This window comes from Bifidobacterium longum subsp. infantis ATCC 15697 = JCM 1222 = DSM 20088 (assembly GCF_000269965.1).
Classification (GTDB): domain Bacteria; phylum Actinomycetota; class Actinomycetes; order Actinomycetales; family Bifidobacteriaceae; genus Bifidobacterium; species Bifidobacterium infantis.
Genome location: NC_017219.1, coordinates 1 through 230,686 on the forward strand (window position 1 = coordinate 1; position 230,686 = coordinate 230,686).

A 230,686-nucleotide genomic window follows, 5' to 3' on the forward strand; every position below is an offset into this window, starting at 1 on the left:
ATGGTTAACGCTTCCGGCGACCCCGTAATCGAGGCCGCCCACATCTGGTCAGACACGCTGACGGTGCTCAAACACAGCGCTTCGCTCAGCCCACGAGAAAAAGGCTGGTTGGAAGGCGTTGTTCCTGAAGGCGTCTTCGGTTCGACCATCGTGCTGTGTGTGGACAACAACGACACGCTTCAAGCCATTCAGGGTGATTTGAACGATTCCCTGCTTCAGGCATTGCGTACGGTAACCGGCGAAAATATGTTTCCCGCGTTCAAGGTCGTGCCGAAAACCGAGCCAGAACCGCTTTCGGCGGCAAAGCCGGCGCAGCCATATCCTTCGGAAATTTCTCCGACTGTCGCCGAGTTCGGTAAAGAATCCTATGGCGCAAAGCCGGTAGCCGCACCGCGGGAACCGATGCCCGCCACCGAGTCGCAGTTCCCGGTCGGTCAGCAGAAGATGAATCGCGATCCCGAGACTCATCTCAATAAGAACTTCACGTTTGATTCCTTCGTGCCTGGCGATTCCAACCGTTTTGCCCGTACGGTCGCACTGGCCGTGGCCGAAGGTTCCGGTCAGGATTTCAACCCGTTGTGTATCTATGGCGGATCGGGACTGGGCAAAACCCACTTGCTGAACGCCATCGGCAACTATGCACTGGTCAAGGATCCCGGGCTGAAGGTTCGATACGTCACGTCTGAGGAATTCACGAACGAATTCATCGACGCGCTGCAAAACCCGAACCAAAGCCAAGGTCAGATTGCTGAATTCAACCGTCGATACCGACAGGTTGATGTGTTGCTTATTGACGATATCCAGTTCCTCGGCGGCAAGGAAGCCACCTTGGATCAGTTCTTCCATACGTTCAATGCACTACATCAGGCAAATAAGCGTATTGTCATTGCTTCCGATGTGGCACCCAAGAATTTGAAGGGTTTCGAGGCTCGACTCATCTCGCGCTTCGAATCCGGCCTGACCGTAGACGTCAAGCCGCCGGATCTGGAGACCCGAATCGCCATTCTTCGCATGATCGCCTCGATGAACGGGTCGAAAATCCCCAGCGATGTGTTGGACCTCATCGCCGAACGCTTCACCGAGAACATTCGTGAACTTGAGGGCGCGCTTACCCGTGTTACGGCCGTGGCCTCGCTGAGTAATCAGCCGGTGACCCGCGCCTTGGCCGAGCAGACGTTGCAGGACTTCTTCACCACCGATGTGGAAATCAAGCCCACGGACATCATCAGTCAGGTGGCGAAGTACTTCCACCTGACGTTTGAGGATCTTGTCGGTAAATCACGAACCAAAAACGTGGCTGTTCCTCGTCAGATCGCCATGTATCTGGCTCGCGAAATGACCAGTATGAGCCTGATGGATATTGGCCAGGTCTTTGGCGGACGCGATCACACCACAGTAATGCATGCCTGCACTCGAATCAGTGACCGGATGCAGCAAAAACAGGAGATCTATAACTACGTTATGGAGCTCACGGTTCGCCTCAAGCAAAGCAACACCAACTGACACAACGCTTCTGAGAGACGAAAAACGGCACTTCTTGGACTGACTTTCCGGAAAGTGCCGTTTTTGGTTGCTCAGGCGGATTCTGGTGGATACGTCGAGGCAACGGATTCGAGACATCAGATTCCTCATGGCTCCCCTTTATGAGGGGAGCTGTCGTCGCAGACGACCGAGGGGAGTTTCGACGGGGAACACGCAAAAACCCATGAAACGAGAGAATCGATTCTGAGGACCGATTTTGCGGGTTTGGGCGAGCGAGACGAAAAAAGTGCCGAAAACGGTCTCCAGAATCGATTCTCCTCGACGAAAAACAGCCTTCAACACGCCGTGCGAAAGTACGAAAACCAAAAAAGTTATCCACATAGTTGTGCACAGATGTGGGTAAACTCGGCGGATAACTCGTGGATTACCCACTATTTTGTTGTGGAAAACTCGTGCATAACTGCGACCTCGATGTGGAAAACCCAAATCCGACGAACTGGCTGTGGAAAACTCGCCCACTTATCCACAAGCCATGCAGAATTTGTCCACAATTTTCGGGGACTTATGAACCGTTGCATTCGTAGGGCTCAACCCTACTTATCCACACTATCCACCGGCCTTATTATGGCGATTACTTACTCAGTTACGTGAAAAGCATCATCGCCACAGTAACAGCCGGTCACCCATCGTACGTAAGTTCGCCACCCAACGGCTAGAATATTTCTCAGCCAATCCGACGAAGGGAACAATCACACATGAAAGTCGAAATCGATACCGCAGCCCTGGCCGACGCCGTAGCCTGGACCTCCCGAGTCATCGACGCACGTCCCTCCAACCCGATTCTCGCTGGCGTCAAGCTGGAAGCCATTGAAGGAACGCTGCAATTCTCCGCCTTCAACTACGAGATTTCCGCTCGCCACCACATCGAAGCCGGCGTTGACGAAGCCGGTTCCGTACTGGTTCAGGGCAAACTGCTGGCCGATATCACCAAATCGCTGCGTTCGGAGAAAACGTACCTGGTTACCGACGGCTCCACGCTGACCATCACGTCCGGCAAGTCGAAGTTCACCTTGCAGCTCATGCCCGACACCGAGTACCCGGATCTGCCTGTGGTACCGGCCATGCTCGGCCAAGTCGATGCCCCGACTTTCGTTCAGGCAGTGAACCAAGCATGCGTTGCCGTCTCCCGCGAAGAGAACCGCCCGGTGCTGACCGGCGTACGCATGCAGTTCCAAGGCGACAAGGTCGTCATGACCTCCACCGATCGCTTCCGTTTGGCCCGCGCCACCTTCACTTGGACTCCGCAGAACCCGGACGTCGACACCACCACGCTGGTTCGCGGCTCACTACTCAAGGATGTGGCCCGCGCTCTTGATGAGCACCAGAACATCCGCCTTGATTTCGACGCCGATAGCCCGACGCTGCTCGGCTTCGAAAACGCCGGCCGCGTCTCCACCTCCCAGCTCATCGACGGTGAATTCCCGGCGGTCGACCGCCTGTTCGCCGACGAATACCCGATTCAGGCCGTAGTCAACAAGCAGGATCTGCTCGACGCCATCAGCCGTGTGGCTTTGGTCGCCGAACGCAATGCTCCGATTCGCATGACCTTCACCGGTCAGGAAGTGGCGCTGTCCGCCGGATCGGTCGACGAGGCCCAGGCCAACGAGACACTGGACATCGACATGGATGGCGACGACATCACCGTGGCATTCAACCCGTCCTACCTGAAGGAGGGTCTGTCCGCCGTGACCGAACCATTCGTGCGCATCAAGATGACGACCCCGGTCAAGCCGGTCGAGTTCAACGGCCAGCAGGAAGCTGATTCCGACGAGTCCATGGACTACCGATACCTGCTCGTGCCGATGCGCTTTAACAACTGAAGTCCCTGAATTTCCAACGATTCGATAATGCACATCTCCCGTCTCGCACTCGACCACTACCGCTCATGGAGTCAGGTAGTGGTCGATTTCGTACCAGGCGTGAATATCCTGTTCGGCAAGAATGGCTTGGGCAAAACCAATCTGGTGGAAGCCGTCGAAGTGCTGTCCACCGGATCGAGCCATCGCACGTCCAGCACGTTGCCGCTGATCGAACGCGGGCAGACCACGGCCACCATCCGCGCGAACGTCGCTGATGATGCCGGCCAAACCACTACGTATGAAGCGTCGATTCATGCGCGTGGTGCCAACCGAGCCCGCATCAACTCGGGGTCGTCGCTGTATCTGCGCGATATCATCGGCAAGATTCCCAGCGTTTCCTTCACTCCCGAAGATCAGCGATTGGTGTCCGGCGATCCGGGAGCACGCCGCACCATGATGAATCAGGCTGCGGCTCTGCTCGAGCCCGGATACATGCAGACGTTGCAACAGTTCACGCGCATCGCCAAACAGCGTGCCACATTGTTGAAGCAATTGAATGCCAATGCCAATAATGGCCAGCCGATGGATGCGGTTCTGAGCGGTTTGGAAATCTGGACCGGCCAGTTCATCGAAGCCGGTGTGGTGTTGACCCGTATGCGAGCCCATGTGATTAGCCTGCTTGCCGAGCCATTTGCCGCGATTTACGCCGACTTGGCCGGTGCCGGCGAGCAGGTGACGCTCACATATGCGCCTTCATTCGACGAAGTGCTGATGTTCAACGATCCGCATCCGCAGATCAGCGAGCATTTCCAACGCATCTACCCCGGTGAAGTGGCTCGCGGCGTGAACCTTATCGGTCCGCAGCGCGATGACATGAACCTTGACTTGGCCGGTATTCCCGCCCGCGAGTTCGCTTCGAACGGCGAGATGTGGACGATGGCGTTGGCCTTGAAAATGGCATTGTTCGAAATCGTGCGTGACCGGTTGGGATTGCAGCCGATTGTGATTCTCGATGATGTGTTCGCCCAGCTTGATGACAGCCGGCGCGCGCAGATTCTTGATTTCGCCAGAAAACAGGATCAGGTGCTGATTACCGTGGCCGCTGAAGGCGATGTGCCCGACTATGAATCGGCCCATCGCATCGACGTGGCCGCACTGGCCGAACCAGCTTCCGTGATACTGCCAACTCTGGGCAATTTGTCCGATTTGCGGGAAAACGAGAGTTTGGGTAAGTATGACGGAAAAACCGCGGTGGACAGCGCGTCCGTAGAACGGAAAGTGTCATGAACCCGCCGATCGCCCGCCAACTCAACCTGGACGAGACCAAACTGCCGGCCGAAATATTCGAGCGGATCTCCCGTCGCGGGGCGACCTTGAAGGACTACAGACGCCGCCGTGAAGAGGCCATCGAAAACTTCGGCAAACCGGGGCGCGATCCGGCTGAACTGGGCAGCGTGATGACCACCATCGCCGGCAATGGCGTCTGGGCGGCGAATATGAAGCTTGCGCAATTGCGCAACCATTGGGACCAAGTGGTGGGGCAGGCCATCGCCAGCCATTCGGCAGTCGCCGATTTCATGGACGGTGTACTGACCATCCGTGCCGAATCCACGGTCTGGGCCACGCAGCTGACCTACCTTATCCCCCAACTCACCGATACCATCCGTCGCAATCTCAGAGGATTGACCATCACCGAGATTCGCGTGACCGGCCCGGCCGCCGGATACACGCGCAAATGGGCTCGGCGGCGGTAGCCAAGATACCAAACAAATTCGCAGAAGCCTCGCTATGGCGCTCGTCGGGTTAGACGAGTAAAATCACATGCAGTATGGTCAAATGGCTAGAAGAGTCCTTTACGGGCCTCGTAAGCCATATCACCTCCGTGAATGACCTTCATGACGGAGGTTGACCCTGTAGTCACGGAAGGAAGCCTGTTGGCAGACGAAACCAGCAAAGAGGAGCAGCTGAAGGCGGCTGCGGAACGCATCAACAATGCGGAATTGACCGAAGGCGAACTTGACGAATCCATGGCTCCCGAGCATTATGAGGCCTCTGATCTGAGGGTGCTCGAAGGACTTGAGGCCGTGCGTATCCGCCCCGGTATGTACATCGGTTCCACCGGGCCGCGCGGTTTGCACCACCTGGTCTATGAGATCGTCGACAACTCGGTCGACGAGGCGCTGGCCGGATACGCCAGCCATATCGAGGTCTCCATTCTGCCGGACAACGGCATCCGCGTGGTGGACGATGGTCGAGGCATCCCGGTCGATGAGGTGCCCGGCGAGGGCGTCTCCGGTGTGGAGACCGTGATGACCAAGCTGCACGCCGGCGGCAAGTTCGGCGGCGGCGGTTATGCAGTGTCCGGCGGTCTGCACGGCGTGGGCATCTCCGTGGTCAACGCACTCTCCACCCGCGTGGACATCGAAGTGCGCCGTCAGGGCTTCCACTGGACCCAGACGTACATCGACCAGCACCCCACCGCGCCCTTGAAGCAGGGCGAGCCGATGACCGAAGGCGAGTCCACCGGCACGTCCGTGACCTTCTGGGCCGACCCGAAGATTTTCGAGACCACCATCTACGACTTCGAGACGCTGCGCTCCCGCTTCCAGCAGATGGCCTTCCTGAACAAGGGCCTCAAGATCAGCCTGACCGACGAACGCGAGAACGACCAGGCCGGCGACGAGGTGGCCGGCGACGCGGCGGACGAGCCGGGCGCGAAGCACCAGACCGTCACCTACCAATACCTCAACGGCATCAAGGACTACGTCGAGTATCTGGTCAAGGTGCGCAAGGCCACGCCGGTGGAAGAGGACGTCATCAGCTTCGAGGCCGAAGACCTGAAGCTCGGCATCTCCGCCGAACTCGCCATGCAGTGGACCACCGCCTACTCCGAGGCCGTGCACACCTTCGCGAACACGATTTCCACCACCGAGGGCGGCACCCACGAGGAGGGCTTCCGCGCCGCGCTGACCTCGCTGGTCAACCGTTACGCGCGTGACAAGGGCATCCTCAAGGACAAGGACGAGAACCTCTCCGGCGACGACGTGCGTGAAGGCCTGACCGCCGTGATCTCCGTCAAGCTCACCAACCCGCAGTTCGAAGGCCAGACCAAGACCAAGCTCGGCAACTCCGAGGCCAAGACCTTCGTGCAGCGCGTGATGACCGACAAGCTCGGCGACTGGTTCGACGCCCACCCGAACGAGGCCAAGAACATCATCCAGAAGGCCATCGAGGCCTCCCGCGCCCGTCTGGCCGCCAAGAAAGCCCGCGAGAACACCCGCCGCAAGTCCATCTTCGAGTCCGCCGGCATGCCCGACAAGCTCAAGGACTGCCAGTCCTCCAACCCGGAAGAGTGCGAGCTGTTCATCGTGGAGGGCGATTCCGCAGGCGGTTCCGCCATCCAAGGCCGCAACCCGATCACGCAGGCCATCCTGCCGCTGCGAGGCAAGATCCTCAACACCGAACGTGCCAGCTTGGACCGCATGATGAAGTCCGACACCATCGAATCGCTGATCACCGCGGTCGGCGGCGGCTATGGCGAGGACTTCGACATCTCCAAGGTCCGCTACCACAAGGTCATCATCATGGCCGATGCCGATGTGGACGGTGCGCATATCGCCACCCTGAACCTGACGCTGTTCTTCCGCTACATGCGCCCGATGATCACCGCCGGCTACGTGTACGTGGCCATGCCGCCGCTGTACCGCCTGAAGTGGACCAAGGGCCCGCACGACTTCGTGTACACCGACGCCGAGCGCGACCGCGTGCTCGCCGAAGGCAAGGCCAACGGCCGCCAGCTGCCCAAGGGCGAAGGCATCCAGCGCTACAAGGGTCTGGGCGAGATGAGCTACCAGGAGCTATGGGAGACCACCATGGACCCCGAGCACCGCATTCTGAAGCAGGTGCACATCGAGGACGCCGCCGCGGCCGACGAGACCTTCTCGATGCTGATGGGCGATGAGGTCGAACCCCGCCGCCTCTTCATCCAGCGCAACGCCAAGAACGTGCGTTGGATCGATGCGTAACGGAATCCTCCAACCTCCCTCGTCAGAGGGAGGTACACAACGGACTTAGACAATTAAAGGAACAACAGTGGCAGATGAAAACAACACCGGCGACGAGCAGTTCACGCCGGACGGCTCGATGGAGCCGTTGAGCCCGCAGGAGGCGGACACCACCGACTACGGCCTGATGGAGAGCGGCGAACGCATCCAGCGCAAGGACCTGCAGCAGGAGATGCGCGAGTCCTACCTGGCGTATGCCCTCTCCGTGATCGTCGAGCGTGCCCTGCCGGACGTGCGCGACGGCATGAAGCCCGTGCATCGCCGTGTGATCTACGCGATGTACGACGGCGGCTACCGCCCCGATCGCGGCTACAACAAGTGCTCCCGCGTGGTCGGCGACGTGATGGGTAAGTACCACCCGCACGGCGATTCCGCCATCTACGACACCTTGGTGCGTATGGCCCAGTCCTGGTCGATGCGCAACATGCTCGTCGACGGCCAGGGCAACTTCGGCTCCCCCGGCGATGACCCGGCCGCCGCCATGCGTTACACCGAATGCCGCATGGCCCCGCTGGCCATGGAAATGGTGCGCGACATCGACAAGGACACCGTCGACTTCGTGCCCAACTACGACGGCAAGACCCAGGAGCCGACCGTGCTGCCGGCCCGCTTCCCGAACCTGCTCGTCAACGGTTCCGCCGGCATCGCCGTCGGCATGGCCACCAACATCCCGCCGCATAACATGCGCGAGGTGGCGGACGGCGTCCACTGGGCGCTCGACCATCCGGACGCCAGCCGCGAGGAACTGCTGGAAAACCTGATCCGCATCATCAAGGGACCGGACTTCCCCACCGGCGCCACCATCCTCGGCCACAAGGGCATCGAACAGGCCTACCGCACCGGCCGTGGCCTCATCACCATGCGCGCCGTGGTCAACACCGAGGAGATCAACGGCCGCATGTGCCTGGTGGTCACCGAACTGCCGTACCAGGTCAATCCGGATCGTCTCGTCGTCTCCATCCGCGAGGCCGTGCGCGACGGCAAGATCCAGGGCATTGCCGACATGCGCGACGAGACCTCCGGCCGCACCGGCCAGCGCCTCGTGCTGGTCCTGAAGCGCGACGCCGTGCCGAAGGTGGTGCTGAACAACCTGTACAAGCACTCCCAGCTGCAGCAGACCTTCGGCGCCAACATGCTGGCCTTGGTCGACGGCGTGCCGCGCACACTGAGCCTGGACGCCTTCATCCGCCACTGGGTGAACCACCAGCTCGACGTGATCGCCCGCCGCACCGCGTACCTGAAGCGCGAGGCCGAGGAGCGCGACCACATCCTGCAGGGGTATCTCAAGGCCCTGGACATGCTGGACGAGGTCATCGCCCTCATCCGCGCCTCCGAGGACACCGATACCGCCCGTACCGGCCTTATGGAGCTGCTGGACATCGACCAGGTGCAGGCGGACGCCATCCTGGCCATGCAGCTGCGCACGCTGACCCGCATGAACCGCGACAAGATCGTGGCCGAGCATGAGGAATTGCAGCGCAGGATCGCCGACTACATCGACATCCTCGCCAAACCGGAACGCCAGCGCAAGATCATCGGCGACGAACTCGACGAGATCGTGGCCAAGTACGGCGACGAACGCCGCACCCGAATCCTGCCGTTCTCCGGCGAGATGAACGTCGAAGACCTGATCGCCGAAGAGAACGTGGTGGTCACCGTGACCCACTCCGGTTTCATCAAACGCACCAAGGCCGACGAATACCGCGCCCAGCACCGCGGCGGCAAGGGCATCAAGGGCACCAAGCTGCGCGAGGACGACGTGGTGGATCACTTCTTCCTGACCTCCACGCACAACTGGCTGCTGTTCTTCACCAACAAGGGGCGCGTGTACCGCATCAAAGCCTACGAGCTACCCGAAGGCTCGCGCGATTCCAAGGGCCAGCACGTGGCCAACCTGCTGCAGTTCGCGCCCGATGAGACCATCCAGACCGTGCTGTCCATCCCGAACTATGAGGTGGCCAGATATCTGGTGCTCGCCACCCGATCCGGCAAGGTCAAGAAGACCCCGCTGGCCGAGTACGATTCCCCGCGTCAGGGCGGTCTGATCGCCGTGCGACTCATGGCCGACGAGAACGGCGAGAACGCCGACGAGCTCATCGGCGCCGCGTTGTGCAACGCGCAGGACGACATCATCCTGGTGTCCAGGCTTGGCATGAGTCTCAAGTTCCAGGCCGACGACGAACAGCTGCGCCCGATGGGCCGTCAGACCGCCGGTGTGCAGGGCATGAAGTTCCGTGCGGACGACAGCCTGCTGGCGATGGATGTGGTGCCGAGCGACTCCGACAAGGACCTGTTCGTGGTGACCAACGAGGGCTTCGCCAAGCGCACCGCCATCGGCGAGTACCGTCTGCAGGGGCGCAATGGTCTGGGCGTCAAGGCCGTGCAGCTGGTCGAAGGCCGCGGCGCGCTGGTGGGTGCGCTCGTGGTGTCCGAAGACGATCAGGTCATGGCCATCATGAAGTCCGGCAAGGTGATCCGCTCCAATGTGGACGAGGTCAAGCGCACCGGGCGAAACACCCAGGGCGTGACCTTCGCCAAGCCCGACAAGGGCGACATGATCCTCTCCATCGCCCGTAACGAGGAGAAGGACGAGCCCGAGGAAGACGGCGGTACGGCAACGAACGGAGCCGGTGAGACCGTGCAATCCGACAAGAATGTGAACAACCCGGACGAGGCGTGAGCAGCGTCCCGAAAAGCTGGTAGCCTCGCATACAACAGAGGCTGCCGTCCAGCCTGGTAAGGAGAAACGATGAGCGAGAATCTCGAAGACAACGAGACCCGGATCATTCCGTCGGAAGACGGCAATACACAGAACGATTATGCCGAGCCGCTGATCGGCGCCGACCGCGCTCCCCGTGTGGCCCGCTCCGTGTCCAGTGATCCGGAGGAGTCCGCGTTGCCTTCTTCAGGTGCCGCCACTCCTGTGCGTCCGGCACCTCGCCGTAGCGCCCCCAGGGCTCGCCGCATGAGCTTGTCGCTGACCCGCGTGGATGCTTGGTCCGTGGCCAAGGTGACGTTCATGCTGTCCATCGCCGTGGCGATTATTCAGGTCGTTGCCTCCGCGATCGTATGGGTGCTGCTTGATGTGGTCGGTGTATTCAGCCAGATTACGCAGATTGTGTCTTCCACCGGTCTTGATGCAGGCGGTTTCGATCTCAAGAACGTGTTGTCCCTTACCACCGTGGTGTCCGGCGTCACCATCTTCTCGATTGTTGAGGTGGTGATCTTCACCCTGCTGGCCACCATTGCGGCACTGATCTACAACGTGGTCAGCTCGCTGGTCGGCGGCGTGCACGTCACGCTCGGCGACGACTGATATAGCGATACTGACGGAACTCCCCTCAGTGAACCGCACCCCGGTTGTTGGACTGAAGTAATTCAGATTCGATGATCGGAGGTGCGGTTTCTTATATGTGGGGATCGCAGGCGTCGTTGCTGGGCCGAGACTTGGGACTCCGGCGACGCTGGGGGTGGCAGGCGTCGGTGTTGGGACAGATTTTGTATCTCTGACGACGCTGTGGAGGGCTTACCGTCGTCAGCGGTACAGATCTTGGAGTTCTGCCGACGCTGAGGGTGTGTTCTGTGTCGTTTGCGTCCAATTATTGGCCCTCTGCCGACGCTGGGCACAGCAAGCGTCGTTGCTGGGCCAAGTTCTGGACTGCCGCCGACGCAGAGAATGCACACAGCGGTGTTGGTCTGCCAGCGTGTGGCAGCTTGGCGCCGTTGAGGAAGGCCTATGTGGTGTGGTTCCACCAAAGGACTGGCAGGTTGGCTGGCGTCAGCGGTTGATCTGCCGATGTTGTTGCTCGTCAGTCTGGACTGTTGGGCTTTCGTTTTGACAGCGGAAGGAAGATCCTCCTCGCGGTAGGGCAACAATTATTAGTATCGTAATTAAGGTAATCGTGATTACATTAACCATGATACTCTTATTATTGGGCGGTAGACGGATCGGAGGGCTGCAATGTTTGTCGCACGAGAGCACGAGTTACAAGTGCTGGAAAAGCTGTTTACCAGTGATTCATTCGAAATGGTGGTGCTGTACGGTAGGCGGCGTGTAGGGAAAACGGCGTTGATCGACGAATTTGTCAAAGATAAACGCGTGCTGTACTTCACGGCCATACAGCAAAGCGCCAAGATGAATCTTGAAGATTTCTCAAGAGCGGCATTGTCGTTCTTTGGTATGCCGGATTCCACCCCGTCGTTTGGCAGGTGGTCTGATGCGTTATCGTTTGTTGCTGAACGTGCTGCACAGACTGACGAACGTATGGTGTTCGTATTCGATGAGTTCCCTTATGCGGCTGCCGCCGAGCCAGCATTACCCTCCATGTTGCAGATAGCAGTTGACCATGGATTCCTCGCCACAAAAGTGACGATGATTCTATCCGGTAGTAACGAGGGATTCATGGAAAACGACGTATTGGGGCGTAAAAGCCCGCTATACGGGCGTCGTACAGCACAGATTCGACTCCTGCCATTCGATTATGCGGATGCGGCAAAATTTCTAACGAACACATCTCCGCAAGAACTGGTCCAATACTATGCGACTTTCGGCGGTACGCCATATTATCTGGCTCGTATACAGGAAGCCGATGGCTTTGAATCCAATGTGCTGCGCTTGATGTTCGACAACTTGGGCGTACTGCGTGAGGAACCTATGATGCTGTTGCGTCAGGAGCTTCGTGAACCGGCATCGTATTATTCGATATTGCAATCTATTGCGGGTGGTAATTCCTCGCCAAAGCTTATCGCTGAACATGCGGGTGTCGAATCTGATTCGATTGGAGCATATCTGAAAACGCTGGTCGATTTGCGCTTAATTGAGCGAAAAGTGCCGTTTGGTGAAGATCCGAGTAAATCGCGCAAGGGAATGTATGTGGTGAGCGATCCCTTCTTTGCATATTGGTTCCGCTTTGTGGGGCGCAACATGAGCATTTTGGATGGTAATATCAGCGAGGAGGTTACGAGCAGACTCGCTTTTGGACCATCGTTTGATACCTATGTTGGGCAACAATTTGAGACGATTTGCCTGCAATGGCTTATTCGAAACAACGCTATGGGCAACCTCCCCTTTGTTGCCACTCAATTCGGCAAATGGTGGGGCAATGATCCGATTGCTCACGAGCAAACCGATATCGATGTGATTGCTGCGGATTCGCTCGATAAAACGATTCTGTTCGGTGAATGCAAATGGCGTAATTCATTCAACGAAACGGAGGCTATTGAAAGGCTCCATCAGCGTGCTGGCTTAGTCCGCGGCTATCAGGCAGGTAATGCGTGGCTTATGCTGTTCACCAAGAATCCGGTGAGTGAGTCCACGCGAACCCGCTACATGGATGATGAACGAATGGTATTCGTTTCTGCGGAAGAGTTATACACTGCGTGATGCATTACTGGGTGATTGTGACGCGGGATATCCAGAGTCCTGCCGACAGCCACGTGGCAATTACGCCAACTCACGCACCACCAAATCGGTGTTCAGGTGCATCACGCGCGGTGAAGAGACTCCGTTGATGGCTTTGATGACCACGTCGGCCATGGTCCAGCCGCACTGATCCATGTGCTGATCGACGGTGGTGAGTTCCGGGGTTATGGAGGTGGAAGCTGAGCTGTTATCTGCAGAAGGCCGAATGTACCCCTCTGAAAGCAGATAGCTTGGATTGATGATCATATCCAAGAATTCACTCGTATAGTGGTGCGTAATGCTTACGTATTTGGGGATAGCACTTGTTGCGTTCGTTGTACATATAGCAATGCCCTTGCCTCCTCACGGGGAAGCAAGGGCATTACGCTACTGCTTAGTACTGCTTAGCGGCAAGCGTCACAGCACGCCCTGGGCGACCATGGCGTTGGCTACCTTGACGAAACCGGCGATGTTGGCGCCGGCCATCAGATCGCCTTCCTCGCCGTACTCCTTGGCGGCGGCCAGGGAGTTGGCGACGATGGATTCCATGATGGACTTGAGCTTGGCGTCGACCTCCTCGAAGGTCCAGCTCAGACGGTAGCTGTTCTGGCTCATCTCCAGACCGGAGACGGCCACGCCACCGGCGTTGGCAGCCTTGGCCGGGCCGTACAGCAGCTTATTGGACTTGTAGACCTCGATGGCTTCGGGGGTGGAAGGCATGTTGGCGCCCTCGCACACCACCTTGCAGCCGTTGGCTACAAGAGCCTTGGCGGATTCCTCGTCGATTTCGTTCTGAGTGGCGCACGGCAGCGCGATGTCGCACGGCACGGTCCACACGCCGGAGCAACCCTCGTGGTATTCGGCGGATGTAACGCGCTCGGCGTACTCCTTGATACGGCCGCGCTCGACCTCCTTGATCTGCTTGACCACGGCGACGTCGATGCCGTTCGGATCGTAGACATAGCCGTTGGAATCGGACACGGTCACGACCTTGGCGCCCAGCTCCTCGGCCTTCTGCGCGGCGTAGATGGCCACGTTGCCGGCACCGGAGATCACGACGGTCTTGCCCTTGAAGGAGTCGTTGCGCAGCACGCGCAGGGCTTCCTGGGTGTAGTAGCACACGCCGTAACCGGTGGCCTCGGTGCGGGCCAGAGAGCCACCGAATTCGAGGCCCTTGCCGGTCAGCACGCCGGAGTATTCGTCACGGATGCGCTTGTACTGGCCGAACAGGTAGCCGATCTCACGGCCACCGACGTTGATGTCGCCGGCGGGAACGTCGGTGAACTGGCCGATGTGACGGCACAGCTCGGTCATGAAGGCCTGGCAGAAGCGCATGACTTCCGCGTCGGACTTGCCCTTCGGGTTGAAGTCGGAGCCGCCCTTGCCGCCGCCCATCGGCAGCGTGGTCAGGGAGTTCTTCAGGATCTGCTCGAAACCGAGGAACTTGATGACGCTCTCGTTGACGGTCGGGTGGAAGCGCAGGCCGCCCTTGTACGGGCCGATGGCGGAATTGAACTGCACGCGGTAACCACGGTTGACCTGCACCTTGCCTTCGTCGTCGGTCCAGGCGACGCGGAACTTCACCACGCGCTCAGGTTCGACGATGCGCTCGAGCACACCGTTCTTCTCGTATTCCGGGTGCTTTGCGACGACCGGCTGAAGGGTGTCGAGCACTTCGTAGACGGCTTGCAGAAATTCGGGCTGATCGCCATCGCGGGCCACGACCTGGTTGTAGACGCGCTTGACGTACTCGTCAGTGAGCATTGTTCTCCTCGATTCGATAGATAGATAAGACGTTCTTATTCTATGCACCCGACCCTGTGTTGCATAGAGGGCGCTCGGATAACGGGAAAGCGTTCAGCGCAGCGCGCAAGATGCGTCATGGCACAGGTCGAGTGCGATGCGCAATCGCATGGTTGTGGACCGGACGCCGGCACGATTGACGGAACCTTGGTGTTGCTGGGTTTTGGCATGAAAAAGGGCTTTCGGACTCCGCCGAAAACCCTGACCGTGGAGCCAGGGATTCCCGGTGTTTGTCGCTATTTCGCCGTTTTCTCGGTGTATCACGACATTGGGTGCCTTGCTACACACCCTGCCTTGGTCGGGCCCCTGTCCCGGCTTTCCTTTGTCCGTATCCCGTTATTTTCCGAAAAGGCCACTATGGGTGCCCGTTCGGGTCAGAGTGAGCACCAGCACGTCCTTCTCTATGAGATAGACCAACAGCAGGTCTGGTGTGATATAGCACTCCCTGAAGCCGGTCATATTGCCTGTAAGCGCATGGTCATGATACCGGTCGGGCAGTGTGCCGCCCTCGGACAGAATGGATACAACCTGTTTGAAAAGGCCGGCGTCCAGTCCGCGTCGTCTGGCGAGTTTGAAGTCCTTCCTGAATCTGGACGTGGTCTTGACCGTGTACCGGATGCCGCTCATGCATCCAAGTCCTTGAACAAGGCGTTCAGGTCCCGGTAGCCCTTCACGTTCCCGTCCCTTGCGATTCGCTTCGCCTCCAACATGGCGGAGACGGTCTCCCTGTTCGGCTCATCCAACGAGACGTTGAACGGTATGCCGCCCTGTCGCAGGGATTGGCGGATGAATATGTTGACTGCGGTGGTCAGGTTCATGCCCAGCTCCCCGAACAGTTCCTCGGCTTGTTTTTTCAGCTCAGCGTTCATTCGGACGTTGACGGTGGTTGTCGTTCCGCTCATCTTTGGCTCCTTCCTTGGAAGACGTTCATATCATATATCCCTTGTCTATAGAAAACAACACATCATGTATATAGCGTTTTACATCGTATGTAAAACGCTGGTTTCTATTAGGCTCTGTTGCACCAGAATTGGTATGACGGAGTCGAAAGATTTCTTTCCTGTGCGTATGGTTCCAGTGTCGTTCATCGGGTACCCATTTTGAGTATCTCGGTGGATACCCAAAACGCCGACATTTACGGACTTCCGTATGTTCGCCGTTCTCACCGTATACTTTGAAATCATTGGTACTTCGCCGTTTTGATATGAAAAAGGGCTTCCGGACTCCGCCGAAAACCCTGACCGTGGAGCTAGCCGGGTTCCCACGCCGCAGCCTCATGGTCCCGCCCCTAGAGGCCGGGTCCCACGAGCAACCCGCCCGTGTCATGCCCGGACGCTGCGACGAACCGGTCCGGACCCGATGCCATTACAAGCTATTGGACGTGCCCATTATGGAATGCTTCGACGAGGACCGGAAAGCGTTGATGCCCCTGCCATCCACACGTTTCGACCCGATCCGTTGGGAAAGCGGGAAAGCCGACAGGTACGGGCGTATCGAGATCGACTCGAACCGGTACCTCGCCGGCGGCAAGTGGCACGGCGGGAAACTTTTGGCCGCGGCCGGGTGGGACAGCGTGCGGATCACCGATCCCTCGTCCGGCGAGATGATCGCCGAATATCCTAGGCGATACGGCGGAGCATCCAGCACGCTGCAGGACCCGGCCCTGGTCTCGCTCGCCCTGCGCCACAGGGACGGGAACTGGAGGTATACGCCCAAGGGCCCGACCTGACCGGCTACGACCGGTTCATCACCGGCACGGACGCCACACGGGACGATGAGTGGGAGGAGGCGCGGTGAGTAGGAGACCCGGTCCCAGGATCCCGGAGATTAAGCGACGCCGGGCCGACACCATCGCCAAAAGCGAACGCGTCATGACCATGAGCCGGCACCTGACATTGACCCGTGGCGTCCTGGCTGACCACCTCGATGGCGTGGGGCAGTATCCGTGCGGCGGCTTTCTTGTATCCGGCGAACGCGTCCATCGCCACGACCCTCACACGCTCGCGGAACGCCTGGCCGCGTTCCTGGAGCCATGTGGTGAACGCCTTCTCGCTCCTGCCTTCGACCATGTCCAGCAGGCGGGCCGTCCCGCCTTTCTTCCTGGGCGTCAGGTCCACGATGATGGTCACTTACCTACTGCCGAACGGGGTGTGTCGCCACACGTGCTCGTCCACGCCGATCTCCTCGACACCGTCGCACTGGGCGCAACACCGTGCGGCGGGCCCCTCCGGCTCGCAGCGTATCTGCCACACGCCCCCGCGAGTGCCCATGGCCAGGTGCCGTTGCACCAGGGGACGCAACCCCAATCCGTCCAGGCCGAGCAACACCCATCCGTCGAACGTGCTAAACTCAATGCCAAGCCGCACGGTATCCTTCACTTTTTCTTTCACACAACGAATGAAACCGCACGGCCCTTACACACCAAAATCGGAAGAGCCGGGTAAATCAACGATTCAAGGAAGAATCAAATGAAAAAAGTAAGGAAATACCTCGCACGAATCATCGCCTGTATCTTGTCGATGGCGACATTGTTGGTGGTGGCTCCCGTTGCGAATGCAAGTGTCCCGGATGCTCAGTCCGATGGCTACGTTCCTTGTGCAGTACCGTCAGTGGATACGGAACTCGAGAACCTGCTCTGGAAAATCGTTGATGTCGGTGAATATTTCAGCTTTGAAGGTGATCGTCTCACCGTCTCGCTGTCAGAGGAGCAACTGAAGACCGATTACGGTTTCTCCGATGCAGAATATGTGTTCCTGGTCGATAACGTCCTCAATCCACCCACGGAGGACATCCAAGACATAGAGTCGCTTCCAACGACCTATGCCAGTTGCAGCGGCGTATACATCTCCTACATAGATTTCACCGTAGGATTCGCGGCAGCGCTTTTCGCGGCTTCCTCGGTTAGCCCGGCGGCTCTTGCCGCAGCATTCACCGCAGTTGCCTCGGCAATCAGTGGGCCCGTCGGTACCATGATCGCTGGAGGCGTCGCTGTCTTGGGCATCGGATTCTTTGCTGATCTCGCCACAAAAATCATCGGCGCAGTTGCTCAAGGAAAGGGAGTATGCCTCACACTGGCTTGGGAATTCCCACCGTTGAAATCTGAAATCATATGATGCAGTTGTAAGGCATTATTGTGATGAAAAAGTGGGATTGGAAGTCATGGCTCTGTGCATGGCTGTTCGCTTCTTGCTCAATTAGTGGAGCAACGGAGATCAAGCGCGGGGCCATGACCCCATTCGCAGTCGTGTATCTGATTACTGCCGTTGTGGCATTGATATTGTTTGTGTGGTCGTGCCTTAAAACACAGAACATAAAGCTTTCGGTTATTCTTACGACGGCGCTTATAGTGCCAGTAGCCGTTATGTTGATATTCAACGGGTCTCTCAGCAGATTTCTCGTCTACATCTATTTCGTAGCAATACTTTTGGCCGCGTTAGTGCACAAGTATGGCAGACCACAGAAAAAGCAGTAGCGGCCATGCACGTGCAAACAAGAAAGGCCCGTCCGGGTGTTGAAACTCGGACGGGCTGGCCGTTATCGACGGCTGGGTGTCATCGCCCAGATGGCGATTGCCATCACGACGATGTCGGCGGCGATGGAGTGCATCGCGGGTGCGAGGCTGATGACGATGACCGCCATCAGCCACACGTGCAGGCTGACCACTTCTCCGATTCGTAGGTCAAGGATGGCCCCCAGCCATATGGAGATTCGTGTGGTGTTGGGCATGGCGGCATAGATGGTCTGAAGTTCCTCGGCTGTGGCCGGGGGTATTTGAGCTTGCCGGGATTTTGGGATTGCGGGGGCTTTCATGGTAACGGGTGATTTGTCTACGGCTCCTTCGGCCACTGCCTTCGCGTACACGGCTTTCAAGAGGTGGAACGTTTTCTTGCGGGGCGTCGCTCCCCCGAAATTGCCTAAATTGGCTAGCCACCGGTTTATGTCTTCAGTCGTGATGCCGGCGAGGTGGTATCTCCAGAAGAATGCGTGGGACAGATGCGCAAGGTATTACCGATGCTTTCTTTTGCTTCCTGCGGTTAGTTCGGCTCCGTCGGAAGAATAGTTGAGCCATGTGGGTGCGAATTCTTCCATGACGTAGTCGCAGAACAGTACTCTGCGGCGTTTTACGGCGTCTTCCTGCCTTTTACGTTTCCACTGTTTAATACCGGCTCTGTCGGCTTCTATACGGCTTCTTTCGGTGTTTAGCCATGCCTATGCCGATAACTGGTCTTTGAACGTTTTTGTGATGACCTCTCCCCGATAACTGTATTTTGCTCGATAGGAATTTCGGTCTGCCCGATATACGACACTTCCAAATTTTGTGTGCATGAGCCCACTATGACGTGATGGGTGCCCAATTCGGGTACCTCGGCGGGTACCCATTTCGTTGACATTGGCCGCCTTTCCGTACATTCTCGTTTGTGCCGTATGCCTTGAAAACGTTGGTATTCCGCCGTCTTGGCGTGAAAAAAGGGCTTCCAGATTTCTCTGAAAACCCTGATCGTGGAGCTAGCCGGGTTCGAACCGGCGACCCTCTGCTTGCAAAGCAGATGCGCTACCAGCTGCGCTATAGCCCCGTGAGAAAAAAAGAGCGGCTCGCGGCCGCTTCATTTTTCCTGTGGGCCCGGGAGGACTTGAACCTCCGACCTCATCCTTATCAGGGATGCGCTCTAACCAGCTGAGCTACGGGCCCGATCCATACGCTTCAAAAGCGCACAAGTGATTACAATACCATTGAACGGCGGTATGTCAATAACGGCGTGTCGTGATTGTCGCTTGCGCCATGATTGCCGGCGCGGCGGTCAATGTCCAGCAACACAGCGGTCAATGTTCAGCAACGCCACAGCCAATGCCCAGCTACGTAACCTTGCGTTCTCACACCGTAATGCTGCGGTTACACCTCCCGCCCTGCACAGAAATGTCCAATACACAGCCAAAAACCCAACTAGTGTAAACGCACTCTAGAAAAGGGATACGGGGTTGCGGACCCTATATTTCTATGATCAGGGCGAGCCACCAAAGAATCACCGCATGTGACCGGCACTGCGAATCCAGGATTACATGCGGCGCGTAGGCTCATGGCCCATAGCGCTGTTCGACATGATCGTCGCGTGCATACGTCATATGAAACTGAGGTTTAGGGAGAAGAAGCCGGAGTACGACTTATCTCCCCAAACCCTTATTGCTTCAGCCAGTGTAGGTATTCGTCGAAGAGGTTGTCCACTGTTCGTCTTTCCAGTCGGTATGTGGGGAATGCCTCGGGTGTGTTGGTGATGACTTGGTATCCGCCCAACGGTGCTTCCGTTGCGGGGATCATGTCGGCTTGTATCAGGCCTTGGTCGATGCAGGTCCGGAGTTCTTCCCAGGTCAGGCGGAACACGGATGCGGTGTAGGGTTTGGGGAAGCTGTGGTGGAATTCGCGGATGGTCGTGGTTCCGTCGCTGGTTTTCCGCCAGATGAATCGTTGGAGTCTGATGCCGGTTTTCAGCGTGATGTATTCACCGAACCGTCCGGTGTCGATGGGCTGGTCCAGCCAGGTCCTGTATTCGTCCAGCTTGAGGTTCATCGTCGTCGGATCCAATGGTTCCAGCTTGTCAGTGGTCGGGTGCAGCATCGCGGTCTCGTGCCGGCTGATTCGCCTTTCCTTGAACTGGTAGGAGATGAATCCGACGGAGTTTCCCTGGTATCCGGGTTGCACGTAGGGGATGCCGTGGCATTCGCCGTGGTTGGTGCGGTGTTGGTGTCCGCAGATCAGCCCGTCGATGCCGGGGATGGTGGAGAGGATGCGGTATGCCTGGTCCTCGCCGGTGTCGTATTGCGTGGGTCGTCCGCTGGCCATGTCGCATTCGATGCCGCCGTGGTAGGCGACGATGAGCAGGTCCACGTCCGCGCGTATCCGGTTGACGGTGGTCCTGATGCTTTCGACCGCGTCCAGGACGTGGATGTGCTGTGTGTTGCGGAACGCGGTGAGTTGGGGCAGGGCTCCGGTAACCGCGCCCACGATGCCCACACGGATGCCCCGGGCTTGGACGAGTCGGTATGGATGGAAGATCGGGTGGCCTTCCTCGTCCGTCACGTTGCAGCACAGGAGCCGTTCGTGCAGGTGGGGGTTCTGGCTTGCGGGCAGTGCGGTGCCGTGGTCGAAGTCGTGGTTGCCCAGGGCCATGGCGGTGTAGCCGCAGGCGGAGGCGACGCGGGTGAGCGGGGATTCCCTCTCGGCCGATCGGGCGGTGAAGGTGGCGTAGGCGCTTCCTAGCAGGTAGTCGCCGGCGTCGATGAGCAGCGTGGCGTCGTCCACGCCCGTCATCCGCTTGGCGGCGTGTGCGGCGAGTATGCCGGCCGCGTGGGCGTTCGCGGCGGACGGGTCGCCGGGCACGTCCGCGAGGGTGTCGGGCAGGAAGCCGTGCAGGTCGCTGGTGGCGAGGATCGTGATCGTGGTCATGTGGCAGGCCTTTTAGAGGAGTTTCTTGCGTAGCCATCCGGTCGCCGCGTCGATGAGCGCGACCACGATGATGATGCCCAGCAGGATGATGCTGACCCTGCTCCATTGGCGGCTTTGGATGGCGAAGATCAGGGGTGCGCCGATGCCGCCGGCGCCGACCAGGCCGAGGGTGGCGGCGCTGCGCACCGCAATCTCGAAGTGGTTGAGGGACAGTGACGCGAAGATGGGCATGAGCAGGGGGATGCGTCCGAAGAACGTGGTCTTCCAGAAGTTGGCGCCGACCGATTCCATGGCTTCGGCGGGCCCGTTGTCCATGGATTCGATGTTCTCGGCGTACAGTTTGCCCAGCATGCCGACCATGTGGACGCCCAGGGCGAGGACGCCGGCCGCGGGGCCGGGGCCCACCACCTTGACGAAGATGATGGCGTACACGAGTTCGGGGAACGCCCTGAGCAGGTCGGTCACGAACTTCGCCGCGCCGGCGACGGCGGGGGTGTGCCGCCACAGGGTGGTCGCGCTGATGAAGGACCAGGGGAACGCGATGACCGTGGCGATGACCATGCTCAGGAAGGCGATGCAGATGGTCTGGAGCATGAGGCTGACTAGGTCCTCGCCGCTGCCGTCGTAGACGTACGACCAGTCGGGGTGGAACAGTTGGCTGATGGTGTCCGACAGGGAGGTCCAGGACATGGGGGCCTTGTCGGACCAGTTGGTGGTCGCGAAGCAGACGATGACCGCGATGCCTATGAGGGTGGCCATGAGGTGGTGTGCGGTGAGACGGATACGCATCAGCGGAGCCTCTTTCTGATGATCTCGCTGACCCAGTCGACGATGACGACGAGCACGAGAACGGTGAGTATGACGAGCGACACGCGGTCGTAGCGCATCAGGCTGAGTGAGGAGTTCAGCAGGACGCCCACGCCGCCGGCTCCCACGTATCCGAGGATCACGGAGGCGCGGATGTTGATCTCGAAGGCGTACATGGCGTAGCTGGCGATGTCCTGCCCGATCTGCGGGAGGATCGACCATGTGGCGATCTGCATGCGGTTGGCGCCCACGGAGCGGGCAGCCTCGACGGGGCCGGGGTCGGAGATCTCGATCGACTGGTAGATCAGCTGGCCGACGATGCCGAAGGTGAACACGGCGATGGTGATGATGCCGCTGACCTGTCCGATGCCCATGAACACGACGACCAGGGCGGCGAGCAGCAGCGTGGGGATCGTGCGGATGATGTCCATGACCACGCGGGCGACCATGGCGACCACGCGGTTGCCCGTCACGTTGCTGGTGCACAGGAACGCGAACGGCACGCCGAACAGGAGTCCCAGCGACGTGCCCACCACGGACATGCGGATCGTCTGGACGAGGGGCATCCACACCTTGGCAAAATACGCCCAGTCGGGCGACAGGAGGTTCGAGAAGAAATCCGCGGCCTGCCCCATGTTGGCGATCGCCTCGCCGAAGTCGGTCTCGGTCGCGTCCTTCGCGGCGAGGAAGCAGACGACGAACACTATAACGGTGGCGAGCCGTTTCCACAGGTTCCGGTGCACCGTGTCCTTCAGGGGGCGGCCGGCCGACGGTGTGCGGGTCATGATCGCTCCCCCGTCTTCCCGGCGTCGTCGCCCTCGTAGATGTGGCGGAACATGTCGTCGGTGAGTTGGGCGGGGGTGCCGTCGAACACCACCGTTCCCCGGCGCATGCCGATGATCCGGTCGGCGTATTTCTTGGCGAAGCCGACGGAGTGGATGCTGATGAGCACCGTGGTCCCGTCGTCCTGGTTCATGCGTTTGAGGTCGGTGAGGATCGTCTCGGAGGTGACCGGGTCCAGGGAGGCGACCGGCTCGTCGGCGAGCACGATCCTGGCCTGTTGGACGCGGGTGCGGGCGATGGCGACGCGCTGCTGCTGGCCGCCGCTGAGCTGGTCGCTTCTCGTCTGGGCCTTGTCCGCGAGGCCCACGGTCTTCAACGCGTCGTCGATCAGCTGGTAGTCGGACTCCGGGAAGAGGCCGAGCAGTGACTTGAGGGTCCCGTACCGGCCCAGCCGGCCGGACAGCACGTTCTTCTGGACGGTGCTGTTGCCCACGAGGTTGAATTGCTGGAAGATCATGCCGATCGAGCAGCGCATCGCCCTCAGTTGTCTGCGGCTGGCCTTGGTAATCGACTGGCCGTCGATCATGATGTCGCCGCCGGTGATGTCGTTGAGTCGGTTGATGGAGCGCAGCAGCGTGCTCTTGCCCGCGCCGCTGGGGCCGATGATGGCGACGAACTCGCCGTCCTGGATGGTCAGGTTGACGTCGTTGAGGCCCAGCACGTCGTTGCCGTATTCCTTGGTCACGCCACGTATCTCGATCATGGGTTTTCCTTTCCCCGTAACGGGCGAAGGGGCGGCCGCCGGCGTCGCGTGGACGGGCGGCCGCCCCCGTCAACGGTCAGTTGGCCGCTTCCTTGATGTATTCCTCGATGGTGTCGTAGTTCTTCTCCTCGGCCTGCGTGTAGCCCTTGTGGCCCCACATGGCCATGGCGGTCTTGCCCTCCTCGTCGTTGGGCATGTCGAGGAACGCCTGCTTGATCTTGTCCTGCAGGGCCTGGTCCATCGACGGTTGGACGGCGATGGCGTCGTTCGGGATGTCGCCCTCGGTCAGGTAGAGGACGCGCAGCTCCTTGAACAGGTCCTTGCCGGCGAACTTGGAGGCGAACACGTTGCGCGCGCCCTCGAACACGAAGCAGGCGTCCTGCTGGCCCTCGAGCACGGAGGTGATCTCGCTGGGGATGTCGTTGACCGTGGTGAGCGTGGACTGCGTGGTCGGGTCGACGCCGGCCTTCTTCAATTCGACCACCGGGTAGATGTAGCCGCTGGCGGAGGAGGGGCTCAGCGTGGCGATCTTCCTGCCTTTGAGGTCGGTCAGCTTCTTCAGGTCGCTGTCGGCGCGCACGAGCACCTCGCCCTTGAACGATCCGGACAACTTGCCCTCGACCGGCTTGCCGGTGGTGCGGTCGTAGGCACCCAGCTCGGAGGTGAGGATGGCCTTGGCGGCCTGCTTGTCGCGCGCCTGCACGTAGGCGGCGGGCGGCATGATGCCGATGTCGACCTTGTGCGAGGACATGGCCTCCACGATGGTCGTGTAGTCGGTGGCGAGGGTCACATCGACCTTGCGTCCGAGCTTCTTCGACAGGTAGTCCGCGAAGGGCTTGGCCTTGGCCTGCATGCTGCCGTCGTTGTTGGTGGGCACGAACTGGAGTTCCAGCGCCTTGTCGGCGGAGTCGGAACCCTTCGACGAGCCGCAGGCGGCCATCGTGGCGCACAGCGCGACCGTGGTGGCGGCGACCGCGATGGTCCTCAGCATCTTGTTCTGGATGGAAAAAGGCATGGTTCGACCTTCCTCAATGGGTTTTCGTTGTGAAAAAAGGATTTCCGCGTGATGATGGATGATGCGCGGGCCCACGGCGGGACCCGCGGCGGATGATGAAAGGAAGACTGGCGTCCGGCCGATGCCGGCGCCGGATGATGGGTGAGGTGTGGTGTTGCGGCTCCTATCTGTCCAGGTGTTCGGAAATCTGTGAGATGACCCCCGGGTCCTCCTCGCCCCTGCCCAGCTGCCCGGTCAGGGATTCGATGACGATGTCCAGGGGAAGACGCGACGTGTCGATGAGCTCGTCGTTAAACGTGGTGGCCGGCGTGGACGCGACCAGGGTCGTCGTGGCCCGCGTGGCCAGGGAGGAGTTCGCGAAGCTGGTGACCGCCAACGCGTCGGCCCCGTTCGCCGTGGCGACCTCGACCGCGTGGACGGTGTGCCTGTTCTCCCCGGAACCGGAGATTGCGATGATCAGGTCGCCCGGTTTGAGCAGGGAGGCGCTGATGTCCTGGCCCAGCGGGTCCCGGACGAAGGTTACGAGACGGCCGTACCGCAGGAGACGGCTTTCAAGGTTCGCCGCGACCCCGCTGGACAGGCCCGATGCCACGATGACGATGCCCCGCGCGTCGCGGATCATCTCCAACGCCCGGTTGAACGCCCCGGCGTCGAGGCAGTCGGGCAGCTCCCGCAGCATGTCGAGCATGCCCCGGATCCTGGCGATGATCCGCTCGCCCTCCGAGCCGGCCTCCCCGTCGGCCCGCGCGTGCCCGCGCTGCTCCAGCAGGCTTCTGATCGCGTTGTCGCGTGCGATGAGGATCCTCATCTCCCGGTACCCGTGGCACCCCAGATCGGCGCAGGTCCTCACCACCGTGCCCGCCGACACGCCCGTCTCGCGCGCGACCGTCGCGATGGGCAGGTCCCCGATGACGTCGGAGTTCTCCAGGAAGAAGCGCGCGACCTTGCGCTGCGCCGGATCCAACGCGTCCAACGCAAGCCGGATGCGGGCGAGGATCGATTCGGCCGGCCCGTTCGCGTTCACCTGTCCCATGACGCGCATCCCTCCAATATCGCCCCGTACATGTCGGGAAGGAGCGCCGTCCGGTACGTCGCGCCGCCATGCCGGCCCGTGCCGCCGATGTACGCGGCCTCGCGGCCCGCGGCGAGCACCGGGGCGATGTCGTTGTCCCAATGGTCGCCGATGCTCAACAGGCGCCCACGTCCCGCGAGACGGTCGAACGCGGCGATATGATCGCCCCAGCGTCCGGGTTTGCCCGCCCCGTCGACGATCAGGTCGAAACGACCCTCCAGCCCGAACCGTCCGACGGTCTCGCGCACCCCATGCAGCGGCGAATTGGTCAACAGCACGCGAACGCAGCCCAACGAACCCAGATCGTCCAGGAAACCGGGAAGACCCTGCGGCATGTCCACATGGACAAGACCACGGGCCAGCTCGTCCCGGCTGGAAAGATACGCCTGCTGCAACCCATCCGCCGGCACATGGCCCGCGCACATGTCGCTCACCACATCGTAACCGTCGTTCCAATGCCGGCCATCATCCGTGACGGCGCCGCCAAGATAGAGATCCAGCGTCCTGACGGCCCGTTCGCGCAACCCCGCGGGCAACCGGGCGAAGGCATGGCGCGCGTAGGAACGCACAGGCCCGTCGCCCAGGCTGATCGTCCCATCGAAATCGAAGACGACCGTGCCGACCGGCTGGCGTCCGTCGGTCCGTGACCGCTGCTCTTCATTGCTCATGCCTCCATTAAAACACGAAATGAAAAACGTTCAATGACTTTTGAACATAATTCCGACATGGTTGGCCTACTGTTCATCTTCCTCTGCTTGACGTGGCGCGGATCGAATGGCGGGATGATTCTCGGTGCCTTGCGATTCCGAAGTGCGGCCGGGCACCCCGATGTGACTTGGTATCTTGCCATGTGCCACTTGAGTGTTTGAGGTTTGCGGCGGACCGGGCGGATACGTGATGATGCCAAGCCCCGATAAGGGGGTCTGCGTTCCGGGGCATCTGCCGGCCGTCCGGCGTCACATCGTCAGGCTGTCCGGGTCGAGGAGGAAATCGTAGACGCTCATCGTGAGGATGCCGTGCTCGTCGCGGACGGGTTTGACCACGTCGCATACGAGGACGATCTTCTGGAAGCTGTCGTCGATCTCGAGCAGCGAGGCCTTCTCCTGCGCGACCTTCTCCGGTGTGGGCAGTTGGTACGCGGATTGGATGTAGCAGCGCCGGTTGCCGAGGTTCGCCACGAAATCGACCTCGAGGCGTTTGCGGTACGGCACACCTTCGCGGGCGCCGCGCCGGTCGACCACGCCCACATCGACGTTGTAGCCGCGTGTTCGCAGCTCGTTGTACACGATGTTCTCCATGATGTGCGTCTGCTCGATCTGGCGGAACCCCAGTCGCGCGTTGCGCAGCCCCATGTCCTCGAAATAGTATTTCTTCGGGCTGCCGATGTACTTGCGTCCCTTGACGTCGAACCGTCTCGCCTCCTCGATGACGAACGCGTCCTCGAGATGGCCGATGTATTGCATGATGGTGTTCGTGCTGATGCCGGAATGCAGCACGCTGGCGAACGTGGCCTTGATCTTGGACGGATTGGTCAGGGCGCCGATGGAGGAGGCCAGCACGTCGACCAGGTCGTCGAGCTCCTGCGACCTGCGCAGCCTGTTGCGCGAGACGATGTCCTTGAGATAGGTCTCCTCGAACAGGTTCTTCAGATAGAGGGACTTCTGCTCGTCGCTTCTCATGGACAAGGTGAGCGGCATGCCGCCGAACATCACGTATTCGGCCCAGCCGTGTTGGACGTCGCCGTCGTACGCCTGCATGAACTCGACGAACGACAGGGGGCGGACGCGGACCTCGTCGCCGCGGCCGCGGAACTCGGTCATCACGTCGGTGGACAGCATCTTCGAGTTGCTGCCCGTCACGTACACGTCCACGTTGCGCATGCGCAGCAGCCCGTTGAGCACCCCGTACAGACGGGGCGGTTCCTCGCCGCGCATCTCCTCGTCCGAGATCGCGTACTGCACCTCGTCCAGCAGCACGTAGTACGGTTCCTCGCGATTCGTGATACGGGATCTCACATAGTCGTACAGGGCGAGCGGGTCGCGGTAGCGCTCGTACATCAGATCGTCCAGTGCGATCTCGATGATGTGGTCGTCGTCCACGCCCTGCGCGCGCAGATGGTCCTCGAACAGGTCGAACAGGAGATAGGTCTTGCCGCAGCGCCTCGCGCCCGTGACGACCTTGACCATGCCGTTGCCTTTGCGCGCGACGAGATCGTTCAGGTACTTATCCCTGGAGATGCGCATCGTATTCTCCGATCAATGTCCTGTTCCCATGCCGCTATCGCGTGGATTTGACATTTATGTCAGTTTCACTCAATAGGAACTCATTCTATTGCGCGATTTTGACATAGATGTCACTTTCGCTCAATAGGATGGGTGAATCATGGGAGGACAGGGCGTGCGCGTGGTGGGTAAGTGGCGGTTGCCGATTCGTGAGGGGCGGCATTGTGTGCCGCTTGTTGTCCGCCGTTGTGCGAGAATGACTTGCATGCCTTATCGCCGTCGTCAATCCACCGCTCCGAAGTCCGGTGCGCCGAAATCCGTTCGGTCCGCTGCCACCGAGCAGTCGTTGGATATTGATGGCATCCATCTGCACCTGACGCGCAAACCCATCAAAAACCTGTATCTGCGCATCAAACCGCCGAGCGGCCGCGTCGAAATCTCCGCACCGATGCGGATGAGCGAGAGTCGTATCGCGGATTTCGTCAAAGAGCGACATTCGTGGATTCTTGCCCAGCAGCAGTGCATGGCTGAGGCGCAACGGCGCTCCATCATGGCATTGAACGAGGGTGCCGGCTTCGAGAACGGAGGTCGTGGCGTAGCTGGTGCCAGCGGCCATGATGGAGGCGTTGCCGGTCGTCCGAAAACCGGTGATATCAGTCGTCCGGGAATTGGTGACGCCGGGCCAGGCCAAGCCGGTACGAATGTCCAACCGTATTTTGACCGCTCCCAAATCTGGACCGACGAACGCAAACGACAAGCGGCGGCCGCGATCAACGCCGCGTTGCCACAGCTGCTGGCCAAGTGGGGGCCGGTTATTGGCCGACAGCCCACGCATATCACGCTACGGGTCATGACCTCGCGCTGGGGATCGTGTACGCCGCGAACCGGCCGCATCCGTCTGAACCTTCAATTGGGAGTGATGGAACCGCAATTCCTGGAATACGTCTTGGTCCATGAGATGACGCATCTGTGGGAAAGCGGCCACGGCGCCGGATTCCAACGCCGCATGACCGCCTACCTACCCGGCTGGAAGACGCTACGCCGCGACCTCAACCGCCGCGTGGTGCTGTGACGATGACAGGTCAGGCTTCAGTGCCGGCGATGTGGCTGATGGCCTGATCGGATTCGTTCGCATGGTCCGAATGCGCCACCATCTCGATGGCCGCCGGACACCCGCTCACCGACGAACTCGAACGGCGCATCAGCGAACTTCAGCTGGAGCTGAAGCAGTGTGAAGGCCAGCAAGGGCGAACCGATCGGTCCAGCCGAGCTACTCAGACCAACCAGCCCAGCCAGTCCGTTCAGACCGACCTAACTATCAGAGCGGGCCCTCTGACCAGTCCGAACCATCTGACCGGCCTGTACTTGTTGACTAAGTGTGCGGCCCGTCATTCGTTATGGAACATGCCGGCCATGTATACAGGCAGGTAGGTTACATTCCCTTCGACTGAGACGTTGCACGGGCCAAGCACATAGCCTGTATTGAGATGGTATTCAGGGTGGGCGAGCACGTTGTCCATTGCGCGATGGCGTTTGTAGGATTTGCCGGACTTCACCTCAATCGGCAGCACGTGATCGTTGCGGTCTTGGATGAGGAAATCGAGCTCGCCAAGCTTCTTACTGTTGTAGTAGTACAGGTCAAATCCGTGAGCGCGTAGCTCTTGGGCCACCGCATTTTCATAGATTGAACCGTAGTTGATATCAGGGTTGCCGTCGAGTACGTCGAGCGCGGTTTTCTTGAGAAACGAGCCGGTAAGCAGACCCACGTCGTTGTAAAAGAGTTTGAAGAGGTTACGTTCCTTGCTCATCTCCAACGGTGTGCACGGTTCGTCCACGTTGTACGCGGCGACGGCTACATCCGCATTGACCAGCCAATCGAAATCGGAAGCAACCGATTGGAATCTCATGTTCTTTTCGATTTTGGCGAAGGTAAAGCGCTTGTTTGGGTTATTTAACTCGCTGGGCACCAAATCGTAGATAGCGCGGATATGCAGCCGGTCTTCTTTGCGCGCGTATTGGCTGATATCGCGGCGATATTCACGCTTTATGTTCTCTTGTATAGTGCGCACGTCCGCAACGCTGCCGTTTGCCACGAACGAGTCGACTGCGGCAGGCATGCCGCCGATGACCAGATATTTGGAGTATAGCTCCATGAGCCTTTGATGAATGAACTCATCCACTTCCTGGTGCTTGGCAAAGCATTCGGCAAGCATATCGAATACGTCGTTGCCGATATGCTGCGACCAGCAGAACTCTTGGAAATCCAGTGGATACATATCCAGCTCGGTCAGGTACCCGACCGGTACCGAGCGTATATCTTCGAGCTCGACTCCAAGTAGCGAGCCGGAAAGCGCGTAATCGAACCGACCATCGTCTACAAGGAACTTAATTGCGGTGACCATTTCCTTGCAACGCTGGACCTCGTCAAAGAAAATCAGGGTTTTGCCGGGTACTAATGGCGTATTTACGGCCAGTTCCAGCCTCATCAGTAGGTTTTTGGCATCGCGGGGCCGATCGAATAATGCAACGAGGTCAGGGTTCTCGATGAAATTGAGCTCGGCGATATGGTCGTAATGCTGTTGGGCAAAGTGCCTGATGATATAGGTTTTGCCAATCTGACGGGCTCCGGTGACCAGCAGTGCAGTGCGTTTCGGCGCGGATCTCCAAGCTTCCAGCTGTGTCTCGATTTTTCTTCGCAGCATGAGAATCTCCAGTCATTTGTAGGCCTTGCATCTATGCTGGGCACGTTTTCCAACTGTTTATAGAGCATATTTTACACTTTTCCAACCATAAGAATGTGGTTTTGGCTACGTTTTCCAACCTCAGAATGGGGAGTTTTATACACTTTTCCAACTTATGTATGTGGAGATTCTCTATTTCACGTGAGACGAAAGTGGCTCCCCTCTTTGAGGGGAGCCACGGAATACAGCTTTTACTTATGCCAGGTGAGAGCGCATGAACCACTGGAACTTTTCGAGTTCCTGCACGTGGTCCTGGATGATGTTGGAGCTGATCACATCCAGCTCGTCCAGCTCGGCGATGGCCTTGCGGTCGTCGGCGATGAAGGCGTCATAGTACTCGATCAGCGCCTTGAGATACTCCTCGGTGCCCACGCGGCCCTCGGCGTCGAACGACTTCCACGTGCGGTTGCGCACGATGGCGTCCGCGCGGCCGTCCGGGGTGCCGCCCAGAGTGGCGATGCGCTCGGCGGTCTCGTCGGCCTGAGCCAGCACGGCCTCGACCTCGGGGTCAAGCATCTCGTGAACGGCGATGAAGTTCGGGCCGGTCACGTTCCAGTGTGCGTGCTTCAGGACCAGAGCGGCCTCCTGCTCCTGGCTCAGTCGGTTCTGCAGGATGGCGATGGCCTTCTCACTGGCCGCTTCATCAAGGCCCGGCATAACAAATGCAAGTGTCATAATGTTCCTTCTTTCTGTAGGTGGAACCTGTCCATATAATTCTACGATTTTTGGTTATGCCCCGGGCTGAACGAATAGGTGGTGAATATCATGTGGTTAGTTGGCGTCGTCGGTTTGGGGTTCCTCCGGCAGTGGCGCATGGTCTGGGGCGCCGGCTTTGCGGACTTCGATGGTTTCGATGCGGCGGCCATCCACCTTGGTGACGACCATGTTGTAGCCGTCGTCGGAATGCAGCACGTCACCCACCGCACCCATCTTGCCGGTCTTGGACAGGAAGTATCCGGCGACCGTCTCATACGGGCCGTCCTCCAGCTCGATGCCGGTCAGATCGGCGAAGTCCTCAATGGTCATGCTGGCTTCGATCGTGGCCACGCCATTGACGAACGCGGTGCGGGTGGTGCGTTCGCCGCCCTTCTCGCTGGGCAGATCGTACTCATCGCGAATATCGCCCACAAGCTCCTCAGTCATATCCTCAAGCGTCACGATGCCGTCCGTGCCGCCGTACTCGTCGATGACCACGGCCAGATGGATGCCGCGCTTACGCAGCAGTTCCAGGCTCGGCAGCAGCTTGGAGGTGCCGGGCAGGGAGATGCCTTCGCGCACCACATCGCGCACGATCTTGGCGTTCGGATCGCGCACGTCCAGCAGATCGCGCACATGCACGAAGCCGATCACGTCGTCGAAATCCTTGCCGGTCACCGGGTAACGGGAGTACGGCTGGTCGCGTACGAACGCGGCGGCCTCGGCCAGGGGCTGGTCGCCCTCGATGAAGACCACGTCGGCGCGCGGGCGCATCACCTCGGCGACGATGGTTTCGGACGCATCGAACACATCGTCCAGAATCGTGCGTTCGTCCTTGGAGAGGTTGGTGTTGGAGCTGACCAGCACGCGCAGCTCGTCGTCGGACACCTCGGACTCGGTCTGCTGCGGGTCGAAGCCGAGCAGGCGGACGATGCCGTTCGTGTTCTTGCCGATGAGCCAGATGATCGGGCGGCAGACGGCGGCGAAGGCGTCGATGGCGGGCACCACGGCGCGCGCGATCTGCTCGGTGCGCTGCATGGCGATGCGCTTGGGCACCATCTCGGAGATAACGATGGAGCAGTAGGAGATGATGAGGGTCAGGATGATGTTCACCAGGCCGCCGGCGATGCCGGGGTGCACACCCCAGCTTTCGACCACCGGAATCAGGTAGGGGGCGATGGAAGAGGCGCCGAACGAGGCGGACAGGAAGCCGGAGAGCGTCACGCCGATCTGCACGGTGGAGAGGAAGGTGTTCGGGTCACGTGCGATTTTGGCGACTTTGGCGCCGCGAGCGTCCTCCTGCTCCATTTGCTCGATCTGCGAGCCGCGCAGAGAGACCAATGCCAACTCGGTGCCGGAGAACACGGAACCGATAACGAGAAATACAAAAATCAGGAGGATGTTCAAACCAAGTGACATGCCTTTAACTCTAGGGGAGTGGCACGTCAAATTGGGGTGTGCTGGCTGGGCAGGGTTTGCTAGCTGCGCTGGCTATGTGAGGCGTGATGTGTGTTGACGTGTGTGATGGTGTGAAAGAGTACGCAATGATACGCAATCGTGTCATATGGTGTAATTTCGTGTAATTTGGTACGCAATCGTGTAATATGGTACGCAATCGTGGCAGATGGTATGTGTTGTGGGCAGGAGTGTGGTCATGGCAGTCAATCCCTTCAAACCAACCGCCGGTAAAATGCCGCCGATTCTTATTGGCCGGCACTCCATTATCGAAGATTTTTCCGAGGCGCTGACCAACGGGGTAGGGGCTCCTGGGCGCATCATGCTGGTCACCGGGCAGCGCGGCTTCGGAAAGACGGTTATGCTCACCGAATTTCGGCGCATCGCCAAAGCGCAGCATTGGGAAGTCATTGGAGAGACGGCGTCCGCAGGACTGGTCACGAGACTCATAGCGGCATTATCGCCTTCGGGATTGCGTCTGGATCAGGCCAATATCAGTCCTTCCATTGGAATTTCCGGCATTGCCACGGCGAGTCTCGGGCAAGCGCACTTTTCCGCGGAATCCAATCCGCTGACGTTGCGCAACGCGTTGAACAAGCGGCTGGGCAGTAAGAAACTCGGCAAAGGGAAGGGCATTCTCATCACCATCGATGAGACGCAAGCGGCCTCACACGATGATTTGGTTGCCATTGCTACAGCCGTGCAGCACGTCATTACGGATGCCGATGAAAGTGATACGCCTGATGAGGATAAGAAGGGCGTTGCCATCGTATTTGCCGGCTTGCCGTATATGGTCAACGATTTGCTGGATAACGAGGTAACCACATTCCTGCGCCGTGCGCTACGCCGCGAATTGGATAACGTGCCGCTTCCAGACGTCAAGAATGCGTTCCTGGAAACAGTTGCGGATTCCGGCAAGACCATCAGTGGGGAAGATGCGCTTGAAGCCGCTCGCCAGTCTGAAGGATACCCGTACATGGTGCAGCTTGTTGGCTACTACATGTGGCAATCTGCGCAGCGTCGAGGTTCAGATGTCATTACCGCGGACGACGTGTCGACCGGTGTTTCCGATGCGTTGCTCGCCTTCGACGATGCCGTATGCGCTCCAGCGCTTGATGGCACCACCAGTGCAGAGAGGCTGTTCCTCGCGGCCATGGCCAAGGATTCGCCAAATCCCACGCAGGTGGGTGATATTGCGGATCGTGCGCGCAGAAGTCGAAGCTGGGTGAGCAAGTACCGGGCGGTTCTTATCAAGGATAAACTCATTCGCCCGGCAGGTCATGGGCAGCTGGAATTTGCGGTGCCGCATTTGGGGCAGTATTTGCAGTCGTTGTAGCACCAAATATCGGGTTGGGTTCATTCATTAGGTCAATTATGCGTTCATTTGGTGGGTTGCCGGCATGGTGAGGTGTTGGAATGGCAGCATTTCAATAGTCGGTATCGGGGTCCAGCGACCAAATGAACGCATAATTGACCTAATGAATGAAGTAAGCCGGTTGCAGGCGAGTTGCAATCCGGTTCTACGAATGCCGACGCATCTTGGCCACGGCATTGCTGACGCAAATACGCAGCACAATGGTGAAGACGACCACCATAATCCCCAGAATGCCAATGTTGAAACAGAACTGATCCGTGGTGTGCTCCCATAGATCATCCTTTTTTGAACATCGGCACCTTGGTGGGGCCATACAGCAGATCGTTGAGCCCGATATCCGAGGCGGCGGCGGAGAAGCCCCAACGCCCGGGGAAGATCATGCTGACCAATTCGAGACTGTCGCGGCCAGTGACCGTAATCATGCCGCCGGAGAACACCAACTGGGCCATAACCAGCACCACCAGCAATGGCATCGTCTGTTCTCCTGACTTCACCAACGCCGAGCCGACCTCGCCCAACAATGCGGAAGTCCACGCAGTCAGCCAGATCGCCAACACCAGTTCGGGTATGCCGGAATCAGTGACCACACCATGGTCCGGGCCGGGCTTGCCGAGGCTGACCGCAGTGGTCAGAATCGCCGCCTGCAACAAGGTTTGCAAACCCATCACGATGAGTTTCGAGGCGGTGTATGACGTGGGCGCCAAGCCCACCGCGCGCTCGCGGTCGTAAATCGCTCGCTCGGAGACGATGTCTCGCACGGACAAAGCCGATCCCATAGAACAGGCGCCCAGTATGACGAGCACAAGCAGTTGACGAATCACCAGAGTGATGGTCTGTTTGATGCGGAATGGCTTTGCCGGTTACTCATGCTCGGTGTGCCGCATGATGGTGGATTCGGCCTGCATCCGCCAGCTGGCGCAACATGGTCATCACCATAAGATCCAGCGCCGGGTCGAGGCCCGAGGTCGGTTCGTCGAGAATCAGCAGTTCGGGGCTGAAGGACCCGTGCACGCGGTTGGTTGTGAGCTGGGACTCGAGCCTTACCGCTTGCGTGCTGCCTGCCAGAACAGTGCCGACGGCATCCGATGGGGAAGGGGATGCGGAGGAAGATGCGGGTGACGGGGATACGGGTGATACTGGCACTGGCGATACTGTCGTCGTTGCCACTGCTGCTGGGCGGGGTTGCTGTTGCAGATGTGCGAGGGCCGGGTTGGCGGTACATGTGGCAGATCCATAATGGATAGTAAGGGTAGGCGGCATTGGTTCAGATTTCCGTGTACTTCAATCTCTTTTAACACAGATGTACCGCGAACACATTGCACCCGGCAAACAAGTCCTGACTGATGGTCAGAAACTCAGCACCTCGACCTTGCCGGTGCTGAGCTGGTAACGGGCGCCGACGATCATCAACTGGTCGGCGGCCAATGCCTGCTGGATAATGGGGGATTGTTCCACCAGCGTCTCAATGGTGTGGGCCACATGCACACGCTCGATATCTTCATGCGCGTCGAGCTCGGCTTCGCGCGCCTGCCAGACGGACATGCCGGCTTGGCGCAGAATAATCGATTCGGCGGCGGCGATGTGCTCGTCGAGGTCGTCCATCGCGTCCGCGGCCTCCAGTGAGCCGTCGGCTTCGGAAGTGATGGTGTGCATCAGGTCATCCAGCTCCTGCTCGGCGGCCTCGATTGCGCCGCAGTGCTCGTGACCGAGCACACAGATCAGGCTGACGTGCAGTTTCTTGACCGCGTACTCCAGCGAGGCGATAACCGCGCTATCGATGAGTTGCCCGGCGGTGCGCACGGTGAACAGGTCGCCCAGGCCCTGATCAAAAATGATTTCCGGAGGCACGCGCGAGTCCGAGCAGGAAAGCACCGCGGCATCCGGGTTCTGGCCATCAAGCAACGTTTGACGGGTCTCCTGATCCTGCCATGGATGGTCGGGCTTGCCCTCGGCAAAGCGCCGGTTGCCTTGCAGCATGCGACTCCACGTTGCGTTTGCGGTCGATTCCTGTTCAAAGTCTGACTGAGCCATGAAACCTCCATTATCAGCGGGCTGCTGATTGCCATATTAGCGAGTATTCGCGCATAGTCGTGATTGGGGCAACGGCCATTCGGGCACAAGAGTTGCGGGTGGTGTGATAAGGCTCATACGTTACACCCGCGCGAGCCGTGGCTCACCACATTACGATAGGTGGTGGTAAACGCTTGAAGATTAACAATTCCCGAAAGGACCGATGATGACTCTTCTGCAGCATGAACTGACCGATTTCAAGGTGAACGCATTCCAGAACAACGAGTTCCACGAAGTGACCAAGGACGATGTGCTCGGCCACTGGTCCCTGTTCTTCTTCTACCCGGCCGACTTCACCTTCGTGTGCCCCACCGAGCTTGAAGACCTGGCCAAGAACTACGCCAAGTTCAAGGAAATCGGCTGCGAGATCTACTCCGTCTCCTGCGACACCCACTTCGTGCACAAGGCTTGGCACGACGCCAACGAGAAGATCGCCAAGATCGAGTACCCGATGCTTGCCGACCCGACCGCCCTGCTGGCCAAGGATCTCGACACCTACAACGAGGCCGATGGCATGGCCGAGCGCGGCGACTTCATCGTGAGCCCCGAGGGCAAGGTCGTGGCCTACGAGGTCATCTCCTCCAACGTGGGCCGCAACGCCGAGGAGCTGCTGCGCCGCGTGCAGGCCTCCCAGTTCGTCTACGAGCACGGCGACCAGGTCTGCCCCGCCAACTGGACCCCTGGCGAGGAAACCATCGAGCCCAGCCTCGACCTCGTCGGCCAGCTGTGATCGACACTGAATAGGCGGTAACCTTGGCTCCCCTCTCTGAGGGGAGCTGTCGCTGAAAGCGACTGGGGGGAGTGCTCGCGAGAGCTAGCCTGATCCGATATGCTCCCCTCAGTCTCACTACGACAGCTCCCCTCAGAGAGGGGAGCCAGTGTATGTAAGGGAGTTTTCATGACTCAGACCAACAATCTCTATGACGTCGTCGTCATTGGTGGCGGGCCGGCTGGCCTGACGGCCGGCCTGTACCTGGCCCGCGCTCGCTACCGTGTGCTGATTCTTGAAAAAGATGATTTCGGCGGCCAGATCACCATCACCAACGAAGTCGTCAACTATCCGGGCGTGGGCCGCACCACGGGCCGCGCGCTCACCCAAACCATGCGTCAGCAGGCTCAGGACTTTGGTGCCGAATTCCTCTCCGCCGAAGCCACCGGTCTCGACGTGGATGGTGACATCAAAACCGTGCACACCTCACGCGGCGACCTCAAGACGTTCGGCATCCTCATCGCCACCGGCGCCAGCCCGCGCAAGCTGGGCTTCGAGGGCGAGGCCGAATACGCCGGCCGTGGCGTGGCCTACTGTGCCACCTGCGACGGTGAGTTCTTCACCGGCAAGGAAGTGCTGGTGGTCGGCGGCGGATTCGCCGCGGCCGAGGAATCCGTGTTCCTGACCAAATACGCCTCCAAAGTCACCGTGCTCGTGCGCGAACCGGACTTTACATGCGACGCCGCAGTGGCCGCCGAAGCCAAGAACAACCCGAAGATCGACGTGCGTTATCAGGTCGAGCTGAAGGGCGTCACCGCCGGCCAAGGCGGCCTGCGAGAAGCCTCGATCCTGAACCTTGCCACCGGCCAGACCGAAACGTGGAAGCCCGCCGACGCCGGCACCTTCGGCGTCTTCGTGTTCGCCGGCTATGTGCCCGCCACCGATCTGGTGCGCGGCGTAGTGGAGCTCGATGATCACGGTTACGTGGTCACGCACGACTACCTCGAAACCTCGGTGCCGGGCGTATACGCGGCCGGCGATCTGCGCGTCAAGAACCTGCGCCAGGTGGTCACCGCCACCGCCGACGGCGCGATTGCCGCCGTGGAACTGGAGCGTTATGCCAAGCAGATGAGCGAGAAAACCGGCTTGGTGCCGCCGCGTCCCACTGCTTCCGCTTATGAGGAGTCCGAGGCCAAAGCCGCCTCCGCCGCTTCGGCCGCTGGCACGACGCCCGCCCCGGCTCCCGCCAAACGCAGCGCCGATGCCGCAGCCGCAGCCAGCGCCGCCAAGAAGTCCGGCGAACTGTTCTCCGCCGCCATCAAGCAGCAGCTTGGCGTGGTCTTCGGCCGCATGACCCGCCCGGTCACCCTTGCCCTTGAGCTGGACAGCACCCCGCTTTCGGCGGAATTGCAGGGCTTCATCGGCGAGATGGTCGCGTTGTCGAATGGCAAGCTGAACTCGGTCGCCGTCGATGCCGCAGGGCTGATCACGGCGGTGGATGGTGCTTCTGTGCCTACTTCTTTGGTGGTTGGCGAGCCATTGGCCGTCACTTTGCCGGACGGCACCGAACTGCCCACTTATGGTTCGTTGGACGATTCCGGCCGCGCCACATTCGACGTCGCCGGCGTCCTGCCGCTCGCCCGCCCAACTGTGCGCATCTGCGTGCCGGCTGAGGGCGACGGCAAAGCCGGCAAGGACGGCAATGGTTCACTGGTCTTCACCGGTCTGGCCTTCCACGGCGTACCTTCCGGCCACGAGTTCAACTCGTTCGTGCTTGGCCTGTACAATGCGGCCGGTCCCGGCCAGCCGCTGGGTGATGACCTGGTCGAACGCGCGAAGTCCATCACGGACCCGCTGAACATCATGATCCTCGTCTCGCTCACCTGCACGATGTGCCCGGAAACCGTGCTTGCTTCCCAGCGCATTGCCTCCCTGAGCCCGGCCGTGCGCGCCGAAGCCTACGACGTCTCGCACTTCCCCGAACTTAAGGACCAGTACGGCGCGATGAGCGTGCCCTGCATCGTCATCACCCACGCCGACGGCACCCAGCAAGTCGAATTCGGCAAAAAGAGCATCCCCCAAATGCTCGAACTGGTCGGCGCGTAAGCCGCACGACCTCAGGTACTCAACAGCAACAACAACGATTCTGCCAAAATCGTGACGTACATCGACTGATGCGATCGATGCGCCCGACTCCGGCAGAATCGTTGTTTTGCGGCATCTCAGCCTCGGTCTTCGACGGCCTTCGTGACGTTTCTGTCGCCGAGGTACTTGACCAGGCTGATGCTGATCAGGGCCACAACGAACAGGCCGGTGAGCACCGGGATGAGTGCGGCGTAGCGGTGGGCCTGATCAGGCGCGTGGGCAACTACGAACGAGGCCAACTGGTTGCCGGACAGACCAGCGAATGCCCAGGCGCTCAGCGTCAGACCGTGCGTGGTGGAGACGGTTTTGGTGCCGAAGTGCTGATCAAGCAGCACGGGCAGCGTCGAGAAACCGCCACCATAGCCCGCGTTGACGAGGAACAGCATGGCCAGCACGGCCCACAGCAGAGCGTTGTCGATGCTGTTGGTGAAGATCTGCAGCAAGCACACGGCAATCGACATGATGAAGATTACCTGATAGACGGTCTCGCGGCGCTTCAGGTGGTCGGAGAGTGTGGAGAAGCCCACGCGGCCAGCCGTGTTGAACACGGAGTCCACGGCGAGCACCAGTCCGATGATGCCGGAGATGGCGGCGGCAAACTTGGCGGGGCTCAGGTTGGCATACTGCGGGAAGGCCTTGAGCACATCGTGCAGGATGTCCTTCTCTTGGCTGATGAGGGCCAGGCCGCAGGTGATGTTGATATAGAAGGCTATCCAGATGCCCCAGAACACGGGCTTCTTGAGGATTGTCTTGCGGCTGACGTGTGAGGTCGCGGGATCGTACACCCAGCCGGCCGGACGCTTGATGAGCAGGAAGCCGACGAACATCATCACCGCGTAGACCGCGGCGAGGATGAAAAACATGCTGACCAGGCCAACCGTGCCGATGAGATATTCCATCAGTGGGCTGGCAATGGCCTTGGCCAGGCCGAAGCCGGCGACGGCGATGCCGGTGGCGAGGCCCTTGTTGTCGGCGAACCAAAGCATCAGGTTCTTGACCGGAGTCAGATAACCGACGCCCAGGCCGATGCCCATGATCGCGCCATAACAGATGAACACGCCCGGCAGGAAGTTCAGGGCGATGCTCACGCCCGTGCCGGCGAAGCCGACCACGAAGCAGACCATGGAGACGAGTGCGGATTTCTTGATGTTTTTCTCCACCATTGGCCCGGCAAACGCGGCGGACATGCCGAGGAAGAAGATGGCGAGTGAGAAGCCCCATTCCACGGAGGCGGGGCTGGCGTGGAGACGGTCAGCGATAAGCTGCTTGAACACGCTCCAGCAATAGACGGTACCGATTGGGATATGAATCAGCAGTGCGGGAATAATCGCGCTGGTCCAACGATTCTCGGTAAACCTTGCCATATATGGACGGATCCTTTCGTAACTGGTGTACGATGACCTGCCGACCCGAACGAGAGTCGCACCGCCCATATCCACGCACATCACGACGGCATGCCCCCGTGAACCATCCGGGCTGCACGAATCGAATCAAATCGAATCGTGCGAACTGCGAACAATTCGCTAAACATCCTTGGTGTGCATTTCATCGGCGCTGCTGGCTCTTGTCGACGCCGACAAACAGAACTATAACGCTGTTATGGGGTTGCTGTGGCTGGTTTCTGCGGTTGGAGACCGTGAGCTTTCTCACATCGAAAACAGTTATATGAGGGTATTGATGTGGTCGATACACGACGTCTGCTCGTGGACGCGGCATATCCCTTGGAACACAACGGTTCTGCCAAAATCACGGCGTGCATCGATTGACACGCCCGATTTTGGCAGAACCGTTGTTTCACCCCTGGCAATGCTATGGTCTAAGCGTTCTGATGGGGGCCACCATGACACCGTCTCGGCGGGTGAAACTGTATTCACCTGTGCCTGTCGCCACCATAAGGAAACTGGGTTTTGACATGGTGGTGGTGTCGATTTTGTCGGCGAGCTTTATTAGGTTGGCAGCACCTTCTTCGATGAGTCGGTTCCCTCCCAGCTTGACTTCGATGAGCCCGTATCGGCCATCCCGCAGGTGAAGGACCGCATCGCACTCAAGCCCAGTTCTGTCGCGGAAGTGGAACACATCGCCATCGAGGGCGTCTGCGTATACGCGGAAGTCTCGTACGCACACACTTTCAAACAACAGTCCAAAAGTCTCGAGATCTTTGATGAGGCTGGCTGGCCCGATTCCTAATGCTGCCGCTGCGATGGAGGGATCGACAAAATGTCTGGTATCTGAAGTGCGTATTACACTCTTGGAGCGCAAATTTGGATTCCACGCAGGCATATCCGATAAGGGGATGCGGACGGAAAGTTGGACGCTTGGGCGTCCGGATTGGAGTCCGCATGTTTTCGATGGAGGATCGGCGCAGGGCCGTTGACCTGTATTTCACGGAGGGCATGACCATCAGGAAGGTCATTGCCGAGCTTGGTTACCCGTCCGAGGGCGCGCTGGTGAAATGGGTTCGCGAGGACCCGCGTTACACGGGCGCGTGCAGGCGTTCGTATACGCTGGAATGCAAGACGAATGCGGCCAGACGCGCGCTCGAGGGCGAGCCCCTCGCCCGCGTGGCGCGCGACGCGGGTTGCACGCCGACGAGCGTGTACCAGTGGATGCGCCGCTACCGGAGCGAGGGGATACTGGGACTGATGGACAGGAGAAACGCGCCGATGCCGGCCGAACCGATGCCCGCGGCCGGCGATGACGTGGAGGAGCTGCGCCGGCAGGTGGAGGTCCTGCGGCTGGAGAACGCGGTGATGCGGGAGACGATCGATGTTTTAAAAGCCGACGACCCGCGCCTCGACCCGTCCATGCTGACGAACAGGGAGAGGACGCGGGTCGTCGACGCGATCAGGGGTGAATTCGGCCTGGCGGCCTGTCTGAAGGCCGTGGGGCTGAAACGCAGCACCTACTATTACGAGCGCGGCGCGATCGCCGCGGGCGACAGGTACGCCGTGCTGCGGGCCCGCGTCGCCGGCCTGTTCGAGCAGGGTGGGCGCGCATGGGGATACCGGACCATCCACCGCATGCTGCGCCTTGACGAGTCCGACCCGATCGTCGTCTCGGAGAAGGTCGTCAGGCGGATCATGCGCGAGGGGGCCATGCGGCCCGTGTACCTGAAGCGGCCGAAGCGGTGGAGCTCCTACGCCGGCGAGATCGGCGAGGCCCCGGCGAACCTCGTGGAGCGGGACTTCCACGCCGACGCGCCGAACATGCTGTGGGTCACGGACGTCACCCAGTTCACCATGGACGGGTACAAGTGCTGGCTTTCCCCGGTGGTCGACTGCTTCGACGGGATGGTGGTCTCCTGGACCTTGTCGCGCTCCCCGAACGCCGACATGGCGAACCGGATGCTCCTTGACGCGGTCGCCACGCTCAGGGACGGGGAACATCCAATCATCCATTCCGACCGCGGCTGCCACTACCGGTGGGACGAATGGATCCGCATCTGCGAGGAGCACGGGCTGATCCGGTCGATGAGCGCCAAGGGATGCAGCCCGGACAACGCGGCCGCCGAGGGGTTCTTCGGCAGGCTCAAGAACGAGTTATTCTACGGGCGGGACTGGAGGGGCGTGGGCTACGAGGAGTTCCGCGAACGCCTGGCCGCCTACCTGACCCACTACAATGAAACCAGGATCAAGAAGTCACTGGACTGGATGAGCCCCGTGCAATACCGCAGAAGTCTTGGACTGGCCGCCTGACCGTCCAAAAAAACATCCGCACCCCCTAACGCCCGATTTTTTGCGCACTTTCGGATTCCGGGTCTGACGTAAGAGGGCATGGCCCGCGTCCTGTGTACGATTTTCATTCGCCAAAACAAAAAACCGCGATTGGAAGCCAGGAGACGGAACCAAGACCCTCGAACATCATACAGATCGACCAGAACCTGCTCGAGACCAGGCTCGACCGCCTGGTCGCCGAAAAGGTCGCCGAGCTATTGAACGCGATGCTCGACGCCGAGGCCGACGAGATCGCCAAAGCCGCCAAGTACGAGCGCACCGGGGAGCGGAAGGCGTACAGGGCCGGCCACTACGACCGGAGCCTGACCGCCAAGGCCGGCAGGCTCGCGTTGAAGGTGCCCAAACTCAAGGGCGCGGTCTTCGAGTCCGCGGTCATCGAACGATACCGGAGACGCGAGGAGAGTGTCGAGGAGGCCCTCATCGACATGTACCTGGCCGGCGTGAGCACCCGGCAGGTGGACGACATCAGCCAATTGCTGTGGGGCGACAGGATGCCGTCCCAGACCCTGAGCGACAAGCTCAAGAAGGTGTACGGGGAGATCGAGGCGTGGCGCACGAGGCCGTTGGAGGACGAGTACCCGTACGTGTTCATGGACGGCGTGTGGCACAAGCGTTCATGGGGCGGGCACGTGGAGAACGTCAGCGTCCCGGTCGCCATCGGAGTCAACGCGGAGGGGCACCGCGAGGTGATCGGCGTGGCCGAGGGCATGAAGGAGGACAGGGACAGCTGGGAGCAGTTCGTCCGCTCCATGATCGAACGCGGCCTGAAGGGCGTGCGCCTGGTGGTCGGCGACCGGTGCGCCGGACTCGTCGCCACGGTCGGCTCGATGCTGCCCAAGGCGAGATACCAGCGGTGCATGGTGCATTTCATGCGCAACGTGCTCTCGAAGACGCCGCCGACACACCGCGAATGGGCGTCCGCCGCCCTCAAGGCCATATTCGCCATGGAATCCCGGGAATCCGCCCTGGCCAAGGCCGAACAGGTCGCCACGGAGATGGAATCCAGGAGGCTCAAGGCCGCCGCGAGCTGCCTGCGCGAGGGCGTCGGCGAGACGACGACCTACCTGCTGGACGAGTTCCCGGACGGGCACCGCAGGAGGATCCGCACGAACAACATGATCGAGCGGCCGGACAGGGAGATCCGCCGGCGCACGCGCGTGGTGGGCGGCTTCCCCGACGGGAACAGCGCGTTGATGCTCATATGCGCCCGCATCCGTCACGTCACCGCGAACGAATGGTCGACCCGCCGCTATCTCGACATGTCCCGGCTCGGTGACAACCTCGTGGAAGCGAACTGACTATCGCGCCATGGACGGCCACGATCCAAAGTGCGCAACTTTTCGGGCACTACCCAGGCCGATACTTGGCTGATCGAAGATCATACCGACGATTTCTTCTGCGATCAGGTATTGCGCGGTCTTGCGCGAGACTTGCGTTTGACGGAACAGGCGTTGAACGAATCGATCACTTTGCAGCAGCATGTCGACGCGAATCGCATTCTGCAACTGTACGAACGTTTGGTGCGTATCTTCACCGCAAAAGGATGGTCTTTCGAACGCAAACTGTACGCATCGACTTCTCGCGAAGGCAACAAGGCCATGAATCTGAATTCGTTCATCGGGTTGATGGGCCACTCGTTGAAGCGTGTGGAAACGTCGGATGGCGTGATTTTGCGTGACGTGCGCGAGGACGAATCTCCGGATTTCGTGATGCGCGATTCCGAATATGTGTTGACATTGGATGCCGATTCCATGCTGCTGCGCGATTACTGCCTGCGTTTGGTGTACCAGATGGAACAGCCGGGCAACGAGCGTATGGCCGTGATTCAAACCCCGTATTCCTCGTATCGTGGTGCGCCGACGCGAATCGAACGCATAGCGGCCGCCACCACCGACATTCAGCACATGCTGCATCAGGGCATGACGTACTATGATGCCACGTTCTGGGTGGGTGCGAACGCGGTGATTCGCAAGGCCGCGCTTGACGACATTTGCGTGGTCTCAACTGAGGGCACGCGCACGGTGAAAACGTATATTCAGGATCGCACGGTGATTGAAGACACCGAATCCAGCATTGATTTGGGCTATTTCGGCTGGCATTTGGTTAATTATCCGGAGCGGTTGAGTTATAGTGCCACGCCTCCGGATTTCGGCTCGCTGGTGGTGCAGCGGCGACGTTGGGCGAACGGTGGTCTGCTAATCATCGGCAAATTCTTCCGCATTGTGCATGCCCGGCATCAGCAGGGCAATGATGTGAAGCTGGGCGAGTGGGCGTTGCGCGTGAACTACATGGCGTCCATCGCATGGTCGAGTTTCGGCTTGATGTTCCTGTTGGCGTATCCGTTCGATCAGCGGTTGCTGAGCCCGTGGGTGGTGCTCGCTTCGTTGCCGTATTTTGCCACCATGTCGAGTGATTTGAAACGTAACGGGTATAAGCGTTCTGATATTTTCCGTATTTACGGTTTCAATATCGTGCTGTTGACGGTGAATCTTTCCGGTACGCTCAAGTCGATTCAGCAGGGCATGACGAACACGAAGATTCCGTTCGCGCGTACGCCGAAGGTCAATAATCGTACTGCGTCTCCGGCATTGTATGTGACGATGCCGTGGGTGATCATTATTTATTCGTGCATGGTGTTCTATGCCGATACGTTTTCGCATAATTGGGGTAGCGCGGTGTTCGCCGGATTCAATGCGATCGTGACATTCTGGGCGCTGACCGCATATATCGGCATCTGGCATTCCGTGCAAGACATGGTGCTCGGTCTGATTCGCTGGTTTTTCGTGCCGATCAAGGAGCCGCAGCAGGAGGCGGTCCGCAAGAAGTCCTCTTGGCGTGACACCCTCTACTTTGGCGACCGCCAAATGATCTACGAGTCCCGCCCGCTCTGATTGATATGCGCGTGCCGGGCCGTTCGCGCGTATTCCGAAAGCATAAAAGAGTTGTTATCTTCGTGTGAAGGTATCATTGAGGTACAAACTTTTGAAAACCTTGTCCGTATCGGCTTGCCGGTCGGTCGGAACGGGCTGAGAAGGTTTGCAAATCCGCAAAGAAGGTTTCCGCCGTGCTACTTGTCCTACGTTAGAAGTGGCTAGGCTAGGGGCGGGTCGAAGCGACCTTGTGTCGAGCGCCTCCTAGGGTCCGATGGGAATGGGATCGTCCGTGCGGAGGGACGGTAAACAAAGCCTTCGATGGCGCGGTAATTCCGGGAGCAAGACCCATCGTGCTCCCGGTTTTTATACATATGGCAAGGGGTTGCGTTGGCGGATGGCGGCAGGTGGAAGACAATCCGCGCGCAAGCAGTTGCATATGCGCAGCGTTTATCCCAGAAGAGAATGGTGTTGCGCTGCTCAAACAATGTTGTCATCGAAATCAACTAGGACGCAGATAATTTTCTGCACTTTCTAGGGGTGGATTGTCTGCTGCCACGAAGCGTATATCAAGACAAGAATAATCGACGGAAATCGGTTTCTAGGCTTTTCGTTGAGTTATCTCAAAGTACTTTGAGTGATGAGACGTTACTTTCGGGTATGCGCTGTCTTCATGACGAGGCGACCATTGACAAGAAAATCGCGGTCATGAATTTCATGCTACAAGCCGAGTCCGCTCGATTAACGTCGGTGCTAAAATGCGCGGAAAATGATTCAGTTTATTCGTTTTTCATAGGCGATGGCAATCATTGCGTTGGAATCACGTTGCATAAAGTGCAAAATCCGATCGATCCAGATGGAAAGGTCTATTTTCCGAGATCTTTTCAGTATTATGCCCGCGGAATTGAGTCCATGAAGGATTTTGCAGACAAACTTGACGTGTCGAGCATAACTTTGGTGCCTGTCCCATCGCCGGTTGATACAAAACCTGTCCGTCACAGAAAGCGAAAGAAGTAGCTGCAAAATCTGCGGTAGTTTGTTTGTTCCTCTTATTATCGGGGAATGATGGGCAGGCGTGTCAAAACGTTTGACAAATCGGAGTTACTGTTTTACGATTAGTGAAACGTTTCGACGAAACGATTCGATAAATTTGTCGAACAGGGTCCGTAGGAGAGATTCCGGGAGACTTGGCGGATGGTTTCGTTGGATGATGAGTGAGGATTGCGGCACGCGCAATGTGTGGCGCAAGCGATTTGGAGAGCCGAAGGAGGCGGAAGATGGCGGGCATCAAAGATGTAGCCCAGGAGGCGGGAGTGTCGGTTAGCACCGTTTCGTACGTGCTTTCCGGCAAGCGTTCCATCTCCGCCAAAACCACCGATAAGGTGATGGCCGCCGTTGAACGACTTGGATATACTCCGGATGCCAGCGCCCGTAAAATGCGTGGTATGCGCAATCATATTTTTGCGCTCAGCGCGCCGATTCGCGGTGATATCAATCAGGCCAAATACAACGCTTACTTTCTGCAGACCGCATGGCAGGCAAAGAACCGTGGCTACGATGTGCTGTTGCTTACCGGCGAGGACGCGGTGGCCGACATTCGGCGCGTGACGCAAAGCAACTTGGTTGATGGCGTGGTGCTGCTCGACATTGAGGAACATGACGAGCGTACCGCCCAGGCTGGCTCATATTCCAAACCCTGTGTGGCCATCGGTTACCCTGCAGAGCATGAAGGCTGTGCCTGTGTCGATATCGATTTTGCCACGGCTGGTCGTATGGCTGTGGATTGCCTGTATTCCAAGGGGCATCGGAGTGCTATGTTTTTGCGTGACAATGAGACCGATTGCGATCGCGGTTCGGGCTATGTGCTGCTGTTCCGCAAGGCTTTGCTGGAACGTGCCGAAGAGTTGGGCATGACGATTCATGAATCCTTCAAGCATCGTGACGATCGCTTTGATGCCGTGGAATTCGTGCGTGAGCTTTGTTCTTTGGATGAGCGCCCCACGGCGATTGTCAACCAGGCGAACGCCAATGTGCTGAAGTTGGTATTGCAGCAATTACAGGCTTCGGGATTGCGGGTGCCAGATGATATTTCGGTATTGTCGTGCGGCACGTATTTCGAGGGAGAGCTGATGCCGCAGCCGATTACCGAGATGCCGGTCATGCCGCAGGAATTATGTTCTAAGGCTGTGGATCTGCTGGTCGACGCCATCGATGAGCGTCGCGACATCAAGGGATTGGTGGAACTGTCCGCTCCGGTCATGCATAGTCGAGGTTCCGTTACCAAAGTTGGTGACGTGTGAAAAGAAAACTGTAGGAGTATGTCCGTGAAAGGCGGACGGATTTCCGTATCCATAATCGAAACGATTCGAAAGTAAGTGAAGGCGTTGTAGCCGAAGCGAAGATGGTGATTGCCGAATTGAAAAGCGCTAATCCGCGGCCATCGTCGAAACGTTTCGAAAAAAGGAGGCGACACATATCAATCTTCATAACTGAAAAACAACTTGAGACATAACTCAACAACACAACCACCAATAACAAAGGAGAAACCATGAAGATCACACGAGGCATCGCACTTGCGGCCGCGGTGGCAATGTCGCTGACCACGCTCGCTGCATGCGGCAGCGACACCGCGCAAGATGAGGAAACGCCAGACAGCCTGTCGTTCTGGTATTACGAGGAAGACGACGCTGGCCAGACCCAGGCATGGCGTCGCGCCGCGGAAGCCTTCGAAAAGGAAACGGGTGTCAAAATCAATTTCGAACGCAAGTCGTTCACGCAGATCGCGCAGAACGGCAGCCAATTCCTCAATTCCGATGAGGCGCCGGATCTTATGGAATCCAATCGCGGCAACGGTTCGGCCGGCGTGCTCTCCACCATGGGGCTGCTCACCGATTTGGGTGATTACGTCGATCAATACGGTTGGGACAAGAAGGTGACCGGCGCCAATGCGGCCGTGGCCAAGTATGATGAAAACGGCATCATGGATGGTGACACCTGGTACGGCATGACCAGTTACGCGGAATTCCAGCGCGTCTACTACAACAAGGATCTGTTCGCCAAGTACGGGCTGGAGATTCCGACCACCTATGACGAGTTCGTGGACGTCTGCCAGAAATTCGTGGATGCCGGAGTGACGCCGATCGCCGCCGACGCGCAGGAATACGGCGTGATGTGGCTGTGGTGGCAGCTGGTTTCCAAGGAGGCCGACGCCAAATTCATCGACAACTGGCAGCTCTACAAGGGCGATGTCGACTGGAATTCCAACATTCTCACCAATTCCGTGAGCACCATCAACGACTGGCTCGACAAGGGCTTCATCTCCCGCAACGCCACCGGTATGAAGGCCGAAGACACCACGCAGGCATTCATCAAGGGGGAGTATCCGATCTATCAGACCGGCACCTGGAATCAGGGACGTTTCGTCAAGCAGATCACCACTTTCGATTGGGACGCCGCGGTGATGCCGGAATCGAATTTCGCGATTGGCTGCGCAGGCAATCTGCTGGTGATTCCGGAACGCTCGCACCACAAGGATCTCGCTGCGAAGTTCATTGACTACGTGCTTTCCGACGATGTGCAGAACTACCTCGGCAACGCCGGCGGAATTCCGGTGGCGGGCGACGCCAGCAAGATCAACGACGAGAAGAGCAAGGCCATGATCGAGGAATACGCCTCCTACGCCAATGATGGCAAGCTCAGCTACTACCCGGATTACGCCGCTTCCAACCTTACCGATGCTGTTCCGGCGGAATTCCAGGAACTGGTGAACGGCACCAAGAAGCCGGCCGACGTGCTCAAGGGTATCCACGAGAAGTACGACGTCGGTGTGGAAGACATGGGCGTCAAGACCAACTGATCGTATATCTGATCTCATATCCGACATCGCACGGGATTATTCCGGTTTTGCTCAGTATCAATCATGAATAATCCCGTGCGGTATCGCAAATTACAACTTGCGAACCAATATCGCAATCGTCAATATTCACAGGCAACGCAGCGCAACCAAAGGAAAAGCCAAAATGTCAAAGAAGACCAAAAACGGGGGAGTCTCAATGTCAAGGCTTCCCGGAAACCGTTCCGCAAAATTCGTACCATATCTTGTTCCCGGACTGGTAGGTCTGCTCGTTATCGTCGTTATTCCATTCGCATGGAACATTTATTTGAGTTTCACTCGCTGGCGCGGAGTTGGTCCTGCTAAATTCGTCGGATTGCAGAATTGGAAACGTCTGTTCGCTGATTCCACGTTCTGGATTTCATTCGCTAATTCATTCTGGATTATTGTGGCTATCGTAGTTATTCCTACGATTCTCGGACTTTTTATTTCGTCACTGTTGACTGACGTTATTCAGAAGAAATTCGGTGGAAAGACGGCTTCTTTTCTGCGGGCCATGTTCTACCTGCCGCAGCTGCTGCCAGTTGCGGTCGCGGCCATCATCATGGGCTGGATTTTCCGCCCGGAAGATGGTGCGGTGAACGCGCTGCTCGTTAAGCTCGGCCTGGGATCACTGCAGCATAATTGGCTCGGTAGTCCTGATAGCGCGCTTCCGGTACTGATGTTCATCCTGGTGTGGATTCAGCTGGGCTATCCGATAGTGATTTTCATGTCCGGTCTGCAGCGCGTGGATCCTGAACTTTACGAGGCGGCTGGTCTTGACGGAGCCAACTGGTGGCAGAAATTCCGTGTGGTCACGCTGCCATCCATTATTCCCGAACTGCTGGTGGTCATCCTTACTGCCACCATCGGTGCGCTGAAAACCTTCGCACCGGTCTATCTGCTCACCAAAGGCGGGCCGGGAACGGCAACTACCGTGCCATCGTACTATTCCTACAATCAATTCTTCCAAGTGCAACAAGTCGGCTACGGCGCGGCCATCTCCACAGCGCTCACCGTGGTCATCATCGTGTTCTCCATCGTGTTCACCATGGTGCAGAAGCACGTCGAAAAGGAACTGGTCTGAACGGTCCAAACCGTAACAGACCCGCCAAATGTAAGACTCGCAAGACTTCGAAAGCCGAGGAAAACAACCATGACGCAAACCATGACCGCATCGGCAGCGCGGAAAGCATCCAAGAAAACCCAACATGTGCGCTCGACCGGCGATTGGATCACCCTCATTGTGCTCATCGCAGCCGCACTGCTCGTGCTTTTCCCGCTGCTCGTACTCACCATCAACGCATTCAAAACGCCTGTCGATTACAATGCCACCGGTCCGCTTTCTCTGCCGAAACACTTCACCATGGATGGCATTATCTCCTTCTGGACCACCACCAAATTCCCGCTGAAATTCTGGAACAGCCTGGTTATTTCACTGGTAGTGGCAGTGGCCGCCGTCGTGCTTTCCGTGCTGAACTCTTTCGCGCTCGGCATCGGCAGGGTCAAAGGCAACACATGGATTGTGCTCGCCATCATGCTCGCCAATATGATGCCGCAGGAAGCGCTGCTCTACCCGCTGTACACCATGTTCAAGCAGGTCGGACTGTACAACACCAAACTGGCGATCATCATCATCTTCACCATCATCCAAAGCGCATACGGCACATATCTGCTGTCGTCCGTATACGGTACGTTTCCGCAGGCCATTCTCGAAGCGGCGGCCATCGACGGCGCCTCGCGCTGGCAGATTCTGCGCAAGGTGGTGCTGCCGATTTCCTGGTCGACCATCAGTGTGCTGTTCGTGTTCTTTTTCGTGTGGACATGGAACGAATACATGATTCCGATGGCGTTCCTGATGAGCGATGACGTGCAGACCATTCCGCTGGCGCTCGCCACCTTGCAGGGGCAGCGCACGATGGATGCGACCACGCTTGCTTCGGCTTCGCTGCTCAGCATTGTGCCGACCATTATCTTCTTCATTATTTTCCAGCGCAAGTTGTCGCAAGGCATCACCGCCGGTGCCGTAAAGTAGCAGAAAAGGGGCGCCGATGACTCAACATAACGATTGGAGCGCTATGCAGCAAAGTTCGTATCATGATATGCAGGTCGATTCGTCGGGTGCGTTCGCCGCGCGCAGTCCGATGGACTCGCTTGCGGTTGCGGTACCAGGGCGCACGCGTTGTGTGAACGCCGAGAATCCCACGGGCGGCAAGGGCACTGCGGCCAGTGCGGCCAGTGCACTTGGCCCGTCGCGCAAAGGCAGCCCCTGCATCCAAACCGTGAAAGCGGGGGAGAACGTCACTTTGATGGATGTGGACGGTCCGGGCGTGATCCGCCATATTTGGATGACCGTCACTGACCGCACGTCGCCTACCGGTCCGAACGTGCTTCGTGACCTGATCTTGGAATTCTATTGGGATGGCGAGAAAACCCCGTCCGCGCAATGCCCGATCGGCGACTTCTTCTGCTGCGGCCACGCGCAGGCCTGCCGAGTCAATTCGGTGCCGGTGGTGGTCGTACCCAATCGCGGCTTCAACTGCTATTTCTCCATGCCGTTCGAACATGCGCGCATTGTGCTCCGCAACGATCATAATGAAGACGTTCCCGCGTTCTTCTACCAGATCGACTACACCGAATATGACTCGCTTCCGGCCGGCACCATGCGCTTTCATGCGCAGTGGCGTCGCGAGCGCGTCACCGAACCGGCCCGCGATTATGTGGTGCTTGACGGCGTGCACGGTCGTGGCGCGTATATCGGCACGTATCTGGCGCTCACCGCGTTAGAAAGCCGATGGTGGGGCGAGGGCGAAGTCAAGATGTACATCGATGGAGACGATCAGTACCCTACATGGTGTAGCACCGGTGCCGAGGATTATTTCGGTGGCGCGTGGAGTTTCGCTGATTTTGACGAGCGTGGGCGCATGCATGAGCAGACATTCTGTGCGCCGTACGTCGGATTCCCGTTCTACTCGCAGCGTCTCGCCTCGCATCGCGAGAGCGCGTATTGGGATGTGAATACCCCTGTGACCCGCGGACTATATCGCTGGCACATTCCCGATCCGATTTATTTCGAGCATGATTTGCGCGTGGAATGGCAGCAGATCGGCACTGAAGAGGGTGGCAATTTCGAACGTCAGGACGACGTCGCTTCCGTCGCGTACTGGTATCAGCTCGAGCCGCACACGCCGTTCGATCCGATTGGAGATCGTCATTTCCGCCAGCCCCGCTGATTTTCACCCCCGAACCTGTGATTTCCGGTCTATCCGGTCGGTCCGGGGGTGTTGTGCTGTCTGCACGACTTGCGTTCTGTGTCTGCACGACTTGCGTTCTGTGTCTGCACAACCCGGGTTTTAACCCGATTTTGTGGGTTGTGCAGACGCAGGGTGCGGGTTGGTGCAGACGGGAAATGCGACTTGTACAGACGGGGTCAGATATCACGGCGTCTGCGGCGCTGATTATCGTGCGAACGTTCTGCGCATCCACGCGACAGCCAGTTGCGTCCAGATCTGCATGCTCGGTTCGATGCCGTCGATGCCCTGCCATGCGGTTTCCGCAATGCCCAACGACAGTCCGTGACCGCCCTGCGGGAACAGGTGCGCCTCCACACTGACGCCAGCCTTCTTGCAGGCGTCGATCAGCATCAGTGTGTTCTCATATGGCACGACTTCGTCGGGAACGGTGTGCCATACGAACACCGGCGGTGTTTTAGTGTCGATATGGTGTTCGATCGATACGGATTCGAGCGTTTCCGTATCGTTTCGGCGCTCGCCAAGCAGCGAGTCGAAGCTACCGCGATGCGCGAGCGGGCCGGACGTGATCACCGGATAGGCGAGCATTAAACCATTCGGGCGCACCGCATCCGGATCGTAACCATGGGCGGCGAGCACGTCGTCGCTGGCGGACGTGGCGAGATTCGCAGCCAGATGACCACCTGCGGAAAAACCGATCACGGCAATCGCTTCCGGATCAACATGCCATTCGGCTGCATGCTCGCGAATCATCTTCATCGCATCAGCGGCTTCCAAAAGCGCAATTGGAAAAACGGAAGGCTTCACCGAATATCGCAGCACAAAAGCGTTAAAACCTGCCGCCAGAAACTGCATTGCAATCGGCTCGGCCTCGCGATCCGACGTCATTTCGTAACCGCCGCCCGGAATCACGAGAACGGACGGACGCACACGATCGGGAACGATTTCTTCACTGTTATCAAGGCAATATCCGACGAATTTCGCTGCGCTGCCGTCGATGCCGGAAATTTCTATTCGAAATATTTCATATATCCACCATAGGTGGAACACGGCGCACGTTATGCAGGAATTATTTGGTCCCGCTATTTTTCGTACGGGGCTGCGGACGTTTTCTTGGAGATAATCACGCGGCCATTCCTTGGCTTTGACGGTATTGTACCGGGCTCATCCAACCAAGCGACTGTTTGATGCGCTCGTGGTTGTACCAGCGTATGTACTCATCGACCAAGGCGAGCACCTCGTTGCGGGTGTGTTCCTCCCACTTCTCGGGGTGGACCGCCTCGGTCTTCATCCTGCCGAAGAATCCCTCCGCGGCCGCGTTGTCCGGCGAACAGCCCTTCGCCTGGTCTCCAGTGGGATGATGGGTTTGGCCATATGGCCGGCATACCGGGAATCCATCGCCGGCCAACGCTCCAGACACTGCCTGGTCGGATAACCCAGATGCTCCACCACCTGGGCCGTCGTCATCGGCGTGGTGAAATACAACTCCACCGCACGCTCTCGTTCCTCAAGACCGGACATACGAAAATCTTTCCGTTCGGTCTCCAAGAAAACGTCCGCAGCCCCTTGTCCCACTGTTCCCCATTTATGGAAGCGTAATTTACTAAATCATGATTCCATAAACCGAACGATGGCTGTATTCATCTTCGAGAGCGGTTGAAACCACGTCGACACGCCGAAGGGGTGCTCGCAGAACCGCTGTTGCCGAAAAGCAACTATTGGAATTCCGCCATTGTGCGAAACCTATCCGCCGTTCTGTGAGCACCCCTTCGGCGTGACGTCGTATCCGGCGCGTTCCTACGAGCAGAGCCAATCCATGACGTTGGTGATATGGATGCCTTCGTCGGTCATGCCCTCGCTATGCCAGTCGAGGGTGAGCACCGTGCGGGGGAATGCGTCGCCCAATCGCCGCAGCGGGGCTAATTCCCGCTCCCGGGTCTGCTCCTCGGTCATGTTCAACGTGACCTGAATGTACTGCTTGTTGTTTCCGCGCTTCGCGATGAAATCGATCTCGCCGTCGGGCAGCGATCCGATGGTGACATCGTAACCGCGTCGCTGCAGTTCCATGAAGACGATGCCTTCGAGCTGGGCTCCGCGATCCGAGCCGTTGAAACCCGTGGCGAGATTGCGAAAACCGTTGTCGACGGGGTAGAACTTGCGTTGCGGGCGCAGCAGTTCCTTGCCTCGCATGCGTTCCTGTTGCGCGCTGTAGACGATGAACGAGCGTTCGAGCGCGCTGATCTGGTTGTCGACGGTGGCGTAGGAGGCGTTCGCGCCGGCGCTTGTGAGCGTGTTGGCGACCTTGTTGACGGAGAACAGGTTCCCCGACGTTGAGAACAGATATCGGCTGAGTTTTTCCAATGTGGCGATGTCGCGGATGCCGTACCTTCCCGCCACGTCCTTCATCACAATGGATTCGTAGATTGAGGTGAGTATTTCGGTCGCCTTGTCCTGATCCGGCTGGCCGGTGACGAACAGGCCGGGCATGCCGCCGAACATCATGTATTCGGAGAACAGCTGGTCCGTGGAATCCGTGGTTCCCTGAGCCCGATGATGGCGTTGGTATTCGTCGAAGGAGAGCGGATATATGGGGATGGTGATGTAGCGACCCGTCAGATGGGTCGCCAGTTCGCCGGATAGCAGTCGTGCGTTCGATCCGGTGGCATACACGTCGGTGTCGTCACGGGAATGCAGCCGGCGAACCACTTCCTCCCATCCGGGAACGTCCTGTATTTCATCAAGGAAAACGTAGAAGGGGCCGGGTTGGGCTTCTTGCGTGGCTTGCATCAGGTCGGCGTGCAGGTCGGTCGCCGAATATCCGATGGGCGTGTCGAAGGAATCGAAGCGACGGGTGAAGATATTGCTCGCGGGAACGCCGTCGTCGAGCAGTGATTGCGCATAATGTTCCAGCAGCGTGCTTTTCCCGCACCGTCGGACGCCGGTAAGCACCTTGATCTCCGGGGTGTTCCGGTGGCTGCGCAGCGTGTCGGTGAGCTTGTCTCGTGCGATATATCCCGTCATCTCCACGCCTCCGATTTCTAGTGTATTGCAAAACAGTCGTTAGATCGACGTTGATTTTCAGTATACTTGAAATTGTGCGTTCTGGGGTAATGATTCTATAGTGTACTCGAAATCGCGTGGTGGGTGTCGTCTGCCGCTGTCGGCCGGCGGATGCTGTGATATCAGGGTTCCGTTACTGTTTGAGCGGCGCTGCCACTGCCTACTCACACATTTCTTGTACGTAAAATGTGTTTTACTCACACATTTTCTGTAGGAGATTGGGATTGGTCATGGATCGTACGGCTATGAAGCAGCTTGAGGCTTGGAAGACGTCTCGAAAATAGAAAGCCGCTCATTATCCGAGGCGCCCGTCAGACGGGCAAAACGTGTCTGTCGGAGGAGTTCGGGCGTACACGATATGAGGTAGTGGCGCGTATCGACCTCATGAACAATGAGCGTGCGAGGAGTTTCTTTGACGGCTATCTAGATGTGAGCAGGATATTGCGTAACATCAGCCTCGAAATAGGTGTTCCTATCACGACAGATACCTTGGTGCTCCTTGATGATTATGGCGGGGACTTCTCGAAACACGCGCCGCTACGTATCCTTGAGAGAATTCGTATAGTTTGGGCTTCTCTACCATCGCAGCTGGCAAAGGAGAATCGAAAGTTCGTAAGCCTGCGTGTGGCTGTTGGTCATTTCGACCTGCATAAAGCAGTGCGCACCAGTCTTGCTGGGTATCGTGACGATGACTGGCTGCTGAATGTGCCATTATGGGCGATTGGTCGGCTTGCCGCATTGCCGCTATAGAAGCCCAAGCAAAAAGGGGCCTCCGGCGCGAAGCGGAGGTCCCTGACATTAATCAGCTAGGGGCAATCGTGTATAGGCTTATATCTCAGCTTCATACTTGCCGGCTATCGGCCATCGGCTGATAGCGGATATGTCGAAAGCGGCGATGATTAGATTTACGTTACTGGATATGGCAGTATGGGTGCCTCTTTGCCCCTTTCATCATCTTGCAATAATTCTTACATGTAAGAACTCTCTGTTAACATGTAAGAATTATTGCAAGATGGTGAAAGGGGATGCTCATGTTGCCGACTAAAGAAAGTTTGACAGTTGAGTTCAAGAGCGAGCAGAAGCGTCCTCAATCGCATGATGAAATTGTTGACAACGTAGTGGCTCTAGCCAATACTGAAGGCGGCACACTGTATCTCGGTATTGAAGACGATGGCACTGTGACCGGCGTATGTGACGAGCATCGCAATATCAATGGACTTGCGGCACTAATTTTCAATAAGACTGTTCCGCAGCTTCCCGCTCGCGTGGCGCTCTTGTATGAGAACGAGGTGCCGATAGTCAGTATTGAGGTGGGTAACAGTCAGCAAATCGTGTCTACTAGTCAAGGGAAGACACTACAGCGCCGGCTGAAAGCAGACGGCTCGCCTGAGGTCGTTCCGCTGTTTGTTTCCCAATTCATTAGCCGTTTATCTCAGCAACGGTTCTACGATTTCAGTGCGCAACCTGCCCCAGAGGCTCGGTTGGGCGATTTGAATCCAGACTCACGGAACAAGTTGAGAAGCCATATTCGCAGTGCCAATGCGCAAAACTCGTTGTTGTCTTTTACTGATGAGGATTTCGATCGGGCGCTTGAGCTGGTTGTTGACGGCCCGTATGGATTACAGCCATCTGTTGCTGGTCTGCTCACCATTGGTTCGGTTGATGCTATTCATCGATCGATTCCAGCCGCATCGGCTGTTTTTCAAGTGATGAAAGGCATGTCTCCAAAGGTCAATATGGATCCGTTCGTGTTGCCCTTGGTGGATATGTTTGATCGTGTAGGCGAGCTGATGGAGCCGTGGAATCCCAGCCACGAAGTCATGAGCGGCTTGATTCGTGTCGATCTGCCAGACTTCGATCGAGGGGCATTCCGTGAGGCAATGATTAACGCTTTCTGCCATCGCGATTATGCGCGAATGGGTTCGGTGAGGTTCCTGGTTGATGATGATGGGTTGACCATAGCCAACCCCGGAGGATTCATAGAGGGTGTCTCCGAAGATAACCTGCTTACTGCACAACCGCGTTCCCGTAATCCGCAGCTTGCTCTGATTTTGAAAGCTGCCGGATATGTTGAACGTACCGGGCGAGGTGTGGATACCATCTATGCCGGGTCGATTGCGGCAGGCGGTTCTTTCCCGGATTACTCGCAGTCCAGTGCCGAAGAAGTCATTCTGTTCCTCCGCCGTGTGGTGCCTGACGAGGCATTCGTGACCATGATTGGAGACGAGGAACGTCGACGTGGGGCTCCATTGCCGGTCTGGTCGCTGATTGTGCTCTCGCTGCTGCGCGAGCATCGTAGGCTTACCGTGGTCCAGTTGTGCGATTTCTCCCATTTGGAGCATCGACGCATCGTGTCCGCTGTTGAGAATTTGGTGGAAGCTGGTTTGGTAGAGGGGGTCGGCAGTGGGAGCTCTCGCTCGTATATGCTGAGTGCCCAAGTGTACAAACGTTCAGAGGGGTTGGCGTCTTACGCGCGTCAGCGTGACATCGATGCCACCCGGCGCAGTGGCCTTGTTCTGGAGTTCGCCGAAAAAAATGATGGTGTCGTCACTACAGCGGATGTCATGGATTTGTTTGGCCTGAGCTATATCAGTGCATACCGGTTGTTGAAGAAGCTCGAAGATGTGGGCAAGTTGCGCCGCGAGGGGAATGGGCCGTCATCCCGATACGTGTTGGGATGATTGGCGCGCGTGAAAGTAAGTTCTTTCATCACCTTGCAATAATTCTTACATGTAAGAACTCTCTGTTAACATGTAAGAATTATTGCAAGATGATGAAAGATGCACACAAAACGGGGAAGCCCCGCTCGATGTGAGCGGGGCTTCCCCATATGCGCTGGTGTGTAGATCAGCCTGTGTTCTGCAGGCCGGCAGCAACACCTGAAACGGTGCAGAGGATCAGATAGATGAATCCTGCCTGCTGGCTTTGCGAGAGCTCTTCCTGGTCCACCTTCTTGCGCATCGCCTCGCTGAACCCGGCCGTGCGTGCCGAGGCCTACGATGTTGCGCTCTTTCCCGAGCTCAAGGACCATTACGGCGCGATGAGCGTGCCCTGCATCGTCGTCACGCGGGCCGACGGCACGCGACGGGTCGAGTTCGGCAAGAAGAGCATCCCGCAGATGCTTGCACTGGTCGGCGCGTAGGCACGGCTCGGCGCGGACGTTCCCGGGCCGTGCGATACGGGTGAGGAAGCCCGTTGCGAAATCACCATCATGGAATCCTATCTATCAGGAATCCTGATGGCCTCCCATAAGAAACGGTGAGTACCTACAGCGAGTGTCTGCTTTCCGCCTTACGTACACTGTGCACAGATACATCGAGAAAGGGATTGTGGATGTATCTCAAGGTAAGGGATTCGCGGTTCGGGGGATTGAAAGAACACTGACATTCTTTCGGTGACGCGAATCCCCGATACAACGCAAGGAGGGATTATGCGTAAGCATCTTGTAGCTGTGGTCGCGGCGGCGGCAGCATTGCTGCTGGTGGCTGGTTGTGGCGGCACGAGCGGCGGCAGTAATGCGGAATCCACGGAAACCACCGTCGACGGCAGCCTGAACAAGGTCGTGGTCAAGGGCGATCCAAGTAAAAGCCCCGCCAAGGCCAACGGCCGTAAGGACACATTCATCGCCACGATCAATTCTCCGAGCGGTGTGTTCTTGCCGGGGTTCAATGACAATGGCTGGGATGGCAACGCGCAGCAGCCGATTTTCGCGAGTCTGGTGGTGACCGATGATTCGGGACAGTATATTCCCGACTTGGCCGAGAAATGGGATATCTCCAGTGATCAGCTCACGTACACCTTCCATCTGCGCGACAATCTGAAATTCTCGGATGGGTCGCCGCTGACCGCGGACGATGTGGCTTTCAGCCTGACGCTGTTCAATGATCCGGCTTACTCGGGCGGCAGTGATTTCTCCGACATCGGCATCAAAGGCGTTGATGCGTACAAGTCGGGCAAGGCTGATTCCATCTCCGGCATCCGGGTGATCGACGAGCGGACCATCACCATTGAGACCACGAAAGCGAATCCGCTGACATTGGGCATTCTTGGCGGCCAGGTGCTGTCGAAAGCATATTACGGCAAGGACTACCAGCGAGGGCACCTTGATTATCTGAAGGATCTGTACGGCAAGCCTTTGGGCGCCGGCCCCTACAAGCTGTCCAAATATGTGGATGGTCAGGAAGTGCGGTATGTTGCCAACAAGTACTACTATGGCGGCGAACCGAAGATCAGGAATCTGATTTTTAAGGTCACCTCCAAGGACACGGCGCTGTCGAACTTCCAGAACGGCGAAACCGATTTTGATGGTTTCAGCCCGGACAAAGATAATCTTGACGCACTGAAGCAGCTTGGCTTTGCCAGTGTGCGCGAAAGCACGGTGCCGGACATGAGTGAGATCTGGATCAATAACCTCAAGGCCCCGTTCAACGACAAGCGAGTCCGTCAGGCGTTGATCTATGGTCTCAACCGTCAGCAGATCATCAACGTGGCGTATAAGGGATTCGGCCAGGTGGCGAACGTGTATGCCGCTCCTACGCAATGGTCGTACACCGATAAGGGAGTCAACAAGTACAAGTTCGATCCGGACAAGGCGGGCAAGCTGCTTGACGAGGCCGGTTGGAAGACCGGCTCGGACGGGATTCGCGAAAAAGATGGCAGGAAGCTCACCGTACGGTACCTGACTTCCAAGGACACGGATGAGACGATCCCGATTGCCACGGAGAACTACAAAGCCATCGGCATTGACTTCCAGCCTGAAGTGCTCGATGGCGACACCATCATCGAACGATGGACGCAGGGCGGCGATTGGGATTTGGTCGGCGGATTCCGCACCAACGGTTTGTCGGATCCGAACGACGCGATTTCCGAATTCGTCTCGCACGACAAGTCCATCAACCTCACGGGCTACCACAATGAGGAAGCCGACAAGCTCGCCAAGGAAGGGCTGTCCACTCAGGATAAGACAAAACGCAAGGCCATCTATGCGGAGCTCTACAAGGTTCTGAACAATGATCCGCCCACCATTCCATTGAGCTATCGGCAGTCCATCACGGCATGGAACACCCGTGTCAAGGGTGTTGAGAACTATTCGACCGGCAATAGCGATGCGGCGCTCGTCCTCGCGAAGCTTTCGATCGAATAGGCGGTCGGCTGCGTTTCGTGTCCAAAGCGTTGGATAACCGCTGATCGGCATGCATCATCGTCGTGGCCCCTTGCGAGGTCGGCTTGGGGCCACAACGTTCTGCGGTGTTTGGATACGCCGCTGTGATTGTTGATCATGCCTGAAAGGAAATTCGGTTCATGTTGCGATATACGTTACGGCGATTCGCCCAGATGGTGTTCATGCTTTTCCTGCTTTCCATCCTGGTGTTTTTCCTCTTTGCGTTGATGCCCGGTGATTTCTTCTCGGGAAACAGGAAGCTGAAACCCGCTCGACTGGCTGAGCTGCGCGCATTATACGGACTTGATCAGCCCACCATCGTTCGCTACTTCATATGGCTGAAGAACGTCTTCCACGGTGACTTCGGATGGTCGTTGCAATACAATGAGCCGGTCACGCGCCTCCTGAAGACGTACATGATGAATTCCTTCATCGTCGCTTTGGCCGCTGTGGTCATTGCGTGGACCGTTGCTGTGGTCATTGGCGTGTTCTCCGCGACTCACCAATACTCTCTGGTCGATAAACTGGTCACTGTTGTCGTCTTCGCCTCATTGTCGTTCCCTTCCTTCTTCATCGGTCTGCTGGCCATCAAATTTTTCGCGGTCGATCTTCGTTGGCTGCCGACCGGAGGCATGGTCGATACGGGGTCGAACAGTACCGGGTTCGCGTATGTTCTTGAGGTATTGCGGCACATGATCATGCCGACACTACTGTTGGCGTTCTTCTCAGCCGGTTCGTTGACCCGCTATTTCCGTTCCGGAATGTTGGATGTGCTGCGCATGGATTTTGTCCGTTGCGCGCGCGCCCGCGGCATCTCCGAGCGGTCGGTCGTTTTCGGCCATGCGCTGAGAAACGCCTTGTTGCCGGCTATCACGCTGCTTGCCTTCGAGATTCCCGGATTGTTCTCAGGCGCGATCATCACCGAACAGATATTCAATTGGCCGGGTATCGGCAGCATTCAGCTGGCGGCCTTGAACGCGCGTGACTATGAGGTGCTGATGACTTGTACGCTGCTGCTGTCGTTTTTAACGATTCTGGCCAATTTCCTGGCCGACATCATGTATGCCGCTGCGGATCCACGTGTCCGGTTGGCGCAGAAAGTTCAGGGTTGACATGGAACTACGTCGCAGTGAATCACGATCACGGTCGCAGCGATCAGCCAATGGGGGAAAGATGCGGAATTCTGGCGTTCGACCGTTATGGTATCGCAATCTTGTCCGGTTGGCGCACACACGTGCCGCGGCCGTCAGCATCGCCACGCTGGTTCTCGTGCTGTTGCTCAGTGTTCTGGGGCCTTTGTTCAGTCCATACGGGCAAAACCAGTTGGATGTTCCCAATGCCGAACAGGGCCCTACTCTGGACCATCTGCTTGGCACGGATGATTACGGGCGAGATATCCTTACGCGATTGATGTATGCCGGTCGTATTTCCTTGACCATCGGATTGGCGTCCACGGTCCTTTCCGTGGTGCTTGGCGCCACGATCGGCATTGCGTCCGGTTATTTTGGCGGATGGGTCGATGCCGTTATCATGCGTCTGGCGGATTTGCTGATGTCGATTCCAAGTCTGCCTTTGTTGATCATCATGGCCGCATTGCTCTCGGAGTTCAAGGTTCCCGCGAGTTCCCGCATCTATGTGGTGATGGTCATGTTGTCGATTATCGGCTGGCCGGGTATGTCGCGCATGATCCGCGGTGAAGTGCTTTCATTAAGGGAACGTTTGTATATGAAAGCCACCGAGGCGTTGGGCCTGAGCACAAGGTCGAGGCTGCTTCATCATCTGCTGCCCAATGTGCTGCCGCTGTTGATTGTGCAGACCACGTTAAGCGTCGCCGGCGGCATTCTCATGGAATCCACGTTGAGCTTCCTGGGGCTTGGAGTCGTGCCGCCGAATGCGTCGTGGGGAAATATGATGGCGGCGGCTTCCAACCTCATGGACTTTCAGAAACGTCCATGGCTTTGGATTCCGCCGGGGGTCGCCGTATTCGTTACGGTGGTGGCCATCAATGTCTTGGGTGATCGGCTACGCGACATCTACGATCCGAAGAATGAAAGGGCGTGAGGCATGGTTATTGCTTACGATACGGGAAATGGTTCGGATACGCATGAGCCGTTGCTGCGCGTGCGTGATCTGTGCGTCGAATTTCCTCTGGATGGAGGAGAGGTCCGCCATGCGGTCAATGATGTGAGCTTCGATGTTCCTCAAGGTTCGGTGACGTGCTTGGTGGGTGAGTCCGGTTCCGGAAAATCCGTCACCGCCATGTCCACGATTGATTTGGTGGATGAGCCTGGACGAATTGTGGGTGGAACCATCACCTTTGATGGTCGTGACGTGTTATCGCTCAACCACAAGAATCTTGAGCGGCTGCGTGGTGAAGGAATCTCCATGATCTTCCAGGAACCCATGCATTCATTGAATCCGGTGCTGCGCGTAGGAAAGCAGCTTGGCGAGACCATACAGGTGCATAGCGGTGCCTCCAGGGAATCCGCCTGGAAGCGTTCCGTGCAGTGGCTGAAGCGTGTGGGATTACCGAATCCCGAGCGCGTCATGAACATGTACCCGCACGAATTGTCGGGAGGCATGGCCCAGCGTGTGATGATCGCAATCGCCTTGTGCTGTGGCCCGAAACTGTTGATTGCCGATGAGCCCACGACCGCGCTCGATGTGACCATCCAGGCTCAGATTATTCATCTGCTGTTGAAACTGAAGGAGGAGATAGGCCTTTCCATCCTCTTCATTACGCATGATTTTGGCGTGGTCGCGGAAGTGGCGGATTACGTCGTGGTGATGTATGAGGGCAAGGTCGTGGAACATGGCGATGTGTATGGTATCTTCGACCATCCGCAGCATCCATATACCAAGGCATTGCTGGAAACTCGTCCGATGATCGGCGCGCGTCGTCATCGCCTGCCCACGGTCCGTGATCTGGTGCCTCGGTTCTCGGCGTTGTCTGGTGGGAATTCCCTGGCTGTGCTCGATGATGCCTCGGCGCCCGAGGACGGGGAATGGAATCATGGGCGCAATGATTCCCGCGAAAGCCCGATAGCGTTGGCGAAGCCGGATGAGCCTTTGGTGGAGGTCAAACATCTTAAGAAATACTTTGTGTCGCAAGAAGGTTTCTTCTCTCGCACCACCCATACGGTGCGTGGTGTCAATGACGTCAGTTTCGAGATATTTCCCGGAGAGGCAGTGGGCTTGGTGGGAGAATCAGGCTCGGGTAAGACGACTTTGGGGCAGACCATCCTCCGACTGCAGAACAAGACCAGCGGGGAAGTCAGGTTCCGGGGGCGGAATATATTCGATCTGGACCGCGATAGTCTGCGTGATTTGCGCCCGCAGATGCAGTACATCTTCCAGGATCCATATAGTTCCCTGAATCCTCGTCTACCCATCATCACGGCGATTGGCGAGCCGATGCTCGAGCATGGACTCGCCGACAGGACGAACGTGCGTGATCGGGTGGCGGATGTATTGCGGCTATGCGGCATGGATGCCGATGCCTTGGATCGATATCCGCATGAGTTTTCGGGCGGTCAGCGGCAGCGTATCGGCATTGCTCGGGCGATGGGTTTGAAGCCGGATTTCGTGGTGGCCGATGAACCCGTGGCTTCACTGGATGTATCCGTGCAGGCGCAGATCATCAATCTTTTCAGTGATCTGCAGGAGCGGCGAGGCACGACTTTCATGTTCATCTCGCATGATCTCAGTGTTGTGGAGCACTTGTGCTCACGACTGATGATCATGTATCTGGGTGTGATCGTGGAAGTCGGAAGTCGAGAGGAGATTTTCTCCAATCCGATCCACCCTTATACGAAGGAGCTTTTGGATGCGATTCCTGCGGCGAATCCGAAGGGGAGGCATGCTCTGCGGAAGTCGGATTCCGAACCTTTTGCGGTTCGAAGATCGTATGCGCATGACATTCGTGAAGGACAGGTGCCGGAGTTACGCAAGGTCAATGAGCATCATTGGGTGGCTTGGAGCTGATACCTGCAGGATTATGCATTGCGTCTTTCCTCTGTTGGAGTGGATCGGGTTCACAACGAGTGGGAGGCGGTGCCGGTCCTAGGTCTCGGTGATCTGGGCGGATGGGCTCTGGATTTGTTGCAGATCTGGGGAAGCTACCTGGCGAATACCCCGAAAGAGGACCTGGCGTCATGGCTGCACACTCATCTCGGCGAGCAAGACGCCCGTATGGGATTCAGTTACAGCGATGTTCTCGCGGACTGTGATGCATGGTTGTTGGCGCGGTCCATGCAGAGCAATTCCTCCGAAAGGTCTTTGTCCACCGCTATGCGGGACATGTTCGCGCAAAGCGAGACGAATCGAATTAAACGGTTCTATCAGTCCCGGTTCAAGGGAAGTGCGGACAACCTGGTCATCGCATTTCGAAAGCTCGTTGATGGAATCGATCTTGGAATATTCGATAACGTATCCGGAAGTAAAAAAGCACTGCTCATTGCGTCACATGCAGACCGACTCCCGAGTCAAGCGGAGGCTGGTATATTGGCATTATCCTATGCTGAATCTCTTGAAAATCGAACCGTTAATCAATCATGATTGTGATCGCATTGCGTGGAATGATTCAGCCATTCCACGCAATGCGCCTCTGGTAAAACGTCATAGAGTCATTAGAGCGGAAAGTAGCGTTATCACAAAAACAGGAAAGACCATAACCAGCACGAGAAACGATATGATTCCCACAAGGACATGCGAGGCGGAAGGGGAATGATCACGAAGTTCCGGATATACAGATCGCATATATGAACGCACGCCAAAGATGACAAGCGCCGCAATCCAGCAGACTACCCCCATAATCAATACTAAGGTAAGTCTACGTACATACTCAGTTGCCGTAGTTAAATTCATGCACGAAGAGGAAGAGAACGTTAGAACTCTGCAGATTATAGTATCATCATCGCCATTGGTGCCCCATTCCGCCCACAAAATAAGTGCTGGTGAAAGCAGCAGTAATCCCAGCCACCATAGCACACGTCTGGCCTTGCCCAAAACCACATAGCATCTACTCGCCTTAAGGAATTTGGTAGCTGCTGCTTTCGGTGCCAAAGCATATTTCTTGCCGGAAAAACTTTCTGACATATCTTCTGTGCCGTGTTTCTTCCCAATGCCATCGGTTGTAGCCGGATTCGCTTTGCAAGCGTGGCGTTCGTTCCCGGCGTCGCCCCCCGTCCTGATGCCGTCCGTGGACCCGGTGTTCCCGCGCCCGTCCGCTGGCTTGTCCATGTCCCCTCCAATCATCCGGGGCCCGTTCCGCGCGTCCGTTCTCTGCGCGCCCGCCCGGCGTGCGCCGTCGCCGGCCAGTCTAGGGCCGTATGACGCGAGCGGGGAGGCCCGCGCCGTTTATCGGCACGGAACCTCCCCGCTCGCTTTTCCCGATCGGTCGGCCGGGAATCAGCCCGTGTTCTGCAGGCCCGCGGCGACGCCGGAGACGGTGCACAGGATGAGGTAGATGAATCCGGCCTGTTGGCTCTGCGAGAGCTCTTCCTTGTCCACCTTCTTGCGCAGCGACTTGAGCGCCAGCACCTGAGTGACGGACAGCGCGTCCACGTATGGGGAGCGGATGCGGATGGCCTGGCCGAGCACGTGACGGTGCTGCAGCGGCCACTTGTCACCCACGATGGCCAGAACCCACTTGCGGGTGAGCTCCATCTCGTTGAGCACCTTCTCATTGAGGTCCTCGCGGTCGCCGAGGGCAAGGTACATCCTGGCGATGCGCTCATCCGTCTTGGCGATGGACATCTCGATGTTGTCGATGAACGTGGAGAACAGCGGCCATTCCTCGTAAGCCTGACGCATGGTCTCCAGATCGCCGAACTTCTCGCATGCGGTGCCGAGACCGTACCAAGCGGCCAGGTTGATGCGGGCCTGGGCCCAGGAGAAGATCCACGGAATCGTACGCAGGTCGTCGAGCGACTTGGCGCCGAGGCCACGCTTGGCCGGGCGGGAGCCGATCGGCAGCAGGCCGATTTCGGTCAGCGGCGTAACGATCGAGAACCACGGAGCGAAGCCATCGGTGTTCAACAGGTCGAGGAAACGGTTGTGCGCGGCCTCGTCGAGCTGAGCGGCCATGTCGGCGTACCTCTCGGTCATCTCGGTGTTGCGCTTCTCCACGCTCGGCGCGGACTGCAGCAAGGTCGCCGCAGCCACGGACTCGACGTGGCGGATGGCCAGCACCGGGTTGCCGTAACGGGCGAAGATGACCTCGCCCTGCTCGGTGAGCTTGAAGCGGCACTTGACGGAACCGACCGGCTGGGCGAGCACCGCGCGGTTGGCGGGGCCGCCGCCACGACCGACGGCACCGCCGCGGCCATGGAACAGGGTCAGGTCGATGTCGTGCGACTCAGCCCATTTGGCGATGCGCTCCTGAGCGGAGTGCAGGGCCAGCGTGGCGGAGGTCGGGCCGGCGTCCTTCGAGGAGTCGGAGTAGCCGAGCATGACCTCGAGCTTGTTGCCGGTGGCCTTCAGACGAGCCTGAACCTCGGGGATCTTGATCATTTCCTCGAGCACGTCCACCGAGTTCTGCAGATCCTCAAGCTGCTCGAACAGCGGGATCACGTCGATGGTGGGCACGTCCTCCGGGTGGGAGAAGGCCAAGCGGTTGAGCTCGTAGACATCCTTGATGTTCTGGGCGCTCTTGGTGAAGGAGATGATGTAGCGGCGGGCGGCCTTGAGGCCGTTGCGCTTCTGGATGGCACCGAGGGCGCGGAAGGTGTCGAGCACCTCGTGCGTCATCGGCTGCAGTTCGCCGCGCTCGCCGTGCAGGCCGTGCTCGCGGATATCCGCAAGGGCGCGGGCGTGCACCACGGAGTGCTGACGGAACTCCATCTCCACCATGTGGAAGCCGAAGGTCTCGGTCTGCCAGATCAGATCCTGCAGCGGGCCGTAAGCGGAACGCTTGGCACCGGCGGCGGCCAGCGAACGCTGGACCACCTTGAGGTCGGCGAGGAAGTCGTCGCAGGAGTGGTACATGAGGTCGGCATCGCGCTCGATGGTGTAGTGCAGACGATCGGCCATCACCAGCATGACCGCGCGGTGCATCTCCTTGGTGGAGATCAGGGCGGCCTTGTCGGTCAGGCGCTCGCTCATTTCCTTCTGGTGGCTCCAGAGGCTTTTGAGCTCGGCGCTTGGCGGCGTGGTCTCGGCTTCCATCGTGAGGTTGCGGCCCACGGTGCGGGTGGCTTCCTCAAGGGCGGCGATCACGTGATCGGAGAACTTGCGGGCCACGGCGCGGCTCACCTTGGCGGTGACGTTCGGGTTACCGTCGCGGTCGGAGCCGATCCAGCTGCCCGGGTGGAAGAACGCGGGGCAAGCGGGCTCGACGAGACCGGCCTTATCGCCCAGGACCCAGTCGTCGAAGCGACGGTAGACCTTGGGGATGGTGTTGAACAGCGTGTTGTCGAAGATGTCGAGAATCGTGTCCGCTTCCTCAACCGGGGTCGGCTTCTTCAGCGCGATCGGAGAGGTGCGGAACAGGGCGTCGATCTCGTTGTAGAGACGGCGCAGGCATTCCTTCTTATCCGAGCCGCCGAGGCGCTTGTACTCCTCAAGCAATTCGGAAACGCGGCGGATCTTGCCTTCCACGGCCTTACGACGGGCCTCAGTGGGGTGCGCCGTGAAGACGGGGTGGAATTCGAGCTGGTTGAGCAGTTCCTTGGCCTTGGCCGGGCCAGTCTCATTGATGAGCTGGTGGTAGGCGACGGTGAGCTCGTTGATCGGGTCGACCGCCTGGTCAACGGACACGTTGTTCTCGCGCTCGTGGAGCACGGAAACACGGTAGTTCTCCTCGGACAGGTTTGCCAGATGGAAATACGTGGCGAACGCGCGGGCCAGCAGCTGGGCGTCGTGCAACGTCATGTTGTCGATGACGTTCACGGCCTCCTTCAGGCCATCCTGGTCGGGGTTCGGATCCTTCAGCTCGGCGAAATGCTCGGCGCTGGCCTCCACCGCGTAATGACGCACGGTGTCGAACGTAGACAGCAGTTCGGGGTTGTATTCGCCCAGTACGTTACGCAGGATCTCAAGACACAGATCCATGTCGTACTTCAGGCTTTCGGGAAGATCATGCTCCTCCGGGCCCTTTCGGCCGGTCCCGGTAGTGACGATGGCGGCGTCAGCGGGAGTGATCTGTTCTTCAGGTGTTGCCATATAGCCTCCTTTGCCGAATAACAGGTTGCTCGGTCTACCGGTCGTCTGCGGCTCCTCCGCAGTTGTTGAGGCCAGTCGTTGCGAGCCCACAGCCCATATTCAACGTGGTTGTTGTGTGGGCAATAGTGTATCCCCGCGAAATCGCTATTTGCGTTACGGAGTCCATATAGTGCGTCAAGTTGTCCACCTATAGAGACCGAATATCGGACAGCATATGAGACACTGTCCGATTCGCGGAAGATTTGAGCACCTTACGATTGCTGGCGGGGGAGGCAGGGAGTAGTAATGAGGGATGTGAGCGAACAGAAGAAAAAAAGTGCGCCCGAAGCGAAAGGCGCAACGGCTGTACGTAAATTCCACACCCACTCCATTCCGCTGGACATGGAAGATATTGCGCGCGATTGGGAAAAACCGGTGGTGGACGCCGGTATCGCCGCCAAAGCCAGCGTGATTGTACGGGTCGGCATGCTGGACCTGGGAGCCGGCACCGGCTCCTTCCGCGTGCGTGAAATGATGCACCGCATCGCCTACCCGCTGGGCGTGCACGTACGCGCCGACGTGAACCTGACGGATATCGAGGCCACCTGCACGGATGGTCGTAACCGCATCACCGAAGTCGTGGATTTGCCGACCACCGGCGTGAACACCGAACGTATCTGGCTGCTGGAACATTTCGCCGACTGGTTCTCCGTGAATCTCGGCAAGGGGTCGATGTATCACGTCGATTCGCAACTGTCCGATGGCGTGGTCAAGCATTTGGACGAACGTGACGCTTCGCAGTATTCTGCTGATCTGGCCAAGCGCCTGCGCGAACGTGCCAAGGCCGAGGCTGAGGCGGCCAACGGCAGCGTGGACGAGGCGCTGGATCTTGCGTTGAAAACCAAGGTACTCGTGACCTCCGTGGCCAAGTCCTTGGATGATGACAATGAAGAAGCCCACCGACTTTTGGCGGACAGCGCGGAAGTCACTCCGGTCGAAGACAAAGCGGCCGAAGAGAAGGCCTTCGACGATGCCGAAGTGTTTACCGGTGACTCCAATGAGTCGGTTGAATCGGCGAACGCGGCGAACGGCGCAACCGCCGAAAGCCCTGCTGCAAGCAGTACGAAGCGCAAGAATCGCGTGCCCAAGGAATACGCCGAACACTTCAACGAGCGCTCCGACGAAGAGAAGGCCAAGGGCGGTATCACCGTGCGGCAGGCGCACGAGCGGCTCGATCTGATTGAGCGTCGCAAGCCGCTGTACAAGCCGTGGTTCTCCGGTCTGGCTTCCGCCTTGGCCTGCGCGGCCTTCGTGTTCCTGCTCGGCGGCGGCCCATACGACATGATCGGTGCGTTCGTGGGCGCGGGCCTTGGCCAGTGGATGCGTCGCCGGCTGTTTGCATACCATCTGAACCAGTTCTTCGTCACCTTTGTGTGCGTGGCCGCGGCGGCGCTCGCCTGCACCGGCACCTTGCGACTCATCGGCATTTTCGACCCAGTCGCGCTCTCGCACGATACGGCCTACATCGGCGCCATGCTGTTCGTGATCCCCGGTTTCCCGCTCATCACCGGCGGACTCGACATGGCGAAAATCGACTTCCCTTCGGGCATCCAGCGCGTGGCGTACGTGCTGTGCATCATCCTGATGGCCACGCTGGCAGGCTGGGCCGTGGCCGTGATGGTGCACCTGCACCCGGAAGGCTTTGAGCCACTGGGGCTTGACCCGTGGGTCAACGGATTGCTGCGGTTCGTGGCGGCGTTCGTCGGCGTGTGGGGCTTCTCCGTGCTGTTCAATTCGCCGCAGCGCATGTGCCTGACCGCCGCCCTAATCGGTGCGATCACGGACACGCTGCGCTTGGAATTGCAGGACTTCAACGTGGCACCTGAGATGGCTACCTTCATCGGCGCGTTTCTGGCGGGCATTCTGGCATCGGCGTGGCGTTCATCCGTGCGACGTGGCTGGCTACCGCCGCACCTCGGCTACCCGCGCATCTGCCTGACCGTGCCGTCGATCGTGATCATGGTGCCCGGTCTGTATATGTATCGTGCCATGTGGTACCTCGGCAGCTTCCAGACCATGAATGCGCTGGACTGGGCGTTCCGTGCGTTCATGGTGATCATCTGTCTGCCGATCGGCTTGGCGATGGCCCGCGTGGTGACCGACAAGTCCTGGCGCTACGACATCTGACCGTCATCTTGGCTCCCCTCAGGTGAGGGGAGCTCGGATAAAACAGCGTCTCAGTATGGAAGCGGTGGAAGGTGCTTGAGCCCTTGTATCCACTACCATCAGGCGAAGTGCGTTGCGGCCGTATTCACGGCTGTGACGGTCTGTATGACGCCGCTCCGGCGTCAATCGCATATCAGCACATAGTTCTGCCATGGCGGTAGCCGCTTGGCGTCATGATTGAGGAGGGGTCGCAGTTGGCCAACGATTTCTGGATTCTGCTGGCCATGGTCATCTATTTTGCGGCCATGCTGTCCATCGGATTCATCTACTCCAAACGCTCCAACTCCTCCTCCAAGGAATACTTCGCGGGCGGGCGCGGCGTGGGGCCGTGGCTCACGGCCCTGAGCGCCGAAGCCTCCGACATGAGCGGCTGGCTGCTGATGGGCCTGCCGGGCCTGGCCTACTTCACCGGCGCGGCCGACCCGATGTGGACCGCCATCGGCCTGGCGCTCGGCACCTATCTCAACTGGAAGCTTGTGGCCCGGCGACTGCGCCGCTACTCGGTAGTGGCCGGCGATGCCATCACCATTCCTGACTTCTTCGCCAAGCGTTTCCATGACAAGAAGGGCGTGGTCTCCACCATCGCGGCCGTGATCATCCTGGTGTTCTTCAGCGTGTACGTGGGCAGCTGCTTCGTGACCGTGGGCAAGCTGTTCGCCACGTTGTTCGGTTTCGACTACCACGTCATGATGATCATCGGCGCGGTGGTCGTGTTCGTCTACACCGTGGTGGGCGGCTACTTGTCCGTGGTGATGACCGACTTCATTCAAGGCATGCTCATGTTCTTCGCGCTCGCGGTGGTGTTCATCGGCACCGTGGCCAGCGCGGGCGGCATCGACAACACCGTGGAATTCCTGCGTGCCATCCCCGGCTACCTGTCCGGCACGCAGGTGGCCGCGCCCAAGCTGGACCCGGCCACCGGCCAGCAGCTCGTCGAGGCGGGCAAGGCCGTGTTCGGCGCGCCCTCCGACTACGGCATCATCACCATCATCTCCATGCTGGCGTGGGGCCTGGGTTACTTCGGTATGCCGCAGGTGCTGGTGCGCTTCCTGTCCATCCGCAGCGTGGAAGAAGTGCGCAAGTCCCGAATCATCGCCACCTCCTGGTGCGTGATTTCGCTGGGTTGCGCGGTGTGCATCGGCTTGGTGGGGCGCGCGATGATGCCCACCGAACTGCTGACCTCCACCGATGCGGAAACCATTTTCATCGTGCTGGCGCAGACCCTGCTGCCGAGCTTCATGTGCGGCGTGGTGGTCTCCGGCATTTTCGCGGCCTCGATGAGCTCCAGCTCCTCGTATCTGATCATCGGCGCTTCGGCCATGGGCGAGAACATCTTCCGCGGGCTGCTGCACCGCAAGGCCACCGACAAGCAGGTCATGATCGTGGCCAGGGTCACGCTGGTGGTCATGTTCCTGTTCGGTATTCTGGTGGCATACGACCAGAACTCGTCGATCTTCCAGGTGGTGTCTTACGCGTGGGCCGGGCTTGGCGCCTCATTCGGCCCGTTGATGCTGTGCTCGCTATACTGGCGTCGCGCCAACAAGGCCGGCGCCGTGGCCGGCATGCTGTCCGGCACGGCGGCCGTGCTGATCTGGCACAACCTCGTCAAGCCCTTGGGCGGCGTATTCGCCATCTATGAGCTGCTGCCGGCGTTCATCATTTCGCTGCTGTTCATCGTGGTGGTTTCGTTGCTGACCGCCAAGCCGAACGAGCGTATGCTCTACGAGTTCGACCACTACATGGACGATCCGCTGCCCGGCACCCTGCCGTCCGGCACCGTGCTCGTCGACGAGCCCATGGAAGCCATGGAGTCCGAGGTCCGCAGCGGCAAATGACACGTGCCTGCTGTGCGGTCGGCTCGTATGGCAGAGGAGTGGCTTTTTTGTGGTTCGGCAGGAACCATTGAGGCCAAAACGGACTTCGAGGGGCTGATTTGACGTTCTGGAGAGGTCTACTTCCGTTTCAAGGGGCTGATGCCTGAGTAGACGCGGCTCCAAAACGGCGGAATGGCGTTGGCGTAAGGGCATTGATACACGTGGTCTAGCGGATGATCAGCCCCTTGAAACGGAAGTAGACCTCCGGCGGAGGCCAAATCAGCCCCTTGAAATGGGTTTTGAATACCGTAGCGCGGTGCGGACGGTGCGGACTGACTCTACCGGGCTTATTATTCCTGCGTCGTCGGAATAATTGGCAGCAGAGGCTCGAATTTCAGCCGTTTGTACAGCGGAATACGGCGTAGCTTTCGGACATCGCTAATTTGCTGGGTGGTTTGCCGCATCGTGAGCTGGACCGTTTTGCCCGTAACCTCCTGTATCCTTTCGGCAACTCTTCGGGCAAGGGCCTCTTCTCCCGCTTCGTTGCCAATATCTAATTTGGTGACTTGAATGTACTTCCAGCCAGCGTCTTCGATCATCTGGCGGCGTCTCGCGTCATTCAGCCATTGCCCGGCATGATGAGAGCCTTCGTATTCGATGCATACCTTGAATTCAGGGTATGCAAGATCGAGATATATGGGTCTGGTGTTGTTTCCTACGAATATTGGATAATTCACCTGCGGGCAATCCAGACCGTATTTCAAGAGAGCCAAACGAGTTCGTGTTTCCATGGAGGAATCTGTGCCCGCGCGCGCCAAAAGTAGGGCGCGACGGCATTTGTTATACCCGCGGAACAAATACGAATTGGCTCCATTCTCTTTGTCGGCTCGCACCTGGGCCTCGGCCTCATCGAGATACAGAGAAAGGGCGTCGATGGTTGTTCTGCAGAGCCTTCGATCTCGTCGCATCATGGAATCAGCGAGAACGATGAGTTCTTCAAGTTCGAGATACGCGGAGAACATGGCCCATGTGCAAGCTGGTGAAGTGCATGTGAATTGTCCCTCGATTATGACCGTGTCTAGTGGGAAAGGCCATACAACCACTTTGACCCCCACAATGTGCCGTTTGTCATTGGCGTGTGGAACCGCAACAATGGTTGTAGTTGCAAGGCCTCTGTGTTTGCTTGATATGCGGGGTACTTCAATTGACAAAAGCTCCAACGCTGTTGTCAGGGCATAAGGTGGGCGCCATGCGCTTCGTCGTTGAACATCTGCGCACGTCTGCATTCGTTGATACTTCTGCATTGTCAGCTCGGTCAATGCCGTTGAGCTACCCATGATGATCACCCCTTCGTGATGTTCGCTTTGTCCTCGCAGTGTAGAGTCCGGCTACCGGCCTTGTCTACCGCCCCAATTTTTCGGTGGATAAATGTGGATAAGTCGGTGGATAAACTATGGGTGTTCATCGCAGTTGCAGGCCATCCCGCAATTACATGGAACGTAGGGGTTTGCAGGCAGCCAGCGGGAATCGCCGCCGACGGTGCGATTCAGCTTGAACGAATCTCCATGGCGTTCATGCAAAGGTGGCATGATGGCGGGTATGAGTAGCTTGGTGCGTATTGTCAATGCCGGTGTTCCGGGGTCTCAGGACCACGTGGATGTGGTGCTTCGCGATGGGGTTGTTGCGTCTGTCGGCCCTGCTGGAACGGTCTCGGCTTCGGACGGCACGATGCAGACTAAGGCGCATACGACATCGTTGGCATACGCGACGAATGCCATTGCTTCTGGCAGCGTCTCAATCCCAACGTCGGCCGCCGCACCCACCGACGAAACCACCATCGACGCCGACGGCCTGTGGGTTATTCCCGGCCTGTGGGACTGCCATACGCACTTCACGCAATGGGCTAAGACGCTGGGCCGACTGGACCTCATCAATGCCCGTTCCGCCGCCGAAGCGATGGACATGTTGCGCCGTCATCTGGATGAGCGCCGCGCCGCCGGCACGCTTGACCCGGATGCCTTCGTGGTGGGCATGCGATTCCGTCACTCGCTGTGGGCCGACGACGAGCAGCCCACACTGGCTGCAATTGACGCCGTGACCGGCGAACAGCCGGTGGCCCTCTCCAGCGCGGACATGCACTGCGGATGGGTGAACTCCGCCGCGGCCCGCAGGCTTGGCGTACATGTGGACGAATCCGGTCTGGTCGGTGAACTCGAATGGTTCAACGCCTACACCGCCTTCGACAAGGTGCCGGGCGCTGCTGAAGAGACTGACCGTCTGCTGCGCGAGGCCGAACAGGACGCCGCAAGCAAGGGCGTGGTGGGCATCCGCGATTATGAAATGGCCGAAAACATCGATACGTGGATCAATCGTTTCGCGGCCGGCATTAACGGTTTGCGCGTGGACGCTGGTGTATACCCCGAGCGGTTGCAAGCCGCCATTGACGCGGGTTGGCATACCGGCAACCCACTGCCGGGCAGCGCCGGGCTCGGCCATGTGGGCGCCATGAAGCTCATCTCGGACGGATCGCTCAACACTCGCTCCGCCTACTGCTCCACGCCGTATTCGGGCATCGAGCCGCCGACGTATGGCACGCTGAGCTACACGCCGCAGCAAATCGAAGACTATATGCGCCTAGCCGCCGAGCATGGCTTCGACATTGCCTGCCACGCCATTGGCGACGAAGCGAACACCATTGCGCTCAACGCAGTCGCTGCCACGCACGCACATGGATCGATCGAGCACGCGCAGATGCTCAAACCCTTCGATATCCCGCGTTTCGCCGAGCTGGGGCTCGCGGCCAGTATCCAGCCGCAGCACGCCATGGATGACCGCGACGTCATCACCCGTTTCTGGGCCAACCCGGCCGGCATCCCTTATCCGTTCAGGGCCCTCCACGACGCCGGTACCACGCTGCGCATGGGCTCGGATGCGCCCGTGGCCCCGCTGGACCCGTGGCTGGCCATTTCCGCCGCCGTGTTCGGCGCCGAAAGCTCTGACCGCGACCCGTTCCAGCCCGAGCAGTGCCTCGATGTGCGCACCTCGCTGGCAGCCTCGACCGCCACTGGCCGTGACCGTCTTGCATCCGGCGACCCGGCCGATGTGGTGTTGCTGGACGCCGACCCATACGCCGCCGATACTCCGGAAGCCATGCGCGCTATGCCGCAACACGTCGTAATGACATTGCTGTGCGGGGAGCGTACGTATTGATGCAAGCCATCGGCATGAAGTGACCAGAGGTCCGTCTTGATAGCCGCGTTGCACGGAAAACATGTTGTGTTTTTTGAATTGAGAGTTACTAACGCTTGATTCTCCGTTTCAAGGGGCGTATTTGAGCCTTTCCGGAGGTCTATCTCCGTTTCAAGGGGCTGGTCATGCGCTCAATCTCAGATAAAATCCCATTCACGCCAACGTCATTCCGCCGTTTTTGTGCCTCGCCTACTTGAGCAACAGCCCCTCGAAGCGGAGATAGACCTCCGGAAAACAAGAAATCCGCCCCTCGAAGTGAAGATAGGACACAGCAGACGCCGCAATGCAAAAAACGCCGTGTCAGTTGCCCAGTTGGGGCTGACACGGCGTCTTGCTACGAGCGGCGGGAAAATCAGTACTTCATGCCCATGGCCTCGCGCACCTGGTCGAGGGTCTCCTCGGCGATGGCGTTGGCGCGCTTGTTGCCGTCGTGCAGGATGTCACGAATGGAGTCCATGTCCTTGGCCAGCTCGGCGCGGCGCTCGCGGTGCGGGGCCAGGAACTCGTTGACTGATTCGATGACGTATGCCTTGAGTGCGCCGGCGCCGGAATCACCGATCTCCTCGGCGATGTCCTTCGGGTCGCGGCCGGTCACTAGACCGGCGGTGGTCAGCAGGGCGGAGACCTGCGGGCGGGCAACCGGGTCGAAGGTGATGCGGCGCTCGGAATCGGTCGGGCTCTTCTTGATGAGCTTGGCGGTTTCCTCGGCGGTGGCGCCCAGCATGATGGAGTTGCCGTACGACTTGCTCATCTTGCGGCCGTCGAGACCCGGAATCTCCGGTGCCTCAGACAGAATGGCGGCCGGCTCCGGGAACACTGGGTTCTTCTTGGCGTAACGCTCGTTGAAACGGCGGGCGATGGTGCGCGTGATTTCCACGTGCGGCAGGTTGTCCTTACCGATTGGCACGACGTTGGCCTTGCAGAAGAGGATGTCGCACGCCTGATGCACCGGGTAGGTGAGCAGCAGACCGGTCAGCGCGTGGCCGGACGCCTCCATCTCGGACTTCACGGTCGGGTTGCGGTGCAGCTCAGCCTCGGTGACCAGGGACAGGAACGGCAGCAGCAGCTGGTTCTCGGCCGGCACGGCGGAGTGGGTGAACATCATGGTCTTGTTCGGATCGATGCCGGCGGCCATGTAGTCGAGCACCAGGTTCAGTACGTTGTCTTGGATGTGCTCGGTGGTGTCACGGTCGGTGATCACCTGGTAGTCGGCGATGATGATGTTCGTGTTGACGCCGCGCTCCTGCATGGCGACACGCTCACGGATCGAGCCGAAGTAGTGGCCGAGGTGCAGCCGGCCGGTCGGACGGTCGCCGGTCAACATGGTGAAGGACGACGGCTTGGCCTCCAGCTTGGCGAGCGTTTCGTCCGAACGCTTTTTGGCCGCGAGGAAGCTCGCGCTTATCTCATTGCCTGCCGCTGTCAGTTGCTGCTCGTCGGTCATGCGAAAATCCTTTAAATAGGGCTCAGATAAACGCTTTTTATGGTAAAAGTGTGAGCCGACAACGAACAAGCCACTATTAGTGGTACTCTCTATTGTTGATGAATCGAACAGCACAGTAATCGCAGGGGGTCAGATGGGCCGCGGACGTCAAAAAGCAAAACAGCAGAAAATTGCCCGAAAGCTCAAGTACCTGACCACCGATACCGATTACGATGAGCTGGCAAAAGAGCTGAGCGAGCAGGAGCCGGGAACGGGCTCTCCTGACCCGTTCGCCGATATTGATGATCAGTATGCGGACAAGGATGTGGATTCTGCTGCTGACGCCGACGCCGCCAAGGTCTCGCCCGCCGCGCAGGAGGACGACCTCGACGAGTACGCCAAGTGGGCAGCCGAAGCCGCCGCAAAGGCGACCAGCGGCGAGTTCCCGGCCTCCGCGCCGGCCGCGCCCAAGCCGAAGCCGGCCCCGCGCAAGCCGATTCCGATGCCCATGCCCTCAGCGCTGAAGCCGAAGAAGAGCTGAACGCACGTAGGCATATGTCGGATATCAGCGGGCGGGATGGATCGCAGCCCACCATGCTCATCATGGACAACGACCGCATGGCCTTGATGGCATTGCAGTCGATTCTGGCGAAGGCACTGCCCGACTTCGAATTGTTGCCGCCGGTGAGCGAGGGCAGCAAAGCCATTCAGCTGTGCACGGCCACCAAACGCCCGCCTGCTGTGCTATTGGCCGATATCGCGATGAACGACATCAACGGCCCGGATGTGGTGCGTGCAATCCGCAGGGAAAACGCGACCACGGCGATACTGGCCATTACCGCCTCGATTGTGGGCCGACATGCCAAAGAGATGGCCCGGGCCGGCGCACAGGGCATCATGAGCAAGAACGATGATGTGCGGTTGCAGGCCGTGGCGATTCGTCAGGTACAGGCCGGCAAAATATGGGGCGATGGTGGCGACGTGCGGTTCGAGACCGCGGCCGTTGCGTCCGCGCGCATCAAGGCCGAGAAGGACAACCGGCTGAGCGCGCGTGAGATGGAGGTTGCGGAACTGTGGTCCCGAGGCCGGACCATGCCGCAGATCGCCACCGAACTGTCCATCACCGAAACCACCGTGCGTACGCATTTGATGCGTGCGGCCGACAAGCTCGGCGCCGGCAATCTCAAGGAACTTATCGGCGCATGGATTCGCATGAACCTGCACTGATGAAGGCGCCGATGGGTGTGTGGGGACACGGTAGAAGAAGCGCAAGACGCATAAGGGGAGCGGCCCGGTGAAACGTCCGATTATCATTTCGCGGCATTCGTCGTATTCGTATAGTCACGCCGACGGCAAGAAGCATCATCAGATTGATATCGATATAGAACTCAAGCATCCGCTGGCGATGTTCGGCCCGATCGGTGTGCTTGCGGTGGCAGCCATCGTCTATGCGGTGACCGGGTCGTGGCTGGTCACGGCGTCGGCGGCGCTGACGGCAAGCGTGCTGCTGGTATTACTGGGCATTGCGTTGCGCTGGCGCAAGCGCGTGGTGAATCAGGAGAACGAAAACGAGCAGATGGAATCGGCGCTGGCCGATTTGCGCCACGGCAACCAGCTCGCGATCGAACTGCACGACACGCTGTCCAACGATCTGACGTATATCTCGACCATCGCCCGGAATAATCTGGCCGCGCCAGCCGGCATCGATGGTGGCGACTGGCAGCGCGTGCTGGATCGCAGCCAACGTGCCTTTGCGGAAGTGCATGGCATCATCGATTTTCTGACCGAGCAGAGCGGAATGGACGCCGGCTTCCGGGACGAGTCCTTGCCGGTCGGTGGCACCGGGACATCTGAGGTGGCGACTGCAGAACCAGGGCAGGTTGATTCGCCGACGAAAGAATCCGCCCTGGCTCGTGACCCGGTAGGCACCGGGAGCTGTCCAGCGATTGCGAATGAGGTGGTTGACAATGCCGTGCCCGAGAACGCCGGTGGCGATGACCGTACGCAATCCACAGCGGGCATGCCGCAGTCCTTCGTCACGCGTGTGAAGGCGCAGATCACCGATACCGAGGAGTTTCTGGAGGCGCAGGGCTATCGGGGGACGGCCGCGGTCAACGGCATCGCCATGGTCGTGGACCCCGAGGCGGCGGCCGAGGCGCTGTCGCTGATAACGGAGATCGGCACGAATATCCGCCGCCATGCACCGGCGGGAGATGATTCCTATCTGCTGTTCGTCACGCTGTCTCCCGAATGGATTGAGATTCGTGAGACCAACGATATCCGTGACGATGCCGACGCGCAGAGTGGCCTGTCCGCGCAGGAGCTGTCGGGGCGTGGGCTGGCCATGCATCGCACCCGTGTGCAGGAGTTGGGCGGTGAATTGACCACCCGTTCGGATGATGGCACGTGGATGATTTACGTGCGTATCCCGTGCGTGCGGGGCTGATGGGGCAGAAGCTGCGATGTCCGGCGTCCGGCGCTGATTGTGCCCTGTCCTCACAAATGAGGACGACGACCGCAGCCATGTCCCCATAACCGAGGATTGCGGGTGTTCGGCTCGGCGGCGGCTCCCTATGGTGGCGTCCATAAGGACCAATCCCAGGGAGGGCAACGATGGCAAGTGATACGGAATTATGGCGGGGAACTGATTACGGATGGTGGCTGGCTGCGGACACGTCCGGTGCGGTCGGTGCCAGTCTGATCGCGTTCGCGGTGCCACTGATGATGCTCGCCACGACAGGATCTTCTGCCGCCGCCACCACGACGGAAAGCATCTGCGTGGTGGTGCAGACGGTGCTGGGCCTTGCCGGCGGCGTGATTCAGGACCGATATGATCGCCGTACGCTCATGCTGATCTGGGGTGCGTCCGGTGTGGTGCTCTCGGCGGTGGCGGCGGCAGCGGTGATGCTGTTCGGCAATGCGCCGAAGACGAGCGGCCATGGGGTTAACGGGGCAAACGCTCCGGCATTCGGCGGACCGTATGCCCACGTGCTTCCGATCGCGCTGCTGTGTATCGTCGTGCTGTTTTCGGTGCGCGATGGGCTGTTGGAGAATACGTCGAATGCCATGCTGCGTGGCGTGGTGCCGGATGAGCAGCTACCGCACGCGATGGCGTTGAATGATGCTCGTGATTCGACGGTCACGTTGGTGGGTGGTCCGTTGGGCGGTCTGCTGATGACCGTGGGACATGCGGTGCCGTTCCTGACCAGCGCGGTGCTGAGCGTGCTGGGCATGGTGTCCGCATGGCGTATCCGCCGCTATTGGAAACGTGCGACTGTGAGCGATAGCGGCCGTCCGGGCAATGTTGATACCGGTTCGGAGGTCGGGGCCGTCTCGGACGCCGATGATGCCGATGACTCCGCCCCACGCTGGCGCGACGCACTGGACGGCATGATCTGGCTGCTGCGCGACCGGTTCCAACGCCATCTCATCATCGCAGCGGCCATGGTGACCGGTGCCAGCAATGCCTTCCTGCTGCTGACCGCGCTGGACATCTCCCAAGGTGGCAGCCAGCTGATATCCGCCGGATTCATCAACGCCGCCTCCGCCGTTGGCATGTTGCTGGGCGCACTGATGGCCTCGCAACTGGTCAACCGTGTGCCCGGCGGCGTACTGGTGGGCGTGATGTTCGTCTTGCTGGCTGTAGGATTCACCGGTGCCGCGTTGGTGCCCTCCATGGTTGGCAAGGCCATATTTGTGGCCTGCTCGGTACTGGCATTGCCCGCGGGCAACGCGGTGCTTGGAGGCCTCAGCAATACCTTGGTGGGCAAGGACAAGCTCGGCCGCGTTGGAGCGGGCAGCATGGTGTTGCAGTACGGTGCCTATGGCGTGGCCGTGGCACTCGCCGGCTGGGGTATGCAGACCATCGGCTATGGGCCGACCTGCCTGATTCTGGCCGCCGTGCTGGTGGCCGCCGCCGCTTACGCGCTGACGATGCGCAGCCTCGTCACCCTACCCACGCCGGACCGCTGGGCCGAGCATATCCAGCGCTGGGGCATCGCCCAGTTCTGATGGGCGGCCTGCGGCGGCGATTACAGCGGCAGCAGGTCGCTTAGGTCGTCGCGCTCGCCGACCGCGCTGATGTGGCCGGCGTCCTTTTCCTCTGCCCACGTGGTGATGCCGCAGGCCAGTCGCAGCCAGACTTCCGGCTCCAATTCGATGACGTCCGGTGGGGTCAGGTTATGCGGGTCCGATTCCGGTCCGTCCAGAATCTTGACCGCGCCCCACGGCGCGACGCGCACCTCCACGCCCGGCCCGGGCGCGCGCCGTTCCAGCAGGAACAGCGAGTAGCGCACAGCCATCGCCCATACCGGGCGCGGCAGAATGGGGGAGGCGGTCAGGCGATGTGGCGTGTTGTCGGCCAGTTCCAGGGCTGCGGCACGCCATTGCACCAGTGCGTCGTGCCCTCGTTTCAAGTCTTTTTCGAGAATTACTGCCATATGCTCCATCATGGCACCGGATCCGGAAGATCTTCCGTAATGCAAACGATGGCATACGGTGTGATGCGGAACTGTGAGACATGTGATACGCTTCTCGATGAGAACGTATGCAAGAGCGCTCCGCCATCGTCGTTACGGAGAGTTCATGCTTACGTTTGTGAGACGATACCTATCGCGCGGCATAATAATTACGGGCACTTATCCCGGAAGGAAAGTCAGAATGACCGAAATCACCGCACCGAAGTCTCCCGTCACGGCGGAACAATTCGCCGACGAGATTCGTGAACAACTGAAATACACTCAAAACGTCACCGCCGAGCAGGCCACCCCTGCTGACGTGTATGTCGCCGCGTCCAAAGCCGTGCGCAACCACCTCGCCGACTCCTGGTTCAAGACCCAGGCCGACACCGTCAACGGCAACACCAAGGCCGTCGGCTACCTGTCCGCCGAGTTCTTGATGGGCAAGCAGCTGGAGAACGCACTGCTGAACGCTGGCCTGACCGACCAGTTCGACAAGGCTGTGGAAGCCCTTGGCTTCAAGCCGAAGGACATCGTGGACGCCGAATACGAGCCGGGCCTCGGCAACGGCGGCCTTGGTCGTCTGGCCGCCTGCTTCATCGACTCCCTCGCCTCGCTGGGCGTGCCGGCCTTCGGCTACGGCATCCAGTACAAGTACGGCATCTTCAAGCAGAAGTTCGACGAGAACGGCAAGCAGGTTGAGACCCCGGATTACTGGCTGGCCAACGAAGAGCCGTGGGGCCACACCGACTACAACCGTGATCAGAAGGTCTCCTTCGGTGGCAAGGTCGTCGAGAACGCCGACGGCACCAAGACCTGGCAGCCCGCATGGTCCGTGCGCGCCGTGCCGGTGGACTACCTGGTCCCTGGCTACAAGTCCGGCCGCGTGAACACCCTGCGCCTGTGGACCGCCAAGAGCTACGACGAGTTCGATCTGCTCGCCTTCAACCGCTCCGAGTACATGGACGCCGTGGCCCCGCAGGTCAAGGCCGAGAACATCTCCAAGATTCTCTACCCGGAAGACTCCACCAAGGTCGGTAAGGAACTGCGCCTCGAGCAGCAGTACTTCTTCGTCTCCGCATCCCTGCACGACGCCATCCGCGTCTTCTACCCGGGCCAGGACAAGCCGGACCTGACGACCTTCCCGAACAAGATCGTCTTCCAGCTCAACGACACCCACCCGGTGATCGGCATCCCCGAGCTCATGCGCATCCTCATCGATGAGTACGGCTACGACTGGGATACCGCGTGGTCCATCACCACCAAGACCTTCAACTACACCTGCCACACCCTGCTGCCGGAGGCCCTTGAGGTCTGGCCGGCCAGCCTGATCGGCGAGCTGCTGCCGCGTCACCTCGAGATCATCGAGAAGATCAACGCGCAGTTCGAGGCCGAGCTCAAGGCCAAGGGCGTTGCCGCCGACACCATCAAGGACATGGCCATCTACACTGGCGACGCCGTGCGCATGGCCTACCTGGCCACCTACGGCGGCTCCCACGTCAACGGCGTGGCCGAGCTGCACTCCCAGCTGCTGAAGGACGTCACCCTCAAGAACTTCTCCGACGTCTACCCGGACAAGTTCACCAACGTGACCAACGGCGTGACCCCGCGTCGCTTCGTCAAGCTCGCCAACCCGCGCCTGTCCGACCTCATCACCGAGGGCCTGGGCACCGACAAGTGGGTCGCCGATCTGGAACTGCTCAAGGGTCTCGAGCCGCTGGCCAAGGACGATGAATTCGTCAAGAAGTTCGCCGCCGTCAAGAAGGCCAACAAGCACGCATTCGTGGGCTTCGCCAAGGACCACTACGGCATCGATATCGACGAGAACACCCTGTTCAACACCATGGTCAAGCGTCTGCACGAGTACAAGCGCCAGTCTCTGAAGATTCTCGCCGTGATCTCCAACTACGCCGACATCAAGTCCGGCAAGGTCAAGGCCGAGGACATCACTCCGCGCACCGTGTTCTTCGGTGCCAAGGCCGCTCCGGGCTACTACCTGGCCAAGATGACCATCGAGCTGATCAACAACGTTTCCCGCGTGATCAGCAGCGATCCGGCCGTCAAGGGCAAGCTCGCCGTCCACATGCTGCCGAACTACAACGTCGAGATGGCTCAGAACCTCATCCCGGCCACCGAGCTTGACGAGCAGATCTCCCAGGCCGGCAAGGAAGCTTCCGGTACCGGCAACATGAAGTTCGCTCTGAACGGCGCCCTGACCGTGGGTACGCTGGACGGCGCGAACGTCGAGATCCGTGAGCGCGTCGGCGCCGAGAACTTCTTCCTGTTCGGCATGACCGTCGACGAAGTCGAGAAGAAGTACGCCGAGGGCTACGATCCCGCCTCCTACTACGAGGCCGATCCGCGCCTGAAGCAGGCCATCGATCTGGTGGCCGACGGCACCTTCTCCAACGGCGACCGCAACGCCTACTCCCCGCTCGTGGCCGACTGGCTGACCAAGGACTGGTTCATGACCCTGGCCGACTTCTCCGCCTACATGGGCATCCAGTCTGAGATCGAGGCCCTCTACGCCGATGAGCTCGAATGGAACCGCAAGGCCCTGCTCAACGTGGCCAACTCCGGCTACTTCAGCTCCGACCGCTCCATGGAAGACTATTTGGAACGTATCTGGCACACTGCTCCTCTGGCCGACTGAGTCGGTGGGGCGGTTCCCCTCGGAGAGGGGAACCAGAACATAAGAAGCCCCGCAACCGACATCCATCGGTTGCGGGGCTTCTTGCGTTGAAAGACCGCCCTATCAGGCTTCGGCCGGGGCGGCTTCCGCCTCGCCATCGGCCTCATCCTCGGCCTTGTTCAGACCCAGGTCGACCGGCGAGGAGCTGTTCTCCCACGGCTCCTCCCACGGATCGTAATCTGGGTTCTGCTGCTTGTAGATGTACAAGCCAACAAGCGCGGCGAGCAATCCGCCGAACAGCAGCGCGAAGAACTTCCAACCGTTAGAAGACTTGTTCTCCATGACGGCTCCTTTCCCTAGGGATCGTCTGGTCGGTATGCCCATTCAGACCGACTCTGCTCCCTATTCTAGGCCGCTGTTTGTGACGATTGGGTGGAATGACATTCGTGGGCGATTCATCCACGCCCGCATGCCCTCGGTCGGCTCAGCATCTTCGCGGCGCGTGGAACGCATCCGAGACCTTCGATACAGTGGACTGCATGCATATTCCTACACAGCGGGAGATTCGATACCAGTGGGAGCGCGGTGGTCCGGTGATGACCTGGGCGCTGATTGTTGCGTGCGTGGCAGTGTGGCTACTGGAGGTATTGCTGGGATTTATTGCCCCGGGCCTGAGGGCTTGGTTGATGTACCTCGGCATGGCGGCTCCGGTCAGACTGGTGGCTGAGCCGTGGACGCTCATCACTTCGATGTTCCTGCATGCGCCGAACTCGCTATTGCATATCCTGTTCAACATGATTGCCCTGTATTCCGTGGGCCCAGTGCTGGAACGAATGATCGGCCACTGGCGGTTCTTGGGACTGTATGTGATTTCCGGCCTTGGCGGCTCTCTGGGACTTATGTTGTGGGCTGCGGTGGCTCCGGGAGGCATCGGCTGGCAGATGGCAGCCTATGGGGCTTCTGGAGCCTTATTTGGCCTGTTTGCATCATTGCTGGTGGTATATCGCCGTATCGGCGCCGATATCCGCTCCATGTTGATCTGGATGGCGGTGAACTTCGCCTTGCCGTTCGTGGTCGGTGGCGTGGCGTGGCAGGCGCATGTCGGCGGCTTTGTAGTGGGTGGAATACTCACATGGCTGCTGGTGGGTGGTGTGCCGGCGTGGCGCGGTAAAAGCCTGAAATGGCGCATGCAAGTGTACGGCTGGGTCATGGTGGTGCTGGTCATTGCGTTGATTCTGTTGTGCAATATGGCCAATCCTTATGGGTGGATGAGTTTCGGCTCCCTGCACTGATATGGCTTGATATGGCTGTAAAAAACGATTGATGCCGGGTATTGCGGAACATGCAGTGCCCGGCATCAGTGTATGTGCGGAAAGCGGCGATGTGGATATCGTCGTTCGGTGAGTGGGTGTGTGCCGTATGAAGATATCCACAGTAATGAGATGCGCGCAATGACGAGTTATCCACAATGGTGACTTGTGCACAAGTGTGTAGAAAAGTGCATAAGACTGTGGATAACTTATGTGGATAAGTTAGGAATGCCACGGTATTACTGGGTTTGTTGCAGTGGATAACTCGGGTGTATAACTGTTCCCTCGCTGTGGCGATGTATGCCAAGCCAAAGTTATGCACGAGATATACACCGAGAAACGCCGCTTATCCACCACTTATCCACATGGTTTTCCACATTCGGTGGAAAACTACATGGGTGTGATTCATCCACAGGCTGTGGATAACGTAGTGGATAAGTCGTGGATAAGTGGTGGATAGCTGTGGATGAACAGGCTAAGGCACGAAAAAGGCCGGCCTCCGCATACGGGAGGTCGGCCTTTCGTATAAGAACTAAGAACAACCTAACGATAGAAAAACGATCTACCGATAGATAAGCGCAACGAGTCGGAACTCAGCGCCATCCCATCGTCATCAGGAATCCGATCATGATCAGGGCGAAGCCGATGCCCAGGTTCCATGCGCCGATGCGCGGAATCGGCCAGGAGCCGGACGGGGAAAGGTAGTACACCACGCACCAGATCAGACCGATGATCATGAACGCGCAGAACAGCGGCACGAACCAACGCGGATTCGACTTGGTGCCCTTGATGGTCTCCTCGACGCGCTTGGTGTTCTCCGCCTGACGGTTCATCATGCGCTGCATCTGCGGGGTCAGCGTGGCCTTATCGGCAGTGGCGTTGAGCACGGCCTGCACCTGCTCCATATTCACGCCGTAAGCCGCGTCTTCCTCGGCAGAAGCGTTCTCTGCGTTCTGCTCGGTGTCTTTGTTGGCGGTCTCGTCAGCAGCGGTGCTGGATGAGGTCTCGCTCTGCCAGTCCTTCTGGTTGTTCGAGTCGGTTTCGTGCAGCTCTTCGTCAGCCATCAGCATAGTCTCCATTCAATAGGCTAAAAGTCATAATAGTGGCTACACTCGAAAGCGGCGACCAGAGTCGGCAGGAAGACGGGAAATTCATGGCCAGGCATATCGGCAAGCATGGCGCACGGCGCTCCCTGTGGGGCGGCGTCGCGGTGTTCGTCGTCGTCGCCCTGACCGGTTTTCTGCTGAGCACCAACGTGAGGGTCAACCGCACGGCCGACGTCACCAGCGATACGGCCGATCTGGTGGAGCAAGGCGTGGACGAGGCCAACCAGCTGCAGCAGGACGTCAGCGATCTGACCGAACAGGTCGCCAATCTTACGGACGCGCTCAAGGCCGATGGCACCGACGGTACTGACAGCACGCAGAACCAAGGCAAGGACTCCAGCAATGTGGATTCCAGTCTGATGCTGCCCGCGCTCAGCGGCAGCGGCGTGACGGTGACCCTGGACGACTCCCCGTTGTGGGAGAACGCCGTCAACAACAATGGCACGACCGCCAATATCAACGATTACGTGATCCACCAGCAGGATGTCGAATCGGTGGTGAATGCCTTGTGGGCCGGCGGTGCCGATGCGCTGATGATTATGGATCAGCGGGTGCTGTTCAATTCGGCGGTCATCTGTTCCGGCAACGTGCTGTCGTTGCACGGTAAGAAATACTCGCCGCCATTCACCATTTCCGCTATTGGCGACCCGCAAAGACTTCGCGCAGCTTTGAACGACTCCGAAGCCATTACCATTCTTAAGCAATATGTGACCGCGTTTGGCATTGGCTACAAGGTGGAGAATGCCGAGGACCTTCAGTTCCCCGCTACCGCCGCCTTGCTGCAGCAGTTGAAATATGCCACGGTCGATACATCAAAGACCACAGATGAGGAGCAGACTCAGCAATGAGACACGGCAGGCACAACAGCGGCGCACCGGCGCCCATTGATCTCGCGTCCGTGTCGGACGTGCAGCCCTTCCCCGAGGACGATGCCGCACGAATGGTGGCAGACCCGGCCAATGCCAGTAGGGCAAGGTCCCGTCGTACCGCAGTACGCGGCGCGTCTTCGCCCCAGCGGAGCCTGGTCTGGCAAGCACTCGGCATCTGCGCCGAACTGCTGATTACCGCTGCCGTGATTTGCGCCCTGTACATCGGCTGGCAGATGTGGTGGACCGGTGTCGAGGCGGAGCGAGCCCAGAACGAAACCATCCAGTCCGTCGACTGGAGCGACCCCAGCAACAACGGGGGAACGGTCACCATCGCCAAAGCCCAGGAGGGCGATGCGCCGGTACAGCCGAAAGACGCGAAATATGGCGACTTGATTGCGCAGATCTACATTCCGCGCTTCGGCTCCCAATGGCACCGCAACATCGTGGAAGGCACCACGCTCGAGCAGCTCAATCGCCACGGTCTGGGCCATTACGACACCACCCAGATGCCGGGGCAGGTCGGCAACTTCGCCGTCGCCGGCCACCGCAACGGCTACGGGCAGCCGTTGGGCGATGTGGACAAGTTGCAGGAAGGCGATCCCATCATCGTTCGTACCAAGGATTACTGGTACGTCTACCACTACACCCGGTACGAGATTGTGCTGCCCACGGACATGTATGTGATCGCCCCCAATCCGGAAGACTCCACTGCCAATCCCACCAAACGCATGATCACACTGACCACCTGTGAGCCGAAATACTCCACCCCCACCCATCGATGGATCAGCTATGGTGAGTTGGCGTACTGGGCCAAAGTGTCTGATGGCGTGCCCAAAGAGCTGGCTACTACTGATTCGTCCGGTGCAGTGAAGTTCTCCACCACCGAAACCCCCTCGATCGCTTCCCGCATTGGCTCGCTGGACAAGGTGGTATTCGGCGCGCTGGTAGTGTGGCTGGTTCTGTTCATCGCCGCTGCGGTGGCATGGCGCTGGCCGGTGCTGCGCGAGATTCGCGCGGGTGAGCGTCGCCGCCCGGATGCCAGCATCTATGGCGGACTGTTGCGTCTGCAGCCCGGCGTGGCACCGATTCGATGGCTGCTGCTGGCTCTGCTGTTGTTCGCAGCCGCCGCGGCGCTGTTCCAGTGGGGATTCCCTTGGGCCGCCGCCAATATCCCATTCCTACAGCAGATGTCGAACTTCGTGGCAGTGAGCTGACGGCAGCCTAGTACTATGTCTTGCAGTACACGTCCCTCAAGGAGAGCCCTATGACCGATTCCGCGCATATTTTGGTGGTGGATAACTACGATTCCTTCGTCTACACGATCGTAGGCTATCTGCAAACCCTTGGCGCCACTGTTGATGTGGTGCGTAACGACGCTATCGACCCAGCCGCGCCGGGTGTACTGGACGGTTACGATGGCGTGCTGATTTCTCCCGGCCCGGGCGCCCCGGCCGAATCCGGCGCCAGCGAGGACATGATCCGCCTGTGCGCGGCCACCGGCATGCCGATGTTTGGTGTGTGCCTGGGCTTGCAGGCGCTCGCCGAGGTGTACGGCTGCACGGTGGGCCACGCGCCCACCATCATGCACGGCAAGACCAGCCCGGTGGAGCATGCCGATGACGAGATCTTCGAGGGCGTGGCCAACCCCATGACCGCCACCCGCTACCATTCATTGGCCGTTGAGCCCGATTCGGTGCCGGATACGCTGGTGGTCACCGCGTGGACGCAGGATGACCACACCATTCAGGGCATCAAGGTCAAGGATAAGCCGATGTATGCCGTCCAGTTCCATCCCGAGTCGGTGATGACCCAGGACGGCTACCGTCTATTGGCCAACTGGCTGAGCGTGTGCGGCCAAGGCAACGCCGTGGCCAAGTCGGCCGGCCTTCAGCCCAAAGTCACGAAGTAGCAGCCGTCTACTTGTCGCCGCCTGGGCCGGTGCCTCCTGTGCTACTGCTGCCGCCAGCGTTGCCGTTGCCGTTGCCGTTGTTGTCGCCTGTGACGGCGGCCTTCGTGGTGATGGTGACGGTCGAGCCCACGTCGACCTGGGCGCCGGCGCCGGGATCGATGCCGACCACCACGGCGGTGGGGTCGGCCGGACCGTTGGCCTGGGCCTTGAGGCCGACGGCCTTCAGCATGAGTTCGGCGGTGGCATATTTAGTGCCTGCGGCGATATTCGGTACAGCGACCTTCTCCTTGCCCGTGGACACCCAAATGGTGATGGACCCGCCCTGTGCGATAGAAGAGCCCGAATCAGGACTTACACGGGTAATCAGACCGGCCTCCACCGTATCGGAGCTCTCCTGCTCCACAGTGAAGCTGAACCTGCCCTCATACTGCTGTAGCACGCTGTCCTTCGACTGACCGACCAAATTGCTCGGTACGGTGGTCATGCCGGAAGAAACATATATGGTGATGGTGGTGCCCTTGGGAACCGACTGGCCGGCGGCAGGATCGGTTTTCGTCACCATATCCTTGGCGATGTCGGCGCTGTCTTCGGTTCTGACGGTGGCATTCACCTTGAATCCGGCGCTTTCCAGAATGCTGCGCGCCTCTTCCTGGCTGCGTTCCTTGACATCCGGAACCTGAGTGGACTGCGGGCCTGCGGAGAACCATACCTTCACCTTCGACCCCTTGGCCACCTTGGCGCCGGCCTCCGGGCTCATCTTGGTGCAGGTGCCCTCCGGCTCGGTGGAGTCGGTGTCCTGCTTGCCGACCATGGTCAAGCCCAATGTCTCAAGCTTGAGCTTGATGTTGTCCTTGGAGGTGGAGGCGTTGCACACCTCGGGTATGGTGACCTTGTCTTCGGCGGACTTGTTGGGCGCGCCGCTCATGGCGAACACGACGCCCGCGCCGACAAGGGCCACGGCGAGCACCGCGATCACCGAACCGATAATGATCTTCTTGCGCTTCTTGGCCTTGGCCGCCGCCGCACGCTGCTGCGCACGGGACTGCAACGCCGCTGAGTTGGCACCATTGGCCGGTGGAATCTGCTCGAACTGACCGGTCACCGGGTTGAATGCCTGGGTGGGCTGCTGCTGCGGTTCCACCGGCGTGGTGGGCAAATCACGTTCGGCTTCCTTGCGGGCCTTCATATTCGACAGGTCCGTCAATGGGTTGAACGCGGCCGCCACCGGTACGCCGCCGTTCATGTAGGTCAGGATGTCGGTCTTGAACTCGGAGGCCGTGGCATAGCGATTCTGGCGGTCCTTGGCCATGGCCTTGGCGCAGATCGAATCCCACATCTTCGGCAGCCCCGGCACCACGGCGGATGGCGGCGTGGCGACTTCGGAAACATGCTGGTAGGCGATGGCCACGGCGGAATCACCGGTAAACGGCGGGCGGCCGGTGAGCATCTCGTAGAGCACGCAGCCAGCGGAATACAGGTCGGAACGCATGTCGACGGTCTCGCCGCGCGCCTGCTCGGGAGAAAGGTACTGTGCGGTGCCCACCACGCCCTGCGACTGGGTCATGGTGGCTGCGGAATCGTCCAGAGCGCGGGCGATGCCGAAGTCCATGACCTTGACCACGCCCTGCTCGGAGATCATGATGTTGCCGGGCTTGATATCGCGGTGGATAATGCCCATGCGATGCGAATAGTCGAGCGCGTTAAGCACGCCCAACAGCACCTGTTCGCAGTCGCGCTGGCTGAGTGCGCCGTTGACCTTGATGATGTCGCGCAGGGTTTGGCCCTTGACGTATTCCATGACGATGTACGGCAGACGCTCGGTATCGCCGCTTTCGGAAGAAACCAGTTCTTCGCCCGAATCGTAGATGTTCACGATGTTCGGGTTGTTCATCTGGGCCACGGCGTGTGCTTCCCGGCGGAAACGGGCCAGGAAGATGTCGTCGTTGGCCAGATCGGCGCGCATGATTTTCACGGCCACGGTACGGCCCAGACGGGTGTCAAGGGCCACGTGGACCTCGGCCATGCCGCCACGACCGATGAGCTGGCCAAGCTGGTAGCGTCCGCCGGCCAATGCGGTGGGCATACTGGTGCTCATTGCTTATTCCCTCCCAATCTTGAGGCCGGGGCCTCCAAAACAATGCGTGGCGTGCTGGTCACTCGGCGCGGCAGTCGATTGCCGGACGTGACCATGGCGGTGTCGGCCATTTCGGTCTGCTGATCCAGCAGACGGCGTTCGATGCGTGCCAGCGTGCGGGACACCACCAGCGCGTCATTCGGGCGATCCAACGGGTCCTTGGCCAGCATTGACATGACAAATTCGCGTAACTGGACGTCCACCGAGTCCGGCAGTGGAGGCACGGGATTGTTCACGTGCGCTGCGGCGATATCGACCGGAGTGGTGCCGGTGAACGGACGCTGCCCGGCAAGGCCCTCGTACGCCACCACGCCCAGTGAATAGATGTCCGATTGCGGCGTGGCCTGCTGGCCCTGCGCCTGCTCGGGGGAGATGTATTGTGCGGTGCCCACCACCATGCCGTCCTGGGTGATCTGGCCTTGGCCGGTGGAGTAGCTCACGCCGAAATCGGTGATCTTCACTTCACCGGTGTCGGAGACCATGATGTTGGCCGGCTTGACGTCACGATGAATCACGCCGTGCGAGTGGGCCACGAATAGGCCTCGCGCGGTCTGAATCAGAATGGGCAGCAGTTCGATGGGATCCATCGCGCCCTTGCTGTGGAACAGATCCGCCAACGATTTCGAGGGGACGTATTCCATAATCAGAAAGCCGATGCCGTCATGCTCGTAGTATTCGAACAACGCAGCGATATTCGGGTGCGCCAGATTGGCGGAATTATGGGCTTCGGCACGCAGGCGGCGCAGCTTGGCCTCGGCGTTGGTCACGTCCGAGCGCAGCGCCTTGATGGCCACTTCACGGCCGAGCTGAATATCGTAGCCTTTCCAGACCTCGCCCATACCGCCTTGCGCAAGACGCGAATCAAGACGATATCGGCGGTGAATAAGCTGTCCTTCGATAAGTTTCACTGCTGCAAAGCCTCCTGCATCATCGCGCGCATGATCGGGCCAGCGGCGAGCGAACCGTATACATCTGTGTTATGCACCAACACCGCGACGGCGATCTGCGGATCGTCCGCCGGCGCGAAACCGATCACCCAGCCGTCGATGGCAGAGTTGTCGGTACCGATTTGTGCGGTACCGGTTTTGGCCGCCACCTTGATGCCGTCGATGGCCAGCTGCGGATTGGCCTCGGTCACCACGCTTTCCATCATCGTGGTGAGCTTGTCTGCGGAATCCTTGTTGAACGCATTGGCCATGGTTTGCGGTTTGGTCTGCGAAAGTACGGTGAGATCGGCGGCGCGCACACGATCGACCAGCGTGGGCTGCATCAGTTTGCCATTGTTGGCGATTGCCTGCGCGACCATCGCCATCTGCAACGGCGTGGCCGTGGTGTCGCCTTGGCCGATGGATGCCAGCGCAAGCTTGTCGTCGGTCGGATCAGAGGGGAATGTGGACGCGGTGGCCGTCATCGGGGTGCCCGTGGATTCGGTGCCGTCAATGGTGATGGTGCTGCCAAACCCGAGCTTGGTGGCCATGTCCGAAACCTTGCTCGCGCCGAGTTTCACGCCAAGCTGGGCGAACGCGGTGTTGGACGACCACGCGACGGCCTCTTGCAGGGAGATCTGCCCGTTGACGCCGTCGGCCTGATGCTCGGCGTTCGGCAGCTGTGTGGCGGTGCCGGGCAGCGTGTAGCCGGCGCCTGCAGGAATCTTCGTGTCCGTCTGATATTCGCCGGTTTCCAGCGCAGCCGAGGCGACGATGGTCTTGAACGTGGACCCTGGTGGGTACAGCTGCGAGGTGGCGCGGTTGATTAGTGGGCTATTTTGGCCCGCAGAAAGTTCGTTGTAGGCCTGAGACGCGGCTTTGGTGTCATGGGTCGCCAGTTTGTTCGGATCATAACTGGGCGTGCTCACCATGGCGAGGATACGACCGGTGCTGACTTCGATGGCCACCGCCGCACCATCGCGCGTACCGAGCTGATCGTAGGCAACCTGCTGCAGCTTGGGGTCGATGGAGGTTTCGATGGACGCGCCCTGATTCGTAGCGCCGGTGAGCATGGCCTTGGCCCGCTGCCAGATCAATGAATCGGCCTCACCGTTGAGCAGCATGCTGCGGGAGGCTTCCAGGCCGCGATCGGCGGTCTGGTTGATGGAGAAGAAGCCGGTGACCGGAGCATACAGCGGACCGTTGGAATAGGTACGCAGGTATTTGAATGCGTCGTTGACCGGCTCGGATTTGGCCATGACCGTGCCGTCCGAGGCCAGGATGGCACCGCGGTAGGCACCGAGCTGGTGGTACAGCGAACGGGCGTTGCGCGGATCGTTGTTCAGCGCGTTGGCCCGTACCGCCATGATGATGGTGGACGACAGGCCGAGAATCACGAACAGCGCGACCACGGCGGTGAAAAGCTGACGAAGATATTTGTTCATACGCGAGTGCCTCCGTTAACGGGAGGAAGCGGGGGAATCGTGCCGGTAGGCGTGTACGGTTCATCGGCGCCGGTATACGACGGAGTGGTGGTATCCACAATGGGGTCGTCAAACGATTCCGACTCGGACTGCGACGCCGTAGCCGACGCGCTGCGAGGCTGAACGATCGGCTCAGTGGCGCGGGCCCTGGCCTCAAGTTCCTTGTTGCGCAGCACGGCCAAAGCCTCGTACTGGAACGTATCCGAGGTCAGCTCCGGCTCGGGCGCATTGGCCGAGTTCGAGATGATGATGAGCAGGGTCGCGAGAATATAGTTGGCGATCAGGCTGGACCCGCCGGCCGCCATATAAGGCAGGGTCAGGCCCGTCAGGGGAATCACCAGCGTGATGCCGCCGACCACGGTGAACACTTGGAACGCCATGGTGAACACCAGTCCCGAAGCCAGCAGTTTGCCGAAACCATCCTTGATTTTCATGGCCGTGATGAAGCCGGAGGCGATGATGAGCAGGTACAGCATCAGCATGGCCAGCACGCCCATCAGGCCGAGTTCCTCGCCGAGCGAGGCGTAGATGAAATCGGAGTTCGCGAACGTGACGCGCGAGGGATGCCCCTGGCCCAGGCCGGTGCCGAGCATGCCGCCCGCCGCCAGTCCGAATATGCCGGTGACCAGCTGCCAGGAGCCACCGGGGGTCTTGTTGTATTGCTCATTGCTGAACGGGTGCAGCCAGGCGTCGATGCGCTGACCCACGTGGCTGAACGCGCCGGCGGCCAGCACGGCGCCCGCGGCGAACGCGATCAGACCGATGATGATCCAGCTTTTCCGGCCGGTGGCCGTGTACAGCATGGCCACGAACATGGCGAAGAACATGAGCGAAGTGCCCAGGTCACGCTGCATGACCAGCACGCCCATCGAAGCGATCCACACCACGATGATGGGGCCGAGGTCCTTGATGCGGGGCAGTTGCAGCCCCAGCACCTTCCTGCCGCCCACGGCCAGCCGGTCGCGGTGATCGAACAGGTATGCGGCGAAGAAGAACGCGAGGAACAGTTTGGCGAACTCGCCCGGCTGGAACTGGCCCAATCCCGGAATCCTGATCCAGATGCGCGCGCCGTTCACCTCCATGCCGATGAACGGCAGCATCGGGGCGAGCAGCAGCACTAGGCCCACCACCATCGACACATAGGAGAAGCGTCGCAGCACGCGGTAGTCCTTCAGGAAGATGATGAGCAGCGCGGAAAGCACGATGGCGATGCACAGCCACACCAGCTGGCGTTGGGCAACCGCCCAGCCCTCGCTCTGGTCAATGCGAGCGATCATGGTCACGCCGGTGGCGGTCAGCAGTAGCACGCAAGGCAGAATCGACTGGCTGGCATACGGCTGGAAGTGTACGATCAGCCCCCACAGCACCAGAAACAGCACTACGACCAATGCCAGCATGCCGGCGTATTGCATAGGGAATTCGCCGGCGGTGCGTTGGAACATCTGGATGAACGCCAACGCACTGATTGCCATGGCAATCAGCAACAAGGAAATCTGACGTAGACGGGTAGCGATCATCGTGCATCCCCCGTGGCCGCGTTGTCGGCCGCTCCGATACCGGATTTATCTGAGGAATCGGATGAGCTTGACGAACCGGACTTGTCTGACGAGGAGCCGGACTGGCTGGACGAATCCTTGGTGCTGTCCTTGGAATCGCTCTGGGAACTGTCTTTGGAACTGTCCGGGGAATTGGACGCCTCAGCCTTCTTGGCGACGTCGGCTTCCTGCTGCTTGGCCAGTTTGCGCATTTCGGTGCGGATGATGCCCACATGCGACTGTGCTTCGTCCAGCGAACCGACCGTGATGCCTTGGCTCAGTTGGTCGCGCCATGATTGCGGCAGCTGCGCGATGGCGATGTCGGTGGTCTCGACTTCGTGCGAAAGCTCAAGCCCGAAAAGATTGGTCGGCACGCCACGGTAGATGGCCACCGTGCCGTTGGCGTTGCCCACGTAATAATGCGCCTGGCTCCACGTGTACGCGCCCCAGCCGGCACCGGCCAACGCCAGTGCGGCAAGAATGCAGGCGACGATCACGGCGAGCCTGTTGCGGCGTTTCCTGGTGCGTGTGACCTTCTTCTGCTCGATCTGCTCGTCGCGGATGGCCTTGGCCACGTCCGGGTCGTTCGGATCGGCGGACAAGCGCCCGTCCGGCTTCTGCACCACCGGAATCTCACCGGTATCGGGATTGGCCCGCTCGCCGGTCTCCTCGCGGACCGTGGATGGCTGGACCACGCGCGCGGACGACGGTTCGGCCGTGGTCTGCGCGGGCTCCGCCTCATGCGCGCTGGCTGGCTGGATCAGCGCCGCGGCGCGTTGTGCGGGCGAATCGTCCTCGCGCAGCGCGGGAGCGGTGGCCACCGGCGCGTTGACGATGTCCGCAATCGGCTCGAGATTGCGGCTGGCGGCGCCGCCGACCAACGGCGTTTGGTGGGGCAGGTCGAACGCGTCGGCGTCCAACGCCAACGTGGCGTCCGCGATGACGGCCGTGACGTTATCGGTGCTGCCCGCCCGCAGCGCCATCTGCACCAGACGCTGCGCGCATTCGCCCTGATCGGACAGCGCGGTCATCGTCTCCGCGATGGTGGAGTCCTCCAGCACGCCGCACAGGCCGTCCGAACACAGCAGCCAGCGGTCGGCGGGATGGGCGCGGCGTATGGAGATGTCCGGGTGCGGGTCGATGTCGAAGTCGCCGAGCACACGCATCACGACGTTGCGCTGCGGGTGATTCTTGGCTTCGGATGGGGTGATACGGCCGGTGTTGATGAGATGCTGCACGTAGCTGTGGTCGCAGGTGACGCGGCCCAGATGACCATCGCGCAGCAGATAGGCGCGCGAATCGCCGATGTGGGCGATGATCCAGTAGCCGGCCACCAACGCCACCGCGGTGACGGTGGTGCCCATGCCGGCGAGTTTGCGTTCGCGCTTGGCCTTGCCGACGATGGCGTCATGCGCGGCCATGACGGAGGTCTCCATCATATGGGCGATCACCGCGACATCGCCGTCGGTGTCGTCCCGTTCGATGTGGGCCAGCGACCGGATGGCGATGGAGGATGCCGTGTCGCCGCCGGCGTGACCGCCCATGCCGTCGCAGATGGCGATGAGATGCTCGCCGGCGAAGGAGGAATCCTGGTTGTTCGCGCGCACGGTGCCCACATCGGACACCGTGGTGGAATACAGGAACAGCGGTTGTGAAGCGGCGGATTTTGGCATGCGGCTACCTCAGTTCGAAGGTGGTGGCGCCGATGCGCACCGGGATACGGGCGGGCAGGATGGTGGGACGGTTGATGCGCTGCTGGTTGACCACGGTCCCGTTGGTGGAGTTCAGGTCCTCGATGGCCCACTGCCCGGAACGGATGTCACGGTACACGCGGGCGTGACGGGAGGAGACGAACTCATCGTCCAGCACCACGGTGTTCGAGGCGGCGCGCCCGAGCGTGATGTCGGCGTCGGACAACGGTACGGAACTGCCGGCGAGCGGGCCGTCGATGATGACGAGCAGGGTGGGCTGCGCCGGAGCGGCGGATGCCGCGCCCGCATGGGAACCGCGATGCGGGCGCGGCGCCTGCGGCGGCTCGGTCTGGGTTTTGTGCGCTTCACGTTCACGGCGGCGGCGTGCACGCGAGGGCCGCGGACTGAACGTCTCGATGTCCTTGCGCAGCGAACGCACGGCCAGCCAGATGAATATCCACAGCAGGATCAGGAATCCATACTTGAGCAGGGCGAATGTCAGTTCAGTCATGGGTGGACGGCTTTCGGGCGTGTGCTCGACTACTCCTGGGCTTGGGCGGAGGCCCAATACAGGATGCGGGTGCGGCCGATGGTGATGGTGTTGCCGTCGAGCAGCGTGGCGGCGGGCACTTGGTGGCCCTCCACGTACGTGCCGTTGGTGGAGCCCAGGTCGCGGGCGATAACGCCGTTGTCGGTGATGTCGATTTCCAGGTGCTTGCGGGAGATGCCCGGATCGTCAATGACGATATCGCAACCGGAACCGCGGCCGATTACCGTCTTGTCTTTGGTGAGCAGGTACTGGTTGCCGTTCACCTCGAGCACTGGGCTGTCCTCGGTCTGCGCATCGGTGGTGACCGGCACGGCATTGCCTTGCACGGATTCGGAGGTGAGGTTGAAGTTGCCCTTGGACAGGTCAAGGTCTTCCTCGAAGATCACAATCACCGGGCCCACGAAGGCGTAATGCTGGCTCTTCGCGTACTCGGTGAGATTGTCGGCCAGCTCATTGGCCAGGGTCTCGCTACCCCATGCCTCGATACGGTCGAAGTCAGGAGTACTGAGCTTGAAACGGTATTCATTCGGGGCCACCGTGCGGTCACGGCCCACGGGCATGGCCTCGGCGTCAATCTCGCGCTCCAAGGCGCTGGAAAGATCGACAGGCTGCAGGTCTTTGGAGCCGAACTTGGCGAATACTCCGTTGACTGCACCCTCCACGCTTTTTTCAAAACGGTCGAGAACGCTCATAGTCCTCCCTTTCTAATCCTCACCCATCCTACGCGGTGATGGGAATATGAGGCAAAAAACCGGTCTTCTGTGTGGCGATGAGTGCAAAATATCCAAAAATATCCAAGAATTCAGGGCGGAAATGGGTGCGGCGCACCACCTGCGCCATTTTTCCGCATGCCGTGCGGGTGCGGGCCCCGGGCGTGCCGCGGACGTCACGGCCCACGGCACGCCCGAGACCGGTCAGGCCAGGGCGTCGCGCAGGAAGTCGCGCTGGAGGGTGAGCAGGTTTTCGGCCACGGTCTCGTCGTTGGTCATGTGGGTAATGCCCGTCAACGGCAGGAAGGTGTGCGGGCGACCCGCCGCCATCAGAGCCTGCGAGAGGCGCAGGCTGTGGGCGATGGTGACGTTATCGTCGGCGAAGCCGTGGATCAGCATAAGCGGGCGGACGAGTCCCGGCGCATCCTGCACGATGCCGTTGCGGCGGTACACATCCGGGTCGAGACCCAGATAGCGCTCGGTGTAGTGCGTGTCGTACAGCGTCCAGTCGGTCGGCGGGGCGCCGGCGCATGCGGCCTTGAACACGTCTGGCGCGTCCAGCACGGCCAGTGCGGACAGGAAGCCGCCGTAGGACCAGCCGATCATGCACACCTTGTCGAGGTCCGGCGCGGGAACGCCGGGCCTGCGCCCGTCGGCATTGAGCCTGGAGACGGCCTCGGGAAGGGCGTTGACGGCTTCAATCTGGTCGGCCAGCGTTACGTCCTTCATATCCTCGAAGATCTCGCGGTCCCATGCCGGGCCGCGGCCGGTGGTGCCACGGCCGTCCGCCGTGACCACCAGGAAGCCCTGGTCGGCCCACCACTGGCCCTCCCAATAGAAGGACTGCGAGGCGACGACCTGCTGGAACCCGGGGCCGCCGTAAGGCTTCATCAGCACCGGCAGTTTGTCGGAGTGCGCGTACGGGCTGGACGGGCTCGGCGCGATGATCGCCGTGTACAGCTGGTGCTCGCCCAGTCGCGTAAACGTGACGTTCGGTGCAAAGCCGGGTTCCGCCGCCGTGGACGAGATAGTGGCGCTCTGTTCTCCCAGAATATGCCGCATCTGGGCGCGGGCGGAACGCATATCGCGGCCGGAGACCACGATGCCGCGCTCGCCGCGCGAGGCGGTCCACTGGCCGGGATCGGTCGTGACCGGCGTGATCGTGCCGTTGTAATCGATACTCACCACATCGAAACTGCGGGCGTCGTGGCCGCCGAACAGAGACTCGGCATCCGAAGCGGCACCCGAGCCGGTCCAGGCGTCCGGCACCTCAGATGCGATTTCGGGCGCACACTGCACCACGGCCAGCACGTCGTCGTCGGTCACGTCGAGCACCGAGCGCACGTTCCACCCGGCCGGCGTGAACGGGCGGCCGTCCACCGTCAGACGGTTGGTGTCCGCGGCCATGTCGTTGAGCGGGCACACCAGCCGGCCATCCGGCGTGTAGGTGGGCGTGCCGTGAATCAGGTCGATCCACTGGTCGTTCGCATGCTCCTCAAGCACACGCGTGGCACCCAGCGCGGCCCCATCCGCCGCGACCGCCACCTCGAGCACCTGGTCGCGGGTCTGGCGGCGGTTCTGCACCAGCACCAGTGGATCGTGGCCGCGACGCCAGTTCACGGCGGCCACATACTCATACGCCTCACGATCCCAATCCACGTCGGCGTTGCCGGTGATGCCCGCGTACCGGCCGTCTCCGTCGAACGCCAGGGCGATCACGGTCAGGTACACGTCGGCATTGCGGGTCAGCGCGCGCGGGTAACGGCGGCCGGCGGCCGGATTCTCGGGGTCGGCCGGATCGCTGATGTACCAGGTCGGCTCGTCGGCGGTGTCGAAGGACTCGAACAGCACGTGCTGCGAATCCGGGGCCCACCAGAAGCCGTCGTACCGGTCCATCTCCTCGCCGGCCACGAACTCGGCCAGACCGATTTTCCACGTGTTTTCGGCCGGATTGCCGTCCTCATCCTCCACGCTCACGCCGTAGACGGCGGTGATGCGGTCACCTAGCTCGCCGCCGATATCGACCAGCATCAGGTAGCTGCCCGTGGTGTACAGCACATGTTCGCCATCCGGGGCGATGCGCGGGTTCAGCACCGGCGTGTACATCTCCGGGTCCTCATCGAGCCATTCGCCGGCCAGTTCGCGGGTGTGCGGCTCGGGTGCGCCGGTCTCGTCATTCCAGGCGATCTCGGTCAGGAACAGGCGGCCGTTGATGGTGAACACGATGCGATTGCCGTCATCGTCTGCGGAGTAGCCGACGATGCCGGTGCCGCCTTCGCGCGCACGCTCGCGGCGGGCCTTCTCCTCGGCCGGCACGTCCTCGCTGTCGGCGGTTGCGCCCAACAGTTCGCGCGGGTCGGCCAGTTTGGTCTCATGGTGTTCGCCGGACTCGTCGAACCAGCTTAGCCACAGTGCGGTCACCAGATCCTCGGGGCCGTCGGAGCGCAGGAACAGGGCCCGCGAGCCGTCGCCCACGGTCTGTGCGGAGCGCGGTGCGCCGCAGCCGAACCGCAGCGTGCGCGCCCTGAGGCGTGGGAAATGCTTGATTGCGTCATTGACATCATTGGTTTCGCTCATACCTCACAACCTACGCGCCTGTGCGGTCAGCGGCGTGAGGCTTGTCCTAAGATGGGAACCATGCAGGTGACGATGATCGACGAAAACAAGTACGCCGAAATGATGGCCGACGTGGTGCTGCCCGCGCTCGAACAATGCCGCGAGGAGGGCTGGTTCGATCCGTCCGCCGCCGAACGTTCGGCCGGGGTCGAGCCGCTGTCCGGCATTATGGACACCGGCGGCCGCTCGGGCCAGCTGCACTACCTGTGCTACGATTCCGCCAAATTCGACGCGATTCGCGAACAAGGCGCCACCGCCGTCTTCCGCGGGGCCATCGTCATCAGCCACGGCTTCACCGAGTTCGCCGAGAAGTACGACGAACTGGTCTGGTACTTCCTGCTCGCCGGCTATTCGGTGTGCGTGCTCGAACATCGCGGCCACGGCAAGTCCGCGCGCGACGTGGACGATCATTGCATGGTGTGGATCGATGATTGGCGGCGCTACGTGGCCGATCTGGCCGGCTTCGCCGAAACCATCGGCCAGCAGTACGCGGCCGGCATGCCGCTGAACCTGTTCTGCCATTCGATGGGCGGCGGCATCGGCGCGGCCCTGCTCGAACGCTACCCCGCCCTGTTCGACAAGGCGGTGCTCTCCGCCCCCATGATCGCCCCCGCCACCGGCATGCCGTTGGGTGTGGCCCGTGTGCTGGTCAATGCGCTGTGCGGACTCGGCTTCGGCAAGAAGCGCGTGTTCGGGCAGTCGGACTTCACGCCGGAATTCTCCATGAAAGGCAACGAGGGCGCGTCCGAGGCGCGTGAACGCTGGTATTTCAGACTGCGTTGCGAAAACCGTGAATACCAGACCTACTGCGCGACGTTCGAATGGGTGCGTCAGGCGCTCAAGCTCAACCGGGCCGTGCTGCGCCCGTCCGCCTGCGCCGAAGTGGAGACGCCGGTGATGCTCTTCCAGGCCGGCCGAGACGTGTGGGTGCTCAACAAACCGCAGAACCGTTTCATCCAACTGGTCAAGGACGGCGGCGGCGAGGCCGATCTCGTGCGGTTCCCCGAATCACGCCACGAGATCTTCTCCATGCCCAACAGCACCTACAAGCCCTACCTCGAAAAGATCCTTGGCTTCTACGACGATCCGACGATCGCCAGCGCCACGTACTGAGCGCCGCTGTACCCATCCGATGGGTAGAGTGGCTTGCGGAACAAGGCGAGAGAGGCGGACCCATGGCGAACGGCGTACGGCACACGAAAGGCGCACCGGCACCGCAGACCGGCTGGCGAGGCGGGCACGTCGTATCCGCGCGCGCCACGACCATCGGTCTGATGGCCATCCTGTTGTGGAGCGTCATGGCCGCCGCCGTGCGCATCGTCGCCGAGGATTTCGGCGCCACGCTCGGCTCGGCGCTCATCTACACGGTGGGCGGCATCCTGCTGCTGGTGTTCCGGCGGCCTGCGCCGATCCGAGAGTTCCCACGGCGATACCTGATCGTCGGCGGCCTGCTGTTCGTCTTCTACGAATCGTCGATATCCCTGTCGCTGGGCCTGGCCCCCACCGCCGAAGCCTCGGTGGAGGTGAGTCTGGTCAACTACCTGTGGCCCACGATGATGGTGCTGATGTCGGCCGCCATATCCCATCGTCGGCACGCGGTCCGCGCCGTGCTGCCGGGGGCGGTCGTGGCCACGGCCGGCGTGATGCTGGCGGTCGGCGGCAATTCCGGGCTTGACTGGCAGGCCGCCGTGCGGCACATCGCCGCCGACCCCCTGCCGTACGCGCTGGCGTTCGCGGGGGCGCTCGCATGGTCGGTGTATGCGGTGTTCACGCCCGCCATGAGTCATGGCGTGGACGGCACCTCGCTGTTCTTTCCGTGGGTGGCCGTGGCGTTGTGGATCATCCACGCCGCATCCGGTCAGGGATGGCCGTCCACGCCGCCGCGCCCGTCCGCCTGGCTGTTCGTGGTGATCGCCGCGGTGGCGATCGGCGGCGGCTACGCCTGTTGGGGCTATGGCATTCTGCATGGTTCGATGGAACGGCTGGCCATCGCCTCATACGCCACGCCGGTGCTGTCCACCGGGGCCAGCGCGGTGCTGCTGGGCCTGTCGTTGTCGCTGCCGTTCTGGTGCGGCGCGCTGCTGGTGGCCGCCGGCTCGGTGCTCAACTATCTGGTCAGCGCACGCGAATAACCCGGGGCTGGGCATACCGGGCGTATCGCCCGTGGGACGCTGGGCGAAGCCTGTGGAAATCATGAAAACTCGTGGCAGGTTCCGTGAAACTCGTCGATGCTCCATGAATCACGGGTTAGTGTGGCGTGAGCCTGCAAGTGATGGCCTGAAGCGCGAAGGTGAGGAATGGAAGACTCCGTTTGGAAGACGGTCATGGGATTGTCGCTGGTCCGGGGGATCGTGCCCCGGACCTTGTTCGGACTGACCGTGGTCGCGGCGATCATACTGATCGGCATACTGGCATTCGGCGGCAGACGACACCGCACGCATCCGCTGGTCGCCTCACTGGTTGCCGCCACGCTCGCCGGCGCGGGCGGACTACTGGCCACGTGGCTGATGTCCGACGTGTTCATGGTGTTCGGCGTATCGCTGGGTTGGCCGGTGACCCTCACCGTCGCGGGAGGCTTCGCGGGCCTCGGCTTCGTGCTAGCCGCCGCCGTGACGTTACGGGGAGCCCGTCGCGCGCTGGCCGTCGTGCTGGTGCCGCTGGTGCTGGCGTCCACCGCGCTCGGCGTGGACTCGATCTACGGCGAATACCGGACCATCGGCAATCTCGTCGGCTATACGCCGTACCCCCCGCTCGGTTCGGTCACCGTGCGCAAAGCCTCGATGAGCGTCGGCGAGTGGCGCGACAAGGCGCGCAAGGACGCTCTGCCATCCATGCCCGACTCGGGCAGGGTGTTCGCCGTCGACATCCCGAACACCGAATCCAAGTTCAAGGCGCGCAAGGCGATGGTCTACCTGCCGCCCGCCGCGCTGTCCGACCGCCCGCCGGCCCTGCCGGTGATGGAGCTGCTCGCCGGTCAGCCGGGCAGTCCCGGTCGCCTCATCGACGCCGGCAACATCGCCGCCACGATGAACGCTTACGCCGCCGAACACGACGGGCTGGCGCCGATCGTGCTCGCACCCGACCAGAACGGTTCGGCCATGCACAACAGCCTGTGCGCCGACACTACCCGAGGCAACGCCGAAACCTACCTCACCAAAGACGTGGTGAACTGGGCCACAACGACGCTGCCGGTAGCCAAGTCGGCCCGTATGTGGGCGATGGGCGGGTTCTCGCAAGGCGGCACCTGCACCACGCAGCTGGTGCCGCGTCACCCTGACATCTACGGTGCGATGCTGCCGGTGGATGGTGAGCTCGAGCCGACCGACGGCAGCGTCGAGACGATGGTCCGGCGATATTTCGCCGGCGACCGCAAGGCCTACAACAGGCAGGTGCCGGTCAACGCCATCGCCGCCACCGGCACGGCCGGCCAGGCGCTGTTCGCCGGCGCCGGCAAGGGGGATCGGAAGTCGGTCGCCAACATGCGCACCATCGCCGCGGCCGCGCGCGCGGCCGGCATGGAGACCACTGAACTGGTCGTGCCCGGCGCCGACCATGACTGGCATGCGGTGCAGGCGGTCTGGAACCCCGGTCTCGACTGGTTCGGCGCGCGAACCGGGCTGGGCGAAATGACGAAATCGTTGGAGGAATACCCACAAGTGGAGGTGTTGCAATGAGCGAAGAACAACAGCATGGGAACGCGCGGCCGGCGGCCATGCCGCAGACGCGGCGGCCTCTGCGGGACGCGGAACCCTCGCGGACGAAGCCCACCACGACCTCCCGCGCCACCAAACCGCATACGGCAAGGTCCAGCCATGCGGCGGAAAGCTGGCGTGAACTGGCCGGTGACATGCGGCAGTGGGCGGACGACCACCGGCTGGCCGTCACCGCCACGGCGGCGCTGGTGGCGCTGAATTTGGCGGCGTGGCTGGTGGCCGCGATGGCCGGATTCGCGTTTCCGCTGCGGCTCAGCACCAGCATGGCCGCATTCAACGCCGGCAAACTCATCTGCTCGCTGTTCCTGGCGCGCGGCGTCATCCAACTTATGGTCGACGCCGTCCTGTGGCTCGTCATGTTGTCGATAGCCGAACCATGGCTCGGCCGTGTGCGCACCGTCGTCACCGCGCTCGCCTGCGCGGCCGGCGGCGTGCTGGCGGGCCTGACCCTGTGCGCGGCGGCCGGATGGATGTTCCAGGACTCCCTGTTCGTCTCCCGCATGCGGTTCGCATTGAGCCCGCTGGTGTTGCCGGTCGGCGCGCTCATGGCGGCCAGCGCGTTCTGCAGCCACCTATGGCGCAGGCGCATCCGACTCGTCGGCTATGTGGCGATCCTGGTCACGTTGCTCTACAGTGGCAACCCCAGCGGCTACTGCATACTCGCCGCCGCGCTGATCGGCCATGCCGCCGGCCGTGTGATGGCCGGTCCGCCCGCGCACGTCGAAGCCGAATGGCACTGGCTGCGCAGCACCTCCTTCGAGGCGCGACGCATATTCGCGGCCATCGCCGTGGTACTGGCCCTGGGGCCGGTCATCGCCATCACCTCCCATAACCATGCGGGCCCGCTCAGCACGATCGGCCTGCTCATGAGCCCGGTTTCCGTCGACAACGGCATGCTGGCCAAATGCCTGGCTGGTGACACGCACGGCGGATGCTTCCTGCAGTTCAATCTGCTGCGGGCCTCGATGCCCGGCGCGGTGCTGCGCTCGCTGCTGCCCACTGCCGTGACCTTGGTGCTGGCGTGGGGCCTGTATCGCGGACGTCGGTTCGCGGCCATCTGCACCGTGGCCATCAACCTGTTCACGGTGACCATCGCCGTCGCCTACTATCTGGTCGTGCCGCTGAGCTTCGCGCCGGACGGCATGGCCTCCCTGCTGCAGCACGGCGCGATCGTCGCCTGCGTGGCGAACGTCCTGCCCCCGCTGCTGTTCGCCGTCGCCCTGCTGGCGGCAATGAAACACTTCCCGATTCGCATCGGCTGGCGCAGGCTGGTCGGCGGCATCGGCGCCATCGTGCTGGCCTGGCTGGCGTGCGCCGCCATATACCTGATATACGGTATTGCCCAACCCGCCACCTTCTCGCCACGCGCCACCGCCTCGTCGCTGCTGGCCGAACTGCCGGGCCGGTTCCTGCCCATCGGCTTTCTGAGCCATATGAAGCTGTCGTTCGTGCCGCGCACTCCAATGGCTTCGATCGTGTACCAAGGCATCGGCCTGGTGTTCTGGATCGTGGTGCTGGCCGTGGTGATCCACTGGATGGGCGACGTGAGCGAATCGAACGAGCTGGCCCGTGCGCGCGCTGAACGTCTGGTCGAAACCGGCGGCGAATCGATGAGCTTCATGACCACGTGGGAAGGCAACAGCTACTGGCTGTCCCCCACGGGCAGATCGGCCGTGGCGTATCGCGTGCTCAACGGCATCGCCCTGACCTGCACCGGACCGTTCGGCGATCCGGCGGAATGGATGGACGATCTGAACGGTTTCACCCAGTACTGCGTGGAACGTTCGCTGTCGCCGGTGTTCTACGGCGTGCATCGGGAACAGCGCGACGCGTTGCTGGAAGCCGGCTGGAACTCCATCGAGGTCGGCAGCGAGATGGTGGTCGACCCGCGCAACTGGAAGACGACCGGCAAGAAGTGGCAGGATGTGCGCACCGCCATCAACAAGGCCAAACGCGATGGCGTGAGCGACGTGCTGTCCACCTTCCTGGAAGCGTCGCTTGACGTGCGCGAGCAGATCGAGGACATTTCCGAGGAATGGGCGCAGCTCAAGGCGTTGCCGGAGATGAGGTTCACGCTCGGCGGCGTCGAGGAGCTCCGCGACCCGCGTGTGCGGCTGCTGTACGCCGTCGACGCGGACGGGCGCGTGTTGGGCGTCACCAGTTGGTTGCCGACCTGGCGCGAAGGGCGCATCGTCGGCTGGACGTTGGATTTTATGCGCCATCGCACCGACAGTCCCAACGGCATCATGGAGTTCCTGATCGCGCGCATGGCCGAGCGTCTGCGCGACGAGGGCGAAGCCGATCCCACGCACGCCGTGGAGTTCATGAGCCTGTCCGCGGCGCCCCTGGCCGGCATGAATCCCGATCGGGACAACGCCGGGGAGGACGGGGCACCGGCCAGCGAAGGCACGCAGGTGCTCCAACACGCGCTGCAGATCGTGGCCGACTGGATGGAACCCGCCTACGGCTTCCACTCGCTGTTCAACTTCAAGCGCAAGTTCCAGCCCACCGAAGTGCCGGTCTACGTGTGCTACCCGGACCCGGCGGCGTTGCCGCAGATCGGACTCGCCGTGGTGCGCGCCTACGTGCCCAGCGTGACGGCCGCCGAAGTGGCCGGCATGCTCAGCACGCTGCGGTCGTGAAGGTGTGCAACGGGTACGCAGGTTAGCCGATTCGAGCCTGAGACGGGGTATCTGCTTTCAGAGAGGTACATTTGGCCCCTTGCGGACAACTAACTGCCTTCAAAGAGGTGCCTGAACTCTGAAATCTCGAGTATGAGCGTTGCAATGACAACGTTTGTACTCGGGGTTTCCCGTATTCGGTGCCTCTTTGAACGAAGATAGCATTCTGCAGAAGCCCGAATGTACCTCTTTGAACGGAGAAAGCCTGACAAGGAGGGCGCGGCAAGCGCTATCTCCGTTTCGAGGGGCTGATTTGGTCTCTCCCGGAGGTCTACTCCTGTTTCGAGGGGCTGATGCCGAAGTATTCACGCTCCAAAATCGGCGGAATGGCGTTGGCGCGGATGGGTTTTTACATGCGGTCTAGCGGCCGACCAGCCCCTTGAAACGGGAGTAGACCTCCGGCGGGGGTCAAATCAGCCCCTCGAAAGCGGTTTTGCCGGTGCAGAGGTGTCGTTGACTGCATCGCGAGCCGCCTCGACGTAGTAACGTGGGGCGTATGAGCGAACGTAACGAACACAATGACGGAAATACGCAAACCGCATACTTCGCCGGCGGCTGCTTCTGGGGTCTGGAGCGCTACTTCCAGAACGTCGACGGCGTCACGGACACCACGGTCGGCTACGCGCAATCCACCGTCGAATCGCCGACCTACGAGCAGGTATGCGCGGGCGGCACCGATGCGGCCGAAACCGTGAAAGTCGAGTTTGACCCGGCACAGGTCAGCCTGCGGACGCTGACATTGCTGTTCCTGGAGGTCATCGACCCGTTCTCCGTGGACCAGCAGGGCGAGGACCGCGGCCGGCAGTACCGCACCGGCATGTTCTACACGGACGAGACGCAGCGCGCCGTGTATGTGGCGGCTCTGGAGCAGCTGGTCGACCGCCAGCCGCAGCGCCCGGCCGTACTGGTCGAACCGCTGCGCAACTTCTACCCGGCCGAGGCACACCATCAGGACTATCTGGTGAACAACCCCGGCGGCTACTGCCATGTACCGATCGCCGCAATCGCGAACGTAAAACGCCGTCAGAAGTACGTGGAACGCATCTGGGATCTGACGCTTGAGCAGTTCGCGGTCACGCAGAACGCCGCTACCGAGCGCCCGTTCGTCAACGAGTACGACGAGAAATTCGAGCCCGGCATCTACGTGGATATCGTCAGTGGCGAGCCGCTGTTCTCGTCGCAAGACAAATTCGATTCCGGCTGCGGCTGGCCCGCGTTCTCCCGCCCGATTGCCGGTGACTTGCTGACCGAGCATGAGGACCACCGCATTCCGGGCCGCGACCGCATCGAAGTGCGCACGTCGGACACACAGATTCATCTGGGGCACGTGTTCCCCGACGGGCCGGCCGACCGAGGCGGCCTGCGCTACTGCATGAATTCCGCCGCGCTGCGTTTCGTGCCGCGCTCGCGTATGGTTGAGGAAGGCTACGGCGACTGGATTGCGGTTGTGGATGGGGATGATAAGGCATGAGCATGGAGAATATCGCGGGCGCTCGCAAGCCCGCCAAGCGTGAGGATGAGCACACGGTCGCCGGCGAGCATCGCATGATGCGCCGTGCGGACCGCGAGGTGACCGATCCCGAGCGGATCGCCGCGATCATCGCCGCCTGCGACATCGTTGAAGTGGCCTATGCGGATGCCGAGGGCCTGACTATCGTGCCGCTGAATTTCGGCTTTGATTACGACGAGGCGACTGGCAAGCTGACGCTCTGGTTCCACTCCGCGCCGCGCGGCCGCAAGCTCGACGCGATTCGCGCCGCCGCCGGTGGCCGACTGCCCGTGGCTTTCACCATGCAGACCGACTGCGAGGTGGTGGCGGGCCGCACCACGTGCAATTGGGGTGAGGCGTTCAAGTCGATCGTCGGCAATGGCACGGCGTCACTGGTCGAGGATCTGGATGAATGCCGCCACGGCTTGCAGACGCTGATGGCGCAGCAGGCGCATATGCCGAATGTGGAATTCACTGATGCACAGGTCCGCAGCGTCACGGTGTGGAAGATTGAGTCCGACTACTTCACCACCAAAGTCCGCACCAAACCCGTGCCCGCACACATGCATCAGCGTTAGCCGGGGATAGCGCGCCACCTCCCCACTGGCGGGAGGCAGCGCGCAGCGCCGGTGGATGGCCCACGTCCGGACCCGATAGACTTGCCGCCATGGCAGCAGTGACAGTGGTAATTACCAGCTACAATCAGGGCCCGTTGATTCACGAGGCAGTCGAGTCGTCATTTTTTAGTGGCATTCGCAGCTATCGAATTATCGATGATATCGGCTATCGCAGTATTCAAGTCATACCCAACAGAACGCATGGACTCCAGCAGGTTGGGATTTGGCGCACATGTTCGTTCTCTCACAGTGATACCTCGATGTGCTTAAAGTTGCTTGCAAAATCTAATGTAACGGACGTTAAGAACGGTTTTCGGATAATCAATTAAGATTGGCGGCTAGTATAAGCATCTTTCTAATTACTGTACTCAATACGCAAGCTGGGGTCTGTCTCGTATGTGTCAATATCTTGTTGTAAGAGGTGACCAAATCAGTGAGCATTGTTTTGCGTTCATCTTGGCTAAAATGACCATGCTCATGGACATTGGTTGACAGGAATGACTGAATATCCCAGACCTCCAATCGTTCAGCGAAGCCCATATCCGCTGCCAAATCCCAAGCAGTTTTCACTCGGTCTTTCACCGTGATAATGATTGGATGAAGGCCATTCTTGATATTGCGCTGGCATTTCTCCATAAGCAACGTGGCTGGAGCGGTAGTGCAGTGTATGGCGGTATCTCCGATATTGAAGTCGCCGCCTCGCCCGGTGGGGTCATCTGCTACTGAAGCTCCGTTGATTTCCACTTCCGGCATGATAATAGACAGCTTTGCTGCCACGAGCTGCTGCAGCACCGTGCCCTCGTACATGGTACCGGGATTCTCTTTTTGCCGCTTCTTGGCCTGCTCTAACAGATTGCCTACTGCTGCGGTGATTGAGAGTGACTCATCGGCCTCTAGCCTGAATGGCTTGCTATTGAAGAACTTGCGTATACGATCAATCCAAAAACGCTCTATCTCGCTGAAATCTTTGCTGGACGGCCGCTCTTCATTAATGAGCGCTGCATAATCTTTCATTATGCCCATAAGGCCGCGGCTAGTTCGACCACCTTCGGACGCGAGCACCCTCTTGATGTGGTACTCCTCTAAAATGCTTTGGCAGTTCGCACCACTCAGTCCTTTGACCTGTCCTTCTTTACCCGTGAGATAATCATCGGGATTGATTGGCAATGTATCTTTCGAGAAGGCGCGGTTGAGCTGCAGTATGCCGGCTAGGTTGCCTTTGGTGTTAATGCCGTGGCTCTTTCGAAACTCCTCGATGGCGTCAATACCCATGCTCGCTCTCCTTCGACGACTATCAAGCTGACCGTAGCTCGTGTTGCTGCTTTGCCTTGTCCAATGTACCGCGAAGTGCTGGCATGAAGTAGTGCTCGCCAAGCCATTCGACTACAGGTACTGCCACTGCGTCACCGAAGCCGAACAAGGCTTGGTTGGTGCGCAGACCATTAAGGTTGTAATGAGATGCGCCCATAAGTGCCGCGTACTCCTTTGGAGTCATCCAGCGCACTGCCGTCGACCCCTTGCCGAGTCGTACCACGGCTTGTCTTGAAGAACCCCCGCGAGCTGTTCGTAGACATCCCGAAATGTCATCCGCTCGGACTTCCCACGTGGGTTTCCCGTTCCGAGTGCGCCTGTATGCCGTTCGATAAGAGATGAACGGATTGTCCTTCAGCTTCATCACTCTCTCTGATTGCACAGCGGACAGTGAGTCAAGAAATGCCGTTAGCTTGCCCTTAGGCCACCATCGGGAATCATCGTCTGACATCTCTTCGGCGTACATGCCAAAGCCCGCCATAAGTGGTTCCGGCGGTTCCGGCAGAACTGCCCTGTGCATACGCAGGGAGGTATCGGCAAACACCTGTTGCAACCAATCTGGCCGTAGTGGGGAATTGGCTTGCGAGCCCTCAGGAGGATTGGTTAGGCCGACCAAGAACAGTCTGGGGCGGGACTGGGGCACAAAACGCCGAGCGTCGATTGACAGCGCGTCAACTGAATATCCCAGTTGGTTGAATGCGCTTACTGCTGCTGCTATATCCTCGCCTGAGTGAGACGTAGCAAGACCTGCGACATTCTCAAGTACGGCTACAGGTGGCCTATTGTTGCCCATCTCTTCCAGGAGGCGGATATACTGCCAGAAAGCGCTGGACTGTTTGCCGTTCAACCCTGTACGGGTTCCAGCCAGAGATATATCGGTACAAGGGGAGGAGCCCCAAGCAATGGAGATATTGTGAGGCAAGTCAGAGCCATGTAGCTCACCCATGTCCCCCTCGATCAGGGTATGTTCCTGCTCATTGTTGCCGAACTGGTTCCTATACATCTGGCATTTGGCGTGATCTATATCGTTCGACCACGCCACGTGGAAGCCAGCCTCTTCGAGGCCTAGGCGGGCAAGCCCTATGCCGGCAAAGAACTCAAGCGCTTGTGGTGCGGTTGAGCCGATACGGGTAGCCCCGCTGGATGCACCAGTCATGCCCTGTTCCTTTCCGATTTCTGACATTCACTGGTACTAGTGTACGTGCTGCTTGCTATGAAATCGTATGCGTATTCGCTGTGGCGCGCTCCTCCTATGACATCTACCAGCATTTTTTGGCGGCGAAACGCGCATTTGATTACGCAATCGCGTGGATTGAAGATGTCGGGAAAGGCGCTCTCGACTATTGTGGTAGCCAAGAGAAGCGATCCGTTTCCGAGGTGAGATTCGGGAACGGTCCGACTCTCGGCAGTGATTTATCTACGCAGACAAGCCAAAGGAGCCTCGCCATGATTCTCGTCACCACCACCCCGTCCGTCGACGGATACACCATCACCAACTACCAGGGCATCGTCTTCGGCGAAGTGGTATCCGGTGTGAACATGTTCAAGGATCTTGGCGCGGGCCTGCGTAACATGTTCGGCGGCCGCAGCCAGGGCTATGAGGAAGAGCTGATGCGTGCCCGCAACGAGGCCATCGCCGAGATGCAGCGGCGCGCGGAGGCGATGGGCGCGCACGCCGTGGTCGGCGTGGACATCGACTACGAGGTGCTCGGCGCCGACAACGGCATGCTTATGGTCACCGCATCCGGCACCGCCGTGCAGATTTCACGGCGTGCCTGAGGATTTGAACGGGCTGCGCGGAGGTCGCGCGGATTATAACGCGCAGACGATCAGGTAGATCGCCACGATGTGGCAGGCGTACCCGATGACCGTGCCCAAGTGGAACACTTCATGGAACTCGAACCAGCCGGGCACGGGGTTGGGTCTGCGCAACGCGAAGCACACGGCGCCGGCGATGTATGCGGCCCCTCCGCATGCGATGAGTATGGTTGGCGCGGGGCCTACTGCGGGAGCCGTCCAGAGCTGCGGAATAAGCGTTACCGGGGCCAGTCCCAACACGACGTATACGGTGGTGAACACCCAGTTCGGCGTCCGCAGCCAGACGATATGCAGTATCGTGCCAATCGCCGCGGTCGTCCAGATTACCGTGAGATATGGCCGGCGAATCGCCGGGTCGAGCGCGAAAAGCACGGGTGTGTTGGTGCCTGCGATAATGAGGAAGATATTCGAATAGTCGATGCCGCACAGCACACGGGTCACCGCCGTGCTTCGCCACGGCACGACGTGCAGGAGCGAGCTGTTGCCGAACAGCAGCATGGCCGATGCGCCGTACACCGCGCACGCCGCTTTGACAGGGCCGGACGGTGCGATGCAGATCAGCACGATGGACGCCGCGATGCACAACGGTAGGGTGGCGAGGTGCAGCCATCCACGCAGTCGGGGTTTGCGATTGCCGAATGCGTCCACGGGGACGATGCGGCGTCTGACCGTTTTCAGTGCTGCCTTGGCTTGGCGGTAGTGCGACTGCGCGGCCCGGTATCGCGCCGACGCGCGATTCAGTGCGGCGACGGCATCGTCCATCCGGTCGCCGGTGTGCGGAGGCGTGGTCGTCGCGGCGGGGGACGCCGCCCGTGCCGTGCCGGTGGGAGCGCTCATATCGATCACCTCGCTGTGGCCGGCGCGTTTCCGGCCGCTAACTTACGTTACCGTAACGTAGTACGGGGCGGCGCGGCAGTCAAGGTCGGCAACGGCAATCCGGTGCATGTTCGATTATCCCGATTCGGTCGCGCCGCGGACGAAGGTGCACGGAGCGCTTCACCGTGAGCGTAATTACGGAATGAGAGCCGCCGGCAAGGGTTGGGTGGAGCGAAAGGTCAAGGTCGGGAGCCCGGAACGGTGCCGGATGCGGCAACGAACCCGGTCGCCGGCGTCGCTGGATGGTGACATCGCGGCGGCGGTCGCACGGTCGGCTGCCAAGCCGCATTACTCCGCGCGTGCAACGCGTTGATTGAAGGAGTACCGATTATGGCGATGTTTCCGTCTCTGATGAATGACACGATGTTCTCCGACCTGTTCGACGATCCGTTCTTCGAAGGTTGGCGCAACGTGGATCATGCCGTTGCGGACGGTCCGACCATGCAGACGGGCATGATGAACACTGATGTTCGGGAGACCGATAAGGACTACATCGTCGACATCGACATGCCCGGCTTCAGGAAGGACGATGTCTCGCTGAATCTGCAGAACGGCTATCTGACCGTTTCCGCGCGTCGCGACGACTCCCACGAAGACAAGGACTGCAATGGCCGTTGGCTGCGTCGTGAACGCTATGCCGGCTCCTGCTCGCGCAGCTTCTTCGTTGGCGAGGACGTGAAGGATTCCGACATTCACGCCAGCTACAAGGATGGCACGTTGTGCTTGGAAATGCCGATGCCGGATATGCGATAACCCTTTCCGTCGATCTTCAGGGGAATATCAGCCTTTCGTGTTATGTTTTCTCCCTATGAAAAAGGTGTATGTATATGTATTGAACGACATGGCGGAATGTGAAATAGGTTATATTCTACAAGCGTTCAGTATGGAAAAACTATTAAAAAATGGAACAAAAGAATTTGAAGTAGAAACGGTTGCTTGTAATAAGAAACCCATCCTAACTTTGGGCGGGTTGACCATTATTCCGGATCGCGCTATATCGGAAGTCGATTTCAGCAATATCGCGGCTCTGCTTTTGCCGGGTTCTTCCGCTTGGGGCAGTGAAGACAATCAGGAGATATTGAAAAAGGCGCAGGAGTGTCTACGTAATGATATTCTGGTTGGTGCTATTTGCGGGGCAACTCTTGCGCTTGCCGATTATGGTATATTGGATAGATTCAAACATACAAGCAACTCTCTGGAATATCTGAATTTCTTCTCAAAGAACTATGCAGGGCAGGACTTGTATGTTTGTTCTAATTCTGTTTCGGACAGGAACCTGGTGACGGCAAATTCGGCAGGTTCATTGGAATGGACAAAAGATATTTTAAAGAATCTTAATGTGTATTCCGATAAGAAGATTGATGCATTTTATAATTACTATTCAACAGGCGATGCGAAGTATTATGATGAGCTCCTACAATAGAGGGTGGTCACGGGTCGTTGGCTTTCCCGCGGGAGCCGGATTACATGCATGATTTGTTCGCAGTGAGCCGTATGCACTACGATATGGCTGGTTATCGTAGTGCTCGCCCTCCCATGGGGTGAGCCGACTCCTTTTGGCTGTTGCTGCTCGATCTACACGGGCCGATTCTCGCAATCGCACTTGTCCTGATTTGGTGGCGATGACTCTTTACTCTATACTCGGCATAAAGACCCAGCAAAGGAGCATGCGACATGAACGCCGTTAAACATATCCTTATGACGGTCTGCACAGGCATTGTCCTCTGGCTCATGACATTGGTGGGAGGACTCGCTTGGGCGATGTTCTCCACCCCGGGCAGCCGGCAGCGCACAGAGGCGCTCTGGGGAGCCGTCTACTTCGAGACAAGCCCCTCCAAGAACGGGGTTCTGATGCAATTCGGATTGGAGAACATGCGATCGGTCCTGCTGTTGCTGCTCGCTTGCCTTGCGGCGTGCGCTGCAATCAGTCTGATCGCGAAGGCCTGCATCAAAGGCCATGCGGCAATGTGCAAGCCGAAGCGAATCACCCGCTAGCAGGCGCTTGCATGTGCCGTACTTGGACCATGCGCCGATGCCACGGCCGCCATATGCCTGACAGGATTATACGGCCCTCCCTTCGGCTGGCTGGTCGTCGTGCAACAGATGAGTGGGATATGAATTCTATCTGGTGCGCTTGTAGGGCAACGAGTCGCTGGTCAATTCCAAGCCGTCGGCGACTTTGGCCGCGTCACTATTGGACAGCGAACCAAACCACTTGTATAGATCACCGGGCAGGAACTCGTAACGCTGCCCGCAACGGACGAGCGATGGCTTCAACAAACCGGCCTGCTGCCAGTCGGCAAGAACAATGTCGCCCGGCTCGTTCCAGTTGATGTTGCCAGTGACTTTGACGATCACGCCCGATACACCGTCGTCGCCGACTTCGGTGACGACCACCGGCCGGACTTTGCCGACGCCCGGATGGTCGGGGAACTCGACCCACATCAGCCACACGTCATAGGGCTTCATATCAGAGGTTGTCATAGATGTCATCTTCCGGGTCGTCCCAATCGGCCGGCATGATCGCACGCCCCGATGCGGAACGCTCGAACCTGCGCACCGTGTTCACCTTGACCACGCGTCGCGGACCATAGCCTCCGGCGACATAGCCGGCCAAGTACGCGCCGATGAGCGACGTGAGATTGTCGCCACGGCTTTCCGCAACCTCTTCGGCGGTCTTGTACACAGGCAAAGACTCAACAGCTGTCATCACACACCACCTTTCCTGATTGCTCCAATTATATCGATTGCGCTTGGCGGTTTACGAGCGTCATGCGACGGACTTACGCAAGAGACCACATAACCCAGCCGGACAGGGAACGTCAGTCGTCGTCATCGTCCCATCCGCGCGGATATAGTCCGACTCCATCCCCGCGATACGCAACTGGCCTGATGATGCAGTCGGCGTCGTGATTGACCTTAAGTTCCGGATATCCATCCGCGTCGCGGCGGATGTCATCATGCACAGCATCAACGGGATGGATCGGGCCGCGCATGACAGGCCCCCGGCTTCCGCCGTAATCACCACGCTCGGCGGATTCGCTCCACTGTTCAAACTTTTCGTCTGGAATATTCATAGCACGCCTCCATCGTCACCCAACTTGTATGGAAGAATTTAGGGTGTGTTTACACTAGTTGTTTTTGCTGGTGTTTTTGAGTTGGATGGCGATGAGGGCGAGTTGGAGGTTGGCGAGGAAGGTAGCGTCGAGCCTGTCGTAGCGGGTGGCGGCCTCGCGGTAGTGCTTCATACGGTTGAAGATGCGTTCCACGACGTTCCGCCCCTTGTGCGCCTGCCTGTCATAGTCCCATGACTCCGCGCGGTTTCTCTTGGGCGGCACGACCGGCGTCAGGCCATATCAAAATGTGTTGTCACGAAGCTGGCTGTTGTCAAAACAAAAGGGCTGGAATCGTTGGTATTTCAACGATTCCAGCCCTTTACTTGCTGGTGCGAGTGGGGGGAGTTGAACCCCCACGAGCATACACTCACTGCCACCTGAAGACAGCGCGTCTACCATTCCGCCACACTCGCAGACAATCGACTAACTTACACCCAGATGCGCAATCATACAATCTTCGGCGTGTCGCGGTTGGCGGTTGGCGGTTGCCGTTCGGCGATCCGCAGGTGGCGGCATGATGCCGCGGCCGTCGGCGCGCGACGGCTACGGCATCACAGTCCCGGCTTGCGTTCGCCGTTGCCGTAGAAGTGAGCCATCGCGTCGTCGCGGAACTCATCGAAGTATCCGCCGTCGATGGCGGCGCGGATGTCGTCCAGCAGCTTCACGAAGAAATGTTCGTTGTGAATCGTGGCCAACGTGAAACCGTTGAATTCGCGTGCGCGAAGCAGGTGATCGACGTATGCGCGCGAGTAGTGACGGCACGTGTAGCAGTCGCATCCTTCCTCCAGCGGGCCGAAATCGAACTTGTGCTGGGCGCGTTTGATGTTGTATCGGCCCGACCTCGTGTAGATCGCGCCGTTGCGGGCGCAACGTGCGGGGGCCACGCAGTCGAAGGTGTCGCCGCCGTTCTCCACGCAGGCGAAGATGTCATCCACGGAGGCGATGCCGAGCACATGACGTGGACGGTTCTCCGGCATCGCGTCGCAGATCCATGCGCAGGTGTCGCCGATGAGACGCTTCTCGATCGCGCCGCCGATGCCCACGCCGTCGAAGTCCAGAGAGGCGATCTGCGCGGCCGCGCGCCGGCGCAGGTCCTCATAGTTCGCGCCCTGCACCACGCCGTACAAGGCCTGATACGGCCTGCCCAGGCGTTCCGCCGTCAGCCGCTGGTGCTCGTCCACGCAGCGACGGGCCCAGCGGAAGGTGCGCTCCACCGAGTCTTCCTGGTAGGAGCGGGTGTTCATCAGCGTGGTGAGTTCGTCGAACGCGAACATGATGTCTGCGCCGATTTTGTGCTGGATGCCCATCGAAATCTCAGCGGAGAAACGATGTGCGTCACCATTCAGAGGCGACTTGAATGTCACGCCGTCCTCGTCCACCCAGGCCATGCGTTCCTTGCCCTTGGCGATGATGTCGTCCGACTTCATGCCGGTCACGTCCATCGCCAGCGTCTTTTTGAACCCGACTCCTAGGGACATGACCTGGAATCCGCCGGAATCGGTGAACGTGGGCCCGTCCCAGTTCATGAAGTTCGCCAGCCCGCCGGCCGCGTCCAGCACGGCCTCGCCCGGGCGTTCGAACAGGTGGAAGGCGTTGGCCAGCAGACACTGCGCGCCGAGCTCCTTCATTTGCTCGGGCAGCACGGCCTTCATGGCGGCTTGCGTGCTCACCGGCACGAACGCGGGTGTGCGAATATCGCCGTGGGGCGTGTGGATGATGCCGGTGCGTCCGTATCGGGCACCGTCTCGCCCAAGCCCGCTGGCCGTGGATGGCAGGCGGGTGATTGTTTCGAAATGGAAGGCGCTGCGGTCGCCGGGCTGGCCGGGCTGCGCGCCCAACGGATGTTCAAGAAGGCTGATCGTCATATGTTCACTTTAGGCAGAAGGGCCAGAAAAGGGCCGGAAATTGTGAAGAACTCGGTTTCGAGGGGCGGATTTCGCCGCTCCCGAACGTCTACTTCCGCTTCAAGGGGCTCCCGGTCAAGTAGGCCGGCTGCAAAAATGGCGGAATGGCGTTAAATGAGGGCCCTTGATACTCGGAATTGACCGCGCGAACAGCCCCTTGAAGTGCAAGTAGATGTTCCCGAAACAGGAAATCAGCCCCTCGAAGCCGAGATGCCCATAAGACTCTGCGATGATTACGCATAGACTTTCAATCAACGTTCAGAAAACCCTCAGATTAACTGCCTTTACTAATGAGGTAGCACACGAGAAGCGGCAATGAGCAAGCGCCCGAATAGCCGCCGAACAGACGTGATAAGAATTTAGGAAAAGGAGTAGCAATGGCTGACGAATTCAACCCGCAGGGCGTCGACCAGACCCCGCGGAATAACGAAACCCCCAATGATACTGCCGATGCCGGCAACGCCGAGCCGAAGAACCCGTTTGTAGGCGGCGACTCGGTCGATGCCGGCAACGCCAGCGATTCCAACGAGCAGCAAGCCCCGGTTTCCCCGGCCGCCCCCGCTGCCGATCAGCAGCCTACGCAAGCCGCTACCGACACCGCCGCCACTGAGCCCATCCCGGACTACGCCTCCGCCAAGGGCGAGAGCACGGTGGTCTCCTCCTCGCCGGCTTCTCCGGCAGCGCCGGCCGCAGACCAGACCTCGGCCACAACTCCGCTGTACCGCCCGGCCCCGGAATACGGCGCTTATGGTCCGACCCCGACTCAGGCACAGGGCCAGCAGGGCGGCCAGGCCGGCAACAATGCCCAGCCCACGCAGCAATTCCCGTTCGGTCAGCCTGCACAGCAAACCCCACAGGGCCAGCAAGGCAACCGCAATCCCTACTACACCAATAACCCGCAGCCGCAGGGCAACGGCAATCCGTTCAATCCGCCCACGCAGCCGCAGCAGAACATCGGCAACCCATTCGCCAGCCAGTCCGGCCAGAATGGCCAGAATGGCCAGCAGCCCCAGCAGGGCGGTCTGTTCGGTTTCGGCACTCCCGGTACCGGTACGCCGAACGGTCAAGGTCCGACCCAGCCGGGACAGCCCGGTCAGCCCGGCCCCGCCAAGCAGGGCATGTCCAAGACGGCGAGCAACATCCTCATCGCCGTGGTCGCCGCCGTCGTGTCCGCGGCCCTGTGCCTGGGCCTCGGCTACGGCGCCCTCACCAGCGGCCTGATCACCCTGCCGACCAGCAATTCGCTGTCCAACGTCAGCTCGAATAAGTCCGGCTCCGGGTCCGCCACCGCCAAGAGCGGCGAAGCCCCCGACTGGCAGACCGTCGCCAGCGATGTCTCCGGCTCCGTGGTCTCCATCCAGACCGCGTTGAGCAACGGCACCGCCAAGGGCTCCGGCGCCATCATCGACACCGAAGGCCACATCATCACCAACAACCACGTGATCTCCGGGGCCCAGTAGATCCAAGTGACGCTTGCCAACGGCAACATGTATTCCGCCACGCTTGTCGGCACCGACACCACCACCGATCTTGCGGTCATCAAGCTCGACAACCCGCCGAGCGACCTCAAGGCCGTGAAATTCGCCGATTCCGACAAGCTCGCCGTCGGCGAGAACGTGATGGCCATCGGCAACCCGCTCGGCTACGACGACACCGCCACCACCGGCATCGTCTCCGCCCTGAACCGCCCGGTGACCGTGACCGACGATAACAACAACGAGATCGTCACCAACGCCGTCCAGATCGACGCGGCCATCAACCCCGGCAACTCCGGCGGTCCGACCTTCAACGCGGCCGGCCAGGTGATCGGCATCAACTCGTCCATCGCCTCGACTGCCACCTCATCCGACTCCGCCGGTTCGATCGGCATCGGCTTCGCCATCCCGTCCAACCTCGTCAAGCGTGTGGCCGACGAAATCATCAAGGACGGCAAGGTCAAGCACGTTGCCCTCGGCGTGGTCATCAAGTCCGACACGGTTGAAGCCGACGGCGTGACCCGCGGCGGCGCGACCATCACCAAGTCCAGCGCCACCGGCAGCGCGGTCGTCTCCGGCGGCCCGGCCGACAAGGCCGGCCTCAAGGAGGGCGACACCATCGTGGCCTTCAACGGCAACGCGGTGAACAACAACTACTCGCTGCTTGGTTACGTTCGTGCCGCGGCTTTGGGAGACAAGGTGACGCTGACCATCGTGCGCGATGGCAAGACCATGGATGTGGACGTGACGCTCGATCAGGAGGAGTCGTCGGTGAACGGTTCGTCCGGCGCCAACGGCAACAGCAACGGCCAGAACAACAAGCGCAACCGGAACGGCGACGGCGCCAACGGCAACAACGGCGGCGACGATGGCAACGGCCAGAACGGCAACGGCCGCAACGATGGAGGCACCGGTGACGGCGGCGGCTTCACCGATCCGTTCGGCCTGTGGTAAAGGCCTGCGGTAAAGCGGATGGCGCGTCGCGCGGCGGTGGACGATAGTCGCTGAACGCGCGTCGGGCCGGTCAGGGGCCGTGGCGGTGAGCGAGTCTGCCGCCTCGGCCCTTTCGCATATCCGATGCGTTCGGCGTGCCGCGCAGACTCGGCCATGCGGCGGATTGGGGGCGCGATGCGCGGGGCAGGATGTCCCGAGCGATACCCATAATTATGGATACACATAACTGAATACGAACATCTTTACGCCGTGTATCGGAAGGTCACGCGGGAGCTGAGCGATGCGAGGCCCCAGGCATGGACGCCGGTGGGTTAACAAGGCGTGACCACAGCGCCGATTGCGCGGGCCACGCTTGCCGCAATCGACTCCGTATACGAGCGTAAGGAGCAATGATGAGCGCACTCATCAGATTCTTCACCAAAATCCTCGATATTTGCCGGCTTGTACCGATGCTTCCGGTCGTCGTCATCGCCGCGATTCCGTTGGCTTTACTAGGCGATTGGCATCCTTGGGGGCACGCGGCCGACATTGCGATGCTGGGCGATCCGGGCTTCGGCCAATGGCTCATCATCGCGCTGGTGCTGATCATCGTGGCCGACACCGTGCGCGGCATGATCGACGATCTGCGGCACGGGCAGGTCGGCGTCGATCTGCTGGCCGTGGTCGCGATTCTCTCTACTGTGGCCGTCCACGAATACTGGGCGAGCTGGGCGGTGATGCTGATGGTCACGTCCGGTGAAGCCATCGAGGAGTACGCCCAGGCCAAGGCCGAACACAGTCTGACCGCACTGATGGAAGCGGCGCCGCGGACCGCGCACGTCGTCAGCCTCCCCGGCGTGGGACGCGACTCGGCAGGCGATGCCGGCGATGCATCCGAGGGCTTCCGCCGCGTGGGCCAGTTTGCGACGGCGTCGGCCGCGCATCGATTCGATACGGTGCCGGTCGAACAGGTGCGGCTCGGCGACGTGCTGATGGTGTTGCCGGGCGAAACCGTGCCGGTTGACGGCGAACTGTTGTCGGGCTCGGCCACGCTTGACCTGAGCGACATCAACGGCGAGCCGGTGCCGCGTGAAGTGTTCGCCGGCGCCCGCGTGATGTCCGGCGCGGTGAACGGCTCGACTGCATTGACCATGCGTGCCACCCAAGTGGCCGCCGATTCGCAGTACCAGCGCATCCTCGAGCTCGTGGCCTCCGCGCAGGAATCGCGGCCAGCCGTGGTGAAAACCGCTGACCGCTTGGCCGTGCCCTTCACCGTGCTTTCGTTGGTGATTGCCGGCGTCGCATGGGCGGTGTCCGGGGTGCCGACGCGATTCGCCCAGGTGCTGGTGTTGGCCACGCCCTGCCCGCTGCTCATCGCCGCACCGGTGGCGTACATCGCCGGCACGGGTCGTCTCGCCGCGGCCGGCGTGCTGATCAAGGCGCAGGATGTGCTGGAGAATCTCGGCCGCGTCACCCAGGTGTTCTTCGACAAGACCGGCACGCTCACCGTCAAACAACCGCAAGTGGTGCGCGTCGAGATGCTGCCCGGCGCGGCGACCCAGTTCGACGGGGACCATGTGCTGATGATGGCCGGCGTGGTGGAAAGCTATTCGGTGCATATCCTGTCCAAAGGCATCGCCAAGGCCGGAACGGAGGCGATGGCCAGACTGCGCCGGCAGTCCGAGAACGATGGGCGGCCATGCCCCGAGTCGGACGCCGTCTGGTTCGGCGTCGGCCGCGAGCATCCGGTCGTCAAGGGCATCAACGAGGAGGCCGGCAAGGGCGTTTCCGGCGAGGTGAACGGACACGTGGTGCGTGTGGGCCGGCTGTCGTTTGCCGCCGCCGGGAAGGACGGATTCCTGACGGCCGGCAACGCCGACCCCACTGGCCCGCGTCACGACCCGCGGCCCGGAACGGAGGCCGCCGGCGGAACGGAAGAGGATGTCCGCACGCGCTTCGGCCTGCTGCAGCCGGACGAGATGGCATCCTACGTGTCCATCGACGGCCGATTGATCGCACGCATCGTGCTGCGTGATGTGCCGCGCGCCAATGCCGGGACGGCGCTCGCCAAACTGCATGCGCTGGGCGTCGCCAGACTCGCCATGCTCACCGGCGACAAGCGCGCCTCGGCCGACATCATCGCGAACGAGGTCGGCATTGACGAGGTCCACGCCGAACTCTTCCCCGAAGACAAGGTCGCCGCCGTCAAGTCCGCCGCGGAAGACGGCAACGCCGTCACGATGATGGTCGGTGACGGCGTGAACGACGCCCCGGTGCTCGCCGTCGCCGACATCGGCGTGGCCATGACCGACGGCACCTCCACCGCCGCCTCCGAAAGCGCCCAGGTGGTCATCATGACCGATGACATCGCGGCCGTGCCGCGCGCCATCGCCATCGCCCGCCGCACCAAGCGTGTGATGCTGCAAGCCGTTATCGTCGGTCTTGCGCTCGCCGTGATCGGCATGATCGCCGCCGCGTTCGATCTCATTCCGGTCGTCGTCGGCGCATTCCTCCAGGAGGCCATCGACGTGGTGAGCATCCTCTGGGGCCTCACCGCCCTGATCGATCGAGATTAGGGGACACGGCCCGCCGCGTACCGCGACATGGAGCCGGCCGCCGCACCGATCGCATATCGGTGCGGCGGCCGGCTTGTTTTTTGTCGTCGCTCTTCTTGCGTTCATGCCGTAAGGCCCGTTCCGGGCGATGCCGATGCCGCCCGTCTCGAAGCGCGGAACCGCGCCCGTCGGCATCCGGGCGAAATCCATCCCCGTATATTCCCTTGTGAACACAGGGTTTTCGGCGTCTCGTTAACGAAGACGTCATACGTGAGACGTTTTGGAAACACAAGGGCAACACGACGCGCGAAAGGGGTTGGGATAAATGGGCATGTAACTGCTTGGGCGTCGTGCGAGAGAGGAACAGGCGTATGGCGAAGTTGGGAATGATGCGACCGGTCGTGGCCGCTATGGTGCTCGCCGCGGTGGTCGCCTTGACCAGTGGCTGTGGCTGGGGCCGCACCGTGGCCGACAGAAAGGCCATGGAATCCGATGGCTCCGGCACTCCTGCGCAAAGCTGTGTGGATACCAGCGCAAAGAGCATCGCCATCGGTTTCGTGAACTCGCTGAGCGGCACCATGGCCCTCTCTGAGAAGACCGTGTCCGATTCGCTGCATATGGCGGTCGATGAGATCAACGCCAAGGGCGGTGTGCTCGGCAAGAAATTGGAAGTCGTGCAACAGGACGGCAAGTCCGAACCGGCGGTGTTCGCGGAGAAAGCCAAGACCCTGATTGAAAAGAACTGCGTGGCGGCGGTGTTCGGCGGATGGACTTCCGCGTCCCGCAAAGCCATGAAGCCGGTGTTCGAAGCGGACGACGCGCTGCTGTTCTATCCGCTGCAGTATGAAGGCATGGAGGCCAGCCCCAATATCTTCTATACGGGTGCGGCGCCGAACCAGCAGATCGTTCCCGCTCTCGACTATCTCAAGGAGCAAGGCCGCAGAAGGCTGTTCCTTGTGGGATCCGATTATGTGTTCCCCCAAACCGCGAACCGCATCGTGCGCGCCTATGCGAAACACAATGGCATGCAGATCGTCGGAGAGGAATACACGCCGATGGGTGCCACGGACTTCAGCACCATCGTCAATAAGCTCAAGGCCTCGGGGGCTGACGCCGTGGTCAACACGCTGAACGGTGATTCCAACGTCGCGTTCTTCAAGGAATACAAGGCGTCGGGTCTGCAGGCGGACAGTCTTCCCGTCATCTCCATGTCCATCGCGGAAGAAGAAGTCGCCTCGATCGGCCCGGACAATGTCAAAGGCCAGTTGACCGCATGGAACTACTACCAGACTTTGGGCGACGAGGAAAACAGGACCTTCGTGAAGGATTTCAAAGCCAGGTACGGGCATGACAGACCGACCTCGGACCCGATGGAATCCGCCTACACCTCCGTGTACCTGTGGAAGGAAATGGTCGAGAAGGCGAAGAGCTTCGCCGTGGATGACGTAAAGCGCGCCGCCGGCGGCATCACGTTCGATGCCCCCGAAGGCACGGTCACCGTCGATGGCGAAAACCACCACATCTACAAGACGTCGTATATCGGCCGGATCGGCGATGATCGCCTGATCCATACCGTGTGGAAGTCCGATGGCCCCATCAAGCCCGATCCGTATCTCAAGGCGTATGCGTGGGCCGGGAGCCTGCAGAGTCCGGGTTTGGATTCATCCAAGTGAGTGAAGGGAGAAGGAGGGATGAACATGCTTGCACCGCGGATTGTCGAGGGACTGCCAAGCGGCTCGATATGGTCCCAGCAGGCCCGATTCGTATCTCAAGGCGTATGCGTGGGCCGGGAGCCTGCAGAGCCCGGGTTCGGATTCGTCCAAGTGAATAAAAGGAGATAAAGGGATGAACATGCTTGTACCGCAGCTGGTCGCGGGATTGTCCAATGGCTCGATACTGCTTCTGGCGGCGCTCGGGCTGTCGTTGACCTTCGGGCAGATGGGCGTGATCAACAACGCGCATGGCGAATTCATGATGGCCGGTGCGTACACGGCGTACGTCATGAGCACGGTCTTCGCCAGCAAGACGCTTGCACTGGGCCTCGCGCTGGTCGCCGGTTTCGTGGTCGCGGGTCTGCTCGGCCTGCTGCTGGACGTGCTGCTGCTTTCGCGTATGCGCACCCGTCCTTTGGACACGTTGCTGGTCACATTCGGCGTTTCGCTGGTGCTGCAGCAGGTGGCGCGAGACATCTTCGGCTCCACGGGCGTCTATGCCCAAGCGCCGGAAGCGCTGACCGAGCCGGTCACGTTGTTCGGGTACGATTTCCCGGCATCGAGGCTGTTCATCTTCGTGGTGTCGGTGGTGTGCGTGGCCGCATTGTACGCGGTGCTGAAGTTCACGCCGCTGGGACGCCGTATCCGTGCAACCGCCGAAAACCGCGATCTTGCCGAGGTCTCCGGAATCTCCACCGCAACGGTGGATCACCTGACCTTCTTCATCGGATCCGGTATCGCCGGTATCGCCGGTGTGGCTTTGAGCCTGCTCAACTCCATCAGCTATAACTTCGGTACCTCGTTCATCGTGCAGGCGTTCCTTGTGGTCGTCGCCGGAGGCGTCGGACAGCTCAAGGGCGCCGTCATCGCATCCTTCGCGCTTGGCCTGTGCCAGTCCGCGATCGAGTTGCCGACCTCGTCGTCCATCGCGCAGATGTCCATTTTCCTGATCGTGGTGATCTTCCTGCAGTTCCGTCCTCAAGGTCTGGTCGCGGTCCGTTCCAGGAATCTGGCATAAGGCAAGAAGGGAGTGCATGTTATGGGATCTGTTGCCGCATTCGTCACCAAGTACCGTTCATGGATCGGTTCCATCGCCGCCGTCGCGTTGATCATCCTCGCGCCGACGGTCATGAGCGCGTACAGTCTGGGGCTGTTGTCCAAATATCTGTGTTACGCGATGGTCGCGGTCGGCATTGGCCTGGCATGGGGGCAGGGAGGCATGCTGACCTTGGGTCAGGGACTGTTCTTCGGACTCGGCGCCTATGTGATGGCCATCCACCTGAAGATCGAAGAACTCGGTCCAGACGCGGTTCCCGACTTCATGGCACAGTACGGCATCGACAGACTTCCCGGATTCTGGGAGCTTTTCCGCAATCCGGTCGTCACCATCATCGGCGTCGCCGTGGTGCCGGGTGCCGTTGCGGCGGCCCTCGGTTGGGCCGTGTTCGGCAGAGGCGTGCGTGGCGCCTACTTCGCGATCCTTTCCCAAGCGTTGGTCGCCGCGTTCGCCGTGCTGCTTGTTGGCCAGTCCAAGACCACGGGCGGCACCAATGGCCTGAACGACTTCTCCGGTTTCTTCGGCTACGATTTGACCGACCCGGCCAACAAAAGGATGATCTACTACATTTGCGCGTTCTGCGTGCTGGGCATGGTGCTCATCGCCGATTGGATTCGTCATTCATTCATGGGCGAGCTCATCATCGGCGTGCGGGACCAGGAGAACCGTATGAAGTTCCTCGGCTACAATCCCGCTTCCATCAAAGTGTTCACGTTCTCCCTCGCGGCCGTGTTCGCGGGCATCGGCGGCGCCATGTTCGTACCGGTCGTCGGCATCATCTCCCCCTCCGACATCGATGTGATTCCATCCATCATGATGCTTGCCGGCGTGGTGATCGGGGGAAGAAGCACCTTGCTTGGTCCGGTCATCGGCACGCTGATCATTCGATTCGCCGAAACGCAGCTCTCCGAGGCCTGCCCGTCCGTTTGGACGTACGTCGAAGGCGCGATCTTCATCCTGGTCATCGCCTTCGCCCCGATGGGCCTTGGCCAGATCAGGAACTTCCGTCCATGGCTGGCCGGAAGGCTCGGCCATGATGGCGTGAAGGCCACGGTGCCGAACGAGGCGGCAACGACCACAAAGGCGGTGAACGCATGAGCGACGAAAACAAGACCGAGGGCGCCGAGCTGGATCAGCTGCGCGATGAGATGCGCAGGATGCGCGATGAAGCCAGACGCTTCCGCGATGAGGCCGCCAGGATGAAGGCCGAGATCGCCAGGGAGCGCCAGGAGCTTGCGAGCCAGCTCGCGACCCTGGACGCCCAGGGCGGCCAATGGAACGACTACCTCGAAATCCGTGGATTGCATGTCGAATTCGACGGGTTCGTGGCGGTCAAGGATATCGACCTGACCGTCATGCACGGTGATCTGAGGTTCCTGATCGGTCCGAACGGCGCCGGGAAGACCACGATCATCGATGCCATCACCGGACTGGTGCCGGCCGCAGGCTCGGCCATGTTTGGAGGGGAGGAGCTTATCGGACGCAAGCCGAACGATATCGTCCGGCTGGGGGTCGGCCGCACCTTCCAGACGGCCTCCGTCGTGGAAGAGCTGTCCGTGCTGCAGAATCTGCAGCTCGCCGAAGGCCTGCACAAGAAGATGTCGGAATTATTCAGAAGAACCGAGGGAGCGTCGCGCAACATCCAGAGCATCATGGAAGTGTGCGGTCTCGTCGGCGATGCGGATAAGACGGCGGGTATTCTGCCGCACGGCAAGAAGCAGTGGCTGGAGATCGGCATGCTGCTCGTGCAGGACGCGCGTCTGCTTCTTCTCGATGAACCGGTCGCCGGCATGACGCCGGCGGAACGTCAGGCCACCGGTGAACTGCTCACGCGCATCAGCCGCAATCGCACGGTCGTCATCGTCGAACACGATATGGATTTCATGCGTCAATTCGCCGACTCGGTCACCGTGCTCAATCAGGGGCGGATCCTCGCCGAAGGCAGCGTCGAGGACATCCAGAACAACGAGGAAGTGGTCAGAATCTACCTTGGCGGAGGAGAAGATCGATGATGGCAGAGAACATGTTGGAGATCAGGGGGTTAAGCACAGGCTATGGCAAGGTGTCCGTGGTCAACGACATCGACGTGTCCGTCCGCCCCGGTGAGTGGGTGAGCATCGTCGGCAACAACGGCGCCGGGAAGACCACCCTGTTGAAATCGGTGGTCGGTCTGCTCCCGGCGACCGGTGGATCGATCACCTTCGATGGCGTGGATGTCACTCGCGTCGCGCCGAACAAACGCATCCGCATGGGAATGGCGTTTGTTCCGCAAGGCCAGCAATCCTTTGGGCAAATGACCGTGGACGAGAATCTGCGCGTGGTCGCCGACCGTTACGGCGCCGAAGCGCAGAGCCGGTATGACGAAGCGATGGAGGCGTTCCCCGTGCTGAGGGAGTTCGCCGACCGTCGTGCCGGTCTTCTCTCCGGCGGCCAGCGTCAGCAGCTATCCATTGCGAGGGCGTTGATCACCAGACCGAAGCTGATGATTCTGGACGAGCCCACGGAAGGCATCCAGCCGAATATCGTGGCGGAGATCCAACGGTCCATCCGTTCGATGGCCGAAGACAAGGGCATCGCCGTGATGCTCGTCGAACAGAAAGTGCAATTCGCGGTCGAACGTGCGGATCGCTACTATGTTCTCGCCGCAGGCCGGTTCATCGGTGCCGGAGATGGCGGCGTCGGCGCGGTCGGGGAGGCGAAGGACGTCATGCGCGTCTGACGTGCCGGTCGCAGTCGGGCGGGGATACCGGCCGCTCCACGGGCCCGGCAGTCCCGCCCGCGGCTTCGGCCATGATTCGCGGAAACATGGCCGTAGCCGTGACGTAATACGCGGTCCCTATGGTTACGCCCATAACGGATTCATGGATGGACGGGTCGGCGCGCGGTGCCCGATCCAGGTTCCCGTGACCTGCAAGGAGAGTGTCAGTGAAAGGTCTGCGACGAATCGTGAAGGCGGGATTGCCGTACTATATGGGAACGGCGATGCTGCATATTCTGGGCATCGGCATGCTGCTCATGGCGGCCGGAACGGCTCCCGTGCTGTTTGGGCTGGGAATGCTCGCCTACACGTTGGGTTTGCGCCACGCGTTCGATGCGGATCACATCGCGGCGATCGACAATACCGTGCGCAAGCTTATCCAGCTGAAACGGAACCCGAACGGCGTCGGATTCTTCTTCTCTCTGGGCCATTCGACCATCGTGTTCCTCATGGCGCTGCTTCTGGGATTGTCGTCCAAGTGGGCTCAGGCGCATATGGCCGTGTTCCAGCAGATCGGCGGATACGTCGGCGCCACGGTCTCCGGGATGTTCCTGATCCTCACCGCGGTGTTCAACGCGGTCGTGCTTGTGGACATGGTCCGGGTCTTCCGCTCCATGAAAGGCCATCGCAAGGATTACGACGACAACGCGTTCAGCGCGATGCTCGACTCGCGAGGTTTCATCAACAGAATCTTCGGCAGGCTGTTCGCCTTCGTGACCAGAAGCTGGCATGTGTATCCGATAGGACTGCTCTTCGGACTCGGATTCGACACCGCCACCGAAGTCGCGTTGCTGGCCATGTCGGCCGGCGCCACGCAGTCGAACATCCCGCTGTACGGCACGCTTTGCCTTCCGATACTGTTCGCTGCGGGCATGAATCTCATGGACACCACGGATTCGGTGATGATGTCCAGCGCATACGAGTGGGCTTTCGACACGCCGGTGCGCAAGGTCTACTACAACCTGACCATCACCTCCGCTTCGGTGCTTGCCGCGGTGATGATCGGCGTGGTCGAACTGTTGCAGGTCATCGCCACGGCCATGAATCTTCGGAGCGGATTCTGGAACTGGGTGCAGGGAATCGACTTCAATTACCTCGGTTATGCGATGGTCGTGCTGTTCATCGGTTTCTGGCTCGTCTCGGTGCTGATCTGGAAATACGGCAAGGTCGAGCAGCATTGGGCGTGACCATCGCCGCCACGCGATCCGCGGCATCATCGGCGTGCGGGCGAGGAGAATCCTCTCGCGCACGCGCAACGGCAACACTGTGAGGCAATCAACGACAAGGGGTCGAATATGAGACTGACGCCAAGGGAAACCGATAAGCTGCTCCTCCATCTGGCGGGGGAGTTGGCCAAGGAGCGAAGGGGCAGGGGGGTGAAGCTCAACTACGCCGAGGCGATAGCGCTCATCAGTTCGGAGGTGATGGAACGCGCCCGCGAAGGCAGGACCGTGGCGGAGCTCATGCACTATGGGCGCACCATCGTATCCGCGGATGACGTCATGCCCGGTGTCGCCGAGATGATCTCCGAAGTGGAGGTGGAGGTCACCTTCCCGGACGGCACCAAACTGGTCTCCATCCATGACCCCATCGAGACGACCGAGGAGCTCAAGCCGGGTGAATATATTCTCGCCGATGACGATATCGAGCTCAATCCAGACAGCGAGTCCATCGCGCTTGATGTGACCAATACCGCGGATCGCCCGATTCAGGTCGGTTCCCATTTCCACTTCTTCGAGGTCAACAAGTATTTGAGATTCGATCGCAAGGCCGCATACGGGAAGCATCTTGACATCGCGGCCGGCACCGCCGTGCGCTTCGAACCCGGTGAATCCCACAGGGTCGAACTCGTCGATTTCAGGGGCAGCCGTGAAATGCACGGCTTCAACGCGCTGACCGAAGGAAGGCTCGACGATCCCAAGGTGCGCGAGGCGGCGTTCGCCAGAGCCAAGGAGCAGGGCTTCCTCGGCTTCGATGAGGAAACGGAGGACTGAACATGAGAACCATCACCAGAAGCGACTATGCGGGCATGTTCGGGCCGACCACCGGCGATCGGGTGCGCTTGGGGGATACGGGTCTGCTGATCGAGGTCGAGAAGGATTACGCGCGTTATGGCGATGAATTGAAATTCGGCGGCGGAAAATCCTTCCGGGACGGCATGGGGCAGTCATCCGTCCAGAAGGACTCCGAATCGCCGGACACGGTCATCACCAACGCGCTCGTCGTCGATTACACCGGCATCTACAAAGCGGATATCGGCATCAAGGATGGGAAGATCAGCGCGATCGGCAAGGCCGGCAACCCGCAGACCATGGACGGGGTGACCCCGGGTCTTGCAGTCGGCGCGTGCACGGAGGCAATCGCCGGTGAAGGGCTCATCCTCACCGCCGGCGGCATCGACACCCATATTCATTTCATCGCGCCGCAGCAAGTCCGCACGGCTCTTGCCGGTGGCGTCACCACCATGGTCGGCGGCGGCACCGGGCCGGCTGACGGCACCAACGCCACCACATGCTCGCCGGGCGCGTTCCACATCGCCCGCATGATCGAAGCCGCCGAAGCCATGCCGGTGAACATCGCGTATCTGGGCAAAGGCAACGGATCATCGCCGGAACCATTGCGCGAGCAGATTCGTGCGGGAGCGGCCGGATTGAAGATCCACGAGGATTGGGGCGCGACCCCGGCCGTCATCGACACGTGCCTCGGTGTCGCCGACGACATGGACGTGCAGGTGGCCATCCATACGGACACCCTGAATGAGGGAGGATGCGTCGAAGACACCATCGCCGCATTCAAGGGCCGGACCATCCACACCTATCACACCGAAGGGGCGGGCGGCGGCCACGCGCCCGACATCATCCGCGCGGCCAGTTTCCCCAACGTGCTCCCGAGCTCCACGAACCCGACCATGCCGTTCACCCGTAACACCATCGATGAACATCTCGACATGATGATGGTCACGCATCATCTTGACCGCAATGTGCCGGAAGACATCGCCTTCGCCGATTCGCGTATTCGCCCCGAGACCATCGGGGCCGAGGATGTGCTTCATGACCTTGGGCTGATCTCCATGATGAGTTCGGACTCGCAGGCCATGGGACGGGTCGGAGAGGTCATCACCCGTACCTGGCAGACGGCCGACAAGATGAAAAAGCAACGCGGCCCGCTCCCCGAGGATGCGCACGACGACAACCGCAACGACAATTTCCGTGTGAAGCGGTACGTGTCGAAATACACCATCAATCCGGCCATCACGCACGGCATCTCCGACTACGTCGGTTCCGTCGAAGTCGGGAAAATGGCCGATCTGGTGCTTTGGCAGCCGGCGCTGTTCGGCGCCAAACCGGAGATGATCATCAAGGGAGGATCGATCCTCCATGCGCGTATGGGCGACGCGAATGCGTCCATACCTACTCCCGAGCCGGTGCTGTACCGCGACATGTTCGGCGCGATGGGCAAAGCCTTGGGCTCCTCATGCGCCACATTCGTCTCGCAGGCCGCCCATGACGACGACATCGCCGGCCGGCTCGGTCTCGAACGGCAGGTGCTTCCGGTGCGCCACTGCCGTGGCATCGGTAAGAAGGATCTGAAGTTCAATGACACCATCGCGGATATTCAGGTCAACCCCGAGACGTTCCAAGTGAGCGTCGACGGCGAGCCGATTCACAGCGAACCGGTGGCGGAACTGCCGTTGGCGCAGCGGTACTTCCTGTTCTAGGCGTCGAAGAACGGGTGCCCGCGCCGCCATGCGTGAGGACGCGGGCACCCGCACACCGGAAAGGAGGGCCTCGTTGCCGAATCGTTTCCCCGTGTTTACATGCCCGCCCTTTTCGGCGTCTAGCGTTCTGCGTGACCATCACAGGCAATGCAAACGAAAGGCGGCAGCAGGCTCATGATCGCCAACCGCATCTCCGGCAACATCATTTCGGACACATTCTCCGACGGCAAGCTGAACGTTCCGATCGAATTCGAATGGTTCGAGGCCGATAAGAAGCGCATGCGCAAAGTCGCCGCCGACGGCACCGAGTTCGGCGTCGCGGTCGGCGCCACCATCGCAGACGGCGATGTGCTCGCCGAAACCGCCGACAAACGATATTTCGCCCGTATCCGCACCGCGCAGCTCATCGAGATTCCGGTGCATTCCATGAAGGAGATGGGGCGTCTGTGCTTCGAACTGGGCAACCGCCATCTCAGCCTGAAGGTGGAGGACGACCGCGTGCTGGTGCCATACGACCATCCGACCATGGAATACACGAAGAAGATCGGATTCGATCCGCGCGTCATCGAGGGCGGATTCGACGGATTCCTCATCGTCAAAGCGCATGCCGGCGCCGGCACCATCGTTCCTGGCACGAACAAAACCACCGGCGATCTGGCCGAAGAAGAGCAGGAGACCGAACGGCATGAGCCCCACGCCCATGCCATCGGCGAACATCACCACGAGAAAAGCGAATACGAAGTTAACGGCGTATTGCATCGCGCCGACGGCATGCATTCGCACGATCACGGCCAAACCTGGCATATGCACTGATGCCGTCCGTACACATGAAGGAACACACGATGCCCCATGCCGGCTCCCCGGCGGATGAATGCGCCCTGCGTCATCTTGCGATGCTGCAGGTGTGCGACAGTGTTTTTCCCGTCGGCGCATTCGCCTTGTCGAACGGCATGGAGACCTTCGTGCAACGCGACCTGCTGCGGTCCTCGGCTGATTTCGAGCAATATCTGAAAGACTATGTGGAGGTTGCCGCATACCGCGAAATCGGGCAGATGGTGATTGCGGGCAAGATGGCCGCGGGCCGCGACCCCGATGACGCCGGTTTCGTGAACGGACTCGCCGAGCTCGACGCATTGTGCGTGGCCTTGCAGTCGGCGAGGGAGATTCGTGAGGGGCAGAACCGCATGTGCATGCGCATGATCAAACTCGTCGATCAGATGGAGGCCCAACCGTTGCAGCCCGTCGATTCAAGGCGCGGGCATGGCGTCGACCGCGGGGAGGCGTCCAAACGGGGAGGCGCCGCCCGTCCGCGCACCATTCCACATGTCGACCGGTACAAGCGACTCGTGGATTCGGGAACCTGCTTCGGCATGCACTCGATAGTCATGGGTCTGTATGCCGCCGACAAGGCGACATCGCTGCGGGACGCGGCCGTCACCTATTGCTACTCGCTGCTCAGCGCACTCACCGTCTGCGCGGTCAAAGCCGTGCCGATCAGCCAGTATGCAGGGCAGGTGGCGCTCAGTCGTGCGTTTCCCGAAATCGTCGCCGCGGTCGATCTGGCGCTCACGCTCACTCCCGATGACCTGGGTGTATCCGGGGCGTACATCGACATCGCGGCCATGCAGCACGAAACGTTGTACTCACGGTTGTACATGAGCTGAGCAGACGGAACACGATACCACAGTGTTGAAAGAAAGGAACATCATGAGTTATGTGAGAATCGGCGTGGCGGGACCCGTTGGCTCCGGCAAGACCGCTCTGATCGAGCGGCTGACCCGCAAGATGGCCGACGATTATTCGATATGCGTCGTGACGAACGACATCTACACGAAGGAAGACGCCGAATTCCTGATCGCCAATTCGCGCCTGCCCGAGGACCGGATCGTGGGTGTGGAGACCGGAGGATGCCCGCACACCGCCATTCGCGAGGACTGCTCGATGAATCTGGAGGCGTGCGAGGCGATGGCCGCGTCTCACCCGGACGTGGACATCATCTTCGTGGAATCCGGCGGGGACAATCTGTCCGCGACGTTCAGCCCCGATCTGGCGGATGCGACGATCTATGTGATCGCCACCGATGAGGGAGACAAGATTCCCCGCAAGGGAGGGCCGGGCGTGACGCGTTCCGATCTGCTGGTCATCAACAAGACCGATATCGCGGATCTGGTGCACGCCGATCTGAATGTGATGGCGCGCGATTCCGAGAGGATGCGTAACGGACGCCCGTACCTCTTCACCGATCTGATGAACGACAAAGGCGTGGACGACGTCATCGCATGGATCAGGAAATCGGTCTTGTTCGAGGACATGCGGTGACGGCATGAATCACGCCATCGCACGACCACGCACCGCACGACCGTAAGAGGGGCGTATGCCGGAAAGCACATTCCGCATGTCCACGGCGTTCCGTCATGGGCGCACCAAAGTGGACGACCTGTATTTCGAGGCGCCATTCAAGCTGATGACGCCGTTTCATGACGGCGCGCACACGGATTGCATGGTCATGCTCGCATCCCCCGGTTTCCTTGGCGGCGATGTGGCGCATATCGATTGCACGTTCGGAGCCGATACCGATACGACGATGCGCACGCAGAGCTACGAGAAAGTACTCGACACGGCTGACGGCGAGGCGAAACGAACCATCGACCTGACGGTGCTGGACAACGCGAAAGCCGTGTTCCTGCCGTTCCCGGTCATCCCGTTCGCGCACTCGGTGTTCTCGAACGTCACGAACGCCCATATCGGTGCGCAATCGTCATTCATGTATGCGGATGTGGTCACCTGTGGTCGCGTGGGCATGGGGGAGCGGTGGAAGATGCGGCGGTTCAGCAGCTCCACTCGCGTCTATGTGGACGAGACGAGCGAGGAGGGCGGTCCCCGGTCTCGCCCCCGTGGCGACGGGGAGGAATCCGCCCCGCGTCTGGTCTTCGCCGACCGCCTGCTGCTTGAACCGGACCGCTTCACGTATACGGATACGGCCATGTGGCGGGAGTTCACCCACTGCGGCATGGCCTATCTGCACGTTCCCCGCCGGGAATCAAGGCGGACGCAGATGACGGCGGAGGACGAGCTCGTCGAACGGATTCGTGCACTGGCGCACGATCGTGGGCCGAGAGGCGAGATCGGCGTGAGCCGCCAGAACGAGGGGATCGCGGTGCGTCTGCTCACCGACCGTGGGGACGACGCCTTCGGGTTCCTTGCCGAAGTCGCGCAATTGCTGCGGTAGATAACCGAACACTCGCGCACGGCGTGTCGACATGCTCCTTGACGAGACCCGGAAACTGGTCGATGACCTCTCCGCCGCACTGTTGCGCGTCGAACGCATCATCGACATGCTCAAGCGCGAACACGACCAAGAGGCGAACCGGCCGGGCGCGAGATGCGCCCGCACCCCCACGAATGACCCCTATCGCAACGGAAGGCTTTGCGCTAGGGTAGAGCGTGTGACTGAATCCGTGAATACTGAACTCCGCATTGCTGTAATCGGCGCCGGGCCGGCCGGCGTCTATTCCTCCGACATCTTCCTGCGCCAGCTCAAGAAGTTGGGTGAGGGACTCGGCCTTGGCGCCGAAGCGCGCATCGACCTGTTCGAAAAACTGCCGGTACCTTTCGGGCTGGTGCGTTACGGCGTGGCCCCGGACCACCCGTCCATCAAGTTCATCGCCTCCGCGCTTGAGAAGACGCTCGACAACCCGAACATCCACCTGTACTGCGATGTGGAATTCGGCAAGGACGTGACCCTCGACGAACTGCTGGCCCGCTATGACGCCGTGCTGTTCGCCACCGGCGCGGTCAAGGACAAGCCGCTGAACCTGCCCGGCGCCGACCTTGAAGGCGTGTACGGCGCCGCCAAGTTCGTCGAATGGTACGACGGTTACCCCACCGGTGCCCGCGAATGGCCGCTTACGGCCGAGAACGTCGCCGTGATCGGCGGCGGCAACGTGGCCATGGATGTGGCCCGCGAGCTCATGCGTAACGCCGACGACCTCAAGGCCAAGACCGACATTCCGGATAACGTGTACGAGGGCATCGGCCGCAACAAGGCCAAGGTGCTGCACCTGTTCATCCGTCGTGGCGTGGCCCAGGCCAAGTTCAGCGTGCAGGAACTGCGCGAGATGGAGAAGCTGCCCGGCGTGCAGCTCATCATCAACGAGGACGACTTCGAGCTGGACGACGACACCATCGAGGTGGCCGGCAAGGACAAGCTCACCCGTCAGATGGTCGAGGAACTGTTCGCCATCCGCGAGATGGCCGAAGACATGCAAGACGATGGCGACGTCGACTTCGAAGGCAATCCGGCCGACCGCAGGTATTACGTGCACTTCAACTCCGCCCCCACCGAGATTCTCGGCGAGGACGGCAAGGTCAAGGCCATCCGCGTGGAACGTACCGAGACCGGCGCCGATGGCAGGATGCGCCGCACCGGCGAGTTCACGGACTACCCGGTCGAGGCCGTCTACCATGCCATCGGCTACCGGCCCGCCGAAGCCCCCGGCATCGCCTACGACGAGCATGGCGCCCACCTGGCCAACGCCAACGGCGACGGCCGCATCACCGCCGATGCCGACGGCGGCGACGTGCGCGAACGGCTGTACGCCACCGGTTGGGCCAAGCGCGGCCCGGTGGGTCTGATCGGTTCCACCAAATCCGATGCGCTGGCCATCGTGACCAACATGCTTGAAGATCTGGCAAGTGCCGCCGAGGGCGGCCGTGTGGCGCAAGACCGTGACCCCGACTCCATCGACCGACTGCTGGCCGAGCGCGGCATTCGCCCGATCGACTTCGCCGGCTGGAAAAAGGTCGATGCCTTCGAGCGTGCCGAGGGCGCCAAGGAAGGCCGCGAACACAAGAAGGTCATCGATCCCGAGCAGATGCGCGAGCTCGCCCACGCCTGACGGTTCGCCCGCGCCGTCCGGCACCCGTCCGTACCCGCGCCCCGTGTGGGCGCGGCCGGGCGGACCGGGCGAATATTCGACATTGCGCTTGGCGCATATCCAGCAATCATTCAGCCTGCGACTTTAGTGTGTGCAATATGGATGCCAAAGTACGGGTGCACGGCCACTTCAACGGCCTGAAAACGACGTTGCTCTTTACCCTGATGTGGGCCGTCATCATGCTCATCTGGTGGGCCACGGGCGGCAGCAGGCAGACGTTGGGCGTCTATATCGTCATCGGACTGGTCACCACGTTCGGCACCTACTGGTTTTCCGACAAACTTGCCATCGCCTCCATGGGCGCGCGGGAGGTCAGCGAACGGGAAGCCCCGGAAATCTACCAGATCGTGCGTGAACTGAGCGCCAAGGCCGGCAAGCCCATGCCGCGCATCTACATCGCCCCCACCATGAGCCCGAACGCCTTCGCCACCGGACGCAACGAACGGCACGCGGCCGTATGCTGCACCCAAGGAATCCTCCAGATACTCAACGCCCGTGAGCTGCGCGGCGTGCTGGGTCATGAACTCATGCACGTGTACAACCGTGACATCCTGACCTCCGCCATCGCCTCCGCCATGGCCACCGTCATCTCCTACCTGGGCTACTCCCTGATGTACTTCGGCGACGACCGCAGCGACGACCGTAACGATTCCGGCGGACTCGGCCTGATCGGCGCGCTGCTGAGCATGATTCTCGCGCCGATCGCCGCCTCCCTGATTCAGATGGCCATCTCCCGCACGCGCGAATACGACGCCGACGAGGACGGAAGTCTGCTGACCGGAGACCCCGAAGCCCTCGCCTCGGCGCTGAACAAGATCTCCTATGGCGCGCAGTCCGAGCCGATGCGCAAGACCGCGGGCACCCAGTCCGTTTCCGCGATGATGATCGCCAATCCGTTCTCCATGGCCGGCTTCTCACGCCTGTTCTCCACGCATCCACCGACCGAGGACCGCATCGCGCGTCTCATGCAGATGGCCAACGAAATGAACGGCACGCCGATCGCTCCGCCCATCTATGCCGCGCGAGTCGGCAGATGACGGTATAATGGTTCCCTGTGCCTCGTTGCGCCGACATGTTCGGAGTGTGGGGCGCGGCCATACGGCATGCGGACATAGTTCATCGGTAGAATGAAAGCTTCCCAAGCTTTAGAGGCGGGTTCGACTCCCGTTGTCCGCTCCACTTGTCTCAAATGGTGAGACCATCCAATCATTCCAACGTTTTTTTTTAATCTTGTAGACACCTGCTCAATCACTTGGTCTTTTGATGAGATAGTGATTCCTGCGGACATGAGGGGAGGCTTCTGATGCGTGGTCAACAGCGCGCCATTAGGGTTTTGTTTGTCGCGCAGGGACTGAGTCTCGCTGCGATGAGCGTTGACCTAACGGTCACTGCGCTCGTGGGCAGTGAGCTGGCCCCGTTCGCGTGGATGGCGACGATACCGATCGCCCTGATCGCGTTGGGGACGGTGTTCGCCAATACCTTCGTCAATCGCCTCATCGCCAGCATCGGGCACAAGCATGTGTTCGAGGCCGGGGCGGTCATCGCCATATGCGGCGGAATCAGCTCGTTCTGCGCGGTATGGTTCCACAATTTCCCGCTTCTGTGCGTCGGCACGTTCGCGGTCGGCATCTATCAGGCGGCCTCCAACTACTACCGTTACGCGGCGGCCGATCTCAACCCCGGCAAAAAGGACCGGGCCGTGTCCGTGGTGCTGTCCGCCGGCGTCATCGCCGCGATCGTCGGCCCGTTGCTGGCGACGTGGGCCGAGGGACTGTTCCCCGTCCACTACGCAGGCTCCTATCTCATCGTAAGCGTCCTCGGCATACTCGCTCTGGCGACGGTGGCGATGTTCCCAGCAGACCAGCAGATCGGAAACACGCGGCAGCCCGTTGGTTCGGCGCAGAAGGTCGGCCTGCTTGAGCTTCTGCGCCGCCCGCGCTTTCTGCTCGGTATCGCCCTGGGATTCACCGTGTGCTGCGCCATGACCATGATCATGGCAGGCGCCCCGCTGGTGATGGAACATGTGCTGCACGAATCCGACGGCACGCGCATGCAGGCCATGCAACTGCACATGCTCGGCATGTATCTGCCTATGGCATTGATTCCACTGCTCAACTCCAAGAAACGCTCTCACACGGTCTTTGTATCTCTTGCTCTAGGGCTAGGTCTTGCCAGTTGTGTGCTGGGGCTTGGTCAGAACGCTCCGCTCGTCGCGATGGCATTGCTGGGCATCGCCGTCGCCTGGGCACTCGGCTACAACGAGGGCACGGTGTTGCTGGTGAGCTCGTATTCCGCCGACGAAGTGGCGTCGGCCAGAGGCAAGGGCGAGTTCTTCCTCGTATGCGGACAGGTCATCGGCAGTCTGTTGGCCGGCTCCGTCATCGAATTCCTCGGATGGCGGACCATGCTGGCGATCCTGACGCTGCTGTTTGTGCTGACATCCGGTATCGCCGTCAACAGTCGAAAGGCTATCGCCTAGCTTTAATTCGTTAACAATGTCTGGCTCCCCTCTCTGAGGGGAGCCAGAATTAACAAACGAATCAACGGCGTAGGATACTAGCGCGCGGCGGCGAGATCCAGACCGGCCGCGTCGGCGACCCTGCGCCACCAGTCGACCAGCACCGGCATGGTGGCGTGCGCGTTCAACCCGCTGGGCTGGGGAATCACCCACAGCTGCGCGCCTCCGAACCGGTCGGTCTCTTCCGCGGTGAGGTCCTGCAGCCCCAGCGCGGCGGACTTATCGGCGAACGCCTGTCGGTACGCCGTAATGCCCAGTATCGCAATGGCCCGGGGATGGACCCTCGCGCACAGCTCCCGCAGCCGATCGGCGCCATGACGCAGCTCGGCGGTGTTCAGCTCACTCGCTTTCGCGGTGGCGCGATTGACGAGATTGGTAAGCCCGATGCCGCGGTCGATCATCATGCGCTCATCGTGAAGGCGTAGGCCGTAACTGGCGTCCACCTGCCACGGCGTGAGCCCCGAGGCGAAAAGCGACGGCCAGAATCGGTTGCCGGGATAGGCGAAGGGTGCGTTGACCGCGGCCGTCCATAACCCGGGGTTGATGCCCACGATAAGCAGTTTGGGGTGCGGGCAGCGGATGTCGTCGACCGTGCCGTCGACGAAACCGGCGAGCTCGGTGCGCTTCGGCCGCCGGCCTTCCAGCGGAGAATGTCGAATATCGCTCACGGGTTCCATGGTAGTCGCGCCCCGTTCCGACGGCATACCGCCATTCGGTGAGCTCCGCGCCTCGCGGGCAAGGTGATCTTGCGCACATTCGCCGCCGAGGCCTCCCCGACAATGCGATTCGTCACTCGGCGGCGGGATAATGGAAGCCATGACTATCGCAACTGCCGAACGCTATGCCGAAATGCTGGATGCCGCCCGCCACGGCGGATACGCCTATCCCGCGATCAACGTGACCAGCACGCAGACGCTCAACGCCGCGCTGCAGGGATTCGCCGAGGCCGAGTCCGACGGCATCATCCAGGTGTCGGTCGGCGGCTCCTCCTACTTCTCCGGCCAAAGCGTGAACGACCGCGTGGTCGGGTCGCTCGCGTTCGCCGCATTCGCGCACGAGGTGGCGAAGCGCTACCCGAACATCACGGTCGCGCTGCACACCGACCATTGCGCCAAGCAGTACCTGGACGGCTGGGTCCGCCCGCTGCTCGCGCACGAGGCCGAACAGGTCAAGCGCGGCGAAGAGCCGACGTTCCAGTCGCATATGTGGGACGGCTCGACTGTGCCGCTGGAGGAGAACCTGGACATCGCCGCGGAGCTGCTCGAGAAATCCGTCCGCGCGCATACGGTGCTGGAGATCGAGATCGGCGCGGTCGGCGGCGAGGAGGACGGCCATTCCGCGGAGATCAACGAAAAGCTGTATTCCACGCCGACCGACGGCGTGCGCGTGGCGGAGCGGCTCGGCCTCGGCGAGCACGGCCGCTATATGGCCGCTTTCACCTTCGGCAACGTGCATGGCGCATACAAGCCGGGTGTGGTCAAGCTCCGCCCGGAACTGCTGCGCGACATCCAGTCCGAAGTGTGGGACGCGGCCCTCGACGGCCGTCTTGGGTCGCTGGGCGCGTCGGCGGTGTCCACGTGCGCGCTGCCGGACATGCCCGAGCGCAAGCCCTTCGCGCTGGTGTTCCACGGCGGTTCCGGCTCCACGCCCGACGAGATCGCCCGCGCGGTGAGCTACGGCGTGGTCAAGATGAACATCGACACGGACACGCAGTACGCCTTCACGCGCGCGGTCGCCGGCCACATGTTCGCGCATTACGACGCCGTGCTCAAGATCGACGGCGAGGTCGGCAACAAGAAGCTGTACGACCCGCGCTCCTGGGGCCGCGAGGCCGAATCGGCCATGGCCGCCCGCGTGGTCGAGGCGTGCCGGCAGCTCGGCTCGGCCGGCAAGGCATTGAAGTAGCGAAGCGGCGGGCGGCACCGCTGACGGGCTGCGGTCATGTGATGAGATCAGGACATTGATGGATTGTTCGCCAGACGGATGGGGACTGCAATGAGCGCACCGGCGGAGGAAGATCGTATCATGAGGCCGGATGTAATGTGCCTGCGGCAGTTGTCCCTGCATAATTACCGCATGTTCTCCGACCTGTCGATCACCTTCCCGGATATGTCTGACGATTGCGCCGATGGCGATTGCGAGGGCGCCGTCGAGGTAGAAGGCGATCGAGGCGCCGATGGCCGTGGCAATTGGGTGACGGTGATCGTCGGTGAAAACAGCTCGGGCAAAACGTCGATTCTCGATGCCGCCATCATTGCCTTGGGCACGTATCTGGTGAAGATCCCCGACATCGACAAACCGACATTCAACCGTACGGATGCGCGGCTGGCCCGTATCGAAATGCACAATACGTTGACGGTGGATTACCAGCAGCAATTCCCGGTTTCGGTGAGCGCGCACGGCGATGTCATGGGGAATTCGTCGTCTTGGGCTCGTTCGCTGAAAAGCGCGAATGGTCCAAGTGGACCACGCATTCCACTGCTTATTTGCACACGCAGGATCGCCGGGCACATGACGGAGCGGTTCCCACTGTCCCGGATTCTGGGCCCCGACGACATGGACCGGCCGGTTGACGCCCATGTGGAGCACTATGTCCCTCGGCACCCCGGACCTTGGTATACCGGCAAGGGCAGGTCCTCCGCCGACGCGCTGTCGACAAGGTGCTGAAACTGAACGTCGAGCGGCTGCGGGCAAGGCGTGCCGGTGTGCAGCAGATGCTGTACGACATGCTTAAGGGTCTTTCCGATGAGGAAACGGAGGAATTCTGCGAGGACATACTGCGTTCCTTGGAGAGTGACGGCCGCCCTCCGTCGTTTGCCCCCATGCTGGTGCAGATGCTGAAAGACGAGATCGCGGCTCTGCGCGGACTGCCGGAGGCTGCCGTGCCGGCGCCGGACGCGTGAGGGCGCGCGGGTAGCTTGGACAGGCCGGCGGCTGCATATGGCGTGGCAGCGGTAGAGGCTGTACGGTAGTCTGTGTTCGGCGGAAAAGGCGATGTTGCGGAGGTGTGTTATGCCTGGAATTGTTCTTATTGGTGCTCAGTGGGGCGACGAGGGTAAAGGCAAGGCTACCGATCTGATCGGCACCAAGGTCGATTACGTCGCGCGCTTCAACGGCGGCAACAACGCGGGCCATAGCGTGGTGGTCGGCGATGAGTCGTACGCCCTGCACCTGCTGCCCTCCGGCATCATCAACCCGAACCTGACCCCGGTGATCGGCAACGGCGTGGTCGTGGACCCGGAAGTGCTCTTCGAGGAGATTGACGGCCTGGAATCCCGCGGCATCGATTGCTCCCACCTCAAGGTGAGCGAGGCCGCGCACATCATCGCGCCCTACCACCGCACACTCGACAAGGTGACTGAACGCTTCCTTGGCAAGCACAAGATCGGCACCACCGGCCGTGGCATCGGCCCAGCCTACGCGGACAAGATCAACCGTGTCGGCATCCGCGTGCATGACCTGTTCAACGCCGACCATCTGCACGACAAGGTGGAGGCCAGCCTGCACCAGAAGAACCAGATGCTGGTCAAGCTCTACAACCGTCGTCCGATCGACGTGGACCAGACCACCGAGGAGCTGCTGAAGCTCGGCGAACGCCTCAAGCCGTACGTGGCCAACACCGGCCTGATTCTCAACAAGGCGCTTGACGAAGGCAAGACCGTACTGTTTGAAGGCGCTCAGGCCACCATGCTTGACGTGGACCACGGCACCTACCCGTTCGTCACCTCTTCCAACCCGACCGCCGGCGGCGCCTGCACCGGCACCGGCGTGGGCCCCACCAAGATCACCCGCGTAATCGGCGTCTCCAAGGCCTACGTCACCCGCGTGGGCGAAGGCCCATTCCCCACCGAACTGCTGGACGAGTCCGGCGAATGGCTGCGTCAGCAGGGCCACGAATTCGGCGTGACCACCGGCCGCCCGCGTCGCTGTGGTTGGTTCGATGCAGTCGTCAACCGGTACGCCTCCCAGGTCAACGGCCTGACCGACATCGTGCTCACCAAGCTCGACGTGCTCACCGGCCTGAAGGAGATTCCGATCTGCGTGGCTTACGACGTGGACGGCGAACGTCACGACGATATGCCGACCGATCAGGCCGCTTTCGCCGCCGCCAAGCCGATTTACGAGACCATGCCCGGCTGGGATGAAGACATCTCCGACTGCCACTCCTTCGACGAGCTGCCCGCCACCTGCCAGGCCTACGTCAAGCGTTTGGAAGAGCTGAGCGGCTGCCGTATCTCCGTGATCGGCACCGGCCCACAGCGCGACCATGTCATCCAGATCAATTCGCTGGTCGACTGACCGTCTGCAACGAATTTCTCGGCTTGACTGGTAACGACGCGGCACATGATATCCGCCGGCTGATTCCGCGATTCGACCACTTGAAGTGGAAGATGGCGGCGGCCGGCATAGTCATTGGTCTGGTTTCAGGATTGCTGGTTGTCGTATACCGTCTCGGCATCGAATACGGCACGGATGCGTCCCGTTGGATATATGCGCGGATTCGCGAGACCCCGTGGCTGATTGCGCCGTGGGTGGTTGCCGCGGTGGCGGCCGCGCTGGCGATCGCGTGGATGGTCGGCAAGGAGCCGATGGCTGGTGGCAGCGGCATCCCGCAGACCAACGGCGTGGTGATATGCGGCTTGAAGATGCGTTGGCAGACGATTCTGCCAGTCCGTTTCGTCGGTGGACTGTTGGGCGCGTTGTTTGGTCTGTCGCTCGGCCGTGAGGGGCCGTCCATTCAGATTGGTGCGTCGGGCGCGCAGTGTGTGTCCCACCGTTTGCGCGGCCGCCGCCGTGAGGACATGCAGGAGCATTATCTGGTCACCGCCGGTGCCGCGGCCGGCTTGTCCGCCGCGTTCAGCGCGCCGCTGTCCGGCATGATGTTCGCTTTGGAAGGGGTGCATCGGAGTTTTTCCCCTGCGATTCTGATGGGCGCCACCGCCGCATCGCTGACCGCCGATTTCGTCTCAAAATACTGTTTCGGTCTGCGTCCGGTTTTGGATTTCGGTGATATCGGTCAGCTGTCGTTGGAAGAGTATGTGTGGCTGATTCCGTTGGGATTGGTGGCCGGTTTGGTTGGTTCGCTGATGAACCGCTCGTTGCTTGGCTTCCAGACGCTGTACGACAAACTGCCGGCATGGAGCCGCCCGATGATTGCGATTGCGATCGCGTTGCCTGTCGGCATCTGGTTGCCCGATGTGCTCGGCGGCGGCTCGAATCTGATTGATACCGCCGAACATGCGCGCGTCGGCTTGGGAATGCTGTGTCTGCTGTTCGTGGCGAAGATGCTGTTCACATCCACGAGTTTCGGCTCAGGCGCGCCTGGCGGTATTTTCATGCCGATTCTTGCGGTCGGTTCGTTGGCCGGCGGCATCTGCGGTGAAGTGTTGCATCGATTCGGTAATCTGCCATCCGACGCAGTGGCGGTGTTTGCGGTGTGCGTGATGACGGGCACGCTCGCCGCGTCCGTGAAAACGCCGATCACGTCGATTCTGTTGGCTGTGGAGATGTCTGGAACGTTGACGCACATGCTGCCGGTCGCGGCCGTCGCTTTCATCGCGCTGTTGGTGTCCGATTTGCTGCGCACCAAACCGATCTATGGGGAGTTGCTGGAGCGGTACATGCGCGCGCAAGGCATGCAGATGGCGATCGCAAGCCATGTGGGCAGCGGCATTATGGAACTGCCATTGGAAATGGGAGCGATTGCGGACGGCAAGCGGGTGCGTGACGTGCGTTGGCCGTCTGGGTGCCTGATCATCGGCCTGCGTCGCGGCGAAAGCGAGATCGTGCCGCGCGGCGATACACGGCTGCGTGCCGGCGACTATCTGGTGGTGCTGTTCAGTGGCGAGGAGGAGCGCGAGGTGCGAACTGCGATGCGGCGGCTGTGTGATGCCCGGCTTGACTGAGCCTGGCTGAATTCGGCTGGACTCTGGATGTCCGAATCTGCGGAATCGGACATCCAGGGTGCATACGTTGGCGCTCCGTGTAAACTCATATGCGTTAGGAAGGCAGCAATCGCGGCCCAGCTCGTTGTTGCACGGCCTATGGGCGGAACAACGCTGTCCGCGGGAGGCCAGTACAGGGGGAGCGCAATGGAATCGCAAGAACAATCGCCGGGAGACGTGGTGACTGCGGGTGAGGACTCGCATCCCATCACGCAGGCAATCGACGCTGTTGAGGTGACGCATGCTGGTGCAACCGCGCCCGCCGCTAACACCATGGATCCGCCTACGATTCCCCTGGCACCGATGAAACGTATGCAGGCGCGGTTCAATCCGCTCGCCGACGGACTGATGTATGTTGTGGTGTTCGTCGGTGGATTTGTTGGAGTCGGCTGTCGGCATGCGTTGGATATGCTTCTGCCGTCGGTTAGCGGGACGCCGTTCGTTGTGGGCACGTTTGTGTCGAATATGGTCGCCTGCTTCCTGTTCGCGATGCTGACCGAATTCATGGCGACCGCTTCGTGGCTGCGTCGCCGGGTGCGGCAGGTTGTCAGCCGTGGCGTTGGGCTCGGCTTGCTCGGCGGGCTTTCGACGATGTCCGGCGTGATGCTGGAAACGATGGAAGGTCTGCACGAGCGGCATATCGCCAGTGCGCTTGGCTATCTTGCGGGAAATTTTGCAGGCGGTTTGCTCACTGCCGCCGCCGGCGTGGTTCTGATGCAGGCACTGCTGTCACGGAGTACTCGAAAGCGGGTTCGGGGTGCGTTTTCAGCTGTTTCCGTGTCCGATTCTGCCGAATCGGACACGCAGGGCGTACGCCATGTGAAAGTGGCCGACGTGGCGCGTTCTGCCGCGCAGGCCGCAATGGAAGCCGCGCAGGCGGCGCAGCAGATTGCACAGACGGGACAGGTTCCGCGAGTCGAAACGCCAACCGTGCCGCCGACTGCCATCCAGCCTATGCAGACAGGCCGCGTTCCGCAGATTCCTCCGCTGGCCGTTCCTCAGCTGACACAGCCATCGCATCCGTTGTTGCGCGAGCCGGATACTCCAGACTTGGGGCAGCTGCCCGAGATTCAGCAGTCGCAGCCAATCCAGCAGCCGGCCAACCCGCTTCCACCCAGCTTCGAGCCCAAACCGATCACTGCGGAGATTTCGCTTGTCGCCGACCCGACTACCGGGGAGGTGCGCTGATGATGTGGATGATCTGTCTGTTCGGCGGTCTGGGAGCCATGGCCCGTTACGTGCTCGACGTGTCAATTCAACAAGGCTGGAACCGCGAGAATCGAAGAACGAACCGCAACTTCCCGCTATCCACGCTCGTCATCAACGGCGTCGCCTCGCTATGCGCGGGCATCGCCATGATGTCCTACTATTCGCAATCGGTGGATATGGACACGGTCATGATGTTCGTTGTCGGATTTCTCGGTGGTTTCTCAACATTCTCCACGGCGCTCAACGAAGTGGTTTCATTGATTCGCCAGCGTCGTTTTACGCTGGCTCTGGGCTATGGAATAGCAACCGTCGCGGTGCCTCTCATTTGTGTGGCCGCCGGTTTCGGCATTGCGCTGATTGCCAATCCGGCGTAATTTTCACGTTACACGGACGGTCGCTGAGTAACGTGAAAGAAATCTGAGCGCAACCGCCATCAAGGCCGCCAGTCCGGATGCAACGCTGGTGATTGCATTCGACCAGACCAAGCCGCTGCCGAAGGCCTTCGCCTCCGCGGGAGTCGACACTAAGAAGCTGTATTTCGTTGCCGGACTGTCGAACAGGTTCGAGAGAATGTAAATGAATGTAATATTTCGTGGTAAGCACGTGAGAATACGGCGATAGAACAGTGATGACGGGGAAGGTGCGATCATGGTCGGCATGCGCGATGTGGCGAAGAAGGCCGGGGTGTCTCTGAGCACCGTCTCGCTGGTGGTGAACGGCAACGGGTACGTGTCTGATGACATGCGCGAACGTGTGCGCAAAGCCATGCAACTGCTCAATTATGTGCCGAACGAGCTTGCCCGCAATCTGTATCATGATCGCACGAATCTGGTCGGCGTCATCGTGCCCACCATCCGCCACCCGTTCTTTGCGACGTTTACCGCACATCTGCAGCATGCGCTCGCCGCGCAAGGATTACGCACTATGTTGTGCTCTACCGCAGATGAGGCGGACGGCGAAATCCAGTATGTCGACATGTTGCGTCGGCACATGATGGACGGCATCGTCATGTGTGCGCACACTTCGCATCCCGGCGATTATTGGACGTCGATTCATCGCCCGATCGTCGCGTTCGACCGTGTGCTTGGAGACGGTATTTCGTCGATTGGATCCGACCACGAGCAGGGTGGGCGATTGATTGCGCAGATGCTGATCCGCAATGGTACCAAACATGTGGTGATGATTGGCGGTCCGCGAGATCAATTCTTCGATTTGGCTGCGCGCGGAGAAGTCGAGGAAGGACCGTTCGATTTGGGAAAGACCACGTTCCCGACGGTGCGCTATTACCTCACGTTGGAACAGGAATTGACCTCCGCAGGCGTGAAATACGAGTACGTTGAAGCTGGCGAAGTGATGGATTTTGCCGGCTATCATCGTGCGGTCAGCAATGCGCTCGACAAGGTGACGACCGACGGCGTCGATGCCGTGGTCAGTTCCGATATTGGCGCGTCGTTCTGCGTGCGCGAAGCGTTGAGCCGCGGAATTCCCATTCCTGACGAGCTGCAGATCGTTGCCTACGATGGTACGTATTTGACTGATTTGGCCGGCATGAAGCTGACCGCGGTCGCGCAGGATTTCTCGGCGATCGCACAGTCGGCGGCCGACCATATCGTGCAGGCTATTGCCAATGAGGAAGTGGCTGCGGCTAACGCTTCACGCAGGAACATCCCCAAGCCGTTCGAGCCGAATGTGCTTATTCCCATGACGCTGGTGCCAGGCGATACCACGCGTTGATGCTGCGCGTTGGAACGCTGAGTGGGGATCGGACAGGCTGGGTTGTGTAGAACACCGCATCAAACCGGTTCGACACGCGCATTTTGCGGTATTACTGGACATCAACGTCCCTTTCGAGATAATATCAAACCGGTTCGATACGTATAAGTATGTAAAAGCACGCATACACTGCGTACACATTGCACCTGCATCCATGAACCAAGGGAGGTCCCATGAAAAACAAAGTGCAGCTCATTGCTTACGCCGATCGTCTCGGCGATGGCACTCTTAGCTCGATGACCGACATCCTGCGCACCCGCTTCGACGGCGTGTATGACGGCGTGCATATCCTGCCGTTCTTCACTCCGTTCGATGGTGCGGATGCAGGCTTCGACCCGATCGACCACACCAAAGTCGACCCGCGTCTCGGCAGCTGGGACGACGTCGCTGAACTTTCCAAGACCCACGGCATCATGGTCGATGCCATCGTCAACCACATGAGCTGGGAATCCAAGCAGTTCCAAGACGTGCTTGAAAAAGGTGAGGAATCCGAGTATTACCCGATGTTTCTGACCATGAGCTCCGTCTTCCCGAACGGCGCCACCGAAGAGGATCTGGCCGGCATTTACCGCCCGCGCCCGGGCCTGCCGTTCACCCACTACAAGTTCGCCGGCAAGACCCGCCTGGTCTGGGTCAGCTTCACCCCGCAGCAGGTGGACATCGACACCGATTCCGACAAGGGCTGGGAATACCTCATGTCCATCTTCGATCAGATGGCCGCATCCCACGTCAGCTACATCCGTCTCGACGCCGTGGGCTACGGCGCCAAGGAGGCCGGCACCAGCTGCTTCATGACCCCCAAGACCTTTAAGCTCATCTCACGCCTACGCGAGGAAGGCGTCAAGCGAGGCCTCGAAATTCTCATTGAGGTGCATAGCTACTACAAGAAGCAGGTTGAAATCGCCTCCAAGGTGGACCGCGTCTACGACTTCGCCCTGCCTCCGCTGCTCCTGCACTCGCTGTTCACCGGTCACGTGGAACCCGTGGTCCACTGGACCGAAATCCGCCCGAACAACGCCGTCACCGTGCTCGATACGCACGACGGCATCGGCGTGATCGACATCGGCTCCGATCAGCTCGACCGCAGCCTCAAGGGCCTCGTGCCCGACGAGGACGTCGATAGTCTGGTCAACACCATCCACGCCAACACCCACGGCGAATCCCAGGCCGCCACCGGTGCCGCCGCCAGCAACCTCGACCTCTATCAGGTCAACAGCACGTACTACTCCGCGCTCGGCTGCAACGACCAGCACTATCTGGCCGCCCGCGCAGTCCAGTTCTTCCTGCCCGGAGTGCCGCAGGTCTACTACGTGGGCGCGCTCGCCGGCCGCAACGACATGGAACTGCTGCGCAAGACCAACAACGGCCGTGACATCAATCGCCATTACTACTCCACCGCCGAAATCGACGAAAACCTCGAGCGCCCGGTGGTGAAGGCCCTGAACGCCCTGGCCAAGTTCCGCAACGAACTGCCTGCATTCAATGGCGAGTTCAGCTACGAAGCCGACGGCGACACATCCATCACCTTCCGCTGGATCGCTGCCGACGGCAAGACCAAGGCCGCCCTCATCTTCGAGCCCGGCCGCGGACTCGGCACGGATAACACCACTCCGGTCGCCAGCCTCGCCTGGACCGATGCCGCCGGTGACCACGAGACTGATGATCTGCTGAGCAACCCGCCGATTGTCGATATCGACTAACCGTTGGCCCATAAACGCCACTCCGCTGTGCGCGCTCCAAGTAGTGCGTCCGGCGTAAGCTGGGTCCATGGAAAACAAACCGCCCGCAGTGCACTGAAGCTAGTGCGCTCGGGCGGTTTTGCATGTGGCGGGGTTGCGGGTCATGCTCAGTCGGAGCTGGCCGGTACCTCCCGCCGGTGATGAGAGCAAAGAAAGAGCAGCAACATGTTGGAACCGTACGTGCGCCCGGGTATTGACGACCGCCCGGATCTCGACAAGGCATTGAGTCCCGAAGACAAGGATGCCGTGGCCCGACTGGCCATCAAAGATCGTCGGCGTCCTCCCGAGGCATCCGCCGATCAGCCCGAGGCCCAGGCCGTGCGTCTGGCGGCCGCCGGTTCGTCGGCTGCTGCCGCTGCCGCGGCCAGCGTGGATGCCCCTGCGCCTGATCTGTCGTCTGCATATCTCGATATGCGCGATCCGATGGTCGCCGCCAATGGTCAGCGACCCACCACGGGCCAGGTATCCCGTCTCAACTGGGGGTTCTTCGCCGCTTCCATTCTGGTCGGCGCACCTTGGATAGCATTGAATACCATCGCCATGCCCAACGCGGTGGCTCGTCTGTTCGGCTACGACACCGCTTCTGCCATATCGGTCACCATCAATCCGTCCACCGGCCGTCCGCTGCCCGTCGCCACTGACTTGGTGGTGCCTCTGGCCGTGCTGGTGGTCGTTGGCGTGGTGGCCTCCATGTTCGCGATGCCCTTGGTCTCCGCGCTGTCCGACCGCACACGTATTCCTCTGGGCCGCCGTACCCCGTGGATGGTGGCGGGTGGCGTGCTGTGCGCGCTGATCACGCTGGTTCTGGGGCAGAACACAGGCCTCGTAGTGCTGTGTTTCTTCTGGGCGCTCATGCAGTTTGCCTATGCGATGATTTCCGTGCCGTTGGCCAGCGCCATCAGCGAACGGGTTCCGGACAAATTCCGTCCGCGCATTGAGCGCTGGCACGGTATCGGCGTGATGCTTGGCCAAGCGCTTGGTGTATGCATGGGTGCGCTCGGCGTGATGTTCGACTCCTTCACGCCGTTTGCCTACACCGCCGTGCTGTTTGCGGTTTCCGGCATCCTGACCGTGATCATGCTGCCCAAGGAGCCTTCCAGCCAGGAGCAGCCACATCAACGATTCGAGTCGAGCCAGGTGTTTGACCAGCTGCGTCCGCCGGCACATGCGCCTGCATTCGCCCGTGTGTTCGCCGCTCGCGTGTGCATGATGACGGGCGTTGGACTGACCGGGGTCTTTCTGTGGTATCTCGTGCGCTTTTGGGTGTATGGCAAGGCTGTGGTGTTCACTTCCGCGCCATTGACCATTCCCGCGGGCCTCCTCATCGCCGGCATGGCCGCGGCAACGCTCATCGGTGCTGCGCTCGCGTCCTGGGCCGCTGGGCCGATCTCCGAGAAGATCGAGGAACGGAACATCGCCACCACTGCAGTGGTGGCGGCATCCTGCCTGCTGTATGCCATCGGCGTGGCGGTGGCATGGGGGCTCGGCGTCTGGTCCACCGGCACGGCACGCGAAAACGGCATGCTGCTCTTCGCGCTGATCTCCGGATTCGCCTTCGGCGTCTACGATGCGTTAGGCCTTGAACTGGTAATGAATGCCCTACCCGACCCGCGCAACGCCGGTCATGATCTCGGCATCTATGCACTGTCCAATTCGGTCGGACTGGCGCTCGCCGCCATCATCGGCGCGCTACTGGTGAACGCCTTCGAGCACAGCTTCGGCTATTACCTGCTCTTCCCGTCCGCCATCGTCATGGTGCTGCTGGCCGGAATCGTCACCCTCGCCGCCGAGTCCGCGCAATGACGGGCCGGTCCGGCTCCCCGGCCGCCGGCGGCGTTCCTCCCCGCGGCGGGGGCGTTCGTCTCGGCGACGTGGCGTCCACAATGTGAACCCTTGCTGGATTGGCAAGACAGCCAGACCTATGTTTACATTCCAGTTCAGGTCGAACGGCCTGAGGAAATACCGAAAGGAGGCCACGCGATGACTGGATTCAATGCTTCTGCGTTTGTATCCGCACGAATTATTAGCCCGTCTTCGCTGGCGGACTAATTCGGCATTGATGCTTGAAGCCCCGTCAACGAAGGCAGGGCCAATCAAGCTGACACAATCGGTAAGGCCCTGCAAGATGCGGGGCTTTTTTTGTTGCGCTCACAAGGCTTACGGCAGAATCCCGCAGACGGAAACGGTAGCGGACAGTACACGGCAACAGAACAACAACCTCCCTGTGAGACGAAATAATCGCCCGCCAATGAGAGTGAACGAGAGCAAAACAGGAGTAACAATGACTGCAGCAGTCGAAGAGACTGGCTTAGGGCAGGCGGCAGGTAAAGCCGCTACCTTGGTACGCGATTCGGTCAAGACCGTGATCGCCGCATCGATGGTCGGTACCGCCATCGAATTCTATGACTTCTACGCCTACGGCACCGCCGCGGCAAACTACTTCCCGCACATCTTCTTCTCCGCGAAGGACAACCCCACCGTCGCACTGCTGATGAGCTTGCTGACCTTCGCCATCGCCTTCATCGCCCGCCCGCTGGGCTCGCTGATCTTCGGCCACTTCGGCGATCGCATGGGCCGCAAGACCACGCTGGTCGTGAGCCTCATGACCATGGGTGTCGGCACCTTCCTGATTGGCTGCCTGCCCACCTACGATCAGGTCGGCGTTGGTGCAGTCGCCATCCTCTGCCTCCTGCGCTTCATCCAGGGCATCGGCCTGGGCGGCGAATGGTCCGGCGCGGCACTGGTCGCCACCGAGAACGCGCCTGAAGACAAGCGCGCACTGTACGGCTCCTTCCCGGAGCTGGGCGCGCCGATCGGCTTCTTCCTGTCCAACGGCACCTACTTCGTGCTCGAATCCTTCAACAATCAGGACGCGATGCTGGCTTGGGGCTGGCGTGTGCCGTTCCTGCTGTCCGCCATCCTGGTGATCGTCGGCCTCGTGGTTCGCGTTCACATGGAGGAGACCCCGATCTTCCGTATGGCTCAGGAGCAGAAGAAGGTCGTCAAGTCCCCGCTGACCGAGGTCTTCCGCAAGTCCTGGCGTCAGGTGCTGCAGGCCACCTTCCTCGTGGCCGTGACCTACACGCTGTTCTACACGCTCGCCACCTGGTCCCTCGCTTGGGGCACCAAGGAGCAGGGCGAAGGCGGCGGCGGCCTTGGCTTCACCAACCAGGAATACCTGCTCATGCTCATGATCTCCATCTGCGTGTTCGCCCTGTTCATCGTGCTGTCCTGCCTGTACGCGGACAAGATCGGCCGCAAGCGCGTGCTGACCTTCTCCTCCTGCGCACTCGTCGTGTTCGCCGTGCTCTTCCCGTTCCTGCTGGACGGTGGTCTGGTCGGGCAGAAGAACTTCCTCGCCAACATGGTGTTCCTGTGCGTTGGCTTTGCCCTGATGGGCGTCGCCTTCGGCCCGATCGGCGCGTTCCTGCCTGAACTGTTCGAGGCGAACGTGCGCTACTCCGGCTCCGGCATCGGCTACAATCTGGCCGCCATCGTCGGCGCGGCGTTCGTGCCGACCATCGCCACTTGGCTGAGCTCCCACTGGGGCGTCCACTCCGTGGGCCTCTACCTCGCCGTGATGGCCGTGTGCTGCCTGGTGTCGGTCCTGACCTGCCGTGAGACGAAGGACGCTGACTTTACCAAGTGAAATCCTCCATAACTAAATATCGCCAAGTTCACAACGTGAAAAATCTCAATTCCACTAAGTGAACCTCTGCAGGGCTTTTCCGGGTCAACAGGACTAAACCTGCATATCGGAAAAGCCCACAAGGAAAGCCAAAACTAAAAACAGTTTCTGCAGAACCAGCAGAGCACAATAACAATTAAAGATTTCACCCCCATAAACAAATAAATAAAAGGAGCGCCAAAAATGGCAGCAACTATCTGGTACGAGAAGGACGCCGATCTGTCCGTGTTCGATGGCAAGAAGGTCGCCATCTTGGGCTACGGCTCTCAGGGTCACGCTCACGCACTGAACCTGCGTGACTCCGGTGTCGACGTGGTCGTCGGCCTGCGTCCGACCTCCAAGTCTGTCGAGTTCGCCAAGGAGCAGGGCCTCGAGGTCAAGCCGGTTGGCGAGGCCGTCGCCGAGGCTGACGTTGTGATGATCCTTCTGCCTGACCAGTACCAGGCCAAGGTCTACAAGGAAGAAGTTGAGCCGAACCTGAAGCCGGGCGCTGCCCTGGCGTTCGCCCACGGCTTCAACATCCACTACGGCTACATCAAGCCGTCCGAGGATCACCCGGTGTTCATGGTTGCCCCGAAGGGCCCGGGCCACATCGTTCGTCGTGAGTACGCCGCTGGCCGTGGCGTCCCGGTCGTCGTTGCCGTCGAGCAGGACCCGGACGGCAAGACCTGGCCGTTGTGCCTGGCTTACGCCAAGGCTCTGGGCGCTCTGCGTGCAGGCGCCATCAAGACCACCTTCACCGAGGAGACCGAGACCGATCTGTTCGGTGAGCAGGACGTCCTCATGGGTGGCATCAACCACCTGTGCGATCTCGGCTTCGACGTGCTGACCGAGGCTGGCTACCAGCCGGAGATCGCCTACTTCGAGGTGTTCCACGAGCTGAAGATGCTCGTCGACCTGGCTAACGAGGGTGGCCTGAACAAGGCTCGCTGGTCCTGCTCCGACACCGCTCAGTACGGCGACTACACCTCCACCGTCATCACCGACGAGACCAAGAAGCGCATGCAGTACCAGCTCAAGCGCATTCAGGACGGCTCCTTCGCCAAGGAGTTCATGGACGACCAGGCCGCTGGCGCCCCGAAGTTCAAGAAGCTGCAGGAAGAGTACTCTCACCCGCACCTCGAGACCGTCGGCCCGAAGCTGCGCGCCATGTTCTCCTGGAACAACGCCGAGGCCAAGGACAAGGACGAGGCCGAGTCCTTCAACGGCAAGATCGCCCGTACCCAGGTTCAGTGACCTATGACCTCCTTCTGATGAGGGAGGTGGCATCGCGTAGCGATGGCGGAGGGAGAGATCGTTAGGATTAAATCCCTTTGTACAAGCAAGAAACCGCCGTTCCCGTTCATACGGGAGCGGCGGTTTCTTGTGTTCAGTCGAATCAGCTACAGCCCACGACTATCGAGCGCATCGGCCAGCTCGTCGGACTGCTTCAGGATAAGCACCAGCAGAGGCACCGCCCATGCGGTCACGCCACCGTGACCTCCACGGGCCTGATTCGCTTCCCGCACAATTCGCACATTGCGATTAATCAGTGGAATCGCTGAGATGGTCAATGCGCACAGTAGCCCAATGCGGTCCGGATTGACGCCGAATCGTCGCAATGGCCGCAATGCTGCCAGCACGGTATCCAGCATGTCTTCAGTGCGGGTGGTGAGTGTTACCAGATTTGCGATCATGACCAGTTCAAGTACGCGCACCGCATTGAACGCCGTGGTTTGCCATGGCACAAAGAACACCTGCACCACCACGGTGAATGCCACCACCCACCACGCGCTCCACAATTGACGAGCAAAAACGTGCGGACCAAGGCCGGACATGGCATACCATATTGCGCATAGCGCGCCGCAGACGGCTATCGCCCACCACGATAGGTGCGGAATCACCAATACCGTTGCCATCACCAGTGACACGATGAGTTTCACTGCGGCAGGGCATCGATGCAGCACGCTATCGCCTGCGATATACAGCGAAATCATAGGGATGCCTCGGCTTCTTCGTTGTCCGCGACGCCGCAGTCGGCAAGATATCGCGCGATAACGTGGCGTGGCTCGCCGGTTTCGATAATGTGCCCATCGGCAAAGCGAACTGCCATATCGCAGCGTGCGGCAAGCCGAAGATTATGGGTGGAAACAATCAGCGGGCAGGCGATATCGTGTATCAGCAGGTTTTCGATGCGCGTCGCGTTGGGCAAATCGAGCATGGTGGTCGGCTCGTCGGCAAGCACCAGCCCCGGGTTGCGCACGAGCACGGCGGCAAGGGCCAGCATTTGTTTCTGCCCGCCAGACAGGCTGTGCGCCGGAGTACCAGCGTGAGGCGTTAGGCCGAATGATTGCAGCTGACGGTCAACCAGTGCCGAAGACTCGGATTTGCTCAGCCCCATGCCCCGCAGCGAAAAGGCCACGTCTTCGGCTGGCGTGGGCATGATGATTTGCGTGTCAGGGTCGGTGAACACGAACCCCACTTTGCGGTGCAGCTGCTTGGCTTGCCGTGTGGGGTCGAAGCCCATGACACGTATGGTGCCCGATGTGGGCTTGGCCAGACCGTCGATCAGACGGAGAAAAGTGGATTTACCTGAGCCGTTGACGCCAATGACGGCAATACGACGAGGGCCTGAGCCCCCAGCAAGACCAAGGTCAAGCTGGCAACTCAGGTCATCAATAATACGTTTGCCTTCTGCCTCGACGCTCACATGGTCGAAGACGATCATTTGCTAGCGCGCAACGATTCGGGGAATGCGGCCGGGTATGCGCGCATCAGCGCGGTGGCAATCAACGTGGCAATCACCACTTTGGCGATATCACCGGGAACAAAGATCATGCCGGAGATAATAACACCCTTGAGAGGAGCGCCCATAACCAATGCCTGAACCGGGAATCCGATGGCATACGGAATCAGTACGCCGCCAACCAGGCTGGCCAGCGCACTCTTCCACCACACCAGACGATGGCCCTGATGTGCGATAAGTCCGATCACCAAGGCTCCAAGAATCCAGCCGTACAGATATCCAGCGCTTACACCCACGAAAATCGCTGGACCGCCGTTGCCGCCAAGCAGGGGAATGCCGACGAAGGTGAGTACGAGCATCAGCAACACCGACAGCATTCCATTCACCGGTCCCAGAATCAGACCCGCTAACATCACAGCAAGGGTTTGCAGAGTAATCGGTACCGGACCAACAGGAATGCGGATAAAGCTGAACACACTGAGCAACGCGGCGAACATGGCAATGCGCACCAAGTCGCGGCTCGTGAAATGAACATGCGAAGCCATAATAAATACAGTCCCTTCATAGTAGTTGCCATGTGCTTTCGGCCGAATCTGTCCCTCCGCCCGATGCTCCCCATGGAGCTCGTGCGGCATATTGCTTGCACGAGTGTGGGTCGCAGACCGCTGCACATGACGAGTTGTAATAACGAGCACTCATGCTAACGATGATGAGCGGCGTGCGATTGGTTGGCCTGTACAAAAAATAGTGCATCTACTTGTGCAACACTGAATATTGGTCATAGCCGGAAAGGGGAGGCATGGTGAACGGCGTGCGTGACGGATCGCAGGACAAAGGCTGGAATCCAGCCATTCGCGGGCGTCTCGTGGATGGTCAGGGGCGATGTGTTCACTGGCATTCGCCATTGGATGTTGTTGCGAATCGTTTCGCCTGCTGTGACGAATATTACGCTTGCTACCGGTGCCATGATGAACTGGCTGGACATGATCGCATCGCGTGGCGAGACATGGATTCGCTCGCTGTGATGTGCGGTGTCTGCCGGCACCAGATGACGCCTCGCGAATACGGGCGGGCGATGGAGTCTGTTACTCCGTGCTGCCCTTGCTGCGGCGCACGGTTCAATCCTGGATGTGCCCTTCACCACGATATTTATTTCAGTGATTGATGGAGGCGGACGCTGGCGCAACTCTTGTTTTGGAATTGCTATGCGAGGGTGGTAAGTCTATTTCTCATGCTCTGGCGTGAAATAGCTCACGTTGTGGACTCTGACCGGGCTGTGGCCACGTTGTCGGTAGGATTGAACTCGGTTTGAAGGACACAATCCTCGCAACACAGGACTTATCTGCACACCGTAGATACCCCGGCGCCCGTGGCGCCACACCCCACTACTGAAAAGGAGTGCCAATAATGACAGCACAGATCTGGTATGAGAACGACGGTGATCTTTCTGTTCTCGAAGGCAAGAAGGTCGCAATCATCGGCTACGGCTCCCAGGGCCACGCCCACGCGCTGAACCTGCGCGATTCCGGTGTCGACGTGGTCGTCGGCCTGCGTCCGACCTCCAAGTCGGTCGACTTCGCCAAGGAGCAGGGCCTCGAGGTCAAGTCCGTGGCCGAGGCTTCCGCCGAGGCCGACGTGATCATGATCCTGGCCCCCGACCAGTACCAGCGCACCATCTGGGCCAACGACATCGAGCCCAACATCAAGCCGGGTGCTGCCGTCGCCTTCGCTCATGGCTTCAACATTCACTACGGCTACATCAAGCCGTCTGAGGATCACCCGGTGTTCATGGTTGCCCCGAAGGGCCCGGGTCACATCGTTCGTCGTGAGTACGCCGCTGGCCGTGGCGTGCCGGTCGTCGTGGCCGTCGAGCAGGATCCGCGTGGCGATGGTTGGGCTCTGACCCTGGCCTACGCCAAGGCCCTCGGTGCTCTGCGCGCCGGTGCCATCAAGACCACCTTCAAGGAAGAGACCGAGACCGATCTCTTCGGCGAGCAGAACGTGCTCATGGGTGGCGTGAACAAGCTCGTCGAGATGGGCTTCGAAGTCCTGACCGACGCCGGCTACCAGCCGGAGATCGCCTACTTCGAGGTCTGCCACGAGCTCAAGATGCTCGTCGATCTGATGAACGAGGGCGGCCTGAACAAGGCTCGTTGGTCCTGCTCCGACACCGCCCAGTACGGCGACTACGTCAACACCGTCATCAACGAGGACTGCCGCAAGCGCATGGAATACCACCTGCAGCGCATCCAGGACGGCTCCTTCGCCAAGGAGTTCATCGACGATCAGGATGCCGGCGCCCCGCACTTCAAGGAACTGCAGGAGAAGTACTCCAACGAGCGCATCGAGACCGTCGGCCCGAAGCTGCGCGCCATGTTCTCCTGGAACAAGGATGGCGTCAAGGATGCCGACGAGGCCAACTCCTTCACCGGCAAGATCGCCCGCGCCCAGGTTCAGTGATTGCCGCTGACTAGCGCATACCACAGGCCGCCGCTCCGATACCTTCGAAGCGGCGGCCTTTCCCATGGTCCCACCGCGTAGCCAAACCTCCACTACGTGGTGATTCTCTCATGGGGCGGTGAATCTCTCATGAGGCGGTTAAACCCTCATGGGGCGGTGTTTCAAAATGGCTTAATTCCGCGGTTTCACCAATCCTTCAAACCGCCCCATGGGGAAATTACCGCCCCATGAGAGATTTACCACCCCATGGAAGCGCCTTATTGTGTGATGATCCACGCCGAGGTGTCGGTGGGGAGTTGGCCATCGGGGGTCAGCGGGCCGGACGCCAGCACCACATCGCCCTCGGGTAGCACAACTGGGTCATCGCCGAAATTGGTGATCGATGTGAACGTGCGCCCGCCAACCGCCGCGCGGGTGTACGCCACCACATCGTCGCCCATGTCCACCTGCTCGGCCGTGGTGTCGCGTGTGGCGGTCAGCGACTCCTGGCGAATCGCCAGTGCGGCGCGATACAGCGCGAGCATCGAGTCCGGGTCGGCTTGCTCCACGTCCACCGCGTAATCCTTGAACCACAGCGGTTGCGGCAGGTGCGGGTCGGCGGCCGGCGTCACGCCCTCAGCGCGCGTAGCCGGCGAGAAGCCGAAGGAAGCGCCCGTGCCGAACTGGCCGGCGGCGCACAGCGGCACATGGTTCTCGCCGGTACCGTCATCGGCCGGAGTCGGACGGCTGAAATCGGCCAAGGCCGGCTCATCGGCGGCGGTCCACGGCAGCGGCACGCGGCAGCCGTCGCGGCCCTTGTCCATCGTGGCCTGAGCAGTGTGGAAAGCGGTCGGATCCTCCAAGTGATCCCACGGAATATCGGCCACCTCAAACAGGCCCAGCTCCTCGCCCTGATAGATATAGGCGGCGCCGGGCAGGCCGAGCTCCATCAAAGCGGCGGCGCGGGCGCGGCGAGTGCCAAGCTCGCGATCCTCGGGATAGGTAGTGCCGTTGCGCAGCAGCCAGTCGTGCGGCAGCTGGTGGTAGGGCGCGCCCTTGATCTGCGGCAGGCCGTAACGGGAGGGGCTGCGCGGCACGTCGTGATTGTTCATGACCCACGTGGTGGTGGAACCGCCGGTTTCGGCCGCCGCCTTGAGTCCGGCGGCGATGGCCTCGCGGAACTCGTCGGCATACCAGTTGGCTTGCGCGAAGTCGAAGTTGAAGGACTGGCCCAGCTCGTCCATCGAAGCGTACAGGTGCTGGTGCTCGGGCACCACCCACGCCTCGGCCACGGCAAAGCGCGGCGGGTTGTACTCGTTGAACACCTTGCGCCATTCGCGGTAGATATCGTGCACCTCGCGACGGTCGAACAGCGGGTGGCTGAAGTCATGATTCAGCACGCCGACCACGCTGTATTCGCGGCCGAGCTCTTCCAACGGCTTGGATTCGAGGTCCTTGGCCAGGCCGTGCGCCACGTCGATGCGGAAGCCGTCGGTGCCGTGGTCGGACCAGAAACGCAGGGTCTTCTTGAACTCCTCGTGGATGTCCGGATTCTTCCAGTTGACATCCGGCTGCGCCTTATCGAACAGGTGCAGATACCACTGGCCGTCGGCCACGCGCGCCCAGGCCGGGCCGCCGAAGAAGGATTGCCAGTCGTTCGGGGGCAGTTCGCCATGCTCGCCGCGGCCGTCGCGGAAGATGTAGCGATCGCGTGCGGGGGAGCCGGGCTCGGCGGCGAGGGCCTCCTGGAAGAACACGTGCTTGTCGGCGGTGTGATTGGGTACGATGTCCACGATCACCTTGATGTCGGCCTCGTGCGCGGCCTTGGCCATCGCGTCGAAGTCGTCCATGGTGCCCAGTCGCGGGTCGACGTTGCGGTAGTCGATCACGTCGTAGCCGCCGTCCGCCAGATCGGAGGGGTAGAACGGGGAGAGCCAGATGGCGTCGACGCCGAGGCTCTTCAGGTAGTCCATCTTCTCGGTGACGCCGGCGATGTCGCCGAGTCCGTCGCCGGTGACGTCCTTGAAGCTGCGCGGGTAGATCTGGTAGACGACGGCCTGCTTCCACCAGTCGTCATTGAGATTATTTGCGGTCATGCCGATTCCCTCCTGTTCCGGGTGCGTTGTGGTTGGGTTGTTCCGGTCGCGCCCGAACTGCTGTGTGAAGGCCCAACCGTTGTATTGATGATGACAACGATATCATGTGAATTACGCATGCAACAATCGATTTATCGGCGTTTTGCGGTGGTAACGTGGTCACGCCTGCGCGGGCGCTGCTGTCGCGGCAGGCGGCGTGGTGGTTTCGCGCAGTATTAGCGGAGTGTCCGGCCGTACGAATGCCGGTTCGATTGACTTGCCGGCAATGGCATCCAATACCATGTGCCCGGCAGTCGCGCCCATTGCGAACGGGTCCTGATGCAGCGTGGTCAGTCCCACGGCGGCGGACAGGGTGGAATCGTCGAAGCCGATGATGGAAATGTCCTGAGGTACCCGCCGCCCGTATTGACGCAGGCGATACAGCACGGGCGCGGCCATTTCATCATCCTCAAAACAGAAGGCGGTGATGCTGGGGGAGGCGTTCAGTACGGCGTTCAATGCCGCGTTGCTTTCGCCAAGACCGCGTTGAATGCTCAGGGGCGTTAGCTCGATCCCCGGATGGGCGGCAGCGGCATCAATGACACCCTGCAAACGAGCCTCGGTACTGTAGCGCATATTGGTTTCGGTCGGTGCGCTGCCGACGAACGCGATCTGCCGGTGGCCGAGTGCAATCAGGTGCTCGATAGCCGAACGTGTGGCGGCGTAATCATCAATGCTCACGCCTGCGTCGAACCCATCGGTGGAGGGGATGTTGATGCCGACAATCGGCACGTGCATATGCTTCAGTCGCTCCACCTCAGCCGGTTCGATGTCGAAGGAGCTGACAATCACCGCATCCGCATTGCGCCGCACGGGCAAATCCGCAAAGAAGTCGTGGCGCTCGGCGGCGTTGCGCATGGGGTAGGGCACGGTGTCGTAGCCGGAGGGGCGCAGCGCCGAGTCAAGGCCGGCGAAGATGTTCGAATTGAACCAGCTGGCGATGGTCTCGCTGGCAAGCAATGCGATACGGAACGATTGGCCGGATTTCAGGGCGGCGGCCGAGCGAGAGACTGAGTAGTCGAGCTTTTCGGCCGCGGCCATCACTCGGTCTCGAGTCTCGGGAAGCACCAGATCCGGCTTGGCGAAGGTTCGGGACACCGTGGATACGGAAACGCCGGCCTCGCGGGCCACTGCCTGAATGCTTGCCTTGGTCATATGCCGTCGCTCCTTCGCCGTCGCGAACAATCATTGTCATGACAACGATAACATGCCCATAACAAGTCGTCGTCTTCGGCTATCTCGATTACGAGGGGCTGATTTAGACCAATTTCCCATTGCCGGAATCGATCACCGCTTCTCTCGGCGCATCACGGCGGCTAGGGACTGCACGCGTGGCAGGTCGAAGACCTCGTCGGTATGCACCACGTGGCCTGAGCTGTCCGCCAGCGGCACGCGCCAGTTCGAATACTCGCTGGAAGTGCCCGGCTGATTCTGGGAACGGCATTCGCCCACGCCGTCCACCAACGCTGCCTGCAGCAGCAGCGACGGCGTATCGGTGAGCATGGCGTGCATCGCCTCCACGATCTCCTGCACATGGCCTTCCACATCATCCGCCACGGTCTGCGATATATAGCCGTTCTCCACCAGACGGTTCATCATGGCCGTGCGTTCGGCCATCGCCGAGGCGGCGAACGCCTCCACCGGCTCGCTCAGGAGATGCAGCTCCTCGCGCAGCTTGACGTGTTCGAAGTTCAGGTAGCCGGCGGTGGGTGGCAGATCGTGCGTGGTCACCGAGGCCAATGCCTGCTTGCGGTAGTCCTCGGGTGTGCGGTACGGGTCGCCGGCGTTCGGCGAATCGTCCACGCGGTTGAACCATTCCACGTCAGTGCCGAGTACGCCGTGATCTGCCAGAATGCGGCGCACGTAATCCGGCACGGTGCCCAGATCCTCGCCAACCACCATGCCTCCGGCGCGCGTGGCTTCGATGGCCAGTACTCCCAGCATCGCTTCGTGGTTGTACGTTACGTATGCGCCGTTGAGGGCGCCGAGCCCCTGCGGAATCCACCACAGGCGGAACAGGCCCAGCACATGGTCGATGCGCACCGCGCCCGCGTGCTCGTACATCGAATGCACCATCTCGCGGTACACCTGGTAGCCGGTGGCCTCCAGATAGCGTGGGCTGAACGGCGGCTGGCCCCAATCCTGGCCCTGCTGGTTATAGAAGTCCGGCGGGCAGCCGACCGTGACGCCGCCGGAGGCGAAGCGTTCCGGATTGGCCCAGGCATCCGCGCCGAGCCCGTGCACGCCCACGGCCATGTCTTGCATCAGACCCAGTGTCATGCCGTGGTCCAGCGCCTCCTGCTGCGCGGCGTTCACCTGCTCGGCAGCAATCCACTGCAGCCAACGGTTGAACTCGAACAGGTCGTGGTGCTCCTCGACGAGCTGGCGCACGGCCGGGTCGTCGATGGTCTTCTCGAAGAACCAACGGTTCTCGCCCCACGGCGCGCCCCATACCTCGAAGCACAGGCACCAGGTGGCGAAGGAATCGAGGTCTGGGCCGGCGGTGGTCTTGAAATGCTCGAATTCGAGCTCGCGCTTGTTGTTGCGGCCCGCGTCGAAGATCAGGCGCAGCGCCGGGCGTTTGGCCGCCCACGCCGCGTTGATGTCCATCGGGTTCGATTCGTCGTTGCGTGCGGCCACTGAATCATGCAGCGCATCCACCTGCGCTCGGATATCGGCCGGCAGCGTGCCGTATTCGGGGATGTCCTGCGGGCGGATGTACGTCACGTTGAGGAATCGGCGCGATTCCGGTAAATACGGCGATGGCTCAAGCGGCGGAATCGGCGCGCCGGCGTGAATCGGGTTGATGAGCATGAAGTCGGCTTTGGACTTGTCAGCCGCGTCCGCCAGCAGCAGCTTCAGATCGCCGTAATCGCCGATGCCCCACGATTCGCGAGACCGCACGGAATACATCTGCGTCATCCAGCCCCACCGCTGGTGCTCGGCGACCGCCTCCGGCACGGGAATGCGCGCGGGGGCGGCGATGATGGCCGCCTTGCCCTCTCGCCCGTCCACCGTGACGGTCAGTGTGTGGTAGCCCATCGGCAGATCGGGAGCGATGGTCAAGTCCGGCTTGCCGGAATTGAGGTGCGGCAGCAGGGCAAAGTGGCCGAACGCGGTGCCGTCCTCCAGCTCGATGGAGACGATGATGTCCGCGTCCGACGAACAGTTCAGGGTGATGCCGGTCGGTTTGCCGGTGGTGGCGACGATGGTGGAGGGGAGCAAACGTTTGCTGTTTTCCACCTCAAGTTGGGTCATGGAGCGTGCGATGGCCTCGTCGCTGGATGCGTCCACGTCGAGGGCATTGAGTACGGCGACCAAGGCCGCGTCGCTGATTTCGGTGTAGGTGCCGAGCTGGTCGATGAATGAGGTGGCAAGCCCGCAGGTTTTGGCCAGCTTGACCAGCGGACGGGTGAGTCGTTCAGCGCTTTCCGTACGCTGCGAGGCACCGGAAGCGGCGTCGTTGGTGGCGTCTGCGATGGTGCCGGTGATGGTCGCTGCGTCGTTGCCGTGCGCGTCGGTCATGATGACTCCTTGCTTGCAAATCGGGTACTGCTAGTCGTTTGCATTGCTGTTCGAGGGCCGCTCTGCGTTGAGGTTCCGGCAATCTGGCAGACCAATGTCCGAGCTGTTCTGTCTTTACCGTAACTCATATTGACAACGATTGCAATACATTCGGTGAGTTGGGCAATTAGCGGGCTATCCGAGCACGACGAACGACTGCGGGGAGAGCGTCGGGTGGCCGTCCCAGCGCCAGTCGAGGTAGAAGTCCATGTCGAATCCGGCCTGCATCGATTCGTTCGGTCGGCCAACATTCGGCGACGAACGCCGCCTCGGGGAATTCGGGGCGGATTTTCGAGAACATGTACTGCCAGGTGCGGATCGTGTATGGCTTTGCCGGTTCATGCGGCGATGATGCCTCGGCCGATTCGACGAAGAATGTTCACCCGGCGTTCTTCCGGCGGTATCCGGACGTTGGCTTGTGATGCCTACCGTGGAATCCGGAATCGAAAGATCCAAGCAATGCAGGTGCGGAACGGTTCCGCGAAGCTGGAAGGCGTGACGACGACGGACGTGGCCAAACGGGTGCGGCCGGAGGAGTGCGGGCCGGACGGCGCAGATGACACTGCATGGAAGAAGGAAGAACAATGGGCAATCACAAGGCTTTGACGAGCGCCGTAGCGGCGATCGCCTCCATTGCGACGCTCGGCGCGCTCGCCGCTCCGGCGTTTGCTGTCGATGCCGCGAACGGCACCTACAGCCCCAACGGCAAGTCGGTCGCCGAGCTCGCCAAGCACGGCGCGGCGCAGCGCATCGCCGCCATCGGCAACAAGAGCGCGAAGAACGTCGTGCTGTTCATCGGCGACGGCATGGGCGATTCGGAAATCACCATCGCCCGCGACTATCTGAAAGGCGCCAACGGCCACTTCGATGGTCTGGACGCGGTCGGTCAGCCCGGCGCGCTTGACGACGTGCAGGCGGGCACCGGTCAGTACACGACCTTCTCGCTCGGCGACGGCAGCAAGGACAGCGCCGTCGGCAAGGATGCCGCCGGCAAGCTGGTCGCCAACCCCAACCCGGGCAAGCTCACCCCCGTCACCGATTCCTCCGCGTCCGGTTCCGCATGGGCGACCGGCACCAAGACCTACAACAACGCCGTCGACGTCGACATCTACGGCAACCCGCAGCTGAATCTCTTCGAGCTGGCCAAGGCCGCCGGCAAGGCCACCGGCAACGTGTCCACCGCGGAAATCCAGGACGCCACCCCGGCCGTGCTGGAATCGCACTCCACCGAGCGTGCCTGCTACGGCCCGCAGGGCAAGACCGACGGCACTTCCAACAACGCCTCCAAACAGTGCCTCGCCAACCAGCTCAAGGAGAATGGCGGCATCGGCTCCATCTCCGAGCAGCTGCTCGACACCCGCGCCGATGTGACCATCGGCGGTGGTTCCAAGTACTTCCGCCAGACCGTGCAGGGCGGCGAATACAAGGGCAAGACCGTGTGGGAGCAGGCCAAGGACATGGGCTTCCAGACCGTTGAGAACGACCCGGCCGCGATGAACGCCCTGCAGTACAAGGATGGCCAGCCGGTGCTCGCCCTGATGAGCGACGGCAACATGCCGACCAAGTTCAACCCGTCCAAGGCCACCGCCAAGGATCCGGCCAAGGACGCCAACCCGACCGTGTGCACCCCGAATGACGCCTGGCTCGGCAACCGTGGCGCCTCGCTCAAGGACATGACCAAGAAGGCGCTCGATCTGCTCAACGCCAACCCGAACGGTCAGAAGAACGGCTTCCTCCTGCAGGTCGAAGGCGCTTCGATCGATAAGCAGGACCACGCCGCCAACGCCTGCGGCCAGATCGGCGAGACCGACGACTTCGACCAGGCCATCGCCTACGCCATCAAGAACGTGGACCTCACGAACACGCTGGTGATCGTCACCGCCGATCATGCGCACACCTCCCAGGTCCTCAACGCCCAGCCGGCCTACGCGCTGTCCACCGTGCTCAAGTCCGCCGACGGCAACAACATGGTCGTCTCCTACGGCACCGCCCAGGCAGCCTCCACCGACGCCGAAGGCGGCTACAACGGCGGCGACATGGAGCACACCGGCACCCAGCTGCGCATCGCCGCTTCCGGCCCCGGCGCCCAGCGCGTCATCGGCCTGACCGATCAGACCGACAACTTCTACACCATCGCCGGCGCCCTGGGCCTGGCCACCTCCCCCGACGAGCAGAACGCGCTCTCCAAGGATGGCACCGTGAAGGTCGCCCGCACGCAGGCCGGCAAGTACGTCGCCAATGTCGACGGGTTCAACGGCGACGCGCTGCTCAGCTACGAGCTGAAGGACAAGAACGGCGCCGTGGTGTCCAAGTCCGATTCCAGCACCCCGTTGTCCGGCGTGCGCGTCAAGCCCGCGCAGACCACTTCGATCGCGCTCGACAAGATGTCGGAAGGCGCCGAGTACACGCTCACCGTCACCGGTCGCCAGTCCGGCAAGGTCGCGACCGTCGCCATCCAGGCGCCGGCCGCCGGCTCCGCCGACAAGAAGCCGGGCGCCGACAAGAACGGCGTGATCGCTTCGGGCAAGGTGCCGAACGATTCCGCGGTCTCCGGCCCGCTGGGCGCCACCGGTACCGCCGTCATGGCCATCGCCATCGCGGCTGTGATGCTGGTTGCGATCGCGATGCTCATTAAGGCCGCGCGTAACGCCAGGAACAACTGATTCGGCCTTGGTCGACCGGTAATCCCGAGTCGTCCAGCCGCCGGAAAACCATCGCCCGCCGAGCCGATGCCCGGCGGGCGATCGTTTTCCGGCGGCTTTTGGCTGTGACGCGATACGTGCCGTGTGCCGCGCTTCGCAGAAACCTGAGTGAGAATAGCTCAAGTTTTTTGCCGAATCCGGGAATATGCACTTGCGGTTTAAAGTTGAGTGGTGTAGGCTCAAGTTTCGGAAGCACGGGAATGGGCGGTTGCGAATGCAAACCCCACAACCGAGAGGAACCGCACACGGAACCGACCGAAACCCGGGCGAAGAACGAAAGAACGAACACGTGCGAGACGGCTCGCGCACACCGCGCGTCACAACCCGAACGGGTCGTGGCGAACGGCGGCGCCGGCCGGGCAATCGCAAGTCCCACAAAGGAGCACACATTATGGCACGCGCAGTTGGTATCGATCTGGGAACCACGAATTCCTGCATCGCGACTCTCGAAGGTGGCGAACCCACCGTTATCGTCAACGCTGAAGGCGCGCGCACCACGCCGTCCGTGGTGGCCTTCTCCAAGTCCGGCGAGATCCTCGTCGGCGAAGTGGCCAAGCGTCAGGCCGTGACCAACGTTGACCGCACTATTTCTTCCGTCAAGCGCCACATGGGCACCGACTGGACCGTCGACATCGACGGCAAGAAGTGGACCCCGCAGGAGATTTCCGCGCAGATCCTGATGAAGCTGAAGAGGGACGCCGAGGCATACCTCGGCGAGCCCGTCACCGACGCCGTCATCACCTGCCCGGCATACTTCAACGATGCCCAGCGTCAGGCCACCAAGGACGCCGGCAAGATCGCCGGCCTGAACGTCCTGCGTATCATCAACGAGCCGACCGCAGCCGCTCTAGCCTACGGCCTTGAGAAGGGCAAGGAAGACGAGCGCATCCTGGTCTTCGACCTCGGCGGCGGCACCTTCGATGTCTCCCTGCTGGAGATCGGCAAGGATGACGACGGCTTCTCCACCATTCAGGTTCAGGCCACCAACGGCGACAACCACCTCGGTGGCGATGACTGGGATCAGAAGATCATCGATTGGCTGGTTTCCGAAGTCAAGAACAAGTACGGCGTCGACCTGTCCAAGGACAAGATCGCGCTGCAGCGCCTGAAGGAAGCCGCCGAGCAGGCGAAGAAGGAACTCTCCTCCTCCACCTCCACCAGCATTTCCATGCAGTACCTGGCCATGACCCCCGACGGCACCCCGGTGCACCTGGACGAGACCCTGACCCGTGCGCACTTCGAGGAAATGACCTCCGACCTGCTGGGCCGCTGCCGCACGCCGTTCAACAACGTGCTGCACGACGCCGGCATCTCCGTGAGCGACATCGACCACGTGGTGCTCGTCGGCGGTTCCACCCGTATGCCCGCCGTCAAGGATCTGGTCAAGGAGCTTACCGGCGGTAAGGAAGCGAACCAGTCCGTGAACCCGGATGAGGTCGTGGCGGTCGGCGCCGCCGTGCAGTCCGGCGTCATCAAGGGCGACCGTAAGGACGTTCTGCTTATCGACGTGACCCCGCTGTCCCTCGGTATCGAGACCAAGGGTGGCATCATGACCAAGCTCATCGATCGCAACACGGCCATCCCGACCAAGCGCTCCGAGGTCTTCTCCACCGCTGAAGACAACCAGCCGTCCGTGCTGATCCAGGTCTACCAGGGCGAGCGTGAGTTCGCACGCGACAACAAGCCGCTGGGCACCTTCGAACTGACCGGCATCGCCCCGGCGCCGCGTGGCGTCCCGCAGATCGAGGTCACCTTCGACATCGACGCCAACGGCATCGTGCACGTGTCCGCCAAGGACAAGGGCACCGGCAAGGAGCAGTCCATGACTATCACCGGTGGCTCCGGCCTGCCGAAGGACGAGATCGACCGCATGGTCAAGGAAGCCGAGGCTCACGAGGCTGAGGATAAGCAGCGCAAGGAAGACGCCGAGACCCGCAACCAGGCTGAGGCCTTCGCCTACTCCACCGAGAAGCTCGTCAACGACAACAAGGACAAGCTCTCCGACGACATCGTCAAGGAAGTCACCGACAAGGTCAACGCTCTGAAGGAAGCCCTGAAGGGTGACGACACCGAGAAGGTCAAGACTGCTCAGACTGAGCTGATGACCGCCGCTCAGAAGATCGGCCAGGTCCTCTACGCCCAGCAGGGTGCCGAGGGTGCCGCGGCTGGTGCCGGTGCGGCTGGCGCTGCCGGCGCTGGCGCTTCCGCTGGCTCCGCCTCCGGTTCCGACGACGACACCGTCGAGGCCGAGGTCGTGGACGACGATGACGACAAGGACAACAAGTGATGTCCGAGTTCAACAAGGACGACTACCTGAACGACCTGCCGGATCCCTCAGATGCTGAGGCTGCCGGCCAGGCCGCTCAGGCCTCTTCAGGGGCTGACGCCTCCGCCGAGTCCGACTCTGCGCAGGATTCGGCTGCCCAGGCTCCTTCCAATGAAGGAGCCGACGCGGCTCCTGCCGCAGCTGAGGGAGAGAAGTCGGATGCCGGAGAGAAGACTGGCGAAGGCCAGTCCGATTCCGAAGACACCCTCACCCCCCTCAGCAAGGCCAAGAAGGAAGCCGCAGACTACCTCGAAGCCCTGCAACGCGAACGTGCGGAGTTCATCAACTACCGCAATCGCACGCAGAAGGAGCAGGAGCGCTTCCGCCAGCACGGCATCATCGACGTGCTGACCGCGCTGCTGCCCGCCCTCGACGATATCGACCGCATTCGCGAACACAGCGAGATGGACGACTCGTTCAAGGCCGTTGCCACCAAGATCGACAAAGCCTTCGAGAAGTTCGGCGTCGAGAAGTTCGGCGAAAAGGGCGAGGACTTCGACCCCACCAAGCATGACGCGATCCTGCACAAGCCGGACGCGAATGCCGACAAGGAAACGGTTGACACCGTGGTTGAGGCCGGCTACCGCATCGGCGACCGCGTAATCCGCGCCGCCCGTGTGGTCGTGGCCTCCCCGCAAGACCGATGACATGTTGGCTCCCCTCGATGAGGGGAGCCAACGCGAAGAACGTATACGAAAGGAGACATGAATGGCTGAAAACGAATGGCTCAGCAAAGACTTCTACAAAGTCCTTGGTGTCTCCAAGGACGCTTCGGACGACGACATCAAGAAGGCGTACCGCAAGCTCGCCCGCAAATACCATCCTGACGTCAACAAGACCAAGGAAGCCGAGGAGAAGTTCAAGGACATCTCCGAAGCCTATGACGTGCTGAGCAAGAAGGAAGATCGCCAGAAGTACGACGCGATTCGTCAGTTCGGCATGGGCGGCGCCCGCTTCGCCGGCGGTTCCGGCGCCGGCGGCTTCGATGCTTCCGGTTTCTCCGACATCTTCGGTTCCATGTTCGGCCAGGGTGCCGGCGGCAATGGCTCGCGCATCCGCTTCTCCACTTCGGGCGGCGGCCCCAACAACATCAACGACATCTTCTCGATGTTCGGCGGTGCTGCAGGCCAAGGCGGCTACAGCCAGCAGGCGTACGGCAATGCCGGCGGCTATGGCTATGAGGAGGCCCCGCGCCCCGAAAACGGCGAGGACCGCAACTCCAAGATCAGCCTGACCCTGCGTCAGGCGGTCAAGGGCGCTACCGTGTCCCTGTCCGTGGACGGCAAGAAGTTCAAGGCCCACGTGCCTGCGGGCGTCAAGGACGGCCAGAAAATCAAGCTTGCCGGCAAGGGCAAGCCGGGCATCAATGGCGGCAAGGCAGGTGACCTGTACCTGCACGTCACCGTCAAGCCCGATGCCGCGTTCTCGATGCGCGGCCACGACATCGTCATGGACCTGCCCGTCACCGTGGGCCAGGCCGTGGCCGGTGGCAAGGTCGAGACCAAGGACATCGACGGCAATCCCGTCACCTTCAAGGTGCCGGCCGGTTCCAGCTCCGGCGCGGAGGTCAAGCTCGCGGGACTCGGTGTCCAGCGCGGCAACCAGCCGGGCGACCTGATCGGCCGCGTGCAGATCATGGTCCCCGCCAAGCCGGGTCTGGCGGTCAAGCACGCCGCCAAAGAATTCGACGAAAAAGCCGGCGACTATCTCAGCCTGTAATCAGGAGGTGAACAATGGCGCGGTTAGCCAACCAAATGAAGCAGTTGTACGCAATGTGCGCAACCGCGCTGGTGATGGGCAGGGCCGATCTCGACGGAGCCGATGATGTCGGCTTCGATATCGAACTGCCCATCTTCACCGTCGGCCAGGCCGCCGAACTGGCCAACATCCACCCCCAGACCCTTCGCCAGTACGACCGGCTGGGTCTGGTCCGTCCGCAGCGCACCGATGGCGGCGCACGCCGCTACTGCCTGCGCGACATTGCCCGCCTGACCCGAGCTCAGCGCCTAAGTCAGGATGAGGGCATCAATCTTTCCGGTATCGCGCGCATCCTCGAGCTCGAAGAAGAGAATCGACAGTTGCGCCGTGAAGTCAAGCGCATGCAAACCGGCGACCAGGAAAGCGTCTTCGCCGCTGGCCGAGACGGCAACATCGTGGAGGTGCAACGCTCCAACCGCGCCCGCCTCTGGCGCAACGCCATCCGCCGCGAAACCCGCGAACTGCCCGGTCGCGATACCGCCGCCGATACCGCTGCCTGCACCACCGGCGACTCCAACTTCACTCCCGCCGGCTCCAAGTCCATGGTCCTGTGGGGTTGGTGAGTCTGGCCGCATTGCTTCGATTCCTTCTCCATTCGTAAAACTGTTTGTTATCTCACATCGGGCAGCTGCCGAAAAGAGCACGAATTTTCTTGACGGAGATGTCAAGGTTTGTTACGGTGACGTGCGAAAACCGATTCGTAAGGGGTGCTTTAGGCTGAGACGGTATGTACCGAACCCTTCGAACCTGTGAGCTAACACTCGCGTAGGGAATACGACGGTTGAACTCCTCTGTTCGGCTCGGCATCCCATATGCGCGTTGAGAGAGAGGAAGCGTATGTCAATACGCAAGGAGCTGACCGCCCAGAACGTACTGCTGGGTTTCCAGCATGTGTTCGTTTCCAATGTTTGGCTTGATCCGGTATTCGTGGCCGGAGCAATCGGCTTACCTATTGCCCTGTCGTCGAACATGATTAACGCCATCTTCATCGTCTCCGGCCTGGTTACTCTGATCCAGGCCACTCGGCTGGTTCGCCTGCCGGTGGTGCAGGGGCCGTCAGCCGCGTTTGACGCGTTGATGATCGCGGCAGGTACGGCTGGCATGCTGGGGGCGGCGAGTTCGTCCATTCTCATCGCTTCGCTTGTGTTCCTGTTGCTGTGCCTGACCGGTGTGATAGAGCGGATGAGGTTCCTGTTCTCTCCGATGATCTCGGGCGTGGTCATCTTTATGGTCGGTGTTTCGCTGTCCGGATTCACGCTGAGCGAGTTTCTTGGTGGGGCTCCCGGCGACAAAACGTTTGCCGATCCGCACATCCTGACCGTGTCGATCCTGACCACGGCGATTGTGCTTGTCCTGTCGCTGCTCGGCAAGGGTCTGCTTAAGTCGTTCTCATTCCTCATCGCGCTTGTCGTCGGCACCGTGGTCGCCGCGGCGTTTGGCATGGTGGACTTCTCTCCTGTGGCTTCCAAGGGATGGTTGGGCCTGCCGACCTTCATGCCTTACGGGCCGTTTACGTTTGACTGGAAGATCTTCATTCCGTTCTTCATCGCCTATATGGTTGCCGTCATGGAGGCTCTCGGCGTCTATCAGGCGGCTTCCGAGATTCAAGGCACGACCCTCGAACGCAAGCAGGTGCGCTACGGCCTCGCCGGCGAGGCGGCAGGTTCGGCCATTTCCTCGTTGATTGGTGGATTCACCACCACCGCATACCCGCAAAATGTCGGCCTGCTCAACCTGACCGGCGAAGGCAAGCTGCGCACGCGCACGCCTGTGATCATCGCCGCCATCCTGTTGCTGATTCTGGGCTTCGTGCCAAAGGCAGGCGCGCTGCTGTCCGTCATTCCCTCGGCAGTCGTCGGAGGCATCTTCCTGCCGGCTGCGGCCAGCCTGATCGTGACCGGTCTGCGAGCCTTGCGCAAGGTCGCTGATGACGAGCGCCGTCAAACGGTCATCGGCATGTCTCTGCTGCTCGGCATCGCCCTGCCCAAGGCGCTCTCCGGCCTGACCGGCGGCGCAAGCGTGTTCTTTGGCAACAACATCATGGTCGGTGTATTCAGCGCCATCATTCTCAATGCGCTGTTCATCGCTCTTCCGGATTTGGTGGCGAAGCATCGTGCGCCGGCGTCCATGGATGTTCCAGCAGCCGATTCGGCGGATGGGACTGGCGCCGCGGCGCACGATGAACGATAATGCTGGTTGATATTGGATATTGACAGGAGCGATGCAATGACTGATGTGATGGATGACGCGCGTCGTATCAAGCGCGGGATTCTGGATTTTATCCATACCTATGGCTGTGAGCAGGCCCCGGAAGAGGCGTTTGGTGCGTTGGCGCGCGACGTGTTCATCTATCAGTACACGTATGATCTGCCGTACCGTCGTTACTGCGCGGCTAAACGCGTCACCCCCGCAACGCTCAAGGATTGGCGGGAGATTCCGCCGATGCCGGTGGACGGGTTCAAGCACCTTGACCTTTCGACCATACCGACCGAGCAGTGCAAAGCCGTATTCATGACGAGCGGAACCACGCATGGCGGCAAGATGCGTGGGCGCAACTTCCACCCTGATCTTGAGGTGTGGGATGAATCGATGATTGTGCCGTTCCGTCATTTCATCATGCCGGATCGAGAGCGTATCCGCATCGCCGTGATTTCGCCGGCGTGGGACATGAACCAGAATTCCTCACTGTCGCGGTATCTCACCAAGGCCGTGGAACTCTGTGGCAGCGAAGGCAGCGGCGTGTTCTTCGATGAACATGGACTCAAATTCGATGGCATCATCGATTTCCTCAATCGTGCGGTGTCCGACGGCAAACCGGTGATGCTGATGGGTGTCTCGTCATCCTACCTGTATCTGCTCGATTACCTGCATGAGCATGATCTGACGTTCGCGCTGGCCCCCGATAGCCGCTTGTTCGACACTGGCGGCTTCAAGAGCACCAAGCGCGACATCACCGAAGGCCAGATGCTTGACGAACTGGAACAGACACTGGGGGTGCCGCGCCACCACTGCGTCAACATGTATGGCATGACCGAGTTGAGCTCGCAGATCTATGACCAAAATATTCTGTCGTGGTATACGGATGGCACCGGCAACTATCTCAAGGCGAACCCCGCCTGGGTGCGCACGGTCTTCCTTGATCCGGAGACGCTGACTCCCGTCAAGGATGGTGAGACCGGTGTGATAGCCCATTACGACCTTGCCAATTGGAATTCATGCATCGGTATTCTGACCGAGGATCTTGGCTACCGGACTCCGGGCGGATTCCTGCTGCAGGGCCGGGCGAAGGGAGCCGAGGCCCGTGGTTGCTCAATCGCGGTAGACGAGGTCATCAGTGCCAACCGCTGACGAATCTGTGAGTCAGGCCATTGATGTCTTCCACCTGCCCTCGGGAGCGGATGTTTCGGATTACGAAATCTATGATGTCGCCACATCGGATGGGGTGAAGCGTTTGCGCTATCCGCGACTGGATGGCCCAAAGGTGACTTCCCTTGCCAAGCAGCTTGCCGATGTTCGCAACCGCACGCTTGCCGCGATGAGTGTCAACGATATTCTCGACATCGTGGCCGACGCGGCCCAACTATGGGCCGATCCGGATTTTGAGCTGCGGCGCCAAGCTGAACTGCTGATTCCCGCAATCACCGGATATGAGCCTGACATGGTGCGGATTGAGCTCAAACGGTATATGCGCCAGTTCAGGCGTCGTGAACTGCTCCGTTTCCTGGACTCCGAAATCGGTCAGCCGTCTATGCTCGACGAATTCCGGCCGAACAAGGCGGGGGGATACTCTAAATATGTGGGCCCGGCGCTCACCTATCAGGTGTTCTCCAGCAATGTGCCGGGGATTCCCGTGTGGAGCATGGCGATGACCCTGCTGGTCAAAGGCGCGATTCTTGGCAAATCTTCATTTTCCGAGCCGGTGATGCCTGCGTTCTTTGCTCGCAGCATTGCGATGGTCAATTCCGACCTCGCTGATGCCATTGCGGTGGTTCCATGGAAGGGCGGCTCGCAGCAGCTCGAGGATTCAGCCATCGATGTGGCCGATGCCGTGATTGTTTACGGTTCTTCGCAGACTACCAAATTGATTGCGGGCAAAGTCGCCGGATCCAAGCCCTGTCTAGGTTACGGAGCAAAAGTCGGGTTGGCGTTCATTGGCCGAGAGGCTTTGCGCCCTGATACCTATGCCGATACCGTGCATCGTGTGGCTGTTGACATCGCCACATATGACCAGCAAAGCTGCCTGGCTCCGCAGACCGTGTTCGTGGAGACTGATGGAGCCCTCACCGCTCGTGAAGTGGCTCAGCTGCTCGGTGGCGAGCTTGAGAATCAGCAGCGCAAATATCCGCGCTCCGTATTGAGTGACGCCGAGAACGTGGCCATTCAGCGGGCGCGCGCCGACGCTGAGATGAGAGCTTTGATGGGCGGGAAGGCCGCGGTGTTCGCCAGTGGCCATAGCACGGCATGGTCGGTGCTGTATCGAGAACTTGACGGTAGCGGTGCCGACGAGGATGTTGCTTCGCTGATGTCGCCGTTGAACCGCACCGTCAACGTGGTGGCGGTGCCAGATTTGTTGGACGCTGCCAGAGGATTGACTTCCTGCCGTGGCTGGCTGCAGAGCTGCGGTGTCGCTGTGGATTCGACCAGACTGTTTGGTCTTGCAGATACATTGGCCGAGGTCGGTGTGAATCGCATCTGTCCGCTCGGTGAGATGGATCGGGCGAAATCCGGCTGGCATCATGATGGGGGCTTCAATCTCATCGATCTGTTGCGCGCGGTGGATGTCGAACGCGGCAGCGACGCGTACGGCGATTCGTTCGATATGGATATGGAATAGGCCTGTGCTGTTGCGGGCAGCAGGGGCTGGTAGCGGGGTGAAAGGCAAGGGTAATGACAGAGCAAAGCGATATGGCACGGCGTCCAATGGTGAATCTGGATGGCAGAACAGCGATCATCACCGGTTCCGGCAAGGGCATAGGAGCGGCCGTGGCGAAATGCCTGGCATCGCACGGAGCCGCTGTCGTCGTCAATTACGTACATGACGCCGCCAGCGCGCAGCGCACTGTTGAAGACATCCACTCGCTGGGAGGCTTGGCTATAGCTGTACAGGCGGATGTTTGCGATGAATCGCAATCTTCCAAGCTGGTGGGTGCCGCTGTCGACTCATTCGGCGGCGTGGACATCTTAGTGAATAATGCTTTCGGACACTTCTCCTTTGACCCGCGTCGCCGTTCCACTTTTGCTGGAGGCGATTGGGATGAGTTTAGCGCACAGATCGAGGGATGCCTGCATGGTGCATATCTGATGTGCTCACATGTGGTGCCGCTGATGCGAGCCCAGACCTCCGGGCGTATCATCAACATCTCCAGCAATCTGGTCGATTCGCCCATCGTGCCCTACCATTCGTATATCACTGCCAAAGGCGGCTTGGTCGGCATGACCCGTTCTCTGGCCCAGGAGCTGGGCGGCTTCGGCATTACCGTTAATGCCATTGCCGCAGGTTTGACGGCCGGAACCGCATCCAGCGCAGCCACCACCGAGGATGTTCGTGAACGAATCATTGCCATGACGCCTCTTGGCCGCCTTGCCCGTCCCGATGACATCGCCGGAGGGGTCGCGTTGTTGGCGTCCGACATGGCCGGCTTCATTACCGGGCAATGTCTGCACGTCGATGGTGGTTTGACCATGCGCTGAGGCGCAGGGGCGGTGTGCTGACGCGCTATGGTTGTCGCATCCGGTTGGTGCAATGGAATGCAGCAAGAGTAAAGGCGACAATTGGCGTGCGGGCATGCGAACGGAGGTAACCATGTTGCTCAAGGCCGTGTTTTGGGATTTGGATGGAACGCTTATCGATTCGGAACCGCTTTGGCATGACGGCGAAATCGAAATCGCGCACAACAATGGCGGCGAGTGGAACGAGGACCTCGGTTGGGCGTGCTCCGGTACTCCGGTGACTCACGTGGCAGAGGTCATGATTGCGCATGGCTGCACATTGAGCGTTCCCGAAATCGACAAGCAGCTCAAGGATTATGTGTTCAAGGCGGAGGTCGAACGTCTGCCGTGGATTCCTGGTGTGCAAGACGTGTTGCGCTCGCTCAATGAGGCCGGCATCCCATCCATGCTGGTCACTACTTCGCCGCGCCGTATGGCGGAGAACATCATGAAGCAGTCCGAGGGACTGTTCGCCGGCTACGTCTGTGGCGACGATCCGTACGAGCACAAGCCGAACCCCGCGCCCTACCTGGCCGCAGCCGACAAGCTTGGCATCGCCCGTGAAGACATGGCCAAGTGCGTGGTGCTCGAGGATTCTTCGGTTGGACTTCAGGCCGGTGCGGCATCGGGCGCGACTCTGATTGCGCAGACCGGCTGGATTCGCACGGATACTTCCGGCCTGGGCCAGTTCGCGTCCATCGAATCGTATGACGGTATCGATGCGGCCGCGCTGGATGGTTTCGTGCGCCAGCGTCTTGGTGAGTAATTGATTACATCACCGCGCATGCAGTTCTCCTCATGAGCGGTGGAATGTGTTGACGATATACCAGCGAAGCACGCCATATTTGTAAAGAAGATGGCAGTAATGGCTGCTATGAGGTTCCGGTGGCCCCCTCTTGTATCGGGGCGACTGGTAGAGTGGTTGACGGTTTTCAGACGAATGTCTGGTTATTGGACAGATTGTTCACACATATAGACGTATAGGACTCATAGGAATCACATGGGCTTCGTTAATTTCATCCTCGAACTGCTGAAGGATCCGCGTGCCGCGATTGCCGGTTGGATTGCCATGGGCGTGGCGCCGACCCTCGGATTCATCTTCCTCATCGTATTCATCGAAACGGGCGTGGTGTTCTTCCCGTTCCTGCCCGGTGATTCGCTGTTGTTCGCGGCCGGCGTGTTCGCAGCCCCGGATGCTGCGACCGGCAAGGCCGCGCTGCCGTTGTTCTGGTTGCTGCCGGTGGTTTGGTGCGCGCCGATTATCGGCGACCAGTGCAACTACTTCATCGGTCATTTCTTTGGCCGCCGTATCATCCAGTCCGGCAAGGTGAAGGCCTTGACCCCGGAGCGTTTGGCCAAAACCGAGCACATGATTGAGAAGTGGGGCCCGCTGGCTGTGTTCCTGGGCCGCTTCTTCCCGTTCATTCGTACGTTCATGCCGTTCATTTCCGGTATTTCCGGTATGCGTTGGAGCCGTTTCACGCCGTTCTCAGTGCTCGGTGGCCTGTGCTGGTCCACGCTGTTCACGTTGCTGGGCTACTTCTTCGGCAACATTCCGGCCGTGCAGGATCACTTCGAGCTGGTGATCGTGCTGATTCTGCTGGTCTCGCTCGCCCCGACCATCATCGGTCTGTTCAAGGCCAAGTTCGGCAAGAAGAAGCCGGCCAAGGTGACCGATGCTCAGCTGGACGTCATGGAAGACGGCATCAAGAACCTCGATAAGTGATCAAGAAATGTAGATTACCGCATAAGGAATCGTCGTGAAAAATGAAGGCCCTGACCGTGCATATGAGGTCAGGGCCTTTTGCATGAGATGGGCGTGAAACAGCACCGTGGTTATCCACATTTGTCGTGGACGACATGCCGGGGTGTGGATAACTCGGCAAGCTAGAACCACAATGGTCGATTCGTGTTGAGCATTGAACTCGGACACGTTTCAATCGGCTTATGAATAGCAATACCTCACCCCGCGTGGCGCGTAGGATCACCTCGCCAGCGGTAGCACCTCCGGGCATTCCGCTGCCCACGGACGATGCGCCGATTCCAGCGCATCGCTACTACACTCCGCCGCCCAGGCCGTTGGCTTCATGCGAACGGCAGAGATCGGGCGAGGCTCCGGCACTCGCCCTAACTACAGACACCAGCTTTCATAACATTGTGACGATGACGTCAGGCCATGGAGGCGTGGGGTTGAGTGTCATGGCTTCCATGCTTGCATGGACATTGGCGAGACGTGAACACAGCTGCGTTCTCATAGACGCTGATTTCGTGGCCGGATGCCTTGATCTGCTACTTGGTGTAGAACGAGAGCCGGGCTTACGGTTCAGCCAAGTCGACGCGCCCCTCGGCCGTATCGAGGGTGAGGCGATGAACCATGAGCTGATGACGTGGGAGGGTGTGCGAGTACTTCCCTACGATCCTTGGAGCGCGCGCCAGCCTGACTGGTGGGAAGTTCAAGCGGCCATCCGGGCTTTGGCGGAAGCGAACGACGTCGTCATCGTGGACGCCGGGCAAGGGGGACTCATTGAGACCGTGCCCGATTTACGCAGTGGCATGCAGGTGATTGCCGCGGAATTGTCGGTAATGGGATTGGCTAGGGCCAAAGCGCACCGGTCCAGACTGGATTCTTGGGGCTGTGAAGCGCCACATATCGTCGGCGTGGAACCACGTGGCGCTCCACGTGGGAGAGGGCACGTGGGTATTGGCGAGGCGCAGGACTACTTGACTGCCACGGTATTGGGTCCTGTCAAGCCAAGTGTCAATCTGTGCGGAGACGTACTGGAAGGCCTCGGCATCAGATCGGTGACCAAAGGCAGTCGCAAAGCCATGAACTTGCTTGCCGATCTCGTAGAACAGGCCATTCGCTCGGTTTCGGGAACTTCTCACAAGGACCAGTGATGCTATGGCTGCCGTAATCACTCGGGCTGATGAGCCCGGCGCAGTGCCCAGAACTGTGTTCTTCGGTCTATTGAATGATGTGGCATCCGACCCGCAGGTTACCGATTTGGCGGTGACCTGCGATGGCCGCGTTTGGGCGGACCGCGGCAATGGCATGCGCGAAACAGTATTGCATGTGCCGTTCCGCTCGCCGCAAGTAGTTCGAGAATACGCCGTCCAACTGTGCGCGCAGCTTGGGCGCAGACTGGATGATGCCTGCCCGATAGCGGACGCCGCCAGTCCAGATGGCATCCGCGTGCATGCGGTGATTGCCCCATTGGTGCCACAAGGTGCCGCGATTTCCATACGATTCCCTGACCGAACCATGGCATCGCTACAGCACCTGAGCAAATTAGGCGTATTCCCGGCTGCTTGGCTGCTGACGTTCGTGGGATTGGTGCGCAAACATGCCACAGTGCTAATTACGGGCGGAACAGGCGTGGGCAAGACCACCTTGCTCAAGGCGCTGCTGGCGCAATGCGACGTGAACGAGCGCATCGTCACCGTAGAGGAAGTTCGTGAACTGGGGGAACTGGGACGCGGCGATCATGTCTCGTTGGTAACACGCGAGGCGAATGTGGAGGGCGTCGGAGCCATAAGCCTGGCGGACTTGGTCAAAGCGACATTGCGAATGCGCCCCGACCGCGTGGTGCTGGGCGAATGCCGTGGTGCGGAAATCGTTGACCTACTGCGCGCGTTCAATTCCGGTCACCACGGCGGCATGACCACCGTGCATGCGGACGGCGTGGACCGAGTGCCGTCCAGGTTGATTTCGCTTGGATTGCTTGCCGGAGTCAGTCCACAGGCGTTGGCCATGCTGGCGGCAGGTGCTTTCGACGCGGTGGTGCATTTGGAGCGAGTGAACGGACAGCGGCGTATCACGCAGATCGGCGAACTGCGCGTAGCACATGGTGAACTGGCAGGAACACCGCTGGCGGTATGGAATGGCCGCCATCCTCCTCGGTATGCCGCCGAATGGGGGCACTTCATTGAACGATGGGGCATCGTTCCCGGGCCGAATGGTGGTGGGTGATGATGTGGTGTGCTGTTCTGGCGGCGCTCGCGGTGCTGATATGGCCGGGGAAGAAGTCCGGAAGATTGCGCCAGCTGGCTGGTAAAGAGCGCACGGTCGATTCCGCAGCCATAAACGAACCTCGATATGCCGACTCACCTCGCGTGGGCGTTGCACAGGTGATTACGTCCGCCATCGCGCGATTGCGAGGTGGCGGCACATTGGTTGAAGCATTCGAGGAACAATCCAGCAGACGCTTCGCCACTCATCGCATTACTGTGGAACGGCTCATAGCGATGTTCGAACAGCGGCGTCTGCCCGACGAATCACCAGCGCAGGTACTTGAAGCTGCACGCGGGGTCACCGCCGCAGCGGTTTTGAGCGATGAGCTCGGTTGCCAAGTGGTGCCATGTCTGGAAGCGGTATTGACGGCTTACCGGCAGATGAGGCTGATGCAGAACCTGCGATCGCAAGCATGTGCCGTGCCTAAAGCCACTGTGGGGCTGCTGAGCGCGCTTCCGGCCGTCACTGTGGCATTGGGCGAGCTTCTGGGAGCTGGACCATTGGCGTTCTTGATTGGATCGCCGCGCGGTGTGGTCTGCCTGACATTGGGAGGATGTTGTTATGCTGCCGGCTTGGCATGGATGCGGGCATTGTTGAAAGGCAGCGGATTATGAGTACGGTGTGGGTACGCGCCGCGGCAGGCTGTGCGGCGATTGCTAGTTGGCTGTATAAGGTTCCGGTTCGTCATGACAGCCGCTTGCCGTGTGAGGAGCCGGCTGCAGCGCATGATTGCGGGTCGTCATGGACCATACTCATATTGCGCATGTTGCAGGTGTCATTGCGGCAAGGCTCTTCGATTCCCCGGGCGCTTGACATGGTGGGCAAAGCCGTCGGCGACGACTGCGGTGCTCGCATGAGCGAGGTCGGGAGCTCCCTGACCAGAGGGGTTCCCTGGGCTGATGCGTGGCATGCCGCTATGGCTGTTCAGCATGAGGGTGCGCCAGCTGATAGTCCATCCGGGGAAGATACGAATACCACGCAACGAGATCTTGGCCTGCTGCAATCGGCTTTGGAATCGTCATGGACGCATGGCGATATGCCTGGCGTGCGCCTCGAATCCGCCATTGAACAGCTGGACCGTGACGAGCGTGCTGCCATCGAACGGAATGCCGCGAAGCTGTCGGTAAAGCTACTGATGCCTACAGGGCTATGTTTTCTGCCGGCATTCGTGCTGGTAGGAGTCATTCCGGCGATTGCGTCCTTCATGATGTGAATGTAGGCGTGAACCGAGTGCGCTTGGGCTGAATTTTGTTGTATCGCTCGGTATTGCACTTGGCTGCGTTTGGTTATCCACATTTGTGGTGGACGACACGTCGGGGTGTGGATAACTCGGCAAGCTAGAGCCACATCCCCCGTTTTTCCTGGTGCATGAAGCGTTGATAGTCCACAGTGGTATGCACCCCGCGTCAACCCGGCGCGGGGGCCAACCACTCACACACGCATGGGGAAGGTGCGAAGCCACTGCGCAGCTACCCCTCCTTACCGAAAGGAACGCCAATGAATACCCCTATCCCCGTCATCGTCGACGGGCAGGCCGGCATCTTCGCACACAGCAAGGCTCGTGTGGCCACGCTGAACGCCAAGGCAAAAGAACGGCTATGCCTCATGGACGCACGCTTCCGCACCCTCATGGCTGAGCCCGAAGAAGGCGCAGCCACTGCGGAATACGCAGTCGTGCTCGTTGCGGCTACAGGCTTTGCGGCAGTGCTGGTCGCCATCCTGAAATCGGACGCCATCAAGACGTTGCTGACCAACATCATCAAACAGGCTCTGAAAGTCGGGTGACAGCCATGAAGACCATGACATGCCGATGGCGGCTCGCCAGACTGCCGCCAGACCTATGCACAGGATCGGCCACCGCCGAATTCGCGATCGTATTGCCCAGCGTTATCGCCATCGCCGGGCTGATACTGGCAATAGGACGTGTGGTCATCGTTTCCATGGACTGCCAAAGTGCCGCGGCAGCGGCTGCACGCGAGTTTGTGGTTACCGGTGACGAATCATCCGCGCGCAGCATAGCTGCGGACGTTGCCGGGGGAGATCCCCGCGTCAGCATTGCCCACAACGGCCAATCGACGAGCGTGATGGTCGAATGTTCGGTACTGCCCGGTCCACTGGATGTCACTCCAACGCGGGTTACCGGCAACGCTACGGCGATAAGCCAATAACTGGTCGGCTGCTGGCTGGGCGGCCGCAATAGAAAGGAATTGCGGTGCAGGGAATGCGTTATGAGGAGGGATCGGGCACGATGGCCGGAGCCATGCTGGTTATGGCGGTGAGCATTGCGCTCGCGGTGGCGGCAAGTGTGGGCAACCTCATGATCTGCCAGAATCGAGCGCGTTCCCTCGCCGACCTTATTGCCGTTGACGCCGCGTATGCGCTGTGGCATGTGGATATCGGTGATCCATGCGCGCTTGCCGCAAACATGGCTGAAGCGAATGGCGTCACGCTGGGATCCTGCTCCGTGCGGGATGAAGACGTGTTGGTAACCATCAAGGTGGAAACCATGGTTCCGGTGGCATCATCCGTGGAGCGGACGGCTCGGGCCGGACCGGTGAATTGTACGGAAGGAGACAATTATCACAATAATGGACCGTAAGCACTGATGCTCTGGCGGGCTTCTGGACCTTTGGTTAAGGTGAGAGCATGAGCGAGAGTGAACGCACAGAACGCCGTCGCGTGGTGGCCATGGTGGGCAATCCCACTTCCGATAAGGGTCGTGGTGCCAAGGTGGATGCGCGAGTATTGGGACTGCTGGAGGACGCCGGCCGTGCCCATAACTTCGACGTCATCGACATCACCGGCACGAGTTTCGACGATTCCCTGAACCAGGCGCGTGAACGCGCGCACGAGTACGACTATCTGGTGGTGGTCGGCGGCGACGGCATGATCGCACTCGGCGCCAATGCCGTGGGTTGCGGCGGTAAGCCGTTGGGCATCGTGGCCATGGGCTCGGGCAATGATTTCGCTCGGGGACTTAAGCTGCCGGTCAATCGCATCGAAACCGCAGTGGAAGGTATCGTCGGCGCTATCGTGCGCGGATCACACATTGATGTGGACATGGGACGCGTGACCTCTTTAGACGGTGGCTATGCCGTGAACCCATCCACCGGCGAGGAATACGAGTACCAGGAGAGCAAGTCTGCCGAGCATCCGATTGACCGGTACTATGCGGGCATGCTGTCCTGTGGTCTCGACGCGAGCATCAACGATCGTGCGAATCATTCGCATCTGCCGACCGGCACCATGCGCTACTTCGTGGCGGTGCTGGTGGAGCTGACGCATATGAAGCGTTATGGGTACCACATCAAAGCCACGCTGGCGGACGGTACCACGGATGAGCGGGACATCATCACGCCGTTGCTGACGATTGCGAATTCGCGTCATATCGGTGGCGGCATCGAGGTCTCGCCGTACTCCTGCTTCTCCGACGGGCTGTTGGACCTGGTGTGGATGAATCACGTGCCGAACTTCGGCGAATGTGCGGTGGCCATCTCGAACGCCTATAATGGCAAGCTGCTCGCCTCAAAGGTGTTCGGGTGGAAGCGCATACGCGAGATCGAAGTCACGCGGGCAGCGGAAGGAGACGAGCCACCGGTGCTGATGGCGGACGGCGAATACATCGGGCATCTGCCCTTCAGGGTGGTGGCCGAGGACTGCGCACTGCGCGTGCTGGTGCCGCCGGCCGTAGCCGCCCGTGAGGTGGACTCCCGACAGGAAGTGCTTGACGCCATCGCCCGAGACGGTCGCGACCCCGTAACCGGCCAGTTCGCCTGACCTGATTATATTGGCTCCCCTCATTAGGCTGAGCCGTAAAGCAAACAGCCCAGTGCTGTTTATAGGCGAGGGTTCGACGATAGTCGAACCAGAAGAGAGTCAGCCGTAGGCTGTTCGCAATTGCGGACGAGCTGGCCGCGAAGCGGACTGAGGGGAGTACGGGAGAGCGGTACCAGAGCCAATGGCCGTCAGACTTCAGACGACATAGTTTTCGATATGCAGCGTCTGCGCCATGACCTCTTTGATGGTTCGGTCGCTGATGTTCGGATGCGAGCGAACCAGCGAGATAAGCCCCACGATTAGCGTGAAGAATGTCTCATGGACGTTGGTGATTGGCAGACCATGCATCTGCTCGAAATCACGTACGGTGGTCTGGGCAATGTAGTCGGCAATACGGTCCGCCGCGCGGTCAATGAACTTGATATACAGTTCGGCGTTGCCATCTTGGATCATACGGTTCGAAAAGGGGCTCTCGTCGGCGATCAGGGAACGGAGCACGCGCACGATGTCGTCTAATGCCTTGTTCACGTTGCCTGTTTCGCGCGCTTGGTTCCACTGCTTCAATGTGGTGAGGATTTCGTCGATGACGTCGTCGAGTACTGCGTCTGCTACGGCTTCCTTGTCTTCGAAGTAATGGTAGAACAGTGAACGCGTCATACCGACTTCGCTTGCGATGTCGGAAACGGTGATTTTGGAGAAGCCTTTTTCCAGACACACTTTGCGCGCGGCTTGCACGATGGCGTCGCGCCGGGCATCGCCACGGGTGGGGCGTTTCTCGTCGAGGATATCGCTCATGGGTACCTCCTGACTACAACCGTTATTGACACTATGTTAATACAAAGAAAGCGGTTAATAACAATAAAAATGCGGTAACCGTTGTCAGATGAATGTCGTTGGAATATAAAGAGTTTTCCCGATTCGGCAACTATGAGCCCGGTTTATCTTGACTTTTTATCGGTTAATTCTGAGGGCAAAGGTAGGTTAGTAGCTATGGCACTTGCATTGTATCGTCGCTATCGTCCGGACACCTTCGAAGGGGTCATCGGTCAGGACCAAGTCACGGTCCCGCTGATGCGCGCCTTGGACGAGGGCAAGCTTACGCATGCCTATCTGTTCTCAGGGCCGCGAGGATGCGGTAAAACCAGCTCCGCGCGTATCCTGGCCCGTTGCGTCAACTGTGCCAAAGGGCCGACTTCCCACCCCTGCGGCGAATGCGAAAGCTGCAAGGACCTGGCCACCGGCGGTCCGGGTTCCATCGACGTGGTCGAAATCGATGCGGCCTCGCACAACGGTGTGGATGATGCTCGAGAATTGCGAGAACGCGCTGGGTTCGCCCCTGCGCGCGACCGCTATAAGATTTTCATTCTCGATGAGGCCCATATGGTCACGCAGCAGGGCTTCAATGCGCTGCTCAAAATCGTTGAAGAGCCGCCTGAACATGTGATGTTCGTCTTCGCCACCACCGAACCAGACAAGGTGATCGGCACCATCCGTTCGCGCACCCACCACTATCCGTTCCGTCTGGTGCCGCAGGAAGTCATGGGTCCCTACCTGGAGACGATCTGCGACAAGGAAGGCATCAAGCCCGAGCCCGGTGTGCTGAAACTGGCGATGCGCGCCGGTGGCGGCTCCATGCGAGATACCCTGTCTGTGCTTGACCAGCTGATGGTTGGTTCGGTCGAAGGCGTTATCACCCATGATGCCGCTGTAGCCCTGCTCGGCTTCACGCCGGAGGCGCTGATCGGTGAGGCCGTGGATGCGGTAATCAATCACAACGGCGAAGCCCTGTACGGCGTTATCCAGAAAGTCGTGGTCGGCGGATTCGATCCGAGACGATTCGTCGAAGACCTGTTGGCTCGTGTGCGTGATCTGCTGGTGCTTACGTTGGCTGGGGACCGTGCGGAATCCGTGCTGTCTGACACGGCCGAGGCCGAGGATATGGACGACTTGCACCGTCAGGCCAAGGCGTTGGGCCTGGGAGCCCTGACCGCCATGGCAGACATCATCAACACTACGTTGGGTGCCATGACCGGAGCCATTTCTCCGCGTATGCGCTTGGAACTGCTGGCCGCACGATTGTTGGCCGGCAGTGAATCAGGCTTTGCGACAGCCGCTCCCGCGCCAGTCGCTTCTGGTATGCCGCCTGCGGCTGCTTCTTCGACTACGTCAGCCGCTTCCGGTGCGGGTGCCAGTGGTTTTGCCGGCTCATCGCGAGGCGGGTTTGCCGGAGCCTCACATGGCGGATTCTCCGGTGCTGCACGCAACCAGCAAGTAGCCGCGCCTCAGAGCACCGCTTCCCATGAATCTGTTGGAGGCAATGGCCCTGTCAACGGCCTGGTCAGCGACCGACCCGCGGGCTCTCCGTCTGTGCAACCTGCTGTAGCAACTGCTGCTGCCAATGCCGGGTGGGGCGCTCCCGCCGCGTCGCCGGCCGCCCCGGCCCAACCGGTGGCCTCGCCTGCGGCATCGGATAATCGGTCCATCGACGAGAAGTGGGATGCAGCCGTCGCCGCTTTGCCGGAAACCATTCGTGAATATGTGTCACGAGACAAGGTGCCGACCGTAAAATTCGGTCCCAACCGTAAGGGTCTGCCTTGCCTGTCGATGACGTTCGACAAGTCGCTGAGCCAGCACGCTTTCGCCTTGGCCGTGGATAACAGCGGTAAGAAGGCGGCGGCCGTGGTGATGGATGCCGTGCGCAACGAGTTCGGTGCCAATGCAGTTATTGCACCTTCTGCGGTCGCGGCGAATGGCGAGCGAGTCGAATCCGTCAAACGTATGAGCCCGGAGCAATTGGCCAAGGTCAAGCAGCAGATTGCCATGGCCAAGGCCGGATTGGCCGCGTCGAGTTTGGGCGCGGGCCTGGGCATTCATATGGGGAGCGAGCCGAAAGCTCCGAAGCTGGCTGCAACAGGCCAAGCCGAGGATACGGACGACAGCCATCGAGCCGATCAATCCGGTGCATCCACGGCGGCGAAGAGCTGGAGTAACGATGACCCTTGGGCCAAGCCGGCTGTAAGCAACGCTTCGCCGCAATCTGCAGACGGGTTCGCACCTAACGAGCCCGCTACTACGCCTGCGCCCGAAGAACATCACAAGAAGCATGTTGCGGTTCCGGACATCAGTGATGGTGTTGATCCGTGGGCCGCTCCGGCCGCTCCTGTTGCACCCGCTGCGTCCGTTGCGTCCGCTGGGCCCACTGAACAGTCCACGGGGCAGCCAGCCGCCGCATCTTCCGCTACGACAGCTGCCGGCGCGAGCGATGATCCGTGGAATCAGATGCAGTCTCAGGCTACGGCCTCACTGGCACTGCAACCGGTCGAAGCCGACCCGTGGAACCAGCCATATCAGCAGTCTCCTCACGATGATCCGTGGAATCAGCCGCAGTCCCAGACTCCGGCTTCTTCGGTTCCTCAGACAGTGTCGGGCAATATGTCGGGCGATGACCCGTGGAACCAGCCCCAATCGGTTCCACAGCCGGCTGCCGGCGATGACCCGTGGAATCAACCGCAACCCGCACAGCCGACCCCGAATGCCGACCCGTGGAATAGCCGGCCCCAGCCCCAGCCGAAACCGCAACCGCAAGTCGCGGCCGAGGATGACGAATACTCGATGAGCGACCAGTCGCTCGGCGAGGCGACGGCCATGAATCTCGACGATCTGAAAAAGCTATTCGAGGTCAAAAAAGTCGAGCAATTCGCGGCAGATGATCCGAAGAACCCCAAGAACATCCAGCCTGCCAAGAAGCACTCGGATGAATAATGAGGACGAATAACGAGGAATACCCATGGCACTTGCTTATGACGGCGCAATACAGCGACTGATCGACGCTTTCGGGCGGCTGCCCGGCATCGGGCCGAAGGGCGCGCAGCGTATCGCCTTCTACATGCTGTCCGCGCCCGAAGATGAAGCGCGCGATCTGGCCGAGGCCATCGAGGAGGTCAAGGCCAAGATCCGCTTCTGTGATATTTGCGGCAACGTGTGCGAATCCAGCCCCTGCCCGGTATGCGCCGACCCGAGACGCGACCGTTCGGTGATCTGCGTGGTCGAAGAGCCCAAGGACGTGATGAGCATCGAGCGCACGCGCGAATACCGCGGCCTATACCATGTGCTCGGCGGCGCAATCAACCCAATGGCCAACGTTGGCCCTGCCGACCTGCGTATTCCCAGTCTGCTCAAACGCTTAGAAGGCGATGAGGTCAAGGAAGTGATTATGGCGCTCGACCCGAATATTGAAGGCGAGGCCACCACCAGCTACTTGACCCAGCTATTGCGACCCGTAGGTGTCAAGGTCACCCGACTTGCCAGCGGCCTGCCGGTGGGCTCCGACTTGGAGTACGCCGACGAAATCACGCTAGGCAGGGCACTGGCCGGTCGGCGCGAGGCCTAGGCCAGCGTATCATTGGCGCTCTCGCCCTTGCGGCGCATCCACGGCCAGAATGCGCCATGGCGGATGATGCACGCGGCCCTTGTGTCGTCTGCCAACCAGATGATGAACAGTCCTGCCGCCAGTATGCCTAGACCAACACCAAGGGCGATATTGCGCGCGTCAAGCACGTCATTCGGCTCGGGGGCCGGCATCGGAATCGCCACTCGGTGCCCGGAGATAAGCAGTCGGTGCGTGTTCACGCCGTATGGCGTACAGGTCATCAAGGTGACACGGTCCTCACCCGGCGCAATCTTGAGCTTCGACGTGTCATCCGGCAAAATCACTGAAATGCGGTCCACTTTGTAGCCCAAAGTTTCGCCCATGACTTCGATGTAGAAGAAGTCGCCCTCTTTCACCTCGTCCAAACGGGTGAACATCAGCGCTTCAACCAACCCGCGGTGCCCGGTAATGACCGAATGGGTGGACTTACCTCCCACCGGCAGCGACGTGCCGTACAAGTGGCCGGCGCCAGAAGCCAGTGCTTCCTCGGAAGTGCCGTGATAAATCGGCAGATTGATGGACTGTTTGGGCACCCTGATTGTGCCCATCACGCCGTTTCCGGTACTAAGCAGTGACTGGTATTCCTTGTCTTTCTTTGAGACGGAATCCTCGCCGCTGGCTTGGGATCCTCCTTGGGCGGCGGAGAACGGATCGACGGCTTCACCCAAGATGGGCTGGCCGGATTCAGCGAGTTTCTTGTTGTATGTGCGGGCCTCCGTGAGCTTGTCTTCCGCCTGCGGATAAGGCCAGCCGGCTACTTCTTTGGCTGTGGTGGCTGTGGTGGCGGCCAAGTTGCGGTCGGACTCGAATTGCAACGCTAGCGGGAAGCAGGCCACGGCGATTGCGGCGATCAGCAACACAATGGTGATGATGCGCATCGCCCACAGGTTGCGTTGCAGGCGTCGGCGCTCGGCCACGAGATCGCTGATATCGATGACTTCGTCAAATGGTGTTGGAGCGAATGCTGCGGGCTCGGGACACGCTGAGGAAACGTTGTCATTTGCAGATGTGGCATCCGGCATGGCCGCGTTGTTTTCCCGCATTTCCTGTGAGGCACGCTTACTTGTCGAACGTCGATGCAGCAATGCCATAGTCGCCTGTTCCTTCGCTTGATCTGCTCATGATTTGCTTATACAAGACGGCCGGCCCGTCTTAGTCGTGGTTGGCATAGGTGCTGCCGCAAATGGCAACGCCGCACGTGCCACACTGCGAGACGTTACTCCGCACCAAGCCTTTCATGCAACATGCCGACGAGGGCCATAGGGGGCAATGTAGGGGGCATAAGAAGTCCGAAAAATGCGATATGAACAACGTTGCTACGGCTGTAAGTGATGTGACTTACTTTGGGCAAGCCGTTGAGATGCAAGGGACTGCAAAGGATTGCAAAGTATGGCAACATGATAAGCCGCGGTGCCGGCAATATTTGACAGAGCTTTCAAATAGGGGGGTATGAATGCATAAAGAGGGAATATATTGCCCCGATAAAAATCAGTTCATATCATTACGTTCTAAGACTGCAGTGAGAACGAGCCCAACCAGACACTTCAGCGACCCGTCGATAGCTTGTGCGGTACTGCACGCGACCCCGGAGAAACTCCTTAATGATTTCGAGACCTTTGGCTTGCTGTTTGAGTCCATGTGTATTCGCGACCTGCGTGTGTATGCTGATGCGCTTGGCGGAGATGTGTTCCATTATCGGGATAAGACGGGATTGGAATCTGATGCGGTCATTGGCCTGCATGATGGACGATGGGCTCTCATTGAGGTCAAGCTCGGAGAAAAGCAGGTTGATATTGCGGCGGCCCATTTGAAAAAGTTGGCTGACAGAATTGATCAAGATCACGAAGGCCGTCCGTCATTCTTGATGGTGCTGACCGCTACGGCTGCCGCTTATCGCCGGGATGATGGGGTATTGGTAGTGCCGTTGGCCACGCTTGCTCCGTGAGCTCGTATCGCGCGTTTGACCTATCGTTCTCAACCCAAAAGGAAAAGGCCCGGGCTGCGGAACCGGGCCTTGAAAAGGAGAGAGGAAGAAGAAGGTATTCAGTTATGGGGGTTCTGCGGAAACCTCGCCGGTTTGCTTTCGTTTGCCGGTAATTGATAGTTAACCGCTCGAATCTCAAAGGATGGATGCGGCTGCCTTAAAAAACCACCGGTGAAAACTTGAATATTTGCTGAACAACGTAGGCCATGCCCGTGTCCACATGCCGGCGCGGGGTCGCGGGGTGAACGCGGCAACCTTTATAATCGTTGCGTTTGCGTAAAATATCGACCAAACAAATCTCTAAGAGAAGAACAAAAGGACAGCAGTGGCTCTCATCGTGCAGAAGTACGGCGGCTCGTCGGTCGCCGATACCGAATCGATCAAACGTGTGGCCAAGCGCGTTGTTGAGACGGAAAAGAAGGGCAACAAGGTGGCCGTGGTGGTCTCCGCCATGGGCGACACCACCGATGACCTTATCGATCAGGCGCTGAGCATCGACTCCAACCCGCCCGAGCGCGAGATGGACATGCTGATGACCGCAGGCGAGCGAATTTCCATGAGCCTGCTGGCCGTGGCCATTCACGCCGAAGGCAGCCGCGCCCACTCCTTCACCGGTCAGCAGGCCGGCTTCTTCACCGACGCCCGTTACGGCGCGGCCCACATCAAGGCCGTGAGACCGGACCGCGTGAAAAACGCGCTCTCATTGGGGGACATCGCCATCGTTGCCGGCTTCCAGGGCATCAACGCCAAGGGTGACGCCACCACGCTCGGTCGCGGTGGTTCGGACACGTCCGCCGTGGCACTCGCTGTGGCCCTTGGTGCCGACATCTGCGAGATTTACACCGACGTGGACGGCATCTTTACCGCTGATCCGCGCATCGTGCCTTCTGCCCGCCGCATTCCGTCCATCGATTATGAGTCGATTCTGGAGATGGCCTCCTGCGGCTCCAAGGTGCTGGCACTGCGCTGCGTAGAGTACGCTCAGCGTTTCAACATGCCGTTGCACGTGCGCTCTTCGTTCTCCCGTCGCCCCGGCACGCTGGTTGTGCCTGACGGCATTGACCCGCGCACGCTGCCGAACCTCGACTGAGCGCGGCTACAGCGAACAATAATCGTAAGTAATTTCAACCAAGACAAGGCAAGACATGACTGAAGAAGAAGCGAAATCCATGGGCGACCTGTTCCCTGACCTAGGCCCCGAGGCGCCGGTGATTTCCGGCATTGCCCACGACCGTTCCGAGGCGCTGGCCACCGTGCGTGGCGTGCCGAACGAGCCGGGTATGGCCGCCAAGGTGTTCACCGAGCTGGCCACCGCCGGCGTGAACGTGGACATGATCGTGCAGGCCGGCGCATCCGTTGGCACTGCGGACATCTCCTTCACCGTGCCCGAATCGGCCGTCAAGCAGGTGCAGAACACGCTGCTCGACAAGCAGGAAGTGCTGGGTTACCACTCCTTTGATGTGAACACCAACGTCGGCAAGGTAGCCGTGGTGGGTGTTGGCATGAAGACCCACGCCGGTCTGGCTGCCAAGTTCTTCCAGGCCCTGAGCGATGAGGGCATCAACGTGCTGATGATTTCCACTTCCGAGATTCGCATCGCCGCACTCGTGCCGCTCGATCAGCTCAACGATGCCGTCAAGGCGCTGCACACCGCATACGGTCTCGATGCCGATCAGATCGAAGCCGTGGTGTACGGCGGTACTGGCCGCTGAGCCACTGAGCCGCGTTTTTGCGGTATATACGACGAAAGCCCTCCTCACGGAGGGCTTTTGCGATTTTAACGAGTTTCAACTACTTCTTGGTGATGTAGCCGAGAGCCTTAAGCATTTCGGCGCATTCAAGGGCACCGCCGGCTGCACCGCGCAGAGTGTTGTGGGCCAGACCCACGAACTTCCAGTCAAAGATGGAGTCCTCGCGCAGACGGCCGATGGAGACGCCCATGCCACCCTCGTAATCCACATCGAGCTTGACCTGCGGGCGGTCATCCTCGGTGAGGTACTGGATGAAGTGCTTTGGTGCGTGCGGCAGCTCCAGCTCGGAAGCCTTGGACGTGTAGTTCACCAGACGGTCGATAAGCTCTTCCTTGGTGGCCTTCTTGCCGAAGTTCAGGAACACGGTGGCGGTGTGGCCGTTGAGCACGGGCACGCGGATGCACTGGGAAGTGATCTTGAGGTCGCCGTCGAACGGCACGATCTCGCCCTTCTCGGCGTCCACATGACCGAACACCTTGAGCGGTTCCTTCTCGGACTTCGCTTCTTCACCGGAGATGAACGGGATGATGTTGCCCACCATCTCAGGCCAATCCTTGAAGGTCTTGCCTGCGCCGGAAATCGCCTGATAGGTGCTCACAACCACCTCACGCGGTTCAAATTCCTTCCACGCGGCCAGTGCCGGTGTGTAGGCCTGAATCGAGCAGTTCGGCTTGACGGCGATGAAACCACGAGTAGTGCCCAGGCGCTTGCGCTGGTGCTCGATCACCTCGAAGTGCTCCGGGTTGATCTCCGGCACCACCATCGGCACGTCCGGGGTCCAGCGGTGGGCGCTGTTGTTGGAGACCACCGGGGTCTCGGTCTTGGCATAACGCTCTTCAATGGCGCGAATCTGGTCCTTCGGCATGTTCACCGCGGAGAACATGAAGTCCACGTTCGCGGCCACGGACTCGGCGTCGTCGCCGTCCGCGACCACCATGTGCTTGGCGTATTCGGGCATCGGGGTTTCCATCTTCCAACGGTCTCCGACCGCCTCGGCATACGTCTTGCCGGCGCTGTGCGCGGAAGCGGCAAGGGTGACCACCTCGAACCACGGGTGATTCTCAAGCAGCGTGATAAAACGCTGACCGACCATACCGGTGGCACCAAGGATGCCGACCTTTATCTTTTCGGGCATGATGACCTCTATGACCTTCGGGTTTCGATGGGCTGATACGTTCAAGCGACCGTCTTGCAATGGCCGCAAACACACGGTAATTGTACGAAACATGCAGAACAACAGTGGCCGTCTTCCCATATGGTGGCTCGGCGGCGCACCCCATGGCGTACCCCGCGCCGCGCAGTCCGATATCCTCTCCATAACTGGCAAAGTGACTAGCGAAGAGACGGCAGTGTTCTACACTGGTAGCCATGTCTATCGCATCAGTAGAGGCGCAAAAGCAACTCGATCGTATCGTGGCTCTCGGCTACCCGGACGTGGCGGATATGAGTGCCGCCGCATTCCGCGCGCTTGCCGAGCCGCTCATCGGCGCGCTCGAGCATTCCGATCTCGGCTCGAACATCCTACTGGTGCCTACGCGCGAGCTAGTCTCGCCCGAATCGCTGATTGCGCGAACCTCCATCAACCGCATGGCCGGCTTTACCACCATGCCTCCGCGAGACATCGCCAGCTTCCTGCCGCAGGACGGATTCATGCCGCCCGAAGGCCCGTTCTATCTGGTGGTCGATCCGCATACCGGCACCTGCTACATCAACCGCGAGCCCGACGTGGCCCGCAAGCTGATTGATTCCGACGAGCGTCTGCCGCTCACCCTCGAAGAAGGCTTGGCCATCGCCACCCAGCACCCTGAATGGCTGTTGGAAAAGAACGGTTTCAACCTGCTCGGCTCACGCTCCACAGACGGCCGTGTGCCGAGCATCTGGATGAGCCAGAACGCACCGCGACTGGGAGCCGTCTGGCCCAATTCCCGCCATACCTGGCTGGGCAACGCGTATTGCACGGCCCGTCGCGGGGTGAGCCTGTTTAAGTAGGTTTAGCGCGCGGCCTTGATCAGCGAACGGATGATGGCTATAAAGCCAAGGCTCATCGCGCCGGCCACCACGGCGAACACCTGCGGGCGGCGCAGCTCGTTGCGTGCGCTGACCGCTCCGGTAACGCAATGATCCTCGAACCAGACGCGCAGCTCGTTGCTGGAGTAGCGGCCGACCAGATTACCCCATGTGAGCATGCGGGTCACATAGCCCGCCGGATTGCTCTCATGGAATTCAAACAGGCGAATGCCGCGGTACCGCGACTTGGGACCATAGCATTCGAACCCGCACGTGGGCGCATAGCCCAGATCGATATCATGCACATGACCAACGAAAGAGTTCTTATGGTCATGCCCGCAGAACAGCGCGAAATAGCCGCCAGCCTCGCGCAAGGCATCCACCTCGCCCACATTCTCGTCCGCGCAGCCGATCGCCTCGCCGAGCCGCGAGCCGGGGCGGCAGACCTCATGGTTGAGCACATAGCAACGCCCGGCGTGCGTGCGCGCGCCTTCCACGGCGTTCGGCGTCCATGTGGGCACTTCCTTCAGACAATCGTAGAATTCCTGCGGCGGAATGTGCTGGAAGGCGATGGCCGGCACGGGCTTGCCGTCGCCATTGCGCTCGCCCAACTCGGTTTGTACGGACCCCAGCCATTCGATGGCCTTGGGGGTGGGGGTGCCGTACCCGTCGGCGTCGGCCAGGTCGAGTCCTCGCGGATTGACCACATACGCCGGGTATTGGGCGTCGTTTTCTTCGGGTTTGCCGGCATAATCGCCTGAATTGACCATCATAACGGACATGGCCACGCGGCCGGAACCATCGGAGGACTCGACGGGCAGCGCGAACGTGCCGGGCTCGAGACTGTCGTCGGGGTTCAGGCAGCCGGGGTATTCGCGGTAGATGTCATCCTGTTCGTCGGCCAGAATGCCGCATTGGAAGTCGTGGTTGCCGTAGGTGGCGGCAAAGGGCACGCCGGCCTCGACGACCGGACCAAGGAAACCGGAGAACGTGCGGCGGACCTTTTCGCGGGTCTCATTCATGAGTTCGTCGAGGGTCGCCGGCGTCTCGTGTGCGGGGCTGGCCTTGCCGGATTGCGTTGAATATACGAGGGTGGAAACCGTCTCGGGTGTGGGGCTGGTCTCAACGGAATCGCCTACTTCGGAAGTCGTGATCACGTCGGTCGAATCGGCGCCGGCAGCGGCGACGGCGTTCGTCACGGTATCGGGGTCAAGCAGCGCGGCTGGTACAGGCTTGCCGGCTTCGGTGAGACGATCGGCCACGCGATCGGATACTTTGCGAATTACGGGGTGACGCTTGATCCCGCGGATTTTGGCCTCGATCTCGGTGACCGCGCGCACGCGAGCGCCCGGCTCCTCGCCGCGGCGGCGCAGGAACGTGTCGATGTAGGCGGGATCATAGCCGCGGATCTGGTCGCCGGTGAACACCACAAGATCCGGATCGGCTTCGCGGATGGCTTCGCGGATGAGGCGGATGGTGTCGGGCAACACATCGGGGCCGTCCTGTACGTCGGCCATTTGCAGCACGCGGAAGCTGCCGTCTTCGCGGAATCGCAAGCTCGTCATAGCTCTTCAGTCTATGTTGCCGGGCGGCGGATCGCCCGCGCGTTCACAGGACTGGCACAGCAAGGGACGGGGCAGGGCGGGGTGCCGCAGCCGTGTTGTTGCTTGATGGTGCCGCGATTTTGTCATGCAGCGTCGGTGGAGGTCCAGACAGCGTCCCTATGCTGACGTTCTGAGACCATTGGCGTCGTTACTGATTCATGGAATGGCCCGGCGCCGACGCTCAAAGAGGCTAACGTCGGCGGTGGGCCAATATTTGTCGCGTTGCCGATGGTTGTGGGCCTCGTAGCGTCGGTAGTGTGCCATAGCCTGGCAATTTGCCGACGATAAGCTTTCCCAGAGTCGGTATTTCGCCATAAGTTGGTCCGCTGACGACGCTGAGCAGTTTGGCTGTCGGTGCAGTACCAATATTTGGCCCGCCGCCGACGTATGGAGGGCCATCTGGTGGGGTATCGCAGGCGGGGTGTTGTGCCGGAGTCAAAGCGTGGCCCGGCGCCGACGCTGAGTGCCCTCATATCAGCCAGGTGCATAAGCAAATGCCACGATACGGCATTTCCCGCGGGTTTGCCCGAACCGGCCTGTAGGATGTTACGTGCGTATTGACAAATCCGCGTGGCCCGGCGCCGCCCTGGCACAACGCCGCAGTCGCGTCCGCAAGAGGGCCCGCGCAATAACCAGTAAAGGAGGAACAATGGGTCAGGATCAATCATCCGTTTTTGATCTCGCAGCGGTAGCCGCAGCGTCCAATGGGGGGAACAACGACCCGCTGCTGCCTCCGGCGCGATTCATCGGCGATCCGCAGAAGCCGAGTCGTATGCCGTACAACAAGTACGCCTCATACAGCGAGCAGATCCCGTTTGATTACCCGGAGCGCACGTGGCCGGGCAAGCGACTGCAGCGCGCGCCGCGCTGGTGCTCCGTCGATCTTCGCGACGGCAATCAGGCCCTCGTCAATCCGATGGATTCCGAGCGCAAGCTGCGGTTCTGGAATCTGCTTGTCTCCATGGGATTCAAGGAGATCGAGGTGGGCTTCCCGTCCGCTTCCGAGACCGATTTCGACTTCATCCGTATGCTCATCGAGCGTGAGCTTATCCCGGACGACGTGACCATCGTGGTGCTCACCCAATGCCGCGAGCACCTCATCCGCCGCACATACGAGGCGCTGAAGGGTGCCAAGCGCGCCATCGTGCACTTCTACAACTCCGTGTCTGTGCTGCAGCGCGAGGTCGTGTTCCGCAAGAACAAGGAAGAGATCAAGAAGCTCGCCACCGACGCCGCCGAACTGTGCAAGGACCTCGAGAACGAGGCCAAGGGCATCGACCTGTACTACGAGTACTCGCCGGAATCCTTCACCGGAACCGAGCCGGAGTACGCCGTCGAGGTGTGCAACGCCGTGATCGGTGTTATCAAGCCGACTCCCGAGCACCCGATGATCATCAATCTGCCCGCCACCGTGGAAATGACCACGCCGAACGTGTTCGCCGACGAAGTGGAGTACGTCTCCACCCACCTCGACGACCGCGATTCCGTGGTGCTCTCCCTGCACCCGCACAACGACGAAGGCATGGGCGTGGCTGCCACCGAGCTGGCCGTGTTGGCCGGCGCCGACCGCGTGGAAGGCTGCCTGCTGGGCAACGGCGAGCGTACCGGCAACGTCGACTTGGTCACGCTGGGCCTCAACTGGCTCACCCAAGGCATCGACCCGCAGCTTGACCTGTCCAACGTGCCCGAGATCCGCAAGACGGTCGAATACTGCAACCAGATCAAGATCTCCGAGCGTCACCCGTACGCCGGCAACTTCGTGTTCACCGCGTTCTCCGGCTCGCATCAGGACGCCATCAAGAAGGGTCTCGAGGCTCGTCAGGTGGCCGCCGAGCGCGCTGGCGCTGATCTTGACAGCTTCGTGTGGCTCGTGCCGTACCTGCCGATCGACCCGAAGGACATCGGCCGCACGTACGAGGCCATCATCCGCGTCAACTCGCAGTCCGGCAAGGGCGGCATGGCCTACCTGCTCAAGACCAACCACAATCTTGACCTGCCCAAGCGTCTTCAGATCGAATTCGACAAGATCGTGCAGAACTACGCTGACACGACCAAGAAGGAAGTCAAGGACGGGGATATCTGGCGTCTGTTCAAGGACGAGTATCTGCCGGTCGAACAGTCCGGCATGACCGCGGCCGGTGTGGTTGTGGGCGATACGCATGACGCCTCGCTTGAGCCGTGGGGTCGGCTGAAGCTGCTCAAGGTGGCCGTCAGCTCCGGGGAGGATGGTTCCGATACCGTGCTCAAGGCCCGCCTGCTCGACCGCGGCGTGAACGTCGGGGACGATGAGCCCGTGGAGCGCGAGGCGTCCGGCATAGGCAACGGTCCGATCGCCGCCTTCCTGAACGCCATTTCCAACTTTGGCGTGGAAGCCTCGATTATGGATTACGTGGAGCACACCATGTCCGTCGGTACCGACGCCATGGCCGCCTCGTATGTGGAATGCCAGATCGGCGAGGCCGATGACGCGCAGATCGTGTGGGGCGTAGGCATCGACTCGTCGATTACCACCAGCGCCCTGAAGGCGATCATCTCCGCCATCAACCGTTCTCAGCGTCAGCGCTGAGCGCTAACAGAGCAAAACGAAGCTCCCTCTGATTGCGTCAGAGGGAGCTTCGTTGTCTGTGTCTACTTACTACTTGACGCCGTTGGTGTCGGTGTTCCCGCCGGTGCCTCCGGAATTACCCATTATCGTTACCGTTTGTTCTCGTTGTCAGCGCCGGTATTGCCGGGATAATTCGGGCACTCGGTGGAATAGCTCGGATTGGCGAGGCACTGCTGGGCGAACTCCTGGGCCTGCTGTCGCTTCTTGGCTTCCTCTTCGGCCGCCTTCTGCTGTGCGTCCTGCTCAGCCTGCTTCTGCGCATCTTCGGTGGACTGCCTGTTGGCGTTGGACTGGTTGTTGACGTAGGGTTGGACGCCGCTCTGCCCCCTGGCCAGGCCCCAAGTGCCATCGGGGCCGCCGATCTTGCCGTTGTCTTTGGCCGTCGGGAACTGCTCCACCGCCGTGCCCTGCAGGGCCTGGGCCATGAATTCCTGGAACAGGTGCGCCGGATATCCGGTGGAGGAGATGCCATATCCCGAGAAAGCCGGCACCACTTGAGGATTGCCGTTGCCATCCGGGTTCCAGATGGCCCAGACATTCATCATGCTTGGGGCGTACCCCACGAACGATGATGCCAGTTCGTCGTTGGCGGTGCCGGACTTGCCGGCGATGGGACGGCCCAGCTTGGCCGATGTGCCGGCCGCGGTGCCGTAGGTGGTCGTGCCCTGCATGGCTTTCTGCACCAGGGCGCAATCATTGGCGTCGAACACCTTGGTGCCTTCGCTGGGCGCGTTGTACATGTCCTTGTTGTGGGAGTCGAGCACTTTGGACACCATATGCAAGGTGTTCCTCACGCCATTGTTGGCGATGGTCGAATGGCCCTGCGCCAGATCCCACACGGTCAGGGCGTTGATGCCCAGCACGTTGTACATGGAGGCCTCGTCGATGTCGCCCTGGATGCCAGCCTCATGGGCGATATCGGCCGTGCGTTTCGGCGTCAGATGCTCATTGACGTTCATGAACACCGTGTTCACCGAGTTCGCGGTGGCCTGATACAGATTGATGCTGCCCCAGTTGTTCTCCAGAGCGTTATTCACCTCTTGATCCAAGCCGGTGAAGTGCTGGTGGGAATTGCCGTTGAACAACGTATCGAAGCTGACGCCGGATTGCGCGGCCCCCAGCAAAGCGAACGGCTTCATAGTCGAACCCGGTTCGAACAGGGCCTGATCGGCGTTGTTGAGCTGCTTGGACAGATAATCCGAACCGGCGTATACGGACAATACTTCGCCGTTCTTGGGGTTGAGCGCTATGCCGCCGATCTGCAGGGATTCGGGCATGTCGTTGAGGCGGGTGTCGCCGATGGACTGCATGAGATCCTGCTTGCCCTTGTCGATGGTGCTGATGATCTTGTATCCGCCGGTATCCAAATCCTCTTTGGTAAAGGCCTTGGACTGCACCAGCTCACGGCACACCATATCCAGCAGATAACCGTTCGGCCCCGCGTACTCGTTCTGCTGCGCCACCGCGGCGGTCTGCGGGAACTTGGCATCAGTGTGCTGCCTGGCGGTGATGTAACCATCCTCCTGCATGATGTTCAGCACACGCTTGAAGCGCGATTTGGCCATATCGGCGTTATCGGCTGGATCCCACGTGGACGGTGACGGAATAATGCCGGCGATCATCGCCGCCTCAGACAGCGTCAGATCCTTGGCGTCCTTATTGAAGTATGCCTTGGCTGCTTCCTGGATACCGTAGGAGTTGCGGCCCAGATAGATGGTGTTCATGTAGTTGCACAGCACCTCGTCCTTGGACTCGGTCTGCGCGATCTTGAGGGCCATGATGGCCTCGCGCGCCTTGCCCACATAGGATGTGGTTTCGCCCATGTAATACCGCTCGGCGTACTGCTGGGTGATGGTGGAACCACCTTGGCGCGTGCCCTTGGTCACATTATTAATGAATGCGCGGGCGATGCCCTTCAGATCAAGACCTTTATCCGTGTAGAACGTACGGTTTTCAGACGCCACAATCGCGTTGCCGATGTAGTCCGGCAGCCCCTCGCAAGAAATGATTGAACGATTCTGCTCCGCGTAGGAGCCGATCGCGGTGGTGCCGTCCGCGTAATACACGGTGGTTTTCTCGGCCAACGCGAACTTCTCGGGTTGCGGGACCTCAGTGGTGGTGTACAGATATGCGAATACTGCGATACCGGCCAGCACGCCCAGTCCAATCAGGGAGAAGAAGATGCCCAGCACCCATTTCAGTACACGGTGCTTGCCTTTTCCCGTGTTCTTCTTCCTGTTCGGAGCTCGATGGCTATTGGAAGCCTTGTGGCTTGCGTGGCGGGAACGGCTCTCCTGGGGCGTATAGGGGCCCTCCTGTGCGGAGTGGTCGGCTCTGCTTTGCGCGGTGCGCGGTTGCCTCAGAGCGGGGCCATTGCCTCCCGAATGTGCACGACGAGTATAAGAAGCCATGGTGTCCACCGTAACTGTTGGCCTTGAACAATCGTTTGACGTGAGCGTAACCACACGCGTTGATACCGGTATTTTTCCGGAATTCTTACAATTGGGAACGCTTCTTGATGCGGCGTGAATATTGCCTGAATGCGCTGGTTGGCCTGCCGCGCGACCCGGCACGCACGTTTCGTGTCGTTGCGCTGGTCCATACGTCTCCATAGACTTATCCCCAGCCTCCACGCGGCGCTATGTCACCCAACTCCCCCAGGGCAGGAATGCAGCAAGGGTAAGTGGCCTCTGGCGGGTGCGTGGAGGTTTTCTTTATGTGCGGATTTGGCTGTGAGCTGGCACTAGCGTGGTCCCCTGTCCGGGGCGCGGCCGTACAGTCGAACGTATGAATGACGCACAGACCCCTAGAATTCGTGACCCGCATGCGGCGGTCAATCTGGTCGGCTCAGGCGCAGCGCAGCCTGACTCGTCGTCGAACGTTGTTGACCCATTGGCTGCGCTCGGCCCGGTCTCCGGTTCAGATGCATCGGCATCCACATCAGGCTCCTTACGGGATTTCAGGCCGCTGGACATGAACGATGCGGATGGGGCATCTGATATCGACCGTGGCTTGGCCCGGCTTGACCCGCTCACCGTGCGCCCGCGAATCTCCAGCCGCGTATTGTGCGTGGTATTCGGTCTGCTCCTGATCGCTGTCGGCTTCGGCGTGTGGTGGGGGTGCGTGTTTACCGAAAACGGACAATCGTATGACGAACTGGTTTGGAAAAACCTGCACAACGATGTACCGTCCTGGACCACCGGCGTGATGAACGCCGTCGCACAATCCTGGCTGGTTATCGCTGTCAGCTGCACAATTGCCGCAATCGGCATTATTACGGCGCTGATTCGACGCCGCTGGTGGTTGGCCGGGCAAATCGCCGTGTTCGCCGTGGTCTGCTTGGCCGTCACCCGTATCAAGGGTCTGTTGCCGCGTCCGTTCATCATCAACACTGAATCGCCTGCCGCTAATTCCGCGCCTTCCGGGCATGCGATGCTGGCCGCAGCCTGTGCTGTGATTCTGCTGCTTGCCGTGCCTCGTGCGGTTCGAGCTTTGTCGGGCGTCATCGGCGTGGTTTGGGCGGTGACCGTGGGCGTTTCCGTGATATACGGACAATGGCATCGCCCTTCGGATGTGGCGATGTCCATCCTGCTGGTGGCGGGATTGGCCCTGCTCGCTCTGGCAGTTACACGCAAGTCCGGCATGGACGAGCCGGGCCACCGCGTCTCCTCAGTGAGCGTGCAAATCGTCGGCAGCGTGCTGATTACCGGGGGCCTGCTGTTGCTCGTCTACAGCGGTTATGTGATCTGGCAGGTGGTGCCGGGGCTCAACGTCAGCGCCAGCTGGGCGGTTCAGGGAGCGAATGTCAGCGCTGTTGTAGGCATTATGGGCGTGGCCATGCTCGCATTCGGACTGTTGCTGGCCCTGCGTCAGATCACCGCAGCGCCCTTAAGCCGGTTGGGGCTGATCGGCGCTCCGCCGGCACCGCCCAAATGATAGAACATGGGGTGCGAACGGCCGAATTTGCCCGGCACAACGGCGGAATTTGGCAGTTGGACATGATTCATGAGTATTATGACGCCAAAAACGTCGTGTGTTTCGCGCAATACATAAGGAGTGGGTATGGCTACCAAACTGGTGATTGTGGAGTCTCCGACCAAGGCCCACAAAATCGGTGACTACCTGGGCAAGGGGTATACCGTCATGGCGTCGGTCGGTCATATCCGCGACCTCGCGCAGCCCAGCCAGGTGCCCGTGGCAGACAAGGCCAAGTTCGGCAAGTTCGGCGTGGACGTCAACGACGGGTTCAAGCCCTACTACATCGTGGACGGCGATAAGAAGCGTACGGTCAGCGAACTCAAATCGGCCCTGAAGAACGCCGACGAACTCTATCTGGCGACTGATGAGGATCGCGAGGGCGAGGCCATCGCGTGGCACTTGGTGCAGACCTTGAAACCCAAGGTGCCGGTCAAGCGCATGGTGTTCCACGAGATCACCAAGAACGCCATCAACGCCTCGCTGGGCAAAACGCGCGATGTCGACAGCCATATGGTCGACGCTCAGGAGACTCGCCGTATTCTCGACCGTCTGTACGGCTATGAGCTGTCGCCGGTGCTGTGGCGCAAGGTGGGACCGGGCCTGTCCGCCGGCCGCGTGCAGTCCGTGGCCACACGACTGATCGTGGAACGCGAGCGCGAGCGTATGGCGTTCAGGCGCGCGCCGTACTGGGATATCGTCGCCACGCTGTCCGCGCCTGACGCGCTGGGGGAGCGTGGCGAATTCTCCGCCCGCATGATCGCGCTCGGCGGCAAGCGACTCGCCGGCTCCAAGGATTTCGGTGCCGACGGCCAGCTGACCCCGGACGGGTTCGCGGCGAACGTTCGCCAGCTTGATGAGGCTGGTGCCACCGCCGTGGCTTCGGCACTGAAGACCGCCGATTTCACTGTGATGTCGATGGAAACCAAGCCGTACCGCCGCCGCCCGCAGCCGCCGTTCACCACCTCGACCCTGCAGCAGACCGCCGGCAATCGCCTCGGCATGGGTGCTCGCGCCGTGATGCGTGCAGCACAGAGCTTGTACGAGAACGGCTACATCACCTATATGCGAACCGATTCGGTGACGCTGTCGCAGGAGGCCATCGCCGCCGCCCGCAACGCCGTCTCCTATCATTTTGGCGACGCATTCCTCTCTGACGAGCCCAAGCAATACGCCACCAAGACCGCCGGCGCGCAGGAAGCCCACGAGTGTATTCGCCCGGCGGGCTCGCGCTTCCACGACCCGGATGAGCTGGCTTCCAAACTTCCCGGCGACCAGCTGCGCCTATACACGCTGATCTGGCAGCGCACGCTTGCCTGCCAGATGGCTGACGCCACCGGTTCCACCGCCACCGTGCGCCTGTCTGCGCCGGCTGGCCCCGCCGAGGGCGAGGCCGTGTTCCAGGCGTCCGGCACCGTCATCGAATTCCCCGGCTTTATGAAGGCCACGGGGGAGGGACGCAAGCCCAAGGCCGCCGTTCCCGGCGCTGGGGCTGGCTCGGACCAGACTGCTGCCGCCGGCAAGACGGACGCCAAGGCCGTCAGGGGTGACGCATCCGAATCCAACACCTCCCTGCCGCCGATGAGCGTCGGCCAGCAGGTCGAGGCAAGCGACGTCGAACCGGACGGCCATGAAACCCAGCCACCGGCCCGCTACACCGAGGCCACGCTGGTCAAGACGCTGGAGGCCAAGGAGATCGGCCGCCCGTCCACCTACGCGAGCATCATCTCCACGATTATGGATCGCGGCTATGTGTATGAGCGTGGCCGTGCGCTGATCCCCAGCTGGCTGGCATTCTCCGTGACCAAGCTGCTGGAAACGAACTTCCCCAAGCTGGTCGACTACCAGTTCACCGCAGAGATGGAAAACGGCCTTGACCGCATCGCCCACGGCGAGGAATCCGGCCGCGACTGGCTCACCCACTTCTACTTCGGCTCCGGCGAGGGCGCCGCCCGCAACGCCGACGAGGCGCACGAAGGCCTGCAGCAGCAGGTCGCGCAGCTCGGCGAGATCGACGCGCGCGCCATCAACACCATCGACATCGGCGACGGCCTGCACGTGCGCGTCGGCCGTTACGGCCCGTATCTGGAAGATATGGAGCATCTGGACGCCGAAGGCAACCCGAAGCGCGCCTCCCTGCCGGACACCATCGCGCCGGATGAGCTGACGGTGGCCGTGGCCCGCGATTTGATCGACAACCACTCCGGTGGACCGCGCGAGCTGGGCGTTGACCCGGTATCCGGCGGTACCGTCGAGGTGCGCAATGGCCGGTTCGGGCCGTATGTGGCGTTGGTGCCGCCGGCTGAGACTTCGGCTGGCGCTGCTGGCGATACTGCTGGTGCTTCTGCGGCCAAGAAGGGTTCGAAGAAGGCCGCGGCCGCCGCCGCGTCGCGCCCGAAGATGGCCTCGTTGTTCAAGACGATGAGCCCTGAATCGCTGTCGCTGGAAGACGCGCTAAAGCTGCTGAGCCTGCCGCGCGAAGTGGGCACATACGAGGAAACCAACGCCGAAACCGGCGAGGTATCCGAATGCACGGTAGCCGCCAACAACGGTCGCTACGGCCCCTACCTGACCAAGACGGGTGCCGACGGCAAGTCGGAGACCCGCTCGCTGGCCTCGGAAGACGAGATCTTCACGGTCGATATCGACAAGGCCAAAGAACTGTTCTCGCAGCCCAAGTACGGCCGCGGGCGTGGCCGTGGTGCCGCCAAGCCGCCGCTGCGTGATTTGGGCAAGGACCCGAACACCGGCAAGAACGTGACCATCAAGGACGGCCGTTTCGGCGCGTACATCACCGATGGCGAGACCAACCGCACGGTGCCGCGTCAGTACACGCCTGAATCCATCACCCCTGATGACGCCTTCCGGCTGCTCGCCGAAAAGCGTGCGGCTGGTCCCTCCACCCGTGGCCGTCGCGGTGCTGGGCGTGCTGGTGGCGCCAAGGCCGTTGCCGGCAAGGGCAAGAAGGGCGCTGCTTCTGTGGTTTCGGCGCAGGAGGCTAGGCGCGCCGAACGCCGTGCCGAGGTGAAGAAGCTGGCGAACAAGGGCTGGTCCAACCAGCGCATCGCCGAAAAGCTCAGCTCCACCGCCGCCACCGTCAAGAAGGATGTCGACTGGCTGACCGCCAACGAGGGCTACGAGCGCCCCGCCGTAATTCCCAAGCGTGGCTGAGCGGAATTATTGCTCTACTTGCGTTTCAAGGGGCTGATTTCTCGTTTTGAGAATATCTACTTCCGCTTCAAGGGGCTGGTCATCTGCTGAACCACGAGTATGAACGGCTCCGCGCCAACGTCATTCCGCCGTTTTGGAACGTTGTCTACTTGGGCAACAGCCCCTCGAAACGGAAGTAGACCTTCAGAAAAGACCAAATCAGCCCCTTGAAACGGAGGTAGAGCTGGTTTAACTGCCTGTTGGGCGCAACTCTGCGCCTAACGCTAAGGTCAATAGCATGAGCGGTCTGTTTGTTTCGTTTGAAGGTGTCGATGGCGTGGGCAAGACCACGCAAGTCGAGCGACTGCGTGCGTATCTTGAGGCTCAGGGGCGTACCGTGGTCGTTACCCGTGAGCCGGGAGGCACTGTGTTAGGCAAGGCCATTCGCCAACTGCTGTTGCACGGTGTGGATGGGGGCGCCGTCGACATCGCACCGCGCGCCGAGGCGTTGCTATTCGCTGCAGACCGAGCCCAGCACGTTGCCGAAACCATCCGCCCGGCATTGGAGCGCGGTGAAGTGGTGATCACCGACCGCTATCTAGACTCTTCCTTGGCCTATCAGGCCGGTGGCCGCGAACTCACGCCAGAAGAGATTCGATCCTTAAGCATGTGGGCCACCAACAACCTGCTGCCCGACCGCACATATCTGCTGGACATGGATCCGGCGCTTTCCCACAATCGTCTTGAGCATGCCGAAGATCGCATGGAGTCGGCCGGCAGCGACTTCCAGTCCCGCACCCGTCAGGCGTTCCTCGACTTGGCCGCGGCCGAGCCGAATCGTTTCCACGTGATCGATGCCAGCCAGTCCATCGAACAGGTGTGGTCCGCCATCGAAGCGGACATTCAGACACTGCTGCGGGACAATGTTGCAGATGTGGATACGGTGATGGCGCGATCCGGGGCGTCTACAGGAGCCGTGACGATGGGCGGTGTCCGATGAGCGTATGGGATTCACTAGTCGGCCAGCAGCCGGTAATCGACATGTTCAGTCGCATCGCGCAGGGCGACCCGGGGCAGATCACCCAGTCGTGGCTGATTTGCGGGCCTCCCGGCTCCGGCCGTTCCAATATGGCCCGAGCATTCGCGGCGGCGCTGGAAAGCCCCGACCGCGGCATGAACGATGAGCCCACGCGCGTCACGCAGCAGGTGCTCGCCGGCACCCACCCGGATGTCACGGTGCTGGCCACCAACAAAGTGACCATCGGCATCGACCAGGTGCGCGAGATCATCACCACCTCCGAGCAAATGCCTGCCACGGCACCATGGCGCATCATCATTATCGAGGATGTGGACCGCATGCTGGAGCGCACCACCAATGTGCTGCTGAAGGAGATCGAGGAGCCGGCCGAACACTGCATCTGGCTGCTATGCGCGCCCAGCGCCCAGGACGTGCTGCCCACCATCCGCTCGCGTACGCGCATTGTGAATCTCGCCGTGCCCTCCGCATCGGCGGTGGCTGAATTCTTGACCTCCACTACCAATGTTGAGCCGAAAATCGCCCAGCGTGCGGCCCGTCTGGCCGAGGGGCACATCGGCATCGCCAAGTTGTACGCCACTGACAAGCAGGTGATGACGGATCGCGATGAATTGGTGGTGGGCGTACTGAACCTCGCTCGCGCCTCGGACGCGGTGCTGCTGGCCGGCAACCTCATCGACAACGCCAAGGCCCAGGCCGAGGTGGACGCAAGCCGCACCGCGGCCGATCAAGAGGCGGAATTCCGCCGTGTCAACGGTCTTGAGCCGGGGGAGCGGATTCCGCCGAAACTGCGCGGCGCGTTCAATCAGATCGCTAAGAAGGACGATCTCAAGCGGCTGACCACACGTCGCGCGCGCGATGTACTTGACCGCGCGCTCAATTCCATCGCCTCCATTTACCGTGACGTGGCGGTATTGCAGAACAACGCGGAAGATTCGGTCGGGCTTATCAACCTGGAGAATCGGTCGGCCATCACCGAGCTATCGGTACGACTGAACCGTGCCGGGGCAGTGGCCCGTCTGGACGAAGTGGCGCACACCCGCAAGCGGCTTGCCGGCAATGGCAACCCGTTGCTGGTGTTTGAATCGCTGTTCTGCGCGCTGATTCCGTAAGGTTCTTCCCGCCGCCCGATTTATTCGGCGTCCTGCGAGTCCGGAGCAATCAGGCGCGAAGGCAAGTTGACATGTACTGGGGTGCTGGATTGATCGGCAAGCAGCCGCAGCAGCTCGTCGGCAATCTGTTGCAGGCCGGGCTGAACCGGCTCGGAGTCAGGCGTGAACGTGGTGTGCTGCAACCCTCCGATTTGCACGGCAGGAATCTCCTGCGCATATTGCGCCAGCACATCGCCCAAATCAATGCCGGGCAGTGGCACGACAATCAGTCCATCCACATGGCGCGCGGCCATCAACACAATGCGTTCCTTCTGCACTTCCGGCGTTCTGCCGACGCTCAGCGCTAATTGCCGGCCGCTCCTGTTGACCAGCGGCTCAAGCGTATCGATGAGCCGTGCGCTGAACGGATCCTGAACGCTCGGCACAATCAGGCCGATGGTTCTCGTCACAGTGGAACGCAGCGCACTGGCCGCAAAATTCACCGAATAATTGAGGCTGTGAGCCGCGGCTCGCACGCGGCGGGCGATGTCGTCGTCCTTGGTGCGTTTGCCGGAAAGCACACGGGATACCGTGGCCGTGGAAACATTCGCGATGGCGGCAACATTGACGATTGAGGCGGATGATGATTCCGCTGGCTCGTTCGCGGTCATGTGTGCCTCCTCTCCCAGAAAGCAAGCCGGCTCGGTGAAATTACCGGCAATCACTATAGAACAAAAGACGGCCGCCCGGACAGGCGGGGCGGCCGTTTGGCAAGTGAGAGAAGTTTCGCCCGTTTACTCGGCGGCGAGCAGGGTCTCGGTCAGGGAGTCGGCAACGGTCTCGGCGTTGTCTCCCTCAACGGTGATCTGCACGGTGTCGCCCTGCTGAACGCCCAGTCCCATGATGGACAGAATCGAGCCTGCGGGGACGGCCGCGCCGCCTTCCTTGGCGATGGTGACGTTGCAGCCGGAGGCCGCCACGGCCTGAGCAAACTGTGCTGCAGGACGTGCGTGAATGCCGACCGGATCAGTGATGGTGATGTTGCGGGTAACCATAAGGACACTCCTTTGCGTCTGTCTGAAATGGAAGTCATGCGGCCAATTGCGGCAGCTGCTTGATATCGAGTATACCGAGACGTAGAATAAAATCCAGAAAACGATTACCGTTGGCGTGTTGCAGATGATAGACCACCATAATAGGGGAACTAACAAGGAAGAACTTGCCGGCAATGGCTGCGGCTGCATACTCCGAAGTAGGCATCGAGGCCACTGCTCCAAAGAACTACTACCCTACGAACAAAGGAGAACCATTATGGAAATCAAGGGTGTTGGCATTGGCCGCGGCGTGGCGGTCGGCTCGGTTATTCGTATGGCGGCCCCTCTGCCGGAGCCTTCCGACGCGCCCCGTGCCGATACCGTGCCGGCACAGAAAGAGATCGACCGCGTCACTAAGTCGCTGGCCGTGGTGAATGCCGACCTGAGCCGTCGTGCTGAAGAAGCGGCCAACGGCGACGAAGGCGCCAAGCAGGCCGCCCCGATTCTGCAGGCCATCTCCATGTTCGCGTCCGACCCCTCGCTGGCGGCCAGCATCACCTCGCTGATCAACGGCGGCAAAACCGCAGAGCGCGCCGTACTGGAAGGCTTCGCCGCAGTTGAGGATATGTTCCGCGCCATCGGCGGATACCAGGCCGAGCGTGCCGCCGATCTGCACGATGTGGGCCAGCGCGTGATCGCTGACCTGATGGGCGTGCCTGCTCCCGGCATTCCGGAAAGCGAGACCCCGTTCGTGCTGGTGGCCGAGGATCTTTCCCCCGCGGACACCGCCGCAATCGACCTGAACAAGGTGCTGGCCATCGTCACTTCGCAGGGCGGCCCAACCTCGCACACCGCCATTCTGGCCCGCGCTCGCGGCATCGTGGCCGTGGTCTCCGCCGCCGAAGCCGAGAACCTGGCCAATGGTGAGCAAGTCATCGTCAACGCCGCCAAGGGCGTGGTGGTTACCAACCCGACCGCTGCTGAGATCGAGGATGCCGAGGCCGCCAAGGCTCACGCCGCCAAGGCCAAGGAGCTGCGCGGCAAGCCGGGCTCCACCAAGGACGGCCACCACATTCCGCTGCTCGCCAACGTGGGCAAGCCCGCTGATGCCGACCCGGCCCTGGAGTATGGCGCCGAAGGCGTGGGCCTGTTCCGCTCCGAGTTCCTGTTTATCGGCAACTCCGAGCCGCCGAGCGTGGAAGAGCAGACCAAGGCCTACGCCGAGCTGCTGAGCCGCTTCCCCGGCAAGAAGGTCGTGATCCGTATGCTGGACGCCGGCGCAGATAAACCGCTGCCGTTCCTCACCCCGGAAGACGAGCCGAACCCCGCCCTCGGCCTGCGTGGTCTGCGCACGCTGAAGGCTCACATGAACGTGCTCGAAGGCCAGCTCAAGGCGCTCGCCGCCGCCGATGCCCAGACCGAGGCCGACCTGTGGGTCATGGCCCCGATGGTCGCTGACGAGCATGAGGCCGATTACTTCGTCAAGCTCGGCAAGTCCTTCGGGCTGAAGAAGGTCGGTGTGATGGCCGAGGTGCCGTCCATCGCGCTTATGGCAGACAAGGTGGCCGAGGTGGCCGACTTCGTTTCGATCGGCACCAACGATCTGACCCAGTACACGCTGGCCGCCGACCGTACGCTCGGCTCGGTCGCCAACTACCAGACCGCATGGCACCCGGCGGTGCTGCGCGCCATCAAGCTCATCGCCGACGCCGGCAACGCGCACGGCATGCCGGTGGGCGTGTGCGGTGAGGCTGCCGCCGATCCGGATTTGGCCGTGGTGCTTGCAGGCATCGGCGTCAACTCGCTGTCCATGACCCCGGTGGCTCTGGACGATGTGCGCGCCGAGCTGGCCAGCTGGACGCTAGAAGAAGCGCAGGAGAAGGCCGCCAAGGCCCTCAACGGCGACTTCTACACTCCGGCTGAGTGACTGTGGCCGAGCAATCGGCTGAATAATTGGGATGATGCCTTGTTTTCTATCTCTTTGAGAATGGGAAGCAAGGCATTTTCGGTATTCCAGGGCTTCCCTTCCGTCGAGGGGAGGCCCTCAGTCGTGTTTGGCTATCACCATGTATTGTGATGGCGTTTTGAGTTGCCGCAGACTGAAATCTGCAACATGGCTCGCGATACACTGGTGGGTATGAAGATTTCCGCCGATTTCACCGTCATTCCGGACGATTTCGCCAAGGCCGCGGCCCCTGAATATTTCAATGGTGGCGTGCCTGTGGTCTCCTTCCCGTTCTACATCGATGATGTGAGCCCCGAAGCTCGTTACCTGCACTGGGAGTTCGTGGATCCGGATTCGATTCCGGTCTGCGGTTTCGAGTGGATTCACTGGTCCGTGGCCAACCTGCCCATCGGCGCGCTGATGTACGACTTCAACGACTCACATGCGCTGGCCATCCCGCCGGACTTCTCCCGCCAGCTGCCAGCCATGATTCCGGAGACCGTGCAAGGCCGCAATTCTTCGGCCTCCAAGTTCCTTGGTCGTAGCACTGACCCGGCCGTGATTATGCGGTACAACGGACCGCAGCCGCCGGACAAGGATCATGAGTATTACCTGCAGGTGTGGGCCACCAAGAAGCCGCTTCCCGGATTGAACCAGGGATTCTGGCTCAACGAACTGCTGCACGCGCTGCGTGCCAGCGGCGAGACGCCCGACACCGACGGCGTCTTCCTGACCGGCAAGGCGTGAGCCACATGAGCCCCCGCAGGCGGGGGCTGTCAGCATCACTGACTGAGGGGCGGGTCAGTACAGAACCTCCTTCAGTCCGACTTCGTCGTTCAGCTCCCGCCAGCGGGAGCGTGACCACAACAAAGAAAGGACACCATCACACTATGGCCTGCACCACGATTCTGGTAGGCAAAGACGCGAGCTATGACGGCTCGACCATCATCGCCCGCAACGAGGATTCCGCCAACGGCGAGTTCAATCCGAAGCGCTTCATCGTCGTCAAACCAAGCGAGCAGCCGCGTGAGTATAAGTCGGTGATCTCCCACCTGACCATCACCCTGCCGGACGACCCGCTGCAGTACACCGCCGTGCCGAACGCGGACCTCAAGGAAGGTATTTGGGGCGAGGCCGGCGTCAACGAGGCGAACGTGGCGATGAGCGCCACCGAAACCCTGACCACCAACGAGCGCGTGCTCGGCGCCGACCCGTTCGTGGAATACACGCCGGCCAAGGGCGATGAGCCCGAGGTGCCCGGCGGCATCGGCGAAGAGGACTTCCTGACCATTGTGCTGCCGTATGTCAAGACCGCGCGCGAGGGCGTCCAGCGCCTCGGCTCACTGCTCGAGGAGTTCGGCACCTACGAGATGAACGGCGTCGCCTTCTCTGACTCCAACGAAATCTGGTGGCTGGAAACCGTGGGCGGCCATCACTGGATTGCCAAGCGAGTGCCGGACGAGGCCTACGTGACCATGCCGAACCAGCTCGGTATCGACGAATTCGACCTTGAGGACGCCCTGGGTGACCAGGAAGCGCACATTTGTTCCGAAGACCTTGCCGAATTCATCGAAACCAACCATTTGGACCTCGCGGTGGAGAACACCACCCCGTTCAACCCGCGCGACGCCTTCGGCTCCCACTCCGACTCCGACCACGTGTACAACACCCCACGCGCCTGGTACATGCAGCGCTTCCTCAACCCGTACGACGAGGTGTGGGACGGCCCGGACGCCGACCACAAGCCCACCTCCGACGACATCCCGTGGGCCCGCCAGCCGGAGCGCAAGGTGACCATCGAAGACATCAAGTACGTGCTGAGCTCCCACTACCAGGGCACTCCGTTCGATCCGTACGGCCAGCTGGGCGATGAGCGCACCCGCCACATGTACCGCACGATCGGCATCAACCGCCAGAGCCAGCTTGCGGTGATGCAGATTCGCCCGTACCGCCCGCAGGCTTCCCGAGCTATTCAGTGGATGGCATACGGGTCCAACCCGTTCAACACGCTGGTACCGTTCTTCCCGAACGTGGACGCCACGCCCGCCTACCTCGAAGACACCACCACCCGCGTGACTTCCGAGAACTTCTACTGGGCCAACCGCATCATCGCAGCCCTATGCGATGGTGCCTTCCGCTCCACGTCCAACGCCGTCGAGCGCTACCAGGAGAAGACCGGCGCGATGGGTCACCGTTTGGTGTCTGCCACCGATGAGCAGGTGGCACGCCTTGGCTTGACGGCCGCCGAGGAAGCCGCGCAGTCTGCTGCCGAAGAGGAATTCGAGGCGGATAACGTAGACGGTGATGTGCAGCCGATGACCCCGGACGAGACCATCGCTGCGATGCGTAACCCCGAAGTGCGCGAGATTCTCGCCACCGCCAACCAGACCATGGCCGACCAGCTCAAGGAGGAAACCGACAAGCTGCTTGACTCCGTGCTGTACACTCGCAGCATGGAAATGAAGAACGGCTTCCACATGTCCGACTTTTAGTCCGTATTGAGCTCCCCTCCCTGAGGGGAGCTGACCGCGAAGCGGACTGAGGGGCTAAGCTGTTAAGAAACAGCCCAGTGGGCTGTTTCTAGGCGAAGAGGCGGCGGCCGCCCCACCACCCCGCTCCGCCATCATCAACACAGAAAGGCATTAAATGACCACCATCGAAGACTTCACCAGCCAGTACGGCCTGGTCCAGAAGATCGACGCATTCGGCTACATGAAGTACCTGACCGAGAACCCGGACGCCCCGTGCAAGCACGGCAAGGTGGTGCTCGTCACCGCCGATACGCCGCTCAAGGCATCGCGCGGCGAAGGCAAGACCACCACGACCATCGCCTTGATCGACGCCCTGAACAAGCGTGGCATTGATGCGGCCGCCGTGCTGCGTCAGCCGAGCATGGGCATCACCGCAGCCGGTTCCAAGGGCGGTGCCTCCGGCGGCGGCAAGGCATCCCTGACCCACCCCGAGCTCATCGACTGGGGTCTGTGCGGCGAAATGGGCGCCATCGAGGCGGCCCAGAACCTGCTCGTCTCCTTCGCCGAGAAGGCCATCGATGAAGGCAAGCTTGACACGATTCTCGTGCCGCGTGTCTCCGAGGTGCCGAGCCGCTCCCTGCGCTCCACCGCCGTGGACTACGGCAAGGGCAACGTGCCGGAGAAGGTCGTGCTCACGCCGACCTGCGAGCTCATGCAGATCATGGTGCTCTCCCGCTCGATGGACGAGATTTCCGAGCGTGTATCCAAGATGATCGCCGGCACCAAGGACGGCAAGGCCGTGACCTTCGGCGAGTTCGTGGACCTGTGGCGCATCACCGGCATTCTGGCCGACGCGGTCAAGCCGGCCAAGACCGAGACCGTGAACGGCTCCCCGGTCTACGTGCACGGTGGCCCGTTCGCCAACGTGTCCATCGGCATTCCGACGCTGGTTTCCGTGGAAATGGCCTGCGCTCTGCATGATGTGGTTGTCGTCGAAGCCGGTTACGGCACCGACGCCGGTGCCCAGAAGTGGCTGGACATCGCCTGTCGCGAGTATGGCGCGCAGTGGCCGTCCGCCGCCATCGTGGTGACCCGCGCCTCCACCTGGCGCGACGATCCCGAGCTGGCCTGGCGCTACCCGTTCCACGTGCAGCGCCTGGAGAACCTGGACATTCCGACCTTCCCGCTCATCAACCTGTGGGAAGGCGAGGACGATCAGGTCCCGTCCCTGCAGGCCACCGCCGACGAGCTGGGCTTCCGCACGCCGATCGTCGGCAATCTGTTCCGCGACGGCGGCGAGGCGCTGGTCCCGCAGCTTGACGGTTTCGTCGATGCGTTGCAGAACGGCTCCATGCCGGCCGAACCGCATTCGCACAAGGGCATGGCCCTGACCGAGAACGCCAAGTGGGTGGCCGAGAACGCCTACGGCGTACCGGCCGAGCGCGTGATCTACAAGCCGGGCTTCACCGAGTCTGTGTCCAAGGCCATGGAACTGTGCCAGAGCGCAGGCATCTCGCTGGACAATCTGACGTTCGTGGCGGTCAAGTCCCCGGCGACCATGACCGACAACGACCGTGCCCCCGAAGAAGAGCGCACCGTGACCCTGAAGAAGGTCGAGGTGCATGCCGGTGCCGGTCTGGTCCACGTCAACCTGACCACCAGCCTCACCACCCCTATGCCCAAGATTGTGTGATGACAGGCACGAGGTGAGGTAACTCGCTTTCGAGGGGCGGATTTCCGGTTTTCCGGAGGTCCATCTGCGTTTCGAGGGGCTCTTCGATTGCGAAACCCGGAGTATGATCATTGAAACTGCAATGTTTATACTCCGGGTTTCTTGTTTTAAAAGCCCCTTGAAACGCTAGTAGAGCTTCTGAATGTTGGAAATCAGCCCCTTGAAACGTAGAAAGCCCGCCACCGGCGGGCTTTCTATATCTGAGCTTCCCTCTTTGAGGGGAGCTGTCAGCGAAGCTGACTGAGGGGAGCCAGAATACACAAACTAGAAGTTGCCACCATTCCAGCCCCAGTCGGTGGTGGCGGTGTAACGGATGTAGGTGCGGTCCTCGGGAATGCCGAGCGTGGAGTTCAGCGCGGCCATTATGCTCTCGGTCAGCTTTTCCCAAGCAGAGCCCGGCACGGAGCGGCCGAACACGTTGACCTCCACATAGGCGGCGGGCTGGTCATCGCTACCACCGAAGTAGATCGGCATATTGTCTTCGAACGGGCACATCAGCCAGCCCTCGGACTTGCCCGGCACGGCGGTAATCGCCTTGCCATAGGCGGCCTTCAACGCCTCGCGCTGCTCAGGGGTGGTGGACACGGACACATGAGTGTGAATAACGGGCATAATTCCTCCTTGATTCGGTTCGCTTCCAGTCTAGCCTCAGCGGCTGCTGTTGAACAGGGCATGCGGACGTAGGAAGCTGCTCGCAGAACGGACCGGGGCAAGGCCAATTGGGGAGATTATTGGCCTTTTCAGCCAATATATGTTCCGCAGTCAGCCCAATAGTGTTGAATACCCTTGTGAGAAAATTGATTGAACAGCTGATGAAGTTCGGCATTGTGGGCGTCATCGCCTTTGTTATCGACTGGGGTATCCTCAACCTATTGGTTGGCATATTCCACATGCACAACGTGCTGGCTGCCACCATCTCTTTCATCATCTCGCTGATTTTCAACTATCTGGCGAGCATGAAATTCGTATTCAAGCATCGTGATGACATGGCGCGCTGGATGGAGATTCTTATCTTCGTGGTGGGCGCTGTAGTCGGTCTGTTCATGAATGACGCGATTATCTGGATTTCCACCTATGGCATGAACCACGATGCCTATGTGTCGCAGCATGCCGAATATCTGTTGCGTACCAATATCGGCAAGTTGGTGGCCACTGCCGTGGTGATGATCTGGAACTTCTTGATTCGCAAGTGGCTGCTCGACGATACGCACACCAATGCGATGAACCGTCTGAAGTCCGCTGAAAATCGACTGAATGCTGAGGAGCTTGAAGCCAAGTGGCAGAACAGCTTCTCCCACAAGCTCGGCATCTGGTCCCTGGAACACACGCCCAAAGGCTGGTCGAAGTAGCGTTTTGACGTATAGCTAAGCCCCCTCGTCAGAGGGGGCTTAGCTTTTGTCTCACACACTCACTTCAGTCAAGGTCGGCTGCTCGGTGGAGCCCTTGATCTGCTTGAAGCCAGATATGTTGGCATGTTATCGGACATGTCCGATAACATGTCCGATAACATGTCCGATAATGCTGAAGGTGGCAAATATTGACTCCTGACGAATTGAAATCGAAAATCGTCCAAGGCGAAGGTGTCTCTCAGGAATTCAAGCGTTGCGGTTCGTTTCCGGAGTCGGATACTTTTGAGACAATATGTTCGTTCGCGAATCGGCAAGGTGGCAGTATTTTCCTAGGTGTCAGCGATGACGGAGAGATTCGCGGAGTTAATCGTCGAATCGTTCGTGATATCGAACGCAATATTGCAAATGTGACGTGCAATCCGAATGTATTTGATCCAGCACCAGCGTTCGAGTCTGAGCGCATAGATATCGGTGAGGAATTGGTTCTTAGAATCTGGGTACCTGCGGGGCCGTCAGTCTACCGATACAAGAACGTGGTGTATGATCGCCGCGCCGACGCCGATATCCGTGTTCGTGATGATTCTCAGATTTCGCTGATGTATTTGCGTAAGCAGAGCATCTACTCTGAGCGACGCATTTATCCATATGTAACAGTTGAGGATTTGCGCCAGGATCTGATTGAACGAACATACGATCTCATTCGTTTGCGAGACCCGAATCATCCTTGGCTCGCATTGGATTGCGACCACATGCTTCGCGCGGCAAAATTATATAGCCGCGATCGGCAAACAGGCGAGCAGGGCTTAACTCTTGCTTCTGTATTATTGCTGGGAACTGATGAAGTTATTGGCGACGTATGTCCTGCATATAAGACTGATGCGCTAGTTCGCCGGCGCAATGTTGATCGATATGATGACAGGTTGACGGTGTCCACCAATCTGCTTGATGCATACGATCAACTTACAGCCTTCGCCCATGCGCAAATGCCGGATACATTCATATTGGAGAATGACATTCGGGTAAGTGCGCGTAATATTATTTGCCGCGAATTGATTTCCAATCTGTTGATTCATCGAGAATACACGAATCCATTCATCGCTCGTTTGGTAATTGACAATGACGGTATTCGTACTGAAAATGCCAGTCGTGCCTTGTTCGAGGGGCGCGTTACTCTGGACGACTTCAATCCTATGCCGAAAAATCCGATCATTGCGGGGTTCTTCACACAAATAGGTCGTGCGGATGATTTAGGCAGCGGAACACGGAATATATACCGATATTCTCGTTTGTATTCCGGCAAGGAGCCTGTGCTTGAAGATGGTGATGTGTTCAAGGCATTCGTTCCCGTTCCCAATGGAGCATCTGGGATTGGACACACTGAGAGTGTTCTTAGTCGCAGAGTTCAGGTAGACGTTGCGCAGAGTGTCGATACTGTCGATGAAACGATTGCAAGGCTATTGGCGGAGCATGGAACAGTATCAAGTGCTGAGGTTGCTCAAGAGGCACAGGTCACTGTCCGTACTGCTTTGCGTCATTTGACCAAACTGACACAATCCGGACTAATATGCGCAGAAGGAGAAAACCGTAACAGGAGATATCGATTAGCGTAGGTGTTTTTGCAGTGAACATACGTTGATTGCGTGTGAAGCCTCGTGATATGGGCTGTCGAACGAAGTGAGACTGGGGGAGAGATTTCCGTACGTAATCTCTCCCCCAGTCTCACTTCGCTCGACAGACCCCCTCGCCAGAGGGGGCTTAGCTTTTGTCTCACACACTCACTTCAGTCAAGGTCGGCTGCTCGGTGGAGCCCTTGATCTGTTTGAAGCCAATCAGCGCAATCACCAGCGAGGCCAGTGCTAAAGTGGTCACCACCATGAAGCCGCCATGCGAGCCCATGCGGTCAATGAACTGGCCGGCAATCGCCGAACCGGCGGAGGAGCCGATGGAGTTCATCGCACCCATCCACGCCATGCCCTCGGTCAAGCGAGAGGGCGGCACCAGATGCAACATGAGCTGGTTGCCGTTGATCCACGTCGGGGCCTGGCATACGCCAATAATCAAGTAGATGATCATGATTACCCACAGATGCTTGGCGAACAGGAACGTACTGATGCCGATGTTCACCACGGCCAGGCAGAAGTAGAAGCGCTTCCACAGGGCAATCGACCAGTTCTTCGCGCCATACACCAATGCGCCCATCAGCGAGCTGAAGGAGAAGCAGGCAAACACAAAGCCCGTGTACTGCTTCATATTCGCTTCGGTGGCGAACGCAATAATCGAGATGCCCGTGGCCGACTGGAACGCGCCCAAACCGAACCAGGTGACGCACACCGCAATCAGACCCGGACCCCAAATGGACGCCTTCTTGCCCGAACGCGCATCGGCGACCGCCTGCTTAATGGCTGCGTTAATCGTGGCCTCATCGGTCACGCCTTCACGCTCAAGACGGCGGCGGGTCTCCTCGGCGGCGGTTTCCACCTTCAGCGCCTCAGCTTTGGCGGCCTCGCGCTCACGGTATTCCTTGCGGGAGATGCCCTCGGCGCGCGCCAGCGCGGTCTGTGATGGCGGCTCGGTGGTCAGCTCGGTCAGGAACATCAGCGCACCGATCACCACGCACATGCCAGTGAACGAGAACGCCAGCAAACCGGAGATCACGGCCAGCGTGGAGGCCAGCGGATTGCCGATTACCCACATGCATTCGTCGAGCACGCCGCACAGCGACAGCGCGCGGTTCGTGCGCTCCCGGTCACCCTTAAGAATCTTGGTCCAGCGCGCGCGGCTCATCGCGCCCCACGGCGGAATGGCGGCCAGGAACGGCGTCAGACAGTACAGCACCCATTCCGGCGCGCGGTTGGTAATCGCCGTCACCAGCGCGATGGCGGCCACAATCCAAACGATGATCGTCGGAATCGAGACCTGTCTCTGGCCGAACTTGTCGGTCAGCTTGCCTAGCAGCGGCGTGGCCACGGCCAACGCAATCGCCTGAATGGCGGTGAGCATGCCGGCCAGCGAATAGTTGCCGTAATAATGCTGTACGGAAATGGTGATGGTCATGCCGACCATCGGGAATGGCATGCAGGCGATGACCGAGCCGATGGAATAACGGGCGGTATGCGGAATGCGCAGTAGTTCCGCATACCCACCAAAGACTTTGTGGCCTACTTCCTTGATGTCGGCCAGAATGGTGCTCGAGTTCGAGTTGGACGAGTTATTGGACATAACAGCACTACGCTCCTTTCCGCTCCCGATTGGATGTCCCCCGCTGGCGTGGCGTTGCCGGCGCAGCCCTCATCACACAATGCAGGGCTCATGGTCGCGTAAAGCTTACTCCGGATCCCCATTCGCAGACTTCACGCCACGGATACTCTACGGGTGTCCACTCCGCGACACGCGGTAGATTGGAGATATTAAGACAACGTTCTCATGCCCTTCAGGGCGGGAAGCAGAAAGGCGACTCATGAGCGCTACCACCATCCATTTCGTCCGGCATGGCAAGGTATACAACCCCGACCATCTGCTCTATGAGCGACTGCCCGACTTCCATCTTTCCGACCTTGGCCGTCGCATGGCCCAAGCCACCGCCGCGTACTTGGCCAAGAATCCCCAAACCAATACGATTGCAGCCGTCTACTCCTCGCCGCTCGACCGTACGCGCGAGACCGCCGGCGCGATTCTCGATGCGCTGAACCCCGTGCGCGAGTCTCGTGGTGAGGCTCCGCTCACGCTCACCACTGATGAACGGGTGATTGAGGCCGGCAACGAGTTCCGTGGCAAGCGCATCGGCCATGGCGAGGGCGCGCTGTGGAAGAACGGCAACTGGAAGCTCGTCACCAACCTGTACAAGCCGAGCTGGGGCGAGTCCTATCAGCACATCGCGGCTCGTATGGACGACTTCGCCCGCGAGAAGGTGGCCCAGCACCCCGGCGAGCAGATTGTGGTGGTCAGCCACGAATCGCCGATTTTCAGTTATCGACATTATCTGGAGACCGGCCACCCCGAGCACTGGATGTTCCTGCGGCACACGGCGCTCGCCTCCGTGACCTCGGTGACGTACGACAACGAAACCGGCCGTGTGATGTCAATCACGTATGTCGACCCAGCAGCCAATGTCAAGTAACGGCACACTGGTGTTAGGACATTGGCTCCCCTCGGAGAGGGGAGCCAAGACGCACTACAATCGAGTGGTGGACGCGAAGGAGCATAGATGACCATTGAACTCAATCGTGAGGCAATCGCACAGGTCGCGGCATTGCCGGCGGTAACTGAGGCCGCCGAAGCCGGCTCGGCGCTGATCAGCCTGTGGCCGTTGACCGAAGCCATGCAAATGGACAATGACGCCAAGTACGCGGAGAATCTGCAGGTGCGCCTCACCCGCGCGTTCGCCCGCGTGCTGACCGGCGAGGACGTCACCGTGCCCGACGCCGAATTCGTGTATGAGGGCGCCGATGAGATTCCCGGCCGTCCGCAGAACATCGTTGATGCGCTGCTTGCCGCCAATGACGCCTACGATACGATGGCCGGGTATTGCACATCCGGTGATGCGCGGCTGGTCTTCGACGCCGCCGCGACGCTGGGCGTCCATTGGAGCGACTCCGTCGCGCACGCCGTCCGCGCCACGATAGCCGACGTGGAGTCGCAGATCGAGGCCGACGCCGTTCAGGGACGACTGGCCGCGTCCGGCGAGCCTGAGGACGTCGCAGACCGTTTCGCCACCGCGCTCGCCGTATGCGATGCGCTGCTGGGCGTGGTGGCCGAAGACGCCGGCGCCGACGCCCGGGCTCGGGCGACCGCCGTGCTGCCGATTCTGCTGTACGTCAATGAGTTGCGCGAACAGTGCTCGATTCCGCGCATCTGCCTGACCGATCGGCAGATTTCCGGGCTTCTCGATGCCCGTGCCGGGTCCGGGGACGCCGGGACCCTGGCCGCCACCGCCGCATACATCGCCCCTTTGGCCCGCGACGAATGGACCAGGCATCATGACGATGTGCTTTGGGATCCGGGTGAGGCCAAGAGGAGGGCCAAGGAGGAGGACGAGAAGCGCAACAAGGAGGCTCTGGCCGCCAAGTTCGCCCACATCAAGGACGATCCGGGCAAGGAGGCCGTGGAGCTGTAGCCGGTGCCGGGTGTCGCGGGCGGCGTCGCGCGCCGCCGGTTTGCGATCGTCTTGCCATCGTTTTCGCCGCGGCGGTATCCTATGGGGTGAACAGTATCGTCCGTGCAATGGAAGTGGAAGATTTATGGACAACGATGTCAATCTGCGCACGCTTGTCAACGATGGCGGTAGCGCGGTAATCAGCGATTACGGAGCGCATCTGCTGCGCTGGGCCCCGACAGGACAGCCGGATGTGGTGTGGACGCCGAGCACGTGGCGCATCGAACCCGGCAAGCCGCTCGGCGGCGGGGTTCCGATCTGCTTTCCGTGGTTTGGGCCCGGATTCGCGCATGGCCGGCAGCTGGCGATCACGCCATCCCACGGATTCGCAAGGGTGCGCCGGTGGACGCTGGATGAGGAGGGGTTCACCGATGACCGGGTGCGGTATGTGATGGATTCCGAGCGTCTGACGGATGGCGAAGTGCCGTGGCTTGACGACGAGCCGGAGGCGCGCTTCCGCGCCACATACGACGTGCATGCCGCTGACACGCTGACGATGAGCCTGACCGTCGTCAATACCGGTGATGTTCCGATGTCGTATGAGGCCGCGCTGCATTCCTATCTGCATGTGGGAGACGTATCCGACGCTGGTCTGGTGGGTCTGCGGGGGGCGACGTATCTGGACGCCACCGAGACCGGTTTCCCGCCGCGATTGCAGGAGCCGGAGGCGGTGACGTTCGGCGAACGGCCGGTGGATCGCGTGTATTATTCGGATTCGTCCGTGCAGTTGCGCGACGCCGTTCTGGGCCGCGTGGTGCATATCGTCAAATCCGGCTCGCCGCAGACCGTGGTATGGAACCCGGGCAAGGAAGGGGACCATATGCGTTGCGCCAGACCGGGCGAATGGCGTGGTTTCGTGGCGGTGGAGGCGGCGGCATGCCGCGACCGCGGTGTGACGTTGGCGCCGGGGGAGTCGCATACGCTTTCCCAGACGTTGTCGGTGGAGACGCTTGGCGTGTGATGATGCACGGCGGCGCGGCATGCGGCCGACGATGACGGTGAGGCCCCGTTCGTCTCGAGCGGGGCCTCACCGTTGATGCACGTCGCTTCAGCGGGTTTCGCCGGAGTCCGGGCCGGCGTTCTCGTGTTCGGGCGGCACCTGGCCGTATTGCGGGGCCGGTGCGTATTGTGGAGTCTGCCCGTATTGCTGTGGGTTCTGCCCATACTGCTGGTTCTGCCCATACTGCTGGTTCTGCCCGTATTGTGGGTTCTGCCCATACGTGGGGACGGTCTGGCCGAAGTCTTGGGCGGGGGTGCCGGGAGCCGGGAATCCCGGGGCGGCGGAGGCGCCGTACGGCGTACCGTAGGCGTTTTGGGGTGCGACGCCGATCGCCGCGTCGTCGTCGAACCGTGCGCCTTCCGGCTTGGAGGGCAGGGCCATGAACACAATGCCGGTGACCGCGCTGGCCAGCATGATCAATCCGCCGATGGCCAACGCGCCGAAGCCGCCGGTTGCCAGAGCCTCATAGCCGTAGCCATAACCGTAATCGTAGTTGTGGCCGATGGCGCCGATGGCGCCGTACAACGCCGCGCCGCCGCCGACGATCATGATGAGCAGTCCCAAAGTCATCATGCCGCAGAAGACGGCGGCCCACCAGCCGGGCTTGTTCGTATCGTGCAGGCGGCGGACGGCGAGCGCCAGGCCGGGGACGACGATGGCCAGGTTCCACAGGCTGGTGAGGAAGTCCAGCCTGCCGTCCGTGACGTCGCCGAGCAGGGACAGCAGGGCGTTGATGATGACGGCGGCCAGCGTCCACCACCAGAATTCACTGCGGGAGGCGCGTCCCCTGAACACCGTGTATTTCTGCCAGAAGCGGAGGAAGGCTTCGGAGAAGGGGCATCCGTAGTACGGCTTGTTCAGCGGCACCGCGCCGGTGGGGGCCGCGTACTGGTTGTAGGTGGGGGGAACCTGGCCGTAGACGGGGGACGGCTGGGCATAGGGATTGGCGTTCGGAGCGGACTGGCCGTAGGACTGGCCATACTCCTGCTGGCCGTAGATGGGCTGGCCGTAGGGTTGCTGCTGCGCCGCTGACGCCGGGGCGGCGAAACGACCGTGATCCTGCCCCGCAGGCGTCGCGGTGGGGGCTCCATATTCGGGCGTGCCTGAGTGGTGTTGGATAGGGCCGCCGTTAGGCGTGGGCGTGGGTGGTGCGGGCGCGTTGCTGGGATCGGTCATTGATTCCCCTTTCATAAGACGATTGCGTCCCTCCATTCTCTCATTGAGCGGGTGTGGGACTTGCCGCCATCCGGCAGACCCATATCCGACTGCTCCGTCATCATAGGCTTCTTTTTTCATTCGTGTAAGCGTTGCCGTCCAACGCCAGCAGGTACGCAAACCTCGAGCGCAATGCAAGCTCCACCTTCGCGGTTCCCTTGAGGATGATATTGCGCAACTCCTCATCCATCATGTAGGGGATAAGGAAGTCGACGTCGCGAGTGCCCGTCTTGAACCTGTTGCCGCCGTTGGCGGGATTGATCTGGAAGGAACGGAAATAGCCGGAAAGACGGTAATAGTTGCAGTCGAAGAGCGCCCTGCGAAGACGTGGCTCATCCGTGACCGCCAGACCGCGCTTCTTCATCAGGCCGATTATCTGGTCGATGGTTTTCGCGGGCTTCACTTCCGCCCCAGCATGAGAAGAGCCCCCTGGTTTGAGCACTGTGAGTAGGCTTAGGGAGCTGCTGTTGTCTACCATGCTAGTCATGTCCTCGCGTCTTGAAAAGTCTGCGGCGCGTCTCACGCATGCTATATATCCCCATGGTCCGACAGTCGACCATGCGCCAACCTGGCAGTTTCTACGGCGAGGCATCACGCGGCGGGCTCATCGAATGACATGAATAACAAGGAATGCCTCCGCCGTCGCGGGCCGTCGCGTCCGGCGCGCGCGGCACAATAGGGGACTATGACTGATGCTGAAAACACCAAACCCGAACTGCCCAAGAACGTTCGTGTTCGCTTCTGCCCGTCGCCGACCGGTACCCCGCACGTCGGCATGATTCGCACCGCCCTGTTCAACTGGGCGGAGGCCCGCGCCACCGGCGGCAAGCTGGTCTTCCGCATCGAAGACACCGACGCCGTGCGCGACAGCGAGGAAAGCTATAACCAGATTCTCGAATCCCTGCGTTGGCTGGGTATCGACTGGGACGAGGGCATCGATGTGGGTGGCCCTCACGGCCCGTACCGCCAGTCCGAGCGTACCGCCATCTACAAGGATGTTGCCGCCAAGCTGCTCGAAGCCGGCTACGCCTACGAGTCCTTCTCCACCCCCGAGGAGATCAAGGAACGCAATCTCGCCGCGGGTCGTCCGGCTGAGTTTGGCTACGACGGTTACGATCGCAACCTGACCGATGAGCAGAAGGAGGTTTTCCGTGCCGAAGGCCGCAAGCCGGCGCTGCGTTTGCGCATGCCCGATGAGGATATCGCCTTCGACGATCTGATTCGTGGCACCATCGAGTTCAAGGCCGGCTCCGTGCCGGACTATGTGATCGTGCGTCCGAACGGCGACCCGCTGTACACGCTGACCAATCCGGTCGATGACGCGATGATGGAAATCAACGTCGTGCTGCGTGGCGAGGACCTCCTGAGCTCCACCCCGCGCCAGATCGTGCTTTACCGTTACCTTATGGAACTTGGCATCGCCAAGGAGATGCCGCTGTTCGGCCACATGCCGTACGTGATGGGCCAGGGCAACAAGAAGCTCTCCAAGCGCGACCCGGAGTCCAACCTGTTCAACCACCGCGACAACGGCTTCATCCGCGAGGGCCTGCTCAACTACCTGGCCCTGCTCGGCTGGTCTATCGCCCCGGACCGCGACGTGTTCTCCATGGACGAGATGATCGAGAAGTTCGACGTGCGCGACGTCAAGGCCAACCCGGCCCGCTTCGACATCGACAAGGCCATCTCCATCAACGCCGAGCACATCCGTATGCTCGAGCCCGAGGACTTCCTGCGCCGCTCGGTGCCGTACCTGCATCGTGACGGCGTGGTCGGTGCCGACGACTGGGATGCCCTGACCGACCGTGAGCGTGAGGTGCTGACCGCCGCCGCTCCGCTGGTTCAGCCGCGTGTGCGTCTGCTGGGTGAGGTCGCCGGCATGGTCGGCTCCCTGCTGTCCACCGAGGAATATCTGGAGCCTGCGGATGACGCCAAGAAGCAGCTCAAGGATTCCGCCGGCGAAGTGCTGGACGCCGCCATCGCCGCCCTCGAGGGTGTGGATGAGGCCGATTGGAAGACCGACAACCTGCATGAGACCCTGAACAAGGCTCTGGTTGAGGAGGGCGGCTACAAGCCGCGCCTCGCCTTCGGCCCGGTCCGTGTGGCCATGTCCGGCCGCCGCGTCTCCCCGCCGCTGTTCGAGTCCATGGAGATCGTTGGCAAGCCGATCACCGTCGCCCGTCTCAAGGGCCTGCGGGCGCATCTGTGATGCGTCGTCCACCGCACGCCGGCGGATGATGGGAGCGTGACGCATGGCGGGCATCCGTACATACGGATGCCCGCTTTCGCGTTGCATGGGGTGTTCCCGCAGAACGGCGGAAAATGGCGCGACACGCCGGGATTTGCGTGAGAGCAGGGTAGCGCGTAATATATCTACCTGTTGCGCGGTTCGCCTCGCAGCCGGTTGAAAAACTGAATATGCCCCCATCGTCTAGCGGTCTAGGACTACGCCCTCTCACGGCGCCAACACCGGTTCAAATCCGGTTGGGGGTACGACGAACAACTCTTCGGAGTTGCTACGCCAAGCCAAATTGGGGTGTGGTGTAATTGGCAACACAGCTGATTCTGGTTCAGCCATTCTTGGTTCGAGTCCAGGCACCCCAGCCAATAACCCTCGCGGATTAGCGAGGGTTTTTTGTTTTTACACGTCCTGCTCATGAGATACGGCCGAGAGGGTAATCCTGAATAGACAACTCTGGGGCAAAGACTGGGCTATAGTCCCAATCCGTGACTCAAAAACGGCAGAAATCCCGCGTCCGAACGTAAGGGGCGCGGGATTTCTGCCGTTTCGGGCCGTGCAGGACCGGCCGACATCGCGCGTTGCCGCGACTTGAGCGCTGTCCGATCCTGAAAACGTGAGGGAGACCGCCCTCGTCTTACTTCTTGACCGCGTTGACGGCGTCAACAGCCTTCTGCAGCGACGTGGTGTGCTCGTGGTACCACGTGACCTGCTGTTCGAGTTTCTTGGCCGCGGCCTGGTAGCCCTTGGTATCGTCGGCCACGCAGCCTTCGTACGTCGGCAGTTCCACGGTCAGTTCCTTGGACAGCGCGTCGAGAGCGGAGGCGTCCGAGACGTCTGCCTTGGTCAGAGCGGCGGCTTCTGCAGCATCGCCATTGACCAAGTTGTTGTAGTCGTTGGTGGCGTTACGTACGTCTTCCGAGGCGGCGGCGCAGGCGGCCACTGCGCTATCGTACTGAGACGCGCTGTATGCGCGGGTGCCGAACACCGCGACCGCGGCGATAATCGCCACCGCCACGATGGCAATCACTATAGCGACCCACTTCGTCACTCGCTTGTTGTGCGGCTGTGCCGTCGCTTCTGCTTGGTTCTGGGATTCGGACTGGTTGCCGTTCGCCTGCTGTGCGTCAGTCATATTTACCTCTCCTTCTCACTGCCCCTGTTTGTATCTTGCGGAGGGCCTGTTTCAAACAACGGGTATCCAACATATCGAGGAGAGCCGAGATTGCCGGGCGTTTCCTACTGGTTGCGCTGTGGCGTGGCCGTTTTTGTCTCATATGGCGAAAGTATGCGCCAGAGGCTATTGCCGACCGGTGACCCACGGCGCATCCGAATGGACATGCGGAATCATCATCGCGATGACCGCCAGCAGACACCCGAGCATCACCATCAAGATGATGTTCTCGTGTCCGTGCGCCTGCAGAAGCGCGCCGGTCAGCGCGCCAGACGCCAGCGCCAGCATTACGACCGCGCGCCGCCCGAGCTTCGACTGCTGGTGGCCGTGTGCCGAAGCGTCTGCGACGACGCCGGTCAGCGTCATCGTGAGCACGGTGGTGGGCAGGTCCGGCACCGACAGCTTGCGGGCGGTGGAGTTCTGGATGCCCATTGCCGGGGCGAGCAGCACGATCAGCAGGATGATGTGCAGGTCGATGTGCCGTGCGGTGGGGAAGTTCAGGCTCGGCTGTGAGGCCTGTGAGGCCTGGGTGGTCTGTGCAAGCCGTGCAATCGAGGAGACGCCGGACGCATCGTCTGCGGGGCCGGTGATGAGCTGGTTCAAAAGATAGACACCGATTAGCGCGGCGAGTACGAACGACGCCTGCACGCAGGTAGAAACCAACAGATGCTTGGCCCGGTTCTCCTCGAATCGCCGGATGATGCGCCCGCCGATAAGCGCGCCGACCATGAAGGAGACGAGCGTCAGCGCCGACGTCCACCAGACGAAGCCTTGGGCATGGGCGATCGAAAACCCAAGAAACACGATGTTGCCGGTCACGTTGGCCACGAACACATGCCCCAGCGACAGGTAGCTCAGCGCGTCCACCAGCCCGGCGACGAACGTCAGCACCACCAAGGCGGGGGAGAGCAGACCGTATCTGTCTTCCTTGCGGGGAACCAACGTGCGTCCTGCTTCGGCAAGATGTGATGTCATGGTTGCGACGAGGCTCCTTTTCGGGATTGAAATTATGGCGAGAACATGCGTCGGTCGACGCCGCCACTCTACTCCCTACTCCCGTACGGTGACGGTGAACTATCGACGCTTTGGCCAATCAGATGCATCGGCATACCAGTGGTGCACTGGTGATTACGCATTTTTGAACTTCACTAACTGAATGGTCACTCAATCCGGATAATATCTTTCGAAGAGTTCGTTGCAGGTGCGATGGCAATGAGCAAAATGTGCATCCACGGTTTCCCAGTTGTGCTTCCATCCCGTCCCGCCGCGCATTCGGCCAATCGACGCGAGAAGGGAGTCCATGAAGAAAAGTGAGGCTTCTGCTGTCAATCCGGTGATGCATTCAAGCGTCATTGCGGTCTCAGTAGTGGGACGCAACTGCGATATGGCATGATTTGTATCTGCGTCCCACTCTTATGCGGGGTTC

186 protein-coding genes, 6 tRNA genes, 1 other RNA gene, 8 pseudogenes and 1 riboswitch are annotated in these 230,686 nt (G+C 60.4%); of the genes and pseudogenes, 128 read left to right on the top strand and 73 right to left on the bottom strand.

The annotated features are described in order from the left end of the window. The 8 genes from dnaA to BLIJ_RS00040 all read left to right on the top strand — a co-directional run bounded on the left by dnaA (nt 1) and on the right by BLIJ_RS00040 (nt 12,788). Complete coding sequence (dnaA, locus tag BLIJ_RS00005; protein WP_007057882.1) at nt 1-1,503, top strand: chromosomal replication initiator protein DnaA; 1,503 nt, start codon at nt 1-3, stop codon at nt 1,501-1,503. Between the two features lie 734 nt (nt 1,504-2,237). Then, a complete protein-coding gene (gene dnaN, locus BLIJ_RS00010; RefSeq protein WP_012576463.1) occupies nt 2,238-3,362 on the top strand; it encodes a DNA polymerase III subunit beta in 1,125 nt (374 codons plus the stop codon). Between the two features lie 27 nt (nt 3,363-3,389). Beyond that, on the top strand, nt 3,390-4,628 hold the full coding sequence (recF, locus tag BLIJ_RS00015) for a DNA replication/repair protein RecF (RefSeq protein ID WP_012576464.1): 1,239 nt from the start codon (nt 3,390-3,392) through the stop codon (nt 4,626-4,628). Further along, a complete protein-coding gene (locus tag BLIJ_RS00020; protein WP_012576465.1) occupies nt 4,625-5,095 on the top strand; it encodes a DciA family protein in 471 nt (156 codons plus the stop codon). Before recF ends, BLIJ_RS00020 begins: the two co-directional genes overlap by 4 nt. 132 nt (nt 5,096-5,227) lie before the next feature. Next, nucleotides 5,228-7,366 (top strand): DNA topoisomerase (ATP-hydrolyzing) subunit B, encoded by a 2,139-nt coding sequence (gene gyrB / locus BLIJ_RS00025; protein ID WP_172620080.1) that lies wholly within the window; start codon nt 5,228-5,230, stop codon nt 7,364-7,366. A 67-nt stretch (nt 7,367-7,433) separates the two neighbouring features. Then, nucleotides 7,434-10,085: a DNA gyrase subunit A gene (gene gyrA, locus BLIJ_RS00030; protein WP_012576467.1), complete on the top strand. Its 2,652-nt coding sequence runs from the start codon at nt 7,434-7,436 to the stop codon at nt 10,083-10,085. A 69-nt stretch (nt 10,086-10,154) separates the two neighbouring features. Then, complete coding sequence (locus tag BLIJ_RS00035) at nt 10,155-10,721, top strand: DUF3566 domain-containing protein (protein ID WP_012576468.1); 567 nt, start codon at nt 10,155-10,157, stop codon at nt 10,719-10,721. Between the two features lie 645 nt (nt 10,722-11,366). Next, a complete protein-coding gene (locus tag BLIJ_RS00040; protein WP_012576469.1) occupies nt 11,367-12,788 on the top strand; it encodes an ATP-binding protein in 1,422 nt (473 codons plus the stop codon). A gap of 60 nt (nt 12,789-12,848) precedes the next feature. Here the strand turns inward: BLIJ_RS00040 and BLIJ_RS00045 are convergent, their stop codons facing one another. The 4 genes from BLIJ_RS00045 to BLIJ_RS00060 form a co-directional block, all read right to left on the bottom strand. Then, entirely contained in the window at nt 12,849-13,073 is a 225-nt protein-coding gene (locus BLIJ_RS00045) for a hypothetical protein (protein WP_012576470.1), read from the bottom strand. 150 nt (nt 13,074-13,223) lie between these two features. Next, nucleotides 13,224-14,570: an NADP-specific glutamate dehydrogenase gene (gene gdhA, locus BLIJ_RS00050; protein ID WP_012576471.1), complete on the bottom strand. Its 1,347-nt coding sequence runs from the start codon at nt 14,568-14,570 to the stop codon at nt 13,224-13,226. 375 nt (nt 14,571-14,945) lie between these two features. Next, on the bottom strand, nt 14,946-15,236 hold the full coding sequence (locus tag BLIJ_RS00055; RefSeq protein WP_012576472.1) for a type II toxin-antitoxin system YafQ family toxin: 291 nt from the start codon (nt 15,234-15,236) through the stop codon (nt 14,946-14,948). Beyond that, nucleotides 15,233-15,511: a type II toxin-antitoxin system RelB/DinJ family antitoxin gene (locus BLIJ_RS00060; protein ID WP_012576473.1), complete on the bottom strand. Its 279-nt coding sequence runs from the start codon at nt 15,509-15,511 to the stop codon at nt 15,233-15,235. The genes BLIJ_RS00055 and BLIJ_RS00060 overlap by 4 nt, the downstream gene beginning before the upstream one ends. A 422-nt stretch (nt 15,512-15,933) precedes the next feature. Here BLIJ_RS00060 and BLIJ_RS13165 point away from each other — a divergent pair, with 422 nt between their 5' ends. Then, the gene (locus BLIJ_RS13165; RefSeq protein WP_126386265.1) at nt 15,934-16,338 is read left to right on the top strand and encodes a Mu transposase domain-containing protein; all 405 of its coding nucleotides are present in this window, start codon (nt 15,934-15,936) and stop codon (nt 16,336-16,338) included. Between the two features lie 187 nt (nt 16,339-16,525). On the opposite strand, the pseudogene BLIJ_RS14875 reads toward BLIJ_RS13165, so the two are convergent. Continuing rightward, nucleotides 16,526-16,804, bottom strand: a pseudogene (locus tag BLIJ_RS14875) (transposase); the annotation flags it as partial. 273 nt (nt 16,805-17,077) lie between these two features. Here BLIJ_RS14875 and BLIJ_RS00080 point away from each other — a divergent pair. After that, nucleotides 17,078-17,722: a hypothetical protein gene (locus BLIJ_RS00080; protein ID WP_012576475.1), complete on the top strand. Its 645-nt coding sequence runs from the start codon at nt 17,078-17,080 to the stop codon at nt 17,720-17,722. A gap of 421 nt (nt 17,723-18,143) precedes the next feature. On the opposite strand, the gene BLIJ_RS00090 is transcribed toward BLIJ_RS00080, so the two are convergent. From BLIJ_RS00090 to BLIJ_RS00140, 11 genes are all read right to left on the bottom strand, one after another. After that, nucleotides 18,144-18,335 (bottom strand): hypothetical protein, encoded by a 192-nt coding sequence (locus tag BLIJ_RS00090; protein ID WP_126386268.1) that lies wholly within the window; start codon nt 18,333-18,335, stop codon nt 18,144-18,146. 775 nt (nt 18,336-19,110) lie between these two features. Continuing rightward, nucleotides 19,111-19,183, bottom strand: a tRNA-Ala gene (locus BLIJ_RS00095). 42 nt (nt 19,184-19,225) lie between these two features. Beyond that, nucleotides 19,226-19,299 (bottom strand) — tRNA-Ile (locus BLIJ_RS00100). Between the two features lie 486 nt (nt 19,300-19,785). After that, nucleotides 19,786-21,048: a metallophosphoesterase gene (locus tag BLIJ_RS00105; RefSeq protein ID WP_012576477.1), complete on the bottom strand. Its 1,263-nt coding sequence runs from the start codon at nt 21,046-21,048 to the stop codon at nt 19,786-19,788. 12 nt (nt 21,049-21,060) lie between these two features. Further along, nucleotides 21,061-21,837, bottom strand: a complete 777-nt coding sequence (gene phnE / locus BLIJ_RS00110; protein WP_012576478.1) for a phosphonate ABC transporter, permease protein PhnE — start codon at nt 21,835-21,837, stop codon at nt 21,061-21,063. Continuing rightward, entirely contained in the window at nt 21,837-22,640 is an 804-nt protein-coding gene (gene phnE, locus BLIJ_RS00115; protein ID WP_012576479.1) for a phosphonate ABC transporter, permease protein PhnE, read from the bottom strand. The genes phnE (BLIJ_RS00110) and phnE (BLIJ_RS00115) overlap by 1 nt, the downstream gene beginning before the upstream one ends. Further along, nucleotides 22,637-23,401: a phosphonate ABC transporter ATP-binding protein gene (phnC, locus tag BLIJ_RS00120; protein ID WP_012576480.1), complete on the bottom strand. Its 765-nt coding sequence runs from the start codon at nt 23,399-23,401 to the stop codon at nt 22,637-22,639. The genes phnE (BLIJ_RS00115) and phnC overlap by 4 nt, the downstream gene beginning before the upstream one ends. Before the next feature lie 76 nt (nt 23,402-23,477). Further along, nucleotides 23,478-24,416 (bottom strand): phosphate/phosphite/phosphonate ABC transporter substrate-binding protein, encoded by a 939-nt coding sequence (locus tag BLIJ_RS00125; protein WP_012576481.1) that lies wholly within the window; start codon nt 24,414-24,416, stop codon nt 23,478-23,480. Nucleotides 24,417-24,579: 163 nt separating this feature from the next. Continuing rightward, on the bottom strand, nt 24,580-25,449 hold the full coding sequence (locus tag BLIJ_RS00130; RefSeq protein WP_012576482.1) for a MurR/RpiR family transcriptional regulator: 870 nt from the start codon (nt 25,447-25,449) through the stop codon (nt 24,580-24,582). Beyond that, on the bottom strand, nt 25,437-26,156 hold the full coding sequence (locus tag BLIJ_RS00135; RefSeq protein ID WP_012576483.1) for an HAD family hydrolase: 720 nt from the start codon (nt 26,154-26,156) through the stop codon (nt 25,437-25,439). Before BLIJ_RS00135 ends, BLIJ_RS00130 begins: the two co-directional genes overlap by 13 nt. 288 nt (nt 26,157-26,444) lie before the next feature. After that, the gene (locus BLIJ_RS00140) at nt 26,445-27,731 is read right to left on the bottom strand and encodes an ATP-binding protein (RefSeq protein ID WP_012576484.1); all 1,287 of its coding nucleotides are present in this window, start codon (nt 27,729-27,731) and stop codon (nt 26,445-26,447) included. 244 nt (nt 27,732-27,975) lie between these two features. Between BLIJ_RS00140 and BLIJ_RS00145 the strand changes: the two genes are divergently transcribed. Continuing rightward, complete coding sequence (locus BLIJ_RS00145; RefSeq protein WP_012576485.1) at nt 27,976-28,782, top strand: YgjP family zinc-dependent metalloprotease; 807 nt, start codon at nt 27,976-27,978, stop codon at nt 28,780-28,782. Nucleotides 28,783-29,098: 316 nt separating this feature from the next. Here BLIJ_RS00145 and BLIJ_RS00150 read toward each other — a convergent pair whose 3' ends face one another. The 3 genes from BLIJ_RS00150 to BLIJ_RS00160 form a co-directional block, all read right to left on the bottom strand. Continuing rightward, complete coding sequence (locus tag BLIJ_RS00150) at nt 29,099-30,412, bottom strand: ATP-binding protein (protein ID WP_007051743.1); 1,314 nt, start codon at nt 30,410-30,412, stop codon at nt 29,099-29,101. Nucleotides 30,413-30,646: 234 nt separating this feature from the next. Then, entirely contained in the window at nt 30,647-31,126 is a 480-nt protein-coding gene (locus BLIJ_RS00155) for a Dps family protein (RefSeq protein ID WP_012576486.1), read from the bottom strand. Between the two features lie 96 nt (nt 31,127-31,222). Further along, a complete protein-coding gene (locus tag BLIJ_RS00160; RefSeq protein ID WP_012576487.1) occupies nt 31,223-32,566 on the bottom strand; it encodes a hemolysin family protein in 1,344 nt (447 codons plus the stop codon). A gap of 235 nt (nt 32,567-32,801) precedes the next feature. On the opposite strand from BLIJ_RS00160, the gene BLIJ_RS00165 reads away from it, so the two are divergent. Then, complete coding sequence (locus tag BLIJ_RS00165) at nt 32,802-33,938, top strand: DUF8462 domain-containing protein (RefSeq protein ID WP_012576488.1); 1,137 nt, start codon at nt 32,802-32,804, stop codon at nt 33,936-33,938. A 314-nt stretch (nt 33,939-34,252) separates the two neighbouring features. Here the strand turns inward: BLIJ_RS00165 and BLIJ_RS00170 are convergent, their stop codons facing one another. From BLIJ_RS00170 to BLIJ_RS00175, 3 genes are all read right to left on the bottom strand, one after another. Then, nucleotides 34,253-34,798 (bottom strand): ABC transporter permease, encoded by a 546-nt coding sequence (locus BLIJ_RS00170; protein WP_256756147.1) that lies wholly within the window; start codon nt 34,796-34,798, stop codon nt 34,253-34,255. 43 nt (nt 34,799-34,841) lie between these two features. Further along, entirely contained in the window at nt 34,842-34,988 is a 147-nt protein-coding gene (locus tag BLIJ_RS14535; protein WP_014484460.1) for a truncated ABC transporter ATP-binding component, read from the bottom strand. A gap of 336 nt (nt 34,989-35,324) precedes the next feature. Further along, nucleotides 35,325-36,008, bottom strand: coding sequence for a carbonic anhydrase (locus BLIJ_RS00175; protein WP_014484461.1), 684 nt, complete (start codon nt 36,006-36,008; stop codon nt 35,325-35,327). A gap of 205 nt (nt 36,009-36,213) precedes the next feature. On the opposite strand from BLIJ_RS00175, the gene ahpC reads away from it, so the two are divergent. Next, complete coding sequence (gene ahpC, locus BLIJ_RS00180) at nt 36,214-36,777, top strand: alkyl hydroperoxide reductase subunit C (protein ID WP_012472063.1); 564 nt, start codon at nt 36,214-36,216, stop codon at nt 36,775-36,777. 168 nt (nt 36,778-36,945) lie between these two features. After that, nucleotides 36,946-38,862 (top strand): FAD-dependent oxidoreductase, encoded by a 1,917-nt coding sequence (locus tag BLIJ_RS00185; protein ID WP_012576490.1) that lies wholly within the window; start codon nt 36,946-36,948, stop codon nt 38,860-38,862. Between the two features lie 116 nt (nt 38,863-38,978). Here BLIJ_RS00185 and BLIJ_RS00190 read toward each other — a convergent pair whose 3' ends face one another. Both BLIJ_RS00190 and BLIJ_RS00200 read right to left on the bottom strand, forming a co-directional pair. Further along, nucleotides 38,979-40,265 carry an OFA family MFS transporter gene (locus BLIJ_RS00190; protein WP_012576491.1) on the bottom strand — a complete coding sequence of 429 codons (1,287 nt, stop codon included), beginning with the start codon at nt 40,263-40,265 and terminating at the stop codon, nt 38,979-38,981. Between the two features lie 445 nt (nt 40,266-40,710). Continuing rightward, nucleotides 40,711-41,184, bottom strand: a pseudogene (locus tag BLIJ_RS00200) (DUF4143 domain-containing protein); the annotation flags it as partial. A gap of 56 nt (nt 41,185-41,240) precedes the next feature. Here BLIJ_RS00200 and BLIJ_RS00205 point away from each other — a divergent pair. From BLIJ_RS00205 to BLIJ_RS00245, 8 genes and pseudogenes are all read left to right on the top strand, one after another. Then, the gene (locus BLIJ_RS00205; protein ID WP_012576493.1) at nt 41,241-42,596 is read left to right on the top strand and encodes an IS3-like element ISBlo11 family transposase; all 1,356 of its coding nucleotides are present in this window, start codon (nt 41,241-41,243) and stop codon (nt 42,594-42,596) included. A 128-nt stretch (nt 42,597-42,724) separates the two neighbouring features. Beyond that, on the top strand, nt 42,725-43,933 hold the full coding sequence (locus BLIJ_RS00210) for an IS256-like element ISBlo5 family transposase (RefSeq protein ID WP_041981601.1): 1,209 nt from the start codon (nt 42,725-42,727) through the stop codon (nt 43,931-43,933). Between the two features lie 54 nt (nt 43,934-43,987). Further along, a pseudogene (locus BLIJ_RS00215) lies at nt 43,988-45,526 on the top strand (glycosyltransferase family 2 protein); the annotation flags it as partial. 1,256 nt (nt 45,527-46,782) lie between these two features. Then, complete coding sequence (locus BLIJ_RS00225; protein ID WP_012576496.1) at nt 46,783-47,805, top strand: LacI family DNA-binding transcriptional regulator; 1,023 nt, start codon at nt 46,783-46,785, stop codon at nt 47,803-47,805. A gap of 248 nt (nt 47,806-48,053) precedes the next feature. Further along, complete coding sequence (locus BLIJ_RS00230) at nt 48,054-49,361, top strand: ABC transporter substrate-binding protein (RefSeq protein ID WP_012576497.1); 1,308 nt, start codon at nt 48,054-48,056, stop codon at nt 49,359-49,361. A 163-nt stretch (nt 49,362-49,524) separates the two neighbouring features. Beyond that, entirely contained in the window at nt 49,525-50,463 is a 939-nt protein-coding gene (locus BLIJ_RS00235; RefSeq protein ID WP_014484463.1) for a carbohydrate ABC transporter permease, read from the top strand. 69 nt (nt 50,464-50,532) lie between these two features. Beyond that, nucleotides 50,533-51,411 carry a carbohydrate ABC transporter permease gene (locus tag BLIJ_RS00240; RefSeq protein WP_012576499.1) on the top strand — a complete coding sequence of 293 codons (879 nt, stop codon included), beginning with the start codon at nt 50,533-50,535 and terminating at the stop codon, nt 51,409-51,411. A 67-nt stretch (nt 51,412-51,478) separates the two neighbouring features. Then, nucleotides 51,479-52,609: a glycoside hydrolase family 172 protein gene (locus BLIJ_RS00245; protein ID WP_041981603.1), complete on the top strand. Its 1,131-nt coding sequence runs from the start codon at nt 51,479-51,481 to the stop codon at nt 52,607-52,609. A gap of 225 nt (nt 52,610-52,834) precedes the next feature. Here the strand turns inward: BLIJ_RS00245 and BLIJ_RS00250 are convergent, their stop codons facing one another. The 3 genes and pseudogenes from BLIJ_RS00250 to BLIJ_RS00265 all read right to left on the bottom strand — a co-directional run bounded on the left by BLIJ_RS00250 (nt 52,835) and on the right by BLIJ_RS00265 (nt 55,648). Continuing rightward, entirely contained in the window at nt 52,835-53,677 is an 843-nt protein-coding gene (locus BLIJ_RS00250; protein WP_012576501.1) for an alpha/beta hydrolase, read from the bottom strand. 73 nt (nt 53,678-53,750) lie between these two features. After that, a pseudogene (locus tag BLIJ_RS00255) lies at nt 53,751-53,966 on the bottom strand (IS3 family transposase); the annotation flags it as partial. A gap of 458 nt (nt 53,967-54,424) precedes the next feature. Further along, entirely contained in the window at nt 54,425-55,648 is a 1,224-nt protein-coding gene (locus BLIJ_RS00265; protein WP_012576502.1) for an ATP-binding protein, read from the bottom strand. A 405-nt stretch (nt 55,649-56,053) separates the two neighbouring features. On the opposite strand from BLIJ_RS00265, the gene BLIJ_RS14880 reads away from it, so the two are divergent. The 8 genes and pseudogenes from BLIJ_RS14880 to BLIJ_RS00305 all read left to right on the top strand — a co-directional run. Continuing rightward, nucleotides 56,054-56,437: a hypothetical protein gene (locus BLIJ_RS14880; RefSeq protein ID WP_231837841.1), complete on the top strand. Its 384-nt coding sequence runs from the start codon at nt 56,054-56,056 to the stop codon at nt 56,435-56,437. Between the two features lie 275 nt (nt 56,438-56,712). Further along, a complete protein-coding gene (locus tag BLIJ_RS00275; protein WP_014484467.1) occupies nt 56,713-58,368 on the top strand; it encodes an RNA-binding domain-containing protein in 1,656 nt (551 codons plus the stop codon). A 272-nt stretch (nt 58,369-58,640) separates the two neighbouring features. After that, nucleotides 58,641-58,829: pseudogene (locus tag BLIJ_RS00280) on the top strand (thioredoxin domain-containing protein); the annotation flags it as partial. Nucleotides 58,830-59,117: 288 nt separating this feature from the next. Further along, nucleotides 59,118-60,830, top strand: a complete 1,713-nt coding sequence (locus BLIJ_RS00285; RefSeq protein WP_012576505.1) for an ABC transporter substrate-binding protein — start codon at nt 59,118-59,120, stop codon at nt 60,828-60,830. Between the two features lie 158 nt (nt 60,831-60,988). Continuing rightward, nucleotides 60,989-61,960: an ABC transporter permease gene (locus BLIJ_RS00290; RefSeq protein WP_012576506.1), complete on the top strand. Its 972-nt coding sequence runs from the start codon at nt 60,989-60,991 to the stop codon at nt 61,958-61,960. A 1-nt stretch (nt 61,961) separates the two neighbouring features. Then, the gene (locus tag BLIJ_RS00295; RefSeq protein WP_012576507.1) at nt 61,962-62,909 is read left to right on the top strand and encodes an ABC transporter permease; all 948 of its coding nucleotides are present in this window, start codon (nt 61,962-61,964) and stop codon (nt 62,907-62,909) included. Nucleotides 62,910-62,912: 3 nt separating this feature from the next. After that, the gene (locus BLIJ_RS00300) at nt 62,913-64,832 is read left to right on the top strand and encodes an ABC transporter ATP-binding protein (RefSeq protein WP_012576508.1); all 1,920 of its coding nucleotides are present in this window, start codon (nt 62,913-62,915) and stop codon (nt 64,830-64,832) included. Between the two features lie 81 nt (nt 64,833-64,913). After that, nucleotides 64,914-65,405, top strand: a pseudogene (locus BLIJ_RS00305) (hypothetical protein); the annotation flags it as partial. A 60-nt stretch (nt 65,406-65,465) separates the two neighbouring features. On the opposite strand, the gene BLIJ_RS00310 reads toward BLIJ_RS00305, so the two are convergent. Together BLIJ_RS00310 and BLIJ_RS00315 are read right to left on the bottom strand one after the other, a co-directional pair. Beyond that, on the bottom strand, nt 65,466-66,104 hold the full coding sequence (locus BLIJ_RS00310; protein WP_012576510.1) for a hypothetical protein: 639 nt from the start codon (nt 66,102-66,104) through the stop codon (nt 65,466-65,468). A gap of 153 nt (nt 66,105-66,257) precedes the next feature. Then, complete coding sequence (locus BLIJ_RS00315; RefSeq protein ID WP_012576511.1) at nt 66,258-69,011, bottom strand: phosphoenolpyruvate carboxylase; 2,754 nt, start codon at nt 69,009-69,011, stop codon at nt 66,258-66,260. Between the two features lie 285 nt (nt 69,012-69,296). Here BLIJ_RS00315 and BLIJ_RS00320 point away from each other — a divergent pair, with 285 nt between their 5' ends. Both BLIJ_RS00320 and BLIJ_RS00325 read left to right on the top strand, forming a co-directional pair. Then, a complete protein-coding gene (locus BLIJ_RS00320) occupies nt 69,297-71,177 on the top strand; it encodes a threonine/serine exporter family protein (protein WP_012576512.1) in 1,881 nt (626 codons plus the stop codon). 233 nt (nt 71,178-71,410) lie between these two features. Beyond that, complete coding sequence (locus BLIJ_RS00325; protein WP_013139973.1) at nt 71,411-73,051, top strand: sodium/proline symporter; 1,641 nt, start codon at nt 71,411-71,413, stop codon at nt 73,049-73,051. A gap of 329 nt (nt 73,052-73,380) precedes the next feature. Here BLIJ_RS00325 and BLIJ_RS00330 read toward each other — a convergent pair whose 3' ends face one another. Beyond that, nucleotides 73,381-74,367, bottom strand: coding sequence for a putative endonuclease domain-containing protein (locus tag BLIJ_RS00330; protein ID WP_014484472.1), 987 nt, complete (start codon nt 74,365-74,367; stop codon nt 73,381-73,383). A 253-nt stretch (nt 74,368-74,620) separates the two neighbouring features. Between BLIJ_RS00330 and BLIJ_RS00335 the strand changes: the two genes are divergently transcribed. After that, nucleotides 74,621-76,240 (top strand): amidohydrolase, encoded by a 1,620-nt coding sequence (locus tag BLIJ_RS00335; protein ID WP_041981565.1) that lies wholly within the window; start codon nt 74,621-74,623, stop codon nt 76,238-76,240. Between the two features lie 391 nt (nt 76,241-76,631). Here BLIJ_RS00335 and trpS read toward each other — a convergent pair whose 3' ends face one another. Continuing rightward, entirely contained in the window at nt 76,632-77,723 is a 1,092-nt protein-coding gene (gene trpS, locus BLIJ_RS00340) for a tryptophan--tRNA ligase (protein ID WP_012576516.1), read from the bottom strand. Nucleotides 77,724-77,856: 133 nt separating this feature from the next. Here trpS and BLIJ_RS00345 point away from each other — a divergent pair, with 133 nt between their 5' ends. From BLIJ_RS00345 to BLIJ_RS00360, 4 genes are all read left to right on the top strand, one after another. After that, the gene (locus BLIJ_RS00345; protein ID WP_012576517.1) at nt 77,857-78,243 is read left to right on the top strand and encodes a DUF3073 domain-containing protein; all 387 of its coding nucleotides are present in this window, start codon (nt 77,857-77,859) and stop codon (nt 78,241-78,243) included. A gap of 14 nt (nt 78,244-78,257) precedes the next feature. After that, nucleotides 78,258-78,929: a response regulator gene (locus BLIJ_RS00350; protein ID WP_012576518.1), complete on the top strand. Its 672-nt coding sequence runs from the start codon at nt 78,258-78,260 to the stop codon at nt 78,927-78,929. 67 nt (nt 78,930-78,996) lie between these two features. After that, nucleotides 78,997-80,148, top strand: a complete 1,152-nt coding sequence (locus BLIJ_RS00355; protein WP_012576519.1) for a sensor histidine kinase — start codon at nt 78,997-78,999, stop codon at nt 80,146-80,148. Between the two features lie 167 nt (nt 80,149-80,315). Further along, nucleotides 80,316-81,713 carry an MFS transporter gene (locus tag BLIJ_RS00360; RefSeq protein WP_012576520.1) on the top strand — a complete coding sequence of 466 codons (1,398 nt, stop codon included), beginning with the start codon at nt 80,316-80,318 and terminating at the stop codon, nt 81,711-81,713. A 20-nt stretch (nt 81,714-81,733) separates the two neighbouring features. Here the strand turns inward: BLIJ_RS00360 and BLIJ_RS00365 are convergent, their stop codons facing one another. Then, nucleotides 81,734-82,153 carry a sterol carrier family protein gene (locus BLIJ_RS00365; protein WP_014484474.1) on the bottom strand — a complete coding sequence of 140 codons (420 nt, stop codon included), beginning with the start codon at nt 82,151-82,153 and terminating at the stop codon, nt 81,734-81,736. A 208-nt stretch (nt 82,154-82,361) separates the two neighbouring features. On the opposite strand from BLIJ_RS00365, the gene BLIJ_RS00370 reads away from it, so the two are divergent. Further along, a complete protein-coding gene (locus tag BLIJ_RS00370) occupies nt 82,362-84,812 on the top strand; it encodes a glycogen/starch/alpha-glucan phosphorylase (protein ID WP_014484475.1) in 2,451 nt (816 codons plus the stop codon). 102 nt (nt 84,813-84,914) lie between these two features. On the opposite strand, the gene BLIJ_RS00375 is transcribed toward BLIJ_RS00370, so the two are convergent. After that, nucleotides 84,915-85,133 carry a hypothetical protein gene (locus tag BLIJ_RS00375; protein ID WP_012576523.1) on the bottom strand — a complete coding sequence of 73 codons (219 nt, stop codon included), beginning with the start codon at nt 85,131-85,133 and terminating at the stop codon, nt 84,915-84,917. A 95-nt stretch (nt 85,134-85,228) separates the two neighbouring features. Here BLIJ_RS00375 and BLIJ_RS00380 point away from each other — a divergent pair, with 95 nt between their 5' ends. Continuing rightward, on the top strand, nt 85,229-86,083 hold the full coding sequence (locus BLIJ_RS00380) for a rhomboid family intramembrane serine protease (RefSeq protein WP_012576524.1): 855 nt from the start codon (nt 85,229-85,231) through the stop codon (nt 86,081-86,083). Nucleotides 86,084-86,694: 611 nt separating this feature from the next. Here BLIJ_RS00380 and crgA read toward each other — a convergent pair. Continuing rightward, nucleotides 86,695-87,171 carry a cell division protein CrgA gene (crgA, locus tag BLIJ_RS00385; RefSeq protein WP_014484477.1) on the bottom strand — a complete coding sequence of 159 codons (477 nt, stop codon included), beginning with the start codon at nt 87,169-87,171 and terminating at the stop codon, nt 86,695-86,697. 83 nt (nt 87,172-87,254) lie between these two features. Here crgA and BLIJ_RS00390 point away from each other — a divergent pair, with 83 nt between their 5' ends. Genes BLIJ_RS00390 through BLIJ_RS00400 form a run of 3 tightly spaced genes read left to right on the top strand, consistent with a single transcriptional unit; the run spans nt 87,255 to nt 89,985 of the window. Further along, the gene (locus BLIJ_RS00390) at nt 87,255-88,055 is read left to right on the top strand and encodes a DUF881 domain-containing protein (protein ID WP_012576526.1); all 801 of its coding nucleotides are present in this window, start codon (nt 87,255-87,257) and stop codon (nt 88,053-88,055) included. Then, the gene (locus BLIJ_RS00395; RefSeq protein WP_014484478.1) at nt 88,052-89,290 is read left to right on the top strand and encodes a class E sortase; all 1,239 of its coding nucleotides are present in this window, start codon (nt 88,052-88,054) and stop codon (nt 89,288-89,290) included. Before BLIJ_RS00390 ends, BLIJ_RS00395 begins: the two co-directional genes overlap by 4 nt. Nucleotides 89,291-89,340: 50 nt before the next feature. Then, nucleotides 89,341-89,985, top strand: coding sequence for an anthranilate synthase component II (locus tag BLIJ_RS00400; RefSeq protein WP_012576528.1), 645 nt, complete (start codon nt 89,341-89,343; stop codon nt 89,983-89,985). 7 nt (nt 89,986-89,992) lie between these two features. Here the strand turns inward: BLIJ_RS00400 and pknB are convergent, their stop codons facing one another. From pknB to BLIJ_RS00440, 8 genes are all read right to left on the bottom strand, one after another. Next, complete coding sequence (gene pknB / locus BLIJ_RS00405; protein ID WP_012576529.1) at nt 89,993-92,080, bottom strand: Stk1 family PASTA domain-containing Ser/Thr kinase; 2,088 nt, start codon at nt 92,078-92,080, stop codon at nt 89,993-89,995. After that, nucleotides 92,077-93,027 carry a serine/threonine-protein kinase gene (locus BLIJ_RS00410; protein WP_012576530.1) on the bottom strand — a complete coding sequence of 317 codons (951 nt, stop codon included), beginning with the start codon at nt 93,025-93,027 and terminating at the stop codon, nt 92,077-92,079. Before BLIJ_RS00410 ends, pknB begins: the two co-directional genes overlap by 4 nt. Beyond that, complete coding sequence (locus BLIJ_RS00415) at nt 93,024-94,490, bottom strand: peptidoglycan D,D-transpeptidase FtsI family protein (protein ID WP_012576531.1); 1,467 nt, start codon at nt 94,488-94,490, stop codon at nt 93,024-93,026. The genes BLIJ_RS00410 and BLIJ_RS00415 overlap by 4 nt, the downstream gene beginning before the upstream one ends. After that, nucleotides 94,487-96,046, bottom strand: a complete 1,560-nt coding sequence (locus tag BLIJ_RS00420; RefSeq protein WP_012576532.1) for an FtsW/RodA/SpoVE family cell cycle protein — start codon at nt 96,044-96,046, stop codon at nt 94,487-94,489. The genes BLIJ_RS00415 and BLIJ_RS00420 overlap by 4 nt, the downstream gene beginning before the upstream one ends. Beyond that, a complete protein-coding gene (locus tag BLIJ_RS00425; RefSeq protein WP_012576533.1) occupies nt 96,043-97,737 on the bottom strand; it encodes a BofC C-terminal domain-containing protein in 1,695 nt (564 codons plus the stop codon). Before BLIJ_RS00425 ends, BLIJ_RS00420 begins: the two co-directional genes overlap by 4 nt. A gap of 4 nt (nt 97,738-97,741) precedes the next feature. After that, on the bottom strand, nt 97,742-98,266 hold the full coding sequence (locus BLIJ_RS00430) for an FHA domain-containing protein FhaB/FipA (RefSeq protein ID WP_012576534.1): 525 nt from the start codon (nt 98,264-98,266) through the stop codon (nt 97,742-97,744). A gap of 29 nt (nt 98,267-98,295) precedes the next feature. Next, the gene (locus BLIJ_RS00435; RefSeq protein WP_007051707.1) at nt 98,296-98,997 is read right to left on the bottom strand and encodes an FHA domain-containing protein; all 702 of its coding nucleotides are present in this window, start codon (nt 98,995-98,997) and stop codon (nt 98,296-98,298) included. Between the two features lie 222 nt (nt 98,998-99,219). Continuing rightward, nucleotides 99,220-101,592 carry a prolyl oligopeptidase family serine peptidase gene (locus BLIJ_RS00440; RefSeq protein WP_012576535.1) on the bottom strand — a complete coding sequence of 791 codons (2,373 nt, stop codon included), beginning with the start codon at nt 101,590-101,592 and terminating at the stop codon, nt 99,220-99,222. Between the two features lie 60 nt (nt 101,593-101,652). On the opposite strand from BLIJ_RS00440, the gene BLIJ_RS00445 reads away from it, so the two are divergent. The 6 genes from BLIJ_RS00445 (at nt 101,653) to BLIJ_RS00470 (ending at nt 110,092) form a co-directional block, all read left to right on the top strand. Further along, the gene (locus BLIJ_RS00445; RefSeq protein WP_012576536.1) at nt 101,653-102,744 is read left to right on the top strand and encodes an alpha/beta fold hydrolase; all 1,092 of its coding nucleotides are present in this window, start codon (nt 101,653-101,655) and stop codon (nt 102,742-102,744) included. A gap of 62 nt (nt 102,745-102,806) precedes the next feature. Continuing rightward, nucleotides 102,807-103,763: an aromatic amino acid DMT transporter YddG gene (gene yddG / locus BLIJ_RS00450; RefSeq protein WP_012576537.1), complete on the top strand. Its 957-nt coding sequence runs from the start codon at nt 102,807-102,809 to the stop codon at nt 103,761-103,763. A gap of 165 nt (nt 103,764-103,928) precedes the next feature. Next, nucleotides 103,929-105,305: an alpha/beta hydrolase gene (locus tag BLIJ_RS14650; RefSeq protein WP_012576538.1), complete on the top strand. Its 1,377-nt coding sequence runs from the start codon at nt 103,929-103,931 to the stop codon at nt 105,303-105,305. Between the two features lie 173 nt (nt 105,306-105,478). Beyond that, nucleotides 105,479-107,986 (top strand): bifunctional lysylphosphatidylglycerol flippase/synthetase MprF, encoded by a 2,508-nt coding sequence (locus BLIJ_RS00460; protein WP_231837884.1) that lies wholly within the window; start codon nt 105,479-105,481, stop codon nt 107,984-107,986. A 535-nt stretch (nt 107,987-108,521) separates the two neighbouring features. Then, nucleotides 108,522-109,496, top strand: coding sequence for a peptide-methionine (R)-S-oxide reductase MsrB (msrB, locus tag BLIJ_RS00465; protein ID WP_012576540.1), 975 nt, complete (start codon nt 108,522-108,524; stop codon nt 109,494-109,496). Further along, complete coding sequence (locus BLIJ_RS00470) at nt 109,493-110,092, top strand: pyridoxamine 5'-phosphate oxidase family protein (RefSeq protein WP_012576541.1); 600 nt, start codon at nt 109,493-109,495, stop codon at nt 110,090-110,092. The genes msrB and BLIJ_RS00470 overlap by 4 nt, the downstream gene beginning before the upstream one ends. A gap of 360 nt (nt 110,093-110,452) precedes the next feature. Here the strand turns inward: BLIJ_RS00470 and BLIJ_RS00475 are convergent, their stop codons facing one another. Then, on the bottom strand, nt 110,453-111,403 hold the full coding sequence (locus BLIJ_RS00475; protein WP_012576542.1) for a DUF4928 family protein: 951 nt from the start codon (nt 111,401-111,403) through the stop codon (nt 110,453-110,455). 22 nt (nt 111,404-111,425) lie between these two features. Continuing rightward, complete coding sequence (locus BLIJ_RS00480) at nt 111,426-112,598, bottom strand: DNA cytosine methyltransferase (RefSeq protein ID WP_012576543.1); 1,173 nt, start codon at nt 112,596-112,598, stop codon at nt 111,426-111,428. A 290-nt stretch (nt 112,599-112,888) separates the two neighbouring features. Here BLIJ_RS00480 and BLIJ_RS00485 point away from each other — a divergent pair, with 290 nt between their 5' ends. Then, nucleotides 112,889-113,221: a putative heavy metal-binding protein gene (locus BLIJ_RS00485; protein WP_012576544.1), complete on the top strand. Its 333-nt coding sequence runs from the start codon at nt 112,889-112,891 to the stop codon at nt 113,219-113,221. A gap of 33 nt (nt 113,222-113,254) precedes the next feature. Here BLIJ_RS00485 and trhA read toward each other — a convergent pair whose 3' ends face one another. Beyond that, complete coding sequence (gene trhA / locus BLIJ_RS00490) at nt 113,255-114,097, bottom strand: PAQR family membrane homeostasis protein TrhA (protein WP_012576545.1); 843 nt, start codon at nt 114,095-114,097, stop codon at nt 113,255-113,257. A gap of 369 nt (nt 114,098-114,466) precedes the next feature. On the opposite strand from trhA, the gene BLIJ_RS00495 reads away from it, so the two are divergent. The 3 genes from BLIJ_RS00495 (at nt 114,467) to BLIJ_RS00505 (ending at nt 116,131) form a co-directional block, all read left to right on the top strand. Next, nucleotides 114,467-114,889 carry an Hsp20/alpha crystallin family protein gene (locus tag BLIJ_RS00495; RefSeq protein ID WP_012576546.1) on the top strand — a complete coding sequence of 141 codons (423 nt, stop codon included), beginning with the start codon at nt 114,467-114,469 and terminating at the stop codon, nt 114,887-114,889. Between the two features lie 55 nt (nt 114,890-114,944). Further along, nucleotides 114,945-115,559, top strand: a complete 615-nt coding sequence (locus BLIJ_RS00500) for a DJ-1/PfpI family protein (protein ID WP_012576547.1) — start codon at nt 114,945-114,947, stop codon at nt 115,557-115,559. A gap of 251 nt (nt 115,560-115,810) precedes the next feature. Continuing rightward, on the top strand, nt 115,811-116,131 hold the full coding sequence (locus BLIJ_RS00505; RefSeq protein WP_012576548.1) for a hypothetical protein: 321 nt from the start codon (nt 115,811-115,813) through the stop codon (nt 116,129-116,131). 126 nt (nt 116,132-116,257) lie between these two features. On the opposite strand, the gene BLIJ_RS00510 is transcribed toward BLIJ_RS00505, so the two are convergent. The 6 genes from BLIJ_RS00510 to tgt form a co-directional block, all read right to left on the bottom strand. Further along, a complete protein-coding gene (locus tag BLIJ_RS00510; protein WP_231837844.1) occupies nt 116,258-116,620 on the bottom strand; it encodes a type II toxin-antitoxin system PemK/MazF family toxin in 363 nt (120 codons plus the stop codon). Further along, the gene (locus tag BLIJ_RS00515; RefSeq protein ID WP_012576550.1) at nt 116,607-116,846 is read right to left on the bottom strand and encodes a hypothetical protein; all 240 of its coding nucleotides are present in this window, start codon (nt 116,844-116,846) and stop codon (nt 116,607-116,609) included. Before BLIJ_RS00515 ends, BLIJ_RS00510 begins: the two co-directional genes overlap by 14 nt. A gap of 112 nt (nt 116,847-116,958) precedes the next feature. Continuing rightward, a complete protein-coding gene (locus tag BLIJ_RS00520) occupies nt 116,959-117,213 on the bottom strand; it encodes a hypothetical protein (protein ID WP_014484483.1) in 255 nt (84 codons plus the stop codon). A gap of 54 nt (nt 117,214-117,267) precedes the next feature. Beyond that, a complete protein-coding gene (locus BLIJ_RS13190; protein WP_157860784.1) occupies nt 117,268-117,474 on the bottom strand; it encodes a transposase in 207 nt (68 codons plus the stop codon). Nucleotides 117,475-117,579: 105 nt separating this feature from the next. Further along, nucleotides 117,580-117,665, bottom strand: a tRNA-Leu gene (locus BLIJ_RS00530). Between the two features lie 138 nt (nt 117,666-117,803). Next, nucleotides 117,804-119,117 carry a tRNA guanosine(34) transglycosylase Tgt gene (gene tgt, locus BLIJ_RS00535; RefSeq protein WP_012576551.1) on the bottom strand — a complete coding sequence of 438 codons (1,314 nt, stop codon included), beginning with the start codon at nt 119,115-119,117 and terminating at the stop codon, nt 117,804-117,806. 416 nt (nt 119,118-119,533) lie between these two features. Here tgt and BLIJ_RS00540 point away from each other — a divergent pair. From BLIJ_RS00540 to BLIJ_RS00625, 18 genes and pseudogenes are all read left to right on the top strand, one after another. Beyond that, nucleotides 119,534-121,585: pseudogene (locus tag BLIJ_RS00540) on the top strand (S1C family serine protease). Between the two features lie 392 nt (nt 121,586-121,977). Next, nucleotides 121,978-124,140 carry a heavy metal translocating P-type ATPase gene (locus BLIJ_RS00545; RefSeq protein WP_012576553.1) on the top strand — a complete coding sequence of 721 codons (2,163 nt, stop codon included), beginning with the start codon at nt 121,978-121,980 and terminating at the stop codon, nt 124,138-124,140. Nucleotides 124,141-124,490: 350 nt separating this feature from the next. After that, entirely contained in the window at nt 124,491-125,792 is a 1,302-nt protein-coding gene (urtA, locus tag BLIJ_RS00550) for an urea ABC transporter substrate-binding protein (RefSeq protein ID WP_014484488.1), read from the top strand. 172 nt (nt 125,793-125,964) lie between these two features. Beyond that, the gene (gene urtB / locus BLIJ_RS00555) at nt 125,965-126,849 is read left to right on the top strand and encodes an urea ABC transporter permease subunit UrtB (protein WP_012576555.1); all 885 of its coding nucleotides are present in this window, start codon (nt 125,965-125,967) and stop codon (nt 126,847-126,849) included. A 21-nt stretch (nt 126,850-126,870) separates the two neighbouring features. Continuing rightward, nucleotides 126,871-127,986, top strand: a complete 1,116-nt coding sequence (gene urtC, locus BLIJ_RS00560; RefSeq protein WP_012576556.1) for an urea ABC transporter permease subunit UrtC — start codon at nt 126,871-126,873, stop codon at nt 127,984-127,986. Then, nucleotides 127,983-128,900, top strand: a complete 918-nt coding sequence (gene urtD, locus BLIJ_RS00565; RefSeq protein ID WP_014484489.1) for an urea ABC transporter ATP-binding protein UrtD — start codon at nt 127,983-127,985, stop codon at nt 128,898-128,900. Before urtC ends, urtD begins: the two co-directional genes overlap by 4 nt. Further along, entirely contained in the window at nt 128,897-129,607 is a 711-nt protein-coding gene (locus BLIJ_RS00570) for an ATP-binding cassette domain-containing protein (protein ID WP_012576558.1), read from the top strand. Before urtD ends, BLIJ_RS00570 begins: the two co-directional genes overlap by 4 nt. A 206-nt stretch (nt 129,608-129,813) precedes the next feature. Continuing rightward, nucleotides 129,814-130,833, top strand: a complete 1,020-nt coding sequence (locus BLIJ_RS00575; RefSeq protein WP_014484490.1) for a HoxN/HupN/NixA family nickel/cobalt transporter — start codon at nt 129,814-129,816, stop codon at nt 130,831-130,833. Between the two features lie 108 nt (nt 130,834-130,941). After that, nucleotides 130,942-131,640: an urease subunit gamma gene (ureA, locus tag BLIJ_RS00580; RefSeq protein WP_012576560.1), complete on the top strand. Its 699-nt coding sequence runs from the start codon at nt 130,942-130,944 to the stop codon at nt 131,638-131,640. Between the two features lie 2 nt (nt 131,641-131,642). Then, nucleotides 131,643-133,364 (top strand): urease subunit alpha, encoded by a 1,722-nt coding sequence (gene ureC, locus BLIJ_RS00585; protein WP_012576561.1) that lies wholly within the window; start codon nt 131,643-131,645, stop codon nt 133,362-133,364. Between the two features lie 174 nt (nt 133,365-133,538). Then, nucleotides 133,539-134,177 (top strand): urease accessory protein UreE, encoded by a 639-nt coding sequence (locus BLIJ_RS00590; protein ID WP_014484492.1) that lies wholly within the window; start codon nt 133,539-133,541, stop codon nt 134,175-134,177. A 29-nt stretch (nt 134,178-134,206) separates the two neighbouring features. Then, complete coding sequence (locus BLIJ_RS00595) at nt 134,207-135,028, top strand: urease accessory protein UreF (protein WP_012576563.1); 822 nt, start codon at nt 134,207-134,209, stop codon at nt 135,026-135,028. A 43-nt stretch (nt 135,029-135,071) separates the two neighbouring features. Beyond that, nucleotides 135,072-135,683 (top strand): urease accessory protein UreG, encoded by a 612-nt coding sequence (gene ureG, locus BLIJ_RS00600; protein ID WP_012576564.1) that lies wholly within the window; start codon nt 135,072-135,074, stop codon nt 135,681-135,683. Between the two features lie 55 nt (nt 135,684-135,738). After that, nucleotides 135,739-136,593 (top strand): urease accessory protein UreD, encoded by an 855-nt coding sequence (locus BLIJ_RS00605; protein WP_012576565.1) that lies wholly within the window; start codon nt 135,739-135,741, stop codon nt 136,591-136,593. A 217-nt stretch (nt 136,594-136,810) separates the two neighbouring features. Further along, nucleotides 136,811-138,262 carry an FAD-dependent oxidoreductase gene (locus BLIJ_RS00610; RefSeq protein WP_012576566.1) on the top strand — a complete coding sequence of 484 codons (1,452 nt, stop codon included), beginning with the start codon at nt 136,811-136,813 and terminating at the stop codon, nt 138,260-138,262. A gap of 137 nt (nt 138,263-138,399) precedes the next feature. Beyond that, nucleotides 138,400-139,338, top strand: coding sequence for a zinc metalloprotease HtpX (htpX, locus tag BLIJ_RS00615; RefSeq protein ID WP_012576567.1), 939 nt, complete (start codon nt 138,400-138,402; stop codon nt 139,336-139,338). A 68-nt stretch (nt 139,339-139,406) separates the two neighbouring features. Beyond that, nucleotides 139,407-139,480 (top strand) — tRNA-Gly (locus BLIJ_RS00620). A 187-nt stretch (nt 139,481-139,667) separates the two neighbouring features. Further along, entirely contained in the window at nt 139,668-140,780 is a 1,113-nt protein-coding gene (locus tag BLIJ_RS00625) for an MFS transporter (protein ID WP_231837845.1), read from the top strand. Between the two features lie 77 nt (nt 140,781-140,857). On the opposite strand, the gene BLIJ_RS00630 is transcribed toward BLIJ_RS00625, so the two are convergent. Then, a complete protein-coding gene (locus BLIJ_RS00630) occupies nt 140,858-141,496 on the bottom strand; it encodes a mismatch-specific DNA-glycosylase (protein WP_012576569.1) in 639 nt (212 codons plus the stop codon). 139 nt (nt 141,497-141,635) lie between these two features. On the opposite strand from BLIJ_RS00630, the gene fbaA reads away from it, so the two are divergent. From fbaA to ilvC (BLIJ_RS00690), 12 genes are all read left to right on the top strand, one after another. Next, complete coding sequence (fbaA, locus tag BLIJ_RS00635; RefSeq protein ID WP_012576570.1) at nt 141,636-142,724, top strand: class II fructose-bisphosphate aldolase; 1,089 nt, start codon at nt 141,636-141,638, stop codon at nt 142,722-142,724. Nucleotides 142,725-142,859: 135 nt separating this feature from the next. Further along, on the top strand, nt 142,860-143,486 hold the full coding sequence (locus BLIJ_RS00640; RefSeq protein WP_012576571.1) for an ATP-binding protein: 627 nt from the start codon (nt 142,860-142,862) through the stop codon (nt 143,484-143,486). 47 nt (nt 143,487-143,533) lie between these two features. Continuing rightward, nucleotides 143,534-143,722: a hypothetical protein gene (locus BLIJ_RS00645; RefSeq protein WP_012576572.1), complete on the top strand. Its 189-nt coding sequence runs from the start codon at nt 143,534-143,536 to the stop codon at nt 143,720-143,722. Between the two features lie 109 nt (nt 143,723-143,831). After that, nucleotides 143,832-145,118, top strand: a complete 1,287-nt coding sequence (locus BLIJ_RS00650; protein WP_012576573.1) for an adenylosuccinate synthase — start codon at nt 143,832-143,834, stop codon at nt 145,116-145,118. A gap of 23 nt (nt 145,119-145,141) precedes the next feature. Then, entirely contained in the window at nt 145,142-146,725 is a 1,584-nt protein-coding gene (locus tag BLIJ_RS00655; RefSeq protein ID WP_014484497.1) for a ClC family H(+)/Cl(-) exchange transporter, read from the top strand. 27 nt (nt 146,726-146,752) lie between these two features. After that, nucleotides 146,753-147,952, top strand: a complete 1,200-nt coding sequence (locus BLIJ_RS14060; protein WP_014484498.1) for a fluoride efflux transporter FluC — start codon at nt 146,753-146,755, stop codon at nt 147,950-147,952. Continuing rightward, a complete protein-coding gene (locus tag BLIJ_RS14655; protein WP_012576576.1) occupies nt 147,952-148,347 on the top strand; it encodes a fluoride efflux transporter FluC in 396 nt (131 codons plus the stop codon). The genes BLIJ_RS14060 and BLIJ_RS14655 overlap by 1 nt, the downstream gene beginning before the upstream one ends. Nucleotides 148,348-148,621: 274 nt before the next feature. Then, nucleotides 148,622-149,707 carry a LacI family DNA-binding transcriptional regulator gene (locus BLIJ_RS00670; RefSeq protein WP_012576577.1) on the top strand — a complete coding sequence of 362 codons (1,086 nt, stop codon included), beginning with the start codon at nt 148,622-148,624 and terminating at the stop codon, nt 149,705-149,707. 212 nt (nt 149,708-149,919) lie between these two features. Continuing rightward, nucleotides 149,920-151,446, top strand: coding sequence for a sucrose phosphorylase (gtfA, locus tag BLIJ_RS00675; RefSeq protein WP_012576578.1), 1,527 nt, complete (start codon nt 149,920-149,922; stop codon nt 151,444-151,446). A 204-nt stretch (nt 151,447-151,650) separates the two neighbouring features. Then, nucleotides 151,651-153,288: an MFS transporter gene (locus BLIJ_RS00680; RefSeq protein WP_012576579.1), complete on the top strand. Its 1,638-nt coding sequence runs from the start codon at nt 151,651-151,653 to the stop codon at nt 153,286-153,288. Between the two features lie 478 nt (nt 153,289-153,766). Then, nucleotides 153,767-155,134, top strand: coding sequence for an MFS transporter (locus BLIJ_RS00685; RefSeq protein WP_012576580.1), 1,368 nt, complete (start codon nt 153,767-153,769; stop codon nt 155,132-155,134). A gap of 222 nt (nt 155,135-155,356) precedes the next feature. Beyond that, nucleotides 155,357-156,409: a ketol-acid reductoisomerase gene (gene ilvC / locus BLIJ_RS00690; RefSeq protein ID WP_012576581.1), complete on the top strand. Its 1,053-nt coding sequence runs from the start codon at nt 155,357-155,359 to the stop codon at nt 156,407-156,409. Between the two features lie 146 nt (nt 156,410-156,555). Here the strand turns inward: ilvC (BLIJ_RS00690) and BLIJ_RS00695 are convergent, their stop codons facing one another. The 3 genes from BLIJ_RS00695 to BLIJ_RS00705 are packed head-to-tail and all read right to left on the bottom strand — an operon-like array spanning nt 156,556 to nt 158,533. Then, nucleotides 156,556-157,149 (bottom strand): energy-coupling factor transporter transmembrane component T family protein, encoded by a 594-nt coding sequence (locus BLIJ_RS00695; protein ID WP_012576582.1) that lies wholly within the window; start codon nt 157,147-157,149, stop codon nt 156,556-156,558. Beyond that, nucleotides 157,146-157,880: an energy-coupling factor ABC transporter ATP-binding protein gene (locus BLIJ_RS00700; RefSeq protein ID WP_012576583.1), complete on the bottom strand. Its 735-nt coding sequence runs from the start codon at nt 157,878-157,880 to the stop codon at nt 157,146-157,148. The genes BLIJ_RS00695 and BLIJ_RS00700 overlap by 4 nt, the downstream gene beginning before the upstream one ends. Next, the gene (locus BLIJ_RS00705; protein WP_230474129.1) at nt 157,877-158,533 is read right to left on the bottom strand and encodes a biotin transporter BioY; all 657 of its coding nucleotides are present in this window, start codon (nt 158,531-158,533) and stop codon (nt 157,877-157,879) included. Before BLIJ_RS00705 ends, BLIJ_RS00700 begins: the two co-directional genes overlap by 4 nt. A gap of 164 nt (nt 158,534-158,697) precedes the next feature. Here BLIJ_RS00705 and BLIJ_RS15235 point away from each other — a divergent pair, with 164 nt between their 5' ends. Both BLIJ_RS15235 and ilvC (BLIJ_RS00710) read left to right on the top strand, forming a co-directional pair. Beyond that, nucleotides 158,698-159,063: a CHY zinc finger protein gene (locus BLIJ_RS15235; protein ID WP_012576585.1), complete on the top strand. Its 366-nt coding sequence runs from the start codon at nt 158,698-158,700 to the stop codon at nt 159,061-159,063. 242 nt (nt 159,064-159,305) lie between these two features. Beyond that, nucleotides 159,306-160,358, top strand: coding sequence for a ketol-acid reductoisomerase (gene ilvC / locus BLIJ_RS00710; RefSeq protein WP_012576586.1), 1,053 nt, complete (start codon nt 159,306-159,308; stop codon nt 160,356-160,358). Between the two features lie 257 nt (nt 160,359-160,615). Here ilvC (BLIJ_RS00710) and BLIJ_RS00715 read toward each other — a convergent pair whose 3' ends face one another. The 3 genes from BLIJ_RS00715 to malQ all read right to left on the bottom strand — a co-directional run bounded on the left by BLIJ_RS00715 (nt 160,616) and on the right by malQ (nt 165,997). Beyond that, the gene (locus tag BLIJ_RS00715; protein WP_012576587.1) at nt 160,616-162,433 is read right to left on the bottom strand and encodes a glycoside hydrolase family 13 protein; all 1,818 of its coding nucleotides are present in this window, start codon (nt 162,431-162,433) and stop codon (nt 160,616-160,618) included. A 159-nt stretch (nt 162,434-162,592) separates the two neighbouring features. Continuing rightward, nucleotides 162,593-163,627 (bottom strand): LacI family DNA-binding transcriptional regulator, encoded by a 1,035-nt coding sequence (locus BLIJ_RS00720; RefSeq protein ID WP_012576588.1) that lies wholly within the window; start codon nt 163,625-163,627, stop codon nt 162,593-162,595. 132 nt (nt 163,628-163,759) lie between these two features. Then, nucleotides 163,760-165,997, bottom strand: coding sequence for a 4-alpha-glucanotransferase (malQ, locus tag BLIJ_RS00725; RefSeq protein ID WP_012576589.1), 2,238 nt, complete (start codon nt 165,995-165,997; stop codon nt 163,760-163,762). Between the two features lie 363 nt (nt 165,998-166,360). Between malQ and BLIJ_RS14065 the strand changes: the two genes are divergently transcribed. The 20 genes from BLIJ_RS14065 (at nt 166,361) to BLIJ_RS00820 (ending at nt 186,320) form a co-directional block, all read left to right on the top strand. Next, entirely contained in the window at nt 166,361-166,642 is a 282-nt protein-coding gene (locus tag BLIJ_RS14065; protein ID WP_126386272.1) for a hypothetical protein, read from the top strand. Further along, a complete protein-coding gene (gene phoA, locus BLIJ_RS00730) occupies nt 166,621-168,699 on the top strand; it encodes an alkaline phosphatase (protein ID WP_012576590.1) in 2,079 nt (692 codons plus the stop codon). Before BLIJ_RS14065 ends, phoA begins: the two co-directional genes overlap by 22 nt. Before the next feature lie 430 nt (nt 168,700-169,129). Next, a complete protein-coding gene (gene dnaK, locus BLIJ_RS00735) occupies nt 169,130-171,025 on the top strand; it encodes a molecular chaperone DnaK (protein ID WP_012576591.1) in 1,896 nt (631 codons plus the stop codon). Next, on the top strand, nt 171,025-171,711 hold the full coding sequence (gene grpE, locus BLIJ_RS00740; RefSeq protein WP_012576592.1) for a nucleotide exchange factor GrpE: 687 nt from the start codon (nt 171,025-171,027) through the stop codon (nt 171,709-171,711). The genes dnaK and grpE overlap by 1 nt, the downstream gene beginning before the upstream one ends. A gap of 61 nt (nt 171,712-171,772) precedes the next feature. Further along, on the top strand, nt 171,773-172,783 hold the full coding sequence (locus tag BLIJ_RS00745; protein ID WP_012576593.1) for a DnaJ C-terminal domain-containing protein: 1,011 nt from the start codon (nt 171,773-171,775) through the stop codon (nt 172,781-172,783). A gap of 14 nt (nt 172,784-172,797) precedes the next feature. Then, entirely contained in the window at nt 172,798-173,385 is a 588-nt protein-coding gene (locus BLIJ_RS00750; protein WP_012576594.1) for a heat shock protein transcriptional repressor HspR, read from the top strand. 130 nt (nt 173,386-173,515) lie between these two features. Beyond that, nucleotides 173,516-173,612: riboswitch (TPP riboswitch) on the top strand. Nucleotides 173,613-173,659: 47 nt separating this feature from the next. Continuing rightward, nucleotides 173,660-175,012, top strand: a complete 1,353-nt coding sequence (locus tag BLIJ_RS00755; RefSeq protein ID WP_012576595.1) for a solute carrier family 23 protein — start codon at nt 173,660-173,662, stop codon at nt 175,010-175,012. Between the two features lie 36 nt (nt 175,013-175,048). Beyond that, the gene (locus BLIJ_RS00760) at nt 175,049-176,170 is read left to right on the top strand and encodes a LuxE/PaaK family acyltransferase (protein ID WP_012576596.1); all 1,122 of its coding nucleotides are present in this window, start codon (nt 175,049-175,051) and stop codon (nt 176,168-176,170) included. Next, complete coding sequence (locus tag BLIJ_RS00765) at nt 176,157-177,656, top strand: acyl-CoA reductase (RefSeq protein ID WP_012576597.1); 1,500 nt, start codon at nt 176,157-176,159, stop codon at nt 177,654-177,656. Before BLIJ_RS00760 ends, BLIJ_RS00765 begins: the two co-directional genes overlap by 14 nt. An 86-nt stretch (nt 177,657-177,742) precedes the next feature. Next, nucleotides 177,743-178,513 (top strand): SDR family oxidoreductase, encoded by a 771-nt coding sequence (locus BLIJ_RS00770; protein ID WP_014484503.1) that lies wholly within the window; start codon nt 177,743-177,745, stop codon nt 178,511-178,513. 112 nt (nt 178,514-178,625) lie between these two features. Then, on the top strand, nt 178,626-179,297 hold the full coding sequence (locus BLIJ_RS00775; RefSeq protein ID WP_012576599.1) for an HAD family hydrolase: 672 nt from the start codon (nt 178,626-178,628) through the stop codon (nt 179,295-179,297). 234 nt (nt 179,298-179,531) lie between these two features. Beyond that, entirely contained in the window at nt 179,532-180,257 is a 726-nt protein-coding gene (locus BLIJ_RS00780) for a DedA family protein (RefSeq protein WP_012576600.1), read from the top strand. A gap of 353 nt (nt 180,258-180,610) precedes the next feature. After that, nucleotides 180,611-181,429, top strand: a complete 819-nt coding sequence (locus BLIJ_RS00785; RefSeq protein ID WP_256755787.1) for a P-loop NTPase — start codon at nt 180,611-180,613, stop codon at nt 181,427-181,429. 4 nt (nt 181,430-181,433) lie between these two features. Then, nucleotides 181,434-182,501 (top strand): TadA family conjugal transfer-associated ATPase, encoded by a 1,068-nt coding sequence (locus BLIJ_RS00790; RefSeq protein WP_012576602.1) that lies wholly within the window; start codon nt 181,434-181,436, stop codon nt 182,499-182,501. Continuing rightward, complete coding sequence (gene tadB, locus BLIJ_RS00795) at nt 182,501-183,157, top strand: Flp pilus assembly protein TadB (protein ID WP_041981577.1); 657 nt, start codon at nt 182,501-182,503, stop codon at nt 183,155-183,157. The genes BLIJ_RS00790 and tadB overlap by 1 nt, the downstream gene beginning before the upstream one ends. Then, nucleotides 183,154-183,756 carry a Flp pilus assembly protein TadC gene (gene tadC / locus BLIJ_RS00800; protein ID WP_012576604.1) on the top strand — a complete coding sequence of 201 codons (603 nt, stop codon included), beginning with the start codon at nt 183,154-183,156 and terminating at the stop codon, nt 183,754-183,756. Before tadB ends, tadC begins: the two co-directional genes overlap by 4 nt. Before the next feature lie 284 nt (nt 183,757-184,040). After that, nucleotides 184,041-184,328: a DUF4244 domain-containing protein gene (locus tag BLIJ_RS00805; protein WP_012576605.1), complete on the top strand. Its 288-nt coding sequence runs from the start codon at nt 184,041-184,043 to the stop codon at nt 184,326-184,328. A 5-nt stretch (nt 184,329-184,333) separates the two neighbouring features. Beyond that, complete coding sequence (locus tag BLIJ_RS00810; RefSeq protein ID WP_014484507.1) at nt 184,334-184,711, top strand: TadE/TadG family type IV pilus assembly protein; 378 nt, start codon at nt 184,334-184,336, stop codon at nt 184,709-184,711. Nucleotides 184,712-184,764: 53 nt separating this feature from the next. Continuing rightward, nucleotides 184,765-185,142 (top strand): Rv3654c family TadE-like protein, encoded by a 378-nt coding sequence (locus BLIJ_RS00815; protein WP_012576607.1) that lies wholly within the window; start codon nt 184,765-184,767, stop codon nt 185,140-185,142. Nucleotides 185,143-185,189: 47 nt separating this feature from the next. Next, on the top strand, nt 185,190-186,320 hold the full coding sequence (locus tag BLIJ_RS00820) for a diacylglycerol/lipid kinase family protein (protein WP_012576608.1): 1,131 nt from the start codon (nt 185,190-185,192) through the stop codon (nt 186,318-186,320). Between the two features lie 195 nt (nt 186,321-186,515). Here BLIJ_RS00820 and BLIJ_RS00825 read toward each other — a convergent pair whose 3' ends face one another. Then, nucleotides 186,516-187,115, bottom strand: a complete 600-nt coding sequence (locus BLIJ_RS00825) for a TetR/AcrR family transcriptional regulator (RefSeq protein ID WP_012576609.1) — start codon at nt 187,113-187,115, stop codon at nt 186,516-186,518. Between the two features lie 195 nt (nt 187,116-187,310). Here BLIJ_RS00825 and BLIJ_RS00830 point away from each other — a divergent pair, with 195 nt between their 5' ends. Further along, complete coding sequence (locus tag BLIJ_RS00830) at nt 187,311-190,082, top strand: DNA polymerase III subunit gamma and tau (RefSeq protein WP_012576610.1); 2,772 nt, start codon at nt 187,311-187,313, stop codon at nt 190,080-190,082. Nucleotides 190,083-190,107: 25 nt separating this feature from the next. Further along, on the top strand, nt 190,108-190,710 hold the full coding sequence (gene recR / locus BLIJ_RS00835) for a recombination mediator RecR (RefSeq protein WP_012576611.1): 603 nt from the start codon (nt 190,108-190,110) through the stop codon (nt 190,708-190,710). On the opposite strand, the gene BLIJ_RS00840 is transcribed toward recR, so the two are convergent. Continuing rightward, complete coding sequence (locus BLIJ_RS00840; protein ID WP_012576612.1) at nt 190,707-191,840, bottom strand: class C sortase; 1,134 nt, start codon at nt 191,838-191,840, stop codon at nt 190,707-190,709. The two genes, recR and BLIJ_RS00840, sit on opposite strands and share 4 nt — an antisense overlap. Before the next feature lie 410 nt (nt 191,841-192,250). Here BLIJ_RS00840 and BLIJ_RS00845 point away from each other — a divergent pair. From BLIJ_RS00845 to BLIJ_RS00855, 3 genes and pseudogenes are all read left to right on the top strand, one after another. Then, a pseudogene (locus BLIJ_RS00845) lies at nt 192,251-192,694 on the top strand (DUF4143 domain-containing protein); the annotation flags it as partial. A gap of 364 nt (nt 192,695-193,058) precedes the next feature. Further along, nucleotides 193,059-193,823, top strand: coding sequence for an aspartate kinase (locus BLIJ_RS00850; RefSeq protein WP_012576614.1), 765 nt, complete (start codon nt 193,059-193,061; stop codon nt 193,821-193,823). Between the two features lie 55 nt (nt 193,824-193,878). After that, nucleotides 193,879-194,445, top strand: coding sequence for an ACT domain-containing protein (locus tag BLIJ_RS00855; RefSeq protein WP_012576615.1), 567 nt, complete (start codon nt 193,879-193,881; stop codon nt 194,443-194,445). 79 nt (nt 194,446-194,524) lie between these two features. On the opposite strand, the gene asd is transcribed toward BLIJ_RS00855, so the two are convergent. Next, nucleotides 194,525-195,619 (bottom strand): aspartate-semialdehyde dehydrogenase, encoded by a 1,095-nt coding sequence (asd, locus tag BLIJ_RS00860; RefSeq protein WP_012576616.1) that lies wholly within the window; start codon nt 195,617-195,619, stop codon nt 194,525-194,527. A 233-nt stretch (nt 195,620-195,852) separates the two neighbouring features. Here asd and BLIJ_RS00865 point away from each other — a divergent pair, with 233 nt between their 5' ends. Next, nucleotides 195,853-196,473 (top strand): DUF5701 family protein, encoded by a 621-nt coding sequence (locus tag BLIJ_RS00865; RefSeq protein ID WP_012576617.1) that lies wholly within the window; start codon nt 195,853-195,855, stop codon nt 196,471-196,473. A 2-nt stretch (nt 196,474-196,475) separates the two neighbouring features. On the opposite strand, the gene BLIJ_RS00870 is transcribed toward BLIJ_RS00865, so the two are convergent. Further along, the gene (locus tag BLIJ_RS00870) at nt 196,476-198,056 is read right to left on the bottom strand and encodes a metallophosphoesterase family protein (RefSeq protein WP_012576618.1); all 1,581 of its coding nucleotides are present in this window, start codon (nt 198,054-198,056) and stop codon (nt 196,476-196,478) included. Nucleotides 198,057-198,744: 688 nt separating this feature from the next. On the opposite strand from BLIJ_RS00870, the gene leuA reads away from it, so the two are divergent. Beyond that, entirely contained in the window at nt 198,745-200,661 is a 1,917-nt protein-coding gene (gene leuA / locus BLIJ_RS00880; RefSeq protein ID WP_012576620.1) for a 2-isopropylmalate synthase, read from the top strand. Between the two features lie 128 nt (nt 200,662-200,789). Here the strand turns inward: leuA and BLIJ_RS00885 are convergent, their stop codons facing one another. Beyond that, entirely contained in the window at nt 200,790-203,111 is a 2,322-nt protein-coding gene (locus BLIJ_RS00885) for a transglycosylase domain-containing protein (RefSeq protein WP_012576621.1), read from the bottom strand. Nucleotides 203,112-203,321: 210 nt separating this feature from the next. Between BLIJ_RS00885 and ffs the strand changes: the two genes are divergently transcribed. From ffs to BLIJ_RS00910, 5 genes are all read left to right on the top strand, one after another. Beyond that, an RNA gene (ffs, locus tag BLIJ_RS13105) (signal recognition particle sRNA small type) lies at nt 203,322-203,416 on the top strand. Between the two features lie 71 nt (nt 203,417-203,487). Then, nucleotides 203,488-204,636 carry a phosphatase PAP2 family protein gene (locus BLIJ_RS00895; protein ID WP_014484511.1) on the top strand — a complete coding sequence of 383 codons (1,149 nt, stop codon included), beginning with the start codon at nt 203,488-203,490 and terminating at the stop codon, nt 204,634-204,636. A 126-nt stretch (nt 204,637-204,762) separates the two neighbouring features. Beyond that, on the top strand, nt 204,763-207,846 hold the full coding sequence (topA, locus tag BLIJ_RS00900) for a type I DNA topoisomerase (protein WP_012576623.1): 3,084 nt from the start codon (nt 204,763-204,765) through the stop codon (nt 207,844-207,846). 277 nt (nt 207,847-208,123) lie between these two features. Next, nucleotides 208,124-208,825, top strand: coding sequence for a dTMP kinase (gene tmk, locus BLIJ_RS00905; protein WP_012576624.1), 702 nt, complete (start codon nt 208,124-208,126; stop codon nt 208,823-208,825). Further along, on the top strand, nt 208,822-209,973 hold the full coding sequence (locus BLIJ_RS00910) for a DNA polymerase III subunit delta' (RefSeq protein WP_012576625.1): 1,152 nt from the start codon (nt 208,822-208,824) through the stop codon (nt 209,971-209,973). Before tmk ends, BLIJ_RS00910 begins: the two co-directional genes overlap by 4 nt. A gap of 20 nt (nt 209,974-209,993) precedes the next feature. On the opposite strand, the gene BLIJ_RS00915 is transcribed toward BLIJ_RS00910, so the two are convergent. The 3 genes from BLIJ_RS00915 to BLIJ_RS14740 form a co-directional block, all read right to left on the bottom strand. Continuing rightward, nucleotides 209,994-210,623: a LacI family DNA-binding transcriptional regulator gene (locus BLIJ_RS00915; protein ID WP_012576626.1), complete on the bottom strand. Its 630-nt coding sequence runs from the start codon at nt 210,621-210,623 to the stop codon at nt 209,994-209,996. Nucleotides 210,624-210,746: 123 nt separating this feature from the next. Next, complete coding sequence (locus BLIJ_RS00920) at nt 210,747-211,007, bottom strand: HPr family phosphocarrier protein (RefSeq protein ID WP_012576627.1); 261 nt, start codon at nt 211,005-211,007, stop codon at nt 210,747-210,749. Nucleotides 211,008-211,041: 34 nt separating this feature from the next. After that, nucleotides 211,042-211,212: a hypothetical protein gene (locus BLIJ_RS14740; protein ID WP_162859228.1), complete on the bottom strand. Its 171-nt coding sequence runs from the start codon at nt 211,210-211,212 to the stop codon at nt 211,042-211,044. A 51-nt stretch (nt 211,213-211,263) separates the two neighbouring features. Here BLIJ_RS14740 and ptsP point away from each other — a divergent pair, with 51 nt between their 5' ends. The 4 genes from ptsP (at nt 211,264) to BLIJ_RS00940 (ending at nt 217,095) form a co-directional block, all read left to right on the top strand. Continuing rightward, on the top strand, nt 211,264-212,913 hold the full coding sequence (gene ptsP / locus BLIJ_RS00925) for a phosphoenolpyruvate--protein phosphotransferase (RefSeq protein ID WP_012576628.1): 1,650 nt from the start codon (nt 211,264-211,266) through the stop codon (nt 212,911-212,913). Nucleotides 212,914-213,123: 210 nt separating this feature from the next. After that, entirely contained in the window at nt 213,124-213,678 is a 555-nt protein-coding gene (locus tag BLIJ_RS00930; RefSeq protein WP_012576629.1) for a YbhB/YbcL family Raf kinase inhibitor-like protein, read from the top strand. Nucleotides 213,679-213,821: 143 nt separating this feature from the next. Further along, nucleotides 213,822-215,423, top strand: coding sequence for a C69 family dipeptidase (locus tag BLIJ_RS00935; protein WP_012576630.1), 1,602 nt, complete (start codon nt 213,822-213,824; stop codon nt 215,421-215,423). Nucleotides 215,424-215,577: 154 nt separating this feature from the next. Then, complete coding sequence (locus BLIJ_RS00940) at nt 215,578-217,095, top strand: formate--tetrahydrofolate ligase (protein ID WP_012576631.1); 1,518 nt, start codon at nt 215,578-215,580, stop codon at nt 217,093-217,095. Between the two features lie 303 nt (nt 217,096-217,398). On the opposite strand, the gene BLIJ_RS00945 is transcribed toward BLIJ_RS00940, so the two are convergent. Beyond that, nucleotides 217,399-217,746: a phenylpyruvate tautomerase MIF-related protein gene (locus BLIJ_RS00945; RefSeq protein ID WP_012576632.1), complete on the bottom strand. Its 348-nt coding sequence runs from the start codon at nt 217,744-217,746 to the stop codon at nt 217,399-217,401. A gap of 200 nt (nt 217,747-217,946) precedes the next feature. On the opposite strand from BLIJ_RS00945, the gene BLIJ_RS00950 reads away from it, so the two are divergent. Both BLIJ_RS00950 and BLIJ_RS13225 read left to right on the top strand, forming a co-directional pair. Further along, on the top strand, nt 217,947-218,483 hold the full coding sequence (locus BLIJ_RS00950) for a GtrA family protein (RefSeq protein WP_032744967.1): 537 nt from the start codon (nt 217,947-217,949) through the stop codon (nt 218,481-218,483). 188 nt (nt 218,484-218,671) lie between these two features. Further along, complete coding sequence (locus BLIJ_RS13225; protein ID WP_012576634.1) at nt 218,672-220,093, top strand: DUF8451 domain-containing protein; 1,422 nt, start codon at nt 218,672-218,674, stop codon at nt 220,091-220,093. 157 nt (nt 220,094-220,250) lie between these two features. Here the strand turns inward: BLIJ_RS13225 and BLIJ_RS00960 are convergent, their stop codons facing one another. Beyond that, nucleotides 220,251-221,702: an MFS transporter gene (locus BLIJ_RS00960; RefSeq protein WP_012576635.1), complete on the bottom strand. Its 1,452-nt coding sequence runs from the start codon at nt 221,700-221,702 to the stop codon at nt 220,251-220,253. A 238-nt stretch (nt 221,703-221,940) separates the two neighbouring features. Between BLIJ_RS00960 and BLIJ_RS00965 the strand changes: the two genes are divergently transcribed. The 3 genes from BLIJ_RS00965 (at nt 221,941) to BLIJ_RS00975 (ending at nt 224,596) form a co-directional block, all read left to right on the top strand. Continuing rightward, nucleotides 221,941-222,600 carry a histidine phosphatase family protein gene (locus tag BLIJ_RS00965; protein ID WP_012576636.1) on the top strand — a complete coding sequence of 220 codons (660 nt, stop codon included), beginning with the start codon at nt 221,941-221,943 and terminating at the stop codon, nt 222,598-222,600. Between the two features lie 87 nt (nt 222,601-222,687). Continuing rightward, complete coding sequence (locus BLIJ_RS00970) at nt 222,688-223,596, top strand: hypothetical protein (RefSeq protein ID WP_012576637.1); 909 nt, start codon at nt 222,688-222,690, stop codon at nt 223,594-223,596. A gap of 124 nt (nt 223,597-223,720) precedes the next feature. Beyond that, nucleotides 223,721-224,596 carry a D-hexose-6-phosphate mutarotase gene (locus BLIJ_RS00975; protein WP_012576638.1) on the top strand — a complete coding sequence of 292 codons (876 nt, stop codon included), beginning with the start codon at nt 223,721-223,723 and terminating at the stop codon, nt 224,594-224,596. 87 nt (nt 224,597-224,683) lie between these two features. Here the strand turns inward: BLIJ_RS00975 and BLIJ_RS00980 are convergent, their stop codons facing one another. After that, entirely contained in the window at nt 224,684-225,811 is a 1,128-nt protein-coding gene (locus tag BLIJ_RS00980) for a DUF805 domain-containing protein (RefSeq protein WP_012576639.1), read from the bottom strand. Nucleotides 225,812-225,911: 100 nt separating this feature from the next. Next, nucleotides 225,912-226,253 carry an Abi family protein gene (locus tag BLIJ_RS00985; RefSeq protein WP_014484515.1) on the bottom strand — a complete coding sequence of 114 codons (342 nt, stop codon included), beginning with the start codon at nt 226,251-226,253 and terminating at the stop codon, nt 225,912-225,914. 282 nt (nt 226,254-226,535) lie between these two features. Here BLIJ_RS00985 and gltX point away from each other — a divergent pair, with 282 nt between their 5' ends. From gltX to BLIJ_RS01000, 3 genes are all read left to right on the top strand, one after another. Next, nucleotides 226,536-228,056: a glutamate--tRNA ligase gene (gltX, locus tag BLIJ_RS00990; protein WP_012576641.1), complete on the top strand. Its 1,521-nt coding sequence runs from the start codon at nt 226,536-226,538 to the stop codon at nt 228,054-228,056. 211 nt (nt 228,057-228,267) lie between these two features. Continuing rightward, nucleotides 228,268-228,340, top strand: a tRNA-Glu gene (locus tag BLIJ_RS00995). Between the two features lie 39 nt (nt 228,341-228,379). After that, a tRNA-Gln gene (locus BLIJ_RS01000) sits at nt 228,380-228,454 on the top strand. A 269-nt stretch (nt 228,455-228,723) separates the two neighbouring features. Here BLIJ_RS01000 and BLIJ_RS01005 read toward each other — a convergent pair. From BLIJ_RS01005 to BLIJ_RS01015, 3 genes are all read right to left on the bottom strand, one after another. Then, complete coding sequence (locus BLIJ_RS01005; RefSeq protein WP_012576642.1) at nt 228,724-229,221, bottom strand: hypothetical protein; 498 nt, start codon at nt 229,219-229,221, stop codon at nt 228,724-228,726. A 165-nt stretch (nt 229,222-229,386) separates the two neighbouring features. After that, entirely contained in the window at nt 229,387-230,235 is an 849-nt protein-coding gene (locus BLIJ_RS01010; protein WP_012576643.1) for a YoaK family protein, read from the bottom strand. 189 nt (nt 230,236-230,424) lie between these two features. Then, on the bottom strand, nt 230,425-230,613 hold the full coding sequence (locus BLIJ_RS01015) for a hypothetical protein (RefSeq protein WP_014484516.1): 189 nt from the start codon (nt 230,611-230,613) through the stop codon (nt 230,425-230,427). Nucleotides 230,614-230,686: the final 73 nt, after the last annotated feature.

Coding starts and splice junctions, on each gene's coding strand:
- ureA (WP_012576560.1), top strand. CDS start 130,942: ATGAGACTGACGCCAAGGGAAACCGATAAGCTGCTCCTCCATCTGGCG.
- BLIJ_RS00420 (WP_012576532.1), bottom strand. CDS start 96,046: ATGATCGCTACCCGTCTACGTCAGATTTCCTTGTTGCTGATTGCCATG.
- phnE (WP_012576478.1), bottom strand. CDS start 21,837: ATGCGTATCCGTCTCACCGCACACCACCTCATGGCCACCCTCATAGGC.
- BLIJ_RS00855 (WP_012576615.1), top strand. CDS start 193,879: ATGACTGAAGAAGAAGCGAAATCCATGGGCGACCTGTTCCCTGACCTA.
- BLIJ_RS00365 (WP_014484474.1), bottom strand. CDS start 82,153: ATGATGGAGCATATGGCAGTAATTCTCGAAAAAGACTTGAAACGAGGG.
- BLIJ_RS00820 (WP_012576608.1), top strand. CDS start 185,190: ATGAGCGAGAGTGAACGCACAGAACGCCGTCGCGTGGTGGCCATGGTG.
- dnaA (WP_007057882.1), top strand. CDS start 1: ATGGTTAACGCTTCCGGCGACCCCGTAATCGAGGCCGCCCACATCTGG.
- BLIJ_RS00400 (WP_012576528.1), top strand. CDS start 89,341: ATGACCGATTCCGCGCATATTTTGGTGGTGGATAACTACGATTCCTTC.
- BLIJ_RS00040 (WP_012576469.1), top strand. CDS start 11,367: ATGTTTGTCGCACGAGAGCACGAGTTACAAGTGCTGGAAAAGCTGTTT.
- BLIJ_RS13165 (WP_126386265.1), top strand. CDS start 15,934: ATGCCCGGACGCTGCGACGAACCGGTCCGGACCCGATGCCATTACAAG.
- BLIJ_RS00080 (WP_012576475.1), top strand. CDS start 17,078: ATGAAAAAAGTAAGGAAATACCTCGCACGAATCATCGCCTGTATCTTG.
- BLIJ_RS00510 (WP_231837844.1), bottom strand. CDS start 116,620: ATGACAACCTCTGATATGAAGCCCTATGACGTGTGGCTGATGTGGGTC.
- htpX (WP_012576567.1), top strand. CDS start 138,400: ATGGATGCCAAAGTACGGGTGCACGGCCACTTCAACGGCCTGAAAACG.
- BLIJ_RS00545 (WP_012576553.1), top strand. CDS start 121,978: ATGAGCGCACTCATCAGATTCTTCACCAAAATCCTCGATATTTGCCGG.
- BLIJ_RS00505 (WP_012576548.1), top strand. CDS start 115,811: ATGAACGCCGTTAAACATATCCTTATGACGGTCTGCACAGGCATTGTC.
- BLIJ_RS00415 (WP_012576531.1), bottom strand. CDS start 94,490: ATGAACAAATATCTTCGTCAGCTTTTCACCGCCGTGGTCGCGCTGTTC.
- BLIJ_RS00755 (WP_012576595.1), top strand. CDS start 173,660: ATGTCAATACGCAAGGAGCTGACCGCCCAGAACGTACTGCTGGGTTTC.
- BLIJ_RS01005 (WP_012576642.1), bottom strand. CDS start 229,221: ATGACTGACGCACAGCAGGCGAACGGCAACCAGTCCGAATCCCAGAAC.
- BLIJ_RS00335 (WP_041981565.1), top strand. CDS start 74,621: ATGGCGGGTATGAGTAGCTTGGTGCGTATTGTCAATGCCGGTGTTCCG.
- BLIJ_RS00295 (WP_012576507.1), top strand. CDS start 61,962: ATGGAACTACGTCGCAGTGAATCACGATCACGGTCGCAGCGATCAGCC.
- BLIJ_RS14065 (WP_126386272.1), top strand. CDS start 166,361: ATGGCTTTGCCGGTTCATGCGGCGATGATGCCTCGGCCGATTCGACGA.
- malQ (WP_012576589.1), bottom strand. CDS start 165,997: ATGACCGACGCGCACGGCAACGACGCAGCGACCATCACCGGCACCATC.
- BLIJ_RS00970 (WP_012576637.1), top strand. CDS start 222,688: ATGACCATTGAACTCAATCGTGAGGCAATCGCACAGGTCGCGGCATTG.
- BLIJ_RS00460 (WP_231837884.1), top strand. CDS start 105,479: ATGCGGCAGTGGGCGGACGACCACCGGCTGGCCGTCACCGCCACGGCG.
- ureC (WP_012576561.1), top strand. CDS start 131,643: ATGAGAACCATCACCAGAAGCGACTATGCGGGCATGTTCGGGCCGACC.
- BLIJ_RS00495 (WP_012576546.1), top strand. CDS start 114,467: ATGGCGATGTTTCCGTCTCTGATGAATGACACGATGTTCTCCGACCTG.
- BLIJ_RS00595 (WP_012576563.1), top strand. CDS start 134,207: ATGCCCCATGCCGGCTCCCCGGCGGATGAATGCGCCCTGCGTCATCTT.
- BLIJ_RS00140 (WP_012576484.1), bottom strand. CDS start 27,731: ATGCGCATCTCCAGGGATAAGTACCTGAACGATCTCGTCGCGCGCAAA.
- BLIJ_RS00240 (WP_012576499.1), top strand. CDS start 50,533: ATGACGCAAACCATGACCGCATCGGCAGCGCGGAAAGCATCCAAGAAA.
- crgA (WP_014484477.1), bottom strand. CDS start 87,171: ATGCTGATGGCTGACGAAGAGCTGCACGAAACCGACTCGAACAACCAG.
- BLIJ_RS00130 (WP_012576482.1), bottom strand. CDS start 25,449: ATGGGACAGGTGAACGCGAACGGGCCGGCCGAATCGATCCTCGCCCGC.
- BLIJ_RS00640 (WP_012576571.1), top strand. CDS start 142,860: ATGTGCCTGCGGCAGTTGTCCCTGCATAATTACCGCATGTTCTCCGAC.
- BLIJ_RS00440 (WP_012576535.1), bottom strand. CDS start 101,592: ATGAGCGAAACCAATGATGTCAATGACGCAATCAAGCATTTCCCACGC.
- BLIJ_RS00230 (WP_012576497.1), top strand. CDS start 48,054: ATGAAGATCACACGAGGCATCGCACTTGCGGCCGCGGTGGCAATGTCG.
- urtC (WP_012576556.1), top strand. CDS start 126,871: ATGGGATCTGTTGCCGCATTCGTCACCAAGTACCGTTCATGGATCGGT.
- BLIJ_RS00865 (WP_012576617.1), top strand. CDS start 195,853: ATGTCTATCGCATCAGTAGAGGCGCAAAAGCAACTCGATCGTATCGTG.
- BLIJ_RS00315 (WP_012576511.1), bottom strand. CDS start 69,011: ATGGCAACACCTGAAGAACAGATCACTCCCGCTGACGCCGCCATCGTC.
- BLIJ_RS00840 (WP_012576612.1), bottom strand. CDS start 191,840: ATGGCATTGCTGCATCGACGTTCGACAAGTAAGCGTGCCTCACAGGAA.
- BLIJ_RS00320 (WP_012576512.1), top strand. CDS start 69,297: ATGAGGGATGTGAGCGAACAGAAGAAAAAAAGTGCGCCCGAAGCGAAA.
- msrB (WP_012576540.1), top strand. CDS start 108,522: ATGAGCGAACGTAACGAACACAATGACGGAAATACGCAAACCGCATAC.
- BLIJ_RS00235 (WP_014484463.1), top strand. CDS start 49,525: ATGTCAAAGAAGACCAAAAACGGGGGAGTCTCAATGTCAAGGCTTCCC.
- gdhA (WP_012576471.1), bottom strand. CDS start 14,570: ATGCTCACTGACGAGTACGTCAAGCGCGTCTACAACCAGGTCGTGGCC.
- BLIJ_RS00155 (WP_012576486.1), bottom strand. CDS start 31,126: ATGACACTTGCATTTGTTATGCCGGGCCTTGATGAAGCGGCCAGTGAG.
- BLIJ_RS14650 (WP_012576538.1), top strand. CDS start 103,929: ATGGAAGACTCCGTTTGGAAGACGGTCATGGGATTGTCGCTGGTCCGG.
- urtB (WP_012576555.1), top strand. CDS start 125,965: ATGAACATGCTTGTACCGCAGCTGGTCGCGGGATTGTCCAATGGCTCG.
- gltX (WP_012576641.1), top strand. CDS start 226,536: ATGACTGATGCTGAAAACACCAAACCCGAACTGCCCAAGAACGTTCGT.
- dnaN (WP_012576463.1), top strand. CDS start 2,238: ATGAAAGTCGAAATCGATACCGCAGCCCTGGCCGACGCCGTAGCCTGG.
- BLIJ_RS00980 (WP_012576639.1), bottom strand. CDS start 225,811: ATGACCGATCCCAGCAACGCGCCCGCACCACCCACGCCCACGCCTAAC.
- BLIJ_RS00430 (WP_012576534.1), bottom strand. CDS start 98,266: ATGACTGAACTGACATTCGCCCTGCTCAAGTATGGATTCCTGATCCTG.
- BLIJ_RS00810 (WP_014484507.1), top strand. CDS start 184,334: ATGAAGACCATGACATGCCGATGGCGGCTCGCCAGACTGCCGCCAGAC.
- BLIJ_RS00605 (WP_012576565.1), top strand. CDS start 135,739: ATGCCGGAAAGCACATTCCGCATGTCCACGGCGTTCCGTCATGGGCGC.
- BLIJ_RS00125 (WP_012576481.1), bottom strand. CDS start 24,416: ATGCCTTTTTCCATCCAGAACAAGATGCTGAGGACCATCGCGGTCGCC.
- BLIJ_RS00045 (WP_012576470.1), bottom strand. CDS start 13,073: ATGATCATCAATCCAAGCTATCTGCTTTCAGAGGGGTACATTCGGCCT.
- leuA (WP_012576620.1), top strand. CDS start 198,745: ATGGGTCAGGATCAATCATCCGTTTTTGATCTCGCAGCGGTAGCCGCA.
- BLIJ_RS00035 (WP_012576468.1), top strand. CDS start 10,155: ATGAGCGAGAATCTCGAAGACAACGAGACCCGGATCATTCCGTCGGAA.
- BLIJ_RS00935 (WP_012576630.1), top strand. CDS start 213,822: ATGGCCTGCACCACGATTCTGGTAGGCAAAGACGCGAGCTATGACGGC.
- BLIJ_RS00395 (WP_014484478.1), top strand. CDS start 88,052: ATGAGACACGGCAGGCACAACAGCGGCGCACCGGCGCCCATTGATCTC.
- BLIJ_RS00960 (WP_012576635.1), bottom strand. CDS start 221,702: ATGTCCAATAACTCGTCCAACTCGAACTCGAGCACCATTCTGGCCGAC.
- BLIJ_RS00090 (WP_126386268.1), bottom strand. CDS start 18,335: ATGCCCAACACCACACGAATCTCCATATGGCTGGGGGCCATCCTTGAC.
- yddG (WP_012576537.1), top strand. CDS start 102,807: ATGGCGAACGGCGTACGGCACACGAAAGGCGCACCGGCACCGCAGACC.
- topA (WP_012576623.1), top strand. CDS start 204,763: ATGGCTACCAAACTGGTGATTGTGGAGTCTCCGACCAAGGCCCACAAA.
- BLIJ_RS00630 (WP_012576569.1), bottom strand. CDS start 141,496: ATGGAACCCGTGAGCGATATTCGACATTCTCCGCTGGAAGGCCGGCGG.
- BLIJ_RS00265 (WP_012576502.1), bottom strand. CDS start 55,648: ATGACGGGATATATCGCACGAGACAAGCTCACCGACACGCTGCGCAGC.
- BLIJ_RS00685 (WP_012576580.1), top strand. CDS start 153,767: ATGACTGCAGCAGTCGAAGAGACTGGCTTAGGGCAGGCGGCAGGTAAA.
- recF (WP_012576464.1), top strand. CDS start 3,390: ATGCACATCTCCCGTCTCGCACTCGACCACTACCGCTCATGGAGTCAG.
- BLIJ_RS00160 (WP_012576487.1), bottom strand. CDS start 32,566: ATGTCACTTGGTTTGAACATCCTCCTGATTTTTGTATTTCTCGTTATC.
- BLIJ_RS00310 (WP_012576510.1), bottom strand. CDS start 66,104: ATGATTGGAGGGGACATGGACAAGCCAGCGGACGGGCGCGGGAACACC.
- BLIJ_RS15235 (WP_012576585.1), top strand. CDS start 158,698: ATGGTGAACGGCGTGCGTGACGGATCGCAGGACAAAGGCTGGAATCCA.
- BLIJ_RS00965 (WP_012576636.1), top strand. CDS start 221,941: ATGAGCGCTACCACCATCCATTTCGTCCGGCATGGCAAGGTATACAAC.
- trpS (WP_012576516.1), bottom strand. CDS start 77,723: ATGACCGACGAGCAGCAACTGACAGCGGCAGGCAATGAGATAAGCGCG.
- BLIJ_RS00760 (WP_012576596.1), top strand. CDS start 175,049: ATGACTGATGTGATGGATGACGCGCGTCGTATCAAGCGCGGGATTCTG.
- BLIJ_RS00895 (WP_014484511.1), top strand. CDS start 203,488: ATGAATGACGCACAGACCCCTAGAATTCGTGACCCGCATGCGGCGGTC.
- phoA (WP_012576590.1), top strand. CDS start 166,621: ATGGGCAATCACAAGGCTTTGACGAGCGCCGTAGCGGCGATCGCCTCC.
- BLIJ_RS00680 (WP_012576579.1), top strand. CDS start 151,651: ATGTTGGAACCGTACGTGCGCCCGGGTATTGACGACCGCCCGGATCTC.
- BLIJ_RS00360 (WP_012576520.1), top strand. CDS start 80,316: ATGGCAAGTGATACGGAATTATGGCGGGGAACTGATTACGGATGGTGG.
- fbaA (WP_012576570.1), top strand. CDS start 141,636: ATGACTATCGCAACTGCCGAACGCTATGCCGAAATGCTGGATGCCGCC.
- dnaK (WP_012576591.1), top strand. CDS start 169,130: ATGGCACGCGCAGTTGGTATCGATCTGGGAACCACGAATTCCTGCATC.
- tmk (WP_012576624.1), top strand. CDS start 208,124: ATGAGCGGTCTGTTTGTTTCGTTTGAAGGTGTCGATGGCGTGGGCAAG.
- BLIJ_RS00920 (WP_012576627.1), bottom strand. CDS start 211,007: ATGGTTACCCGCAACATCACCATCACTGATCCGGTCGGCATTCACGCA.
- tgt (WP_012576551.1), bottom strand. CDS start 119,117: ATGACGATCAGCCTTCTTGAACATCCGTTGGGCGCGCAGCCCGGCCAG.
- BLIJ_RS00350 (WP_012576518.1), top strand. CDS start 78,258: ATGTCGGATATCAGCGGGCGGGATGGATCGCAGCCCACCATGCTCATC.
- BLIJ_RS00145 (WP_012576485.1), top strand. CDS start 27,976: ATGCCTTATCGCCGTCGTCAATCCACCGCTCCGAAGTCCGGTGCGCCG.
- BLIJ_RS00930 (WP_012576629.1), top strand. CDS start 213,124: ATGAAGATTTCCGCCGATTTCACCGTCATTCCGGACGATTTCGCCAAG.
- gtfA (WP_012576578.1), top strand. CDS start 149,920: ATGAAAAACAAAGTGCAGCTCATTGCTTACGCCGATCGTCTCGGCGAT.
- BLIJ_RS00915 (WP_012576626.1), bottom strand. CDS start 210,623: ATGACCGCGAACGAGCCAGCGGAATCATCATCCGCCTCAATCGTCAAT.
- BLIJ_RS00705 (WP_230474129.1), bottom strand. CDS start 158,533: ATGCCGCACGAGCTCCATGGGGAGCATCGGGCGGAGGGACAGATTCGG.
- BLIJ_RS00390 (WP_012576526.1), top strand. CDS start 87,255: ATGGCCAGGCATATCGGCAAGCATGGCGCACGGCGCTCCCTGTGGGGC.
- tadB (WP_041981577.1), top strand. CDS start 182,501: ATGATGTGGTGTGCTGTTCTGGCGGCGCTCGCGGTGCTGATATGGCCG.
- BLIJ_RS00245 (WP_041981603.1), top strand. CDS start 51,479: ATGCAGGTCGATTCGTCGGGTGCGTTCGCCGCGCGCAGTCCGATGGAC.
- BLIJ_RS00520 (WP_014484483.1), bottom strand. CDS start 117,213: ATGAATATTCCAGACGAAAAGTTTGAACAGTGGAGCGAATCCGCCGAG.
- BLIJ_RS00700 (WP_012576583.1), bottom strand. CDS start 157,880: ATGATCGTCTTCGACCATGTGAGCGTCGAGGCAGAAGGCAAACGTATT.
- BLIJ_RS00750 (WP_012576594.1), top strand. CDS start 172,798: ATGGCGCGGTTAGCCAACCAAATGAAGCAGTTGTACGCAATGTGCGCA.
- recR (WP_012576611.1), top strand. CDS start 190,108: ATGGCACTTGCTTATGACGGCGCAATACAGCGACTGATCGACGCTTTC.
- ilvC (WP_012576586.1), top strand. CDS start 159,306: ATGACAGCACAGATCTGGTATGAGAACGACGGTGATCTTTCTGTTCTC.
- BLIJ_RS00060 (WP_012576473.1), bottom strand. CDS start 15,511: ATGAGCGGAACGACAACCACCGTCAACGTCCGAATGAACGCTGAGCTG.
- BLIJ_RS00020 (WP_012576465.1), top strand. CDS start 4,625: ATGAACCCGCCGATCGCCCGCCAACTCAACCTGGACGAGACCAAACTG.
- BLIJ_RS00950 (WP_032744967.1), top strand. CDS start 217,947: ATGAAGTTCGGCATTGTGGGCGTCATCGCCTTTGTTATCGACTGGGGT.
- BLIJ_RS00275 (WP_014484467.1), top strand. CDS start 56,713: ATGCTCATGTTGCCGACTAAAGAAAGTTTGACAGTTGAGTTCAAGAGC.
- BLIJ_RS00885 (WP_012576621.1), bottom strand. CDS start 203,111: ATGGCTTCTTATACTCGTCGTGCACATTCGGGAGGCAATGGCCCCGCT.
- BLIJ_RS00975 (WP_012576638.1), top strand. CDS start 223,721: ATGGACAACGATGTCAATCTGCGCACGCTTGTCAACGATGGCGGTAGC.
- BLIJ_RS00625 (WP_231837845.1), top strand. CDS start 139,668: ATGAGCGTTGACCTAACGGTCACTGCGCTCGTGGGCAGTGAGCTGGCC.
- grpE (WP_012576592.1), top strand. CDS start 171,025: ATGTCCGAGTTCAACAAGGACGACTACCTGAACGACCTGCCGGATCCC.
- BLIJ_RS00475 (WP_012576542.1), bottom strand. CDS start 111,403: ATGGGTATTGACGCCATCGAGGAGTTTCGAAAGAGCCACGGCATTAAC.
- BLIJ_RS00480 (WP_012576543.1), bottom strand. CDS start 112,598: ATGACTGGTGCATCCAGCGGGGCTACCCGTATCGGCTCAACCGCACCA.
- BLIJ_RS00370 (WP_014484475.1), top strand. CDS start 82,362: ATGACCGAAATCACCGCACCGAAGTCTCCCGTCACGGCGGAACAATTC.
- BLIJ_RS00175 (WP_014484461.1), bottom strand. CDS start 36,008: ATGGCTCAGTCAGACTTTGAACAGGAATCGACCGCAAACGCAACGTGG.
- BLIJ_RS00695 (WP_012576582.1), bottom strand. CDS start 157,149: ATGATTTCGCTGTATATCGCAGGCGATAGCGTGCTGCATCGATGCCCT.
- BLIJ_RS00205 (WP_012576493.1), top strand. CDS start 41,241: ATGTTTTCGATGGAGGATCGGCGCAGGGCCGTTGACCTGTATTTCACG.
- BLIJ_RS00910 (WP_012576625.1), top strand. CDS start 208,822: ATGAGCGTATGGGATTCACTAGTCGGCCAGCAGCCGGTAATCGACATG.
- BLIJ_RS14060 (WP_014484498.1), top strand. CDS start 146,753: ATGTCCGAATCTGCGGAATCGGACATCCAGGGTGCATACGTTGGCGCT.
- BLIJ_RS00345 (WP_012576517.1), top strand. CDS start 77,857: ATGGGCCGCGGACGTCAAAAAGCAAAACAGCAGAAAATTGCCCGAAAG.
- BLIJ_RS01015 (WP_014484516.1), bottom strand. CDS start 230,613: ATGACGCTTGAATGCATCACCGGATTGACAGCAGAAGCCTCACTTTTC.
- BLIJ_RS01010 (WP_012576643.1), bottom strand. CDS start 230,235: ATGACATCACATCTTGCCGAAGCAGGACGCACGTTGGTTCCCCGCAAG.
- BLIJ_RS00825 (WP_012576609.1), bottom strand. CDS start 187,115: ATGAGCGATATCCTCGACGAGAAACGCCCCACCCGTGGCGATGCCCGG.
- urtA (WP_014484488.1), top strand. CDS start 124,491: ATGGCGAAGTTGGGAATGATGCGACCGGTCGTGGCCGCTATGGTGCTC.
- BLIJ_RS00650 (WP_012576573.1), top strand. CDS start 143,832: ATGCCTGGAATTGTTCTTATTGGTGCTCAGTGGGGCGACGAGGGTAAA.
- BLIJ_RS00570 (WP_012576558.1), top strand. CDS start 128,897: ATGATGGCAGAGAACATGTTGGAGATCAGGGGGTTAAGCACAGGCTAT.
- BLIJ_RS00830 (WP_012576610.1), top strand. CDS start 187,311: ATGGCACTTGCATTGTATCGTCGCTATCGTCCGGACACCTTCGAAGGG.
- BLIJ_RS00805 (WP_012576605.1), top strand. CDS start 184,041: ATGAATACCCCTATCCCCGTCATCGTCGACGGGCAGGCCGGCATCTTC.
- BLIJ_RS00720 (WP_012576588.1), bottom strand. CDS start 163,627: ATGACCAAGGCAAGCATTCAGGCAGTGGCCCGCGAGGCCGGCGTTTCC.
- BLIJ_RS00185 (WP_012576490.1), top strand. CDS start 36,946: ATGACTCAGACCAACAATCTCTATGACGTCGTCGTCATTGGTGGCGGG.
- BLIJ_RS00790 (WP_012576602.1), top strand. CDS start 181,434: ATGGCTGCCGTAATCACTCGGGCTGATGAGCCCGGCGCAGTGCCCAGA.
- BLIJ_RS00375 (WP_012576523.1), bottom strand. CDS start 85,133: ATGGAGAACAAGTCTTCTAACGGTTGGAAGTTCTTCGCGCTGCTGTTC.
- BLIJ_RS00715 (WP_012576587.1), bottom strand. CDS start 162,433: ATGACCGCAAATAATCTCAATGACGACTGGTGGAAGCAGGCCGTCGTC.
- ureG (WP_012576564.1), top strand. CDS start 135,072: ATGAGTTATGTGAGAATCGGCGTGGCGGGACCCGTTGGCTCCGGCAAG.
- BLIJ_RS00870 (WP_012576618.1), bottom strand. CDS start 198,056: ATGACGAGCTTGCGATTCCGCGAAGACGGCAGCTTCCGCGTGCTGCAA.
- BLIJ_RS00780 (WP_012576600.1), top strand. CDS start 179,532: ATGGGCTTCGTTAATTTCATCCTCGAACTGCTGAAGGATCCGCGTGCC.
- BLIJ_RS00105 (WP_012576477.1), bottom strand. CDS start 21,048: ATGACCACGATCACGATCCTCGCCACCAGCGACCTGCACGGCTTCCTG.
- BLIJ_RS14740 (WP_162859228.1), bottom strand. CDS start 211,212: ATGCCTACTTCGGAGTATGCAGCCGCAGCCATTGCCGGCAAGTTCTTC.
- BLIJ_RS00515 (WP_012576550.1), bottom strand. CDS start 116,846: ATGACAGCTGTTGAGTCTTTGCCTGTGTACAAGACCGCCGAAGAGGTT.
- pknB (WP_012576529.1), bottom strand. CDS start 92,080: ATGAGCACCAGTATGCCCACCGCATTGGCCGGCGGACGCTACCAGCTT.
- ahpC (WP_012472063.1), top strand. CDS start 36,214: ATGACTCTTCTGCAGCATGAACTGACCGATTTCAAGGTGAACGCATTC.
- BLIJ_RS00485 (WP_012576544.1), top strand. CDS start 112,889: ATGATTCTCGTCACCACCACCCCGTCCGTCGACGGATACACCATCACC.
- BLIJ_RS00165 (WP_012576488.1), top strand. CDS start 32,802: ATGGCAGTCAATCCCTTCAAACCAACCGCCGGTAAAATGCCGCCGATT.
- BLIJ_RS00055 (WP_012576472.1), bottom strand. CDS start 15,236: ATGAGCGGCATCCGGTACACGGTCAAGACCACGTCCAGATTCAGGAAG.
- tadC (WP_012576604.1), top strand. CDS start 183,154: ATGAGTACGGTGTGGGTACGCGCCGCGGCAGGCTGTGCGGCGATTGCT.
- BLIJ_RS00435 (WP_007051707.1), bottom strand. CDS start 98,997: ATGAGCGTTCTCGACCGTTTTGAAAAAAGCGTGGAGGGTGCAGTCAAC.
- BLIJ_RS00190 (WP_012576491.1), bottom strand. CDS start 40,265: ATGGCAAGGTTTACCGAGAATCGTTGGACCAGCGCGATTATTCCCGCA.
- BLIJ_RS00590 (WP_014484492.1), top strand. CDS start 133,539: ATGATCGCCAACCGCATCTCCGGCAACATCATTTCGGACACATTCTCC.
- BLIJ_RS00500 (WP_012576547.1), top strand. CDS start 114,945: ATGAAAAAGGTGTATGTATATGTATTGAACGACATGGCGGAATGTGAA.
- BLIJ_RS00135 (WP_012576483.1), bottom strand. CDS start 26,156: ATGAGCAATGAAGAGCAGCGGTCACGGACCGACGGACGCCAGCCGGTC.
- phnE (WP_012576479.1), bottom strand. CDS start 22,640: ATGACCCGCACACCGTCGGCCGGCCGCCCCCTGAAGGACACGGTGCAC.
- BLIJ_RS00470 (WP_012576541.1), top strand. CDS start 109,493: ATGAGCATGGAGAATATCGCGGGCGCTCGCAAGCCCGCCAAGCGTGAG.
- BLIJ_RS00945 (WP_012576632.1), bottom strand. CDS start 217,746: ATGCCCGTTATTCACACTCATGTGTCCGTGTCCACCACCCCTGAGCAG.
- urtD (WP_014484489.1), top strand. CDS start 127,983: ATGAGCGACGAAAACAAGACCGAGGGCGCCGAGCTGGATCAGCTGCGC.
- phnC (WP_012576480.1), bottom strand. CDS start 23,401: ATGATCGAGATACGTGGCGTGACCAAGGAATACGGCAACGACGTGCTG.
- BLIJ_RS00300 (WP_012576508.1), top strand. CDS start 62,913: ATGGTTATTGCTTACGATACGGGAAATGGTTCGGATACGCATGAGCCG.
- ptsP (WP_012576628.1), top strand. CDS start 211,264: ATGGAAATCAAGGGTGTTGGCATTGGCCGCGGCGTGGCGGTCGGCTCG.
- BLIJ_RS00775 (WP_012576599.1), top strand. CDS start 178,626: ATGTTGCTCAAGGCCGTGTTTTGGGATTTGGATGGAACGCTTATCGAT.
- BLIJ_RS00770 (WP_014484503.1), top strand. CDS start 177,743: ATGGTGAATCTGGATGGCAGAACAGCGATCATCACCGGTTCCGGCAAG.
- BLIJ_RS00330 (WP_014484472.1), bottom strand. CDS start 74,367: ATGGGTAGCTCAACGGCATTGACCGAGCTGACAATGCAGAAGTATCAA.
- BLIJ_RS00815 (WP_012576607.1), top strand. CDS start 184,765: ATGCGTTATGAGGAGGGATCGGGCACGATGGCCGGAGCCATGCTGGTT.
- BLIJ_RS00425 (WP_012576533.1), bottom strand. CDS start 97,737: ATGCCAAAATCCGCCGCTTCACAACCGCTGTTCCTGTATTCCACCACG.
- BLIJ_RS00380 (WP_012576524.1), top strand. CDS start 85,229: ATGACATTCGTGGGCGATTCATCCACGCCCGCATGCCCTCGGTCGGCT.
- BLIJ_RS00150 (WP_007051743.1), bottom strand. CDS start 30,412: ATGCTGCGAAGAAAAATCGAGACACAGCTGGAAGCTTGGAGATCCGCG.
- BLIJ_RS00285 (WP_012576505.1), top strand. CDS start 59,118: ATGCGTAAGCATCTTGTAGCTGTGGTCGCGGCGGCGGCAGCATTGCTG.
- ilvC (WP_012576581.1), top strand. CDS start 155,357: ATGGCAGCAACTATCTGGTACGAGAAGGACGCCGATCTGTCCGTGTTC.
- BLIJ_RS00645 (WP_012576572.1), top strand. CDS start 143,534: ATGCTGTACGACATGCTTAAGGGTCTTTCCGATGAGGAAACGGAGGAA.
- BLIJ_RS00445 (WP_012576536.1), top strand. CDS start 101,653: ATGCAGGTGACGATGATCGACGAAAACAAGTACGCCGAAATGATGGCC.
- BLIJ_RS00745 (WP_012576593.1), top strand. CDS start 171,773: ATGGCTGAAAACGAATGGCTCAGCAAAGACTTCTACAAAGTCCTTGGT.
- BLIJ_RS00670 (WP_012576577.1), top strand. CDS start 148,622: ATGGTCGGCATGCGCGATGTGGCGAAGAAGGCCGGGGTGTCTCTGAGC.
- asd (WP_012576616.1), bottom strand. CDS start 195,619: ATGCCCGAAAAGATAAAGGTCGGCATCCTTGGTGCCACCGGTATGGTC.
- gyrB (WP_172620080.1), top strand. CDS start 5,228: ATGACCTTCATGACGGAGGTTGACCCTGTAGTCACGGAAGGAAGCCTG.
- trhA (WP_012576545.1), bottom strand. CDS start 114,097: ATGAGCGCTCCCACCGGCACGGCACGGGCGGCGTCCCCCGCCGCGACG.
- BLIJ_RS00225 (WP_012576496.1), top strand. CDS start 46,783: ATGGCGGGCATCAAAGATGTAGCCCAGGAGGCGGGAGTGTCGGTTAGC.
- BLIJ_RS00290 (WP_012576506.1), top strand. CDS start 60,989: ATGTTGCGATATACGTTACGGCGATTCGCCCAGATGGTGTTCATGCTT.
- BLIJ_RS14655 (WP_012576576.1), top strand. CDS start 147,952: ATGATGTGGATGATCTGTCTGTTCGGCGGTCTGGGAGCCATGGCCCGT.
- BLIJ_RS00940 (WP_012576631.1), top strand. CDS start 215,578: ATGACCACCATCGAAGACTTCACCAGCCAGTACGGCCTGGTCCAGAAG.